Source organism: Paenibacillus sp. S29, from assembly GCF_049319765.1.
Taxonomy (GTDB): Bacteria; Bacillota; Bacilli; order Paenibacillales; family Paenibacillaceae; genus Paenibacillus; species Paenibacillus polymyxa_B.
The window spans coordinates 1-230,686 of the sequence record NZ_JBMOUI010000004.1; the positions used below are offsets into that span (position 1 = coordinate 1).

The 230,686-nt window shown below is 46.1% G+C and carries 208 protein-coding genes, 1 tRNA gene, 2 rRNA genes, 4 pseudogenes and 3 riboswitches (1 of these 218 cut by a window edge); of the genes and pseudogenes, 137 read left to right on the forward strand and 78 right to left on the reverse strand.

Annotated features, from left to right (window positions below):
• Together ACL9RM_RS07760 and rrf are read left to right on the forward strand one after the other, a co-directional pair.
• Nucleotides 1–178 (forward strand): 23S ribosomal RNA (locus ACL9RM_RS07760); the annotation flags it as partial.
• Nucleotides 179–255: 77 nt separating this feature from the next.
• Nucleotides 256–372 (forward strand): 5S ribosomal RNA (gene rrf, locus ACL9RM_RS07765).
• 179 nt (nucleotides 373–551) lie between these two features.
• On the opposite strand, the gene ACL9RM_RS07770 is transcribed toward rrf, so the two are convergent.
• Nucleotides 552–710, reverse strand: a complete 159-nt coding sequence (locus ACL9RM_RS07770; protein WP_165147892.1) for a hypothetical protein — start codon at nucleotides 708–710, stop codon at nucleotides 552–554.
• A gap of 294 nt (nucleotides 711–1,004) precedes the next feature.
• Between ACL9RM_RS07770 and ACL9RM_RS07775 the strand changes: the two genes are divergently transcribed.
• From ACL9RM_RS07775 to ACL9RM_RS07795, 5 genes are all read left to right on the forward strand, one after another.
• Nucleotides 1,005–2,336 (forward strand): extracellular solute-binding protein, encoded by a 1,332-nt coding sequence (locus ACL9RM_RS07775; protein ID WP_414126300.1) that lies wholly within the window; start codon nucleotides 1,005–1,007, stop codon nucleotides 2,334–2,336.
• A gap of 227 nt (nucleotides 2,337–2,563) precedes the next feature.
• The gene (locus ACL9RM_RS07780; RefSeq protein ID WP_061832099.1) at nucleotides 2,564–3,454 is read left to right on the forward strand and encodes a carbohydrate ABC transporter permease; all 891 of its coding nucleotides are present in this window, start codon (nucleotides 2,564–2,566) and stop codon (nucleotides 3,452–3,454) included.
• 14 nt (nucleotides 3,455–3,468) lie between these two features.
• Nucleotides 3,469–4,293 (forward strand): carbohydrate ABC transporter permease, encoded by an 825-nt coding sequence (locus ACL9RM_RS07785; protein ID WP_043882033.1) that lies wholly within the window; start codon nucleotides 3,469–3,471, stop codon nucleotides 4,291–4,293.
• A gap of 30 nt (nucleotides 4,294–4,323) precedes the next feature.
• The gene (locus ACL9RM_RS07790; RefSeq protein WP_414126299.1) at nucleotides 4,324–6,120 is read left to right on the forward strand and encodes a sensor histidine kinase; all 1,797 of its coding nucleotides are present in this window, start codon (nucleotides 4,324–4,326) and stop codon (nucleotides 6,118–6,120) included.
• Entirely contained in the window at nucleotides 6,101–7,285 is a 1,185-nt protein-coding gene (locus ACL9RM_RS07795; protein WP_025723834.1) for a response regulator, read from the forward strand. The genes ACL9RM_RS07790 and ACL9RM_RS07795 overlap by 20 nt, the downstream gene beginning before the upstream one ends.
• 72 nt (nucleotides 7,286–7,357) lie before the next feature.
• Here the strand turns inward: ACL9RM_RS07795 and ACL9RM_RS07800 are convergent, their stop codons facing one another.
• A complete protein-coding gene (locus ACL9RM_RS07800; protein ID WP_250267251.1) occupies nucleotides 7,358–8,263 on the reverse strand; it encodes a LysR family transcriptional regulator in 906 nt (301 codons plus the stop codon).
• Nucleotides 8,264–8,424: 161 nt separating this feature from the next.
• Between ACL9RM_RS07800 and ACL9RM_RS07805 the strand changes: the two genes are divergently transcribed.
• From ACL9RM_RS07805 to ACL9RM_RS07825, 5 genes are all read left to right on the forward strand, one after another.
• On the forward strand, nucleotides 8,425–9,015 hold the full coding sequence (locus ACL9RM_RS07805) for a flavin prenyltransferase UbiX (RefSeq protein WP_013369033.1): 591 nt from the start codon (nucleotides 8,425–8,427) through the stop codon (nucleotides 9,013–9,015).
• Nucleotides 9,016–9,043: 28 nt separating this feature from the next.
• Entirely contained in the window at nucleotides 9,044–10,462 is a 1,419-nt protein-coding gene (locus ACL9RM_RS07810; protein ID WP_075153600.1) for a non-oxidative hydroxyarylic acid decarboxylases subunit C, read from the forward strand.
• Between the two features lie 41 nt (nucleotides 10,463–10,503).
• Entirely contained in the window at nucleotides 10,504–10,728 is a 225-nt protein-coding gene (locus ACL9RM_RS07815; RefSeq protein ID WP_028541239.1) for a non-oxidative hydroxyarylic acid decarboxylases subunit D, read from the forward strand.
• A 71-nt stretch (nucleotides 10,729–10,799) separates the two neighbouring features.
• Complete coding sequence (locus ACL9RM_RS07820) at nucleotides 10,800–11,261, forward strand: pyridoxamine 5'-phosphate oxidase family protein (RefSeq protein WP_250267252.1); 462 nt, start codon at nucleotides 10,800–10,802, stop codon at nucleotides 11,259–11,261.
• Nucleotides 11,262–11,577: 316 nt separating this feature from the next.
• Nucleotides 11,578–13,914 carry an Ig-like domain-containing protein gene (locus ACL9RM_RS07825; RefSeq protein WP_250267253.1) on the forward strand — a complete coding sequence of 779 codons (2,337 nt, stop codon included), beginning with the start codon at nucleotides 11,578–11,580 and terminating at the stop codon, nucleotides 13,912–13,914.
• A gap of 71 nt (nucleotides 13,915–13,985) precedes the next feature.
• Here ACL9RM_RS07825 and sdaAA read toward each other — a convergent pair whose 3' ends face one another.
• Together sdaAA and sdaAB are read right to left on the reverse strand one after the other, a co-directional pair.
• Entirely contained in the window at nucleotides 13,986–14,885 is a 900-nt protein-coding gene (sdaAA, locus tag ACL9RM_RS07830) for an L-serine ammonia-lyase, iron-sulfur-dependent, subunit alpha (protein WP_250267254.1), read from the reverse strand.
• Entirely contained in the window at nucleotides 14,875–15,564 is a 690-nt protein-coding gene (sdaAB, locus tag ACL9RM_RS07835) for an L-serine ammonia-lyase, iron-sulfur-dependent subunit beta (RefSeq protein ID WP_250267255.1), read from the reverse strand. Before sdaAB ends, sdaAA begins: the two co-directional genes overlap by 11 nt.
• A gap of 211 nt (nucleotides 15,565–15,775) precedes the next feature.
• Nucleotides 15,776–15,891, reverse strand: a riboswitch (glycine riboswitch).
• Nucleotides 15,892–16,106: 215 nt separating this feature from the next.
• Here sdaAB and ACL9RM_RS07840 point away from each other — a divergent pair.
• The 8 genes and pseudogenes from ACL9RM_RS07840 (at nucleotide 16,107) to ACL9RM_RS07875 (ending at nucleotide 24,744) form a co-directional block, all read left to right on the forward strand.
• Nucleotides 16,107–17,696 (forward strand): DUF6359 domain-containing protein, encoded by a 1,590-nt coding sequence (locus ACL9RM_RS07840; RefSeq protein WP_250267256.1) that lies wholly within the window; start codon nucleotides 16,107–16,109, stop codon nucleotides 17,694–17,696.
• 325 nt (nucleotides 17,697–18,021) lie between these two features.
• Nucleotides 18,022–19,053 carry an ABC transporter ATP-binding protein gene (locus ACL9RM_RS07845; RefSeq protein ID WP_250267257.1) on the forward strand — a complete coding sequence of 344 codons (1,032 nt, stop codon included), beginning with the start codon at nucleotides 18,022–18,024 and terminating at the stop codon, nucleotides 19,051–19,053.
• On the forward strand, nucleotides 19,031–19,957 hold the full coding sequence (locus ACL9RM_RS07850) for an ABC transporter ATP-binding protein (protein ID WP_250267258.1): 927 nt from the start codon (nucleotides 19,031–19,033) through the stop codon (nucleotides 19,955–19,957). Before ACL9RM_RS07845 ends, ACL9RM_RS07850 begins: the two co-directional genes overlap by 23 nt.
• Before the next feature lie 14 nt (nucleotides 19,958–19,971).
• Nucleotides 19,972–20,940, forward strand: coding sequence for an oligopeptide ABC transporter permease (opp4B, locus tag ACL9RM_RS07855; RefSeq protein ID WP_250267259.1), 969 nt, complete (start codon nucleotides 19,972–19,974; stop codon nucleotides 20,938–20,940).
• A gap of 28 nt (nucleotides 20,941–20,968) precedes the next feature.
• Nucleotides 20,969–21,877 carry an ABC transporter permease gene (locus tag ACL9RM_RS07860; RefSeq protein WP_013308435.1) on the forward strand — a complete coding sequence of 303 codons (909 nt, stop codon included), beginning with the start codon at nucleotides 20,969–20,971 and terminating at the stop codon, nucleotides 21,875–21,877.
• A 42-nt stretch (nucleotides 21,878–21,919) separates the two neighbouring features.
• The gene (gene opp4A / locus ACL9RM_RS07865; protein ID WP_250267260.1) at nucleotides 21,920–23,740 is read left to right on the forward strand and encodes an oligopeptide ABC transporter substrate-binding protein; all 1,821 of its coding nucleotides are present in this window, start codon (nucleotides 21,920–21,922) and stop codon (nucleotides 23,738–23,740) included.
• Nucleotides 23,741–23,805: 65 nt separating this feature from the next.
• Nucleotides 23,806–23,982, forward strand: a pseudogene (locus tag ACL9RM_RS07870) (LysR family transcriptional regulator); the annotation flags it as partial.
• 6 nt (nucleotides 23,983–23,988) lie between these two features.
• Nucleotides 23,989–24,744, forward strand: coding sequence for a LysR substrate-binding domain-containing protein (locus tag ACL9RM_RS07875; RefSeq protein ID WP_414126308.1), 756 nt, complete (start codon nucleotides 23,989–23,991; stop codon nucleotides 24,742–24,744).
• Nucleotides 24,745–24,771: 27 nt separating this feature from the next.
• Here ACL9RM_RS07875 and ACL9RM_RS07880 read toward each other — a convergent pair whose 3' ends face one another.
• The 4 genes from ACL9RM_RS07880 to ACL9RM_RS07895 all read right to left on the reverse strand — a co-directional run bounded on the left by ACL9RM_RS07880 (nucleotide 24,772) and on the right by ACL9RM_RS07895 (nucleotide 27,799).
• Complete coding sequence (locus tag ACL9RM_RS07880; RefSeq protein WP_039270255.1) at nucleotides 24,772–25,422, reverse strand: amino acid ABC transporter permease; 651 nt, start codon at nucleotides 25,420–25,422, stop codon at nucleotides 24,772–24,774.
• 14 nt (nucleotides 25,423–25,436) lie between these two features.
• A complete protein-coding gene (locus ACL9RM_RS07885; protein ID WP_023986681.1) occupies nucleotides 25,437–26,096 on the reverse strand; it encodes an amino acid ABC transporter permease in 660 nt (219 codons plus the stop codon).
• 71 nt (nucleotides 26,097–26,167) lie between these two features.
• Entirely contained in the window at nucleotides 26,168–26,998 is an 831-nt protein-coding gene (locus tag ACL9RM_RS07890; protein ID WP_250267262.1) for a transporter substrate-binding domain-containing protein, read from the reverse strand.
• 42 nt (nucleotides 26,999–27,040) lie between these two features.
• Nucleotides 27,041–27,799, reverse strand: a complete 759-nt coding sequence (locus tag ACL9RM_RS07895; RefSeq protein WP_165178777.1) for an amino acid ABC transporter ATP-binding protein — start codon at nucleotides 27,797–27,799, stop codon at nucleotides 27,041–27,043.
• Nucleotides 27,800–28,105: 306 nt separating this feature from the next.
• On the opposite strand from ACL9RM_RS07895, the gene ACL9RM_RS07900 reads away from it, so the two are divergent.
• Nucleotides 28,106–28,573, forward strand: coding sequence for a cupin domain-containing protein (locus ACL9RM_RS07900; protein WP_013308442.1), 468 nt, complete (start codon nucleotides 28,106–28,108; stop codon nucleotides 28,571–28,573).
• Nucleotides 28,574–28,663: 90 nt separating this feature from the next.
• Here the strand turns inward: ACL9RM_RS07900 and ACL9RM_RS07905 are convergent, their stop codons facing one another.
• The 3 genes from ACL9RM_RS07905 to ACL9RM_RS07915 form a co-directional block, all read right to left on the reverse strand.
• The gene (locus ACL9RM_RS07905; protein ID WP_061831942.1) at nucleotides 28,664–29,329 is read right to left on the reverse strand and encodes a class D sortase; all 666 of its coding nucleotides are present in this window, start codon (nucleotides 29,327–29,329) and stop codon (nucleotides 28,664–28,666) included.
• Nucleotides 29,330–29,444: 115 nt separating this feature from the next.
• A complete protein-coding gene (locus ACL9RM_RS07910; protein ID WP_414126298.1) occupies nucleotides 29,445–33,014 on the reverse strand; it encodes a collagen binding domain-containing protein in 3,570 nt (1,189 codons plus the stop codon).
• 422 nt (nucleotides 33,015–33,436) lie between these two features.
• Nucleotides 33,437–33,517, reverse strand: a riboswitch (cyclic di-GMP riboswitch).
• A gap of 50 nt (nucleotides 33,518–33,567) precedes the next feature.
• Nucleotides 33,568–34,449, reverse strand: a complete 882-nt coding sequence (locus ACL9RM_RS07915; protein WP_414126297.1) for an AraC family transcriptional regulator — start codon at nucleotides 34,447–34,449, stop codon at nucleotides 33,568–33,570.
• Nucleotides 34,450–35,042: 593 nt separating this feature from the next.
• On the opposite strand from ACL9RM_RS07915, the gene ACL9RM_RS07920 reads away from it, so the two are divergent.
• A complete protein-coding gene (locus ACL9RM_RS07920; RefSeq protein ID WP_250259714.1) occupies nucleotides 35,043–36,299 on the forward strand; it encodes a DUF445 domain-containing protein in 1,257 nt (418 codons plus the stop codon).
• A gap of 33 nt (nucleotides 36,300–36,332) precedes the next feature.
• Nucleotides 36,333–36,713, forward strand: coding sequence for a TIGR02328 family protein (locus ACL9RM_RS07925; protein ID WP_250259712.1), 381 nt, complete (start codon nucleotides 36,333–36,335; stop codon nucleotides 36,711–36,713).
• A 103-nt stretch (nucleotides 36,714–36,816) separates the two neighbouring features.
• Here ACL9RM_RS07925 and ACL9RM_RS07930 read toward each other — a convergent pair whose 3' ends face one another.
• Nucleotides 36,817–37,491, reverse strand: a complete 675-nt coding sequence (locus ACL9RM_RS07930; RefSeq protein WP_414126296.1) for an NAD(P)H-dependent oxidoreductase — start codon at nucleotides 37,489–37,491, stop codon at nucleotides 36,817–36,819.
• A 189-nt stretch (nucleotides 37,492–37,680) separates the two neighbouring features.
• Between ACL9RM_RS07930 and ACL9RM_RS07935 the strand changes: the two genes are divergently transcribed.
• Nucleotides 37,681–38,064 (forward strand): winged helix-turn-helix transcriptional regulator, encoded by a 384-nt coding sequence (locus tag ACL9RM_RS07935; RefSeq protein WP_023986690.1) that lies wholly within the window; start codon nucleotides 37,681–37,683, stop codon nucleotides 38,062–38,064.
• A gap of 81 nt (nucleotides 38,065–38,145) precedes the next feature.
• On the opposite strand, the gene ACL9RM_RS07940 is transcribed toward ACL9RM_RS07935, so the two are convergent.
• The 5 genes from ACL9RM_RS07940 to ACL9RM_RS07960 all read right to left on the reverse strand — a co-directional run bounded on the left by ACL9RM_RS07940 (nucleotide 38,146) and on the right by ACL9RM_RS07960 (nucleotide 45,112).
• Entirely contained in the window at nucleotides 38,146–39,393 is a 1,248-nt protein-coding gene (locus ACL9RM_RS07940; RefSeq protein WP_250267268.1) for a stalk domain-containing protein, read from the reverse strand.
• 238 nt (nucleotides 39,394–39,631) lie between these two features.
• On the reverse strand, nucleotides 39,632–40,381 hold the full coding sequence (locus ACL9RM_RS07945; RefSeq protein WP_061831937.1) for a YcnI family protein: 750 nt from the start codon (nucleotides 40,379–40,381) through the stop codon (nucleotides 39,632–39,634).
• A 31-nt stretch (nucleotides 40,382–40,412) separates the two neighbouring features.
• A complete protein-coding gene (locus ACL9RM_RS07950; protein ID WP_250267269.1) occupies nucleotides 40,413–42,131 on the reverse strand; it encodes a copper resistance CopC/CopD family protein in 1,719 nt (572 codons plus the stop codon).
• Between the two features lie 254 nt (nucleotides 42,132–42,385).
• Nucleotides 42,386–44,236 carry a bifunctional diguanylate cyclase/phosphohydrolase gene (locus ACL9RM_RS07955; RefSeq protein ID WP_250267270.1) on the reverse strand — a complete coding sequence of 617 codons (1,851 nt, stop codon included), beginning with the start codon at nucleotides 44,234–44,236 and terminating at the stop codon, nucleotides 42,386–42,388.
• A gap of 282 nt (nucleotides 44,237–44,518) precedes the next feature.
• Nucleotides 44,519–45,112 (reverse strand): DUF5317 domain-containing protein, encoded by a 594-nt coding sequence (locus ACL9RM_RS07960; protein WP_039270279.1) that lies wholly within the window; start codon nucleotides 45,110–45,112, stop codon nucleotides 44,519–44,521.
• 200 nt (nucleotides 45,113–45,312) lie between these two features.
• Between ACL9RM_RS07960 and ACL9RM_RS07965 the strand changes: the two genes are divergently transcribed.
• The 5 genes from ACL9RM_RS07965 (at nucleotide 45,313) to nfsA (ending at nucleotide 50,861) form a co-directional block, all read left to right on the forward strand.
• A complete protein-coding gene (locus ACL9RM_RS07965) occupies nucleotides 45,313–46,542 on the forward strand; it encodes a multidrug effflux MFS transporter (protein ID WP_250267271.1) in 1,230 nt (409 codons plus the stop codon).
• 108 nt (nucleotides 46,543–46,650) lie between these two features.
• A complete protein-coding gene (locus tag ACL9RM_RS07970; protein WP_013308456.1) occupies nucleotides 46,651–47,001 on the forward strand; it encodes a metal-sensitive transcriptional regulator in 351 nt (116 codons plus the stop codon).
• Between the two features lie 54 nt (nucleotides 47,002–47,055).
• Nucleotides 47,056–47,256: a copper ion binding protein gene (locus tag ACL9RM_RS07975; protein ID WP_250267272.1), complete on the forward strand. Its 201-nt coding sequence runs from the start codon at nucleotides 47,056–47,058 to the stop codon at nucleotides 47,254–47,256.
• A 112-nt stretch (nucleotides 47,257–47,368) separates the two neighbouring features.
• Nucleotides 47,369–49,825, forward strand: a complete 2,457-nt coding sequence (locus ACL9RM_RS07980; RefSeq protein ID WP_250259694.1) for a heavy metal translocating P-type ATPase — start codon at nucleotides 47,369–47,371, stop codon at nucleotides 49,823–49,825.
• A 289-nt stretch (nucleotides 49,826–50,114) separates the two neighbouring features.
• Entirely contained in the window at nucleotides 50,115–50,861 is a 747-nt protein-coding gene (gene nfsA / locus ACL9RM_RS07985) for an oxygen-insensitive NADPH nitroreductase (protein ID WP_250259692.1), read from the forward strand.
• 146 nt (nucleotides 50,862–51,007) lie between these two features.
• On the opposite strand, the gene ACL9RM_RS07990 is transcribed toward nfsA, so the two are convergent.
• From ACL9RM_RS07990 to ACL9RM_RS08010, 5 genes are all read right to left on the reverse strand, one after another.
• Nucleotides 51,008–51,880: a TatD family hydrolase gene (locus tag ACL9RM_RS07990; RefSeq protein ID WP_250259690.1), complete on the reverse strand. Its 873-nt coding sequence runs from the start codon at nucleotides 51,878–51,880 to the stop codon at nucleotides 51,008–51,010.
• A complete protein-coding gene (locus tag ACL9RM_RS07995; protein WP_250259688.1) occupies nucleotides 51,873–52,823 on the reverse strand; it encodes an ABC transporter ATP-binding protein in 951 nt (316 codons plus the stop codon). Before ACL9RM_RS07995 ends, ACL9RM_RS07990 begins: the two co-directional genes overlap by 8 nt.
• Before the next feature lie 44 nt (nucleotides 52,824–52,867).
• Complete coding sequence (locus ACL9RM_RS08000; protein ID WP_250259686.1) at nucleotides 52,868–53,644, reverse strand: ABC transporter permease; 777 nt, start codon at nucleotides 53,642–53,644, stop codon at nucleotides 52,868–52,870.
• The gene (locus ACL9RM_RS08005) at nucleotides 53,641–53,934 is read right to left on the reverse strand and encodes an MTH1187 family thiamine-binding protein (RefSeq protein ID WP_235307040.1); all 294 of its coding nucleotides are present in this window, start codon (nucleotides 53,932–53,934) and stop codon (nucleotides 53,641–53,643) included. Before ACL9RM_RS08005 ends, ACL9RM_RS08000 begins: the two co-directional genes overlap by 4 nt.
• A 502-nt stretch (nucleotides 53,935–54,436) precedes the next feature.
• A complete protein-coding gene (locus ACL9RM_RS08010) occupies nucleotides 54,437–55,480 on the reverse strand; it encodes an ABC transporter substrate-binding protein (protein WP_069290921.1) in 1,044 nt (347 codons plus the stop codon).
• 192 nt (nucleotides 55,481–55,672) lie between these two features.
• Nucleotides 55,673–55,782: riboswitch (TPP riboswitch) on the reverse strand.
• 270 nt (nucleotides 55,783–56,052) lie between these two features.
• Here ACL9RM_RS08010 and ACL9RM_RS08015 point away from each other — a divergent pair.
• The 6 genes from ACL9RM_RS08015 to ACL9RM_RS08040 all read left to right on the forward strand — a co-directional run bounded on the left by ACL9RM_RS08015 (nucleotide 56,053) and on the right by ACL9RM_RS08040 (nucleotide 63,678).
• Complete coding sequence (locus tag ACL9RM_RS08015) at nucleotides 56,053–56,487, forward strand: pyridoxamine 5'-phosphate oxidase family protein (RefSeq protein ID WP_061831133.1); 435 nt, start codon at nucleotides 56,053–56,055, stop codon at nucleotides 56,485–56,487.
• A gap of 221 nt (nucleotides 56,488–56,708) precedes the next feature.
• Nucleotides 56,709–58,811 carry a bifunctional 2',3'-cyclic-nucleotide 2'-phosphodiesterase/3'-nucleotidase gene (locus ACL9RM_RS08020; protein WP_250259684.1) on the forward strand — a complete coding sequence of 701 codons (2,103 nt, stop codon included), beginning with the start codon at nucleotides 56,709–56,711 and terminating at the stop codon, nucleotides 58,809–58,811.
• A 275-nt stretch (nucleotides 58,812–59,086) separates the two neighbouring features.
• Complete coding sequence (locus ACL9RM_RS08025) at nucleotides 59,087–60,148, forward strand: EAL domain-containing protein (RefSeq protein ID WP_250259681.1); 1,062 nt, start codon at nucleotides 59,087–59,089, stop codon at nucleotides 60,146–60,148.
• Between the two features lie 399 nt (nucleotides 60,149–60,547).
• Nucleotides 60,548–61,561 carry a zinc-dependent alcohol dehydrogenase family protein gene (locus ACL9RM_RS08030; protein ID WP_250259679.1) on the forward strand — a complete coding sequence of 338 codons (1,014 nt, stop codon included), beginning with the start codon at nucleotides 60,548–60,550 and terminating at the stop codon, nucleotides 61,559–61,561.
• Between the two features lie 152 nt (nucleotides 61,562–61,713).
• Nucleotides 61,714–62,871, forward strand: a complete 1,158-nt coding sequence (locus tag ACL9RM_RS08035; RefSeq protein ID WP_250267273.1) for an SMP-30/gluconolactonase/LRE family protein — start codon at nucleotides 61,714–61,716, stop codon at nucleotides 62,869–62,871.
• Between the two features lie 18 nt (nucleotides 62,872–62,889).
• Nucleotides 62,890–63,678, forward strand: coding sequence for an SDR family oxidoreductase (locus tag ACL9RM_RS08040; protein WP_250259675.1), 789 nt, complete (start codon nucleotides 62,890–62,892; stop codon nucleotides 63,676–63,678).
• A gap of 304 nt (nucleotides 63,679–63,982) precedes the next feature.
• Here the strand turns inward: ACL9RM_RS08040 and ACL9RM_RS08045 are convergent, their stop codons facing one another.
• Complete coding sequence (locus ACL9RM_RS08045; RefSeq protein ID WP_414126295.1) at nucleotides 63,983–65,074, reverse strand: hypothetical protein; 1,092 nt, start codon at nucleotides 65,072–65,074, stop codon at nucleotides 63,983–63,985.
• A gap of 272 nt (nucleotides 65,075–65,346) precedes the next feature.
• Here ACL9RM_RS08045 and ACL9RM_RS08050 point away from each other — a divergent pair, with 272 nt between their 5' ends.
• Nucleotides 65,347–67,044 carry a glycoside hydrolase family 13 protein gene (locus tag ACL9RM_RS08050; protein WP_250267275.1) on the forward strand — a complete coding sequence of 566 codons (1,698 nt, stop codon included), beginning with the start codon at nucleotides 65,347–65,349 and terminating at the stop codon, nucleotides 67,042–67,044.
• Between the two features lie 71 nt (nucleotides 67,045–67,115).
• On the opposite strand, the gene ACL9RM_RS08055 is transcribed toward ACL9RM_RS08050, so the two are convergent.
• A complete protein-coding gene (locus tag ACL9RM_RS08055; RefSeq protein ID WP_250267276.1) occupies nucleotides 67,116–67,379 on the reverse strand; it encodes an HAD family hydrolase in 264 nt (87 codons plus the stop codon).
• Between the two features lie 16 nt (nucleotides 67,380–67,395).
• Complete coding sequence (gene pdaA, locus ACL9RM_RS08060) at nucleotides 67,396–68,193, reverse strand: delta-lactam-biosynthetic de-N-acetylase (protein ID WP_250267277.1); 798 nt, start codon at nucleotides 68,191–68,193, stop codon at nucleotides 67,396–67,398.
• Between the two features lie 262 nt (nucleotides 68,194–68,455).
• On the opposite strand from pdaA, the gene ACL9RM_RS08065 reads away from it, so the two are divergent.
• Both ACL9RM_RS08065 and ACL9RM_RS08070 read left to right on the forward strand, forming a co-directional pair.
• Nucleotides 68,456–69,478, forward strand: coding sequence for a methionine ABC transporter ATP-binding protein (locus ACL9RM_RS08065; RefSeq protein ID WP_061831142.1), 1,023 nt, complete (start codon nucleotides 68,456–68,458; stop codon nucleotides 69,476–69,478).
• On the forward strand, nucleotides 69,475–70,140 hold the full coding sequence (locus ACL9RM_RS08070) for a methionine ABC transporter permease (protein WP_250267278.1): 666 nt from the start codon (nucleotides 69,475–69,477) through the stop codon (nucleotides 70,138–70,140). Before ACL9RM_RS08065 ends, ACL9RM_RS08070 begins: the two co-directional genes overlap by 4 nt.
• On the opposite strand, the gene ACL9RM_RS08075 is transcribed toward ACL9RM_RS08070, so the two are convergent.
• On the reverse strand, nucleotides 70,137–70,511 hold the full coding sequence (locus ACL9RM_RS08075) for a MerR family transcriptional regulator (RefSeq protein WP_235307049.1): 375 nt from the start codon (nucleotides 70,509–70,511) through the stop codon (nucleotides 70,137–70,139). The genes ACL9RM_RS08070 and ACL9RM_RS08075 overlap by 4 nt on opposite strands.
• Nucleotides 70,512–70,610: 99 nt before the next feature.
• Nucleotides 70,611–71,591, reverse strand: coding sequence for an aldo/keto reductase (locus tag ACL9RM_RS08080; protein ID WP_028541203.1), 981 nt, complete (start codon nucleotides 71,589–71,591; stop codon nucleotides 70,611–70,613).
• Nucleotides 71,592–71,865: 274 nt separating this feature from the next.
• Here ACL9RM_RS08080 and ACL9RM_RS08085 point away from each other — a divergent pair, with 274 nt between their 5' ends.
• The 3 genes from ACL9RM_RS08085 (at nucleotide 71,866) to ACL9RM_RS08095 (ending at nucleotide 79,954) form a co-directional block, all read left to right on the forward strand.
• Nucleotides 71,866–75,336 carry an S-layer homology domain-containing protein gene (locus ACL9RM_RS08085; RefSeq protein ID WP_250267279.1) on the forward strand — a complete coding sequence of 1,157 codons (3,471 nt, stop codon included), beginning with the start codon at nucleotides 71,866–71,868 and terminating at the stop codon, nucleotides 75,334–75,336.
• Between the two features lie 162 nt (nucleotides 75,337–75,498).
• On the forward strand, nucleotides 75,499–78,645 hold the full coding sequence (locus ACL9RM_RS08090) for an ATP-binding protein (RefSeq protein ID WP_250267280.1): 3,147 nt from the start codon (nucleotides 75,499–75,501) through the stop codon (nucleotides 78,643–78,645).
• 157 nt (nucleotides 78,646–78,802) lie between these two features.
• Nucleotides 78,803–79,954, forward strand: coding sequence for a response regulator (locus tag ACL9RM_RS08095; protein ID WP_250267281.1), 1,152 nt, complete (start codon nucleotides 78,803–78,805; stop codon nucleotides 79,952–79,954).
• 256 nt (nucleotides 79,955–80,210) lie between these two features.
• Here the strand turns inward: ACL9RM_RS08095 and ACL9RM_RS08100 are convergent, their stop codons facing one another.
• Entirely contained in the window at nucleotides 80,211–81,965 is a 1,755-nt protein-coding gene (locus ACL9RM_RS08100) for an alpha-glycosidase (RefSeq protein ID WP_250267282.1), read from the reverse strand.
• 150 nt (nucleotides 81,966–82,115) lie between these two features.
• On the opposite strand from ACL9RM_RS08100, the gene ACL9RM_RS08105 reads away from it, so the two are divergent.
• From ACL9RM_RS08105 to ACL9RM_RS08125, 5 genes are read left to right on the forward strand one after another with little or no spacing between them, the layout of a single operon-like run.
• On the forward strand, nucleotides 82,116–82,790 hold the full coding sequence (locus ACL9RM_RS08105) for a response regulator transcription factor (protein WP_061831149.1): 675 nt from the start codon (nucleotides 82,116–82,118) through the stop codon (nucleotides 82,788–82,790).
• Nucleotides 82,790–84,220 (forward strand): sensor histidine kinase, encoded by a 1,431-nt coding sequence (locus ACL9RM_RS08110; RefSeq protein ID WP_250267283.1) that lies wholly within the window; start codon nucleotides 82,790–82,792, stop codon nucleotides 84,218–84,220. The genes ACL9RM_RS08105 and ACL9RM_RS08110 overlap by 1 nt, the downstream gene beginning before the upstream one ends.
• A gap of 59 nt (nucleotides 84,221–84,279) precedes the next feature.
• Entirely contained in the window at nucleotides 84,280–85,197 is a 918-nt protein-coding gene (locus tag ACL9RM_RS08115) for an ABC transporter ATP-binding protein (protein ID WP_250267284.1), read from the forward strand.
• The gene (locus tag ACL9RM_RS08120; protein ID WP_250267285.1) at nucleotides 85,194–85,910 is read left to right on the forward strand and encodes an ABC transporter permease; all 717 of its coding nucleotides are present in this window, start codon (nucleotides 85,194–85,196) and stop codon (nucleotides 85,908–85,910) included. The genes ACL9RM_RS08115 and ACL9RM_RS08120 overlap by 4 nt, the downstream gene beginning before the upstream one ends.
• Nucleotides 85,910–86,638 (forward strand): ABC transporter permease, encoded by a 729-nt coding sequence (locus ACL9RM_RS08125; RefSeq protein WP_250267286.1) that lies wholly within the window; start codon nucleotides 85,910–85,912, stop codon nucleotides 86,636–86,638. Before ACL9RM_RS08120 ends, ACL9RM_RS08125 begins: the two co-directional genes overlap by 1 nt.
• A gap of 71 nt (nucleotides 86,639–86,709) precedes the next feature.
• On the opposite strand, the gene ACL9RM_RS08130 is transcribed toward ACL9RM_RS08125, so the two are convergent.
• Nucleotides 86,710–87,666 (reverse strand): L-lactate dehydrogenase, encoded by a 957-nt coding sequence (locus ACL9RM_RS08130; RefSeq protein ID WP_250267287.1) that lies wholly within the window; start codon nucleotides 87,664–87,666, stop codon nucleotides 86,710–86,712.
• Nucleotides 87,667–88,204: 538 nt separating this feature from the next.
• On the opposite strand from ACL9RM_RS08130, the gene ACL9RM_RS08135 reads away from it, so the two are divergent.
• The 3 genes from ACL9RM_RS08135 (at nucleotide 88,205) to ACL9RM_RS08145 (ending at nucleotide 90,224) form a co-directional block, all read left to right on the forward strand.
• On the forward strand, nucleotides 88,205–89,026 hold the full coding sequence (locus tag ACL9RM_RS08135; RefSeq protein ID WP_250267288.1) for a MerR family transcriptional regulator: 822 nt from the start codon (nucleotides 88,205–88,207) through the stop codon (nucleotides 89,024–89,026).
• Between the two features lie 144 nt (nucleotides 89,027–89,170).
• Nucleotides 89,171–89,992 carry a serine/threonine protein kinase gene (locus ACL9RM_RS08140; protein ID WP_250267289.1) on the forward strand — a complete coding sequence of 274 codons (822 nt, stop codon included), beginning with the start codon at nucleotides 89,171–89,173 and terminating at the stop codon, nucleotides 89,990–89,992.
• Between the two features lie 112 nt (nucleotides 89,993–90,104).
• Entirely contained in the window at nucleotides 90,105–90,224 is a 120-nt protein-coding gene (locus tag ACL9RM_RS08145; protein ID WP_013369112.1) for a hypothetical protein, read from the forward strand.
• Between the two features lie 179 nt (nucleotides 90,225–90,403).
• Here the strand turns inward: ACL9RM_RS08145 and ACL9RM_RS08150 are convergent, their stop codons facing one another.
• The 4 genes from ACL9RM_RS08150 to ACL9RM_RS08165 form a co-directional block, all read right to left on the reverse strand.
• On the reverse strand, nucleotides 90,404–90,589 hold the full coding sequence (locus tag ACL9RM_RS08150) for a hypothetical protein (RefSeq protein WP_061831157.1): 186 nt from the start codon (nucleotides 90,587–90,589) through the stop codon (nucleotides 90,404–90,406).
• 85 nt (nucleotides 90,590–90,674) lie between these two features.
• On the reverse strand, nucleotides 90,675–92,228 hold the full coding sequence (gntK, locus tag ACL9RM_RS08155; protein WP_069290933.1) for a gluconokinase: 1,554 nt from the start codon (nucleotides 92,226–92,228) through the stop codon (nucleotides 90,675–90,677).
• A gap of 41 nt (nucleotides 92,229–92,269) precedes the next feature.
• Nucleotides 92,270–93,631 carry a GntP family permease gene (locus ACL9RM_RS08160; RefSeq protein ID WP_250267290.1) on the reverse strand — a complete coding sequence of 454 codons (1,362 nt, stop codon included), beginning with the start codon at nucleotides 93,629–93,631 and terminating at the stop codon, nucleotides 92,270–92,272.
• A 132-nt stretch (nucleotides 93,632–93,763) separates the two neighbouring features.
• Nucleotides 93,764–94,459, reverse strand: a complete 696-nt coding sequence (locus ACL9RM_RS08165) for a GntR family transcriptional regulator (protein WP_165178820.1) — start codon at nucleotides 94,457–94,459, stop codon at nucleotides 93,764–93,766.
• Between the two features lie 193 nt (nucleotides 94,460–94,652).
• Between ACL9RM_RS08165 and map (ACL9RM_RS08170) the strand changes: the two genes are divergently transcribed.
• A complete protein-coding gene (gene map / locus ACL9RM_RS08170) occupies nucleotides 94,653–95,399 on the forward strand; it encodes a type I methionyl aminopeptidase (RefSeq protein ID WP_023986734.1) in 747 nt (248 codons plus the stop codon).
• 36 nt (nucleotides 95,400–95,435) lie between these two features.
• A complete protein-coding gene (locus tag ACL9RM_RS08175; RefSeq protein ID WP_250267291.1) occupies nucleotides 95,436–95,600 on the forward strand; it encodes a hypothetical protein in 165 nt (54 codons plus the stop codon).
• 86 nt (nucleotides 95,601–95,686) lie between these two features.
• Here ACL9RM_RS08175 and ACL9RM_RS08180 read toward each other — a convergent pair whose 3' ends face one another.
• Together ACL9RM_RS08180 and ACL9RM_RS08185 are read right to left on the reverse strand one after the other, a co-directional pair.
• A complete protein-coding gene (locus tag ACL9RM_RS08180) occupies nucleotides 95,687–96,184 on the reverse strand; it encodes a CcdC family protein (protein WP_250267292.1) in 498 nt (165 codons plus the stop codon).
• A gap of 165 nt (nucleotides 96,185–96,349) precedes the next feature.
• Nucleotides 96,350–96,826, reverse strand: coding sequence for a disulfide oxidoreductase (locus ACL9RM_RS08185; RefSeq protein WP_235307063.1), 477 nt, complete (start codon nucleotides 96,824–96,826; stop codon nucleotides 96,350–96,352).
• Between the two features lie 234 nt (nucleotides 96,827–97,060).
• On the opposite strand from ACL9RM_RS08185, the gene ACL9RM_RS08190 reads away from it, so the two are divergent.
• The gene (locus ACL9RM_RS08190) at nucleotides 97,061–97,687 is read left to right on the forward strand and encodes a nitroreductase family protein (protein ID WP_069290936.1); all 627 of its coding nucleotides are present in this window, start codon (nucleotides 97,061–97,063) and stop codon (nucleotides 97,685–97,687) included.
• Nucleotides 97,688–97,792: 105 nt separating this feature from the next.
• Here the strand turns inward: ACL9RM_RS08190 and mprF are convergent, their stop codons facing one another.
• Nucleotides 97,793–100,435 (reverse strand): bifunctional lysylphosphatidylglycerol flippase/synthetase MprF, encoded by a 2,643-nt coding sequence (gene mprF, locus ACL9RM_RS08195; protein ID WP_250267293.1) that lies wholly within the window; start codon nucleotides 100,433–100,435, stop codon nucleotides 97,793–97,795.
• Nucleotides 100,436–100,646: 211 nt separating this feature from the next.
• On the opposite strand from mprF, the gene ACL9RM_RS08200 reads away from it, so the two are divergent.
• The 3 genes from ACL9RM_RS08200 to ACL9RM_RS08210 all read left to right on the forward strand — a co-directional run bounded on the left by ACL9RM_RS08200 (nucleotide 100,647) and on the right by ACL9RM_RS08210 (nucleotide 104,131).
• Entirely contained in the window at nucleotides 100,647–101,417 is a 771-nt protein-coding gene (locus ACL9RM_RS08200; RefSeq protein WP_250267294.1) for an AAA family ATPase, read from the forward strand.
• A gap of 238 nt (nucleotides 101,418–101,655) precedes the next feature.
• Nucleotides 101,656–102,858 carry an MFS transporter gene (locus tag ACL9RM_RS08205; RefSeq protein WP_103046771.1) on the forward strand — a complete coding sequence of 401 codons (1,203 nt, stop codon included), beginning with the start codon at nucleotides 101,656–101,658 and terminating at the stop codon, nucleotides 102,856–102,858.
• Between the two features lie 220 nt (nucleotides 102,859–103,078).
• A complete protein-coding gene (locus ACL9RM_RS08210; protein WP_250267295.1) occupies nucleotides 103,079–104,131 on the forward strand; it encodes a lactonase family protein in 1,053 nt (350 codons plus the stop codon).
• A gap of 124 nt (nucleotides 104,132–104,255) precedes the next feature.
• Here ACL9RM_RS08210 and ACL9RM_RS08215 read toward each other — a convergent pair whose 3' ends face one another.
• Together ACL9RM_RS08215 and ACL9RM_RS08220 are read right to left on the reverse strand one after the other, a co-directional pair.
• Nucleotides 104,256–105,212, reverse strand: coding sequence for an ArsR/SmtB family transcription factor (locus ACL9RM_RS08215; protein WP_061831167.1), 957 nt, complete (start codon nucleotides 105,210–105,212; stop codon nucleotides 104,256–104,258).
• Between the two features lie 273 nt (nucleotides 105,213–105,485).
• Entirely contained in the window at nucleotides 105,486–106,451 is a 966-nt protein-coding gene (locus ACL9RM_RS08220; protein ID WP_414126294.1) for a hypothetical protein, read from the reverse strand.
• Between the two features lie 404 nt (nucleotides 106,452–106,855).
• On the opposite strand from ACL9RM_RS08220, the gene ACL9RM_RS08225 reads away from it, so the two are divergent.
• Together ACL9RM_RS08225 and ACL9RM_RS08230 are read left to right on the forward strand one after the other, a co-directional pair.
• Nucleotides 106,856–107,488 (forward strand): NAD(P)-dependent oxidoreductase, encoded by a 633-nt coding sequence (locus ACL9RM_RS08225; protein WP_061831169.1) that lies wholly within the window; start codon nucleotides 106,856–106,858, stop codon nucleotides 107,486–107,488.
• A gap of 33 nt (nucleotides 107,489–107,521) precedes the next feature.
• The gene (locus tag ACL9RM_RS08230; protein WP_414126293.1) at nucleotides 107,522–109,240 is read left to right on the forward strand and encodes an NAD(P)H-hydrate dehydratase; all 1,719 of its coding nucleotides are present in this window, start codon (nucleotides 107,522–107,524) and stop codon (nucleotides 109,238–109,240) included.
• On the opposite strand, the gene ACL9RM_RS08235 is transcribed toward ACL9RM_RS08230, so the two are convergent.
• A complete protein-coding gene (locus ACL9RM_RS08235) occupies nucleotides 109,224–109,718 on the reverse strand; it encodes a hypothetical protein (protein ID WP_134903081.1) in 495 nt (164 codons plus the stop codon). The two genes, ACL9RM_RS08230 and ACL9RM_RS08235, sit on opposite strands and share 17 nt — an antisense overlap.
• Before the next feature lie 170 nt (nucleotides 109,719–109,888).
• On the opposite strand from ACL9RM_RS08235, the gene ACL9RM_RS08240 reads away from it, so the two are divergent.
• Nucleotides 109,889–110,725, forward strand: a complete 837-nt coding sequence (locus ACL9RM_RS08240) for an HAD hydrolase-like protein (RefSeq protein WP_250267298.1) — start codon at nucleotides 109,889–109,891, stop codon at nucleotides 110,723–110,725.
• A 184-nt stretch (nucleotides 110,726–110,909) separates the two neighbouring features.
• On the opposite strand, the gene ACL9RM_RS08245 is transcribed toward ACL9RM_RS08240, so the two are convergent.
• The 3 genes from ACL9RM_RS08245 to ACL9RM_RS08255 form a co-directional block, all read right to left on the reverse strand.
• Complete coding sequence (locus ACL9RM_RS08245; RefSeq protein WP_250267299.1) at nucleotides 110,910–112,661, reverse strand: methyl-accepting chemotaxis protein; 1,752 nt, start codon at nucleotides 112,659–112,661, stop codon at nucleotides 110,910–110,912.
• 164 nt (nucleotides 112,662–112,825) lie between these two features.
• Entirely contained in the window at nucleotides 112,826–113,857 is a 1,032-nt protein-coding gene (locus ACL9RM_RS08250) for a ribonucleotide-diphosphate reductase subunit beta (RefSeq protein WP_029517885.1), read from the reverse strand.
• A gap of 20 nt (nucleotides 113,858–113,877) precedes the next feature.
• Nucleotides 113,878–116,211, reverse strand: coding sequence for a ribonucleoside-diphosphate reductase subunit alpha (locus tag ACL9RM_RS08255; RefSeq protein WP_414126292.1), 2,334 nt, complete (start codon nucleotides 116,209–116,211; stop codon nucleotides 113,878–113,880).
• A 526-nt stretch (nucleotides 116,212–116,737) separates the two neighbouring features.
• Between ACL9RM_RS08255 and ACL9RM_RS08260 the strand changes: the two genes are divergently transcribed.
• The 3 genes from ACL9RM_RS08260 (at nucleotide 116,738) to ACL9RM_RS08270 (ending at nucleotide 119,162) form a co-directional block, all read left to right on the forward strand.
• Nucleotides 116,738–117,085, forward strand: a complete 348-nt coding sequence (locus ACL9RM_RS08260; protein ID WP_250267301.1) for an MTH1187 family thiamine-binding protein — start codon at nucleotides 116,738–116,740, stop codon at nucleotides 117,083–117,085.
• 73 nt (nucleotides 117,086–117,158) lie between these two features.
• Nucleotides 117,159–117,230 (forward strand) — tRNA-Thr (locus ACL9RM_RS08265).
• A gap of 516 nt (nucleotides 117,231–117,746) precedes the next feature.
• Nucleotides 117,747–119,162, forward strand: a complete 1,416-nt coding sequence (locus tag ACL9RM_RS08270) for a transcriptional regulator (protein WP_250267302.1) — start codon at nucleotides 117,747–117,749, stop codon at nucleotides 119,160–119,162.
• 227 nt (nucleotides 119,163–119,389) lie between these two features.
• On the opposite strand, the gene ACL9RM_RS08275 is transcribed toward ACL9RM_RS08270, so the two are convergent.
• Nucleotides 119,390–119,881: a hypothetical protein gene (locus ACL9RM_RS08275; protein ID WP_250267303.1), complete on the reverse strand. Its 492-nt coding sequence runs from the start codon at nucleotides 119,879–119,881 to the stop codon at nucleotides 119,390–119,392.
• 207 nt (nucleotides 119,882–120,088) lie between these two features.
• Here ACL9RM_RS08275 and ACL9RM_RS08280 point away from each other — a divergent pair, with 207 nt between their 5' ends.
• The 4 genes from ACL9RM_RS08280 (at nucleotide 120,089) to ACL9RM_RS08295 (ending at nucleotide 122,456) form a co-directional block, all read left to right on the forward strand.
• Nucleotides 120,089–120,517 carry a NucA/NucB deoxyribonuclease domain-containing protein gene (locus ACL9RM_RS08280; protein WP_250267304.1) on the forward strand — a complete coding sequence of 143 codons (429 nt, stop codon included), beginning with the start codon at nucleotides 120,089–120,091 and terminating at the stop codon, nucleotides 120,515–120,517.
• A 267-nt stretch (nucleotides 120,518–120,784) separates the two neighbouring features.
• Nucleotides 120,785–121,654, forward strand: coding sequence for an MSCRAMM family protein (locus ACL9RM_RS08285; RefSeq protein WP_414126291.1), 870 nt, complete (start codon nucleotides 120,785–120,787; stop codon nucleotides 121,652–121,654).
• Nucleotides 121,651–122,007, forward strand: a complete 357-nt coding sequence (locus ACL9RM_RS08290; RefSeq protein ID WP_250267306.1) for a hypothetical protein — start codon at nucleotides 121,651–121,653, stop codon at nucleotides 122,005–122,007. Before ACL9RM_RS08285 ends, ACL9RM_RS08290 begins: the two co-directional genes overlap by 4 nt.
• A 215-nt stretch (nucleotides 122,008–122,222) precedes the next feature.
• On the forward strand, nucleotides 122,223–122,456 hold the full coding sequence (locus ACL9RM_RS08295; RefSeq protein WP_250267307.1) for a hypothetical protein: 234 nt from the start codon (nucleotides 122,223–122,225) through the stop codon (nucleotides 122,454–122,456).
• A 119-nt stretch (nucleotides 122,457–122,575) separates the two neighbouring features.
• Here ACL9RM_RS08295 and ACL9RM_RS08300 read toward each other — a convergent pair whose 3' ends face one another.
• On the reverse strand, nucleotides 122,576–123,439 hold the full coding sequence (locus tag ACL9RM_RS08300; RefSeq protein WP_250267308.1) for a LysR family transcriptional regulator: 864 nt from the start codon (nucleotides 123,437–123,439) through the stop codon (nucleotides 122,576–122,578).
• Between the two features lie 224 nt (nucleotides 123,440–123,663).
• Here ACL9RM_RS08300 and ACL9RM_RS08305 point away from each other — a divergent pair, with 224 nt between their 5' ends.
• From ACL9RM_RS08305 to ACL9RM_RS08320, 4 genes and pseudogenes are all read left to right on the forward strand, one after another.
• Complete coding sequence (locus ACL9RM_RS08305; RefSeq protein ID WP_013308297.1) at nucleotides 123,664–124,026, forward strand: cupin domain-containing protein; 363 nt, start codon at nucleotides 123,664–123,666, stop codon at nucleotides 124,024–124,026.
• Nucleotides 124,027–124,511: 485 nt separating this feature from the next.
• Nucleotides 124,512–124,877 (forward strand): cupin domain-containing protein, encoded by a 366-nt coding sequence (locus tag ACL9RM_RS08310; protein WP_250268990.1) that lies wholly within the window; start codon nucleotides 124,512–124,514, stop codon nucleotides 124,875–124,877.
• A 615-nt stretch (nucleotides 124,878–125,492) separates the two neighbouring features.
• Nucleotides 125,493–125,663, forward strand: a pseudogene (locus tag ACL9RM_RS08315) (transcriptional regulator); the annotation flags it as partial.
• A gap of 79 nt (nucleotides 125,664–125,742) precedes the next feature.
• Nucleotides 125,743–125,937: a hypothetical protein gene (locus ACL9RM_RS08320; protein WP_250269014.1), complete on the forward strand. Its 195-nt coding sequence runs from the start codon at nucleotides 125,743–125,745 to the stop codon at nucleotides 125,935–125,937.
• 133 nt (nucleotides 125,938–126,070) lie between these two features.
• Here ACL9RM_RS08320 and ACL9RM_RS08325 read toward each other — a convergent pair whose 3' ends face one another.
• From ACL9RM_RS08325 to ACL9RM_RS08340, 4 genes are all read right to left on the reverse strand, one after another.
• The gene (locus tag ACL9RM_RS08325) at nucleotides 126,071–127,168 is read right to left on the reverse strand and encodes a GerAB/ArcD/ProY family transporter (protein WP_250267309.1); all 1,098 of its coding nucleotides are present in this window, start codon (nucleotides 127,166–127,168) and stop codon (nucleotides 126,071–126,073) included.
• A 28-nt stretch (nucleotides 127,169–127,196) separates the two neighbouring features.
• On the reverse strand, nucleotides 127,197–128,423 hold the full coding sequence (locus ACL9RM_RS08330) for a Ger(x)C family spore germination protein (RefSeq protein WP_250267310.1): 1,227 nt from the start codon (nucleotides 128,421–128,423) through the stop codon (nucleotides 127,197–127,199).
• A gap of 12 nt (nucleotides 128,424–128,435) precedes the next feature.
• A complete protein-coding gene (locus ACL9RM_RS08335; RefSeq protein ID WP_250267311.1) occupies nucleotides 128,436–130,052 on the reverse strand; it encodes a spore germination protein in 1,617 nt (538 codons plus the stop codon).
• A 444-nt stretch (nucleotides 130,053–130,496) separates the two neighbouring features.
• The gene (locus tag ACL9RM_RS08340; RefSeq protein WP_061830029.1) at nucleotides 130,497–130,991 is read right to left on the reverse strand and encodes a MerR family transcriptional regulator; all 495 of its coding nucleotides are present in this window, start codon (nucleotides 130,989–130,991) and stop codon (nucleotides 130,497–130,499) included.
• Nucleotides 130,992–131,164: 173 nt separating this feature from the next.
• Here ACL9RM_RS08340 and ACL9RM_RS08345 point away from each other — a divergent pair, with 173 nt between their 5' ends.
• Complete coding sequence (locus ACL9RM_RS08345) at nucleotides 131,165–132,016, forward strand: aldo/keto reductase (protein ID WP_250267312.1); 852 nt, start codon at nucleotides 131,165–131,167, stop codon at nucleotides 132,014–132,016.
• A 256-nt stretch (nucleotides 132,017–132,272) separates the two neighbouring features.
• Nucleotides 132,273–132,395, forward strand: coding sequence for a hypothetical protein (locus ACL9RM_RS08350; protein WP_302055478.1), 123 nt, complete (start codon nucleotides 132,273–132,275; stop codon nucleotides 132,393–132,395).
• A 90-nt stretch (nucleotides 132,396–132,485) separates the two neighbouring features.
• Here the strand turns inward: ACL9RM_RS08350 and ACL9RM_RS08355 are convergent, their stop codons facing one another.
• Entirely contained in the window at nucleotides 132,486–133,478 is a 993-nt protein-coding gene (locus ACL9RM_RS08355) for a YiiG family protein (protein WP_250267313.1), read from the reverse strand.
• 377 nt (nucleotides 133,479–133,855) lie between these two features.
• On the opposite strand from ACL9RM_RS08355, the pseudogene ACL9RM_RS08360 reads away from it, so the two are divergent.
• Nucleotides 133,856–134,020, forward strand: a pseudogene (locus ACL9RM_RS08360) (transcriptional regulator); the annotation flags it as partial.
• Nucleotides 133,983–134,105: a hypothetical protein gene (locus ACL9RM_RS08365; protein ID WP_323873133.1), complete on the forward strand. Its 123-nt coding sequence runs from the start codon at nucleotides 133,983–133,985 to the stop codon at nucleotides 134,103–134,105. The pseudogene ACL9RM_RS08360 and the gene ACL9RM_RS08365, both read left to right, overlap by 38 nt.
• A gap of 97 nt (nucleotides 134,106–134,202) precedes the next feature.
• On the opposite strand, the gene ACL9RM_RS08370 is transcribed toward ACL9RM_RS08365, so the two are convergent.
• The gene (locus ACL9RM_RS08370; protein WP_069290956.1) at nucleotides 134,203–134,721 is read right to left on the reverse strand and encodes a DUF3231 family protein; all 519 of its coding nucleotides are present in this window, start codon (nucleotides 134,719–134,721) and stop codon (nucleotides 134,203–134,205) included.
• Between the two features lie 155 nt (nucleotides 134,722–134,876).
• Here ACL9RM_RS08370 and ACL9RM_RS08375 point away from each other — a divergent pair, with 155 nt between their 5' ends.
• Entirely contained in the window at nucleotides 134,877–135,125 is a 249-nt protein-coding gene (locus ACL9RM_RS08375; RefSeq protein ID WP_250267314.1) for a WGxxGxxG family protein, read from the forward strand.
• 243 nt (nucleotides 135,126–135,368) lie between these two features.
• Here the strand turns inward: ACL9RM_RS08375 and ACL9RM_RS08380 are convergent, their stop codons facing one another.
• Nucleotides 135,369–136,010, reverse strand: a complete 642-nt coding sequence (locus ACL9RM_RS08380; RefSeq protein ID WP_250267315.1) for a hypothetical protein — start codon at nucleotides 136,008–136,010, stop codon at nucleotides 135,369–135,371.
• Between the two features lie 366 nt (nucleotides 136,011–136,376).
• Here ACL9RM_RS08380 and ACL9RM_RS08385 point away from each other — a divergent pair, with 366 nt between their 5' ends.
• On the forward strand, nucleotides 136,377–137,432 hold the full coding sequence (locus ACL9RM_RS08385; RefSeq protein ID WP_250267316.1) for an acyltransferase family protein: 1,056 nt from the start codon (nucleotides 136,377–136,379) through the stop codon (nucleotides 137,430–137,432).
• A gap of 257 nt (nucleotides 137,433–137,689) precedes the next feature.
• Here ACL9RM_RS08385 and ACL9RM_RS08390 read toward each other — a convergent pair whose 3' ends face one another.
• The gene (locus ACL9RM_RS08390) at nucleotides 137,690–138,598 is read right to left on the reverse strand and encodes an SPRY domain-containing protein (protein ID WP_250267317.1); all 909 of its coding nucleotides are present in this window, start codon (nucleotides 138,596–138,598) and stop codon (nucleotides 137,690–137,692) included.
• A gap of 293 nt (nucleotides 138,599–138,891) precedes the next feature.
• Between ACL9RM_RS08390 and ACL9RM_RS08395 the strand changes: the two genes are divergently transcribed.
• On the forward strand, nucleotides 138,892–139,125 hold the full coding sequence (locus tag ACL9RM_RS08395; RefSeq protein WP_250259570.1) for a hypothetical protein: 234 nt from the start codon (nucleotides 138,892–138,894) through the stop codon (nucleotides 139,123–139,125).
• Between the two features lie 197 nt (nucleotides 139,126–139,322).
• Nucleotides 139,323–140,138, forward strand: coding sequence for a DUF2935 domain-containing protein (locus ACL9RM_RS08400; protein ID WP_165178845.1), 816 nt, complete (start codon nucleotides 139,323–139,325; stop codon nucleotides 140,136–140,138).
• 134 nt (nucleotides 140,139–140,272) lie between these two features.
• Here ACL9RM_RS08400 and ACL9RM_RS08405 read toward each other — a convergent pair whose 3' ends face one another.
• The 3 genes from ACL9RM_RS08405 to ACL9RM_RS08415 all read right to left on the reverse strand — a co-directional run bounded on the left by ACL9RM_RS08405 (nucleotide 140,273) and on the right by ACL9RM_RS08415 (nucleotide 142,175).
• Nucleotides 140,273–141,172: an alpha/beta hydrolase family protein gene (locus ACL9RM_RS08405; RefSeq protein ID WP_250267318.1), complete on the reverse strand. Its 900-nt coding sequence runs from the start codon at nucleotides 141,170–141,172 to the stop codon at nucleotides 140,273–140,275.
• A 77-nt stretch (nucleotides 141,173–141,249) separates the two neighbouring features.
• Complete coding sequence (locus ACL9RM_RS08410; protein ID WP_250267319.1) at nucleotides 141,250–141,615, reverse strand: cupin domain-containing protein; 366 nt, start codon at nucleotides 141,613–141,615, stop codon at nucleotides 141,250–141,252.
• 17 nt (nucleotides 141,616–141,632) lie between these two features.
• Nucleotides 141,633–142,175, reverse strand: a complete 543-nt coding sequence (locus ACL9RM_RS08415; RefSeq protein WP_250267320.1) for a GNAT family N-acetyltransferase — start codon at nucleotides 142,173–142,175, stop codon at nucleotides 141,633–141,635.
• A 175-nt stretch (nucleotides 142,176–142,350) separates the two neighbouring features.
• On the opposite strand from ACL9RM_RS08415, the gene ACL9RM_RS08420 reads away from it, so the two are divergent.
• A complete protein-coding gene (locus ACL9RM_RS08420) occupies nucleotides 142,351–143,205 on the forward strand; it encodes an aminoglycoside 6-adenylyltransferase (protein WP_250267321.1) in 855 nt (284 codons plus the stop codon).
• Entirely contained in the window at nucleotides 143,189–143,782 is a 594-nt protein-coding gene (locus ACL9RM_RS08425) for a dienelactone hydrolase family protein (protein ID WP_250267322.1), read from the forward strand. Before ACL9RM_RS08420 ends, ACL9RM_RS08425 begins: the two co-directional genes overlap by 17 nt.
• 147 nt (nucleotides 143,783–143,929) lie before the next feature.
• Here the strand turns inward: ACL9RM_RS08425 and ACL9RM_RS08430 are convergent, their stop codons facing one another.
• Nucleotides 143,930–144,619: an ArsR/SmtB family transcription factor gene (locus ACL9RM_RS08430; RefSeq protein ID WP_209940884.1), complete on the reverse strand. Its 690-nt coding sequence runs from the start codon at nucleotides 144,617–144,619 to the stop codon at nucleotides 143,930–143,932.
• A 116-nt stretch (nucleotides 144,620–144,735) separates the two neighbouring features.
• Between ACL9RM_RS08430 and ACL9RM_RS08435 the strand changes: the two genes are divergently transcribed.
• From ACL9RM_RS08435 to ACL9RM_RS08445, 3 genes are all read left to right on the forward strand, one after another.
• The gene (locus ACL9RM_RS08435) at nucleotides 144,736–145,356 is read left to right on the forward strand and encodes a flavin reductase family protein (protein ID WP_414126307.1); all 621 of its coding nucleotides are present in this window, start codon (nucleotides 144,736–144,738) and stop codon (nucleotides 145,354–145,356) included.
• Between the two features lie 152 nt (nucleotides 145,357–145,508).
• The gene (locus ACL9RM_RS08440; RefSeq protein WP_023986774.1) at nucleotides 145,509–146,801 is read left to right on the forward strand and encodes a homocysteine synthase; all 1,293 of its coding nucleotides are present in this window, start codon (nucleotides 145,509–145,511) and stop codon (nucleotides 146,799–146,801) included.
• 191 nt (nucleotides 146,802–146,992) lie between these two features.
• Nucleotides 146,993–148,657, forward strand: coding sequence for a CoA-disulfide reductase (locus ACL9RM_RS08445; protein WP_250267323.1), 1,665 nt, complete (start codon nucleotides 146,993–146,995; stop codon nucleotides 148,655–148,657).
• On the opposite strand, the gene ACL9RM_RS08450 is transcribed toward ACL9RM_RS08445, so the two are convergent.
• The gene (locus ACL9RM_RS08450) at nucleotides 148,642–149,010 is read right to left on the reverse strand and encodes a VOC family protein (RefSeq protein ID WP_029516003.1); all 369 of its coding nucleotides are present in this window, start codon (nucleotides 149,008–149,010) and stop codon (nucleotides 148,642–148,644) included. The two genes, ACL9RM_RS08445 and ACL9RM_RS08450, sit on opposite strands and share 16 nt — an antisense overlap.
• Nucleotides 149,011–149,151: 141 nt before the next feature.
• On the opposite strand from ACL9RM_RS08450, the gene ACL9RM_RS08455 reads away from it, so the two are divergent.
• The 8 genes from ACL9RM_RS08455 (at nucleotide 149,152) to ACL9RM_RS08490 (ending at nucleotide 156,814) form a co-directional block, all read left to right on the forward strand.
• The gene (locus ACL9RM_RS08455) at nucleotides 149,152–149,481 is read left to right on the forward strand and encodes a hypothetical protein (RefSeq protein ID WP_023986776.1); all 330 of its coding nucleotides are present in this window, start codon (nucleotides 149,152–149,154) and stop codon (nucleotides 149,479–149,481) included.
• A 337-nt stretch (nucleotides 149,482–149,818) separates the two neighbouring features.
• On the forward strand, nucleotides 149,819–149,941 hold the full coding sequence (locus tag ACL9RM_RS08460; protein ID WP_414126290.1) for a hypothetical protein: 123 nt from the start codon (nucleotides 149,819–149,821) through the stop codon (nucleotides 149,939–149,941).
• Between the two features lie 99 nt (nucleotides 149,942–150,040).
• The gene (locus ACL9RM_RS08465; RefSeq protein WP_069290967.1) at nucleotides 150,041–150,349 is read left to right on the forward strand and encodes a hypothetical protein; all 309 of its coding nucleotides are present in this window, start codon (nucleotides 150,041–150,043) and stop codon (nucleotides 150,347–150,349) included.
• Between the two features lie 785 nt (nucleotides 150,350–151,134).
• The gene (locus ACL9RM_RS08470; protein ID WP_250268991.1) at nucleotides 151,135–152,637 is read left to right on the forward strand and encodes an HD-GYP domain-containing protein; all 1,503 of its coding nucleotides are present in this window, start codon (nucleotides 151,135–151,137) and stop codon (nucleotides 152,635–152,637) included.
• Nucleotides 152,638–152,810: 173 nt separating this feature from the next.
• A complete protein-coding gene (locus tag ACL9RM_RS08475) occupies nucleotides 152,811–154,256 on the forward strand; it encodes a sensor histidine kinase (protein ID WP_414126289.1) in 1,446 nt (481 codons plus the stop codon).
• Between the two features lie 46 nt (nucleotides 154,257–154,302).
• Complete coding sequence (locus ACL9RM_RS08480; RefSeq protein ID WP_414126288.1) at nucleotides 154,303–155,022, forward strand: NAD(P)H-binding protein; 720 nt, start codon at nucleotides 154,303–154,305, stop codon at nucleotides 155,020–155,022.
• Between the two features lie 219 nt (nucleotides 155,023–155,241).
• Complete coding sequence (locus tag ACL9RM_RS08485; protein WP_069290971.1) at nucleotides 155,242–155,622, forward strand: RidA family protein; 381 nt, start codon at nucleotides 155,242–155,244, stop codon at nucleotides 155,620–155,622.
• A 127-nt stretch (nucleotides 155,623–155,749) separates the two neighbouring features.
• Nucleotides 155,750–156,814, forward strand: coding sequence for an undecaprenyldiphospho-muramoylpentapeptide beta-N-acetylglucosaminyltransferase (locus ACL9RM_RS08490; RefSeq protein WP_414126306.1), 1,065 nt, complete (start codon nucleotides 155,750–155,752; stop codon nucleotides 156,812–156,814).
• A gap of 97 nt (nucleotides 156,815–156,911) precedes the next feature.
• On the opposite strand, the gene ACL9RM_RS08495 is transcribed toward ACL9RM_RS08490, so the two are convergent.
• The gene (locus ACL9RM_RS08495; protein ID WP_069290973.1) at nucleotides 156,912–157,667 is read right to left on the reverse strand and encodes a tryptophan-rich sensory protein; all 756 of its coding nucleotides are present in this window, start codon (nucleotides 157,665–157,667) and stop codon (nucleotides 156,912–156,914) included.
• 242 nt (nucleotides 157,668–157,909) lie between these two features.
• Between ACL9RM_RS08495 and ACL9RM_RS08500 the strand changes: the two genes are divergently transcribed.
• From ACL9RM_RS08500 to ACL9RM_RS08510, 3 genes are all read left to right on the forward strand, one after another.
• On the forward strand, nucleotides 157,910–158,860 hold the full coding sequence (locus ACL9RM_RS08500) for a bile acid:sodium symporter family protein (protein WP_061830004.1): 951 nt from the start codon (nucleotides 157,910–157,912) through the stop codon (nucleotides 158,858–158,860).
• 250 nt (nucleotides 158,861–159,110) lie between these two features.
• Complete coding sequence (locus ACL9RM_RS08505; protein WP_235307101.1) at nucleotides 159,111–160,235, forward strand: NADH-dependent flavin oxidoreductase; 1,125 nt, start codon at nucleotides 159,111–159,113, stop codon at nucleotides 160,233–160,235.
• A 126-nt stretch (nucleotides 160,236–160,361) separates the two neighbouring features.
• Complete coding sequence (locus ACL9RM_RS08510; protein WP_250267326.1) at nucleotides 160,362–160,949, forward strand: GNAT family N-acetyltransferase; 588 nt, start codon at nucleotides 160,362–160,364, stop codon at nucleotides 160,947–160,949.
• On the opposite strand, the gene ACL9RM_RS08515 is transcribed toward ACL9RM_RS08510, so the two are convergent.
• Both ACL9RM_RS08515 and ACL9RM_RS08520 read right to left on the reverse strand, forming a co-directional pair.
• Nucleotides 160,915–162,549 (reverse strand): response regulator transcription factor, encoded by a 1,635-nt coding sequence (locus tag ACL9RM_RS08515; RefSeq protein ID WP_250267327.1) that lies wholly within the window; start codon nucleotides 162,547–162,549, stop codon nucleotides 160,915–160,917. The two genes, ACL9RM_RS08510 and ACL9RM_RS08515, sit on opposite strands and share 35 nt — an antisense overlap.
• Before the next feature lie 7 nt (nucleotides 162,550–162,556).
• Complete coding sequence (locus ACL9RM_RS08520; protein WP_250267328.1) at nucleotides 162,557–164,371, reverse strand: sensor histidine kinase; 1,815 nt, start codon at nucleotides 164,369–164,371, stop codon at nucleotides 162,557–162,559.
• A gap of 208 nt (nucleotides 164,372–164,579) precedes the next feature.
• On the opposite strand from ACL9RM_RS08520, the gene ACL9RM_RS08525 reads away from it, so the two are divergent.
• The 3 genes from ACL9RM_RS08525 to ACL9RM_RS08535 all read left to right on the forward strand — a co-directional run bounded on the left by ACL9RM_RS08525 (nucleotide 164,580) and on the right by ACL9RM_RS08535 (nucleotide 167,680).
• Complete coding sequence (locus tag ACL9RM_RS08525) at nucleotides 164,580–165,461, forward strand: carbohydrate ABC transporter permease (protein ID WP_025721893.1); 882 nt, start codon at nucleotides 164,580–164,582, stop codon at nucleotides 165,459–165,461.
• On the forward strand, nucleotides 165,462–166,298 hold the full coding sequence (locus ACL9RM_RS08530) for a carbohydrate ABC transporter permease (protein WP_061829999.1): 837 nt from the start codon (nucleotides 165,462–165,464) through the stop codon (nucleotides 166,296–166,298).
• 86 nt (nucleotides 166,299–166,384) lie between these two features.
• Complete coding sequence (locus ACL9RM_RS08535; RefSeq protein ID WP_250259542.1) at nucleotides 166,385–167,680, forward strand: ABC transporter substrate-binding protein; 1,296 nt, start codon at nucleotides 166,385–166,387, stop codon at nucleotides 167,678–167,680.
• Nucleotides 167,681–167,762: 82 nt separating this feature from the next.
• Here ACL9RM_RS08535 and ACL9RM_RS08540 read toward each other — a convergent pair whose 3' ends face one another.
• Complete coding sequence (locus tag ACL9RM_RS08540) at nucleotides 167,763–168,302, reverse strand: dihydrofolate reductase family protein (RefSeq protein WP_134904854.1); 540 nt, start codon at nucleotides 168,300–168,302, stop codon at nucleotides 167,763–167,765.
• Nucleotides 168,303–168,409: 107 nt separating this feature from the next.
• Here ACL9RM_RS08540 and ACL9RM_RS08545 point away from each other — a divergent pair, with 107 nt between their 5' ends.
• From ACL9RM_RS08545 to ACL9RM_RS08585, 9 genes are all read left to right on the forward strand, one after another.
• Entirely contained in the window at nucleotides 168,410–169,342 is a 933-nt protein-coding gene (locus tag ACL9RM_RS08545) for a helix-turn-helix transcriptional regulator (protein ID WP_069290980.1), read from the forward strand.
• Between the two features lie 182 nt (nucleotides 169,343–169,524).
• Nucleotides 169,525–172,650: a DEAD/DEAH box helicase gene (locus ACL9RM_RS08550; protein ID WP_414126287.1), complete on the forward strand. Its 3,126-nt coding sequence runs from the start codon at nucleotides 169,525–169,527 to the stop codon at nucleotides 172,648–172,650.
• A gap of 20 nt (nucleotides 172,651–172,670) precedes the next feature.
• The gene (locus ACL9RM_RS08555) at nucleotides 172,671–173,396 is read left to right on the forward strand and encodes a phosphoribosylglycinamide synthetase (protein ID WP_250267330.1); all 726 of its coding nucleotides are present in this window, start codon (nucleotides 172,671–172,673) and stop codon (nucleotides 173,394–173,396) included.
• A 151-nt stretch (nucleotides 173,397–173,547) separates the two neighbouring features.
• The gene (locus tag ACL9RM_RS08560; protein WP_250267331.1) at nucleotides 173,548–174,453 is read left to right on the forward strand and encodes a M15 family metallopeptidase; all 906 of its coding nucleotides are present in this window, start codon (nucleotides 173,548–173,550) and stop codon (nucleotides 174,451–174,453) included.
• A 90-nt stretch (nucleotides 174,454–174,543) separates the two neighbouring features.
• A complete protein-coding gene (locus tag ACL9RM_RS08565; protein ID WP_231109444.1) occupies nucleotides 174,544–175,101 on the forward strand; it encodes a hypothetical protein in 558 nt (185 codons plus the stop codon).
• On the forward strand, nucleotides 175,101–175,439 hold the full coding sequence (locus tag ACL9RM_RS08570; RefSeq protein WP_023986799.1) for a hypothetical protein: 339 nt from the start codon (nucleotides 175,101–175,103) through the stop codon (nucleotides 175,437–175,439). Before ACL9RM_RS08565 ends, ACL9RM_RS08570 begins: the two co-directional genes overlap by 1 nt.
• Before the next feature lies 1 nt (nucleotide 175,440).
• Nucleotides 175,441–176,877: a glutathionylspermidine synthase family protein gene (locus tag ACL9RM_RS08575; RefSeq protein ID WP_250267332.1), complete on the forward strand. Its 1,437-nt coding sequence runs from the start codon at nucleotides 175,441–175,443 to the stop codon at nucleotides 176,875–176,877.
• 93 nt (nucleotides 176,878–176,970) lie between these two features.
• The gene (locus ACL9RM_RS08580) at nucleotides 176,971–177,384 is read left to right on the forward strand and encodes a DUF350 domain-containing protein (RefSeq protein ID WP_254326948.1); all 414 of its coding nucleotides are present in this window, start codon (nucleotides 176,971–176,973) and stop codon (nucleotides 177,382–177,384) included.
• A gap of 227 nt (nucleotides 177,385–177,611) precedes the next feature.
• On the forward strand, nucleotides 177,612–178,688 hold the full coding sequence (locus tag ACL9RM_RS08585; protein ID WP_414126286.1) for a Gfo/Idh/MocA family protein: 1,077 nt from the start codon (nucleotides 177,612–177,614) through the stop codon (nucleotides 178,686–178,688).
• Nucleotides 178,689–178,852: 164 nt separating this feature from the next.
• On the opposite strand, the gene ACL9RM_RS08590 is transcribed toward ACL9RM_RS08585, so the two are convergent.
• Nucleotides 178,853–179,353 carry an NAD(+) diphosphatase gene (locus ACL9RM_RS08590; protein ID WP_414126285.1) on the reverse strand — a complete coding sequence of 167 codons (501 nt, stop codon included), beginning with the start codon at nucleotides 179,351–179,353 and terminating at the stop codon, nucleotides 178,853–178,855.
• 135 nt (nucleotides 179,354–179,488) lie between these two features.
• The gene (locus ACL9RM_RS08595; RefSeq protein ID WP_414126305.1) at nucleotides 179,489–180,958 is read right to left on the reverse strand and encodes an MFS transporter; all 1,470 of its coding nucleotides are present in this window, start codon (nucleotides 180,956–180,958) and stop codon (nucleotides 179,489–179,491) included.
• Nucleotides 180,959–181,122: 164 nt separating this feature from the next.
• Here ACL9RM_RS08595 and ACL9RM_RS08600 point away from each other — a divergent pair, with 164 nt between their 5' ends.
• A complete protein-coding gene (locus tag ACL9RM_RS08600) occupies nucleotides 181,123–181,545 on the forward strand; it encodes a MarR family winged helix-turn-helix transcriptional regulator (protein ID WP_061829988.1) in 423 nt (140 codons plus the stop codon).
• A gap of 101 nt (nucleotides 181,546–181,646) precedes the next feature.
• On the opposite strand, the gene ACL9RM_RS08605 is transcribed toward ACL9RM_RS08600, so the two are convergent.
• Nucleotides 181,647–182,225, reverse strand: coding sequence for a TetR/AcrR family transcriptional regulator (locus tag ACL9RM_RS08605; protein WP_414126284.1), 579 nt, complete (start codon nucleotides 182,223–182,225; stop codon nucleotides 181,647–181,649).
• 188 nt (nucleotides 182,226–182,413) lie between these two features.
• Here ACL9RM_RS08605 and ACL9RM_RS08610 point away from each other — a divergent pair, with 188 nt between their 5' ends.
• Complete coding sequence (locus ACL9RM_RS08610; protein WP_414126283.1) at nucleotides 182,414–183,637, forward strand: MFS transporter; 1,224 nt, start codon at nucleotides 182,414–182,416, stop codon at nucleotides 183,635–183,637.
• Between the two features lie 17 nt (nucleotides 183,638–183,654).
• Here the strand turns inward: ACL9RM_RS08610 and ACL9RM_RS08615 are convergent, their stop codons facing one another.
• A complete protein-coding gene (locus tag ACL9RM_RS08615) occupies nucleotides 183,655–183,894 on the reverse strand; it encodes a DUF3995 domain-containing protein (protein WP_250262130.1) in 240 nt (79 codons plus the stop codon).
• Between the two features lie 480 nt (nucleotides 183,895–184,374).
• Here ACL9RM_RS08615 and thrS point away from each other — a divergent pair, with 480 nt between their 5' ends.
• The 11 genes from thrS (at nucleotide 184,375) to ACL9RM_RS08670 (ending at nucleotide 197,631) form a co-directional block, all read left to right on the forward strand.
• Nucleotides 184,375–186,288 (forward strand): threonine--tRNA ligase, encoded by a 1,914-nt coding sequence (gene thrS / locus ACL9RM_RS08620; protein WP_414126282.1) that lies wholly within the window; start codon nucleotides 184,375–184,377, stop codon nucleotides 186,286–186,288.
• 285 nt (nucleotides 186,289–186,573) lie between these two features.
• Nucleotides 186,574–187,257 carry a response regulator transcription factor gene (locus ACL9RM_RS08625; RefSeq protein WP_250267336.1) on the forward strand — a complete coding sequence of 228 codons (684 nt, stop codon included), beginning with the start codon at nucleotides 186,574–186,576 and terminating at the stop codon, nucleotides 187,255–187,257.
• A 57-nt stretch (nucleotides 187,258–187,314) separates the two neighbouring features.
• A complete protein-coding gene (locus ACL9RM_RS08630; RefSeq protein WP_414126281.1) occupies nucleotides 187,315–188,034 on the forward strand; it encodes a response regulator transcription factor in 720 nt (239 codons plus the stop codon).
• A 2-nt stretch (nucleotides 188,035–188,036) separates the two neighbouring features.
• Nucleotides 188,037–188,954, forward strand: a complete 918-nt coding sequence (locus tag ACL9RM_RS08635; protein ID WP_250267337.1) for a sensor histidine kinase — start codon at nucleotides 188,037–188,039, stop codon at nucleotides 188,952–188,954.
• Between the two features lie 138 nt (nucleotides 188,955–189,092).
• Nucleotides 189,093–190,016 (forward strand): ABC transporter ATP-binding protein, encoded by a 924-nt coding sequence (locus tag ACL9RM_RS08640; protein ID WP_250267338.1) that lies wholly within the window; start codon nucleotides 189,093–189,095, stop codon nucleotides 190,014–190,016.
• 4 nt (nucleotides 190,017–190,020) lie between these two features.
• Complete coding sequence (locus ACL9RM_RS08645) at nucleotides 190,021–190,788, forward strand: ABC transporter permease (protein ID WP_323873194.1); 768 nt, start codon at nucleotides 190,021–190,023, stop codon at nucleotides 190,786–190,788.
• Nucleotides 190,789–190,792: 4 nt separating this feature from the next.
• Nucleotides 190,793–191,575 (forward strand): ABC transporter permease, encoded by a 783-nt coding sequence (locus tag ACL9RM_RS08650; protein ID WP_414126279.1) that lies wholly within the window; start codon nucleotides 190,793–190,795, stop codon nucleotides 191,573–191,575.
• Nucleotides 191,576–191,760: 185 nt separating this feature from the next.
• Nucleotides 191,761–191,955 carry a plantaricin C family lantibiotic gene (locus ACL9RM_RS08655; protein WP_250267341.1) on the forward strand — a complete coding sequence of 65 codons (195 nt, stop codon included), beginning with the start codon at nucleotides 191,761–191,763 and terminating at the stop codon, nucleotides 191,953–191,955.
• A gap of 94 nt (nucleotides 191,956–192,049) precedes the next feature.
• Nucleotides 192,050–195,196 (forward strand): type 2 lanthipeptide synthetase LanM family protein, encoded by a 3,147-nt coding sequence (locus ACL9RM_RS08660; protein WP_250267342.1) that lies wholly within the window; start codon nucleotides 192,050–192,052, stop codon nucleotides 195,194–195,196.
• A gap of 53 nt (nucleotides 195,197–195,249) precedes the next feature.
• Complete coding sequence (locus tag ACL9RM_RS08665) at nucleotides 195,250–197,379, forward strand: peptidase domain-containing ABC transporter (RefSeq protein WP_250267343.1); 2,130 nt, start codon at nucleotides 195,250–195,252, stop codon at nucleotides 197,377–197,379.
• A gap of 117 nt (nucleotides 197,380–197,496) precedes the next feature.
• Nucleotides 197,497–197,631: a hypothetical protein gene (locus ACL9RM_RS08670; RefSeq protein WP_323873134.1), complete on the forward strand. Its 135-nt coding sequence runs from the start codon at nucleotides 197,497–197,499 to the stop codon at nucleotides 197,629–197,631.
• A gap of 158 nt (nucleotides 197,632–197,789) precedes the next feature.
• Here ACL9RM_RS08670 and ACL9RM_RS08675 read toward each other — a convergent pair whose 3' ends face one another.
• A complete protein-coding gene (locus ACL9RM_RS08675; protein ID WP_250267344.1) occupies nucleotides 197,790–198,590 on the reverse strand; it encodes a GTP pyrophosphokinase in 801 nt (266 codons plus the stop codon).
• A gap of 275 nt (nucleotides 198,591–198,865) precedes the next feature.
• Here ACL9RM_RS08675 and ACL9RM_RS08680 point away from each other — a divergent pair, with 275 nt between their 5' ends.
• The 3 genes from ACL9RM_RS08680 to ACL9RM_RS08690 are packed head-to-tail and all read left to right on the forward strand — an operon-like array spanning nucleotide 198,866 to nucleotide 201,010.
• Nucleotides 198,866–199,327 carry an S-ribosylhomocysteine lyase gene (locus tag ACL9RM_RS08680; protein WP_029515967.1) on the forward strand — a complete coding sequence of 154 codons (462 nt, stop codon included), beginning with the start codon at nucleotides 198,866–198,868 and terminating at the stop codon, nucleotides 199,325–199,327.
• Nucleotides 199,328–199,332: 5 nt separating this feature from the next.
• Nucleotides 199,333–200,103 (forward strand): SDR family NAD(P)-dependent oxidoreductase, encoded by a 771-nt coding sequence (locus ACL9RM_RS08685; protein ID WP_250267345.1) that lies wholly within the window; start codon nucleotides 199,333–199,335, stop codon nucleotides 200,101–200,103.
• Between the two features lie 25 nt (nucleotides 200,104–200,128).
• Nucleotides 200,129–201,010, forward strand: coding sequence for a MetQ/NlpA family ABC transporter substrate-binding protein (locus tag ACL9RM_RS08690; RefSeq protein ID WP_250267346.1), 882 nt, complete (start codon nucleotides 200,129–200,131; stop codon nucleotides 201,008–201,010).
• Between the two features lie 44 nt (nucleotides 201,011–201,054).
• On the opposite strand, the gene ACL9RM_RS08695 is transcribed toward ACL9RM_RS08690, so the two are convergent.
• Nucleotides 201,055–201,894: an AraC family transcriptional regulator gene (locus ACL9RM_RS08695; RefSeq protein WP_250267347.1), complete on the reverse strand. Its 840-nt coding sequence runs from the start codon at nucleotides 201,892–201,894 to the stop codon at nucleotides 201,055–201,057.
• Between the two features lie 238 nt (nucleotides 201,895–202,132).
• Here ACL9RM_RS08695 and ACL9RM_RS08700 point away from each other — a divergent pair, with 238 nt between their 5' ends.
• The 6 genes from ACL9RM_RS08700 (at nucleotide 202,133) to ACL9RM_RS08725 (ending at nucleotide 211,480) form a co-directional block, all read left to right on the forward strand.
• A complete protein-coding gene (locus tag ACL9RM_RS08700; protein ID WP_250267348.1) occupies nucleotides 202,133–204,316 on the forward strand; it encodes an alpha-galactosidase in 2,184 nt (727 codons plus the stop codon).
• A gap of 119 nt (nucleotides 204,317–204,435) precedes the next feature.
• On the forward strand, nucleotides 204,436–206,217 hold the full coding sequence (locus ACL9RM_RS08705) for a cache domain-containing sensor histidine kinase (RefSeq protein ID WP_250267349.1): 1,782 nt from the start codon (nucleotides 204,436–204,438) through the stop codon (nucleotides 206,215–206,217).
• The gene (locus tag ACL9RM_RS08710; RefSeq protein WP_061829980.1) at nucleotides 206,214–207,764 is read left to right on the forward strand and encodes a response regulator transcription factor; all 1,551 of its coding nucleotides are present in this window, start codon (nucleotides 206,214–206,216) and stop codon (nucleotides 207,762–207,764) included. Before ACL9RM_RS08705 ends, ACL9RM_RS08710 begins: the two co-directional genes overlap by 4 nt.
• An 88-nt stretch (nucleotides 207,765–207,852) precedes the next feature.
• The gene (locus tag ACL9RM_RS08715) at nucleotides 207,853–208,809 is read left to right on the forward strand and encodes an ABC transporter permease (RefSeq protein ID WP_061829979.1); all 957 of its coding nucleotides are present in this window, start codon (nucleotides 207,853–207,855) and stop codon (nucleotides 208,807–208,809) included.
• Nucleotides 208,810–208,823: 14 nt separating this feature from the next.
• On the forward strand, nucleotides 208,824–209,762 hold the full coding sequence (locus tag ACL9RM_RS08720; RefSeq protein ID WP_165178879.1) for a carbohydrate ABC transporter permease: 939 nt from the start codon (nucleotides 208,824–208,826) through the stop codon (nucleotides 209,760–209,762).
• A 38-nt stretch (nucleotides 209,763–209,800) separates the two neighbouring features.
• Entirely contained in the window at nucleotides 209,801–211,480 is a 1,680-nt protein-coding gene (locus ACL9RM_RS08725) for an ABC transporter substrate-binding protein (protein WP_254326958.1), read from the forward strand.
• Nucleotides 211,481–211,797: 317 nt separating this feature from the next.
• On the opposite strand, the gene ACL9RM_RS08730 is transcribed toward ACL9RM_RS08725, so the two are convergent.
• Both ACL9RM_RS08730 and ACL9RM_RS08735 read right to left on the reverse strand, forming a co-directional pair.
• Nucleotides 211,798–213,768, reverse strand: a complete 1,971-nt coding sequence (locus ACL9RM_RS08730) for a glycosyl hydrolase (RefSeq protein WP_414126278.1) — start codon at nucleotides 213,766–213,768, stop codon at nucleotides 211,798–211,800.
• A 325-nt stretch (nucleotides 213,769–214,093) separates the two neighbouring features.
• The gene (locus ACL9RM_RS08735) at nucleotides 214,094–214,987 is read right to left on the reverse strand and encodes an AraC family transcriptional regulator (protein ID WP_165178882.1); all 894 of its coding nucleotides are present in this window, start codon (nucleotides 214,985–214,987) and stop codon (nucleotides 214,094–214,096) included.
• Nucleotides 214,988–215,144: 157 nt separating this feature from the next.
• Here ACL9RM_RS08735 and ACL9RM_RS08740 point away from each other — a divergent pair, with 157 nt between their 5' ends.
• Nucleotides 215,145–216,050, forward strand: coding sequence for a DMT family transporter (locus ACL9RM_RS08740; protein WP_165178883.1), 906 nt, complete (start codon nucleotides 215,145–215,147; stop codon nucleotides 216,048–216,050).
• Between the two features lie 56 nt (nucleotides 216,051–216,106).
• Nucleotides 216,107–216,439 carry a chaperone CsaA gene (gene csaA, locus ACL9RM_RS08745; protein WP_414126277.1) on the forward strand — a complete coding sequence of 111 codons (333 nt, stop codon included), beginning with the start codon at nucleotides 216,107–216,109 and terminating at the stop codon, nucleotides 216,437–216,439.
• A 271-nt stretch (nucleotides 216,440–216,710) separates the two neighbouring features.
• Here csaA and ACL9RM_RS08750 read toward each other — a convergent pair whose 3' ends face one another.
• Nucleotides 216,711–219,137, reverse strand: a complete 2,427-nt coding sequence (locus tag ACL9RM_RS08750) for a UvrD-helicase domain-containing protein (RefSeq protein WP_414126276.1) — start codon at nucleotides 219,135–219,137, stop codon at nucleotides 216,711–216,713.
• Nucleotides 219,138–219,447: 310 nt separating this feature from the next.
• Here ACL9RM_RS08750 and ACL9RM_RS08755 point away from each other — a divergent pair, with 310 nt between their 5' ends.
• Complete coding sequence (locus ACL9RM_RS08755) at nucleotides 219,448–220,299, forward strand: zinc ribbon domain-containing protein (protein ID WP_250267354.1); 852 nt, start codon at nucleotides 219,448–219,450, stop codon at nucleotides 220,297–220,299.
• Nucleotides 220,300–220,364: 65 nt separating this feature from the next.
• Nucleotides 220,365–221,153: a TrmB family transcriptional regulator gene (locus tag ACL9RM_RS08760; RefSeq protein ID WP_250267355.1), complete on the forward strand. Its 789-nt coding sequence runs from the start codon at nucleotides 220,365–220,367 to the stop codon at nucleotides 221,151–221,153.
• Nucleotides 221,154–221,160: 7 nt separating this feature from the next.
• Here the strand turns inward: ACL9RM_RS08760 and ACL9RM_RS08765 are convergent, their stop codons facing one another.
• A complete protein-coding gene (locus tag ACL9RM_RS08765) occupies nucleotides 221,161–221,793 on the reverse strand; it encodes an NUDIX hydrolase (protein WP_250267356.1) in 633 nt (210 codons plus the stop codon).
• Nucleotides 221,794–221,965: 172 nt separating this feature from the next.
• Between ACL9RM_RS08765 and ACL9RM_RS08770 the strand changes: the two genes are divergently transcribed.
• Both ACL9RM_RS08770 and ACL9RM_RS08775 read left to right on the forward strand, forming a co-directional pair.
• Nucleotides 221,966–222,259: a hypothetical protein gene (locus ACL9RM_RS08770; protein WP_069291005.1), complete on the forward strand. Its 294-nt coding sequence runs from the start codon at nucleotides 221,966–221,968 to the stop codon at nucleotides 222,257–222,259.
• A 79-nt stretch (nucleotides 222,260–222,338) separates the two neighbouring features.
• A complete protein-coding gene (locus ACL9RM_RS08775) occupies nucleotides 222,339–223,040 on the forward strand; it encodes a histidine phosphatase family protein (RefSeq protein WP_323873195.1) in 702 nt (233 codons plus the stop codon).
• 85 nt (nucleotides 223,041–223,125) lie between these two features.
• Here the strand turns inward: ACL9RM_RS08775 and mscL are convergent, their stop codons facing one another.
• Complete coding sequence (gene mscL, locus ACL9RM_RS08780; RefSeq protein ID WP_250267358.1) at nucleotides 223,126–223,617, reverse strand: large conductance mechanosensitive channel protein MscL; 492 nt, start codon at nucleotides 223,615–223,617, stop codon at nucleotides 223,126–223,128.
• Between the two features lie 151 nt (nucleotides 223,618–223,768).
• On the opposite strand from mscL, the gene ACL9RM_RS08785 reads away from it, so the two are divergent.
• Nucleotides 223,769–224,212, forward strand: a complete 444-nt coding sequence (locus ACL9RM_RS08785) for a carboxymuconolactone decarboxylase family protein (protein ID WP_069010897.1) — start codon at nucleotides 223,769–223,771, stop codon at nucleotides 224,210–224,212.
• Nucleotides 224,213–224,230: 18 nt separating this feature from the next.
• Nucleotides 224,231–225,190, forward strand: a complete 960-nt coding sequence (locus ACL9RM_RS08790) for a sigma-70 family RNA polymerase sigma factor (RefSeq protein ID WP_250267359.1) — start codon at nucleotides 224,231–224,233, stop codon at nucleotides 225,188–225,190.
• A gap of 56 nt (nucleotides 225,191–225,246) precedes the next feature.
• On the opposite strand, the gene ACL9RM_RS08795 is transcribed toward ACL9RM_RS08790, so the two are convergent.
• From ACL9RM_RS08795 to ACL9RM_RS08820, 6 genes and pseudogenes are all read right to left on the reverse strand, one after another.
• A complete protein-coding gene (locus ACL9RM_RS08795; protein ID WP_250267360.1) occupies nucleotides 225,247–225,585 on the reverse strand; it encodes a DUF4870 domain-containing protein in 339 nt (112 codons plus the stop codon).
• Nucleotides 225,586–225,700: 115 nt separating this feature from the next.
• A pseudogene (locus ACL9RM_RS08800) lies at nucleotides 225,701–225,799 on the reverse strand (YggS family pyridoxal phosphate enzyme); the annotation flags it as partial.
• A 110-nt stretch (nucleotides 225,800–225,909) separates the two neighbouring features.
• A complete protein-coding gene (locus ACL9RM_RS08805; RefSeq protein WP_250267361.1) occupies nucleotides 225,910–226,593 on the reverse strand; it encodes an MOSC domain-containing protein in 684 nt (227 codons plus the stop codon).
• A gap of 555 nt (nucleotides 226,594–227,148) precedes the next feature.
• A complete protein-coding gene (locus ACL9RM_RS08810) occupies nucleotides 227,149–227,430 on the reverse strand; it encodes a hypothetical protein (RefSeq protein WP_061831084.1) in 282 nt (93 codons plus the stop codon).
• 30 nt (nucleotides 227,431–227,460) lie between these two features.
• Nucleotides 227,461–228,612, reverse strand: coding sequence for an MGDG synthase family glycosyltransferase (locus ACL9RM_RS08815; protein ID WP_250259519.1), 1,152 nt, complete (start codon nucleotides 228,610–228,612; stop codon nucleotides 227,461–227,463).
• A 44-nt stretch (nucleotides 228,613–228,656) separates the two neighbouring features.
• Complete coding sequence (locus ACL9RM_RS08820; RefSeq protein WP_250267362.1) at nucleotides 228,657–229,694, reverse strand: serine hydrolase domain-containing protein; 1,038 nt, start codon at nucleotides 229,692–229,694, stop codon at nucleotides 228,657–228,659.
• 365 nt (nucleotides 229,695–230,059) lie between these two features.
• Here ACL9RM_RS08820 and ACL9RM_RS08825 point away from each other — a divergent pair, with 365 nt between their 5' ends.
• Both ACL9RM_RS08825 and map (ACL9RM_RS08830) read left to right on the forward strand, forming a co-directional pair.
• Complete coding sequence (locus ACL9RM_RS08825) at nucleotides 230,060–230,248, forward strand: hypothetical protein (RefSeq protein ID WP_007428354.1); 189 nt, start codon at nucleotides 230,060–230,062, stop codon at nucleotides 230,246–230,248.
• A gap of 137 nt (nucleotides 230,249–230,385) precedes the next feature.
• Nucleotides 230,386–230,686, forward strand: the 5' portion of a protein-coding gene (map, locus tag ACL9RM_RS08830; protein ID WP_323873196.1) for a type I methionyl aminopeptidase. 449 nt of this gene lie beyond the right edge of the window; the window shows 301 of its 750 coding nt (coding positions 1–301); it begins with the start codon at nucleotides 230,386–230,388; the stop codon falls past the right edge of the window.

Genomic DNA, 230,686 nt, shown 5'->3' on the forward strand with positions numbered 1-230,686 from the left:
GCTGGGTAGCTATGTACGGAAGGGATAAGCGCTGAAAGCATCTAAGCGTGAAGCCCCCCTCAAGATGAGATTTCCCAATTAGTAAGACCCCTTGAAGACGACGAGGTAGATAGGTTGGGGGTGGAAGTGCAGTAATGCATGGAGCTGACCAATACTAATCGGTCGAGGGCTTATCCTAAGATAAAACGCAAATGAGTTTCGGATCCAGTTTTCAGGGTGTAACCTTGAAAGTAGAATTTGCACAGCAAATTCATGTTTGGTGGCGATAGCGGAGGGGTTCCACACGTACCCATCCCGAACACGACCGTTAAGCCCTCCAGCGCCGATGGTACTTGGACCGCAGGGTCCTGGGAGAGTAGGACGTCGCCAAGCAAGATAAAAGAGCACAGCCTTAACGGGCTGTGCTCTTTTTCCTATAACCGATTCATTTATCATTCACATGAAAGATCTTTCTCATGGATTCGGTCAAAAGTTGTACGGTATCCTGGTTGTCCTTTGTATAGTGGTGCTTAGTCAGCATTTTTAACTAAGGACAGTATTAACTGGGGAAGTTAATCTATTTCAACCTGTTCTGTCTGAAGGACACTCAAGGCTTGAAGTTTACGGGTAATTTCTTTTTGCCACTTGGTATCTCCGACTTGTACGGCAAGATTGAGAAGGTCCAAATAATCATCAATATGCAGGGAGGTTTTACTGAAAGTTTCTTTCACTGCGGTCCTGCCTCCTTTAAAGTATATGTGTATTTATCATTTAATAATGATAATCATTATCAAAATATGATCTTATTCATATTATGCCTGTGTTCTAGATAAATTGCAAGTTATGATATGAAAGAATTTTGAAGCACGCAAATGAGGGCTTGAAAAAACAAACCCTTCTCCTTAAGTTCACGCATTGTTCACGTCTTTTCTATGGAACATAATGAAAAGAACAAGCGGGCATTGAGTGTCCACCAATAAGGAGGGCAAATTGCGCAATGCTTCAACAAGAGGAGGAAAAGGACCATGAGCAGAACAAAAATGAAAGCGTTTGCCATTGTGATGGTGAGCGCCTTGGCATTGACGCTGGCAGCTTGTAATAACGGACAAAGCGCAAGTCCGGGAAATTCAGGAGAACCGAGCAGAGGCACCGAAACGAAAGATGTTACGATTACCTTTCAGAACATTAATCCTGATCCGAGCACCCCTTCGTACAAAATGATTAAGCAAATTGTAGGTCAATACGAGCAGGATCATCCTCATGTCAAAATTGAATTGGATTCGCTAAATACAGATCAACAAAAGCTTAAGCTGAAAACACAGGCAGCGGCGAAAGAAGTACCTGATATCACGATTGTAAACCCGGCTGCACAGATGAAGCCATTCGTAGATGCCGGGCTGCTGGCTCCATTAAACGATGTGGCTGATAAAGAGGGGCTAAAAGATACGTTTCAGAATGGACTTCTTAATTACTATAGTTTCGACGATAAGCTCTACGCTTTTCCGGATGGCAACAATATAGAAGTGGTGTTTTACAATAAGGAACTGTTCAAGCAGGCGGGAATCCAGAAGTTGCCGACCACCTTTGAGGAGCTGATTACGACGGTCAAAACGCTGAAGGCGAAGGGAATTACTCCGATTGCCATTGGGGAAAAGGATTCATGGACGGGGTCCCTCCTTTTTATGAACATTTTGTTGCGTACGAATGAAGGACCGAATTTTCTCAATGATGTACTGGACGGCAAAAAGACGTTTAACGACCCGGCTTTTGTGGAAGCGGTGGATGCATTTCAGGAATTGGTGCAGGCAGGAGCTTTCCCGGATGGAGCTACATCTATTGACTACAATGCAGGCGGTAATATTTTTAAAACAGGAAAAGCCGCGATGTATATCATGGGTACATGGGAAACGGGGTCAATTGATGCTTCTTCGGTAGCGGGTAAGGTAGGAGCGTTTCAATTCCCTACGGTGAATGGCAAGGGTGATGTGAATGAGTATGTAATTGCGCCGGGCAGCGCATTTGCGGTATCTGCGAACAGTAAACATTTACAGGAAACGAAGGATTTTCTGCACTATTTTATTAAGGAGATGCCCAAAATTCAGTTTGATCTGAAAAATGCGATTGGTAGCGGTCAGAAAATGAAAGGTGATCTGAAGGAAGCGGGCTACTCCGAGTTAGCGATTAGTCTTAATGAGCTGTTCAAGAATGTAAAAGGGGGCGATCTCGCTTTTGATAATACGATGAATCCGGCTATTGCGCAGGCGCATCTGAGTAGCATTCAAAACCTGTTCGTACAAAAGGAAGACTCTGCACAAGTTGCCAAGGAACATCAGAACACTTTTGAAGCGAATAAATAAGTGAGGTTTTGCAAAAATCCAATAAGCGACTCCCAATGAACAATATATAGATCAAATTGGCCTGGTTCGTCTAGATATTACACTTTGGAGCGACTGGCATTGAATTTTGCAAAATCCTGAAGTAGCAGGCACTAGGGAGGGGGCGAAATGCTCCTTCCCTGATTGGAAATCATGTAGGTTGTGCATCCTCAGAAGATGTTCAGAATCAACACAAAGGAGATTAGAGCATGAATGTACTGAAGGTGCCAGCACGTACCATTGCCGTTTTCGTGCTACCCTGCCTGTTGTTGTATACCTGTATGGTATTTGTTCCGATTCTGGTGTCGGTGTATTGTGGATTGCTGGATTGGAACGGTATTGCCGAGGCAAAGTTCGTGGGGCTGGCTAATTTTGAGCGGATTTTTACAGCAGATTCAGTATTCTGGCCATCCGTGAAACGGACTATGATGTTTGCTGTGTTTTCCATGCTGGAGATTCCGTTCTGTCTGCTGCTGGCGATCTTGCTTAATCGTTATGTGCGTAAGGCCAATACGCTGGTTACGATGTATTTTCTGCCGGTTATTCTGTCAGTGGTCATTATCGGGCAGCTGTGGAAGACGATTTATAATCCGGCCTCGATGGGTGGAATGCTGAACGGTATTTTGATGGCGATTGGGCTGGAAAGCTGGACACGCTCATGGCTGACGGAACCGCAGATAGCGATGTACGCCCTCTATTTTGTATCGTTGTGGCAGTATTTTGGCTATCATTTGCTTATCCAGTTTACCGGGGTTCAAAATATACCGAATGAGCTGTACGAAGCAGCCAAAATTGATGGAGCTGAAGGATTCAAAGCAGACCGCTATATTACGCTGCCGCTCATTGTACCTATTTTCAAGATATCAATTGTATTAGCATTTATCGGCTCCCTGCAATCGTTTGATTTGATCTGGGTGATGACGGGTGGAGGACCAGCCCATGCGACGGATACAGTATCCACGTATATGTACAATATGTCCTTTTTATCGATGAAATACGGATATGGCAGCGCATTGGCTTCAATTCTCGTAGTGATTTGCTTGTCATTTACAATTGTGATAAATTTTGTTTTCAAACGAATCGAAAATAAGGTAAGCTAAAGGAGATGGAACTGTTGAATGCCTTGAAAAAAACGGGAGTCTTTTCCTTATTGGCAATCTTAATTGTCACGCAGCTGTATCCACTCTTTTGGCTGCTGACCTATTCGTTGAAGACGAATGAAGAGATATTGAGCTCAAGTTTCTTTGCACTTCCTCAAGTGCCCCAGTGGCACAACTATCAGGAAGCTTATGAATCAGGGAGCTACTTGCGTTATTTAGGAAACAGTGTGCTGGTGACCGGGGTTACGATGATTTTCGTCATTTTATTAAGCTCGATGACTGCTTATGCGATTACACGTTTTCGTTGGCGCTTCGGGGCTGTTGTGCTGACTTTGTTTTTGATCGGGATGATGATCCCGATGCAAGCCACACTGCTGCCGCTGATGGTGATGTTTAAAAACGTCCATATTCTGAATACGTATTTCTCACTGATTTTACCCTACATTGCTTTTCAGACACCGATTGCGGTCTTCATCCTATCCGGCTTTATGCGGTCCATTCCCCACGAAATTGAAGAATCCGCTTACATTGACGGAGCAAGCATTTATCGTATTTTCCGCAGTGTAATCTTACCCATCTCGATTCCGCCTATCATGACGGTATGTATTTTAACTTTCATTAACATCTGGAATGAATACATTATGGCTGCCACCTTTATCTCGTCCGAGAAGCTCAAAACTCTCCCTTTCGGCGTATATACGTTCGTCAGCCAGTATTCTGTGAACTACGGTAATATTGGTGCTTTTCTAGTCATGGGTGCCTTACCGGTCATTATTATTTATTTTGTTCTGTCCGAAAATATCACCAAGGGCATGGTTGCGGGAGCGGTTAAAGGATAGGTGGCCGATGCGAAAGGAGCGCACGGAGGTATGACGCGCCGTTTTCAATCCATTCAATACCGCTTGTTTGTTCTGTTCCTATTGAGCATGTCCGGCATTGTGCTGGCGGTCAGTCTATTATTTTACAACCGTACTACGGTGCAGTTCCATGATAAGGTCAGCGAGCTAGCGCGTAAAAATGTATCCCAGACGGCAGGCCTGTTCGAATTGCTACTCGGCAGCTATAACAGTCTCTCCAAATCGATCAGCAACAATATGGATTTGGTTCGTCTGTTGACGACGGATAGTAGTGATTTACCTGCTGTCAATTACATCAACGAACGTACGATTACGAATATTCTGGGGGCTATCTATTATTCGCGTGAGGATCTGATTGGCATCCATGTCATCACAGACACAGGCAAGGTATATAACTATGGCAATTATATGAATGTCATTGATACTCATTACGAACATACGGAATGGTATAAGGAAATTCGAAAGTCGGCGGGCAAAATTGCATGGCTGGGCGTGTATCCTCACTCTGTCATTGATCAGGTGGAAACCAGACCCGTGTTTGCGTTTGGACGGCAGCTCTATGATCTGGATGAACACAAGCCGATTGGTATTGTCCTGTTTGAGGCTGAGCCGCGTTCTGTTTTGTCCGCTCTCCACAATTTGCGGTTAGGCACCAATAGTCAGGTATATTTGTTGGGTCATGAAAATCGAATTGTGTCGGCCACTTCCTCTGATCCGCCACCGGATTTGCAAAATCTAGAGCAGCAGGTACCAGAGGAGGATGTTATTGTAAATCGAAGTAATGAAAGAGTTGTAATCGCTTCCAAGTTGCCGTTTGCCGACTGGTCTGTGATTAGTGTGACACCTAGTGAGGATCTGAACGTGGAGCTGGTGCAAAATCAAAGGTACTTATTTATCGTGGCACCTATACTTATTATTGTGTCGGCGTTAATTGCATCTATCGTCTCCAGGGGCATCTCCCTTCCACTCAAGCGAGTCATTCGGGAAATGAAGCGGGTAGAGACAGGAAATTTCCGCCATACGGTAAACACCAAATCCTATGAAGAAATCAATCAACTAGCTACCTCTTTTAACCATATGGTAAGACGGATTGCAGAGCTAATCGAGCTGGTGCGTATATCATCGGTCAGTGAAAAAAATGCGGAGCTGCACGCGCTACAGACGCAGGTCAATCCACATTTTCTGTATAATACGCTGGATATGATCTATTGGATGCTGGATGAAAAGGGACAAGATCAGCTCGGAGAGGTGGTTCTCTCCTTATCCCATATGTTCCGTTACAGCAGCCATTGGGAAGAGGGGACCGATGTAAGCCTTCGTGAAGAAGTGGAGCAGGTTGGCCACTATCTTACCATTATCCAAGCCCGGCTGGAGGGCAGGGTATCCGTAGACATCAATATTGAAGAACGATGGATGGATATCCGCTTGCCGAAAATGACCTTACAGCCATTGATTGAAAATGCGGTGAAGCACGGACTGGAGCCTCTTCATGTGGATACAGGTGGCAAGCTGCTCGTCAGAGCGGAGGAATATGGCGGTGTATTAAGCCTGCACATCATCGACAACGGTGCAGGGATGGAGTACGAACGATGGGAGGTGGTCCAGGTCGCTTTGGCAGAACCCGGCAAACAGGCGGGCAGCGGGCAGGCGGGAGGCATCGGCCTGCAAAACCTAAATTTACGGCTACGGCACATGTTCGGAGAAGAGTACGGCCTACGGATCTCTAGCGTACCTGGGGCCGGAACAACAGTCACTGTAAGTGTGCCTCTGCCACAGAAGGAGGAGAAACATGAATATTCTGATAGCTGACGATGAAAATATGATTCGGCAGGGGATTCGGCGTACCATTGGCCAAGCTCTACCAACCTGCGGCATTCATCTCGCTGCTTCCACCGAGGAGGCAGCAGGCATTCTGGCGGAGCATCCTGTAGATATTGTATTAACTGATATCCTGATGCCCGGTATGGATGGTCTGGAATTCATGCGTATTTCTAAGCGAAAGCATCCTCATCTGCAGTGGGTTGTCATTTCGGCCCATTCCGACTTCCATTATGCACAAAGAGCAGTAAAGCTGGGTGCCAAAGACTACCTGTTAAAGCCGATTGGTAAAAGAAAGCTGCTGGAATGCATTGAAATACTGGCAGCCGAAGCGCTTGTGGCCTCGCAGCAGGCGAACGAGGGTAGGCTTCTCAAATCCAATATGGTTTATTTGCGCGAAGCCGTTTTCCAACGCTATGCCCTTGGACTGGACACGGGCAAGCTGGATATACAGCCTTTTGTCGAAAATTATCCGGAATTCCATCTCTTCATGGTTCGCATGGAACCTGATCACAAGCAGACGCATCTGGAGCATTTTATGATTGAAAATGTACTGTCCGAGCTCATTGAGGCAGGAGGCAGCGGCTTTGTCGTCAGTCTAGACCGCCATAGTCTGCTGGGCATTGCAAGGCTAAGGGATGAGGCGGAGGCCGCACGGCTAGAGACGTTGCTCGAATCCCATCTGAAGCGTTATGTGAAGGTGCCCCTACAAATTACACGTTCGGGTGTTCATCACAATTTTGCCTCCATACCTGAAGAGGTGGCGCGATTAAGACGTACACCGGAGGAGATTGCAGCCGCAGCAGCGGATACAGGAGAATGTCTCCGCAAAGGCATGCATACGGTAGATGTGGCATTGCAATACATTCGGGCTCACTTCACAGAGGAGCTGTCGCTGGAGAAGGTGGCTTCAATCGTATTTTTGAATCCGGTGTATTTCAGCCAGTTATTCAAGCAAAAGACGGGACAAGGCTACAAGGATTACGTCATTTGCCTGCGTATGGAGGAGGCGAAGCGTCTGCTCAGTGATCCTCATCTGCGGCTGGCTGATATTTCGGAGCGGATCGGCTATCAGGATATGCGGCATTTTACACAGGTATTCCGGCGCAAATGTGGAATGACTCCAACCGAGTATCGGCATCAAGGAGTCAAGTAAGGCGGTATCAATGACCGAATGAAGGAAGTTCATCTAGCATCAGACTGTTTCAGGAGTAGAGCGGTAGAGCATCTACTCGGGAACAGTCTTTTTCATGTCTCCAGCTTGTAACAGTTCAACAAATTTGCGAGCTGCATTGGATAAATAACGATCTTTGCGCCATACGACGGCAGGCTGTGTGAAAGGGAATGGCTCCTTAATGGAGAGTGTGCGAAATCTGTCCCCGTATTCTTGTCCCAAGCCAGCGTCTGGAATAATGGTAATTCCCATGCCTGTGGAAACGAGCGAGAGAATGGTCGATATTTCTGGACAGTCCAGTACGACGCGCGGAATAAGATGGTGTTCCTGAAATTTGCGGATGACGGTTTCGTATAGTCCGTGTCCTTCTGTTCGGCGTCCCAACAAGAGGTCATAGCTGGCAGCTTCCTGTAAGGTAATTTCCCCACTGGGATGGCGATCTGCCCATTCACACGGAAGAACCGCAACAAAAGAAACGCCCTCCAGTTCAATCGTATGGTACGATTTGTCATCTACCGGAAGCAGCAGCAGGGCCAGATCAACTTTATTTTGGTGCAGCAGCTCTTCCAGATGATGTGTGTCTCCGTGTCCTATTTTAACGTATACCTCTGGATAAACCTGATGAAAGCGGCTGAGTTGTTCAGTAATCAGAGACATACAGGCGGATGACGTGCCTATAGCAAGTGTGCCGGTTACTTTGTTTTCAAACTCCCCAATTTCTCTACAGGTGTCCTCCATTTCAGCCAATAATCGTTTGGCGCGTGTATACAGTGTATACCCGGCCTCGGTAACTTCCCACTTCTTTCCTTCACGGTAAATCAGCTTTACACCAAGCTCGTCCTCCATATTTTTGAGTTGTTGACTCAGTGGAGGCTGGGCCATGTTCAGCGTTCTAGCGGCCTTGGTGATTTGCCCTTCCTCCACGATGACGCAAAAGTAATGCAGATGCTTCAAGTCCATTGGGGATTCCTCCTCATTTCTAAACAACGCTTCGATTTGAATACTTTTAAAGTATGCATTACATATATTATATATATTTTTCGTGTGCAGGGAACGGGCGTATAATTTTTGACAGTAATGCATGGGTGAACATAAAACGATGGGATGGAAGGAGGGGACATATGAAGAAAATCATTGTAGGAATATCGGGAGCGACCGGGTCGATCTTTGGTATCCGTATATTACAACAATTACGAGAGGCTGGAGTCCAAAGCCATCTGGTGCTATCCCCGTGGGCTATTGCGAACATCCCCTATGAGACAGGCTACACGGTGAAGGAAGTGGAGGCAATGGCGGATGCGGTCTACTCGTATAAGGATCAGGCTGCGCGTATTTCCAGCGGCTCCTTTCGAGTAGACGGCATGGTCGTCGCTCCTTGCAGCATGAAGACCCTTGCCTCCATTCGTATTGGTATGGCGGACAACCTGCTTACCCGATCGGCGGATGTGATACTGAAGGAGCGAAAGAAGCTGCTGCTCATGACCAGAGAAACACCATTAAGCAGTATCCATCTGGAAAATATGCTGGAGCTGTCACGTATGGGCGTGATGATCCTGCCGCCGATGCCTGCCTTTTATAATCATCCTGCAAGTATCGAGGAATTGGTGGATCATATTGTTTTTCGCGCATTGGATCAGTTCGGTATTGTCACAACCGCAGCCAAACGCTGGGATGGAATGAAGCAGAATGACTCCAGGCTGCACCAGAATTGAAAAATCGAAAGACGAAGGAGAATGAATAATGGCTTATAAAGACTTTCGCGATTTTCTACACACCTTGGAAAAGGAGGGACAATTACTCACGATCAGCGATGAGGTAAAGCCGGAGCCGGACCTCGCAGCAGCTAACAGAGCATTAAACAATCTTGGAGATAAGACGCCTGCTCTCTTTTTCAACAACATCTATGGATATACGGATGCTCGTATTGCAATGAATGTGATGGGCTCCTGGCCCAATCATGCCCTCATGATGGGAATGCCCAAAAACACGCCGCTCAAGGAGCAGTTTTTTGAATTTGCCAGACGCTATGAACAATTTCCGGTGCCCGTGAAGCGGGAAGAAACCGCACCCTTTCATGAAGTCGAGATTACAGAGGATATTAATTTGTTTGATATTTTGCCGTTGTTTCGTTTGAATCAGGGGGACGGAGGGTTTTATCTGGATAAAGCAATTCTAGTTTCACGCGATCTGGATGACCCGGACACCTACGGTAAGCAAAATGTCGGCTTATACCGGATGCAGGTGAAAGGCAAGAACCGTTTGGGCATCCAGCCTGTACCACAGCATGATATTGCGATCCATATCCGTCAGGCTGAGGAGCGCGGAGAAAATCTGAAGGTGGCTATTGCCCTCGGATGTGAGCCTGTGATTACAACGGCTGCTTCTACGCCGTTGCTGTACGATCAATCCGAATATGAGATGGCGGGCGCCATTCAGGGTGAGCCTTATCGTGTGGTCAAAGCGAAGGATGCAGATCTGGATCTGCCTTGGGGAGCCGAGGTCATTTTGGAAGGCGAAGTGTTAGCAGGTGAACGTGAGTATGAAGGTCCATTCGGTGAATTCACAGGTCACTATTCCGGCGGCCGCGCGATGCCAGTCATTCAGATTAATCGTGTATATCACCGCAAACAGCCTATCTTTGAGCATCTGTACATCGGGATGCCTTGGACCGAAACGGATTATATGATCGGTGTGAATACAAGTGTACCGCTGTTTCAGCAGCTTAAGGATGCTTTTCCTAATGAAATCGTGGCTGTTAATGCCATGTATACGCATGGGCTGGTCGCTATTATTTCCACGAAAACCCGGTATGGCGGCTTTGCAAAGGCTGTGGGAATGCGTGCGTTAACGACTCCGCATGGATTGGGGTATTGCAAGCTCGTGATTGTGGTGGATGAGGAGGTCGATCCGTTCAATCTGCCGCAGGTCATGTGGGCTTTATCCACCAAGCTTCATCCAAAGCATGATGCTGTCATTGTTCCTGGCTTGTCTATTTTACCGCTGGACCCCGGCTCTGATCCGGCAGGTATGACGCACAAAATGATATTGGATGCGACGACACCTGTAGCACCGGATATTAGAGGACATTACTCGCAGTCACTCGATTCTCCGTTGGGTGTAGCAGAATGGGAGAAAAAGTTGAGCCAAATGCTTCGCTGAATATTTTTAAAAATAAAGAAAGATTAAAGGAGTGCTGACAGATGCATATTTGTCCCCGTTGTGAATCTAATCGTTCAGAAGTTGTTACCCGCTCGCCAGTTAAAGGCGCCTGGGAGGTTTTGTTGTGCCCTGTATGCCTGTTCACATGGCGTACCTCAGAACCGGATAGTATTACGGATCCAGCAAAGTATAAATCGGCGTTCAAGGTAAACCCCCAAGATATTCCCAATGCTGCTCATGTTCCTCCTATTCCAGAGCGGATATAGGGTCGTTCGTAAGTAGCCGTAAATTATGGTACTTTGAAGTTATAGGCCAAAAGTAAAGGGGAATATACTTCATGCAGACACCAAGGATCGGTAAGGAACTGTTTACGCTGTTGGACGGTAAGGAGTTGAAGGACAAGCAGCATGAAGCAATGATGCTGCTGACGGTCACGGAAGATCAGTGGCCGCACATAGCGATGATTAGTGTGGGCGAGGTTGTAGCGCTGGACGAGGGGAATTTGCGTCTGGCACTATGGCCGGGTACGACCACGACAGGCAACATGATCCGTACTGGGAAGGCGACGCTTGCGGTGTTCACCGGAGGGAAGGCACATTATGTGCGGTTGTCGCTGGAACATCTGTCTGCTTTGCCCGGAGCCAAGCATGTACGTGAGCGATTTGCGGCTCATGTTTTTGCAGCCATAGAAGATTCGGCCCAATATGCGGATATCTTGACAGGTGTCACAGTCCGTCTCAAGGAACCGGAATCGGTGATCCATCGTTGGAAGGAAACGGTGGCTGAGCTGTTAATGTAAAGCCATCTGATTACTCCGTCGTTTATATGCACCAACTGGCTCCTAATATGGAAGAATACCATCATTTAAGAGTTCGCGCAGCAGCATATAGCTGTTTGTAAATGCGAGATTGTGGATCTGTTGAGAAAACTCTTCACTATGGCTCTAAAGCTACACAAATTGTAATGTCTAATCTTTATCAGAGACGATCTAGTTAATAAGGACCAAATTTCCTTCGAAGCCTAAACTATTCTTTTCCATATGACGACATAAAACGTAGGTGTAAGGATTTTGCGAAATCCTTAATTTAAGTTTTGAAATGGGAGGGAATTAGATTTTGAAGAATAGATGGTCCGGTTTTCTGGCGTTGGTCATCCTGATTTCAAGTTTTACATCATATGCAGGATTTGCATCTGCTGCGGATGCGGTGCTTTCCAAGATTGTCCTTTCCTCTAACGAGGTAACTTTGCAGCAGGGAGATACGGCTGCGTTGACGGCTACTGCTGTTTTTAGCGATGGGACAACCTCGAATGTAACCGTAAGCACGGAATGGAAAAGTGATAATACAGCTATTGCTACTGTGTATAATGGTACAGTTTCGGCTAAGGCTGAAGGGGAAGCCACCGTGGTTGCGACCTATAAAGAGAAGGTGCAATCGGTTCAGGTACATGTCACGAAAAAGGTTAAGGCGCTGACATCCAGTGTACAAAGCCTGAACTTGCGTTCAAGCGGTACAGGACAGATTGATCTGACAGCGACTTACAGTGATAATACAACAGCTCAGGTTTCAGGCGATGCGGCCTGGACTTCGGATAATCAGAAGGTAGCGACTGTAGTCAACGGATTGGTTACCGCTCAAGGAGCCGGTACAGCCAATATTAAGGCTGTATATGGACAACAGACCGTAACGATTGCTGTACAGGTGGAGCAGGTTAAACGGCTGGATGCCAGTACATCAGAGGTTTCTCTTTTGTTGAAAGATACGGAGAAAGTTAAATTGACAGCAACGTTCCCGGATGGATCAATTCAGGATGTTACAGAGTCTGCCGAGTGGAGCTCCAGCAATACAGCCGTGGCAGATGTTCTGAAAGGCACTATTACCGGCTATAGCACAGGGAAGGCGACAATTACAGGTAAATATGGCACGATGTCCGCTACGATTGCAGTGGATGTGGATCAGACGAATAAGCTGAAAGCCAGCGAAACCAATATTTTTCTCCGTTTGGATGAATCTAAGAAAATACAGGTGTCTGCTGTGTACCCGGATGGAACGGTAACAGATATCACAGATAAAGCTACTTGGACATCAAGCGATGAAAAAATTGCGACTGTGAATAAGGGAACGATTATGGCTATTGGAGCGGGTTCGGCTACGGTGACCGCTAAGTATGGAGATAAGGCCGTTTCGATCAAGACAGATGTCGAAACCTCCAGATATCTGGATTTGAGTGAGGACAAGCTGAGTCTGAATGCCAAGGAATCCAAAAAGCTCAAGCTGACCGCAACGTATGTAACAGGTACGGAAGAAGATATCACAAGTAAGGCAGAGTGGAAGTCCAGCAATGAAGATATCGCTTTTGTCAGTGCGGGAGAAGTCACGGGTTATAAAACAGGTGAGGCTACGATCACCGCTTCTTATGGTGGAAAAACAGTTACAGCTACGGTATCCGTAAATGTACCCGGTGATCTGTCTCTGTCCTCCAAAACGGCAACGATTGATATTGATGAGGACTATACTGCAACTTTGACGGCTACTTATGCGGATGGACGTAAAGAAGATGTAACACAGGATGCAGAATGGACTTCAAGTGCAGAAGATATTGCCTCTGTGTCCAAAGGAACGATTACGGGTAAATCCGCTGGTAAAGCGGTTATTACAGCGACCTATAATGGCAAAAAACTGACGATTAACGTGCAAGTAGGCCTTGTAGACCGTCTGGAAACAGACTCGCGTGTAATTGCGCTTGGTGCTCAGGAAACGAAGCAACTGAAAGTAACAGGAGTTAAGAGTGGCGGTACAAAAACAGATGTAACTAAGGACGCCACCTGGACAACTAGCAATGTAAAAGTGGTTGAGGTTAGCGAAGGTTTGATTAAAGCGAATGGTAGCGGTAAGGCAACTGTGACTGCTTCATATGGCAAGCAAAACATTACGTTTACGGTAGAAGTGGACGTAGCGCAAAAGATTGAAGCGGATGCAATCGCGCTATCGCTCAAATCTGGAGATCAAAAAACCATCGCGATTGTGGTTAAATCGAGTGATGGTAAAGAAAAGGACGTTACGGCCCAAGCTGAATGGAAAACGTCGAATTATAAGGTAGCCACTGTTAAAAAGGGTCAGGTTACCGCGGTTAGCTACGGTAAAGCTAACATTCAGGCGAAATTTGGCGGGAAGGTAATCAGCGTACCTGTGGATGTTGATACGCTTAAATACCTGCAAACAGACGAAGTCGCATTGAATTTGAAGGCAGGACAGCTGGCTAAGGTTACGGCTACAGCCACGTATAAGGATGAGTCGGAGAAGGATGTCTCCAAACCGGCTGTCTGGTCCTCGTCCAGAATTATTGTTGCGACCGTCAAAGACGGTAACATTAAGGCACAGGGCAAGGGTAAAGCTGTAATTACTGTGAAATATGCAGGTAAAATGACGAAGGTACAGGTAACCGTTCAGTAAAAAAGAGAGCAAGCATACGTCCAAGGACGATAGGCTTGCTCTTTTATTTTAAGGAGGCTACCGCTTATAATTTATGACTTATCCTTCTTGGTTGGTGTGTTGCGTGTAAGTGATTCGGTCAAACGCTTGCCAGTCGGCGTCTGGGCCAACCCGCCTTTGGCGGTCTCGCGGTGCTTCGACGGCATCGCACTGCCGACTTCAAGCATCACGTCAATGACTTCGTCAGACGGAATAGCGCTGCGCACACCCGCCAAAGCCATATCTGCTGCGGCAAGTGCAGTCACGGATCCCAGCCCGTTGCGCACGATGCACGGAATCTCCACGAGTCCGGCGACGGGGTCGCAAATCAGGCCGAGCGTGTTCTTAAGGGCGAGACCCACGGCGTGAACAGCCTGTTCAGGCGTACCACCGCGCAGCTCGACCATAGCGCCAGCGGCCATCCCGATAGCTGAGCCAATCTCAGCCTGACAGCCTCCCTCCGCGCCAGAAATGAAGGAGTTGTTGGCGATCACGTAGCCAATGGCTCCAGCGGCGAATAGGCCGTGCACCATATGCTCATCATCCCAGCCGAACCGCTCCTGCGCACTGATGAATACACCAGGGATAACCCCACATGAGCCTGCGGTAGGCGTGGCGACAATGCGACCCATGGATGCATTCACCTCCGACACGGAGAGGGCATAAGCCATGGCGAGCGCGGAGGCATCACCGGAGCAGGTTTCCCCTGCCCGCAGATACTCGGCTAGGCGCTTGCCGTCACCGCCCGTCAATCCACTGCGGGATACGGTGTCTTGTGTCTGACCGCGATGAACGGCTTCCTTCATGACTTCATAATAATCAGACATTTGGCGAAAGATTTCTTCCTCCGTTGTATTCGTTTCTTGTACCTGCTCTTGAATCATCAAGCGGCCAATCGTGGTGGATTCTTCAGCGCATAAAGCGCTGATCTCATGCAGATGGCTAAACCGCATCGGATTCAGCTCCTTTTTTCAAATTAATCATCTTAATTTCATACATATGAGGTAAAGAACGCAGTTCCGCAATTAGTTCAGCTGGAGCAGAACTGTCCGTTTCAATGGCGGTGAGCGCTTCACCATCCCGGCCCTTGCGATCTACGTGCATATAGGCAATGTTAATGTGAGCCGCGCCCAGCGCTGAAGTTATCGCGCCCAATGTACCGGGCTTATCCGAGTGGAGAAGCACCAGCGTAGGCAACTCCCCGGTCAGATTGACCCGGAATTCGTTCAGTTGCTGGACATGGATGCTGCCGCCGCCGATGGAGGAGCCCAACAGTGTGCGCTGATCCTCGCCCTTCCACAGCTCGAAACGGACAGTGTTCGGATGAGGGGCGGGGAGTCCGCTGACGGCGAATTCCACGGCCATCCCGGCTTGTTCGGCCCATTGCTCGGCATCGGGAATCCGGTGATCGTCCGTATCGTAATTAAGCAGTCCTGCGATGAGCGCCAGATCTGTACCGTGTCCTTTATACGTATCGGCAAAGGAGCCGTATAATGTCATGCGAGCACGGTCAGGCTGCACTCCGAGCCAGTGCCGGGCAACGCGTGCGAGTCGCACCGCGCCTGCGGTGTGTGAACTGGAAGGTCCGGTCATGGCCGGGCCGATAATGGAAAATACATCTTTGAAACGCATGGTGTGGCCCCCTGTATGTTCTAATACCATACTATATGGTATTTCCGCGTCTTTGCGCGTTTATGACGGTTCCTAATGCTGACGCGCAATGTGAGCACAAAAAAGGACAGGATAAGGAAGTTTCCCTTATCTCTGTCCTCGTTACCTGAGAGTTTCGTGCGGTGTTCTTACCGCCTTACCCCTTGGGTGGCTTGCGCTCTCTCCAGAGTTGCGTCAGATGACGATACATGGACCTGAGAGATTATCCGCCAGCCGGGTGCTGGCGTCTTGCTCCTTCGGTGCCGCCAGAGTGTAGGCTCCCTGGACAGACTCTCCCGTCATCTTCATTCGCGTATACCGTTCTACATGTCTTCCTTAGGGTAATGTATGCCGTGCTCGGTGTCAATCACAGGGTTCAATTTTTACATAAACAGGTGCGTTTCCAATAAAAAAGATTAAAATTTACATAATTATGGATGAAATCAGGAAGGAATTAGAAGATTGGCGGCTAATCTGATAAAGGACAAGTACATTTATGGAAAACATAGGAGGGATATTGACGTATGGTAAAAGGCTTGCGGTTCACAGGTTCACGCTTAAAAGGGATGCTGCATCTAGCAGCAATCGTATCACTGCTGATCGGGATCTTCGTACCATTCGGTCAGGTCAAGGCAGAGGGAGCATTGACAGTAGCCGAAGCACTTCAGGGCCAAAGCAGTGGAGGTACGGTGACGGTGGAAGGCTACATCGTCGGACATGCTACCGGATCGAAAACGACTAACTTTTCTTCTCCGTTCGCGAATGATTTTAACGTACTGATTGCCGATCAGGCAAATGAACGTAATACGTCTAATCTATTGGATGTACAGCTGACTTCAGCGTACAGAGGGCAATTTGGGCTGTCAGGCCATCCTGAGCTGATCGGCAGCAAAATTCGTGTGACGGGTACACTCGGCGCCTACAATAATTTTGGTGGAGTGAAAAGCCCAAGCGCTGTTGAACTGGTGAGCGGAAGCGAGCCGGGGGAACCAGGTGAACCTGGCAACCCGGGTCAACCCGGTACTACATTGCCGGATGGAAAAGGCAAAAAGGTGCTGTTCGATAATACGCACGCACAGACCGCTGGCGCAGCAGATTGGGTCATTGAAGGCGCCTTCTCCGACTTTGCCAATGGACTGCGTAATGTAGGCTTTACGGTAGACCAATTGAATCGTCCCATTCCTTTTACTTATGGAGAGCAGGCCATAACATATGACAAGCTGCGCCAATATGATGTGTTCATTATTGGTGAAGCGAATGTTGCCTTTAAGGCATCCGAGCAGGCTGCTCTGCTGCAATACGTGAATAACGGGGGGAGCGTCTTCTTCATCTCCGATCATTATAATGCGGACCGTAACAAAAACCGTTGGGATTCCTCCGAAGTTATGAATGGCTACCGTCGTGGAGCCTATACTAATCCGGCCAAAGGCATGACTGCAGAAGAAGCTGCATCACCGGCGATGCAAGGATTAACAAGCTCCGATTGGCTGGCGACCAACTTTGGTGTTCGTTTCCGTTATAATGCGCTTGGTGACGTGAATGCTACTGACATTGTAGCCGCAGATCAATCTTTCGGTATTACCAAGGGTGTGCGCTCGATTGCAATGCATGCAGGATCTACGCTGGCTATTATTGATCCTACCAAGGCTAAAGGCATTGCTTATATCCCTTCAGGCACGAAAAAATGGGGGAATGCTGTAGACCAGGGAGTTTATAACGGCGGGGGCCGTGCGGAAGGACCTTATGCTGCTATCTCCAAGGTAGGTCAAGGCAAGGCAGCGTTCATCGGTGATTCTTCCCCTGTAGAAGATGCTACACCGAAATATGTGCGTGAGGAAAACGGACAGTCGAAGAAGACATATGATGGTTTCGAGGAAGTGGATGATTCCACCTTCCTGGTGCAAACGGTCCAATGGCTTGCATGGAAGCAGGACTACACGAAATTGTCTGATGTGGCAGGTTTGACTCTGGATCAACCAACGAAGCTTCTGCCATTCGAGGAGCCTGCGGCTTCCACGGAACCGCAGGCTGAGCCTTGGTCTGCTCCGGCAGCAGGCTACAAATGGTATGATCCTAGAACGTTCAAGTCTGGCTCCTATGGAGCGGCTTCGTAATTATCGTGAGGAGCTCAATGTGAGCTGGTGCTAATTAGTCGTTTGATCCCTGTAGAGGGATCAGGCGACTTTTTTTGTGATGAAAATTAACCTGTGGTTGGTTATTTCATTACATTTTGTGCCAGAAAGGCCGTGCTACTGCTGGATCATTGATTTTTTAAATGATGTTGATAGCATAATCTTAATTGATATATCCATATACTGGTGATAGGATGTATTCAAATTATTCCGACAAAAACGGTATGTAATGTTTATGAGAGGTTTTAAACATCAAACATGGTGAGAATAAGCGGGACAAGACCATGGAGAATGGAGGAAGCGCGCATTGAATACCGAACCCGTGTTGGAAATTAAAGGATTATCCGTCTCTTTTCGCATCAAGGATCAATATCACCCCGCAGTCGACCATTTGGATCTGACGGTCAACCCCAATGAAGTGCTGGCTGTAGTCGGAGAATCTGGCTGTGGCAAAAGCGCGCTGGCGCTTTCTATCCCGCAACTGCATGACATGGAACGCACACGTGTAGAGGGAGAGGTCCTTTTTAAAGGCACGGACCTAAACCGTCTTTCTTCAGGACAAATGAATAAAATCCGCGGAGCGGGCATTGGCATGATTTTTCAGGACCCGCTGACAGCACTCAACCCGTTGATGAGCATTGGCAAGCAGATTGAGGAAAATCTTGATTATCATACGTCACTATCTACGAAGCAAAAAAGGGAACGTGTGCTGGAGCTGCTGGAAAGCGTAGATATACCGAATCCTGTGCGTGTGTATGAGCAGTATCCGCATGAACTGTCAGGAGGGATGCGGCAGCGTGTGATGATCGCGATTGCCATAGCTTGCCGACCTTCTCTTATTATTGCAGATGAACCAACTACTGCGCTCGATGTAACGATCCAATCGCAAATTCTCGACTTGCTCAAACAGCTTCAACAGGAGACTGAGAGCGGAATTATCCTGATTACGCACGATCTTGGAGTTGTGGCAGAAGTAGCCGACCGCGTGGTGGTCATGTATGCCGGAGAAATCGTGGAGAGCGCTGATGTTTTTGAATTATTCAGGCATCCACAGCATCCGTATACGCGTTCTTTGCTTGCTTCTATGCCGGGATCTCATACCAAGGGGGAATCACTGCATGTCATCGGCGGTATTGTTCCCTCATTACAAGATATCCCCCGCAATAGTTGCCGCTTTGCTCCGCGTATTCCCTGGATTCAGCAGAGAGTGCATGAAGACCATCCCCAACTAAATGAAATTTCCCCTGGACATTGGGTCCGTTGTACATGTTATCAGCATTTTCATTTTGAAGACGAGGCAAAGGGGGAGGCTGCTCATGGCACTACTAGAGTTAAATGATCTGAGGGTCCACTATCCGGTGCGCGGTGGTTTCTTCCAGCGTGTTATCGATCAGGTGAAAGCAGTGGATGGCGTGTCGATCAGCATTGAGGCAGGCCAGACATACGGGCTGGTGGGAGAATCCGGCTGTGGAAAAACGACGACAGGCAGGACGATCATCGGTCTAAATAAGCTGACGAGCGGACGGATTCTGTTTAAAGGAAAGGACCTTACAGCTCTGAGCCGTAACAATCGCCATCCACTGCGTAGAGATATTCAGATGATTTTTCAGGACCCATACTCTTCACTCAACCCGCGTAAGCGCGTATTGGATGTCATTGCTGAACCGTTGCGAAATTTTGAAAGGCTGAGCAGTGAGGAAGAACGAAGGAAAGTACAGACGTTGCTGGAAAAGGTCGGCTTGAATGCCGATGCAGCCTACAAATATCCGCATGAATTTTCCGGGGGGCAGCGGCAGCGGATCGGGATCGCGCGTGCGCTTACATTAAACCCCAAGCTGATCATTGCAGATGAGCCGGTGTCGGCGCTGGACGTTTCCGTGCAGGCACAGGTGCTTAATTTTATGAAGGATGTGCAGCGGGAGTTTAATTTAACGTATTTGTTCATTAGTCATGACCTAGGTATTATCCGCCATATGTGTGACCAAATCGGTATTATGTACCGAGGACGTCTAGTGGAACAGGGGAGCGAGCAAGACATTTATGAGCGTCCACAGCATCTGTATACCCAGCGCCTCATTGCAACCATTCCCAATATTGATCCTACAAAACGACTGGAAAATGCCCAAAAAAGGCGAATGCTTTTATCCTCCTACAAAACAGAGCTACCCCAACATCTAGACGCGAGTGGAAAGCCGTTTGCACTAAAATCAGTAAGTCCATCCCATCAAGTCGCGCTACCATAAGGGGGGTACAGAATATGTGGAAATTTACACTGCGTCGGCTGCTGGTTATGATCCCTCAACTTTTTGCACTGAGCGTGCTTATATTTTTCCTAGCTAAGGCTATGCCGGGGGATGCCCTGACAGGACTTATTACCTCGACACCCAATCTGAATCCGGCCGCACTGGAAGAACAGCGACAAAAACTGGGACTGAATGATCCGGTGTGGGTGCAGTATGGGAACTGGCTCGTCCAGCTTGCTCACGGGGATCTGGGCAAATCTTATGTACATAAAATTAGCGTTACCGATCTGATTGGCAGCCGTCTGGGGAACACGTTCTTTCTGGGCGTAGTAATTCTGGTTCTGACGTATCTGATCGCCATTCCGCTCGGCGTACTCAGCGGTCGTTATCAGCATAGTTTGCTGGATAAAACCGTAGTGGGCTATACCTATCTCAGCTTTGCGACACCTCTATTTATACTCGCGTTGTTGTTGCTGTACGTATTCGGATTCAGGCTCGGCTGGTTTCCAACCAGCGGCAGTGTGGATGTAGGCGTGGAGCCGGGAACATGGGCATATTACGTGAACAAGTCGTATCATCTCATTTTACCTGCGGTTACAGGCGCATTGCTCAGTACAACGGCTACGATTCAGTATTTGCGCAATGAGGTCATTGACACAAGACTGAAGGATTTTGTGAAAACAGCGCGTTCCAAAGGGGTGCCCGAAGGTAAAATTTATTCCCGCCATATTTTCAAAAACTCTCTATTGCCGATTGCTGCCTTTTTGGGCTATGACCTGACGGGAGTAATTGCAGGCAATATTTTTCTTGAATCTATTTTCGGTTATCCGGGGTTGGGCCAATTATTTCTCCAGTCCATCACTCAACGGGATTTTTCAGTCGTGAACGCGCTGGTCATGATCTCTGGCTTCTTGGCGCTATTAGGAACTCTTTTATCTGATGTCATCCTAAGCAAAGTCGATCCCCGCATTCGAATTGAATAGCGAACAAGTCTAGAGAAAGGGAGGGATTATGGTGTCTATACAGGTGGAGGAGGTCTTCACGCCGGAAATCATTCGTAAATCACCATCCAGTTGGTCTGTACTGCGTCGTGAGCTGGTGCGTGACAAAATGTCCTTGGTTTCCATTGGCTTTGTAATTCTGTTCTTGATCTTTATATATGCCTCTGTCCTGTTTGTAAATCAGGATGTAGTCACGACGGTCGATTTGGGCGCGATCCGTGAAGCTCCAGGCTCAGTGCATTGGCTGGGGACAGATCGAGCGGGCAGGGATATTTTCGGTCAGCTGGTCATTGGAGCTCGCAATTCCTTCACCATCGGCTTTACGATTACATTGTTATCCGCCGCTATTGGCTTAACGTTAGGTTTGCTGGCTGGTTTTTATGGGGGACTGGTCGATAACATCATCATGCGGATCATTGATTTTATTCTGGTGCTTCCGTTTTTGATGCTGGTTATCGTATTTGTCAGCATTGTACCCAAAAGCGGCATAGGGTCCTTTATTTTCATTATGACTGCCTTTTTATGGATTGGAAAAGCACGTCTGATCCGGGCCAAGGTGTTGTCGGAGCGCGAACTGGATTATGTGCAGGCTTCGAAAACCCTTGGCACACCTAATTGGAAAATCATCTGGTTTGGCGTGCTGCCCAATCTTAGCTCGGTCGTGATCGTCAATCTGACCCTCAGTCTCGCGGGAAATATCGGGATTGAGACCGGTCTTTCTTATCTCGGCTTTGGCTTACCGGAATCTACTCCAAGCTTGGGTACACTGGTGAGTTATGCCAATGACCCGGATGTTTTGCAGAATAGCTGGTGGATGTGGTTGCCTGCCTCACTGCTTATTTTGGTGCTAATGCTGGCGATTAACTTTATTGGCCAGGCGCTCAAACGCGCCACGGATGCCAGACAACGATTGGGTTAACTGAAGTTCAAGGATAAGGACAATGACAAGGAGGGATTTACAATGGTTAAACGCTGGAAAAAAGGAATTCTGCCTGTTCTATCTGCAATTTTGGTATTTTCACTGGCCGCATGCAGCGGTTCGCCTTCCGCTTCAAATGGAGGGAAATCGTCTGACGGTACAGGCGGCTCAGGGTCCGACAGCAAGCAGGTGAATGCGACAGCGCTGGCGAAGGCGGTCAAGAACGATAAGGCGCCGATTAAGGGTGGCATCATCAATTATGCACTCGTGTCTGATACCCCTTTTGAAGGTATTCTGAATCCTGTATTTTATGAAGGCAATCCTGATTTTGAAGTCTTCCAGTTTTTCTACCCTTCTATGTTTTCGATTGACTCCAATCTGAATATTGATGATAAAGGAGCGGCGACAATTTCCTTTTCCCCAGACAATAAGGCGGTGACTGTCAAAATTGATCCCAAGCTGAACTGGACGGATGGTAATCCCGTAACGGCAGAGGACTATGCTTTTTCCTATGAAGTGATTGGTCATAAAGACTATGAAGGTCCGCGTTATGATAGCTTTATGACCAACATTGTGGGCATGGAGGATTATCACGCGGGTAAGGCCAAAACCATTTCTGGCATCAAGGTGCTGAATGAGAAAGACGTTACCATTCACTTCAAGGAACCTAATCCTTCGGTGAAATCGGGGCTTTGGTCTACACCACTGGAGAAAAAGGTATTTCAGAATATTCCCGTGAAAGATATGGCCGGATCTGATCCTGTCCGTAAAAATCCGATTGGCTATGGGCCGTTCAAAATTAAATCCATGGTCACAGGTGAATCTGTGGAATTCGTCAAAAATGAAAATTATTTCCACGGTGAGCCCAAGTTAGATGGCCTTCATCTGAAGGTGGTGAACCCGAATGTCATTACCGAGGCGCTGAAAAGTGGAGAAGTCGACTGGGCCAGCTATCCAACCACCCGTTACAATGAGGCCAGCAATCCGAAAAATGTACAGTTTCTCGGTCAGGAGGAATTATCTTATAGCTATGTAGGCTTTAAGATGGGCAAATTCGATCAGGCCAAGAATCTAAATATCATGGACCCGAACGCCAAGCTGGCGAACAAGTCATTGCGTCAGGCCCTCGGCTATGCGCTGAATAATGAGCAGGTCGGCAAGCAGCTCTATCATGGACTTCGGATTCCAGCAACATCCCTGATTCCGCCTGCCTTTAAGGGATATCATGATATGAATGCAAAGGGCATCACGTATGACCCGGACAAGGCGAAAAAGCTGCTGGACGAGGCAGGCTATGTGGATACCAATGGAGATGGATACCGTGAGGACCCTAAGGGCAAGGAACTGGTACTCCATTATGCAGCAATGAGCGGGGATGCGACAGCCGAATCGCTGGCGAAGTTTTATTTGCAAAATTGGAAGGATGTCGGGCTTCATGTCGAACTGGTGGACGGTCGTCTGCTTGAGTTCAATTCTTTCTATGACCGTGTGCAAAAGGATGACCCCGGCATTGATATTTTTGGCGGCGCATGGAGTACAGGTACAGATGTAAACCCTAGTGGGCTGTATGGACGCGGAGCCAGCTTTAACTACTCGCGCTTTACCAGTGAAGAGAATGATAAGCTGTTGCAGGAAGGGGTGTCTGTGAAAGCCTTTGACGACAATTATCGTAAAGATATATACAATCAGTGGCAGGCGTATATGAGCGAGGAGGCACCCATCGTACCGACGTTATTCCGTTACTCGTTAGAGGCAGTGAATAATCGGGTAGCCAATTACGATATTACTCGTGGCAAGGAGTATGATGCAGACACGTTTGCGAATATTACGTTGACTGCGGAAAAAGCAGAAGTAGCCCAATAATCTCAAAAAAGCGCAATAACCTGAAGAAGAAGCGCGAACCGGATGGATCCGATTTTGCGCTTCTTTTGACCTTTTCATGCAATCATTCTGGGGATTCTCGAAGGGAGAGAAGGAAGACGGAAATACGTCAGCTTCAATACTTCATTGCCGTATGCGAGGAACTACATTTTACGAAAGCTTCGGAAAAGATTGGAATCTCCCAACCCACGCTTAGCTTGCAAATCAAGGCGCTGGAGGAGGAATTGGGCATGACGCTTTTTGACCGTGCAGGTAAGAAAATTAAAATGACAGATGCCGGGAAATTGTTGCTGCAACACAGTGCACATGCGCTCAAGGATTTACAGCAAGCAAAGGCTTCCATTGAGGAGTTGCGCACCGAGCAACGCGGGAGTTTGCGGATTGGTATCGCATTACCGGAGCTGGAGGAGTCATTGCATGAAATGCTTATCCATTTTCATCAGTCATTTCCTAGAGTCAGCCTGCACATCCATCCATCATTTGATGTAACAGAACAGCTGCTGGATAACCGAATGGATGTTGGCATTACGCTGCATTCGGGTACGGATGAAAGGCTTGTCCAGCTTCCTCTTCGTACGGAGAACTACTGTCTTGTTGTTCCGGTAGAGCATGTGTTTTCCAACCGATCTTCCATTACGCTGGACGAATTGAGGCATGTATCCTGGGCGATGCAGCCAGAGTGTCATCCCGGCAGGAAGCTGATTGAGAAGTGCTTCCGGGATCGCGGGTATCCCTTTGCAACCGTCTTGGAGACAAATTCCATACCTTCAATCCTGCGCTGGGTGCAGGAGGGACTTGCCGTAACCCTACAGACGGAGTCCCTTGCGGCAGAATTGGATCGCTCACAATTTTGCACTGTACCTATTTTGTGCGGCGTGCTCCAGGGTCAGCTAGAGTTGATTTATCGGTCTGGCCGTTATCAGGGAGAAGCATTGAAGCGATTAATTGAAAAGATACAAGCTGTATTAACAGTGCGTTCCAACTAGTGGCAACGCTGATGAGTATCACGAGCTTTAATGTGTACGAACTTCCAGCCTGCGTGCAATCAGTGACATACTGTAATTGACAGCAAAGTACAGGAAAGCTGCGAACAGCAGGGCTGGAATGACAAAGGATTGATTTTGCCCACCGACAATCTGAATGTTATGCGTCAGCTCCGGCAAACTGATAATGACAGCCAGTGAGGTATCCTTGAATAGGGAAATGAACTGGCTGACAATCGGGGGCACCATGCGACGAAGCGCTTGGGGCAGAATGATATGCCATAAGGTTTGAGAGTAGCTTAGACCGGAGGAACGTGCGGCTTCCACCTGTCCTTTATGGACCGAATTCAGACCGCTGCGCACAATCTCGGCGATCATGGCTCCCTCGAAGATCGACAGGCCTGTAATGGCTGCCCACTTGAGGGAAATCGACAATCCGATGGATGGTAAAACCATACCGATGAAGAAAATAATGAGCAATAATGGAAGATTGCGAATGAGATCAATGATAAAGGCTGCAACCTGTGAAATGACAGGTAAGCGGGTATAGCGCAGGATGCCGAATAAGATACCGAGAACGAAGCTGAACACGATAGAGTAAATAGCAACCTCCAGCGTGAGCAGGAAGCCCTCCAGTATAAAACGCACATTAGGCCACACAAATAATCCACCGAAATCCATACGGGCTTCCCTCCTTAGGATGTTTTGGACAGACGCCGTTCCATATATAGTACAAGAAAGCTAAGCGGAACCGTCAAGATAAGATACAACAGCGCCGTGATGGCGTAGACTGTGATGGGCAGGAAGGTATCCGAGTTAATGAGGTCCGAGTAATACATTAGGTCCAGTCCGGCCACAATAGCCAGCACGGAAGAGTTTTTGACCAGATTAATGAATTGGTTGCCGATTGCAGGCAGTACAATTTTGATGGCTTGCGGTAAAATAATGCTGATCATCGTCTGGTTGTAACTCAACCCGGAGGACCTTGCCGCTTCAAATTGCCCCTTGGGCACAGATTGAATGCCGGCACGTATGGCTTCAGCAATAAAGGAGGCCGTGTATACGGTCAATCCAAGCGTTCCAGATACGAATCCGTCCAAAGGGATGCCCAAAGTGGGAAGCCCGAGATAAAAAAACAGTACGACGATCAGCAATGGGATATTGCGGATGACCTCTACATAGACGGTACCGATCCAGTTCAGCCATTTAAAAGGCGCAATTCGGAGGATGGCAATAATAGCCCCTAGAATAAAGCTTCCGATCAAGGCAATGACACTAGCTTGAACGGTATGAAGCAAGCCTTCTCTGAAACGGTCGCTATGATCAAAAAGTACGTTGATATCAAAAGTAAGCATCTGCGAATGTACCTCCTTATCCAGACCTAAGAAAGGAAGGAGCTCGCAATCGCGGCTCCTTCACAAGAATACTATTCGGGTTTAACCCCAAGCCATTGCTCGTGGAGCTTATCGTATTCACCGTTGCTTTTCAGTTCCTTGATCGTATCATTAATGGCTTGCAGCAGTTCAGACTGTCCTTTCTTCACTGCAATGCCGTAAGGTTCCTCTGTGAAGTTCCCGCCTACAAGAATATAATTCGGATCTTGCTTCTGCATGCCGAGCAGAATAGAGTTATCGGTAGTTAACGCTTCTCCTTTACCTGCTTTGAGGGCGTTGAAAGCATCCTGATAGTTTTCGAATTCCAATATCGTTGCTTCAGGAGCTTTTTCACGGATATTTTTGGCGGAAGTAGAGCCTTTCACGGCGAGCACCTTGGTTTTTGGGGTCAGAGATTCCAGCCCGGTGATGGGGCTCCCCTTTTTCACGAGCAGAGATTGCCCGGCGTTAAAATAGACGTCGCTGAAATCAACCTGTTTTTTACGTTCATCCGAAATGGTCATCGTCGCGATAATGGCGTCAATGTCCCCGTTTTGCAATAAGGTGATTCGTGTTTTGGACGTGACCTCTTTTAGTTCAAGTTTGGTTTCATCGCCAAAAATATGTTTGGCTACAGCCTTAGCGATGTCGATATCAAAGCCTTCTACTTTTCCGCTAGCCGGGTCTTTCAGTCCGAACAGCTTGGTATCGTATTTAACCCCAACGACCAGTTTGCCACGCTGTTTGATCGCTTCCAGCCCGTTGGCTGCTGCCGGCTCATTCCCCGACGTTGCTGCTCCTTCTTTGCCTCCACAGCCTGCCAAGACGAGCAGACAAGATAAAGCTACCAGCACCAAAGTACTCCATTGAAATCTTTTTCTCATCAGAACATTCCCCTTTCGATTTACGCAACATTGGTAGTCTGTTTAATGATGAATCAGACGGCTCAGGAACAGGCGAGCCCGTTCCTCACCCGGATTCTGGAAAAATTCGGCAGGTTGGCTGTCTTCCAAAATCTGTCCTTTATCCATAAAAATCACGCGGTCCGCCACTTCACGTGCAAAGCCCATTTCATGAGTGACAATGACCATTGTGATGCCCTGATGGGCGAGCGAGCGCATAACATCCAGCACCTCTCCGATCGTTTCGGGATCAAGAGCTGAAGTAGGCTCGTCGAACAACATAATTTTTGGATTCATCGCGAGCCCACGGGCGATCGCGACCCGCTGCTGCTGTCCACCGGACAATTGGGCGGGGTAGCTCTGTGCCTTTTCTTCGATTCCGACGCGCTTTAGATAGGTGATGGCTGTTTGAGTAGCTTCTTCTTTCGAGATGCCCAGTACCTTCATAGGTGCCAGTACAATGTTTTCAATCACCTTTTTGTGTGGATACAGATTGAAATGTTGGAACACCATCCCGATGTTGCGGCGGAAGGCATTAATATCAATCTTTTTGTCATGTACAGGGACCTCGTTAACGATCAGCTCCCCATCTGATATCGTTTCCAGACGATTGATGCAGCGAAGCAGGGTGCTTTTACCCGAGCCGGAGGGACCGATGATTACGACGACCTCGCCCTCCTTAATTTGAAGATTGATGTCTTTGAGTACATGGAAGTGACCGTAATGCTTGTTGACATTGCGAAACTGGATCAGAGAGCTCACCCCTTTTAGGCTTGGATACATAGCTTAGTAGACGGATTGACATGATCAAGCTCTATTAGAATTTCAAAATTTCTCTCATGATACTATAAGCTTACAATAAAAAACAAGATTTTATGTCATCAAACTTTACGCGTAGTATATTTTGGTATGTCCTTTTGCTTGTTAACTGCTATTTATATGATAAAATTAAATGAATATTCACAATTTAATGTTATTTAATTTGACATGTAATAATAGCGTTCGACATGCCAAGGGAGAAACGTGACAAAAGCAACGCTATGTTTTACAGTAGGGAAGAAGGAATTTAGGGTAAAGGAAGGTTAGACAATGACGAAAGCTATTTCACCGCTAGTAACGGCATTGGGCATGGAGCCCCATCCAGAAGGCGGCTGGTACAAAGAGATGTGGAAGGCCCATTTCCAAATTCCGAAGCCTGTACTGCCGGATGTGTATTCCGGTCCGCGCTTTGCAGCTTCGTCTACGTATTTCTTGCTGCATCCGGGCGAGTTCTCCGAGTGGCATGTGGTCCATTCTGATGAGCTATGGTTATATCATAGCGGAAGCCCTGTAGAGTTGAAATTGGGTGGAAGCGGAGAAGAGCCTGGTGAAGAAACTGTGATTATCGTCGGTGCGGATGTGGAGGCAGGACAGCATCCACAAGCACTCGTCCCAGGAGCAGTATGGCAAACGGCACGTCCGCTTGGGGATGAGCCCGTGCTGGTAACCTGTGTGGTTGCACCAGGATTCCACTTTGATGATTTCAAGCTGATTGCCAAGAATCCAACTGAATCATGATGTGAGCATTGGCGGGTGTATTTCTGTAATGAACAGGAATGGCCCGCCTGATTTATTTTTACTCATAGAAATAGGTACTTTAAAATGGCTTTAGGTGCTTAGTTTGGCCTGAACAATGAGACGATGGGTGGGGTTTACGAGAGGGTCACATGTAATCAGCGTGAGCAGCTTTTGTTTTTTGAAGCTTTTCAGAACAGACACGTCCGTAGGATCAACCACCTTCAGGCTATAAACGCTATATACATATTGGTTACCCCGAGTGTTGACAACAATCTTATCCCCAATCTTCAATTCATTTAGACGATTAAATAAACGTCCAGAGGTACGGGCCCGATGAGCAGCAATGGCGGCATTCCCCGCTTGTCCCAGCGTCCCCGTTTCCGGCATATGTACAGCCGCGTGTCTCATATTTATCCTCGTTGCGCCTTCCAACACAGGGAGCTTTAAAGCAATACGACTTATACTAATAGTGGCTATGGGAGTTTGTTCATTAGCGCTTGCCATGGGAGCAGGAGGTGGGGAAGTATTTTGTCGCGCTTCACTAACCGGAACTTCCGTAAGACGAGTAGACAAGCGAGCATAGCTGTCCGTAAGACTGGCGGTCCATAGCGCATCGCTTTTTCCTGTTGGTAGCTCGGCTGCTTTTAATAGCTTGCTTTGTTCCCGATCCTCATTCCATTCCGTCGCTTTAGGAAACAAAATAAAAAGTAAGCCTAACACAATGAATACGTAGGAAAGTTTACGCAGACGCAGCAATCTCGCCTCCCCTAAGCAAAGTACGGATTATACATACTTTTTAAAAAAATGCCCCATTCCCGCTCATTCCAATCGGGAATGGAATGAGCCGGGAGATCAGGGCAGGTGATTAATTTTATTTTTTGTTTGTCCGTCTAAATTTCAAAAATACGCCCCATATAACCATCGCTATGCCTGTCAAATAGAACGGAACGGGGCTGCCTTCACCTGTTTGGGGTAATTGATGTACCGCAGGTGTATCCTCTGGCTCTTCAGGTTCTTTCCCTGGAACCTTGAGACGGATCTTAGGTTCGGGATCGTCTTTCGAATCCACCGGAGGAGGAGGATTTTGATGAGGCATAACGGCTGGCAGCTCTGGCTCCGGTGGTATAGGCGCAGGTTCCTCCTGTGGAGGGGCTATGTCCTCCGGAGACTTTGGCAATGACGGAGGCACGGTTATAGACGGAGTATCGGGTATTTCCGGATCTTTGTCATGTTTTTTACCTGAGCCTCCGGACGGGGGTGAAGGGTCTGGATGAGTAGGCGTTCCTGGTCCTGAGGGATTCGTGGGGTCTGTTGGAGTTCCCGGGTCTACAGGTGGTTCAGGGTCGTTTTTCTTTTCTTTACGATTGGTGATCACAACCCTCTTTACGCCAGAGCTTTGCCGCAGTGTTGCGTCTATTTTGATCTCGAGCTTGCCCTCGGTGATTTTATAGCCCTCCGGTGCTGCCAATTCTTCCAAGATGTAATCGTCATGAAGCAAGGAGGAAAAGATGATTTTGCCTTCCTGATTGGTGGTCTGAATGAGAGGGGTTCTTTTTTGACCTTTATCATAGAGCGCAAACTGTGCGCCAGGCAGTACCTTGTCAGGCATATCCTGATCTACCTTGGTCAGCTCAAGACTTTCGGTCACACCCCCGCCAGAACCGGAGCCGGAAGACGTTCGTACGATGATTTCCTGGCTGGTTTCCCGCAGTTCTGTCGTCAAACGATCCCCCTCAAAGGCAACCTTATTACTCACTTTGGCTTTGTCTTCAGCATGAATGAACGATTGGTATTCAAGTATAAAAGCAGTGGAAATATCCTTAGCAAAAGTAAGTTCAAACGTTTGCTGGCCTTGAGCATCTGTCTTGATATACAGCTTGTAATCTTGGTTTCTAATCAACTCGGTGCCCTTGGTGGTATTTCCGTTGGCAGCGATGATTGTAGAGTACAAATGAAAGGAATCCTCAATTAAGATTTGATTGCTGCTAGGCTGGTCTATAATTTTACCGTTGGATACATGGGACTGTCCTTCATTGATGCGGATGCTCCAGTCAATCTTATTTCCATTTTGTGCACCGACTTTAGATACATATTCTCCGCCATGAGGTACCGTGACTTGCGCTGCCCATTCGGAGACAGTTTTTTGTCCATCCAGTAGAAGGGCTTGATTATGGATTTCCTTTTCAATCAGTTCTCCTTCCAATGAAGTTTGAAAGGTAATCCAGTAGGGAGTCTGTATCTTATTTTTGAACTGGATACGCAATTCATTACCATTTTGCTGGGAGGGAGGAATAATGGTGTATTGATCTGCTGGGATTTCAGCCCCTTTTTGTACGCCATCCCACCATCCCAGTAAGGTCATATCGTATACTTTTACGGAGGCGGGCAGTAACTTCTGACCTTGCAACAAGGGGTCTCTCACTTCCGCGTGATTCAGGATCTTGCGATTGTAGTTAGCTTTAATGTCCCAGGTAATGAGCTTGGAGGTCGCATTATAGCTTCCTTGCTTGGCACCGTTTCGTTGTGTCATAAAGTCCGGCCAGATCGGGCACTCCACTTCTTGCGATGATCTTTCTCCGTCTTCAAACTGGTATTCTATATGGGATTTATTACGAAACTCGGGCTTCGTCGTATCCGTTTTCCAGTCATTATTATAGGTAGTTGAATACTTGATTGTATAAGCCTTCTGAATGGCTTTATGAAAAATGAGCGTAAATCCTTGTTTATAGTCCTGTGATAGCGGAATCAGCTCATAATCCGTGGGTGCACGTAGCTCCGTTGTTCCGTCAACACTTTGAATTTTCAGGGTATCCGGTAACAAAGCCAAGCCCCCGTTTGGAAACACATCCTGAATGACGATATTTTTCATGATGTACAAGTCTGTATTGATGGTAATCACCCAAGGTATGATTTTGGTGTTGTAATTGGGTGTGTCATACATTTTAGTCATAACTCCGCTTATGATTTCCGTCGATACAATCTTCTGCGTTCCATCCGAGGTTATGATGTTTATAACTTTTCCATTATCATAGACACGGCCTCTGGCTTGAGTCTGGTATCGGATGGTATAGGCTGAATCTACGTCGAAGTTGAATTGAAGTTTGAAGCCGTTGCGGTCCGGATAATCAACTGGGATGACAGTATACGCCCACGATGGGAGTTCCTCCAGTGTGTTTCCCTTAAATACTTTCAAAGAACCGGGCAGCAATTCTTGAGTTTTATTGAAATGATCAATTAAAAGAGCTTTGGCTTCGGGAATTTTTGTCTCGCTGAAGTTATATCTTATGGCCCACGAGAGTGTTTGTGTGGCATGATCATATTTTTCAACCTTTTTGGACAAAAATTCACCACGTTCCACCTGAACAGTAGCGGTAGCAACAACGTTCTCTATCGCATCTCCTGAAAGCGTTGCTGTGTTGGAGAAACGAGTTTCATCGCCAATAATACGCGTGGAATATTGAATCTGATAGGCCGTGTTAATGCTATCGTCTTGAAAATGAATCACAAACCCTGTCCCGGCTTGATCTGCTTCAATGGCATATTCACTTGCATTCACTAGGTCTCGAACAACGGTCGAGCCGTCGATATTGACTTGTAGATGATAGAGCCGGATAGAGTCTCTTCTGAGTTCCAGCCCTGAAGGAATTGGATCGGTGATGAGGGCATGCTTTACGGTGTTTAGTTGTTTGTTCACATCAATGGTCCAGTCGATCTGATTGGTGCCAGCTATTTTCCCTTGTTTGCTTAGGGTTGGCCCTGACTGGGGTTTTACATTCACGATGACCGTTTGTACCCCGCCTTTGATCGGAATCGCAATGATGATCTCTGTACTGCCTTTCACCGTTTCTTTCGTAAACTCGGTTTTGATTTGCAGTTTGCCGCTGACATTGGAATGATTCTCTACATATTGGTTAAAGGTCATGATCACCTTGCCCTGACGATCTACTGTGAAGTATCCCACGGTTCCGTCGGTAGTGACTAACGGAGATGAGATATCAGTGTAGATGACAAACTGTTCTGGTAAATGAAAGGTGAAGGTGTCCCCTGACTTATAGGTATTGTCAGGAAGCTCCCATTCATAGCCTAGTTGGATGGCTGATCCGATGTCGAATTGGCTGTCTGGACTATATACCGCATCAATGACACGCCCTGTTTCGTCGGTCAGGCTCAACTTCGTTAATATGCTCTGCGGAGCTGCATCATGTTGAGACTTTGAACTGGTTGCTCCTTGAACGAAGGGAACCGTGTTTGAAGGAATCTCCCTAGGAGGTTCAAGGTTTGGGACAACGTATACAGCATCCGTAACGGTATGGTTAGGATCGGATACAGCACTCTGCGGCAGTTCTGGGGCTGGAGCATCTGCGTAAGCCAGCGTTGCGCTGAAAAAGCTTTGGACAATGAGCAATAAGGCAATGATCATTACATTTATTTTTGTTCTCATGCTCCAAGTGATTCTCCTATTCATCGTAATATGGCAATGCTTCGGCGGTTATGTTTTTTCCTTCCCTCCTCCTAGTTCGAAATTAGTATATTCAGCATGCTAGGCTGACATGACTATCCCAATAGAAAAAAAGCCCTGATCATAGCGATCAGGGCTTTCAGGCTGTCGAGAAACCCCCTGTTTTTTTGCAGGGGGTTTAAAACTGTCTTAGTGGTCTAAAAACTAGGGGCCTCAGATCGTTTTAAATCGATTTTTGTTTTAAAAGATGCGTCTCCCCATATAAAAATAGAAGTGTCGAAAAGTCCTCTGGACTTTCTCGACACTCTGAAAGCCCTGATCATAGCGATCAGGGCTTTCTTCGAGAGAGGTAAAGCAATTTGTGATGGATCTATGTAAAAAAGACATAATAAAAAGCTCGTTCATCTGGTAGCTGGCTGCCATCTGGAAAGGAAGGCCCTATAGTTTTGCGTCACTGCCTTTCGACAGTTTTGCCATTAACTTGAATAGCTTGTGCGTCTATCATCTATCAAACTGATTTCATGTAACCTCTCATTTACAACTTTGAACGGTTCCCCCATTTTTTGCGGAAGGAATGAGGTGTTTCTCCTACATGCTCCTTGAATAGGTTAATAAAATGGCTCGTATTGGGAATCCCTACGTACCTTGCGATATCCACAATGGACATGTCACTGGTTTTAAGCCAGCTTTGAGCGGCTGTGATGCGGACATTAATGAGATAATCAATCGGAGAGAAACCGATCTGCTTTTTGAAATTTTTAGCCAGATTAAACTTGTTTAATTCAAACATATCTGCCAGCGAGTCCAGTGTTATTCGCTCACAGTAGGACTGATCCAAATATTTCTGTACCCGACGTACTTCGCTCAGGGTTTCAGCATTCACACACGGATGATCATAGGGATGTTGCAAAATGCACGTTAGTATTTCACCAATGAGCCTGGACGTTAGTAGCTCAGCGGAAAGACTTCTGTCAGACTGCCCACAAATCAGAGCATGGAGCTTATCCAATATAATATGCGGATTATGCATGGAAATGACCGGTTTATTATGCTTGGCAAATTGTTCGTAAAAATTTTCAATCAGATTGCCATACAGGTACAGGCTGATAAACTCCCAGGATTCATGACCGGAGGTGCTGTATTGAACATATTCCTCGCAATTAACAAAGAACAAATCTTGAGGTTTTATGATATATTTCTTGCCCCGGTACAGTAATTCTCCCTTACCAGACAACGTAAAGACAAGCAAAAAAGAGGCAAGTTCTTTCCTTTCCATCATAAAAGCAGAAGTTTTTTGGAAGTAGCCTACTTCCTGGATATACAAAAGGGATTGCTTGGCAAAAGCGGAGGGAGTGCGTACAATAACGACCGGATCGCCATTCCAGAGGCCCACGTTGTTTTTTTGGTCTGTTGTCATATTCAATTCCTTTACAAAAAAGCAATTTTATCTAGCATATCTTGGTTTGAATTACCAATATATAATGACTGATTAAACATGATTCCCTATTTATAAAAGTTTATTTTATCACATCAAATATGTCTATATAGCAAAATATGTGTTTGAATTTTATGGGAGTATCACTTTTTATGGATATATAACCTGGTAATCCATATGAAAAAGTCGAATGCTGTTGAAAGAATCTGGGGTTATCATGGATTCAAATCCTTTCTGAGGTCAAATACCAACATGGTACTGAAAAAAGGTATCTTATGCCCATTCAACTTTCTTGTTCACTTCTCCTTTCGGTTTAAAAAAAATGGGACTTGGTTCTGATAAAATGGTTCGTAAGGCTTATTATTGAAAATAAGAGTTTGGGCCCAGTGCTGTGATTTTGTTCACAAACATGAATGTAAAAAAGAGAGATATATGCATAAAAAATTACGCAAAAAGTGCCCTTGCGCGTTTCATCTCAAGTGCTTTCAACTTTGGAAATGACACGGGCAATGATATGATGGGTAATACAGGTATAGTGCTTTACTTACTCGACAGTCAGTTTGGAGGATTACAGGATGGGAAAACCAAAAAATACGAAAACCGCAGCGGCTTGGTCGCTCGTTATTCTAGGGGCAGGCTTTGCAGCCACATTGCCCTTCCAGCAATATGGCTGGGCTCGTTTGTTAGCCGGAGCTTTTGAGGCAGGACTTGTAGGGGGACTGGCAGACTGGTTCGCTGTCACTGCTTTGTTCCGTCATCCGCTAGGCATTCCGATACCACATACCGCGCTGCTTCCTAAAAATAGGGACAAGCTCACGAATGCATTGGTAAGTACGGTGGAAAATAACCTGCTAAACAAAGACAGCATCGCGTCTAAAATTGCAGATATCCGTTTGGCCGATTTGGTGCTGGGCGGTGTAGAAAAAGGATTGCGCACGCCGGAGGCGGCGGCATCCATAGATGTTCTTGCCAAGCGGCTTGTCCAGTCGCTCCCGCTCGCGGAATTGGCTCCGGTCATCGTGGCGGAGCTCAAGCGGCAGGTGACTGACTTTGACGCCGGACCGCTGCTGGAGTCGCTTGCTCGTCAGACCAGCGCGAAGGGCTATGATCGCCGCGCACTGGATTATACGCTGGAGCAAGCCGAGTCCTGGCTTTTGCGACCCGAAACGGGTTATACGCTGGGTACCTTAGGGATGCAGGCTGTCAGTGGTTTGCAGGTGAGCGGGCTGATGCAGTTTGCTTTGAACGCATTCCTCGGCTATCTGAACGAAGAGCGTATGGGTGAAATGATTCGTCATTTCCTGCTGGATCAGGTAGCAGAACTGCAAAGGGAAGAGCACCCGCGCCGTCAGGCTGTGCTGGATGGTCTGAAAACACAGGTGACCCGATTGGCGACGAAAGATACGGTTCAGGAAGGGTTGAACGGCTGGAAGGATAGCCTTGTTGAAGCTTGGGAAGGCGATGCGTCAGTGCTGGGCAAAATGGAAGAGCTGCGTATACGCTTATTGGACTACATGGAAGACGGAAGCTATGTGCAGACCTATATTTTACCGCTATTGGATCGGATGCTGACTGATTTAAGAGGGAATACCGAGCTGCTGGACAAGATCAATGTGCGAATTGTGGAGGGTATTACTGGACTGGTGGAAGCTAACCATAGTCGGATTGGTAACTTGGTGCGCGAAAATGTAGACAAGATGGATAACAAATCCCTGATTGCACTGATGGAGGACAAACTGGGACAGGATTTGCAGTGGATACGTATTAATGGCGCAGTTACAGGCTTCCTGATCGGTATTGTGCTGACAGGTATCCGTATGCTAATCCATTAGAACAGAAAAAGCGACAGATAGGGTTGTGGAAGCATGAGGCTTTGGCATGAACAATTAATCGACAAGTTACCCCGTCCGCAACTGCTGGGGCAACATCGTGAGTGCTGTGCCCTGCGCGGGAACGGGTGGGGCAAGCCACACGCCACCGTGAATTATGTGTTCGATTATCACCCCATGCTGCTGGTGCGCTATCATAGGCTCATTATGGACGAAATGAAAAGCAGAGGGTACAATGTTGATCCCCTGTGGGAACAGCCGTTGTATCGCGGTAAGCAGTGTGAGCCTTGGGAGGCGGAACTGGGTGAGGAACTGGCAGGCGCGGGTGCATATGTGGAGCATGACGATGAGTATATGAAGGAGTGCTTGGACAACCTGGCTTCCAAGGGTATTTTAATAGAGATTGAAGTGACCTAAAAAGGCGGGCAAGCGGTAGGTTCATCATTCAGATGAAGTGCCGCAAGCCCGCTTTTTATGTGCTTCAATGTTCAGGGTTTGGGAAGAGGTTCGGGATATTAGATTACAGAATCCAGCGTGTGACCTTTTCCAGTGGTTGTCTGGATTTTTCCCGCTTGGGTTCATGAGCACGATAACCGAAGGCAGCAATGACTGAAATATCGAGCAGCCCGTTCTCCAGCAGTCCTTCTTCCTCCAATATGGCATGCACTTGATCGTAGTTAAAGCCCTCAATTGGACAGGAATCAATACCGATCTGAGCCGCTGCTGTCATCATATTGCCTAAGGCAATGTAGGTTTGCTTGGAAGCCCAGTCAAATAACGTACGTTCGTTTTCCAGTAAGCGTTGATTTTCACCCTGGAAAATCTTATAGCGGCCTGGCAGTGAGGCAAAGTCCTCCTCAGACATACCTTTAACCTCTTTATACATATACTCCACGTAAGGAGAATCATAACGAACATCCTTGCGCGCCAAAATCAGGACGACGTGGCTAGCCGCAGGAATCTGCTTTTGACCGCCGCTGGAAACTGCAGCCAGCTTTTCTCTCAATGCCTGATTTTGTACAACTACAAACTGCCATGGTTCAAAACCGACGGAGCTTGGAGAAAGTCGTCCGGTTTCGAGAAGGAACTGAAAATCCTCTTCCGGTATGATGCGATTGGGATCGAATTCTTTCGTGGCGTGCCTGAACAGAAAGGCGTCCAGAATTTCCTGCTTTTTAGCTGATGTATTAGACATAAAATGTACTCCTTTGGGTATAGGTTTAGTTGGTACTCTATGGGTTTTCTGCTACTATAATGAGAGCTGATATCGAATATATAGTTATCATATAGAAAGTTTTTGCAGGGAACAAGTACGCACATATTTGTTCCTTGTCATACGTCTGGGGCTATTGGTTTACACATTCTACAGAAAGAAGGGGTATACATGGCACAGGAGATGGAACATGCAGTTAGCGTTAATTTTGGATGTCCGGTAGCGAAAACCGTCGGGGTTATAGGCGGCAAATGGAAGGGAGTCATCTTGTATCATTTGACCACAGGACCGCGGCGCTATAACGAAATTCGACGGACCTTGCCTAATATTACACAGCGGATGCTAACCTTGCAGTTGCGCGAATTGGAGCGAGATGGCATTGTGCACCGTGAAATTTATAATGAGAACCCACCGCGTGTGGAATACTCGCTTACCCCGTTAGGAGATACGTTAAGGCCGTTGCTGGATTTTATGAGAGACTGGGGGATCTTCTATGGAGAACAGGGTTGCGAGCCTGTGACGACAACTTCCAAATCAGGCAAGCACTTTTGTTAAAGGGGATGAAGAAAGCCCGCCAAATGATTTCATAGAAGACGCCTAAGAAATCATTAGCGGGCGGAATAAGGTCAGATACACTTATTTAAACTCGATGGCTTCGTTCATCTGTGCCCAGGCTGTTTCTCCAATGATACCCAAGCGCCAGATAGCGATTCCTTTGAGGTCATAACGTTTGGCTAAACCGATCTTGGCGTTAACGGTGCTGTCTTTTTCGCTACCCATCGAAATCCCCAAAATGAGCTTGTCCCGCGAGGTTTCTTTCAAGGCCAGTTGTATGGCTTCATCCACCTTTTCCAAAGGCTCAGGAGTAGCCTTCTGTCCGTAATCATAGGCCATGATGATCAGATCGTCCGCCAGATTGCCCAGCGTTTTGTAGTCATAGCCAGAGTAAGAGCTGTTCAGCGGATGCAGAACGACGGTGAGCTTGAGTCCAGCCTGATGCGCTTTGGCCGATAGCTTTTGAATAAAAGCGTTGTAGTCTGAACGCGCTTTAGCTTTATCGCCGCTCCAGCCCAATCCTTCCAGGTCTAGCGTAATGCCTTTAAATTGTTTGTCGGTGGCGGTGCTGACGATTTGGGAAATGGTCTGTTCTTGAAGCTGCGCATTTTCCAAAATCTTGGTCAGCTCGTGATTGCCATCTCCAGAATAGACCATCAGGTAAGGGGAAGTCCCCTGGCTGTCTGCCTCCTGCACAATGGACTCCGGTGTTACGGTTCCAGCGGCTTGAGGCCATTTGTATTCCTTGCCGTTTGTCGTAAATTGTCCGTTCGTATCAATTCGACTCCAGCCGAAGGCAACTGCGTTAAAATCCGGTATTTTAGATTTTTGGTCAAAGGAAGACAGCGCATAGAAGCCTACTGTATACATAGCTTCACGTGGCGATGTAATGGAGACCGTCCGTGTTCCCTGGTTCCAGTTCACCGTGGCTCCAAACTGCTGCCCGAAAAAGCCCAGCGGAATCATGGTGCTGCCGTGCACGGTTTGCGGAGCGGCTGTTAGTTGAACCGTTTGTCCGTCCACTGTGGCATTGCGGCTACCCATCTTTAGAACCACCTGCTTGGTAGCAGAGCCTTGCGCTTTGGTAGCAGTGATGCTTTGGCTGGCTTGATCCCATTTCACTGTAATGCCAAGAGCCTCAGAAATAGCGCGAAAGGGAACCATGGTCGTGCCGTTCATCATGGCAGGTTGTACGGGGAACGGTAATGGATATCCGTCCAGCATAATGCTGATCTTGCTGGCCTCGGCTTGTGCCAAGGGGCTATAGATACCGACTGTGGTACTCAGAAAAATAGCACTAGATAACAGAGCCTTATTTACGATTTTCATCCTATGATCTCCTATGCTCAATAGATTGCAATGCTATCATGTTAGAATCGTGAGGGTTCTACCTATTTTACCAAAAAAATGATAGAAAGGTGAATGTGAAATAATAGGATGAGATGAACCTAAGTATGTATTTAAGCTGAATATTATCGTTTTCTTTCATACCAAAAAAGCTGACCCCTTTTAAATAGGTGTCAGCTTTTCTTTTTAAAACGGTCTTAACCTTTATCCGTAACCCAGATTACTTGCGGCGCTTGAGTGCAATGCCGACAGCTGCGGCACCAAGAACGACTGCAATGATCGAGAGGACGAGTGCTGTCGTTTGTGCAGCAGAGCTGGCTGGAGCAGAAGCGGCAGGTGTAGCTTCTACAGCATTGTTCGAAGCAGGTGCGGGGCTGCTGCTATCTTTAGCCGCATCTGTGCTCGTATGGCCTGCTGCCGTGCCCGCTGAATCGTGTCCGCTGTCTGCGGCAGGGGCAGGAGTTGCGGACGTGGCATCCGCCGTGATTTCAGTAATGGAATGTGGATTATTACTTCCTTCGTCACCTGTCCATTCCACGATACTTCCGTCACTGTAATATTGGAAGGCGTCCCAGGGTGCTGCGGTATTTTGGTCTGCATTTTGCGCTACAAAGCTGAAACGCTGATACTGACCCGCTTGAATGCCGTCTTTTTCAGTCGTCCAGGTCACGGTGGTTATTTTGCCAGAGCTGTCTTTTTCGGTGGCTACTTTCCAATCCGGTACAGGCTCGTATTGTTTGAAAACGACTTCTTTCGGAATTTTCAAGGCGACTTTGGTGGTTGGAATGTTTTTTTCCACGGGTACTTTCAATGTGTACGTTTCCCACGCATTAGGTTGTGAAACAGAAGGCTTGACTGTCACATGTGCACTGGCCATACCTGCAAAAAGTAAGGCACCCGCCGCAATTAGACCCACAGAGGTCGCAAACCTGGAAAATATGGATTTTGCTGTTTGAATCGTTGTATTCATATTCAATTCGCTCCTTTTAAACATAAAATAATTATTTTTTACCGCCTACATGCAGGGTGAATTCAGCATCAACCGCATCGAGTGATGCCGTCAGAGCATGTACTTTTACCGCCCATGTTCCTTCGGAGGTCATCAATTCCTGACTGTGGAATGGCTGTTGCTGCTTCACGGGCAGAACAAATTCCTGTTGATCTTGGTCAGGGTCTGCTGGAGTGAGCGTTAATGTAACCTGCTGGATTCCCGAAACGGCAGCACCTTTGCTATCCTGAACGGATACCTTAAATTCATTGCTGCCCACAGCATTGGGACTGACTGACAGCGTAACGTTGTATCCGCCCGTAGTGCGAGTCTCCTCAAACGGTACAGCAGGTGCCTGGCCGGGTGACAGGTGAGTGAGCACCGCAGTCAACAGCATCACGAGCAGGCCGACGGACACCTCGGCACGCAATCCCCGGGCGGCTTGCTTGCTGGGCGCCGCTTGCCTTGCGCTGCGGAACTGGCTGGCCGCAAAGGCCAGCATGACTACCAGCAGCGCTGCCTTGCCGAGCAGAACGAGTCCATAGGACGTGTTCAGCAACATGGAGGGGGCCGGAATGTACAGCACGGCTCCATATATACCGGTGGCAAGTAGCGCTGCCACCATAGCAATGCCCCAGCCGGCAAAGCGGCGCAGGGCGGCTTGCCGCAGAGTTGCCCGCTCGGATACGGGCAACTCCGCTCCGGCAACAGGCAGGCACACGACCATGACGGCAAGTGAGCCGATCCAAAAAGCTGCTGCTGCGAGATGGACAAAGTCCGCCGCAATGGCCGGAGCTGGGTGGGTAGCCGCTGCCGGATGACCGACAAAGGCTTTGGACAGCATGAGGCATAGCGTTAGGAGAGCTGAGCTGTAGCCCCAAAGACGGCGCTGGCGATCCGAAATGCTGTAATCCAGCGCGTAAATCAGCGTTACGCTTAGGAGCAGCACGAGAATCATCTGGATAAACCAAATTTGCCCGGCTCCAGTAAACTGGAGAGCTTCTCCCAGAATAGGGAGTGAGAAGCCCTCCCTGATGGAAACCCCGGCATCCCATGAAGCCTGAAGTGGCAGGCTGATCAGAATGGCGGCAGACGTTATGCCGTAGCCGCTCCATAGCAGCTTAGTCCAGCGGGGCAATGTGTCAAAGGGACGCTGATTTTGCTGATGCTGTTCACTTCGATTCTTGTCTTGGCTTATGCTCGGTAAGATGAACAGCCGGAAACAAATCGCTCCAAAAAGCAGCGATAGTCCTATGTAAAGAAACCAACGGACAGCGATTAAGTCGATTCGTGATGTCCCTGAGCCTTCAGATGCGGCAGCTTGATGGGTAGGCGCATTGGAACCGCTGCCTACTTGAAATGGAATGACTCCATTAACCGGATGTCCGTCTGCGGATAAAGCTCTCCAATTGACGGAGTAAATTCCATTTTTCACCCCTGGAATCAATTGGATTTCCATGGTGGCTTTATGATTCGGGTTGAGTTGTGCTTTTCCTGTGTCGACCCGCTTGCCTGTTTCGTCGGTCACTTTGATCGACATGAAGGCAGATTGCAAATCTTCATTGAAGGTGATGGTCACCTGAGAAGGCGACTTGTCCAAAACCTGATTTTCGGTCGGACTGGATTCAATGACAAATGCATGAGCCCACGAAGAGTGAGGAAACAGGATTAGAAGGGGGAGACACAGCAATAAAAGACAAGCCACACGGGCTGGTCTGGACAGGTACAACATGCCTGTGAAGTCACCTTCTCTCGATTACTTGAAGCGAGGATATCCCCATTTGTAACATTTTATACGGACAAACCCATTCCTATCTTAATCATAGTGCATATAGCGTGAATAGATGGAGCGAATTATGACATTTATATGAAATTTGAAATAATAAGCACTATACAAAATGCCAATCATATGAAAACCCCTAGCGTGGTTGAATTCAGGACGATTTCAACCACGCTAGGGGCAAAGAGGAAGAGCCAATGAAGGAATTAGAGCCCTGTTTCCATGAAATCCGTGAAAGCAGGTTGCTTATGTTGAATATAATGGATAAAAGTAGCCGTTAGTTTGGGATCGAATTGGCTACCCGAGCAAGCACGTAGTTCTTCAATGGCCTCCTCGAACGTTTTGGTGGGTTGATAGGGGCGCTCAGTTGTCATCGCATCAAAAGAGTCGATGATCGTCAGCATCCGACATAAACGTGGAATTTGCTCGCCCTTAAAGCCAAACGGATAGCCTCCTCCGTCATAACGTTCATGATGCAGCTCCACAAAAGGAACCAAATCTATGAATCGTTCGTTGGCTTCGACAATTCGTTTGCCCCACATGACATGCGCTTGCACCATCTGCCATTCCTCAGCGGACAGCTTCTCTTTTTTATTGAGGATATTCCAGGGAATCTCCAGTTTACCAATGTCATGAATGAGGGCACCTAGTATGAAACGCCGCTTATCCTCTGGTCCGAGCTGAAGCACATCGCTCATGTCTGCTGCATATCTGAATACCCGTTTGGAATGCTTGAAAGTGTTAATATCCTTGTACAAGAACAAATTAAGCTGCTGTTCAAGATCACGAATATCCTGCCCCAGATCGACCTCGCGCTCCACTTCATTTAAACTTCCATGCGTATGAACGATGTTTTTTCCCTGTTTCTTGGCGTAGTACAGGGCTTTATCCGCCAGATCGACCAGCTGTGATTTGTCGTAGATGTCAATGCGACTTTGTGCAATGCCTGCGGAGAAGGACAGACAGCCGTGTGGAAAAATTTCAACACCCTCATAACGAGAATCATTTAATCTTTTTCGAATAGTATTAACTATTTCGTATGCTTGTTCAGCGGTATGATCGGGCATCAGCAGGGTGAATTCTTCTCCACCATAGCGGGATACGGTGATGTGGGTGCCGGAGGTCTCCTTTTTAAGAAATTCACCGAGAAATCCCAGTAGCTGATCGCCTTTGAGGTGACCGAAATGATCATTGTATTTTTTGAAATCATCTATATCAATCAGAGCCAGACTGAGAGGAGTATTCTCGGATCTGGATATATTTAATTCAGCTTCAAGTGTATTTTCAAAGTAGCTGTGATTGTATAGCCCTGTTCTGCGATCCATGTTCGCCTTTTCTTCGATTTCCCGATACAGCGTGAACATTTGCTTGAATGCGTGAGACAGGAGCATACTTAGCCCAAGGAACAGCAAAAGTCCTAAAATGCCATTGTCATAAATCAGTGTAGTCAATACCAAAGACAGAATGAGTGTACATAAGTATACGAGCAGAGATTCAGCCAAAAAAGCCTGTTTAAGCTCATTGAAGGACCCTTTGTATGCGATATAAAAGTAGATGCCCAGTGTGATGGTATTCACCGCAAAGTAGCAAATCAAGGCCAGCAGGTAGGAAACAAAATGATCTTGGTTTAAAGCCCCCTGCGTTCCGCCGCTTAGCTCAAATACTGTTGAAGACAGGGAAATGGAAAGAGCGTAAATGGAAAAATTGACGGTATGTTTCCACCAGGACAACTCTGTGTGCCGGAACATAGCGATGATTACATTTAACAGCAAAATTAGAATAGCAATTTCGGTGCCATGCACAAAAATACAAGCCAGATACACGGAGGAATCCATAGACTGCTTGTTACTGGCGGGGGGGAGCTGGAATGTAAAATGCTCCAGAATCAGAACGGCTCCCAATAGGGAATAGATCGTGACCCACTCTGTTGTCGTATAGTGCAAAAAGGACCATTGGTTCGTATACAAGAGGACGATCATGCCTACCATACATATGCAAAACACGTATATTCCCGTCGCGGTAACCCGTTCTTGCAGCTTTTTTATTATACTCATCATTTCTTCTCCTGCCTTGTCGTATCTTGATGTCAAAGCTACCAGGGGTGAATGGGATAATTTACAATTTTGTAATCGAAAATTTCACATGAAAAAACAGGCCGGAATCCAGCCTGTTTTGTTGAGCCTGTGCTTCCTTTTTTTCTTATCGGTGACTAGCCCCCGATTTTGTAACCGGAAGTCAAAGCAATGATGACAGAAGCCACGATAATAGCATTGATAATCACGCGGGAGTATTTCAAGTTTTTCATAGGGTTCCCTCCCTTCCTTGGAATAAGGTGCGTACTAGGCGTGGTGGGGATTGGTTTCTTGCTGCTTATCCTTAGTTCTCTTCACGACCATAATGCTTTGGATAAACAGGAACATCCCGAAGTTCATGACAACATCTCCAATACTAATTACCTGCGTGCGGGGATAGGGCTTGGAGAGAGGAATAATGTCACCAAGCAATGATAGACGCGTGCTCGCATCCATCATGTAATGTTTCGAGATGACACTTCCAGATTTAAGCATATCTGTATAATAGGGACCCAGCACCTCCGAAGCGCTCAACGAGACCGGCATCCTGCCGCCATTCACCGCCATAACGATAAAATTCATCAATACGCCGATTATAATAAGCTTGAATCCCTTATGATGTCTGTTCAACCAGAGAAATATCAATCCAACCACGTAGACTCCCATAAATAGATACCCGTTAATGGCTGCCAGCCAAGCCCACTTTTCCTGGGCATAAAAAATAATGAATTGTACCAGCAGCAGCACAGGGAACATCCAGCCGGCTATAAGGCGAATTTGACTGAAACGGATCAGACCTTGCCGCCAGCCTCCTCTGAACAGACCTACAATGAGACCCAGTAGCACTCCATCATAGACCATTATCATTCTCCAGATTCCACAAATTTTTGTTTTGGTTACCGTATAATTCGACCTGAAATTGGTAAATTCCTGCCTGATATATAGCAGTTTTGAAAAAAAATTGCGGATTAGCGTGTAATTATTCGAAGCTAGACGAAATGAGTGATATCATGATGTATTGAAGAAATTATTTATATTTTGTGAAAAGGATGATTATTATTATGAACCGGTTATCCAATACTGTTATGGTTGCGGCAGATATGACCAAATCGCGAATATTATGGATCGCCTTTGTCCTGGGTGCATTGAGTGCTTTCGGGCCGTTGTCCATAGATATGTATTTGCCGTCGTTGCCTACATTAGCCGACAATTTGCATACGACCACTTCGCTGGCGCAGCTTAGTTTGACCGCCTGTCTGTTAGGACTGGCCGTTGGCCAGATCGTTGCTGGTCCGCTTAGCGACGTAAGGGGTCGCAGAGGACCGCTGGTGATCTCGCTCATTCTGTACGCTGCTGCTTCGCTGTTATGCGTGTTTGCGCCGAATATCGGTATGCTCATTGCGCTTCGCTTTATTCAAGGGCTTACGGGGTCGGCGGGGATCGTGATTTCCAGAGCTGTAGCCCGTGATCTTTACTCGGGCAAAGAGTTGACACGCTTTTTCTCACTGCTCATGCTGGTGAACGGCGTGGCCCCCATTGCTGCACCAGTACTGGGCGGTGTCATATTGAACTTTGTTTCCTGGCGTGGTGTATTCATGGTGCTTTGTGTAGTCGGCGTGGCTATGCTGATTGCCGTCGTGTTGGGTTTGCCAGAAACGTTGCCAACTAACCGCCGTTCGTCCGGTGGCTTGAAGCAGACGCTGGGAACACTCGGTCATCTGTTTGCCGATCGACGCTTTATGGGCTATGCCCTCTCACAGGCGCTGATTACAGGAGCGATGTTCGCGTATATCGCTGGCTCACCATTCGTGCTTCAGGATATTTTCGGGGTTTCCCCTCAGACGTATAGCATCATTTTTGCAGTGAATGGTTTGGGGATTGTACTGTTTTCGCAGTTGACGGGTAGACTCGTGGGTCGCTTCAGCGAACGACAGTTACTCTTGTCGGGTCTGATAATTGCGGCTGTAGCCGGAATCAGCCTGCTTACTGTAGCTTTTACCGGAGGCCAATTGTTTGCTGTTTTAGTTCCTCTGTTTTTTGTCGTTTCCTGCGTAGGGATTGTAAGTACAACGACGACTTCATTGGCAATGCAGAGTCAGCAGCGCTCCGCAGGCAGTGCGTCCGCCATGCTTGGTTTGTTGCCTCTATTGCTGGGTTCCATCGCTTCACCGCTAGTAGGCTTGGGGAGTGGAACAACCCCCGTACCGATGGCGGTCGTTATAGCTATAGCTGAGGTTGGTGCGCTATTAAGCTTTGTCGTACTTGCTAAGGAAGCACGCGCGAAAGTATAAAATAGGGCAGAAAAGTGACATTTTTCTGGAAGGTTGACATACCCCGTGGGGGTATATTATGATAGGGGTATAACAAATGCATATATACACCACACAGGAGGCTGATGTATGGCTGAGGAGCAACCTGTTTCCCACACTGAAGTCCATGAGAATCACTGTGGAACAGACGGGGAAAAGACAGTTAGAAAAAGTCATCATTCGGCAGAGTTCAAGAACAGCCTCGTATCCCGTTTGAACCGTATTGAAGGTCAGGTTCGCGGAATTAAGGGCTTGATTGAGAAGGATACCTACTGTGACGATGTACTGAACCAGATTGCGGCTGTCCAGTCCGCACTGAATGGTGTCGGTAAGCTGCTGCTGGAAGGGCATATGAAAAGCTGTGTCATTGAGCGCATGCAGGCAGGAGAGCAGGAAGTGATTGACGAGCTGCTGGTTACGGTCAAAAAGCTAATTCGTTAAGAGTAGTATTCATACACATTATGGGTACGGAAGTATCCCTGAGGAGGAAAAGAAATGGCACAAGTTACATTGAACGTAGAAGGCATGAACTGCAATCATTGCGTGAAAGCAGTAGAAGGGGCTTTGGAGAAAGTTGGCGCTACCGGCAAGGTCAGCCTCGAAACGAAACAAGTGAATGTAGAATATGACGAGTCCAAGCTGAACGTTGAAGCTCTGAAAACAGCCATTGAAGACCAAGGCTATGATGTTGTTTAAGTTGAAGATATTTTATGTGTGAAAGACTTGTTTCGAAGGAGAAGCTTCCATATTAGAAGCTTTTTCTTTTTGGATATGATATACCCCACTGGGGTATAAGAGGAGGGTTATCATGGAAAACCGTGCGACCGACGGTGACAAGCAGACAACGCTTCACATTACGGGGATGTCCTGTGCCGCTTGCGCAAGCCGTATTGAGAAAGGTTTAAATCGAATAGATGGTGTGGCACAGGCTAATGTGAATTTGGCTTTGGAGCAGGCGTCGATATCCTATGATCCCAAGCAGGTGGAGATCCCTGAGTTTCGCGATAAAATTGCTTCTCTTGGGTTTGGAACTGTCAGTGAAGAAGCCAATCTGAATGTGACGGGCATGACTTGTGCGGCCTGTGCAACCCGGATTGAAAAGGGATTGAATCGGATGCCTGGTGTAACAGGTGCCACGGTAAACTTGGCGATGGAAACAGCTCATGTGGAATATGCCGCGGGGAGTATTGCGGTTGGTGATCTGGTGAGCAAGATTGAACAGCTAGGCTACGGAGCGATCCCGCAGAGCGCTGAGGACAATATCGCGGATGTGCGCAGTAAGGATATCCATCGTAAAAAATGGAAGTGGATTGTGTCCGCAGTGCTGTCGTTTCCGTTGTTGTGGGCGATGGTGGCTCATTTTTCCTTTACGTCATGGATTTATGTGCCGGAACTGTTCTTGAATCCATGGTTCCAACTAGTGCTGACAACGCCGATTCAGTTCGTCATTGGTTGGCAGTTTTATGTGGGCGCGTACAAAGCGCTTCGCAACGGGAGTTCGAATATGGATGTGTTAGTTGCACTGGGTACGTCTGCGGCTTATTTTTACAGCTTGTACCTTACGCTGCGTCCGTCTGATGTCATGGAGGGGATGGCGGGAATGCCTGTCATGACCATGCCAGAGCTGTATTACGAGACAAGTGCAGTACTAATTACGCTTATTTTAGTGGGTAAATGGTTCGAAGCGGTAGCCAAAGGGCGTTCGTCTGAGGCGATCAAGAGCCTGATGAGCCTACAGGCGACGACGGCACGTGTAGTACGTGATGGACAAGAGCTTGATATACCGATCGAACAGGTACGTGTGAAGGATATCTTTATTGTACGACCCGGCGAGAAAATTCCTGTCGATGGTGTGGTCGTGGACGGACGTTCCGCAGTGGACGAATCCATGTTAAGTGGTGAGAGTCTTCCGGTTGAAAAAGAAGCAGGTTCCGCAGTTACAGGGGCGACGCTTAATAAAAACGGGGTACTACGTATTCAGGCCGAGCGTGTGGGTGGTGATACGGCGTTGTCCCGTATTATTAAGGTCGTGGAAGATGCACAAAACTCTAAGGCCCCGATTCAGCGGATTGCGGATCAGATTTCCGGTATTTTTGTCCCCATTGTTGTTGCTATTGCTGTGTTAGCCTTTATCGTCTGGTTTTTCCTTGTGACGCCGACTGATTTTGCAGGCTCACTGGAGAAAATGATTGCAGTTCTCGTCATTGCTTGTCCTTGTGCGCTCGGCTTGGCTACTCCAACGTCCATTATGGCAGGATCGGGACGTGCCGCTGAATACGGTATTTTGTTCAAGGGCGGCGAGCATTTGGAAATGACCCGTTCAGTCAACGCAGTGGTATTGGATAAGACAGGAACAGTTACGAATGGCAAGCCAGAGCTGACAGATGTTATGGTTGGTGCAAGCGGCTTGGCTGAAAACGATTTGCTGCGGTTGCTCGGTGCAGCAGAAAAAAGCTCGGAGCATCCGCTGGCGGAAGCCATTGTAAAGGGGATTGCAGATCGAGGAATTGATCTGGTAGCACCGACAGATTTTGAAAATATTCCGGGTTATGGTGTGAAGGCGCATGTGGAAGGTAAGCAGGTATTGGCGGGTACACGCCGATTGATGAGCAGGGAAGGCATCGCAATAGATGACTCAGCCGAGCAGTATATGAATGAGCTGGAAAACGCAGGGAAAACCGCGATGCTGGTCGCTGTGGACGGTTCCTATGCCGGACTGGTGGCCGTAGCGGACACGATTAAAGAAACGTCACGGGAGGCCGTTGCCCGTCTGCGGGCGATGAACATTGAAGTCATCATGATTACGGGTGACAATGAACGGACTGCGCGGGCTGTTGCCGCCGAGGCCGGAATTGAACGAGTGCTGGCGGAGGTGCTGCCTGAAGGAAAGGCTGAGGAAGTGAAACGGCTTCAGGAACAAGGCATGATCGTAGCTATGGTTGGGGATGGTATTAACGATGCGCCTGCGCTGGCTACTGCTAATATTGGGATGGCGATGGGCACGGGAACGGATGTGGCCATGGAGGCGGCGGATATTACCCTCATGCGCGGCAACCTGAACAGCATTCCTGACGCGATCGAAATGAGCCGCCGGACGATGACAAACATACGGCAAAATCTGTTTTGGGCGCTCGGTTATAACGTGATCGGTATTCCGATTGCCGCTTTGGGCTTCCTTGCTCCATGGTTGGCGGGAGCAGCCATGGCATTTAGCTCTGTTTCGGTTGTGCTAAATGCACTGCGTCTCCAACGGGTGAAGCTGTAAATGTATGGATGCACCAGCAGGATAGCGTGCTGCCGGACATCTGTAGCGAGATAAAGTTATTATCAGAGTATAGAGCAAGTACGCACAATTGGTTTTCTGCGTGCTTGCTTTTTGTTGCGTTTGTTTTTTTAAACCATACTGTTAACCCTCATCACGTCAGGTTGCTTATCATTCGCGAAAGTTTCATAATATTTGTAGGAGTGCCATGCAAGCATGCAAGAACTTCTTCGTATACTCACAGCTAGAAGTAGATAAAGAGCTTAAATTATGGATTAGGAGTGAAGCAGTCATGAATGATACGATTTCCTTGTTGATGAATCACCGGTCTGTGCGAAAGTTCAAGTCAGACGCCGCCGTTACCGACGAGCAGCTCGCAGCTATTGTGGCAGCTGGCCAAATGGCATCCTCGTCCAGTAATGTGCAGGCATATACCGTTATTGCCGTTACCGATCCTTCTTTAAAAACAAAACTGGCCGAGTTGGCAGGAGGGCAGGCTTACGTTGAGCAATGCCCCGCGTTTCTGGTATGGTGCGCAGATTTGTACCGTTTGAAGCAGGTGACGATTCACCACCAGCCAGGCCAGCCTTCCTACGAAGGGTCCGTCGAAAACTATACGGTTGCGACCATTGATGCCGCGTTAGCTGCACAAAATGCAGCGGTAGCCGCTGAATCACTGGGCCTGGGCATCGTCTACATTGGCGGCATTCGTACTAAAATAGCAGAGGTATCTGAGTTGCTAGGGTTGCCAGAGCTGGTGTATCCAGTGTTCGGTATGTGTATTGGTGTACCAGATCAGGAAACGGGCTTGCGCCCACGTCTTCCGCTGTCCGGTGTTTTGCATATGAACGGCTACGACAAAAATCAGACGATGAAGGCTGTAGAGGTATACGACCACACATCAGCCGAATATTTGAAGGAGCGTACGGGCGGTCAACGCTCTACGCCATGGTCTGAGCAAATGGCCGCGAGACTGACCGAGCCAGCACGTTTGCAGTTGAAGCCATTTTTGGAACAGAAGGGTTTCTTAAAGCAATAAAAGCTGAGTAGCGACAAAAACTCTGCAAAATACAAGAACCTCCTTATTTACGCATGATGAAGTCCCGCGTAAATAAGGAGGTTCTTTGCTTTAGTTGCATGTTGTGGTTGTAAACCTTTCAGTTAGTAAATAGCTGGTATCCTTTATCAATCAGATAGTGAGTAAAAGCGTCTCGTATTTTCATGAAATAATTGACGCACGGCAGATTCATCTTGATGGGTCAGCTTGCTATACGCGCGAATGACGTCGGCAGTCATCCGTGGATGTGTCTGTTGTCCGGTAAAAGGCCCCTCGAACGGCCAGGGACCGTCTGTCTCTGCCATGATCTGATCAGACGGATACTGTCTTGCCAAACTGCGGATCTCTTCTTCGTACAGGAGATCCGGTGTGAAGGAGACATAATAGCCGTTCCGGGCCATACGTTCGGTTGTGGCGGCAGAGCCTTTAAACCAGTGAAAATGCGCTTGCGTGACGCTGTGACGTTCCAGAAGGTCACAGGCGATGTCTGCGTCCTCATAAACGGCGTGCAGGACAATGGGCTTGTTATGCTTGCTTGCAAACTGGATAAAACGCTCCAGCAGCGCTATGTAGGGAGCGAGGTCAAAAGGTGAACCGCTCTGTGAGGCTTCCAGCCGATTGTAATAGGGCAAGCCGACTTCACCCACGGCGACCATCCGCTGTATATGTTCGTCCATCCAGTCGAATAAGAGGTCAAGCTCAGCTTGCGGTGGAAGAGCCTGTTCGGGATGAAAGCCAAAGGCTGGCCGTACCAGCTCGGGGTAACGCTTGGCTAACTGTAGATTGGCTCGGCTGGAGCCCAGATGCATCGACACGGCTATCACGGCTTGGACGCTGCTATCGGCAAGTGAAGCGAGCAATAACTCCTGTTGTTCAGGCGGGTAGCTGTCTACATGAATATGCGCGTCGATTAATGGAGCGGGCTCAATTGCGGTCAAATCCAAGCCTGGCTTTGTTTGGATGTTCCATTTCAATGCACATCGAACTTTTACGTCACTCATGTCGATTCAATCCATCTTCCGGGATATTCTTGTGGACGCTCTGAGCATTGTCCATGTTGGCGTCCAGTTTGTACTTTTCCTCGCGCATCCAGCTGGTCATGGTCCGCTTCCATTCAATAAAGAGCGGATCGAGGGTGATTTCTTCCCTACGCGGGCGGGGAAAAGGGACATCTACGACATGCACCACCGAAGCAGGTCGCGCCGACAGCACATAGATGCGGTCGGAGAGCAGCAGTGCTTCTTCAATGCTGTGGGTAATAAACAGCACAGAACGGCGGTTCTTCTCCCACATCCGTAATAACCATTGCTGCATGTCTGCACGTGTTAGCGCATCGAGTGCGCTGAACGGCTCATCCAGCAGCATTAATTCCTGCGGGCTGAGTAGTGCTCGTAGAAAGGCGGCGCGCTGTTGCATTCCACCAGACAGCGTATGTGGATACGCCTTGGCGAATTTACCAAGTCCAACCTGTTCGAGCCATTGCAAGGCTTCTTTGCGACGCTCGCGTTCACTGGCGTGCTCAGGGGGGACTGCTGTAGTTTTACGTGGAGCATTTTCCTGCCCAAGCAGTACGTTGTCCAGCGTGGTACGCCACGGGAAAAGGGCAGGCTGCTGCGGCATATAGCTGATATGCCCACGTTCACCAGTCATGTCCCGTCCGTGCATACGGATACGTCCCTGCTGTGGTTTGAGTAGCCCGCCGATGATGTGAAATAGCGTGCTTTTGCCACTGCCTGACGGACCGATGAGGGAAACGAATTCTCCTGGATTGACTGTGAGGGATACATCCTGCAGTACGGGCAGTAAGCTTCGCTTTTCGCGGAAGGCAAGGCTGATCCCGTCCAATTCCAAAGCAGGAGGAGCAGTTGAAGGACTCTGTTGTTCCCCGGCTCGTTGTTCATTAGCCACGTTGTGTGATGATAAGTCAATCGGATGCAGACTCATACGCGCCACGTCCTTTCTTTGCTGTATTTACTTCAAGGAGGAAGCTACTCTCGATCGGGTTTCCAGCGAACCAACCATTTCTCAAGTAGTAAAATAACCACAAACATGAGTAAGCTGAGTGCGACAATAATGCCGATGGCAGCAAAAATGAGGTCCGTGCGATAGGCCGATTTTTGCAGCAGCATATAATATCCAATTCCTTCACTAGCTCCGATCCATTCGGCAATGATCGCGCCCATCACACTATAGGTAGCAGCAATTTTAACGCCAGAAAAGACTTGCGGCAGGGAATGTGGCAGCTCCAGCTTCATAAAAATAGACATGCGGCTTGCACCCGACATCCGCATATAGTTCATCATCGTACGGTCTGTTCGAGTCAGCCCGTCCATGGCCGCTACAGCCACGGGAAAAAAGCATACTAAGGTAATGACCATGAGCTTGGGCAGCACGCCAAAACCAAACCACACCATGAGCAACGGACCGAGGGCGATGATCGGAATGTTTTGGCTAAGGATCAAGAGCGGGTATAGAGCAGATTTGAGAAAAGGAATCGTATGAAGAACGATGGCGATCAGCAGTCCCGTAGCTGTCCCTATAGCGAATCCCGCAAGTGTCAGACGAATTGTAGCCCATGTATGGGTGCCAAGCAACGCCGATTGCGCCATGCCCTCTTGTACGATGAGGGATGGAGCTGGCAGCAGCCAGGATTCAATATGTAAATAGGAAACCGCCCCCTGCCAGGCCGTTAAAAAGAAGAGGACCGCCACAAGGGGCGGCCATACGCTTTTCCACCAGGATGCGTTCTTGCCTTTCGGATTCATGGGCGATATTTCTCGGTCAGCTTGTTCATGCTGATGCCTTGTGGGTTATGTGCGATTTTGATCTGTGAAATGACGCTGGGACTGCCCGCTTCCGTCAAAGCCTCGTGCATTTCTTTAACCACTTTCAGCAACTCGTCGAGCTCGCCCTCCATGGTCGTATCCAATGGATTCACCTGATATTTGACGCCGGAGCGCTGAATGACCTCAATCGCCTTATCTACATACGGGTAAGAGTCCTCGTTATTAGGAGTTTTAGGGATTACTTGAATACTGAGCAGTGTGTTAGCCATGAAAATTCACCTGTCCTTTATTGTGGAGTTGTTTTGAGAAAATAGGGTGGTTTAAGGCGGGGAGACCGCTTCGCGTTTCATTTGATCTTACGATCGCTGTTGCCGTGGGATTCTTTGAATAAATTTTAAAAGGTAAGAATCCCACGGCAAAGGCGAACGCTGCGCTTCTCCAGATTCAAATGAACCGCTACGCTGCCAACCGCCTTAAAAGCACCTTAGTTTTTAAGCTAGGTTGTACGGTATTTTGTATTTTTCTCACATAAGCGCACCTGCTTTTGCGCTTAGACACTATGAGACTAAAGAATAAACCAAGTGGAACGAGAACGAAGTGGGCGGAATGGTGCTGTACAAGCGTTAGCGTTCGCCTTTGTACCCAGATTTCAACCTCTGGATATTCATAAAAGAAATCTGGGTATAACAGCGATGGGAAGCACCATCCGACTGCGTAGTGGAACTTCGTTCACTTCTCTAGTTCAGTCTTATTTAGCGTTTTAACAAATGATCAGCGCTTGGGCAAGAAGTCGTTTGTGAAGGCTTTATCCACTTCCAAAGGCTTGCTGAGCAGCTTGCGTTCGTACATCCAGTCCGAATAGTTTTGCCATACCTCCGCTTTTTGCACACCCCATTGCGCGGCATCGTCCTGATAACGCGGGCTCAGCCATTTTTGGCTGGCAAGTACCAGTTTTTTATCCAGCTCCGGTACAGCTTTGCTTAAGATGTCCGCGGCTTCTTCTGGATGGGCGATAGTGTATTCATAGCCTTGTGCGGTAGCGTTCATGAACGCTTTTACCAGTTCTGGATCATTTTTTATTGTCTGTTCGTTGCTCACAATTACAGGTGTATAGTAATCGAGGCTTTTGGAATAATCTTTTACATACAGCATATCCAATGGCTCACCTCGAAGCTGGGCCTCGATTCCGGTCCATGCGTAGAAAATCCAGGCAAAGTCGATATCCCGCTTCACGGCTGTAAAATAGTCTGCATTGCCCATGTTGACGATCTTCACTTTGCTCACATCACCTTTGTCTGAATCCATGATGGATTTCATGACCGCTTCTTCTACGGGAGATCCCCAACCGCCGTATTTTTTACCTTCAAAATCTTTCGGGCTCTTAATTCCGCGATCTACCGGGGCTGCGAAGCCTGAGGTATTATGCTGAATCACTGCAGCTATGGATACAAGCGGCACGCCTTGCGTACGAGCCTGTGTGACGCCTTCTTGGTAGCTGATACCAAAAGGTGCAGCATTAGAGGCAACCATTTGATCGGCTCCGCCTGAACCAGGTTGAATAATTTGGACATTCAAACCTGCTTTTTCGTAAAATCCTTTGTCCTTGGCAACATAGAGTCCCGTATGATTCGTATTGGGTGTCCAGTCGAGCACGACTTTAACATCTTTGAGCTCCTTTGCCGGAGTAGACGTTTGAGTGTTGGTAGCGGGAGCCGCTTCTTGGGATGTGGAGGGACTTCCACCACAAGCGGTCAGGGTCAGGGCCATGAGCCACAGACTGATCAGTCCCAGGCTTAACATTTTCATGCGCTTCATCGTTGTGTTCTCTCCTTTAATTACCCGTTATCCGTCCAATCAGACAGCTTATGTTCCCCATTTTCATAAAAATAACATCTGCCGGACGCGATCTTTCCAACAACTTAATCTTCAACAAAAAAAGCGCCCCGAGGTTCCGGGACGCTTGCGCTTGTATATACCAAAGTAAGGGATGGTCCTATGTGAAAAAGGCACATCTTGCTTAAGCATTCCTACGCTGGCATTACCCAGATCAGGTTGTAAGGGTCAGTGTCTTGGGACACACTCTCAGCCGGCCGATTCCAGCACCCCTGGCATTGTAAGGTTTAATGGGTTCATTTATTCGGGTTTACTACGACGATTATATGCCTTGAATGCGGGTCTGTCCAGCATGGAGGAAGAGATGACGGTTCATTTGCCGAACGACAGGGTACACTTTTACTGTGAGCTTTGATCTGAAAATGAGCATGCATCAATCCGATCTGATCGGGTCATGTTATTTTCAGAACAGCTGCGCAGGTAGGTTCAGATGGGCTGGTGCCCAATGGCATGGCCGTAGAGAATTCTAATTCGTGAAAAGGAGTTGTTGTACTGTGGGTAAAACGGAAACATTGGATCGTAGCCAACTAGAACAAGCCATTGTGAAGGCTTTGGATAACAACAAATTTTGCTCGTTAGGCACGGTAGAGGGTGGCAAACCGAAAGTACGCTATATGGCCCTTTTTAACGATGGAATGAACATTCATCTGGCGACAGATCGTAAAACGCATAAAGTGGATGAGCTAAAGGATAATCCGAATGCTTATCTGCTGCTGGGTTATGAAGTTGGCGGTACAAAGGAAGTCGTAGAAGTGGAGGCTACTGTCCAGATTACAGCTGATGAGGGGCTACGTAAACAAGTGTGGAACGATTCATTGAAGGAATGGTTTTCCGGACCGGATGATCCCGATTATGTCATTCTGGACGTGAATCCGACTCGCATTGAGTATGTGGGTCAGCAAACGGAGCGCCAAGTGTGGAATAAATAATGAGAATATAAATGGATAAACCAGTGAATCTCCGAGTTTTTTAGGAGGTTTGCTGGTTTTTTTATTTTTGAGAGAATTAATTATTTTTTCATAAATAATTTAAGTGAATGACTACTCTTTTGTCTGGCGTTGGATTAAAATAGAAATGGTGGGTTCAAGGCTTACATATATGTGCAAAAGTATGTATATGAGGCATACACCTTAATGAGGAGGGGTATATTTTGTTATTTCGTAAAAATTGGTTTAAAGGGTTTACAGCAGCCGTTGTAGCTTGTAGCATGCTGGTGTTTTCGGCCGCTCCATCCTGGGCAGCTAGCGATTCTCGCGATAGCGCTACGGTGAATTTGCGGATCATGGAAACAACGGATATTCATGCGTCGCTGATGAACTATGATTACTATTCGGACAAAGAAACCAACGAATATGGCTTGGTTAGTACAGCTATTTTGATCCAGAAGGCACGTAGTGAAACAAGAAACAGTATGCTGTTCGATAACGGTGATTTGTTACAGGGCAATCCATTAGGCGATTATATGGCCAGAAACAAAACCTATGAAAAAGAAGGCGGTGTCCATCCAGTCTACAAGATGATGAACTTGATGGGCTATGATGCGGCGACAGTGGGCAACCACGAATTCAACTATGGTCTCGATTTTCTGGAAAAATCGCTCAAGGGAGCCGATTTCCCTTACGTAAATGCGAATGTTTATGTTGATAAGGGGGGGCAAGCTACTAAAAATTATTTTACCCCTTATCAAATTCTTGATAAAACGGTAACGGATGAGAAAGGTGAAGAGCATACGCTCAGAGTGGGTGTCATCGGCTTGGTCACACCTCAAATTATGCAGTGGGATGAAGCCAATTTGAAGGATAAAGTCGTTACGAAGGATATTGTGGAAACGGCGAAAAAGTTTATTCCTCAAATGAAGACGGAAGGTGCTGACATTATTGTCGTGCTTGCGCACACAGGTTATGAGGATGTGCCGCAAACGCCAATGATGGAGAATGCCGTTAAATATTTAAGCCAGGTGGACGGAATTAACGCTATTCTGTTTGGGCATGCTCATAAATCTTTCCCTGGTCCTGATTTTAAAGAAATGAAGGGTGTAGATCTAGATAAAGGAACCATTAACGGCGTACCGGCCGTGGAAGCTTCCTCATGGGGCAAGGAGCTGGGTATTATTGACCTGAGCCTGGAAAAGAAAAACCGCGAGTGGAACGTAACAAACTCTCAGTCTGAAGTACGTCCGGTTGTGAATACCACTAACCAGGCTGTGCAGTTTACTCCTGACTACAAACTGACAGATTCGATCAAGGAAGAGCATCAAGGAACCTTGGATTATATTCGTCAACCTGTCGGAACAACGACTGCACCGATTACCAGCTATTTTGCATTAGTGCAGGACGATCCTTCTATTCAAATTGTGACGAATGCACAGAAATGGTATGTTCAAAACCATCTTAAAGGAACTGAATACGAAAAACTTCCCGTATTGTCGGCAGGCGCTCCATTCAAGGCCGGCGGTCGAAACGGAGCCGAGTATTACACCAATATTCCTGAAGGTACGGTAGCGATTAAAAACGTATCCGACCTGTATGTGTATCCGAACACGGTTCATGCTGTAGAAGTGACCGGTGCTGAAATTCAGGAATGGCTGGAGTGGTCTGCAGGTCAGTTCAACCGCATTGATCCAAAGCAAACTGAGGAGCAATCGCTGATTAACAAAGATTTCCCAACCTACAATTTTGATGTCATTGACGGTGTGAATTACCAGATTGATGTAACTCAGCCTGCACGATATGATGCCAAGGGAACTATTATTGATTCTTCAGCTCATCGTATCAAGGATCTGCAATACAATGGAAAAGCGATAGATCCTGCACAGAAATTTATCGTGGCCACCAATAACTATCGTGCTTCCTCATCCAAACTGGCCAACCCAGATGGCAAACGAATTGTGATGGCAGCACCGGATGAAAGTCGCCAGGTCATTGTTGACTATATCCGTACGAACGGAACGATTAATCCAGCGGCGGATGGCAATTGGTCTATTGCTCCTTTTGGTCAGGCAAAGGTTACTTTCGAGTCCTCTCCTGATGCCAAAGACGTGCTGGCAGGAAATCAACAAATTTCATTCTTGAGCAGCGCGGCAGACGGCTTTGCCAAATACAGCTTAAAAGCTGGTGCTAAGCCTAGTGCAGCAACGACTCCTGTAAAGGAAGCTGTGGCTCCCGCGAAAGCAACAGCAAAGCCAGCTGTTAAAACGACCAAACCCGCGACTGTTAAACCAGCTAAAACAACGAAGCCAAAGGCGTCCAAATAACTTCGAACTTTAGTTTTCAATCAATATCAGAATGAAGCAGCAAGTCTCTTTAACCAAGAGATTTGCTGCTTTTTTTAATGCCAAAAACAACAGCCCCCGAATTTATCATGAGTGCAAAAAGTTTTCTGTTTTTGTCGAATATATACTTAAGTCCTAAGTTGTCGTTAAGAATAAGCTAGTTTTTTGTAAAAACACGTAGTTATATAGTACTTTTGTTCTAGTTATTTGTGATATAATGGTGAAAAAACCGGAAAATTGTTCCGAGGAGGACCATTATGACATGCAGCAATTGCAGCATCATATTACCTATTAAGGATCAAGGATTGCTCAGAATTAGGCATTCCAGGGTGTCGCTTACTCCAGCATTAGATGGTTTGGGTATGCTATCGGAACAAATGAAGCAGGAACATGAGCGTGAGGGTGGCATAGAGTTTCGTTATGATAGCCGTTCGGAGCTGGAACAGCTGGTTAACGGACTGGCTCGTCTGCCGCAGGAATACTTGAACCATATGCAAGTTGTGGTGACCGGCTTGCATCATGTCGAAGGATATGAGGACTGGCTTTTATTTAGTCAATTGCAAGCCAGACTGCAACATCCGGATATCGTGAATATCATTAAGGATCAAAGTTTTTCCAGCCATATGCAGCCTATTGTTGACCATAAGCTGGATATTATCGGGTTTGAGTTTTTACTGCGTCCATCACATGCGGAGAGACCTTTTCAGCCTTTCCGACTGTTTGAAATTGCCCGTGAAGCTGGCTTGCATGCTCATCTGGATCGCTCGGCTCGTATTTCCGCTATTGAAAAAAGTGCAGCATGCCTTCCGGCGGGAATTAAACGTTTTATTAACTTTCTCCCTTCGACCATTTATAATCCGGCTTATTGCTTGAATCACACCTTTGAGACGATTGATCAGTTATCCATGAATACGAAGGATTTTGTATTTGAGGTCGTAGAAACGGAAGAAATAGACGACCTTAATTTTTTGCATCATATCTTTGATCAATATCGCAATCGAGGAGTTTCGGTAGCCCTGGACGATGTGGGGGCAGGTTATTCTACGACAGAGCTTATGAATTGCCTTCAGCCGGATTATGTTAAAATTGACCGCAGTATAATTGACGGCTGTCATAGTAACAGTGATCAGAAGCGGCAAATTACAGGGATTGTAGAATCGGCTTTTCGTTTTGGAGGCCAAGTGTTGGCTGAAGGCGTAGAGCAGATGGAGGATTTTGAATTTTGCCGTGAAGCAGGTGTATCACTGGCTCAGGGTTATTTGTTTGGCAAGCCGGAGCCCGGTCCGCCCTCTAATTTTATACTTAGTAGCGTAATATAGTCAGGAACAAATTTAAGTAGACGTAGTTTATAAAAATTGGAGCTTAAATAAGGCTGTGGCATAAGCAAATTCCAATTCTATTGGACAGTGCTTATATCACCATTAACGTAAAAAAACGCGAGTTGCAGAGGTTATCTCACCTTTGCAACTCGCGTTTTTTGGTCATGCTTGCCTCACCTGAGCAAGTTCTGGACAAGCGAAGCCACCCAGTCTCGAATTTTACTTGGTAAGGAACGTTAAAAGCCTGGAACAGTTTACGACCATTTTTATTTTTAAAGTAAAGATTGACGTTTTGAAGACAATTGGATACAGTGTATTACATAGGAAACAGTGTTTCTTACGTAATACACTGTATTCATGCTAGGTAAAAAGTTTAACATTACAGGGAGGACTACCAAAATGAAAGCAGTGCAACTGAAAAATGGTTTTGGCTTTGAAGAGTTAACCTTGACGGAACTTGACATACCGGTGCCAGGACGGCTGGAAGTTCTGATCCGCATAAGGGCAGCGTCTCTGAATTACCGGGATTTGGTAATCATTAACGGAGTAATGCCAATCGGCATTCAATTTCCCTTCATTCCGTTATCTGATGGAGCGGGTGAAATTGTAGCTGTGGGCGAAGGGGTGACAAAATTTCAGATTGGACAAAGGGTAGCGGCAAATTTACAACAGAAATTCATTGGCGGGAGCACGAGAGCGGAGGTCTTAAAGGACAGTCTGGGAGGCCCACTCAGTGGAGTGGCGTCTGAATATATCGTTCTGCATGAAGAAGGGGTCGTCGCCATTCCGGATCACCTTTCTTGGGAGGAGGCTTCCACCTTGCCGATTGCAGCATTAACCGCATGGAGCATGCTGATGGAATCCGGCGGGCTGCGAGCGGGGGATACGGTGCTCTTGCAAGGAACAGGCGGTGTTTCCATCTTTGGGCTTCAATTCTCTCTGATGGCGGGAGCAAGGGTAATTATCACATCGAGCAGCAATGACAAGCTGGAACGGGCAAAGGATCTCGGCGCATGGAAGACAATCAACTATTCGGAAGTTCCCGAGTGGGATAAGGTGGCTCTGGAGCTGACAGACGGCGGAGTCGACCATGTCCTGGATGTAGGGGGAGCGGCAACAATGGCGCAATCCATCAATGCACTTCGTACCGGAGGGACTGTGAACATGGTCGGCTTCTTATCGGGCTTGACTATTCCTGAGTTCGATGTCACCAGCATTTTGCAGAAGGCTGCGACGATTCGCGGCAGCCAAGTCGGTAACCGGGAACATTTCGAAAATATGAATCGTGCCATTTCCCGCCATCGTTTACATCCTGTTATTGACCGGGTATTCCCGCTCAGCCGAATCAGCGAAGCCTTTGCACTTTTGGCTGAAGGAAAACAGTATTTCGGTAAAATCGTCGTTCAAATATAAATGAGCATTTTGCATAAATCCCAAGAGCGATTTCAAATCAGCAATATATAGATCGAAACGGTTTAGTTCGTCTATATATTGTACTTTCGAGCGTGGGGAATCGAATTATGCAAATGCTGAAATATTATTCACATCACATAGGAGGCAATCTAATGCCCAGTAAAGCTGATTTATCTGTCAAAGATTCTCAAGGAAGAAAGAATAAGAAACCGCGTAAATGGGTACGCAGAACCGGAGTATCGCTGCTGGCGGTAGTCCTTCTGGGAGTGGTTATTTTTATGCTCATCCCTTCCCCTGTCCAGCCTGCAAAATGGTTTGCACCTTCGGCCCCCTCATTTGAACAAGCGGGTCCATGGCAACAAAACAACAAACTCAGCTCCGCAGAGCTTGTTACAGATGCCCCTAAGTTTCCGGAATTTATCACCTTTGACAAGGTAGGAAATTTATATACGGGAGACTCCGACGGGAAAATTTATAAGGTTGCCTTTGATACTAAGGGCAATCCGCAAAAGGCCCAGCTATATGCAGATACCCAAGGAACGCCCAATGGACTTATGTTTGATGCAAGTGGAAATTTGATCGTTACGGATGTTAAGAAGGGGTTGCTGTCGGTAGATCCTTCCGGAAACGTGACGGTGTTGGCCAATCAAGTCGACGGCACACCGATCTATTTGGCCAACGAGCTGGATATTGCTAAAGATGGTACCATTTATTTTTCTGACACCTCCAATTATGGCAGTGTAGTCTTCAAAGAAATCGCCGAGAACAAGCCACATGGACGTTTGCTGAAATATGATCCGGTGACCAAGCAGACGACAGTTCTGTTGGAAGGCCTTTATTTTGCGAACGGGGTTGCCTTGTCTGCGGACGAAGATTTTGTGCTTGTGGCAGAGTCGTATCACTACCAATTGACCCGATACTGGCTCAAAGGGCCGAAGAAGGGGACTTCGGATATTTTTGTGGATAATCTTGCCGGTTTTCCGGATAACATTACGCGTGATGATCAAGGCCATTTCTGGGTCGGTCTCTTCACAACACGTATTCCCTTTGTAGATCAGATGCATGGAAGCCCGTGGCTGGCTGGAATGATGGCCAAATTGCCTCAATCGCTGCTCAGCGGTGCAAGCGCACCTGTGAAGCATGGGCTTGCTGTGGAGCTTAATCCGCAGGGTAAACTTATCGGAAGCTGGCATGATCCTGAAGGCTCGCTTTATGGGGTAACCACGGCTGTGAACCATGACGGATATTTATATATAGGTACAGCTCCTGGAGGCAGCCAGGGTGTTCATCGCGTGCTTTTAACCAAATAAGCTTGGGGAGGGTATAACATGATATTGGATGAGTTGAGATTATCCTGGAAAGCGAAGGAAAGCCTGGCCGGGAAAGTAGCTTTGGTAACAGGCGCAAGCAGCGGCATTGGGGCATCGATTGCAAAAAAACTGGCAAAGCGAGGCGCGTATGTAGCTGTATTGGCACGCCGTCAGGAACGATTGGATGAATTGGTTCGCGACTTGCACCAAGAGGAATTGTACGAGGTCATGGCAATACCTGCCGATATCCAAAAAGCTGAAGACGTACAGCAGGCGGTCCGCGCCATTCTTGAACGCTGGGGACGGCTTGACATTATCGTTGCCAATGCTGGCTTCGGGTATCGAAGCCCACTGGCAGAAGTGGAACTAGAAAGGTGGGAGGAGCTTTACAAGACGAATGTGCACGGTCTTGTCCTGACACTGAAGTACGGACTTCAGCCAATGAGGGAACAGGCCAAGGGGGATGTTGTCATTGTTTCCTCTATTGCAGCGAAGGAAGTGGTTGCCGGAGGAGGACTATACAGCGCTACCAAGTACGGTGTTAGCGCTATAGCCTCTGCATTGCGTTTGGAGACCAGTACGCAAGGAATTCGTGTAACTGCGATTCACCCCGGGGCGGTGGCGACGGAATTTTCGCAGGTGGCCGGATATCCCGAGCAGGAAATTCGTGCGTTTGCTTCGAGCGTTTTGCCGCTGCATCCCGATGATGTTGCAGAAGCTGCCCTTTATGCACTAGAGCAGCCGGAGCATGTCAATATTCCAGAGTTGACCATTATGCCTTCGAGGCAGGTCCAGCGGTTCAAATAGAGCGATATTTATTCTGACACAAACCGGGTAACCGGGTATGGTCATCGCCGATGCCTGGTATGGCGGTGATGAGGACTACGTGCCTTCGTTTGACCAAATCCGCTCAAATGGGTGAGCATGAACCAAAAAGCGCGAGCTATAGGGGGAATAACCCTTGCACTCGCGCTTTTTTATACTAATGACGAAGCGTGACTGTCCAATAAAGTTTAAAACCAGCTTTGGGACAGCTCATTTACTATAGAGCAGACCATATCCTGTGAAAATTTTGGCCCCACGTTCGCTCATCCAGTTATCGTGAGCACAGCTATACTGTAATGACGTACAGACCTAGCGGCGTAGTTGCACTGCCGGCGACCATGAAGCTCAGATCATAGCTGGATCTGCCGGGAGGGACGCTGATATCAGCCAATCGGCATACCTTGGTATTATCTCGTAGCAGAGGAATACCATATACACGATCGTCCACACGTACAGATCCGGCGAACGCGCCCCCACGTGGATTGGCGTAGATTCGTACGATACGTACCTCGTCACTGTCATTAACGATGGGAATGGTCGCGTTGTATATGGTTCCGAATTGTCCGCGATTATCTAGCGCAGGCCCCAGCTCGCTGCGTGCCCCGGTAAACAGCAGATCGGCAGGAGTCTCGCCGTTCAGCTTTTTGGTGGCACACGCCCGATAGTTGGCGCTCTGCCCCACCACGTACTCTGGCATCCGCGCATTCGTTTCGGAAAAGGACCACACCCCTCGTGGATGCGCCTGTGGTGGAGGTACGGGAGGAAGCGCATCCGTATGAATCTGGCGCAGATCGGTCGCCGTATCCTTGCTGATCACGGTGCGAATCACATAATCCAGCGTACCGTGGCCTTCAGCAAATTCTACTGTGAGGTCATAGATGAATCCGGCCAGCGATCCTTCGGGCAGCTCAAATTCCTCCAGCAGGACGGTGCCTTTGCTGAATTTATGACGGTCTGCTGGCTTCAGACGTTCCATCGTACCCGCCAAACAGCTTTTGGCAATAGACTGCCCGACATCTATAATCCAGTTGCCATCCTCAGGCACAATCTTAAGGGCACGTTCAATATGTCGTACTTCTAGTTTAGCGGCGCTTCTGTTCTCTACGGTGATGCCCAGTTTAACAGCGTTGCCGATTTTGTTATAATGCCAGCCGAAAATGCGATGTTTGACTGTTCGGGTTGTCGTGCGAACCACGTCATGCCACAGGGTGGCTTGCTCGGTAGGTATCGTCACGTTGGTAAGCGTCTCCGGGTTATCGCTAAGCATCAGGCGGCGTGTTCCCCCCTCAGTGGCTGACTCCACGTCCACATGGAAGTTGGGCGGGATCACAGCAGTTTCCACAATCAGATCCTTTGGCTCCTTGGGTCGATGGTTCATGTCAATTCCTCCTTTTATTCAAAAGTGGCACCGCTTTGAGTACATGTATATGGGCCGTTCATAAATATAGGTAACGCCAGGTCCACTTTTACAACCTGTTTTGCAAAATATTTTTTTAAAATAAATCTCCGTAGGTTATAGCGGCTCTGCTAATGCGTCGAAGCAAGCTTACAAGACTCTTGTTCCTCTACATCAACGATTCGCAGACAGGTATTGCGTGTATGTTAAGAGCATAAGCTATAGGATGTACAGAGAAGCTACAGGAGGGAAACATGCCTAGAAAAATATGGTGGAAGGAAGCCGTTGTATATCAGATTTACCCGATCAGTTTTCAGGATTCTGACGGAGACGGTAAAGGGGACTTACGAGGTATTTTGTCCAGGCTGGATTATTTGTGTGAGCTGGGTATTGATGTAATCTGGATTTGTCCGGTATATAAATCGCCTAATCACGATAACGGATATGATATTAGCGATTATTATGCCATTATGGATGAGTTTGGAACGATGGAGGATTTTGACGAACTGCTTCACCAGGCGCATGAACGAGGCATCAAAATCATGATGGATTTGGTATTAAACCATACATCGGATGAGCATCCGTGGTTTACGGAGTCACGCTCGTCCAAGGATAATCCGAAGCGGGACTACTACATATGGCGAACAGGCAAAAATGGCGGATATCCGAACAACTGGGAATCGTATTTCTCCGGTTCAGTGTGGAAATATGACAAGCTTACAGACGAATATTACATGCATCTATATTCCGAGCATCAGCCAGATCTGAACTGGGAAAATGAAGAGATGGTGGGCGAGCTCTACCGCATGGTGGAATGGTGGCTGAAAAAGGGAGTTGATGGCTTCCGTTTTGACGCCATTGCCCATATTGTCAAAGCCGAAGGGCTGCCGGATGCCGATAATCCTGACAAACGAACCCTGGTACGTGCCTATCAGCTTTTTTCCAATCTGGAACAGGTACATGTGCTTCTACGGATGCTGAATGAAAAATTACTGGAGCGTTATCCCTTAATGACAGTTGGCGAAACGTCTGGTTTAGGACCGGAACAGGCGCTTGATTATGTGGGGGACCAGCGGCATGAGCTGAATATGGTTTTCCAGTTTGAACACATGTTTATTGATGCCCAAGGGCTGGGGACGGAAAAATGGAAATCCAAGCCGTGGACACTGGTGGAGCTGAAAAAAATAATGAGCAGCTGGCAGACAGTGCTTCATGAGGAAGGATGGAATGCCAATTATCTGAACAATCATGATCAGCCGCGGGCTCTCTCGCGATTTGCGAATGATGGACAATATCGTGTGGAGTCGGCCAAAATGCTGGCAACCTTCACGCATATGCTAGAGGGTACGCCTTATATTTATCAGGGTGAGGAAATTGGGATGACGAATATTGCATTCCCGTCCATTGATGATTATCGGGATGTGGAAACGTTGAATTATTATGAGCAACAACGGAAGATCGGTGAGTCTGAGGAACAGATTATGGCAGAGATCTGGCGGAAAAGTCGGGATAATGCGCGTACTCCCATGCAATGGAATGCTGGACCCTCAGCCGGATTTACCGATGGAGAGCCGTGGATGAAGATTAACGATAACTACACACACATTAATGCAGAGGAAGAAAGAAGTAATCCAGACTCGATTTTCCACTATTATCGCAAGTTGATTGCTCTGCGTAAACAACATGAGGTCATAGTCTATGGCGAATACAAGCTGCTGTTGCCGCTGGATACGGAGCTGTATGTATTCACTCGTATGCTGGGAGAAGAGCGTTTGCTCGTCATTTTGAATTTCTTTGACCGTGATCCGGTGTACCACTGGCCCGAGGAGGACTTTCCTGTCGCTAAGGCGGAGCTGCTGCTGTCCAACTACAAGCCGGTTCAAGGGGAACAACTGCATGCCTTGAAGCTGCGCCCTTATGAAGCCCGAGTGTATAAGCTAACCATGCAATAGGCGTTGCTATCTTTAGAATGGTAAAAGGAAGGGAAGGTTCATAGAGAGACCTTCCCTTTCTTGGCGTTTGGCTAAATGGTAACTGTTTCAGCCAACTCACGTATTTTGGCGATAATCCGGTCTTCTTGATTTTCCCCCTCATTAGGGATCGATTCAGTCGCGAAGGCAGCCAGTTCAAGATGGTGATGAATCATGACGGCATGGTGTGCCTCCCTGAACATCGGAATATCGTTCGCATCATTGCCGAAGGCGATAAATTTACGGGGCTGCACACCAAGCTTCTGAAGCGCGTTCCATTTATGGATATTTTGCGGGCTGATAACGTATCGACTCATTAAATTCGATTACTATTTAGTGATAATGTTTCACCTTAAGGTTGTCTAGACTTTTAAACTCATACCCTTGCTTGCGAGCCTCGTCGATGATAGAACCAAGTGCCTCGGCATTGTCCTTGGATACGGAATGGAGCAGAATGACCGCACCAGGGTGGAGCTGACCAATGACTTGACGATAGGCATAGTCCGTTCCTTGCTGTATATTTGTGTCCCAATCCTTGTAAGCCACAGACCAGAATACGCTTGTATATCCGGCTTCTCGACAGGAAGCCAATGCTTTTTCACTAAAAATGCCGCGAGGCGGCCGGACGTATTTCATTTCTTTTTGCCCGGTTAGCTCTGCCGATGCATTTCGTACCCGATCTAGCTCAGACCGGATCTCTGTCGAAGAAATGGTGCTCATATCAGGATGGCTCCATGAATGGTTTCCGATAATATGGCCCTCACTGGCCATGCGTCGCATCAAATCAGGCTGGTCTTTTACAAAATGCCCCGTCACAAAGAAGGCGGCGGGAACCTTTTTGGCCTTCAATACATCCAGCACTTTGGGAGTATACCCATTCTCATAGCCGTTGTCGAAAGTGAGAAATAATTCTTTTTTAGTGGTATCCCCCAGAAAGATGCCACCTTGCCTTTCGATTAGTTGCATAAAGCCTTCTTGTGCGATGGAAGGCAGCTCCCCTCCCTTACTTTTTTTGAACCCAAAATGATAAGGCTGTCCGTCAACAGTCTGAGTAGCCCATGCGGGTTCTGCCGTAACTGTCAACATCCCTATAACTGCAACGCATAGCCACAAGGTAAATATTCGCTTCATCTATCTTCCTCCGCTTCCGTCCCGTTCGGGCAAGGTGTGTATGCTTCGGCATATTTCATACCATTTGCAATATCATGCTGATTTATGCAAGGACGTGAACTAACCAGACTCAAAACACATATTGACATGAATATTAAATCGAAGTAGTATACTTTATAAAACTTACTAGAATACTCGGATTTAGTTCGATCGTTTATGCCAAAGAAAAGCAATCAGCTTAGAACATCTTACATACTTGTGAGAACGGAAGGAGTTAGGACTCATGATTGAACTTAGGAATGTATCCAAAACCTATGTGAGAAAAGGTCTAAGTATTGAAGCGTTAAAAAATATAAATATCAAAGTGGATAAAGGAGATATTTTCGGATTTATCGGATTCAGTGGCGCAGGGAAAAGTACGCTGATCCGTTTGGTTAATCGTCTGGAGAAAGTAACCAGCGGAGAGGTTCTTGTTGAGGGGGAACAGTTAAATACCTATTCAACCTCTGGGCTGCGGAAGGTAAGGAAGAAGATCGGAATGATTTTTCAGCATTTTAATCTGCTGGAATCAAAGACAGTGTTCGACAACATTGCAATTCCGTTGGTGCTGCTTAAGCGCAACAAACGGGAAATAGAGAGGCGTGTAAAAGAGCTTTTGGCGTTCATAGGATTGTCGGACAAGGCGAATAGCTACCCCAGCGAGCTTTCCGGCGGACAAAAGCAGCGTGTGGGGATTGCACGGGCGCTTGCGAGCAACCCGTCCATTTTGCTCTGTGATGAGGCAACCTCAGCACTTGATCCGCAGACCACACAGTCAATTCTCGACTTGCTTCGCAAAATCAATAAGGAATACAAGATCACCATTTTGATCATCACCCATGAGATGTCGGTGATTCAGCGGATTTGCAACAAGGTAGCCGTAATGGAAAAGGGGGAAATCATCGAGCAGGGCAATGTCCTGGAGGTATTCGGGCAGCCGCAGCACCCAACGACGCAGAGCTTTGTACGCACGGTCATTCACGATACGGTACCCGAGAGTGTGCTGCAAACGTTTGAACAGCAAGAATCACAGCGAATATACAAGCTGGAATTTATAGGGCAGGTTGCTTCTGATCCGGTGGTTCATGAATTGATTCGGCAGCATGATATCCACGTGAACATTTTGTTTGCCAACATGACGGAGATTCAAGAAACGACGATTGGCTATATGACGATTCAACTGCGCGGTGGACAGCATGCCGTTCAGCAGGCTGTTGATTTTCTCAAGAGCAAAGGAGTCCATATTCAGGAGGTAGAGAGTCTATGATGATTACAGGAACTACGATCACCTGGGATCAACTGTGGGAAGCTTTGTATGAATCCGTGCTCATGGTCAGCATATCATTATTCATTGGCGCCCTGATCGGTATCCCTATCGGTATTTTACTCGTCATCACCCGTCCGGGCGGGATTCTGGAGAACAAATGGCTGCACAATATTTTGAATCCGATCATTAACATTGTTCGTTCCTTACCGTTTATTATCTTGCTGATTGCGATCATTCCGTTAACCCGTCTGATTGTGAATACATCCATTGGGACCAGCGCGGCAATTGTCCCCTTGATTATATATATTGCGCCATATATCGGAAGGCTGGTCGAAAACTCGCTGTTGGAGGTAAATCCGGGGATATTGGAGGCAGCAGATGCGATGGGGGCGACCCCGTATCAGGTCATTCGATACTTTTTGCTTCCTGAGGCATTCAGTTCTCTGATTTTGTCGTTAACGACAGCAGCCATTGGTCTGATTGGTGCTACTGCTATGGCTGGTGCGGTCGGCGGAGGCGGAATTGGCGATCTGGCGATCGCATATGGCTATCAACGTTTTGATACGCTGGTTATGCTGATTACCGTCATCATTCTAGTCTTGTTTGTACAAGGTGTTCAGTCCTTGGGGAATCTGCTCTCCCGCAAAGCACGCAGGGGTTAAATTAGATGTTTTTCTTTTTCACCTATTGTCTGTTCATAGCTTGTAATTTTATAATCCATGCGTTCCAACACATTTTCCATATCTTCCATTTTTGCAATGAGCTGCTTGCGCTGCTCTATTAGGAGCTCTTTTCTAGCATTCATCGTTTCATCACCTTGCTGGAACAACCTAACATACTCAATCAAAATTTCAATGGGAAGTCCTACGCCTCGCATACATTTAATATATTCAACCCATCTGCAATCTTCTTCCGTGTAATCCCTGATGCCACTTTTATTACGGTTCACACGCGGAATAAGTCCGATGCGTTCATAATAGCGGAGTGTATCCTGAGATAGTTCAAATTTTTTGCTTACTTCTGCGATCAACATGCAGACTTCACCTCCTGATTTCTGATCAAGAAACGCCCTATGTAAATGGATAGGGCGTTCTTGTCGTTTCTTATTTCGAAACTGTCATTTCATCCATATTTACTGAGCGCCAACAACCGGATGAGGAACATACGGCTCTTCCAGCAATGCAATTTCTTCAGGTGTTAACGTAATCGAAAGAGCAGCTACTGCATCTTCGAGATGAGACGTTTTCGTAGCACCGATAATGGGAGCTGTTACCGGTTCTTTCTGTAGCAACCAGGCAAGTGCGATTTGAACGCGAGGAACTCCACGTTTTTCTGCGATGGCCGCAACCTGCTCCACGATCAATCGATCGGTATCGGCAGTCGCATCGTATTTAGATTTCGCAACCTGATCGGTTTCGGAACGATGTGTTGTTTCCTGCACATCACGCGTCAATCTTCCACCTGCAAGCGGGCTGTATGGAATCACACCGATTTTTTCTTCCTTACAAAGCGGCAGCATCTCTCTCTCCTCTTCACGATATAAGAGATTTAAATGATTCTGCATTGAAACAAATCGGGTCCATCCATTCTTTTCAGCGACATGTAACGCCTTTAGAAACTGCCATGCGTACATAGCAGAAGCACCAATATATCTTGCCTTCCCGGCCTTCACAACATCATGTAATGCTTCCATCGTCTCTTCAATAGGGGTATTGTAATCCCAGCGATGGATTTGGTACAGATCCACATAATCTGTCCCCAGTCGCTTAAGGCTCTTATCTATTTCACTCATGATAGCCTTTCGGGAAAGTCCCGCACCATTCGGGCCTTGATGCATACGGAAATGAACCTTGGTCGCGAGGACAATTTCATCTCGATTCGCATAATCCTTTAAAGCCCGTCCAACAATTTCTTCGCTAGTTCCATCTGAATATACATTCGCGGTATCAAAAAAATTAATACCTAGCTCCAGGGCATTTTTTATAATGGGACGACTGCGCTCTTCATCTAGTATCCATGGGTGAATCCACCGTTCTGCAACCCCAAAGCCCATACACCCAAGACAAAGCCGGGATACATCCAAGCCGGTATTTCCAAGTTTCACATAGTCCATTTGATTATACCTCGCTTTCCTAGATATTGTTTTCTTCAAATGTAGTCTACTCCAGCTACTTACACCGGATATTATTACATTTGGAGTTCACTCCAAGTCAAGCAATTTTGCTCCGGAATGATTCGTGTAGGACTAATTGTTCAGAATCGGTTCAGTGGGGTTTCGTATACTTCTCTTAGCATAGTTCCTTGGTTGCATAAATCGTAGAACTAAACATGACTAAAGCCTTTGATAAAACAGGATATATGCCAATAAATAGTGTCTAGGAGTGGAAATGTTGAAACTTGTAAATCGAAATAAATGGATTGCATCTGCGATGGTATTGGGTATTGCTTCAGGTTCAATCGTATCTCTGCCTTGGGTGGGCGGCGTCCAGACTGCTTATGCAGCGACAGCAGATACGCAAAGCGAAACTGGATTTGTAACACAAGCTCGCACCTTGGGTTTGATGACAGGCGGTAATCAGGGCGATTTTATGGCTCAAAAAAATTTGACCCGTGCAGAAGCGGCTAAAATTTTGTGCAGTCTGTTCCAGTTGGAAGTTAACAACCAGTCGCAGACTTCTTTTATGGATGTATCGTCAGATGCATGGGGCGCTCCCTATATTGAGGCTGTACGTGCAGCCGGGTATATGACAGGTAACGGGGAACTGTTCCGTCCGGGGGATGCCATTACCAAGGAAGAACTGATCGTATCGCTCGTACGTGCAATGGACTTACAGGATGCCGGCACAGCGAATGCACAGCAAAATGCAGTTCAAGTTGCCCGCTCTTATGGTCTGTTATCAGAGGATGCTTCTACAACGGATTTGAAAAATCCATTGAACCGGGAGAGTGGTGCGGAAGTATTCGTCAGCCTGCTGGATCATCCGGTAGGAGAAGTGAAATCAGAGGGCAATACTGTTCGAATCGGAAATATCCCGTATCAGTTGGAAGGATCTTTGCAAGGTTTGTTTGGTGAAAATAACAAAGCTGTACTAAAAGGGGCAAAATTCGACCTTAACCGTAATTTGCGTACACTGACAGGTGTGAATAAGCTGGAAATTAACGCAGACGGTGGCGTTTTTGACGGCAAGGGCGTGTCTTTTGAGGGGCGCCTGATCGTTAATGGCTCGGTAACCTTGAAGAACATGTCCTCTACAGGGGTATTGGAAATCAAAGGCTCAGGGACCCAGCCTGTATCGGCCATTTTGGAAAATACGGCATGGTCTGGTGTGGAGCTGGGCTCTAAGGATGCAAAGCTGACAGCAACCGGGACGACGAAGATCGACAACCTGACGCTGAAAAATGATGCATCGATCGTGACCGAGGGAAATGCCGCGATTAGCCGCGTTTCGTTGCAACAGGGACTGGGCAAGCTGTTGGTTAGCGGCAGTATTGGTTTGCTGGATGCATCACAATATGTGGGCGTTCCTTTTATTACGCTGGCTAAGGGAGCTACAATCAACCAGCTTAACCTGCCGGAACAAAAACAGCCGCAGGATGTTATCATTAACTATGATGCGATGAAAGAAGCTGTTAGTCTCGTGAATGGCACGACGAACTCGTCCTCTGCTGGATCAGTTGTCACGGAAACAGAGAGCAAAGATAAGAAAAAACACAACAGTGATATTGTCAACGTAGACCGCAGTCAGCTGGAGGCAGAAGTCCATGCAGCCAAAGATCTGCTGGATCGTGCAGGTGAGGGTGGACCGGATCAGGCACTCTACCCGGCTACGGCGAAGGAAAGCCTGTCGGCAGCAATCCATCAGGCTACGCTGGTACTCAACAATACTACAGCTACACAGGCAGAGGTAGATCAAGCGCTCAGCACATTGAAACAGGATGTTTCTGTGTACACAGATTCAGCCACAGAACCGGCGATTGGAACACAGGAATTAGTTAGACTGATTCAGGTAGCTTCGACTACCCTTGAGCAAAATCGAATGGTTAGCGACGAATTCCCGCCTCTTTGGGATGAATCACTAAGTCAAGCTATTCAATTTGGCAATAATGTGTTGGAAGGGAATGCGCCTCAAAATATTGTGGATCGGGAAGTAGTAAGCCTGCGTCGAGTAATTAAAGTATACGAAGCATCGGTAAGACTCAGAGATGCCTATCTGCATTTTCTCGATGTAACGGATCATGTGGAGAATTTGAAAACAGACAAAGCGCGTTACAAGTCCGTAGTGAGGGAAGGATCAAACGTATATCTGAATCCATTATCTACAACGGAGCAGTTGGACGAATGGACACAAAAAATAGAAGGTACCACAGAATCATTCTTGGCACTGCAAGCAGCGGACTTCTCAGTGCTTAAAAATACTTTACAAGAAGCGCAGGTTATCTACGATCAGAGTGGCTCTCAAAATGCCGAACTGGGCAACCTCATTCAGGAATATACAGAGAAGATGCACACCGCTATGACGCAACTGGATGTATTGAACTTGAACATGGAGCTGAGTCAAAGGCTTGCGGAATTCACTGCACCAGTGCCTGCTACAACTCGGGAAAAACTGCAACAGCTGGTTCATGACGTTCATCTAAAACTGCTGTCTGACCCTATCGCTCGTAATTATTTGAATACGGAAATGCTCCCTTTAGAGCAACTAGCAGAACAAGCCAACTTTGCACTCATGATGCCGTTTACTCCTGAGGAGCAATTGGTGATCTCTTATAATCAATTAAGTCAGGCTAAAGGGAACTATATTGAAAAATATAACGAGAAAAGACTACAATTAAGACACGAAATCATTGAAATGCAGGCATCGATCAATGGAATTTTGGTGCAAAATTCAGGCTCATTAAGCGCTGAAGCCCAGCAAGCCTTGTCTTCTGCTTCAGAGCATGCCTCCATCTTCTTAGGTTTGCCTAGCTTTGAATTGCAAGACGTGGTTCCTGTATACGAGGAGTTGCAACAGGTACAGAGCCAGTATGCTGCACCAATAGCAGTGGATACCATGTTCTTAAATTTCAACATAAGTATAGCTAATAATGAAGTTCAGACGTTCGGCCGTCATTATACCCAACAAGATAACGAAGAACTTCAAGGGCAAATTAATCAGGCAAGCCTTGTGCTTAATACTCCGGATATTACACAGCTTCAGGTAGATCAGGCTAACACAGATTTGATTACAGCACTTTCGAACTACCAATCCAAATGGATCGTAACTGATCTTGATATCAATGAGCTCAAGAACATTGCGAACAATCTGCTTACAGTAAATGGTACAGATCCTACGACGGTCTACTTTCACAGAGTAGTGGATGCATACAATCGTCTGGACCAGTATTATCCTATGCCGGAAATCAAGAAAAATTATATGAATCTGGAAGATGCGATTCAGGAGTATAAAGATTTTATAGCCAGCCAGCAACAAAGCAGCGGAACAGGAAGCAGTGACAGCAGCGGTGGAGCAACACCACCAAGCGATAGCAGCGGAACAGGAAGCGGCGACAGCAGCGGAGGAGCAACGCCGCCAAGCGATAGCAGCGGAACAGGAAGCGGCGACAGCAGCGGTGGAGCAACACCACCGAGCGATAGCAGCGGAATAGGAAGCGGCGACAGCAGCGGTGGAGCAACACCACCAAGCGACAACAGCGGAACAGGAAGCAGCGATAGCAGCGGAGGAGCAACGCCGCCAAGCGACAACAGCGGAACAGGAAGCGGCGACAGCAGTGGAGGAGTAATACCACCAAGCGATAGCAGCGGAGACGATTCAGGCTCGATTCCTGGCGGTGGCAATGATGAAGGCATGATTCCTTAACAAGGGAAATGCAGGGAGTACAAGGGTGTATAAAAGGGGACGATTCCGCACAGATTTTTGTCTGCGGCGGGCGTCCCTTTTTGCATGGGCAGCGCTTCTAATACAGCTGGTTAGAATAACCGATACTAAAAGATAGACGATATTGAAAAGAGCGGGGGATTTATGAAAAAACAGGGGGTTTTATTTTTTATTATACTTCTGCTTGCGGTTGCGTTGCCGGTGTATCCGTTAGTGTCAGGTGTTTTATCTGGAAACAGTCATTGGAAAGCACACAACGGTGTTATTGATTTGCGTAATTGGGACCCTGAAAAGGAAGGCCCTATACAGCTGGGAGGGGAGTGGAAATTTTACCCCAATCAGCTTGTGCAACCTTCATCCTTTCATGAAATGCAACAAGATAAGGATTGGGAAAATCATCAGAGTTCTTCAGAGTTGAGGCTGGAAACGAGTTCTTCTGCCAAGATTGTGGATGTGCCTGGTAAATGGAATCAGTGGATGCCTAAGGGACAGGCGACCGGATATGGAACCTATCATATCCGTGTGCTGTTGCCTGAAAAAGCGGAAAATCTGTACGGCATCTATATGCAAAACATTCGCAGCGCCAGTCAAGTATGGATTGACGGAGAAAACGTGGGAGCAAGTGGTATTCCCTCTGTTTCTGCCGACAAGGGCAAGCAGGGCAATGTTCCCTATGTTGGATTTGCAGCGATAGATGGACATTCGGCTGATATTACCGTGCATGTGGCTAATTATAGCTACTCCTCCGGTGGAATCATTTATCCACTGTTATTTGGGGATTACGAGAGTATTACGCATAGCCGGGAAGTTGCAATGGCAGAGGACACCATACTGATAGCAGGATTTTTTATTCCTACCGTATTTTTTATCATGCTATACCTTTTACGTAAAAAGGAGAAGGCATTGCTTTACTTAGGATGCTTTTGTATCGCGGCTTTATTTTATATTCTGACACATGGAGAAAAGCTGCTGGCTTGGGGAATACCGGACTTACCTTATGAATGGATACTGAAAATACAGTCGTTCTCGTCAACCCTGTTCTACTATTTTCTGATCCACTATGTTCATCTTTCGACGCAGATTGTTATGAATCGGCTCGTGCTGCGCCTCTATAATATTACAACCGCACTGATGCTGGGTATGGGGCTATTTCTGCCTACATTGGTACTCTCATCCTTTGAAGCATTTATTCTTCTTTTTGGTGTAGTCAGTGTGGGATATGTATTACTGATCTTGATTCGTGGGCTTCTTCAACGGACGGATGACGCTGCACTGCTAGTCATTAGTATTATGAGCATTCTTATGATTGTAGTGACTAATTTTGTGTATATTCTGGGCTGGGGAGATGTGCGTGGGGTGACAGCCTATGAAATGCTCATATTCGTATTGGCTCAAACGCTCCTGCTGGCCAAACGTTTTGTACATTCGTTTATGGAGGTTGAGAACCTGTCACGACGGTTGCTAACACTGGATGGGTTAAAAGATGAATTTCTGGCCAATACGTCACATGAACTGCGCACTCCTCTGCATGGAGTCATTAATATCGCTCAATCCATGCTAGACCGCTACGGGACACAATTCAATGAGCCGCAAAAGCACAACTTGGTCTTGATTGCGAATATAGGACGCAGACTTTCGTATTTAATTAACGATATTCTGGATTTTTCTAATTTGAAAAATGGCAGATTAGCCTTAAATCGTCGGCCTGTCAATGTACAGGCAGCTGTGAAGTCCGTGTTGGAGGTATTGGGTCATACAGTGGGTAAGAAAAAGATTCAATTTGTCAAAGAATTGCCCAATTCGTTGCCCAAGGTAGATGCGGATGAGGATCGGCTGATTCAGATTTTGTACAATTTGTTGGGGAATGCGGTGAAATTTACGGAGGAAGGCGAAATCGTTATCTCTGCCAAAGCGGGGAACCGTGAAATGGAAATCAGTGTGAAGGATACCGGGTCCGGTATTGCCCAGGAGCATCTTTCGCATATATTTGAACCCTTTAACCGAGGGGCGAATGCTGAGGATGAAGGATACAGTGGAACAGGGCTTGGATTAGGCATAGTCCGTCGTCTGGTGGAGCTGCATGGTGGTCATATCCGGGTAGAATCTAGATTGGGCAAGGGTTCGACCTTTTATTTTACACTGCCCTTAGCGCAGACTGGAACGTTGGCACATGAAGCTCAAAAAGATGTTTCGTCTGCGGTGATATTGCAGCCTGGTGTGACGTCGGGTCGGAATGTGATTCCGCAGGAAGAAGATGCACTGGAGCAAGTTCAGACTGTTCCTTACAAAGTGCTGGCTGTAGATGATGATGCGGTTAATCTTCGGGTGCTGGAGGAGCTATTATATACCACAGGTTGTAGCGTGGTGGCGGTGGATCATGCCGAGGAGGCACTTCACATGCTGAATGGCCGTTCCCGATTTGACCTAGTCATTACGGATTGGATGATGCCGGAAATGTCCGGTATTGAGCTGTGCCGACGGATACGGGAACGGTATTCCCTGTCCGAGCTACCGGTGTTGCTGCTGACGGCACGCGACCTGCCCGGGGATATCCGCGCAGGTTTTATGGCGGGAGCTAATGATTTTCTGCGTAAGCCTGTTGATGCTGAGGAATTAAAGGCGCGTGTGCGTACGCTGTTGAACATGCGTCATTCGGCGGAGGAAGCGGTGCGTTCGGAAATGGCCTTTTTACAGGCACAAATCAAGCCGCATTTTCTGTACAATGCCTTGAATGTCATTGTTTCGACCGTAGCCGTAGACCCGGACAAAGCAGCGGAGCTGCTCATGGAGCTGAGTCAGTATTTGCGGGGCAGTTTTGATTTTCAGAACAGGGAGAATACGGTGCCATTATCCAAGGAGTTGGAATTGGTAGAATCGTATGTGGCACTGGAAAAAGCACGATTTGAAGAACGTTTGCAGGTGACCGTAGAGGTAGGAAGGAACATCCGGTCGCTCATCCCGCCATTAAGCATTCAGCCCATCGTGGAAAATGCGATACGGCATGGTGTGATGCAACGGGCAACAGGTGGAACCGTGCGAGTGGTTGTGCAGGAGGATGGAACCGATTTTGTGGTCAGCGTGACCGATGACGGCGTAGGGATTCCGTCCGAGCGACTGGAACAGCTGCTGTCGGAGGATCATGTATCTTCCAGCGTGGGACTGCGTAATATCCATCGCCGTCTTATCCATATGTATGGAGAAGGATTGCGAATTGAAAGTAATCCTATGCAAGGGACGACGGTAAGCTTCCGTGTGCCGGAAACGACCTCGCCCCGGAATACCGATGAATAAAAAAAAGTACAGTGCATTTGTCGGAAAAGCTAAAGTCACGCCCGCAATGATACGATATATAAAATATAAGAAATTAAAAATCGTATGGATAAAGCAGATAGCATGTAAATAGAACATCATGATAAATGGTTGCAGCAGGAAGGGAGTACGGACACAAATGAAGGCGATTTTGATTGATGATGAGAGGTCGGCATTAACCTACTTGGAACGGTTGCTGGAGGCGGACGGACGGTTAACGGTAATGGGCAAATATACGTCTGCACAAGCGGGGCTGGATCATCTGGCAGCAGAACGTGCGGATATTGTTTTTATAGATATCGGAATGCCAGAGATGAATGGTCTAGAGGCCGCCGAGTGGATTCAACAGCTGGATTCCCATATTCATATCGTCTTTGTGACCGCGTACTCGGATTATGCTATTGAAGCGTTCGAGCTGCAAGCACTGGATTACTTGTTAAAGCCCGTTCATGCCCGGCGGCTATCCAAAACGTTAGATCGGATTGCAGCCACGCTGGCTGATCCCCGTTCTTCTAGTTTGGGAGCTTCAGCAGAGCAATCCCCCAAGGTACGTTGTTTTCAAAAACTTGAAATTTTGGAGGATGGACAGGAAGCTGTAGGTGCGAAACCATTCAAATGGCGCACATTAAAGTCGCAGGAGCTATTTTCCTTCTTATTACACCATGAAGGGGAATGGGTGAGCAAAGAACAACTGCTGGATGCGCTGTGGCCTGAATATCATTTGGACAAGGCTGTTGTTCACCTGCACACGTCCATTTACCAAATCCGCAAGGCGTTGAAAGAACGGATGCAAGATACGAAGCTGGAATATAATCTGGATCGCTACCGCTTGAACCGCAATGGCTGGATTACAGATGTGGAGCTATTCGAGCGGGGAATATCCGAATGGGCTGCATCCGGTAGCGGCGGTAAGCCGCGTATTGAGAGCCTGTTGGCACTATACCGTGGCAACTATCTGGAGGAGCACGATTACCCGTGGGCATATGCAAAAAGGGAGAAGCTGCGCAATATGTATCTGGCATGTGCTTCTGAGCTGGCGAGAGAAGAGCTTCGCTCAGGTCGTACCCGGCAGTCTGTTCAGCGCTTACTCAGCCTACAGCAACGGGAGCCGTACTCAGACGATATCTGCAGTCTGCTGCTGACAGCCTACGCCCAACTGGGCGATTATACCGCTGCGCAAAAGCATTATGAAAGCTTCATCAGAATACTGGAAGATGAGTTGGGTATTGAGCCGCAGCAGGTGACGCACCAGTTGTACATGCAATTGAAAACACAGACGCTACCTGCGTAAACTGCTGTACTGGCTCAGGTAGCACCTTCTTCAGCTCAGACAGGACAAGGCGGTAACCCCATTTCGATCAATGCTTCGGATGTTGGGGTAGTAAGAACAGATGTTAAAAACAAATAATCGACAATAGAAGCTCATATTCAACGTAAAAAGACCACCGGGAACAAGTTAACTATCTTGTTCCTGATGGTTTCGCTTTTTTGCCGTTATTCGGCAGGTACTTTCATCAGCATCCGCCTATAGAGGCTTATGCCCTTTTCTACTGAGCAGGCGCTGCCTTCAGTACAGCGTATCCGTAGGGTGGAAGCTTGGCAAGGAGCCCCTTCTCTCTAACGGACCACTGGCTTTCGCCAAAGGCTAATTTCCATTCTTGCTCAGGAATATCCAGTTCAAAAACGTGATCCTCATCGGAACGGTTGAGCAGCACGAGCAGTACTTCTTCCTCGCTGCGGCGCTCGTAGGCAAGTGAGGTGCCCTCTGGCTGTGCCTCCAAAAAGGTGATGCTCCCCTGATCACGGAGGGCCGGGTGCCCCTTACGAAGCGCAATCAGCTCGCGATAAAAGTCGAACAGCTCGCGGTCCTGTTTGTCGGTGTCCCACTCCATACACTTGCGGCAGCCTGGATCGGCATCTCCATCCAGGCCGATCTCATCGCCGTAATAGATGCAGGGTGCGCCCATGTACGTGAACTGGAACAGGGCGGCCAGTCGCATCAGCCGCTTGTCATCCCCGCACAGTGTCAGCAGGCGCGGTGTGTCGTGGCTATCCAGCAGATTGAAGGCAACCTCGGATGCTTGCTGTGGATAGCGGGCCAGCTGTCGTCCGATGGCGAAGGCAAAGCTTTGAGCATCGGTCACTTTTTTGACGAAAAAATCATTCACCGCGTAGGTGAACGGATAATTCATCGTTGCATCGAACTGATCCCCCTGAAGCCATTCAGACGATTCATTCCACATTTCACCCAAAATGTACGCATCTGGATTGGCCTGCTTGACCGTAGTGCGGAATTCCCGCCAAAAGGCGTGATCCACCTCGTCTGCCACATCCAACCGCCAACCATCGATGCCGATTTCTTCGATCCAGTGCTTTGCCACATCCAGAAGGTACCTTTTCACCTCAGGATGTTCGGTATTCAGCTTGGGCATCATCGGTTCCAGCCCGAATGTATCGTACGTCGGTATGCCATCCACCACTTTCAGGGGAAAGCTATGTACATGGAACCAGTCCTTATAAGGCGAGGCTTCGCCTTTTTCTTGCACGTCAACGAACGGTTTAAACGTACGCCCTGAATGGTTGAACACCGCATCAAGCAGCACCCGAATTCCTCGGTCGTGGCAGGCATCGACCAGTTTTTTTAATGTCTTTTTGTCCCCAAAATGCGGGTCCACCTCCATATAATCCTCTGTATCATATTTATGATTGGTCGTCGCCTTGAACACAGGAGTCATATATATGGCGTTAATCCCTAGCGCGTTCAGGTGATCCAGGTGATCCAGAATCCCCTGAAGATCACCACCGAAAAAATTGTCTCTTTGTGGTGTTCCGCCCCATGTCTCTGCACCTTCTGGGCTGATGGAGGGGTCACCGTTCGCAAAACGTTCCGGGAAAATCTGATAAAATACAGCATCCTTCACCCATGCAGGTGGCTTCAGAATATCAATCGGGTTCAAAAACGGATATTGGAACAGTTTATCTGCATTTTGGGGTTCCTGGGTGGTGAAGTCGTCCTCGTTCATCCAAATACGTTCCTCACCGTCTTCTAGCAAAAATCCATATTTCAGCCGACGGTGAGTAGGTTTTACGCTGCATTCATAGTAATCAAACCTGCTATCGGTAGCGAATTTGGACATCGGGACAAGCTGTCGGGTGCGGTCCCAATCGTATTTATCTCCGGTGAGAGCATGAACGGTATTTAGGTCATTTTTCTTCGCACGTAGCCGTAGAAATATCGTTTCATCATTGTAACCAAAAGCCCAATTACGTTTCGGGTGATGGTATATCGCTTCCAGCAGCATCGGGTAGTCCTCCTTTTTTACGAGCAATCAAATTTGAAAATGTGAAGCGTATGTCGTATAAGGTAGTTATTAACCTTTTTAAGTGGGTTATGTACCATAAATGCTATAATGCCCATTACATAAAAGAAAAACGATAAGTAGGTGTCTATTATGAAAACAAATGTGCTATACATCGAAGATGACCAGGATATTGGTGCTTGGACGCATCAGTATTTGGAAGAGCGGAATTACGCTGTAACCTGGCTTCGCAGCGGGGATGGGGCTGTGGAAGCAGCCCGTACGTGCCAACTCGTGATTTTGGATGTGATGTTACCCGGTCTGGATGGATTCACCATGGGGAAGCGGCTCAAGAAAGAGTACCCGGAGCTTCCCATTCTCATGTTGTCTGCCCGTACATCCATTGACGATAAGCTGCAAGGACTGGATTTCGCCGACGATTATGTAACCAAACCCTTTCACCCGGATGAGCTCATAGCACGTATAGAGATTTTGCTGCGCCGCTCGGGAACCGTGCCCGAAGAATCTTTACAACTGGGGCATCTCTCTGTGTTCTCTCCTGATAACCGTATTGTGAACCGTGATACAGGGGAGGAAATTACACTGACAGGCAAGCAATACCACATTTTTGCTTATTTGCTGCGGCATTTGGGCCAAATTATGACAAAAGAGCAAATGTATGAAGCGGTGTGGGGAGATCCATATATCGACGGAGACAAAACTTTAATGGTCCATATCCGACATCTCCGCGAAAAGCTGGAGATCGATCCTGCGGCACCCCGCATCATTGAGACGATCCGTGGTGTAGGATATCGGGTGAAAGCATAATGAGCAGGACGCGCAAAAATTGGAGGAGGCTGCACCCCAGCTCTAGGCCAGGTCAGGGAGGTCGGTTTCGCAGTTCACTGTTGTTCCGTTATCTGGTCATTATTGTGGTTGCTATGATGCTATTGCCCATTGTGTTGCCTGCTACAGCCTTGATATATAGCGTGTTATTGAATTGGGGGGCGGAGCTCAAGCCTAAAAACGCTTACTATCCCTCTACTACCCATACCGAAAATAGCTGGCATCGCGAAGCTGTAGCTTTGAAGGGAGCCACACCAGAGCAAATCTCAGCCCATCTGCGCAAAATACAACAAGATATGTTCCCTAACTCACAAATATTTTGGGTGGATACCGCAGGTAAAACAAGGTTGGAGTTACCGACACAACCTAACATGCCAAAACAATGGAACGCTGCGCAGGCTATAGCTTTTATGAAGCAAGCAAGCTATGAGGGGCCGTTTACGGTAGTAGCCTTTATTGGAGGGGGCAAGAATGATGTAAATCAGGGCTATATGGTGTTAAAAGTGCCCCGTTCGTTCTTTGAACAGCCACCTACAGATAGTAGCATGTTCATGTACTATCTCTTTTTTATCGTATTGGTTTTGGGCGCTTTTATATTCGTATCTCTTCTGTTTTTTGGAGGCATTCGGCGTAGACTGTTGCAGCTTCAGGCCGCCATGTCGCAGCGAGGAGAGGATGGCTTGCCTATTCTTGTTACCACTGGACGCCCGGATGAAATCGGCAAGCTGGAAGAAGCATTTAATCAGATGGTTGAGCAGTTGGCAGAAAGTCGGGGACGTGAGCGTCAAGAGGAAGACCTGCGGAAGAGACTGGTCGCGGATCTGTCACACGATATTCGGACGCCGCTTACGGTCGTGCGTAGCCATCTGTATACACTAGATAGTGAAAATCTGAGCAGCAGAGGGAAACAGTCGATTACACTGATGGAAAACAAGCTAAAAGACCTTGGGAGTCTGATCGACAATCTGCTCACCTATAATCTGCTAGCTAGTGGGAAATACACTATGAATAACACACCGCGTGATATCCTGCGGCTAGTGCGGGAGTGTGTAGCCAGCTGGTATCCGGTGTGGGAAAAGGAGGGTTTTGAAGTGGATATCGACCTGCCCGAACATAGTATGGTGTGGAATGTCGATGAGCAAGGCTTCCGCCGTCTGCTGGATAATCTTTTTCAAAATGTAGTTCGCCATGCTGCCGCAGGCCGATATATCGGTGTTCAAGTACAGAAAGATAATGGGACAGAGACATTGGTCATCGTAGATAAAGGGCCCGGTATGGAGCAACAGTCCAGTGAAAAAGGCGCAGGGATTGGTTTGGCGATTACAGAACTGCTGGCTCGCGAAATGAATTTGGAGAGGGAGATTATCAGTTCATCAGCCGGGACCCGAATCCGTTTTTTAAACAAAACTTAAACTCATAGTTCCCTTGGCTTTAAACTTGGCACGTTACGATAGGTGTCGAGGTGAGGAACTTGAACGAATACATTATTGAAACGAACAGTCTCAGCAAAATATACAAAGGCCGCGCGGCGGTTAATCAGCTGGACCTGAAAATAGCTCGAGGAGATATTTACGGATTTCTGGGTCCGAATGGAGCGGGAAAAACGACAACAATCCGCATGCTGCTTGGACTTATTCGCCCAACTCGAGGAACGATCCGTATATTCGGCAAAGATATTCGCAGACATAAGCTCGATATTTTGCGTAAAGTCGGCTCGTTGGTGGAGTATCCTTCGTATTATGGTCATTTGAACGCAATTGAAAATCTGGAGGCCATTCGCCGTATTTTGAATGTACCCAAGCAAAACATTGCGGAAGTATTAGAGGTCGTCCGACTGACCAAGCATGCCAAACGTCCAGTCAAAGGCTACTCGCTGGGCATGAAGCAGAGACTGGGTATTGCAGCAGCCCTGCTTGGGAATCCCGAAGTACTCATTTTAGATGAGCCTACGAATGGTTTGGACCCGGAGGGTATTCAGGAAATGCGCACATTGATTCAGGCGATGCCCGAGCAACGGGGGATCACCGTACTGGTATCCAGCCATCTGTTGAGTGAGGTAGAGCATATGGCGAATACCGTGGGTATTATCCGTGAAGGAGAGTTGGTCTTTCAAAACACGATTCACAATCTCCGTCAGGAATCTGCAGGCGGGATTCGGATCGTAGTGTCGGAACCGGAAGCAGCCCAGTTGATTGCGCGTGAGCAGGGCTACCATTCAGTGAAGGACGGATCGGCGCTGGATTTCGAGAACATGAATGATGCGGCTGTTGCGCTGTTGGTCAGAAGATTGGTCGAAAATACGCATGCCGTATACCGTGTGGAGGAACGCCGCAAATCGCTGGAAGATATGTTCATGCAGGTAGTGGGCAAAGGAGGGGCTTCCTTATGATGCTGCGAGCGTTCACGGCGGATCTGCTCAAAGCACGCAGAAAGGGAATCTGGTTCTTGGTGTTCCTCGGTCCCCTAGGGCTGGTAGCGATGCAGGGACTGAACTTTGGACTCCGCTATGATTATCTGATTCCGCGATACAAGGGGCGCTTATGGGAAGGCTTGATGGATAACATCGCTATTTTTGTCCCCCTTGCGCTGGTATTAGGAGCTACGATGTTCGCTTCCATGCTGGCGAATGTGGAACATTCGTCTAACTCTTGGAAGCAGCTGCTAGCTTTGCCTATCTCCAAATTTAGTGTTTATATGGCCAAGCTGGCGCTGGCGATCGGGATGCTGTGCGTGTCCTGTCTACTCCTGACGGTAGGGACTTGGGTGTTGGGAATGATTCTTGGCTTCGGGGGAGAGCCCGCACCCGTAGGGGAACTGCTACGACTCGGGTTTTGGCCTTTGGGCGGCACGTTGCCTATGCTCGTATTATTGTTGTGGTTAACGGTCACGTTCCATAATCAGGCGCTGCCTGTAACACTGGGCATTACGTTAGGCATCGGCAGCTTGTTTGCTTCACAGCTGTCCGAATGGTTTCCGTTGGCCTGGCCGCAATTCGCATGGGTTGCACCTCAAGCGTGGATGTTTGCGTCCGTCGGGTGCGGAACGGGCATACTTCTCAGTCTGCTAACAGCGGCCCATTTTAGCCGAAAGGATGTGGCGTAATGTTCGGAGGATATATACGGCTGCTTTCTGTTGAACGTATGAAAATGGCCAAATCGCCCGTCTGGCTGCTTGCGTTCGTCAGCCCGGCGATTGCCGTCTTGATTGGCTTGCTGGCGAATCCGGGAGGGAACTGGCTGTTGCTGTTGACTGCCATGCTTACATTACATGCCATGCTGTTCATGCCGATGCTGACCGCCGTATTTGGATCTCTAGTCTGCCGATTCGAGCATGGGGGCGGCGGTTGGAAGCAACTCATGTCATTGCCATTGTCCCGCACCAGTCTGTATGCGGCTAAGTTGACCATCATTATGGCCTTGGTCGGATTGACTCAGCTACTGTTCGGAGGAGCGCTGCTGGGTGTCGGAGCTGTGCAGGGCATGAACGGACCAATCCCTTGGGCCGTGATCGCTCAAAGTTTGCTCGCAGGCTGGGTAGCCTGCCTGCCGCTGGCTGCGTTGCAGTTGATGGTGTCCTTCTTGTGGTCCAGCTTTGCCGCACCGCTTGCGTTGAATTTCGTCTTCACCGTGCCGAATATTCTGGTCGCCAATTCTCAAACCTACGGTCCGTACTATCCATGGACACAGCCTTTATTGGCGATGATGCCGAGTGGAAGAGACAACTTCGGGGCGTTCATGGTGCCAACTGACACACTGTTGACGGTTATAATAGGTAGCTTTGTCGTATTTACGTTGGCGGGACTGAACGTATTTCGTTATAAAGAGATATAGGGCGAAATACGGGGACTGCAAAAACTCCTTATCCTCAATGAGGGTAAGGAGTTTTTTACTGTGCTATTGATTTACACTAAGCCTGAAACGGCACGGATATTATTGCTGATAAGGTGACAAGAGGCGTCGAACTTCGCTTGTTCTTCCGGACTTAGCTCTAGCTCGATGACCTCTTGGATTCCTCTGCTGCCGATAATCGCCGGAACGCCCGTGCAGACATCGGTGTGCCCGTACTCGCCGTCCAATACAGCAGAGACCGCTATAATTTTACCATCATCATTTAAAATGGAACGGGTAATGTACGCCAGCGCATTGGCAATACCAAAATAAGTGGCGCCTTTGCGGGTGAAGATCTCCCAGCCTGCATCCCGAGTTTTACGGGCAATGTCGTCCAGATCGACGTGGCTGAATCGTTCCTTATGCTGACGCAAAATGTGCAAGAGCGGCTTGCCGCCAATCGTGACGTGTGACCAGGCAACGAATTGGGATTCGCCATGCTCGCCAAGCGCATATCCTTGTACGCTGCGCGGATCTATGGAAAATACTTCAGAAAGCAACGTCTTGAGTCGGGATGAGTCAATGGAGGTGCCCGTGCCGATCACCTTGTTGCGCGGCAGACCGGATATACTTTGTACCATATACGTTACAATGTCGACAGGATTAGCGGCAATGACGAATATACCATCGAAGCCACCCTCCATAATCGCTGTTACAATCTCTCTGGTAATAAGCACTGCGTCGTCCAGCACAGATAGGCGGTCTTGACCCGGTTTAGGGTTGGCTCCAGCCGTTATAATCACAACGTCCATATCCGTGCAGTCTGCATACGTGCCGGCACGCACCTTGGTACGTGTGGACGTAAAATCCATACAATGGGACAGATCCAGTGCATGGGCCAAAGCCCGATCATACGTGCGGTCAATCATCATGATCTCATCACAAATGGACTGATTAACCATTGAGTAGGCACAGCTCGAACCGACCATTCCCGCGCCGACAATAGCTACTTTCCTTGCCTTCCCCTTCATCTATGTTGCCTCCTCGTTCCAGCGAACGTTAATATGCTACAAATTATGCCTGAAATACATTTTACGTTACATAACATAACATATTGCTGATCTTTTGAAAATATCCATTTTTTTGCCTCCATTCCGGGAAATTAAAAATAAACTGTGAATAGAGGTGTTCTTTAGGATTAATTATAGAGTGAACGTGAATTATCAATACTTTTACTGGAAGATAGGAGAGCATGTTTCAATTTATATTTTTAAGGTGAATTCTGTGCAAATTATAACCTGAACTATCTTGATGGAAGGAATAGTGCCATGAAAACAATGAAAGTATGACATTTATGTGACGTACTTTAAAGAGTTTCAAGGACATACTTGAACGGAAGTATGCTCTGCAATGTCGTTTCTTGTATATCTACAAATATTCCGTTATGACAAAGGTTCTTAGCAGTCTGCAATATTAGAACATTTTTGCCAAAGGGTTTCCAATGGATTTCGCGAATTCTACATATACAAGCTTATTTCTTTCCATACCATCCGGGGAGGTAATGATTAAATGGAAGAAAGCAAATCGACGACGGAAGCAGCAAAACAGTTGGGAATCGGGGCGAGTACCCTTCGTAAATATGCAGCGGCGCTGGAGGAGCAGGGGTATGTGTTTCAGCGTTCCGCGAATCAATCGAGGATGTTCAGTGCTGAGGATGTTGAGTGCTTGAAGGTGATGCGGAGGGCGTTGCGTGAGCAGCATATGACGATGGAGCAGGCGGTTCAGGTGGTCCTTGAGAGAGTGACCGCTCCCTTTCAAATGGAGGATGAAGAGTTCCGCTTGCCACCCATCTCGGATGCTGAGTCACTAACCGCAACCTGGGAAGAAATAATGGCGGCGGCTGAGGGTAGGGAAGAGACGGTCATGCAGGCGCAAGCAGCTGCTACGGTAGAACTGACAGAGTTACAGGATGAAATGAATGCTCAGGAACTGTCAGAGGAACCCATGCAGCTACAGGCGCAGGAAGAGTTGCAGACTTTGGAACCAACCATTGAGTATAGATTGGAGCAAGCACCTGTAGCCGTACAAACGCGGGAGTCCGTAGAGCCGCAAGAACTGGCGCAGATGCAGGACATGGTGCAAACCGCTTTGTTGGAAATGCGGAGCCGTTTGGAGGAGCTGGAAGCAGAGCACAGCCGTTTGGTGGAAAAGAATATCAGCCTGTCTAACCAACTGGAGGATCAAAAACGCTGGATGAAAGAAAAGGTTGACGAGGAACGAGATCGGCAGCTAATTACTAATTTGCGTACCTACCAGGGCAGGCAACGCAAATCGCGCGGTTCGTTGTTGTCCTGGCTTGGTCTGACACCGCGCAGACGCAGAGAGGCATAACCAGCATCTTTTCTGATAAAGACCATCAGACCTTCCCGGTTCTGATGGTCTTTTATCGTGGATGGTATAATAACGGAATACAAGAATACGAGAACAAGCCGTATAAGAAACGTTGCTGCGGCATGTAGAGGAAAGGATATAAATATGTTTGCTTGGTTGCGAAACGCATATGAATCATGGATGGATTATCCGAAACAGCCTGGCGATTTACTGAGCGGACGTTATGATGTTCGTTCGCTTTTAGGCATGGGGAGCTATGGTCTAACCTACCTCTGTCTGGATCGGCACAGCGGACAAGAGGTGGCAGTGAAAATGCCCAGACCGAGCAAACGGGCGGAGGCAGTTCAGCTATTGCAGCGCGAGGCTCATATTATGCGGCAGATGGAACACCCCTATATTCCGAAGCTGCTCGAAATTGTCGAACATTCGAACGGAATAGTTGTGGTTATGGAATACATCTCCGGCACGACGTTGGAGGAGCTTATATTTGAACAGGAGCGTTCCTTTACGGAACAGGAATGCATTGTCTACATTTTGGAGTTAATGGAGCGAGTTCTGCATGTGCATGAACGGGGCTATATCCATCGGGATATCCGCATTCCCAATGTGATTCACCGTGAGGGGAAGCCTTACCTGATCGACTTTGGTCTTGCTCTGGCGGTAGGAGAGCGACAGGAGGATATATTTACCGAATCCATGCTGGAAAAGCGCGCACCCGAGCGACATGATGTCGCCGTCTACAGCGATTTGTACGATGTCGGACATTTAATGCTTTTTATGCTGTATAGCAGTTACGAGCCTCAGCCGGATCAACCGCCGGCAAGCTGGCAGGAAGAATTGAAGCTGAGTTCACCTGTGCGTCATATGCTGGAGCGTCTTTTTCAGATTCGGCCACGTTATGAGAATAGCCGACAGTTTATGCAAGAGCTGGAGGAAGCATTGTTGCTGCTTGAGGTTAACCCATAACGTCCCTAAAAATAAACAGGCATTCGCCGCAAAAATGGGGGAATGCCCCCCTTACGCATTTGACCAGGTCTACATACAATGATCCTGTAAATGAGCGAAGGGAGTGTTGTAAATGAGTCATATGTGTGGAGTAGGCGGTATGGGTTGCGGCGTAGGAGCATGGACCTCTGTAGGAGCGATTCTGGTTCTGTTTATTTTGCTGGTGATCATCTCTAAAACCCTGTTTCTGTAATTTCGGTCTTGGCCGATTTCCTGTAAAATGCACAGATGTTGCCCTGCATAACGAAGGGCGCACAACAATAAAGCGAAGGCCCTTGAGATAAGAAGGGTCTTCGCTTTATAGGGTTTGAAGGAGCCTGTGGCATGCTTCTTGTGTTACGCTCTATTCCGTCGCTACTTCTTGCTGTTTGGCTAGGAACTGGAGTAATGACGGCGTTTATCCTTGTAATAGCGGTGTCCATTGTGACTATTCTTGTAACCATCTGAAGAAGAATGGCGTTTACGTTCACGTTCATAATAACGGTCTGAGCTGCTGTATCGCCGCTTATGAGAATGAGAGGTGGAATGTAGCAGGCGGTGCAGTAATTGTTTGAGCATCGTCTAATCCTCCTTCTTACCCTGCCAACTGACATAACAGGTTTTTATAAAACGGTAATACGCAGCAGCGTTAGAACAGGTTCCACTAATTTAAAGATTGTAGGGACTTGGCCTGAAATTCCGCAATATCCTTGAACTCTTCTTCGAATTTACGTGAAATGCGGATATAAATCGGCAGTAAATCGCGATAAATATCCACGTGTTCTGCTACAGGTTTGTGCTGGTGAGTGGTACCGATCATACCGGACACAGCATCCAGCGAATCAATCCGTCCCAGTGCGTACAAGCCCAGAATAGCTGCGCCCAGACATGAGCTTTCCAGACTTTCGGGGATAATGACTTCCTGATCGAAAATATCCGCCATGAGCTGTCTCCATAGCTCCGAGCGTGCAAATCCACCAGTGGCGTGAATGACTGACGGTCTGTCGATGACTTCTTCCATGGCGAGCATGACGGTATACAAATTGAACAGCACACCCTCCAGAGCGGCGCGAATCATATGCTCTTTTTTGTGACGCAGGGACAGACCGAAGAAGGAGCCACGAGCATTCGGATCCCACAGGGGCGCACGTTCACCGGATAAGTACGGAAGAAAGAGCAGACCGTCGGAGCCAGGACGTACCTGTTCCGCAATTTGGGTCAGCACATGATATGGATCAAGTCCCAGTCGCTTGGCCGTTTCCACCTCGGAGGCTGCAAATTCATCCCGGATCCAGCGGAAGACTATACCTCCGTTGTTTACCGGGCCGCCGATGACCCACAGCTTTTCGGTCAAGGCGTAACAGAAAAAGCGCCCTTTGGCATCCGTGAGCGGCTTATCAACTACGGTACGGATGGCTCCGCTGGTGCCGATGGTAACAGCGACAACTCCAGGTTTGATCGCATTCACACCGAGGTTGGACAAGACACCGTCGCTGGCCCCGATCACAAAAGGAGTCGTCTTCAGTAGGCCCATGTCATGCGCATAGGTCTCATCCAGCCCTTTGAGCACATGCGTTGTCGGCACCAGCTCGGATAGCTGCTCCTTCGTCACACCTGCAAGGTGCAGCGCTTCCTCGTCCCAGTCCAGCTGCTGCAAATTCATAAGTCCGGTTGCGGAGGCGATCGAGTGATCCACGACATATTGGTGGAATAACCGGGCAAAGATGTACTCCTTAATGGAAATGAATTTATACGTCTGGGTCGCAACATCCGGTAAATCCCGCGTAATCCACATTAGTTTCGTTAGCGGTGACATGGGATGAATAGGCGTTCCGGTGCGTAAATAAATATCGTGTCCGTTGTATTCATGTTTGAGCGCTTCGGCCCATTTGGCGCTACGGTTATCTGCCCAAGTGATGGAGGCGGTCAGCGGTTTGCCGTTCTTATCCACCGCCAGTACACTGTGCATGGCCGAACTGAAGGAGACGAACAGCACATGCTCGGCTGACACTCCGCTTTGTTTCATGACCTCTTGCACCGTCGTCACGACAGCTTTGAAAATATCTTCCGGGTCCTGTTCTGCCGCATCCGGCTCAGGTGTATGGAGCGGATAGCCCACATGGTGCTGGGCGGCAATATTGCCGTTTTCTTCGAAAAGCACCGCTTTGGTACTGGTCGTACCGATATCGACGCCGATCATATATCGGGTGTCTGTCATATTCAATCTCCCCTTCACTTACCGTTATTAGCTCATTATCGTTAAATTAACACACTCAGCAGCATAATCAAACCGAAAGCGACCAGGGAGAGGATGGTTTCCATAACAGTCCATGATTTTAGAGTCTGCGGAACCGTCATATTGAAAAACTCTTTAATCATCCAAAAACCGGCGTCATTCACATGAGACAAGATCAGCGACCCTGCTCCTGTAGCAAGGACGACCAGTTCGACATTCGCGCCGGGTGTAAGTGCCAGTACAGGTGCGATAATACCGGAGCCTGTCGTCATCGCGACTGTCGCTGATCCAGTGGCTACACGAATGAGCGCAGCGGCCAGAAAAGCAAATACAATCACATTCATATGGGCTCCTGTAGCGACCGCTGCAATGGCCTGACCTACACCGCTGTCGATCAATACCGTTTTAAATGCACCGCCGCTCCCGATAATTAAGATAATAGAGGCTGTTGGTGCCAGACATTCACTGGTAAAACGGGACAAATCCTCTTTCTTTAGACCACGTGCATAGCCTAGCGAGAAAAAAGAAAACACGGCCGCAATCAGCAATGCCATAACCTCATCACCAATGAATTTGAAAAATACAGTGAGCGGATGTGTATTGGCCGGGTCTACGATTTCAGCGACTGATCCGCTAAGCATTAGAATAACAGGTAATAAAATGGTGAACAGAGTAATCCAAAAAGGAGGCAGCGACCGTCCCGTCGTATTTCTGAACTGCTCGTCCAGCCTCTCGGAAGGTCTGACCATGATTCTTTTGCCAATCCAAGCGCCGAAGACCGGGCCTGCAATAATGGCGGATGGTATGCCCACGATGAGTGCATATCCTATCGTGCGTCCAATATTGGCGTTAAAGGCTTCAATCGCGATCATCGGAGCCGGGTGGGGTGGCAAAAGGCCGTGTACCGTGGATAGTCCTGCCAGCATCGGAATACCGATTTTCAGCAGAGACATATTCATTTTACGGGCAACCGTGAACAGAATGGGAATTAATAAAATAATACCAACCTCAAAAAATACGGGAATACCCACGATAAAGCCTACAATCATCATCGCCCAATGAACGCGTTTTTCACCAAAACGATCCATCAGTGTGGTCGCGATGCGTTCGGCACCGCCGGATTCTGCCATCATTTTACCGAGCATGGTGCCTAAACCGATCACGATGGCGATGGAGCCGAGCGTACTGCCGAGCCCCTTGGTGATGGAGGCAGTGACTTCATGTCCCGGCATCCCGTTAACCAGTCCGAGAAATACCGACGAAAGCAGCAGTGAAACGAAGGGATTCCATTTGAATTTGGCAATCAGCAAAATCAAAAGAATGACGGTAACTAGCGCCCATATGAGCAGGGACGCGTTATGACTCAAGCCGAGTAATGTGTTCATGAAGTAATGCCTCCTTATTCATTTATGTGTAGCTAAATGTATACTTGTCGACAACTTTAATGTAAAAGAGAACCGCGCCAGCAAGAAACGCATGAAGCGCGGTACATCGGTTCTTTGTCACGCATGTTGCGGCTAGGACGACGTCTTTCTGTAGGGAGACAGGACGCTGTCGTTAACCGCGTTGCGGGTATCTCGGTAATGATCCTCAATAAATCCCGATAACTCCTGAGCATTCCCTTGACTTAAAGCGTTTGCAAAGGTTCGATGTTTGTGAATCGTGACTTGTGATTCTTCGATGTTAGACGCAAATCGTTGTTCTGTCGCAGCTAACATGACCGTCAGGATTAGCTGTCTCATACCGTTCCAAGTATGAAGAATACGGGTATGGCCTGCTTCCAGAACCAGAGCCTCATGAAAATTAAAATCCTGAAGAGAAAATTCAACGACATCCCTGTACTTGAGAGCGACTTCCATTTTGTCAATCATCTGATTCAAAACAGTCACCAATGTGGCATTATCACTATGTACATACCTTTGTACAACAAAATGCTCAATCAGCATTCGCACATCGAATAGCTCCTCCATATCACTGGGTGTCATGCCAACGACAATCGCACCCATGCGCTCTAAACGGATCAGTCCTTCGCTCGAGAGTGCCTTCAAGGCTTCACGCACCGGAGAACGACTGGTACCAAAATCGGCAGCAATCTGATTCTCAGATAGAACAGTGCCTGGCGTCTGAATACCCCGTATAATCTGAAGCCGAAGTTCACAAGCAATCCTTTCCCCAAGCGATGCGCCCTGTAACCAGGTTGTTGGATATTTCATAGGATACTCCTATCTTGGAAATAATTTTGCATACTGGTATACAAGTTATGGAATATTATATACCCCGTTTAAGATCCTTGTAAACGGTGTCAGTTGACATCGGTTCCATTTCGCTGCTTTTAGCGTTACAATAGAAGCAGAAAAAAGAAGCAGTGAAAAGTGGAACGAACACGGAAAAGAAGGAGACCGTTTAATGATTATCATTAAAACCAAAGAACAAATTGAAAATATGAAAAAAGCTGGAGACATTTTGGCTGCTTGCCACCGGGAAATTGCCAAAATGATCAAGCCAGGCATTACGACACTGGAAATTGACGCCTTTGCGGAATCCTTTATGAAGAAGCATGGCGCAACACCGGAGCAAAAAGGCTATAACGGCTATCAGTTTGCAACTTGTGGCTCACCTAACGATGTGATTTGCCACGGCTTTCCGAATAAGACACCGTTGAAGGACGGGGACATCGTGACGATCGACATGGTTGTGAACCTGAATGGCTGGCTGGCAGATTCCGCTTGGTCGTATGCGGTGGGTAATGTGTCTGAGCAGGCGCAAAAGCTGCTGGATGTTACCAAGGAATCGCTGTATAAAGGGATTGAGCAAGCCGTCATCGGTAACCGGATCGGAGATATTTCCCATGCGATACAAACCTACGCGGAAGCGGAAGGCTTCTCGGTCGTACGCGAATTCATTGGGCATGGCATCGGGGAAGAAATGCATGAGCAACCGCAAGTTCCTCATTATGGACCTCCGCACCGTGGACCACGCTTAAAAGAGGGTATGGTCATTACAATTGAGCCAATGCTCAACACAGGCACATACCGCAGTAAAATTGATGCGGACGGCTGGACCGCACGCACGTTGGACGGCGGCTTGTCTGCGCAATACGAGCACACGCTGGCCATTACAGCAGATGGTCCGATCATTTTGACACAGCAATAAAAGCAGGCACCCCTCGGGAGCATACAGACTAACGGGTTGAATGACAGTCAGTCTGGGCATATTCATCTGGCCCCCGAACGCCAGAGTGAGCGTGAAGAGCTGATCGAGCAAGCAGATCGGATGCTGTACACTGCGAAGACAGAGGGACGCAATCGAGTAGCTCCTTTTTCCCGGATGCATAATGTAGACCTGATAGACTAAAAGACCAAAAAGACACGGCTCCTGTTGGGAGAACGTGTCTTTTTGGTCTATACAGCAACATGCGAGCATGCATGTAAACCCGTTTGTCAGATGCGAACTTCCGTCTCGTTCGGAACGAACTGACGATATTGGAAATACATACGAAGCCGCCAGTGTAACAAGGTTCCGAAGGCTAGAATGAAAAATAGCCCTGCTGTCTGCGGAATGGTAATGTAATGCTGAATAAATTCATGCAGCAGCAATCGGACGATCAGTAGGCTGATCAGGATAAAAAAGAAGGTACGTGAGCGTTGGACGAAAACCAGCCCTTCTTGCAATTCAAATTTGGTGCTGCGGATCAACGGGTAAGAAAAAATAAACCAGCCGACCAGAAAAGCGCCCAGCGCCCAAAGCCAGGGAACCCGTACTTCCGGCACCACAAACATCATAAAACCAGTGCTCATGCCGAGCGGAGGGATGATGATTTTTTTGGCATTAACCGGGCGATGACCTGTCTTCATACGGATGAAAATAGCCGAAATAGCGATTACGATCATACCGAAGGTTGCGCCATATTGCAGCAATGGGGTGCTAATATGAAACATGGACTGGCCCCCTCTATAAGGAATATAAGCGTTATTGGACAGACTGCAAACCTTTTACATTATACCACATATGCAATGGATATATTTAGTTACAGTCTTTCCTCTGGCAAGCGGATTATACGCCTCTTGGTGGTAACGGGTCCTATAATTAGGTCTCTTTCATACTTATGCGAGTTCCTTTGCTTGTACCTCTCCTTGAGCTGATTTTTTCTCCTGACGCATGATATAACCCATGGCTGCAATAATAAGGATAAAGGCAATCAGTGCGAGAAAAGGAATGGTAATAAAATCGAACCAGTTCAGGTAATCCTGTTCACAGGATACTCTGCCGCAGGAAGTTGAAGTTTGCACAGCTGCTTTGGCGGCTGCATGGATGCGCTGAATGATAAAATGATAGGCTGAAATCGCGCCTCCAATGATAGCCAACGGCATGACATAACGGCGTATCCCCGAATCCCCTCGAAAATAGGCGATCCCGAGCAGAAGGGTCAGGGGATACATCAGAATGCGCTGAAACCAGCACAGCTTACAAGGCTCATACCCCAAAATCTCGCTGAGATACAGACTGCCCAAAGTTGCCACACAAGCTACAACCCAGGCGGCAAACAAAGCAATATCCGTTTTTTTAAAAGATCCAATCATAGTAACGCTCCTTTTTAATTCAAATGAGAACAAAATGAACTCACCCGTGTCTTGTCCCATCGGCAGGCATCTGCCGATATGTATGTCTTAATCCGTATTGTACTGTATTTTGAGTGCAGGGTCATACTTAAACATATTGACATCATTCACTATCATTTTTATAATTGCAGTAGTTTGGGAAGTTAATGAGGATTCAAATTAGATATATATTAAGAAATTAGGAGTGTGCCTAGAATGTCGAGCAGTCCAAAAAATGAAACTCTATCTACTATTAGTGAAAGACACGCGGTAAAGAGCTATGTTAAGGATTTTAAATTGCCAGAGGAAGATCTGGAGGCCATTTTGACTGCGGCGGTAGAAGCTCCTTCCGCTTGGAACCTCCAACATTGGAAATTCCTTGTCATCGAAAGCGAAGCGGACAAACAAAAATTGCTACCTATCGCCTACAATCAGGGTCAAGTAGCGGAAAGTTCCGTTACGATTGCCGTATTGGGTGATTTGGAAGCGAACCGCAACACCGTCATTTATGATCAAGCGGTAGAAGCAGGCGCACTGCCAGCGGAAATCCGTGATGCATTGGTAGGTCAAATCAACGGCGCGTATCAAAACCCACAAGTAGCTCGCGATGCAGCCATCCTGAACTCGGCTCTTGCAGCACAAAATATTATGCTGGCTGCTAAATCTTTGGGCTACGACACTTGCGCAATGGGCGGTTTCATTCCAGCACAATTGATCGAGCAATTCAATATTCCAGCACGTTACCTGCCAACTATGCTTATTAGCGTAGGTAAGGCACAAGTGCCAGCGCGTCCATCAGGACGTTTTCCATTGTCTGAAGTTGTTGTAAAAGGCAGCTTCTAAGAAGATCTGTGAATATAAAAGGGTGTTCCTACAACCGTTCGTGGTTGGGAACACCCTTTTTTACGTTGTGTTAGGCTATTAAAGTTCCTGTTGTCAGCCCTTTGCTTAATCCGATCGTTTGGACACGAGATAAACTAGCTCCAGCGTCAGGATCGGTAGAAAGACAGAAGCCGGATAGGCCAGATAGCGCGGCTCCCATTGGGGCTTGAACTTATCCTTAAAGCGCCGAAGCCCCTGAAAACCGTAAAAATGTCCCCCGTATTGGAAAACAAGTCGAGCCAGCTTTTCCTCGCGTAATGCCTTTTCGCTTTGTCCTACCTGGGACAGCGGTGCCATTCCCAGATTAAATGTCGTATATCCACTCTCCTTGGCCCACTCAATGACCCGTGTGAATAAATAATCCATCGTGCCATTTGGCGTGTCAGGCAAGTGGCGCATCAGGTCAATGGAGACCGTCCGTCCATGATCATAGGCAGGGGCCATCGTAGCGAAAGCGATGACCTTCCCTTCAGAGTCCTTTAGCAATGCAATCGGAGCCAACTGAAGATAAGATTCTTTGAACCAGCCGAGTGAATATCCCTTCTCCTTGCGCCCGTCCAGCCAAATATTCGAAACATGCCGCATCTCCTCAATTAGTGACGCCTCTAGAGGCGGTTGGATGATTTCGAACGAGTAGCCCTCGCGGTCAAAGCGGTTTTTGGCGCTGCGTAGCGCCTGATTGCTTTTGCCCGTCAGTGTAAATGATTCCAGCGGCACCAGTGCTTCCTCGCCCAGTTTGAAAAAGCGATAGCCGTTCTCGTGATAGATGGACAAATACTCCGGCGAGGCCTGATAAAATACTGCCGTTAACGCATACCGATCTGCGAACCGCTGGAATTCCTGAATGGCTTCACTTACACGTTCTTTTGGACCGAGTGGGTCACCTAATACAATCAGTTTGTCCCGACTGCGAGCATAGGGAATGACGACCTGTTCATTTTTAGTCCAATACAGATATTTATCGCCCAAAAAAAGCATATGAGATACGAGATTGCCATCCTGCCGTTCCAAAAATTCTTTTAGCTTATCTAGCTCTTGCTCGTCGGGTAGATTGGCGATGCTACGCTGAGGTCGAAGAAAGAAATACACCGTTAGGAATACCCATGCCAAAATCAGACTAAACACGGCGGTAACTCCGTAATCGCTGCGGTTCATAAAAAAGTCTAGATGGACCTTGGCATGCAAATGGCGCATAAAAGGAGTGTTGGAGCCTGCCCCAATGATAAAATAAGCCCCGGTTACGAGTAGAGATAATCCACCCCATATTAAAATGTTGTGCCGATTCAGCGGAGCACTGACCCGATAAAACCGTGAACGTGAGATCCATAGCATTAACGCCACAAACAGCAGGAATAAGGCTTCTTCAAAATCTAGCCCTTTAGTGAAGGTGAAAATAGCTCCTGTCAGCAGCAGTATCAATGTCAGCCGCAATGCTCTGCGAATACGCAGAGAGATTCCGTGGGACAGGACAACAAGCATAATCCCGATGATGACCGAGATTTCATGCGACAAGCGCATGACGGGCAGGCTGAGCAAATGCTCAGCAAAACGAAGTCGATATAACAGACCGGGCGTAGCTGCCGACAAAAGAAGCACCACGCCGGAGATGAGTACCAGCTTACCAAGCGCCCATACCCCTAGATCGGCCAAAAACCGGAATTGACCAGGCCAGCCCCATACCTTCTGCCAGGCATTAAGGGAGTAATCCCAACCCGTCTCAGCAAGCTGATTCAGGCGCTCGTTACGCGGAATCATTTCCAGCGCGGCTAATACCAAGCCGATGAGCCACGGGATGATGTAATAAAAGACGCGAAAGACCAGCAGCACAGCCAGTGCCCGATCTGAGTTGGCTCCCGCCATTTGCAGCCCGAGCAGGGCAATGATGTCGAATGCCCCGACCCCTCCGGGTGCAAGACTGATCAACCCGGCAATCGCGGCTATCACATAAATGCCGAACACAGCATGGATCGGAAGTTCATGGAGCAAGTGCGAGCCGATCCATGCAAAGGTAAGGCCAGCCAGCAGCCATTCCAGCAGAGAAGCACTAATGGAAGCGGAGATAGTGGACCAGGAAAGCTGTCCTTCTCCCTTGTTGAACCATGTGGAGTACCGTTTGGAGCGCTGCATGATCAGAAATAGCGGCAGGTACAATGCCATTCCCCACAGCGCCCAATGAAGCCAAGGATGAGCATCCAGCACAGGCTGTACCGGATACAAATGGACAATGGCCCCCCAAGCCAGCAAAGATAGTCCGGTAATGACGACCGGCGAAAGAAACACGACGGCAGAGGTGATGACACCTAACGGAACACCGCTTTTTTTATACAGTACGGTGCGAAGTCCCGCTCCTGTAAAGCCTGCAAAACCAAAGACATTATTGAAGGTATTGGAGATCCACGCGTAGCGAAATGTCGTCCCAGGCTTGACCTGAAGCTTGAAATGATGCCTGATTACGTAATCGTAGGCGCTCATAGCCGCCACGGCAGCCAGTGAGAACAAGCCAATTTCGATGAGAAACGTGGCATCCATTCGCCGCAGTTCATGAAACATACGCGCCAGATTAAAGTCCTTTAGTTCTCGTCCAGCCTCCCATATAATAAAAGCCAGTACAGCCAACGGTAGCAGAATACGTGTCAATCGCTGCCTGTAGATGGTCATCACGAACTGTACGACTTTAAAGGATTGGATAGGTTTGTGATTTGACTTCATAGATTCACCTGCTTGAAAAGAATGAGATATACACGAAATAAAGTACTTAGAATTCATGCCCAATGAACATTACTATACATTATACCTACAATAATCGCTTGAATAACAACAGAAGGGTTACGAAATGGGATTTCCAATTGATTGCTGTAAATAATTCCAATATAATGATGGAAAACCTAGTGAATTGCTTGGCAATGGAGCTGAACTGGACATGAGTATATGGGACCGCAATCTTTTCATACGTCGCCTGGAGCTGATTTGGCCTCCAGATGCTGACGAGAGCCAATATCCGTTTAACTTAAAAGCCCTGCACCAGTGGAACGAACTGAAATTCCATCCTTCCGTCACCTATATTATTGGAGAAAATGGCGTAGGTAAATCGACGCTTATGGAGGCCATCGCGGTCGCGTGGGGATTTAATCCAGAGGGCGGTACTAAAAATTTCAATTTTTCTACACAAGCCACGCATTCCTCACTGTATGAGCATATCCGGCTGGTGAGAGGGGTGGAAAAGCCAAGGGATGGCTTCTTTTTCCGGGCGGAGAGCTACTATAATGTGGCGACTCACATCGACGAGCTGGATCGAGAAGGAGGAGGGCGACCGATTCGAGATTCCTATGGGGGTAAATCGCTGCATGAGCAGTCGCATGGCGAGTCTTTTTTTGCTGCCTTTGTGCATCGGTTTAGAGGACAAGGATTATATATTTTGGATGAACCGGAAGCTGCATTATCGCCTTTGCGCCAGATGGCCATGCTTGCACGGATTCACGAGCTGGTGCAGCAAGGCTCACAGTTTATCATTTCTACTCATTCCCCTATTTTGATGGCTTATCCAGATTCCATCTTGTATCATCTGACACATGAAGGGATCGACACCCTGACGCTGGAGGAAACTGATCATTTTATCATCACGAAACAATTTCTGAATAACAAGGAAAAGATGATCCAGGAGCTATTCGAAGATCCACAACAGGGATCGTAGGACCGCCAGACCGTTCCAGAAATTCACCCTGGTCGTTCGTTGTGAGAGGGACAACATCGTCTATTCAGGTTGTTCCTTTTTGCTGTTCTGCCAAAGGAAAGATTCAGGGTTATCGGAAGTATTTTATGATTGTTATTTGTCTCACACTCTATTAATATAATGAAGAGTTTTGCTGGAATGGTTGCAAAATAAGATTTTCGTACACGAAATAAAGAACCTGAGGAGGACAAAACGCTACATGTCAGATTCACAACAGTTGAAAATGGGACCGCTGGTCATTTTGATGATTAATATGTTTATTGCCATGCTGGGAATTGGCCTCATTATTCCGATCCTTCCCAAGTTTATGAGCTCCTTGGGAGGCAGTGGTGAAACGGGTGGTTATTTGGTTGCCGTGTTTGGCTTAACCCAATTCCTGTTTTCGCCGCTAGCGGGAGAATGGTCCGATAAATACGGACGTAAAAAAATGATTATTATCGGTTTGGTAATCATGACGGCGTCTTCTGTATTGTTTGCGATTGGGGAATCGTTAACCATGCTGTATATCTCACGTTTGCTGGGAGGTGCAGGGGCAGCTTTTATGATTCCTCCGATGATGGCCTATATTGCTGACATTACAACGGTCCACAATCGCGGTAGAGGAATGGGGTTGTTGGGTGCCGCCATGTCTCTTGGCTTTGTGATCGGTCCAGGTGTGGGCGGCTTGCTAGCAGATATCTCAATTCGTACGCCCTTATATGTTTCGGCGGCCGTATCGGGCGTAGCTGCACTGATTTCCTTGATTATGCTGCCCGAAACCTTGTCGCTGGAGAAACAGTTGAAGTTTCGGAATGTCAAGGTCAAACGGGACAATGTGATTAAACAGTTTGCCCTTTCTTTCCGCAAGCCTTACTTTATGCTGTTGATTATGATATTCACGCTCACCTTTGGATTGACGCATTTTGAAACGATGTTTCCTTTCTTCGTGACAGGAAAGTTTCATTACAATGAGCGTGATATTGCTATCATTATTACGGTAGGAGCACTGGTCGGAACCGTGATTCAAGCTGTGGTCATTAGCCCGATGTTGAATCGTTTTGGCGAAAAAGGTGTCATCATCGGTTCCTTTCTGTTTTCAGCGATTTCCCTTGTGCTTATGTTGCTCTCCGGCAACTTTTATTATGTACTCGGGGTATCGCTCATCTTCTTTACCGCTACGTCGTTGCTACGGCCAGCTATTAATACTGCTTTATCCAAAATGGCGGGGGATGAGCAGGGAGTTGCAGCCGGCATGAACAATGCTTATATGAGTATTGGTAATATTCTAGGACCTGCGCTTGCGGGTACATTGTTTGAGGTGCATATCAATTTGCCATACATTTTTGGGGCAGTCATTCTCATTCTTAGTTTGGGGCTGGCTGTAAAATGGAATAGCAGAGATACGCAAACCACAGCGGTTTAATATTGTATTTTTCGTAAACTTAGTCTCTTTTGGAGTGAACTGTGACGTTCTTGTGAACCACAGTTGGCGCCGAAGGAGGCTATTTTTTTGCATATATCGCGAAACGTTAATGAAACAACAGAATCTTGGGTAATAATGCATGATGAGTTTACAACAAGACAAATAGTAGAGCTAAAAGTCAGATAATATGTAAAAAACAGCTAGAAGGAGATGAGAGCCGATGGAAGAGCGAAATGAGCAGTTATTTTATACAGGAACTTATGCGTCTCGTCAGGAAAGAGGAATATATGTATGTACTTTGCATGTGAACAATGGTGATCTGCGCATGGTTGGAGGTGTGGAAGGAATTGAAAGGCCTTCTTTTCTGGCGCTACATCCGGATGGGACGAAGCTGTATGCTGCCAGTGAAACAGAAGAAGGCGAGCTGTATGCATATCAGGTGAATGCCCAGACGGGGGAATTACACCCTTTGGATCGAAAAGGGACGGAGGGAGCGCATACTTGCTATGTTTCCGTAACAACCGATGGACGATATGTGCTGGCTTCCAACTATTCAGGCGGCAATGCCGTTGTGTTCCCTGCGACGGAAGCTGGAGGATTAGGAGACATGTCGGGGCAAGTTCAGCATACTGGCTCAGGTATTCGCCAGGACCGCCAGGATGCGGCACATCCGCATTCGATTATTCCAGATCCTTCAGGACAGTATGCCCTGGTATGTGATCTGGGACTGGATCAGATTGTGGTATACCGTTTGACAGAGGATGGAAAACTGGTGACCCATCGTGAGACAGATTTGCCACCTGGTTCTGGACCGCGTCATCTGGTTTTTCATCCTTCGCGTCCATATGCTTTTGTCGCCAATGAGTTGAACAATACAGTCGCTGTATTTAGTTATAACGAACGTAATGGTGAGCTTACATTGATGCAAAGCCTGTCCACACTGCCAGAAGGCATTATAGATGTAGAAAATACAGCAGCCGATATTCGGATTACGCCCTGTGGACGCTTTTTGTATGTGTCAAACCGCGGCCATGACAGCATCGTGCTATACCATGTCGATCTGGACAGCGGCAAGCTGAAGACGGTGGAATGGGTGGAAACCTTGGGCAGCACACCGCGTAACTTCAACATCTTGTCCGGTTATTTGGTAGTAGCGAATCAGGATGGAAACAACATCGTATCTTTTGCCATCCATAGTGAGGATGGACGGCTGACCCGAACGGGATATGTGCTGGAGGTTCCTTCACCTGTGTGTATTGAACCTATACGCTAATCGCATAGCATGCATGTGGCAAAAGAGTACGATATAAGTGGATGAAAAAATAAAACACGGCGCTTTGTTTCCCATGAAAGGTATGGGCAAAACGCCGTGTTCAGGTCTTGAAGTGAACTAAAAGTTATTTGCTAGTATCGCCAGCTTCTACCGTTACTGTTTTGGTATGATTTTCTGCATGTTTGTAGTACAAACGGAACAGGATGTCCTGATTGTAGTTACCAAATCCGGTACCGAACAGAGTAACCCCTCCAACATGCTGGGCATCATCCAATATGGCAATACGGAATTTCCATTGCTTCTGATCAATCAGCACTTGGCTTAAAGTCACGTCAGATATTTGCTTGCCATCCATAAAGGTACCTTCAGAGGTAACGCGAAGTCTTTTAAGGAGACCATATTGATTGATAAAATCAGGCCACCATGCAGGTGTGTATTTACCCCGGTTATCCCCGAAATCCCCTGGGCTGGTCCATGTACCCAAATTCACATCATTTAGGAAAAAAGTGATATCTGAAGGCCAATTATCATTGGTAAAAGGGGCCTCGGATGATAGTTCCATCGAAATTTCCAGTTCCTCAGCTTTTTGACTGGACAGTAGGAAATTCGGCACCTTATAATCCATATATCCTTGGCTGAACCACAGAATTTTGGAATTGAAGCGCTCAGGGTCCAAGAACGAACGAGGCTCATCGAATTCACCAATGATCTTTTCGACGGTAGCCAGTCCGCAGGTCGCCTGTATTTCAAAATCTGTAAAGTGTCCGACAGAAATCTCCGTCTGATGGAATTGTCGTACATCCTGCTGGTAGCGTGGCATGGCGATTTCAATTTTGTCTGTAGCCAGTGAGCACACTTTCTGTACCCCGCCTCGTCCAGGCAGCATTTTGGTCGAAATAATGGACGCTCTCTCCAGTTTCTTGACATGCATCGTCATAATCGCACTGCTGAGCCCCAACGCTTCCGCCAGCTCACGTATATTCATAGGCTTCTCCGCAAGCAGAACAATCATGTTTAGCCGAACCTCACTGGCCAGCGCTTCATAAACGGGAAGTGATTTTTCAGAAATGTCCAGTTGCATAGTTCCTCCAATTCTAACGCACATCATAAATTGATGGTAGTTTAACATATATGGATTTTTTTCAATATTCATACATAAAAAACGATATGATTTACATTTATATAAACAATATACCCTTTCCTTGATCACTGGCACAAGCCTAACCCCTCAAAAAGCCAAAAATTGTTCAAAAAACAGGACACCCCATAATCTCTTTCTTTGTTGTTGGGATGTCCTGTGATGGTATGTGATTTGCAGGATGGATACGGGAATAGAATCCTGTGCCATTGGTGTTTAGGACCGGATATGTTCTTCTGCCAAAGAAGAGTCAGCCGTTTTATCTTTATCTGCTGCGTGGAAATCCTGATGTTGAGAAGCATCTGCCTTGATCAAGCCGGGATGACCAACATAAGGACGATCACTGCGCGAGCGGCCTCGGGTAAGTCGGAAGCCAATCAAGAACAGCACAAGCTGAACAGCCAGTATGTAGGGAGATGCTTCCGGTCCGATCCATTGAAACAGAGCGACAGCGGCGATCACTAAGCACAACAGGCTTGTTGGAAAATGGGATGCCGTCACGTCCAGATCATTTTGCCTACGTAGGGTCATCAGCCGGTAAACATACAATAGGGCGATCAAGCCGGAAACGAACCTCATCCATGCACACCCTATGAGCCATGAGGCAGATTGTGCAGTATCGGGCAGACTAACATCGACATGGCTGGAGGCTATCAGTTCCATAACCAGCCTTGTGACCAACCAGACGATTCCTGCCAGCGCCAACGGACCAGCTGCTGGGCGCAATAGCTTCCACAATGCTGTTCCCCAGCCCGGAGCATGAGATTCCAGCAGAACAAGACGCCGTTCCTCGATGAGTTTGTTCATTTCACGCTCCAGTGATTTGAGAAGCAATTCTCTGCGGAATGTGTCACACTCCCGAAGGGATGCTTGAACCTGCTCTTGAAGGTGAGGGGTCAAATAGGGAGCAGCTTTGGCTTCCTGAAGAGCGTGGATGAGTCCGTTCTGGTACTGCTTTTCACTGTTATTGAACCCGTTCTGGGTAGCGGTTTGGAGACAACCAGCTAATCGTCCATAGATACGCAGCGATTCCTGTAATTCTTCCAGCCGCTGCTGACGTGAATTTCGAAGCTGGGCTGCACTGTGAACATACAGCCATACCAGCAAAGACAACGCCAGCAGGAAGGCAATCAGACCGGGTGAGATATATGCGGCTAACGCCGCGAAGTCCGTCGGGGACACCCGCAATCCCTCCTTCCATTGTTCTTTCTACACTATTGCACAGACCATACAGGCATTTCAAGGGCTTGTATCCCTTTGACCAGGATATATGAAGTATTTTTTGGTAAAATAGACAAGATTACAAGCAGGAGGAGATTCGGCATGGATAAAAATGTAGAAATTGCAACAGAACATTATGAGACATCGAATCAACCGTACGGGCAGCTTTGTGACGCTGATCGCGGATAAGCCGGTCGACCACTTGTATGCGCAATTCGGCGTCTAATGGGTCAGTCCGAGGTCGGAAGGGATGTACTGGCGACAGCCGGGGGGACTGTAAGCTGACATGCTTTACGGGTTTAAGCTGGACATAAAACGGATAAATAACAGTAAGTAAATTATAGACAGGAAGAGGGCATATTTATATGAAAGTTATTATTTTCGGAGCAACAGGAACCATTGGCCAAGCGTTAGTAAAGGAAGCAATCAAGCGTAAGTATGAAGTGACGGCGGCGGTGCGCGACCCGCAACGTGTGACGGAGCAAAGTGAATATTTGACGGTGGTTCAAGCGGATATTCTAAATCCGAATTCCGTTACGGATGTGGCCAAAGGGCACGATGCTATCATTAGCGCATACGGTCCCAAGTTTGGAGAAGAGGAAGAACTGCTCGAAGCGACTCGTTCTTTGCTGGAAGGAACTCGGCGTTCCGGCGCGGAGCGCATACTTGTCGTTGGCGGAGCGGGAAGTCTGAAAACAGAAAACGGTGAACGCCTTATGGATACCGCCGAGTTTCCGGAGGAAGTGAAGCCACTGGCGGCTGCCCATGCAGATGCACTGGAGCTGTACCGCGCTGCGGATGTAGACTGGACCTATTGTAGTCCTGCCGGAATAATTGAATTGGGAAAACGTACAGGACAGTTCCGTATTGGTTTGGATCATTTGGTGGTTGACGAATTAGGCCATAGCCGTATCTCGGTCGAAGATTATGCGGTAGCCCTGATTGATGAGTTAGTAGAAGGGGAGTTTGTCAATTCCCGTTTTACGGTTGGATATTAATAAGCAGGGATAGCCATACGGGAGGCGAAAAGCATGTATATGGTGACCGCCGAAGAAATGCGAGAATTGGATCGCTATACAATTGACAAGCTGGGTATTCCGGCCCTTACCTTGATGGAAAATGCCGGGCGCGCGGTAGCTGACGAGGTGTTGAAGCTATGTGCCGAAAGAAGTGGGAAGAGCAATGGCGGCGGCTTCTCAGTAGGCAATGCTGATCTAACACGTGGAAATGATCGTGCTGAAGTGTTGGGGGCGCAGTGGACAGAAGAGGTTACACACACAGGACCAGGGGATATAACGGGACATGGCGGTGTTATACGGACAGAGACGTGGAGTCAAGGACGACATGACTTACGGGAACGAGAACACTGGTATATCCTCGTAGGCAAAGGCAACAACGGTGGTGACGGACTGGTGGCAGCCCGCCATCTAACGGATGCAGGGCTACGCGTCACCGTTGTGTACGTCGAGCCGCCAGACACGCTACGCGATGAAGCGGCTGCGCAACGCGATATCATCGCGGCTCTGGGTATCCCGGTGATTCTCTATGGCCGGGATACCCTCGACCTGCGCGGCGCCTCCGGCATCGTCGATGCCCTGCTGGGCACGGGCACGCAAGGCCCGCCGCGCGAACCCTACGCCTCGCTGATCCGCGAGGCCAATGCCAGCGGCGCGCCGCTCGTGTCGGTAGACGTGCCTAGCGGCCTCGATGCCGACACGGGTGCGCTGCACGAGCCGTGCATTCGTGCGCGCGTCACCGTATGCCTCGCTTACTTGAAGCGTGGGCTCGTCCAATATCCGGGCGCCGGGACCGCAGGCGATGTGGTGGTGCGCTACATCGGTATTCCACCCGGCCTTGCCCGTGAGTGCGGCGTGCAGCTGCGGCTCTTGACCCGTGACACGCTGCGCGCTGCGCTGGACGTGGATGTAAGCCGCAGCCGCGTGCCGGACGGGCACAAGGGCACCTACGGCCATGTTCTCGTCGCGGCCGGAAGCCTGCGCATGAGCGGCGCGGGCTTGCTGGCCGCACGTGCAGCCCTGCGCATCGGTAGCGGCCTTGTCACGTGGGCGGTGCCCGAGGCGTTGTTGCCGCGCGTCATTGGCGCCGCGCCGGAACTGATGCTCGCTGCCGCCGCAGCAGGCGGAGACGGCGAATGGAATGCCGACTCCGCAGACGAGCTGCTACAGCTCGCGCAGGCACGTGATGTACTGGCTGTCGGCCCCGGCCTCGGCCGCTTTGCAGGGGACACCGGCTGGCTGCGCCGCCTGTGGGAGGAATACGGCGGTCCGCTCGTGCTTGATGCGGATGCCTTGAACATCCTCGCCTCGGCGGGGCCTGAGCTGGAGGCTTGGAAGCCGAGAAGTGCGGCGGTCGTACTAACGCCGCACCCCGGTGAAATGGCTCGTCTGCTGGGCATACCGACAGCAGAGGTGCAGCGTGACCGCATCACCCATGCCCGGGAGTACGCCCGAACACGTGGGGTCACGCTGGTGCTCAAAGGAGCACGCACCGTCATCGCTTGTCCCGACGGAACGGCCTACGTCAATACTACAGGCCATGCGGGGATGGCGACAGGCGGTGCGGGCGATGTGCTAACAGGCATCATCGCAGGTTTGCTGGCTCAGGGCTTGAATGCTTCGCAGGCAGCAGCATTTGGCGTGTATCTGCATGGTGCGGCTGGAGAAACAGCCGCACGTCATCGCCAGCATCCTGCCTCTGTGATCGCAGGCGACATTATTGAAGCCCTATAGGCCATAGCAGCAGTGGCAGGAGGAAGGCCAGCATGATCTGTAATCCATATTCACGGTTCAGCCAGTGCCTTCCTCCATAATACAGCAGTGTAATCCCTGCACCTGCTATGCCGTTGCTCCATAAAATGCCCGTTCCGGCAGGCGACATCAAAGAACCTAGTAGGAGAAAGACACTGAATCCTGCAGCGAGGTATAGGGTGAGCTGCTCGGGCTTGCGAAGCCAGGGTAAAAGATCGCGTAGCGCATCAGCGGCAAGAGCGGCAGGAAGGGCAAAACCATAGGCCCACAGCTGCGCGGTCAGTTCACCACTATTACCTGCTATAGTCAGAGGAATCCCTGTTATTTCCTCTGTCAGATAGCAGTAGATCCATAAGAGACCAAAAACTAATCCTCCACAGGCCAGTTTATTCAGCGCATAACAACCAAGCTCCATCCGCCAAGGCATTTTGGAATTAAATTCATTCCAAGGCTGTCTCATGTTGCGACTCCTCCTCTTATCACACTCGGTATTCATAACCAATCAAGGAATTTATTTTCAATTACAATCCGCTTACCGTTTACGACATTTCAGTTTACGTTAGCTGTGTATCATGTTCCTAAGCAAAATAAAGATTGCGGATAGCCGCGGTACGGAAAGGCGGGGATTGCATGATACAGGCGGTTATTTTTAATCTTGAAAGTACATTGTTAGACCCCGGAGGACGAGGCTTAACCCAGGGAATGCGTGACATTTTCAGATGGAAAGGTATACAGGTAACTGAAGAACAGGTATCTCATGGGCGAGGAATGCCGATCCGGGATCATATTGCGAATGTGCTGGGACTTTCAGAGGTTCGGAAAAAATGGCTGGAGTGCTTTGGTGCGCATCCTGGCAGAATGGATATTGAGCATATTTATCTCGAGCTTGTCCCTGTTCTCCGCTCCTTGATCCAAGGGGCTGAGCCTGCTATCGGTATAGACAGGGCGCTGCAGGAGTTGCAGGATCGTCGCATTCAGTCAGGTGCCACTGCATCCTGTCCGATGGAGATGCTCAGTCACGTATTTACGCCTGCACAGTCACCCTATACGCTGGATTGTATGGTTGCCCCTTGTGAAGTTTCGCAGGGAAGACCTTATCCGTGGATGATCTATGAAATTGCACATCGCTTGCAGGTATTTCCGCTGAGCGATATTGTGAAAGTAGGAGATACAGCAGCCGATATGCAAGAGGGACGGAACGCCGGTGTATGGACGATTGGTGTCTTGAACCATAACGAAAAGGTGACGACCGCAGCTCAAACGACCAGCCATGAAGCGGACGACAGAGTGGCTGAGGAACGGCGCAGACAGAGTGTATATGGCTTGAAAAGGGCAGGAGCCCACATCGTGATGAACTCGGTCGCTGACTTGCCGCGTATTTTGCGTGAAATCGAAATGCTCCAGCATACGGGAGGCTATCCTTCTTATACGAAACAGGTGAAAACAGCGGCGCTACCCCCATCATAAGAACGCGTATGATTCTGGAGAGCTTGAATACACACTTCTAGGTTATATGTATGCACCTACTCGGATAAAGGTGAACTCTGCTCGGCTTTCGAAACATAATAATGGAGCATTCGCTACGTTAGCGAATGCTCCATTTTAGTTTACTTCTTTTCATTCAGTTGAATCGAATCCAACATAATATTCACTATTCAGCGTTTTTTACCCGGAACTGGTCGGCATGACGCTGCAGATTGTTTGATAGTGTAGTGAGATTGCGGGCTACTTCGGATAGTTCTTTTACCGCTAGGGCCTGCTTCTGGGCACTTGCTGATACATCTTCTGTCATTCCGGCAGTCTGCTGTGCCGCGCTGGCTGTGTGATTTAAGTGTTGATCTACGCTGTGACGTACCTCTTGCATCTCTGCCGTCAATTGAGCTAGATGTGCGGCTAACTCCTGAACTTCCTGTGAAACCTGGGTGACTTTGTCAACAGACTGTAGACATACCGAAATTTGGATTTCTTGTTCATTGACGGTCTTTATGTTTTCATCAAATTGATCACCCATTTGCTCAATTTGCTCAACAAAGCTTCTTAAGATTTCATCGATTTCCCGAATCGATATGGCAGATTGCTGAGCAAGTTGTCCCATTTCATGAGCAACTACAGAAAAACCCTTGCCAGCTTCGCCTGCACGTGAGGCTTCAATAGATGCATTAAAGGACAAAATCTGCGTCTGCTTTACGATGTCCTGTACCTGCTGACCGATGTTAGCCGCCTTGCGCGATTTTTCGGTTAATGCGTGTGACATATGCTGCATCTGCTTGATACGCAGGGCGCTTTCTCGTCCTTTTTCTAATAACAGTTCATGCTCACTGGCTACCTGATGACGAACCTCATTGAGATGATGGGCTGTATCCGTAAATTGTTGCACATGGCTTCCGACTTCATCCAGCGTTTGTCCTAATCGGTCAGATTGTTGAACCGATTCCACTGCTTGATCCGCTTGGTTAATAGAGACATCGGCAATTTGCTGGAGTGTGCGGGACAGTTCCTCAGTTTGGTGGAGTGTCCCCTCCGTTGTCACGACGATATTCTCTGATGCATGCTGGAGTGTGCTAGAACTGCTTTGAATATCTACAATTATATTGGACATGGCTTCCACCATTTTGTTTGTCAATTTGCTAATTTCGCCTAACTGATCATATGTTACTTGCGACGATGTAACCGTAAGGTTGCCGTCGGCTACTTGCTCCAGTGTATTTTTAATAAATCTCACCTGACGCAGTATACGCCGGGTTACCAGCATCATAGCCGCAATGGAGATGATCAGAATGATGGAGATAACAGGAATAACTAATCGGTAGGCCTCGGGCAAGGTATGTTCGTATACTTCAGTCACAGAGGACAGGGATCTATCGATTCCCAAATAACCAATGATGGTTCCATCTGTATCCTTAATGGGAGTAAAGGAGGAAAACATCGTCCCCCACTCAGGGTCCGTTGTAATATCTGTAGTCACTGTTTCCCCTTGTTTCAATTTCTCTTCCGTTTCTTTAAGGGTAAAACTTACAGGAGTTCCGAATGGACTGTAGTCTTTGTCGTCCCATGCGGCTCCATCCACCGTAATTTTCCACTCATTGCCCACACGGTTGTACATATAGATGTACAGGATTCCAGTTTGCAGCCTGAGCGTATTTAACTCGTTCCGAAGCTGTTTATACTCGCTGCTTTGCTCAGATGAATCAGTATTTAAGCTCTTGACTGCAGATTTGTCCAATAACTGGGCCGTGTTCTTTGCCAGCGTTTCATTGTTTAGCTGCATGGTTGATAGAGAAGCATTCTGGATGGATTGATTGGTCGTCCACAGAACAATGACGCCAATCACTATTAAAGGAATGAGCAAGATGAAGTAGAGTTTGGATTGTAATCCCATTCTTTTTTTAACGCTGCTTTTCATAATATGCTCCTTACTATGTTTTTTTCACCTTCATATATATCGTGTACAAATAGGAAAATATGAATAGTTATTCAGTGTTTCATGATTTTTTTGCGTATTTGCGTGAATTCTCATGAAAAAAGCCTTAGCCCGGTAAGTACCGAGCTAAGGCTGTATCTTATGGCTTACAAATCGTCAAATCCGTTGTCATCTCCGACCTTGCCATAATTGCGTGATTTTGCTTCAAAGAAGTCCGTTTTTGTCGCATTCAGCGCTTCATCTGAGAATGGTTTGATCCAAGGCATACAGTTTACATCTACGCCTTCGTACGCTTTGTCCATACCAAGCAGTCTCAGGCGCATATTTGCCATGTATTTAATGTAATCGCTCAGCTCGTTCAAGTCAATGCCGCGAACCTCTTTGAGCGTATAATGGGCCCAGTTCGTTTCCAGCTCCACAGCGCGGTCAATCATGCGATAGACATAATCCGTATTTTCCTTGGTATTCAGCTCAGGGAAATCAGACAACAGCTGCTTGAACACTTCGGCAAAGAAGTAGCAATGCTGATTTTCATCACGCTGAATATACGAGATCATTTGGCTGGTTGCCATCATTTTCTGATCACGAGCCAAGTTGTAGAAGAACGCAAACGTACTGTAAAAGAAAATGCCTTCCAAAATCAAATCCGCTACCATCGCTTGGAAAAAGGTCTGCGGGTTCTGCTCATCGCGGAACTCCTGGTAAATATCCGAGATGAATGTGTTACGCTCCAGCAGGACAGGATCGTTTTTCCAGTATTCAAAAATTTCCTTCTGTTCCTGATCGGACACCAAAGAAGACAGAACGTAGGAATAGGACTGGTTATGCACCACTTCCTGCTGCCCGATAATCGCTGAAATAGCTTCCAGTGAAGAGTCGGTAAAATAGCGTTTTACATCCCCGACAAACATGGTTTGCATCGAATCCAGTACAGCCAGCAGGCCGATGTTAATTTTGAAGGTGCGCTGTTCTTCGGCATCCAGCACAGGGAACTGGGACGCGTCTTTGGACATCGGGATTTCATCTGGAATCCAGTGATTCAGCAGCAGCACTTTATACAGTTTATACATATGCGGCATTCGAATATCGTTCCAATTCAAAATACCGGAGCTTTCGCCTTCAATAATACGGGTAGAGCGATTTGGCGCTTCCGTGTTAAAAATCTTCTGTAACTGCATGAGAGCTTCTCTCCTTTAATTTAGGATGCGCAGCTATCACATTCTTCAATCGTCAGTGCGCGGCTGCGTACATAATAGGTCGATTTCATACCTGATTTCCAGGCATGGATGTGCAGCTCTAAAAATTCAGTTGCTTTAATATCAGGCCGTACATACAGGTTAAAGCTTTGGCCCTGGTCAATATGACGCTGACGTGCAGAAGCCATGTTGATCGAAGCGTGTTGATCCAGCAAGAAAGCCGTCTTGTAGTACCAGATAGTTTTTTCGTTCAAGTCCGGTGCAGGGTTAGCAATCTTGTAAGTTGTTTTCTCTTCATAGGAAAGCAGCTCATACAATGGATCAATGCTGGCGGTAGAGCCTGCAATAATAGACGTGGAACCGTTAGGCGCGATGGCGAACAGCCATGCGTTGCGGACACCGTTTTGTTGGACTTCTTCTGCAAGCTCACTCCACTCGGAGGTAGTGACAAATTTGCCTTCGCGTGTACCGTCTGTATAGCCACGGGAAGTGAAATAGTGCCCGGTAGACCAGTCAGAGCCCTCGAATTTGGCATAACGGCCTTTTTCTTTCGCTAGCTCCATGCTGGATTTGACGGCCAGGTAGTTAATTTTTTCATACAAATGATCGTTATAGGTTACCGCTTCATCGGATTCCCAACGGATACCTTCCAGTGCGAGTAGATGATGCAGTCCGAATGTACCCAGACCGACAGCGCGATATTGGCTGTTCGTATATTGTGCTTGCAGTACTTCAATGTTGTTGATATCAATAACATTATCCAGCATACGTACCTGAATCGGTACGAGGCGATCCAGCACACCTGCCGGAACCGCACGAGCCAGATGAATGGAGTTCAGGTTGCACACCACAAAATCGCCAGGGATTTTAGAAATAACGATGCGTGTTTGTCCGTCCTTGGTGACCAATTCTTCTTTTTCTACTACAGTTGCAGATTGGTTTTGCATAATTTCCGTACACAGGTTGGAGGAATATACCATACCATGGGCGCGGTTCGGGTTGGCCCGGTTTACCGTATCACGGTAGAACATGTAAGGTGTACCTGTTTCCAGTTGTGACTTCATCAGGCGCTTCATAATGTCGATGGCAGGCACCGTAATACGAGAGAGAATCGGATGCTGCGACGCCTCTTCGTATTTCTCGCGGAAGGTACCTGAACCGAAGGTTTCATCATAAAAATCTTCCAGTCCCAGTGGGCGACCGTTGTCATCTTTCCAGCCCATCACTTTCTTCACTTCATGCGGACAGAACAGATTCCATTCGCCCCGTGCTTCGACCCGCTCCATGAACAGATCGGGCAGACATACGCCATGGAACACGTCATGTGCACGCATCCGCTCGTCACCGTTGTTCAGCTTCAGGTCAAGGAATGCGAGGATATCCTTATGGAATACGTCCAGATATACGGCAATTGCACCTTTGCGAGTACCCAATTGGTCTACGCTAACAGCTGTATTGTTCAACTGGCGAATCCACGGAATGACGCCGGAACTTGTATTTTTATGTCCACGGATATCGGAGCCACGCGCCCGTACCTTACCGAGGTATACGCCGATGCCGCCGCCCATTTTGCTAAGACGGGCTACATCCGTATTGGAGTCGAAAATGCCTTCCAACGAGTCGTCTACCGTGTCGATAAAGCAGCTGGAGAGCTGTCCGGCCACCTTTTTTCCGGCATTGGACATGGTTGGTGTAGCTGCTGTCATGTACATGTTGCTCATCGCCCAGTATGCTTCCTTGACCAAATCCATCCGCTTGTCGGCAGGCTCTTGGTGCATCAGGTACATCGCGATGATCATGTAGCGTTCCTGCGGCAATTCCATTACGCGTCCGTCAAAATCATTGGCCAAATAGCGCTCAGACAGCGTTAACAGCCCGATATAATCGAACAGCAGATCATTTTTCGGCAATATGGAATCGCCCAACTCATCAATCTGCTCCTTGGTATAGTAGTCGAGCAGTTCTTGACGGTAAATTCCTTTTTGGACCAAATCAGTGATCAGTGGATAAAAAGCGCCGTAAGGCTCGTCCGCATAGGATTTATAACGGCGGTGAGTGGCCGCCTTTTTATACAAGGAAGTGAGCAAAGCACGTGCAGCGGCAAATTTCCAGTCCGGTTCTTCCTTGCTAACCAGTTCAAGGGCAGCCATCGCAAACGCGTTGCTGATGTCATCCCCCGTGACTTCGTCCCGGCGCAGCTTGCTAGTTACACCGCGAATGAGACGATCTTTATCCAGCTTGTCCAGCCCGCTGAGTACACGGTCGGCATATACGGAAATGCGTATTTCATCAAAAGCCAACTGGCGATTGTTTGGTTTGGTTACGAGTTGTGGCATAGGATTAATTCCTCGCTTTCCTGATTTGGAATCATACTTGGGAATAGGCATGAAAATGATCATGATGAGAAGATAATGGCGAAAAAAGCGATGGTCAGACAGCATTTGGGGGCTGTATGTAATCCAATAACATAGAAATAGCGATGCACCTGCCAATGAAGGGGGAAAAGATGGTTCCCGTACGATTTATCGGCTACATCACTATATTTAGACGTGTTATGAATATTTAACCCAACATATTGTGTGTATAAACTTAAAATTTCAAATAAGTGCAAGGAGTATTATAGCAACATTCGAAGCCATACGTAAAGGAAAAGGAATGGAAAATCAAAATATGCAGAGAAGTCGCGGGCTGTATTTGAATTGAGGCAGTTTGAACGGTACAATGAATGATAAAGATGTTTCCTACAGAAACAAGCAGCATACATATGAACTTTTTTGTGAAATAAGGTTGCTCGCTCTATCGGCCTGAGATTTTAGATTTTTAAAGAAGTGACGATTTTAAATTAAAAGGAGGAACTTGGCGATGGCTATTGCAGAAGTGACAGTGATCCCGATTGGAACGGGGAGTACAAGCCTGAGCGACTACGTTGCCCAGATGCAAAAAGTGTTGAGGACGCAAAAAGGAATTACCTATGAGCTTACCTCCATGAGTACGATTATTGAAGGTTCGTTGGACGATGTGTTCACCGCCATTGCTGCGCTGCACGAAGCGCCATTCCTGTCTGGAGCCAAGCGTGTTTCCACCTCGGTTAAAATTGATGATCGCCGTGACAAGCCTTCCTCCAGTCACCAAAAGCTCCGTTCCGTCGCAGAGAAACTATCTGGCACTGCGACAGGAAATGTTACCGAATTAAACCCAAATCCTAGCTGAAAAAGTTGATGTAAGTGATTGATTTTTATGTAACTAAGAGTATAATAGTTTTTGTTGTCAGTTACACTGACCTGCTGGTGTAGCTCAGGGGTAGAGCAACGCACTCGTAATGCGTAGGCCGGGGGTTCAATTCCCTTCACCAGCATAGCTATCAACTCAAGCACAGCGCGGCTTCCAAGCTTTTTGGAGGTTGCGCTTTTTTTGTTGAATTGAGCATTCTTCTACCATTCTTCTACCCTTTAGTCTAGTAAAGTGGTTTTTTCAGTGTTCATGAGTTCCCTGTTATGAGCGTGTCTTAGATCATAGAAACGAATCCGCGGAAAGTCAGGGTGCTCTTTTACGATTGTGTCCAAAATACGATAGTAATGTCGTACATTCGGTGCAGTGATTGCTTACATTCTGGCTGAGGCTTATGTGGATGGTAAGTCGGCTGACAGTCCAACTACAGATAATGAGGAATAATCACAAGCGTTTGGAAATACGAAACACCCTGCTGGCTTAATGTCGGTGGGGAGTTATTTTGTTTACAGGGGTGCCCTTATGACAAACGTGGCTTTTCCACATGATTCGCAAAAAAAGATATTGACAACTGTTAATTAATGGATAAAAATAGTAAATGATTATAAAATACTGGAATTTCTATGCGAAGGGTGGCTATGGCATGAAGCATACACCTACGATTCGAGCAGAATTAGACAGATACCTACAACAAGAAGGATTGAGTTTAACACAATTTGGTCATATTGCGGATATGAATAGGGGAGCAGTAAGTGCTATTGTGACAGGAAACAAGCCTTTGTCTGTTAACCAACTGGATCGAATTACTGAGGCTATGGGTTTACCGGAAGGTCACTTTTATGACTTGTTCATAGAAAACTACATCATCGACCATCCTCCGAATATGAGGCGAATCGAGCCATTTTTGTTTCGCTGTGCGGAGTTGGACAAGTTGGATGCGATCCGTCGAGTGGTGGGAGCCATCATGGACAATCTACTATATTCGCCCAAGTTATTTGAAATTGCAGAAGAATTATTGTCGCAGGGAAGACATGCGGCTGCATTGCTGCTCTATGAGGGGGTAGCTGAAGCGGAGAAATATCAACATTCAGAACGATTGGCAGTCTGTCAATATCGTATATTTACGATTCAAGTTGGAGACGACCAAACCCAAAATCTCCACGCTGCTGCGATACTTGAAGCTTTTGTTGAGCGATTGAATGAAATAGACCAACTTGACGCATTGAAGGACTTAGCGAATTTGTATCGTTCATTGTGTAAGTGGAACAAGGTCGATGAAATGGCAAGAAAAATGAGAGAAAAAGCGGAAATCCAATATGCAATTAAACATCAACAGAAGAAACGAGAGTGTGACGAACCTGCTAAGAAGTTAAGTCGTCCCATGTTTGTGTACATCACATATGCCGATTTACTATGTGCAAGTGTCTGCGAAGCCCAAGGCGATTATCAACAAGCTCTAGAATATACATATGCCTACACTGATTTAGATTGGGTATTGGAGACAGACGAAGATACTTTATATTGGCTAAATCTTTATAAGGATTGGGCGCAATGTAATAGTTACATTTATAAACTTTTGTCCGGTGATACAAGTGTGCTTCCAGATTATGTTGAATACATTGCCAAATCAAAAGTAGATAAAGAAATGGTAACTAAGATATTGAACGTACTGCTTGCAGCTAACCAGTATCAACTAGATATAGACGATATACTTAGACGTTTTGAAACTATAATTAATTCGTTTACTCAGAAGGTGCAGCCATCATCCGACATGTATACTAGGCAAGTTATACCAGAACAATATGCACGATTTGGATACGAGTTAGCTTATTATTATTTATATAGAGGATCATACGGTGATGGCTTTAAACATTTGATGTATGCAATGGTAAAGTCACATATAATAAATAACGAAACTTATTTTATAAACTGCATGGGGCTATTCGTGAAGTTTAGAACACATGCAGTTCCTGAGTTCAAAGAAGAGTTTTTAAATCTTATTGAAAAGGTGTGGTTAAACAATGTTGAGAAAAATGGTTCTTCTGATCGTCGCAGCTAGTTTTTTATTTATTGTGAGTGGGCCTAATCATGCTTATGACCAGCACCCTATTCAGCTTAATGCTACCGTTGGAGGTTCCTAAGCTTAGATAAACAAAAAAAGCTCTGCTAACCTTAATTGGTCGGCAGAGCTTTTTTCGTTGATCAGTTTGAATTTAGAGTAGATGTGAAAAAGGACTCCGCTGGTATGTAACCAGTATGGAGTCCTTTGTTATTATTGTAATTCTACTAGCGGTATAAACGGCCATCACCAAAAACATTACTAGCTCCACCATAATTAGTGATTACTATTTTATATGTTCCTTCTGGCACATTGGTAAACGTCCTGATTGTATTTGTATTTGTGAATGTTCCGTTTATAAAAATGCTTTGTGAGTAATCACTTGATTGTAATGTGTATTGAATTACAGGACTATATTTTGAATCAGCGGTTCTTTGGTGGACGGATATGTTGACGTCGCCTGATCCATTAATTTGGAATGGTGCACTAGCAACCTCATTAGCCAAGTTTGTAAATGTGAATGTTTTTATGATGCCTGTAGCACTTAAGGTTTCCTGGGTTGCATCATTAGAGAATTGTAAACTCGCTTGAGGCACTACTTGATTAGATGAAATCGTGCTTTCTTGCTGAGTTATTTCTGCAGATCCGGCTGATACACTAGGCGCTAAAGCTCCGAATAACAAGCCAACAGAAAGAATAGTAGGCAATGATTTTCTCATAATAAAACCTCCCATTTTTTTATTTCAATTTACATATTCTACTTAGTTTTATCATTATCCTTTTGTATAACTGTGATTGTTATGTGAACTCAAACGTATAGAACGGCAGTTTGTAATATAGTTATTTATTATGCGACAACATGCACGATACTCGACATAACTCTTCATTTAGTATAGAGAAGATTCAAATTACTATGGAGGTGTCATATGATCAGAGGAATCGCGCGAGGATTAATTGTATTTTTGTTGGTAGCTATCTTTTCCGTACAAGGTGTTTTTGCAGAACCAGTTTCAAGAAGTGTACAAGCAGCAACTGGGTATACGTTGGAGTTCCCAAGTTCACGCTATCCCGAAACCGGAGCACACATTAGAGATGCACTAGCAGCCGGACATTCTGCTGTTTGCACGAATGACAGAGACGGAGCCGAAGAAAACAGAAAGGAGTCACTCAAGGGCTATCCAACTAAAAAAGGATATGACCGCGATGAATGGCCTATGGCGATGTGTGCAGAAGGTGGAGAGGGCGCGGATATAAAGTACATAAGCCCGAAGGATAACCGTGGAGCTGGATCGTGGGTAGGTCACAAGTTGGATGAATATGCAGACGAAACAAAAGTTGAATTTATCGTGAAATAGCAAATCCCCGCTAACCTTAACTGAACGGCACCCCAAATCTTAGACACATGATATAATCCTCTAAGAAGAAAGGGTTTCTCCAAAGGGGCAGAGGAACCTTAAAAGATTAGAAGCAGAAAAAAGCACTAAAAACCCATATTATCGACAGAAGGCTTATTAGCCCCTCATCATGTTAGTAACGCTAAAAAAGTATGAGTAAGGTTGTTTGACCAGTCGTTTATGAACTCCCAAGCATATATTGAGTTGTAAGATTTGTGAAAGGAGGTCATGGTTATTCCAATTTCCGACTTGTTCAAACTTCAACCAAGTGCTCCAGTTACCTTGGATGGGCACGAAGAAGAGAGCGTCAATTTAGAACTTCAAGCCTCGTCCAGTACCTCCGTTGGTGTGGTGCAGGGAACAATCCTCCTACCTAATGGGAGTCCGGTTCCTTTTGCTACAGTGCAGGTATATACTTCTCAAGGGGTGCCATATGAGCATGTTAACAGTAACCCCCAGGGGATATTTATCATACCTAACGTTCCAGTAGGCTCTTATTTAATCACTGCATCTGAACCGGGCTACCTGACACCTGTCCGTATTCCGTTAACAGTTACACAAGGCAGACCAACACAAGTATCTATTACTTTACAACCCGATCCCGCTGCAACGACGGGAGCCATGTTTGGTATAGTAAGGAATATTACCAATAATGAACCCGTGAATAATGCTGTGGTTAGTCTATTTCAAACAGATGGGACTACGGTTACTCCGATCGGAACAGTGACTTCCAACGCATCAGGGCAGTATTTGTTTGCTGAACTTCCGAGTGGTACCTATTTCGTTCAAGCGGTCCTACCCGGATATTTGTCCAACCAAAGTGCCCCTGTAACAATCCAAAGTCCTGAGTATGTCCCCCTTGATATTAATCTGACAGTCGATCCGAATGCCAATACAGGGACTGTAAGTGGTATCGTGACGGACCAAGCGAATGGTGTTGCTATACCCAATGCGCTAGTGGCACTCTATACTTTGACCGCGGGAGTGGAACAGATCATCCAGATTACGCGTACAAATCAGGGGGGGCTCTACCTGTTTGGCGATTTGCCACCGGGAATCTATCGTGTGAAAGCGACAGTTCAGGTGAATACAGGATGAAGGATAAAAATATTCTGACAAGCAGCAGTTCTGCTTTTTCAATCGGCTCCGGTGAAAGTAGATGGGTCCCTCTGGTTCTGCACGGCAGGAATGGTTCCATCAGGTATGGCTTCAGCCCTGTCCGAGTAACATTTTGTCTGGTTGTCAGAAAAAAAAGAATCGTCTATAAGCAGCGGTTCCAGCTTTATATTCGCAGTGAAGAAGGTTGCAGAAACGCAATAAAATGGAGCAGTAAAAGAAAGCTATACTCATCTCCTAAGTCCCGTAAAATATGTCCGGTAAAAATCGAACTGGGGGTGTCCGTGAGAAATAAAAAACGGGCGAAACGCAAGAAATTTAAAGCCGTTATTTAAGAGGTGTCTTCAAAATAAAGCTAAGGGCGTTCTCGGGATCATGGGAACGTCTTTTTTTGTTTTCCTGCCTTACTAAAAAGTTCTTGAAAGAAAAATTGTTGCTTCAATAAGTCACCAAACTGATAACGATGAAAATAGGGATCATGGTTGGCGGGGATTATTTCATTAAAGGAATTACCACATCATTCATCGAATGAATTATTGAGGTGATCAGCATGAATCATACATATAAAGTGTTAAAGTCAGATAGAGAACTATTTGCAGCTGCATTAAGCCAGGTAAGAGTATATGTTGTACAGCCGTTGGGCGAGGGTTTGATAGATATTGTGGATTACGGTAAAGCAGTGGAGAATATTACACCGGAGTCGGTTAAGATTAACGGATCTTATTGCTTCCGTAATCAGTTTGAATTTAGAGTAGATGTGAAAAAGGACTCCGCTGGCATTTAGCCGGTATGGAGTCTTTCTTTATTTTCAGATTCTCATTCTTTGTTTTCATTTACTGATAAAATTCTGGGACAAGTCATTATACCTACGAATAATACTCTAAGTTGGCAAATAGCAACAAATCACAGATTAGTTATGCCCACCAGCTCCATAAATCGTGAGAGAGCACTGGTCATGTATGAGTCACGACGCCTTATAAACACAGTGGGCACTGTTCTGTACGGTTCCGGTAATGGATGACAGTTAAGTCTTCCCTGCATCCGTGATTCAACCATAGATATTGGTAAGACGGTGACTCCTAACCCGTTTTCAACGCATTTAAGGACACCCTCTAGAGTGCCATATTCCATCACCTTCATAGGAGCATAGCCATTGTCCTCTAGCCATCGCTGCCAACGTCCCAAATAGATGCAATGCGCGAATGACGAAAGCAGTGGTTCATGTAAAATCAATTCTAATTGGAATGGTTCCGGAGAGTAGCTTGTAATCAAAACTAGAGATTCTTCGAAGACAGGGTATTCAACAATTTCCGGATGAAGAATTGGCCCATCCACAAATGCGCCGTCTACCTTATATTTGAGAATGGTACTAACCTGATCTACAGTAGGTGCCATATATAAGCTTAATTCTACATGTGGAAATTTCTTGTGATATTGTGTAAAAATCAATGGCAATCGTGTAGAAGCAGTTGACTCCATAGCTCCAATGCGCAAAGTTCCCCGCGGGGCAGAAGAAAGCTTAACTGCCTCAATCGCTTCCTCGAAATCGTAAAGCAACTTGTTTACATGCGGCAACAGTTCACGTCCTGCAGGCGTTAAGGATACCTTCTTATGATATCGATATAACAGAGGAACGCCCAACTCTTGCTCAAGACGTTGTATTCGTGCAGTAACATTGGACTGTACATAATTCAATTTCTCAGCAGCTTTTGTAATGCTTTGTTCAATTGCTACTGCCTTAAACACCTCCAAAGATCTAATGTCCAAAACAACTCTCTCCTTTTTGCATCACAAAATGTGATCATCTATACACTATTTTTTAATTTTACGTGATGCATCGCAGTATGTAAACTTAGTGAATAAGAGGGATTTACACCAAAACCAAGTGATTGAGTACCTCGTTATCTGATAATGAGGAGGAGAATGGGGAAAAGGAGATTCTAGCCGGGGCAAAATGCAGTACACGTTACCAATAATGAGGAGGGAATCTCATGATTTCGAAGGTCAATGTACAAGATAAATTTTTGCAAATAATTGATTATTGGAATCCCAGAATAGGTGGAGAGTTGAACGATTCATACGTAAAAATGGCAAAGATCAAGGGTGAATTCATTTGGCATCACCATGATCACGAGGACGAAATGTTCTTCGTATGGAAAGGGAGACTACTAATCCGTTTGAGAGACGGTGAAATAGCTGTTAACGAAGGGGAGTTTGTTATTATACCTAAAGGGGTTGAACATCAGCCAATTGCTGAAGAAGAGGTCCATTTACTATTAATCGAACCAAAAACTACTCTAAACACGGGAAATGTGGTAAATGAACGAACCGTTTCGATTCCTCAACGAATTTGATGAAACGCTCATCAGTGAAATAATTATACTGATTTTGATTCGATCCTTAGCTAATGATTCAACTAATGGGAAACGCTAGTTGAACAAATAGTCTAAACCTCCTAATAGAAGCGAACTAGAATTAATTGCCAGGAGATCTTATTATGATTTTAAGCGAACTTTGGCGTCATTATGAAGCGGATAAGCGAATCTAGGGATTTAGTCCAAATACATTGAAAGCATATGCGTTGCAGTTCAGAATGCTGGTAACAATCTCGGGGATATAGATATTTCCGAGGTAACTATTAATCTGCTGAAGGAATACCTAGCAAAGCAGTCAGATCGATTAAAGCCAAGTAGCCTAGGGACCGCATCCATTTTGTGCGCTCCCTATTCCGTTTTGCATATGAAGAAACCTATTTGCCCACAAACCCTTCGCTCAAACTACGTGAGCCTAAAATGGATAAGCGGGGTATATTGAATATCAAGAGAAAGGAGATATTAATATTAATTACCAAATTATTAATCTGAATGAGAAATTATCTAAGTTCAATGAACATTGGTCTCCGAAAGTCATTGGTGAAATGAATGACTATCAATTTAAATTGGTCAAGATAGATGGGGATTTTGTATGGCACGATCATCAAGATACCGACGAGGTGTTTATCGTGCTCGAAGGGGAGATGTTCATCGATTTCCGCGATGGCCAAGTAAAGATTTCCCCAGGAGAGATATTTATTGTACCAAGGGGTGTCGAACACAAAACTTTCGCTAACCAGGAGTGTCATATCATGTTGGTAGAGCCCAGGGGCGTAGTAAACACTGGCGAGACTGAGTCAGAATTAACAGCAGTCAATGATATTTGGATCTAATGCATTTAGCTTCAGTTCGATTACATCGTTAAAGTAACGGGAAACGATAGTTCAATAAAACAGCGGCAGTCTAGGGCTTTATTTTCTCGTCCATGGCTGCCGCTGTTTCAATTTTAGGGAGAGTCTAATACTTATTTTATTTTGCTCGCGATTTTCCTTCTCGACGGATGCCCACCATGAAGGAACTGGAGATAAAGACGGGGAAGTGCACGGAGGACATAAAAGTTGCTTGCTTTAGAGCAAGATACCTAACTCTATGGGGGCGGAAAATTCTATACTACGGGATATTGCCATCTGGAGAGGTGGGATCGCAATCAGAAGATCATCATGCTTGTAGGAGACGGAGAAGGGTACTTTAGAGAACATTAGGCATTAGTCTCGTCTTATTGCCTCAATTATTTTCTTCTACCAAATCTTCTACCGAAATACGGATATCTGTAATACCTGACGGAACCTTATTTATTGTTGGATAGGATATAGGAGCCTTGTAAACCCCATCAAAACTCTATTTCAACGCACTCGTAATGCGTAGGCCGGGGGTTCAATTTTCTTCACCAGCATAGCTATCATCTCAAGCACAGCGCGCTTCCAAGCTTTTTGGAGGGCGCGCATGGCATGAAGTATACACCTACGATACGAGCAGAATTAGACAGATACTTAAAACAAGAGGGCATGAGTCTAACGCAATTCGGGCATATAGCAGGCATGAATAGGGGAATAGTAAGTGCTATTGTGACAGGGAATAAGTCTATGTCTGTTAACCAGATAGATCGCATTACTGAGGCTCAGATAAATAGTTGTAAAATGACAAGACATGCTGATTTGGGTGCCAACATTTGGCGGTATCTCTTGGTAAGTGTGAGACGTGTACCTGGAAGCCCTAGTCGCTGTGAACGACCAGTCCGGTCACGTCTTTTTGCTTGGCAAAGGCTTTGGCGAACGTCTATACAATCAATTCGTTGTCGTTATGTTCGCTGAGTTGGTGGGCTACAATTTCATTGTTGAATTATCTTTAATCGCAGATAGATATACCCAGCAACCCCCTACACGATTTGCGTGATATCTGTGACCCATTTTTGATTAGGTTTGTGCGCCTTGAAATCCTGTTTTAGCAGGTTTTTCGCCACACGACCTTCCGTAGAAGAAGTTTCAACCGGTGCGTAAAATCAACATGCTCATGACTACAGTAGCTGCTAACTATAAGCCCTTCTCTTCTTCTTCCGAATTAGCATGGTCAGGAAAAGGAGGACAGGCAGAGCAATTTGAAAGATAGGCCAGACTTGAACCAAGGCTACATGAAGACCGAACCACAAAAATTCGGTTAACCTGGGGGAGAGAAACGTAAGAGCGCCTATGATGATGCTTAGCAATAGTAAAGCAGGCTTATACCTAAAGGGGGTTATCGTTTGAAGCCCTATGACGGCACCAAACATAAAACCAGCCGTTTTGACTCCGATTCCAATAAATAGAATCATCGAAAACAGGACATCAGCTCTCTCAACGATCTTCGGTAAATGAATTAGTTGAGTAACCTCAAATAAGGGATAGGTGGTTGATGCTGCCCATTCCGGACCTAGAACCAGGATTGTTAGTTCATTCATTATAATAAGGAACACAGCAGTGATCCAGTAAACAATGATGATCGACCGCTGTAATTTGCGTTTATCCAAGACGATCTTGAATAGCACGAGAAAAAGAATCGTCTGACCGAAGGGAAAAGATATGATCTCGGGAATGGCAGCCTTCACTACGGGAGTTAAACCGCTCTCCAATACAGGAAACAAAAATTCAAAGTGAATGAGTCCTGTAAAAGGAGTAAGTACTAGTAGAATGCCGTAACCAAACGCCAATAGAAGCAGAAATATATGACATAGAAGGAACCAGACTCTCGGTCCAAACCACACCACATCGGCACAGACAATTAACGCTATAAACGTAATAACTTCGGTAGGGGTTCTGTTCAGCAATGTCAATGCGCCGAGTTCACCAATGTCCCTGACACTCCTGGAAGCTTCATAAGCAAAGTAACCGATGAACAGAAGTCCCCCCAGACTACCTATCCATTTTCCCCAATAATGGCACAGGAGCTCGTACAAATCTCGATGTGGATCAAGTTTATGCATGTATAAATACATGATTAGAAGGACGAAGCCCGCAAGTGCACCGATCAGCATGGCTAGCCATGCATCCTGCTTGGCTTTAGCTCCCAATAGGAATAATGTTGTACTGCCAACCTGAAACAAGGAAAAAGCGATAGCTAACCCGGATACCCTGGTGACGGTTTTATTCATACTGTTTAGGCTCCTTTATACAAATGGGTTAGGTTTGACTTCCGATATGCTTCTGCAGGAGTCCAGGACGCTGAATCCGTGCATCTACTCGAATGTCCAGTTCTATCTTTTTGAACTCCTGCTCCCAGTCTTCTTTCACAGTCTCCCACTCCCTTGGGAACCTTCGGTGAATCCGGTCAGCAAAACCAGTTGCGTCCACACCCAGTTCCTGGAGTTTATCCCAGCCCTCATTTATCGTTCTGCTCACTTCTTTTCCAATCTCTTTTTCCATATCATGTATGGTTTTCGTCTTGGAAATATCCTTAGTGCATGTGCTTTCATTTAAAGTTCCGTTAATTTTAACTCTAACCTGCATGGTGTAATGAGAACTCGTTTTTCTGGGTATAAGTTTTACATCTGCAGAATTTACTGTTAGAGAAGAGTACATTTCCCTACCGAGTTGTTCGCTGCATGGGAACGAAATTTCGGAGTTGTTAACCTTTTGGGACAGATAAGATACTCCCAGACTCTCTTCCTTGTCGAGAAATCCTTTAAGCTTTCCGTTTTGAAACACCCCTAATTTAGTCAATGCCAGCTTGAGCGGGGTCGAGGTTTTTTTAAAAACATCCAGACTCTCTGCTTCCTTCTCGTTCTCATGGTCTCTCTCTCCGATTAATTCGGCGACTGGTACCCCAATGGATTTGGAATCCGAGTTCATGCTCAATACGAAATCATAAACCCTAACTTTCGGAAACAACGATAAACTATCGCTCTCTTTGTCAACCAATTCAGCCATGGCGGCGCCTTGAAGTTTTTCAGGAGGCAACAATTTCTTTAGTAGATCGGATGCTAGTCCATCCGTTATAATTATAGATACCATTTCTCTCGCTTCCGTATTACGAAGATAAAAATCGATTAAACGATCCATTCCCTTCTCAGCCGCTCTCTTACCGATATATATAACACGATTATGTGCTATGTAGATTCGTCTTGATGTTTCCAAATTGCTGTACGATAATGCCTGGTTATAGGTTTTGGACTTTATAGAGAATACATGGGATGCGGGTTGGGAAGAGCTTCCCGATCCTCCTCCGGTTCCACTTGCAATGGCGGAGGGAACAATAATCTGATAGGACATCATCCACTGTCCGTCGTCCATCATATCTACTCCTGTAGCCGCAGTTACCCACAGCTCATTCAGTTCGACTCGATTCCAGCAACCCGTCAAACTGAATAACACGACCAAGACCATAAAAAACCTTCCTAATAGGGACATACCGGTTCCTCCTTACGCCATGGGATCTCGGCCATGTTCCCCTGCCTGTTCTGCAAATGATTCCTGTTCCGTTGCCTGCCTTACTGGATTGGAATCCCCAATCATTACCGGCCGTTTCTTCATCATCCACCAAGGTGCACGCACAAACAGGTCTTTCATATTGCTCTTATAGAAAGGTGCGATCGGTATCATATAAGGAACACCGAACGAATTCATAGATACTAATCGAACGAGGATGGGAACCAAGGCCGACAAAACGCCGTACAACCCAAATAAACCCGCCACCAGCATGAGTACAAACCTGAGCAAACGAACAGCCCCCGCCATATTGATCGAAGGTAACACAAAGTTGCATATAGCCGTGAATGATACCACAATCACCATAGCTGCGGAAACCAACCCCGCCTGAACGGCAGCTTGTCCAAGAACCAAAGCCCCAACGATAGAGATTGCAGGCCCTACAGCGCGCGGCATTCGTACTCCTGCTTCGCGGATAACCTCGAAGGTCAGCTCCATTAGCATTGCTTCAAGCAGGGCGGGCAATGGTGTATTCTCTCTCTGTGCAGCCAGAGTGATAAGCAGTGTTGTAGGCAGCATTTCCTGGTGAAACGTAGTTGTTGCAATAAAGAATGAGGGTAATAGCAATGCCAAGAAAAAGGATGCCATCCGAACGATACGAAGAAAAGATGCCAAATCATATCGCTGGTAGTAATCCTCACTGGATGCGATAAACCGAAAAAGGGTTACGGGAGCAATCAGCGCAAATGGGGTCCCATCAACCAATATCGCTACCAGCCCTTCAAGCAAGCTACCTGCTACAGAATCCGGGCGCTCGGTGTTATGAATGGTTGGAAATGGTGTCCATACCCCATCTTGAATAAATTCCTCGATATATCCACTTTCGAGAATACTGTCAGTGTTGATGGAGTCTAACCGTCTGGAGATTTCCTTAACCACCTCCGGATCTGCAATGCCTCGAATATATGCCACCGATACCTTTGTCTGCGTGTATGATCCGATAATTCGAGAATCAAAGTGGAGTTCAGTTGATTTGATCCTTCTCCGAAGGAGTGCGATATTGGTGGATATGTCCTCCGTAAACCCCTCTTTAGGGCCGCGAATTACTGTCTGCGATGTTGGCTCCTCAACCGCTCTTTTAGCCCCGCCGCTGATAGAAGCAGCAAAGGCCTTGGTGCTGCCTTCGACAAGGAGAGCAACCTGTCCATAAAGAACGGCATGGATAAGTGCTTGCTCATTTTCAAGGCAAGTGATGCCCCCAATAGGAATACGATCCATCAACCAACTTTCAACATTACGATCAGAGAGATCCCCATTTCGAATACCTGCAGTGAGCTCCTCCAGCAGTGTCGTTAAAATTTGCTGATCAATCAGGCCCTGAAGAAAAGCTACAGCGAGAACCGGATTACCCTGTTTATCGTTCAAGCAACGAAGAATGAAATCCGTGCTATGTCCTATTTCGTGCTTCAGCATGGTCACGTTGTCCTTAAGCGTACCACTCAGCTCTTTGGATAACTCAGTCGATTTTTCGTCATTAACTGGTTTAGGACTCCTGCCATTTTTGGATCGTGAAGGCTGTTTAAACAGCCATTTTTTTAACTTATCAACCACAGCAATACAGTTCCCTTCTAGTTAGCGGTCAATTGTAATATGCTGCTATTCCACGATTTATATGTACGGAACTTGTCAAAAGATGCTTGCATATCAATTCATTGCAACTATGATTACAATTGTGGAGGCCCCTGTTGCCTAACGACGTATTGTAGTCTACAGGCTTATTCATACTGAAATATATTTTAAAATCCGTAGTATTAGAGCAAGAGAAGTAATTTAAGATATAAGTTTAGAAAAAAGCAACACATTGCTTTTTCGAATTGTCATACCGTCCAAGTTCCATAAAATAAGTTTTAGACTGACTCTAGAAATTGAAACAGCGACAGCAAAGGACGGAGAAAATAAAGTCCTAGACTGTCGCTGTTTTCATTGAACTCACGCTTCTGTGTTAGTGCAATCTAGACTGATGTAAATCTTGTTCCTCCTAAGCTAACCAGGAGTTTAAAAAAGAGTATTTTCTTCGAGCAGTTGTGTTTCACGTAGATCTCTAGCCTTCCGAACAGAAGGTGAGTAAAAAACGTCACTATGCATATGCTGAATTTTATCCCAGTTGCCAGGATTGGTCGTGTCTGGAGAACGATGCTCCAGAATGGCCTGATATAGGGCCGTTTTTTGTTCCAAATGGGCAACGTGCTGTTTGGCTTCTTCGAGCTTAACGAGCGCCGCTTTCTTATGCTCCATCATGAGTGTGTAGCGTTGCGGAATGGTCGAATCCCCTTCGAGACAGAAATCGACGTACATTTTAATGACTCCAATCGGCATCCCGGATTGCTTGAGACATTTGACGCCATGTAACCAGTTGATCGATTCTTCGTCGAACATCCGAATGTTGTTTTGATTGCGCTGTACGCTTGGTACTAGGCCTTTATCCGTGTAAAAGCGTACAGCGTGCTCGGTGAGTCCCGTTATTTGGGCGGCTTCTTTGACTGTATACATGTGGAATCCTCCTTGGAAAAGTAAATTTTTTTGAAGACGGCTTGACTTCGTGTAACACGAAGGCGATAGGTTTATTGTAATGCAAGTCGACCGTAAGCGGAATCCCACTGAGGTGCCCGATTTCCCAGTTCCGCGGCCGTTTGCTTTACATTTGAACAATGGGAGGAATTACAATGCAAACCGTGACATTAAACAATGGTGTGAAAATGCCGATTATCGGCTTTGGTGTCTACCAAGTTCCAGATATTGAAGAATGCGAGAACGCCGTATATGAAGCGTTGATGGCTGGTTACCGCCTGATCGACACCGCCGCCGGTTATCTGAATGAGGAAGCGGTCGGTCGTGCGATCAAGCGCAGCGGTGTACCGCGTGAGCAGCTGTTCATCACGACCAAGCTATGGGTTCAGGATGCCGGCTACGAGAGAGCCAAGTTCGCGTTTGCCAAATCCTTGAAGAAGCTGCAACTCGACTATCTCGATCTGTACCTTATTCACCAGCCGTTCGGCGATTACTACGGTGCTTGGCGTGCGATGGAAGACCTGTACCGCGAAGGCAAGATTAAGGCGATCGGTGTCAGCAACTTCCTACCCGACCGCCTTATGGACCTCATCATTCATAACGAAATCGTGCCCGCCGTCAACCAGATCGAAACGCACCCGTTCTACCAGCAGACAGAGAGCGCAGCTTTTATGAAAGAGCAGAGAGTTCAACATCAGTCGTGGGCCCCGTTCGCTGAGGGACTTAACAACATGTTCAGAAACGAATTGCTGGTCTCGATCGCAGAAAAACACAAAAAATCCGTCGCTCAGGTCGTATTGCGCTGGCTTGTTCAGCGTGAAGTCGTTGTAATCCCAAAATCGGTGAGAAAAGAGCGGATCGTTGAAAACTTTGACATTTTTGATTTTGAGTTGAGTGCGGACGATATCGAACAAATTTCGACCCTCGATACGCGGGAAAGTCTTTTCTTATCGTACCGCGACCCGGAAGTCGCCAAGATGATGGGCAACTGGAGAGTCGATCTGTAAACCTTGAATCGAACCGTAAACTGATCACGCGTTTATCCTCATCTATAAAGAAAGGACAGGGCGGTCTGACGTGAACCCTGTCCTTTCTTTACTTGGATTGACCCTTGGATTCGCTTTTCTGCTTTATAATGATGTCATCTTTGGCTTAATCATAATAAAACCTCCTATTAGAGCAATTATTTAGTGTTCTCTCCTGTAATTGAATCGCCAATGTTTTTTAACACTTTTAAATCTTATTGAAAAGGTGTGGATAAAAATGTTGGAAAAATCGGTACTGCTGCTTATTGTGGCTAGCTTTTTGTTTATGGTTAATGTGCCGGATCAAGCTTTTAACCACCATCATAGCATTCACCCTCAAGTTACCATTGGAGGATTTTAAAGCAAAAGCTCTGCTAACCTTATGGTTGGCAGAGCTTGTTCGTTACCGGAACTCCGTATTTGTTTTCGCAGCCCCTATCGTTAGATACGCTTAATCTATTTCATTATATCGTTCGACTGCCTTGCTTAGCTTATAATTGAAATTCTCAGGTGTGCCATCCGTAGTGTTCAGGAACTGACCGTTCAGGTCAGAATCAGATACAGGTTCCTTCTTATTGATGCGTTCAATGACTTTGGAAGCAGCCGCTTTTGCCTCAGTGGCTGAATCAACATAGTTCCTGATACTGAAGCTGTTAATCCCTTCTTTTTGAACTCGATTCTTGTCTTTTGAGATGGTCATGAGCGCACTCAGATCTGCGGTCATAATGTCGTATTTGGCTTTAAACTTCGTCATATCAAGCTGCAGCACATTGTCGGCGGTGATACCCTGCTCATCCATTTCAATGGCCGTAGCCTCGGCATCTATCATGAACTTCAAGGCATTATATCTGATCTGCTGGTCTGAATCCTTGAGTTTTTGCAGTTCAGCCAGACGCTGCTCGTTACCCAACTTTTGCATAGCCGTGAAGTATTGTTTGGAGACAGTCTCGTAAGCGAGATTGGCACTTACCAGCTTGGTATGCAGCTGTTTTCCTTTTGCGAAATCATCATCCACGTAGCCTTTTGTATCATAGTAGGTTTTCATCTCGTCCAGGACGGACAACAGATCATTGATGACCGGTGTCAGTTTGATCACTACGGGGTCTGCGTTCGCAAAAGCAGGTTGGCTTGCGGTATAGCCGTTCGCTTTATCAATAACTTCCCGCTCAGTTTCAGCAACGCCGAGCATGATGAAGCTGAAGTTCTTCTCGATTACAGGCTGTGAATCAACTCCGAACTTCTCGAAATAATGAACCAGAACCTCATTGATTCTGCCTGTCATCAAGTTATTCAGCCTCACATACGCATTGTATTTTTCGATTTCTTTGCTCTCGCTGGACGTAACACCTGCAGACGCTTGATCCACGGTGGATGTAATGGCAGAACAAGCCGACAACATTGCACCTAACATGATAATGGCAATAAAGAATGATAGCTTTCTCAAAATAGTGATTCCTCCGACTGAGTAATTTAACGTGCTTTTCTTTTGTAAGATATTAGGGAGAGAACAACTGACATCTTCTGGTCGATTAATTCCCTCTTCGCCGCATATCAAAGTTGATTGTGAAACAATCTATTCAATTTTAAATTTATTTGGTGAATAGGTCTTGAGACTTGAGTAGCATATATTGGAACTGTCCTGCTCGTTAGCTTAACGTTGCCGTTCAGTCTACTAGTTTCAGCAGGCCGCGTAAGATGCCAGCTATTAAGGATCTGGAGATAAAGACGGGGGCGCACAGAGGACATAAAAATTAGGCTGCTTGCTTTAGAACAAGATAACTATATTTATGGGGCGGATAATTCTACACTACGGGACTAGGTTATCATACACTAAATAATGAGACTTATTTTATAAACTGCTTGGGCTTGTTTTTACATTTTCGGGATTATGCGGTTCCTGAAACCAAAGCAGCGTTTTTAAATTTTATCAAAAAGGTGTGGATGACCAATGTTGAAAAAAATGGTACTGCTGATCTTCGCGGCTAGCTTTTTGTTTATTGTTACTGTGCCGGATCAAGCCCTTAACCACCACAATAGTATTCAGCCTTACGTTACCATCGGAGGTGCTTAAACGTAAGCAAAGCAAATCCCCGCAAACCTTAACTGGTCGGCGGGGATTTTTGTTGAACGATCTAAGGAACAGTGTGTTGAAGAATTATGCTGGAATTTTAGGCTTTAACTGGTTCAGGTCTTTTTAATTGAAGAGGGGGAGGTATTAGCCAACCCTTTTCTTTGTTCATTTTTAGAATACGGACTCCCAAAGCAGTCTTAGTTAGATGATATTTCGCAAATAAAGCCCCGATGTCTTCTCTAATGGATTGACCCATAGCTTGGCTGCAAGATGTCAATCCTACAGAGGTATCTAATGCGATTTTAGCTGCGATTTCGGGATCAGTAAACCTTGCACCAACCGGGATATCCTCAAGTTTTACAGGGGGTCTTTCAGGCAAAATAGGAGCTGGGGCAATCCCATTATCAGTAAGCATTGCGTCGCATTCTTGGATTTCTAGTTTAGCTTGATCAATAAGATCATCCAGTACTTTTTTGAGCTCTTTGTCTCCTGCGTGGTTTAAACATGCTTGGTAAAATGAAACGCTGCCTTTCGCTAACGCTGAAAACTGCCACACACTATAAACTTCTCCGTAATGCATGGGCTCGTCTTTTGGATTCCCGCTTAGGATACCCATTATAAAAACCACTCCTTTTTTAATTTTAATGATGTACAAATTTATGATTCCCAGTAGTTAAGATTTAATGTGTGTATAAGAAATAAGTTCTACTGGGCAATCTAAATACATTAAAAAATTGATTGCAAACACAAATTTAAAGGAGTGGTTTAGGTATGTTGAAAAAAATGAAGATAATGGTTGTTGTTGCATTAATGATTTCAAGCTTTGGAGCGGCAGTAGCATTTGCTGAAAACAGTCAAAACAATATGAGCACAAACGACAATGGTAGAACACAAATGCTAACTACTAATAATAATGATGACGATAATGATAATGATAATTGGGGATGGCTTGGTTTGTTGGGGTTAGTTGGATTGGCAGGTTTAAAACGTCGCGAGCCTGAAAACCACAATAAAAGATAATCGTAAATACAACTCAAAAACAACTTAACAATCCCCGCTAACCATACTTGGCCGGAGGGGATTGTTTTTATTCGAACTATGTCTTTAGACGGAAAATAAAGATTAAGACACCACTTTTGATCTCTGCAATGATGGCAAGTTTCTCTTTCGCGTTCAAAATATCGGCAACCTTTTGGATTGACACTACCAGTTTCCTGAAAAATTTTAAGTGAGCGCTATAGACGCTGCCAAGCACATTAAAATTTATTGATTTTCCTTCGTGAGAAAAGAAGCTGCTAACAATGTAGTATTCGTATAGCCACCTGAAACATTTTCATATGAAAAATTAGCGATAGGAACTCCAATAACTGTAGCAACGTCTCCTTCAAAAATTTCTCCACTTGCTCCCGGATAAACTGCCATTACTGTATTATCATTTTCATCACTAATATAAACGATAGCCGTTGTCCCTATAGGAATGTTATCTTCTTCTATATCTATTACATCCCCGCTTATTTTTACAAATTTGTTTAAGTATAAGTTCAGATTTTTATTTAAGTGTTTTGTTGTTACGGATTTATCTACTAGATTAATGACTTTGCTTTTATCTGTGGAAGGAAATAAGTCACTGTTTTTAACAATGAAGTCATAAGAGGTTTGTTCCATAGAAGCTTGATCTTCTGTTAACACGGGTGTTCCATCTTTCAAGAATTCAGCAAATAAATATTCTTTATCTGTGACCTCATTTGTAGAAGCTTGCTGAGCAGTATTTTCATTGCTTACTGTTTGTTCAGTAGCAAAGGACGTGCTTGAAGACCCAGACCTTGTCGTTGTTTCTTTAAAATTGCTTCCACAAGCTGTTAGAGCTACAGAAAGTAGAGCAATGGATAGAATTTTTTTTAACATGACGAATTCTCCTGTGAGTATCCTCATCGGTTGAGGTAGTTGCTCATTTTATCTTGTTACCTTTATTATCGAATATTAATGTTGAATACATAATACTTTTAAGTTTTAACAACAAGGATATACTGTGTTGATAAAAATTGTATAAATGGCTCATTCTATCAAATTAGGAAATGTTGCATACTCGGGGGTTATCCACTTCACCAATAACTTACAAACTCAGGCACAGCGTGGTCTATAGGTTTTTGGAGCCGCATTTTTTTGTATAAAAATGGAGGGTGAAATGGTATTTAAAAAAATAAATATTTTATATTTATTGTTTGTGCTAATATATCTCTATTCAATTACAACTAGAAAAGAGGATATTGTGTGCACCATGACAAGGAATTAAAGCTTGCAGAAACAAATATTGCAAAAGGTATTGCTGTAATACTACTTTTGATCCATCACCTCTTCGCTTTTCCTGATAGATTAAAGTATGACTATGTTTCATTATTTACTTTATTTCATGAAAGAGGGGAATTTTATTTAGGACATTTTGGTCAAATAGCAATATCTATTTTTTTGTTTCTAAGTGGTTATGGATTATATAAGAGCAATGTTCAAAATCCACATCATTTAATGCAGAAAAGCTTTACAAGATTAAGCAAAATAATGATAAATTACTGGGTTGTTTTTTTGCTTTTTATCCCAGCTGGTCTATACTTCTTTGGAAATTCTGATAGATTTCAACATAATTCAATAATGGATTTTTTGCGGAATTTTATAGCGCTCTCAAGTTCATATAATGGTGAGTGGTGGTTTTTATATGATTATATTCTGCTGCTATTAATTTTTCCGGTCAGCTTTCAAGCCATTCAACGTAACGCATGGGTAACTCTACTCATTTCCGGTCTTGTTTTTTATAATTCATATTCACAAGGCAATTATTACAGTATTATGTATTGGCAGCTGCCGTTTATGATAGGGTTGTTCTTTGCTAAATATAAATTGTATTCATGGATGAGTAAGATTTATAATTCCATCATATTTAATAACATACTGTTTGATATTATAATAATTGTAGTGTTATTTCGCTTTCGTACCACGAGTCAACTATTTGAGAAGACAACGATTGATATGATAATTGCCCCTTTATTTATCCTCGTTAGTATTCATTTAATGAATAAATTAAAACTAACCAGACCTTTTGCTTACTTAGGTAAAAATTCAATGAATATTTGGTTGACCCACACCTTTTTTTGTTATTACTATTTTCAGAGTATTGTTTTTTTCCCCAAGGTATCTATCTTGATCTTGTTGTGGCTAACGTTGTTAACGGTACTTACTTCAATTGTAGTTAACAGCATCATTAGTCTCATTAATACTAAAGTGTATACAAAAAATATTGATCTCAATCCAAACAAAGTTGGGGGCCAAGTGTAAAGTCTTACTATCTGTTTGGAAAAGACTACTGAATTGTACTTCACGGACACTCATTCGAGAGTATTTTATTAAACTTAAGCACAGCTTTCAGGCTTTTTGGAAGCCGTGCTTTTTTTATTGAAAAAAACGGTTTTCAAACCTTTAGTCTAGAAAAAATGTATCGTCCAGTACAGCAGTTTAGGCGTGATCTCGAGATTACAGTAAATGTAAAGAAGGACTTCATCGGCATGTTAGCCGACATGAAGCCCTTCATATGTTTATTTAGTTGAATATTCGCTTACTTCAAATGTGAGAATTTTGTTGAAGATTACGTAGTCTTTGCGATTGCTGAATGGACCTTTGTTGTTGTTGTGCTTGTCAATGGCAAAGAAAGAAGCACCTCTACCAGCATCTTTAGCGTCATACCAAGCGATGAAGGCATTGAGTTCTTTTTTACTCAGATCGAATTCTTTATCAAATCCATTGTCCATCGTTACAGTCAGAATGGCGCGATCACCAGCTGGTTGGGAGGCCCCATCTGTATCTGACGGATCAGGCTTTGTAGATGGATCCGGTGTAGTAGATGGATCCGGTGTTGTAGATTTACCCGAGTCTTGATAAGGTAAAAATCCTTCAGGAATAGCATATTTAAAATCGCTTGCTCCAAAATTAGCTTCAAAAACTATTTTCTGACTAGTTCCACTTACAATAAATGGAAAAATATGGGACCCCTCAAGTTCAGATGGTTTAATGGAATTAGCTCCGAGGGAAACCCCATTCTTGTACCAAACAATTTTATCGTTATCTAAGTCCAATGCAATACCGATAGTGGTATCAACTCCAAAACCAGAACTGTAACCTATCTTTACTGGTGAGGTAATGTTATTGATGATTTCACCACTATTTCCATAAATAGCTTGATATTGTCGGTCTGATTCACCTGTTATCCCTACGAATGAGGCAACATTGTTGACCTTTACTTCCCAATACCATTTCCCATTTGTTTTCCCCACTGTCGCTCTATCGCTTGTTCCTCCCCCGTCAAGAGTAGTTACTACAGACCCATTTTTCCAAGTCACATTGGCAGTCTCTGCTTTTGTAACAGTAGGGAATAATGAAAACACCGAAGCTCCAATGAGAAGGGCTAGCACTATTGTTCCTAGTTTTTTGAATATAATATTGTTCATGACTTCCTCCTAAATATATGTAATAACAAGTGAATTATAGAATTAGATTGGGAGAATTGTCCAAACATTAAATGATATATATTCAAATATGAGTATTATTATGGAATTTAATTTTTCCAGAGGAACGTAGGTCGTCGAAAGTATAAAGGCACTAGTCATTAGATTGGAGGTTTCGAAGAAACATCCGGTTAAACCTCGTAACAAACAATGGATATATGATACATACACAGAAATGTTTAAAGCAGAAGGAGTCTACATGTGGTTCACCGAATGGAATATTTGAGGTGATCATCATGAAACGCACATATAAAGTAATGAGGACAGACATGGAGTTGTTTGGAGCTGCTTTGGTCCAGGCACATGTATACGTTGTATCCGTTGATGAGGAATTGCGTGTGACATTTGAGGATTATGGGGGAGTAGTAGAGGAGATTAAGCCAGAATCAGTTAAGATAGCGGGTAAAATTTTTATGCGAGACCAGCTTGAATTTCGAATAGACCTAGTGTCAGGAGAGGACCCAGAATGACTAATAACTCCGACGGTCAATAGCCAGTATAGAGAAATATTTCACGTACATAAATAAGGCAACAGAGTTACGAGTCACAATAGCCCAACTTCAGAATTAGATTAGTATGAGGCGCAGGATTCAATATTCATAATGACAAGGCATATCCCATATGACTAAGTAAGTGCTTTTTTTGCTCACATAGAGGAGGGATATGATTGGATGCATTCGTTTCACGCTCATTAGATGAAATACGATTTTGGTCCAGGATCATGAAGGAGCATTCCTTTTTTCTGGGGTTAGGTTTTCGAGCGGAAGATACTCAACTTAAAACAGAAGCCAATCGGTTCTACGCCATTTTTGAGGATATTGAGAAAAGGTCGAATGAATTTAATACCGAGACAGACCCTTATACAATCAAAGAGTTTAATACGGAAGTTCAGAATGCGGCGACGAATATTTGGGCATTTAAGAGAATGGTATTGGGCCTTATATTACAATGCAAGCTTCCTGGACAAACCAATTTTCCTTTACTGGTAGATCACATAAGCCGGGAAGCCAATTATTTCAGAAACCGTTTAGGAGAACTCAATTCAGGGAAGCTTGAACCATTACCCGATGCAATTATTGATGAAAATGTATTTTTCTTAAAAATCATGGCCGATCACGCAAAATTTATAGGCCATTTGCTTGATCCATCCGAGCGTAAACTGGTTGAACAAGCTAGGGAGTTTAGTAATGATTTTGATGCGCTGATGTTTCAAGCGATTGATTTAAGTCATATGCGGCCACAGTCACAAACCGTTCCACTCCTGAGTCAATTTGTTGATGAAAATCGTGTCTCTGTGAAGTCCTTGCGTGATTTTAAGAAAACAGCGCGTGATTTAATCGACGAGTGCCGAATAAAAAGCATTATCCATCCTCTATTGGCCGATCATGTATTTCGTGAAGCGGAGAGGTTCCTTTTTATTCTCGATATGTTTGATCAATCCTTATCAGGTGTTAAGGTGAACAAGAGAGAAATCATGCACTGAGAGAGCCCAGTAAAAAGAGTACAGTTTCTGTAAATTATCCAGTGGAAATAAAGCTTTAGACTGAACAAAAATCAAACAGCGGCAGACCAAGACCTGAAAAAATAAAGTCTTAGACAGCCGCTGTTGTCATCCAACTAACGTGTATGAGTACATAGAAAATCCAATATGTCAGCATTGAGCATCCTATGGAAATGTTCGCGATCAAAGCCGGGAGGGTCTTGCGATTGGAGAAATGCCGGAGTCCTCATCGATTCCGGGAAAGGACTCAGAAAGGAGAAATGTCCGGCGTTTTTTACGGTTTTGTATTGTACCTTCTTAGGATCTGGCACGCCATCCAATATTAAACGCGCGTGTAAAGAAGGAGTGTACTGATCCTTCTCTGCATCCATCATTAAAATAGGTAGATTAACCGCACGCAAGCTACCTTCAACTCGAAACCAGACCGACGCTGGTGATAGTAAAACGAGGCATTTTACTCGGTGATTTGGTGTAGCCTCTATAAGCTGAGGTTTCCCGTCCGGGGTCTCGTGAGGAAAAGAAGTCGGCACGCCACCCGCCGCTGCTAATGCCGTGTAACCGCCCATGGAATGTCCGATGAGCGACACAGCATTCTGTATTAATTCGTCCTTGAACAGCATGCTGTCGAAAAACCAGTCGGTAGCCATATTAAGGTGTCTAGGTCTATAGATAAGATTCTGGGCTGTTCCTTCCAAACTATTGTCATTACGATTGTTAAATGGATGCTCTGGAATGCCGACAATAAAACCGTTGCGTGCTAAATACTGCGCCAAAATCCGATACACAAGCGGCGTACTGCCAGTACCGTGAGAGATGATAACCAAAGGGAACCTTCCTTCCGATGGCTCTGCCTCTCTCGCCAACTCTAACTGGTATGGACCCAATCGCTCTATTTGTTCGGGCTCGTCCGCTGGATACATTACCGTCATGGGAAATGTAATGCCTAGGGAGGAATCCTTTATTTCTACTTCTCGCCATCCTGCATAACTATTCTTAAATTCTGCGTTTCTTATCATCCACCATACCTTTCCTTTCTCGAATTAGCACAAAATACGTATGTTTATTCTGTATTAATGCTTGTCATTATTGCATTTTAAATCCAAATATCATTGACTGCCGTTAATTCTGACTCCGCTCCTCCAGTATTTACTACACCTCTTGGCTCTACTAGCATGATATGGCACTCTTCATGTGCGAATGGCTTGTGTTCGACCCCCTTAGGTACAATAAACATTTCTCCCTGAGAAATCTGTACCCGTCCATCTCTAAAATCAATGAACATCTCGCCTTCAAGTACAATAAAGACCTCGTCGGTATCTTGATGATCGTGCCATACAAAATCCCCAACTATTTTCACCAATTTAAATTGATAGTCATTCATTTCACCAATAACTTTCGGAGACCAATGATCACTAAATTTAGATAACTTTTCATGCAGTTTGATTGATTGATACTTCATAATACCCTCCTTTTAAACTAGATATCCTCAGACGGATTTATAATTGCCAGTACCTGGTGATCCTCCCACTTTCCGTTAATCTTTACGTTGCTTCGAGAGATGCCTTCTTTGTGAAAGCCAGCCTTCTCAAGCACACGGATGGATCCTGGATTCCGAGGAGAGGCTTCCCCGAAGATCCGGTGAAACTTTAGCTCATCGAAAGCATAGCGAACCACCTGCTTCACCGCCTCCGTCGTATAACCCTTGCCGTTATATGCTTGGTCTAGGCTGTATCCGATCATACAGCTCTGAAGCGGTCCTCTCACCACAAAAGATAGACCTATGCTGCCTATAATCCGGTCGTCCTCCTTGTGGCATATCACAAAGGAATATTTCCGATCCTCCATCATGTCGGTCTTGCTCTTAATAATCGTCTGGAGCTGGTACTCCTCCGTATAGTACTTCTCTTGGTTGTTTGGCGAAAACTTATCAAAGAACTCCTGATTGCGCTTGTACATTGCTGCCAACTCTGCGGCGTCCGTCTCCTCAGAGAACCGGATGTATACTCGCTGCTCCGACATTTGCACCATCCTTCCAAACTGTAATATTGAAAGAATTATATCACAGGATGAAGATTGGGAAATGATTTGATGATTGGTGTATATCAGGAAAAATTCCTTTGAATGTTAACTAAAAATATATACCGTAATTATTGGATTGGATATAATGTTTTCTAAAAAAGGAGGATATATTGTAATGAATAATGCTTACGAAGTGCTTGAGGAGCGTATATCCGAATGGGGAATCTCTAATGAGGAAATTATTGCGGTTTATATCGTTGGGTCTCGGGCAAGAGAGAACAAACCTTTTGATGAGTTTTCTGACTTGGATGTAGTCGTCTTTTCAACGAATCCAGATTACTATCTTCAAAATGATCAATGGTTACTAAACATCGGCAAGGTTTGGACCAGCTTTATGTTTCGAACGGCAAAAGGAGATCCGGAAAAACTCGTTCTTTTTGATCAGGGGGCTGAGGTTGATTTTCTATTCCGTCATACTTCTGATCTGGATCATATAATCAAAAATGGACGTATTCCTGAAGGATTTCAGCGTGGGGTTAGGATGCTGCTCGATAAGACGGGAAATGGAAACCACATCATCCCTCAAACCACTACGATCCCGGATACTCCTCCGATATCTGAAGGTGCTTATCTACAGGTTGTTAACATGTATTGCTTCGCCTCTCTCTATGTGGCTAAACAAATTTTGCGCAATGATCTGTGGGTAGCTAAGCAAAGAGATATGGACTGTAAACAATTATTGCTGCAAATGATAGAGTGGCATGCAAAAGCTGTACATGGATCGGAATATGATACTTGGCATGCAGGGAAATCCATAAATGAATGGGCTGATCAAGATGTCGTTGCTGATTTGAAAAAATCTTTTGGGGAATACGACCCTAATCATAGTTGGGAAGCACTGGTCGTATCCTTTGAGTTGTTCAAACGGTTATCCTCGGAAGTGGCAGCTAAGTATAAATACGCGTATCCGGATGAATTATTTTCCCATATCCAATCCTGGTTAGGGGGACAATATGATAAGCATAGATAAAAAGTCGGACACCCTAATTGTTGTGCTGCATGAGATTTATGGGATTAACCAGCATATACAAAATTTTTGTAGCTTATTATCAGATCAGGGTTATGACGTCATTTGTCCAAATTTACTAGGCAAGGAAACGCCTTATGACTATTCGCAAGAGGAAACTGCCTACACCAATTTTATGGAGAATGTAGGATTTGACCGTGCTTTCTATCATATCGAAAGTTTATTATTAAGTATTCGAGCTCGTTATAAAAAGGTATTTATCGTCGGATTTAGCATAGGGGCAACGATTGCCTGGCTGTGTAGTAAAGAAAAGTATGTTGATGGAATCGTAGGATACTATGGCTCTCGTATTAGAAATTATTTAGAAATAGCTCCACATGGTCCAATACTACTTTTTTTCCCACAGGAAGAACCATCATTTAATGTGGATGAGCTCATTTCAACTTTAGACAACCGTAATATCCGGGTACATAAATTCAGTGGACAGCACGGATTCAGTGACCCGTACTCTTCCCGATATGACGTACACTCAGCTCAGCAATCATTTAAAGAAATGGTAGAGTTCTTCAAGGAAGGTTGATCAATGAACAGCTTCACTTGGTTAGATGATAGTAATGATCGGTTGAACAATTATGCCTATGTCCGTCCAATGACGAGAAAACAACTGGCCTTGTCTCCAATCATAAAATCCAATGCGGAATAAGAGAAGGACTAGAACTATGATGATCTAGTCGACTTCTATCGAAAATATCTCTTTAAAACCTCTTTTACCATCGGCTGTAATACGTATCGCTCGGGTTGTGGGCAGACGCTCGATCCAATTTAATTCGAATAATCTGTCTAGAACAGCACTTCCTAAAGCACCTGCAAGGTGATGGCGTCGTTCACTCCAATCCAGGCATTTATGTGAGAAGGAGCGGCGCTTTTGTCTTGTTTTTTTTAGATCAATCTGAAAGTCAGTGAAGAAAGCCTCTCCTGGTTCCGTGATATGAAGCCCGTCCTGATCCTCGAAAAGAATCCCCTTTTGAATGAAAAAATTCATGAGCTGTACGCCTAATTGACCTGCAACATGATCGTAGCAAGTTCTTGCCAACCGTAGGGCCTCGTTTTCAGAGGCATGTTTGAATGAATGGATAGGGACAGGCGGAGCTATGGATAAAAATGACTCCATCACCCGGGCAACTTCGGGGTCTTGAATGCCATAGTAACGGTGCCGCCCCTGTTTTTCCACAGTAACGACTTGTGCCTCGGTCATTTTTGCCAGATGGAAGCTGGCTGTTTGCGGTTTGATGCCTGCCATATGGGCCAATTCACTTGCCGTGTGGAACCTGCCGTCTAATAAAGCGGTGAGGATAGCTGCACGGGAAGGCTCGCTAACAAGAGAAGCAATCATAGCTACATTTGACTTGGTACTCATGGCACGATTATCCCCCTTTGTAATCCATACTTCGATGAAGGTTGAAATATTTATATTTTACAATAGGGAGGTAGATCTGAATAGAAGGAGAAGAGATGATGAACCCAATACATCAGATGAATGAGATGAAACATAGCCCAGATGTTATAACGATTAACCCTAGCATTTTATATTACGGAACCCCTGTAATTTTACTCAACACGCTGAATGAGGATGGAACAACCAATATTAGCCCCATTTCCTCCTCGTGGGCATTAGGAGATTGTGTGGTACTAGGCATTGGAACAGGTGGCAAAGCATTAGAAAATATGGAGCGGCATGCCGAATGTGTAATCAACGTCCCGGGGCCTTCGATGTGGGAAAATGTAGAACGTTTGGCTCCTTATACAGGCAAGAATCCTGTTCCGGCGGAAAAGAAGGAACATGGATTTATGCACCATAAAGATAAGTATGAGATCAGCGGACTAACTTCGATGGAGTCGAATAGGGTCAAGCCCGCCCGAATCAGGGAATGTCCTATTCAAATTGAAGCCAAGGTGAAGGATGTAAGAATTCCTGACCATTCTCCTTATTTTGCGATCGTCGAAACTCAAGCCATACAGGTGCATGTTCATCAGGATATCATCCTCGGCGAGAACCATATTGATCCGACAAAATGGAGCCCACTCATCTATAATTTCCGCCATTACTTTGGCCTGGGTGAGCATTTGGGCAAAACATTCCGATCTGAAACCTGATATTTCAATAAAATTATAATATCCTACCTGAATAATGAGAATTATCTTCCCAAATCGTTCTTTTTGTGCGAGAATGATTGAAAAATCATCCATGAGTACGCATACAGGAAGAGACGATTCATACAACACGTATAACAAGGGAGGAAATAATCATGTCAGAAGAACGCAAGCTGTCATTCGAAACTCTCGCTGTCCATGCCGGACAACAAATTGATCCTACTACCTTTGCCCGCGCCGTTCCGTTGTATCAAACCACTTCATATGGATTTCGGGATGCGGAGCATGCGGCTGATTTGTTCTCGCTGAAAGAATTCGGCAACATTTATACGCGTCTGATGAATCCGACCACGGATGTATTCGAGCAACGGATCGCCGCGTTGGAAGGCGGGGCTGGTGCGTTGGCAACGGCTTCGGGAGCAGCGGCAATTTCCTTCTCCATCCTGAATATTGCGGGAGCTGGGGATGAAATTGTGTCGGCCTCCAGTCTGTATGGCGGTACATATAATCTATTTTCTACAACACTGCCGAAATTGGGCATTAAAGTACATTTTGTCGATTCGGATGACCCAGAGAACTTCCGCAAAGCCATTACAGATAAGACGAAGGCATTATTTGCCGAAACGATTGGCAACCCACAGGGCAATGTGCTGGATGTGGAAGCTGTAGCGGCGATTGCGCACGAATATGGTATTCCGCTGATTGTGGATAACACGTTCCCAAGTCCTTACTTGTTGCGTCCTATCGAATACGGAGCGGACATTGTTGTGCATTCTGCAACGAAGTTTATTGGCGGGCACGGCACGTCTATTGGTGGGGTGATCGTGGACAGCGGCAAGTTTGACTGGAAAGCGAGTGGTCGTTTCCCAGGACTGACTGAGCCGGACCCGAGCTACCACGGAGTTGTTTACACCGAGGCGGTAGGGCCTATCGCATATATTATCAAGGCACGGGTCCAATTACTGCGGGACTTGGGAGCGGCGATTTCTCCGTTTAATTCATGGCTGCTGCTTCAGGGCTTGGAGACACTTCATTTGCGGCTGGAAAGACATAGTCAAAATGCCTTGAAGGTAGCGCAATATCTCGAAGGCCACAAGGATGTGGAGTGGGTCAGCTACACCGGGCTGCCAAGCCACCCGTCCTACGAATTAGCTCAGAAATACTTGCCAAAGGGACAGGGAGCGATTCTGACCTTCGGTATTAAAGGTGGAAGCCAAGCGGGAAGCAAGCTAATTGCGAATGTAAAGCTATTTTCTCATTTGGCGAATGTGGGTGATTCCAAGTCTTTAATTATTCACCCGGCAAGCACAACACACCAGCAGTTGAATGTGGAAGAACAGGTCGCTGCCGGAGTCAAACCAGAGCTGTTACGCCTATCTGTCGGGACAGAAGCGATAGACGATATTTTGTACGATCTGGAGCAGGCGATCGCGGCCAGCCAGCAGTAGTAGCAGTAGACCCTTCTTAGACTAAGTGTGACAGAGCAATCGTGTAGCATCGCAAGTGATTTTCCGACCCAGATCAGTATTCGTCCAGAGTTTGATCAGGCGGGGGGCAACCTCCGTCTTTTTTTGCGTGTTGACATCATACCCCCATAGGTATATATTATACCCCGTGGGGTATATGAGGAGGGGAAGAAATGGATAGGAAAATAGTTATTATTGGCGGGGTAGCAGGTGGAGCTTCTGCTGCTGCGAGATTGCGTAGATGGAATGAGGAAGACGAGATTATTCTGTTTGAACGCGGAGAGCATGTTTCTTTTGCGAACTGTGGCCTTCCCTACTATATTGGCGGGACAATCCATGCGCGGGAGAAGCTGTTTCTCCAGACGCCTCAAGGGATAAGAGACCGTTTTAATATAGATGTGAGGGTACTGAAAGAAGTGATACAAATAGACCGCGAGCAGAAGCTCGTCCGCTTCCGCGATATGATTACAGGGGAAACAGATGAGCAGCCGTACGATATTGTGGTATTGTCGCCGGGAGCCAAACCGATGATACCGGACATTCCCGGATTACATGAAGCTGTGAATGTATTTACATTAAGAAACATTCATGACACGGACGTTATTAAGGCATATGTAGATGAAAGACATCCCCAGCATGTCACGGTGATCGGGGCCGGATTTATTGGGCTGGAGATGGCCGAGAATTTGCGGGAGCGTGGACTTGCAGTAACTATTATTGATATGGGTCAACAATTATTGAATCCGCTGGACCCTGAAATGGCCAAATGGGTAGAACAGCATATGAGGCTGAACGGGGTGGAGGTGCGTTTAGAGGAAGGAGTCACGGCTTTGGAAGAGCAGGGTACACAACTTCGATTGACCTCCGGGGGTGTGCTTCAGACGGACATGGTTATTCTGGCGATCGGTGTTGTTCCTGAAAATGAGTTGGCCAAGCAAAGCGGATTGGAACTTGGTTTTCGCGGCGCCATTCAGGTCAACGCCCAACTGCAAACCAGCGATCCGGCCATTTATGCGGTGGGGGATGCCATCCAGGTCAAAGACCGCAATCATGGGTTTGCAACGATGGTATCACTAGCTTGGGGAGCCAATCGTCAGGGGCGTTTGGTAGCGGATCATATTAACGGTCAAGCCATTTCTTATGATGGGGCGCTTGGAACATCCGTAATTAAGACCTTTGCATTGACTTCAGCTTCTACAGGTAATAATGAAAAAACATTACAGCGGCTGGGCGTTCCTTATCAGGCTGTTCATATTCATCCTGGTTCACATGCCGGCTATTACCCTGGCGCATCACCCATTGCTATGAAGCTGCTCTTTAATCCTGAGAACGGGATGATCTATGGGGCGCAGGCTGTTGGAGCTGATGGAGCAGACAAAAGGATTGATGTGATTGCGACGGCTATTCGTGGTCATTTGAACGTCCGTGAGCTGGCTGATATTGAACTTGCTTACGCACCTCCCTATTCTTCAGCAAAAGACCCTGTGAATATGGCGGGTTACGTGGCTTCGAATATCATGGATGGGCTGGTCCAAACGATACAGTGGCATGAAGTTGATGATTTTCACCGCAATGGTGGTCTTATAATTGATGTAAGGGATGCGGTGGAGCTACAGGCAGGAGCCATTCCAGGTTCTGTTCATATTCCTCTGGCCGAGATTAGAGAGCGGATGGCAGAAATCCCTAGTGATCTGGAGATCGCGGTATCCTGCCAAGTCGGTCTGCGAGGCTATATTGCGGCCCGAATTTTGACTCAATACGGTTATCGGGTGAGGAACGTTGATGGTGGCTATAAGACGTATTCGGTTATGGCTGAACGTGATCATCTCTTAAAATAGTTCATCACCCATCCAATCTGGTTGAGGTGATCCGTTACTTCGCCGTGCAGCGCACCAAAGAAAGTATCTTGTAGCTCCACGGTAACGGTACCTTTTTCTGCTAGTGCGTGGTAAGCTTGCTTAAGCTCGTCCTCACTTTCACAGTCGAGAATGATTTGGACATGCTGCGCTTTCAGCGGTTTACCGTAGGAATCTGAAAAATGGATATGACTGCTACCCAGGTGAAGTTCAGCGTGCAAGAGTCTGCCTTCCTGCTTGTTTAGCACTTTGATTTTCCCACCTAACACCGATTGGTAATAATCAATGGACTGCTGCACATCGTTTACAATGACAAAAGGACTTGCACTTCTCATGGGATCATTTCCTTTCATGTCTTTGGTGTAGGATCGCTACTGTACATTATTTACGTTATCCGCAGGGTTTACCCCTCTTCTGATCAAATTATGGCTTGGTTCACTGTGTGACGTCTGTTACAATAGAAGAGGTATATACGAATGGATAGAAAAGAGGTTGAACAGGTGGGCACTTCAGTGATTTGGGAAGCAGTTATATATTGGGTAATCTTGGTGATTTCCGCTCTGTGCGTGATCGCAGTATCTGGTACTCGGAAGACAGCAAGCACGATTATTTTAGCGCCCGTTGTTTTGTTCTGTACCATATTTATGATGCAGGGATCAGTGTTTACTGCCATGAATCACCCGACGATGGGGTCTAATGTCGGTTTGGGTATGGCATTTCTGACAACATGGGTGGTCAGCGGAATATTGTTTGCTGTAGCGCTTGTAATTGCTTTTATTAAATATAACAAGAAGAACAAGGCGTAATTTAGCCTTAACCTCAGATGGATAAAGGCTTTCGGTGATGTACCGAAAGCCTTTTTTTGTATTTTTTTACGATGGAGGATGTCTCTGCTTATCTACGTCTTCTCATAAGCAATACAACGATTAGCACGACGATGATCACGATCAATAGGAATTTCATATTCAATAACCTCCTTGGTCTGTCTCATATTTGGTATTAACCACTTTTAGTTAGTATGTACCGATGGATCTCAAGCAAGTATCTATTGTCGAGTGCTTGGGGAAAATTAGAATGTGGGACTAAAAAGAGGTTTACAGGCTTAGCTGGAAAGTGTATACATAAAGTAAGGAGGCGATTGCCATGAGTGATCGTGCATTTCATTTGTTCTATATTATTTTCTTAACGGTTCTGGCACTTGGAAGTGTTGGTGGAATCGCCTGGTGGTTGCGCTCTATTGGTCGTCAGGAGAAGGGAAAAAACTAAATTCAACATGGGCATACAAGCCCGAATGCATCTTCCAGTAGGAGGGTGCATTTTTATATGTTATAATGGGAACATATGTTCTTTGTAGGAGGGAAGACGATGTTGCCAGATTTGGAACGAAAGCTGCTACGTATTTTGTATAATTATTTCGCCCAGCATCGCCACATGCCCACAATGGCGGAATTGACCGTAAAAACAGGCAAGCGAGACGCTGAAATTACAGCCGCCTTGCGACATATGGAACAGGAGCGTTACATCACTTGGGAAAACAATTCGGGTACCCAGCATGTTGTTTTACTGGAAGGGTGGGAACGTCCCTCGACCCAAAGGCGCACCCAAGCGGAAACAAGACGTTCCACTACGCAAACGATGCCGCCCGATGGTACAGAATATTGGACGAATTATTAGAAGGTATATAAAACTGGAAAATTAATGAGTTTTTAAGGTGCATATCATTTAGTTTTAAGAAAGCGAGACTATAATGACCCTATTAACCCCTTTTTGATCAAGCTATAGGCCCTGCCGATGTATCGGCAGGGCCACTTTTTTGTTCATAAATATGCTTTCCGTATATGAAAAATCCCCCGGGGATCATCCGGAGGATGGTGCAGTTTGCATATACTGCACGGCCTGCTCAAACTTCATCGTTTGATGGCATAATATATATTCAACCCCTGCTACCTTGCATTATATGGTCAGCATGTTCATAAGGGGCAGTGTGATTCCACTGTTCATTTTCCAAACGACAAAAGCCCTACCTCTCTTTCGTCCTTGCGGCTCCGATGACCGCGCCAGTGTGAATGTGAAAATCTTCGGCAAAAGCTCAAAATTCTACATTAGGGTTATACATAAAATTTGGAGAAGCTCCATACGGTGATTAGGAGTAATAGCTTGTTGCGTGGAATCTTATGGGGTTAATACATATTCTAATAGTATAGCAAGAATGATTATAAAACACAAGTCATTTTTTGCTTTTTGATGATAGACTGGAAAAAATGTTGGCTAAAATGTCCTTCCCTCGCGAGTTTCTTAATTAAGAATAAGATGATTTTCCATCTATAAATTGCAGATTAAAAGCCGTCCTCGTATTTATGTAAAATGCTCGAGCAAGAAGGTAAACTTTTGATGGTTGGACTCCGATATTGAATACACAAGATATTTTAGAGTGTACGGATGAAAAGAGGGGTAGCAATTTGCCGACCTATAAGCGCTTTATTCAGCATGTTATCCTGAACTATATTATAGGTTCGTTTATCGCTGTATTGTTGGTAGGTATGATTTTTGTATTTTCCACGTTAAATGTAGCCCACTATGAAATTCTGGGTCTTGTTAAAATTATTGCATTTTCCAGCGTTATTATGATTGCTTGTGAAACCATAGTGTTTCGAATGCATTTGAGACCCGTTCATCGTTTTTTTCTAGGTAACCAGGAAACGCTTAAGGATGTAGAAGCGGTGTATATCCGGGTTCATCATCTGCCTAATTTGTCCGTTTTACGTATTGTTGGACCGCATTTGTTAGGCTTCTCTATCCCGGCAACCGTTATTGCGCTATGGATGATACATACTGGACAACTTACTTTTCCCTTTTATTATGTAGGAATCGCCTGTATAGGAGCTTGTCTGGTCGCTTCCATGCACGCACTGGTTGAATTTTTCCTGACCATGAGAGCAATCAAACCGCTTCTGGAGGAAATTCGTGATCGAACCTACCAGCAATATGGATTAAACCTGTCCCTGCGAGGACGAGTCCTGCTATCGCTTCGGCATAAATTTCAGTTAAGTGCGACGCTCATTGGTGCTTTTCCTTTATTTTTATTTTGTTTAGCTACACAGATTCGCCTGGAACGTTTGGAGGCGACGGATTCTAGCTCCTATTGGGCTTGGGCGGGGACGATTTTAATTTTTGGTGTAGCCTTTGCTTATCTGGGCGGCAGGTTGCTGACCCGTGAGATCGAACAGCCGATCCACCATCTGCTGGAAAAAATGAATGAAGTGAAGGAAGGCCGCCTGAACAGTAATGCCAGCGATTTGTATTCGGACGAATTTGCGGAGCTGGTCGAAGGATTTAACATGATGATCGAGGGTCTGAAGGAACGGGAAGAAAAGAACGGTCAGCTATTGGACAGTTACTTCGCCACCTTGGCGGCAGCACTGGATGCGCGAGATGCCTATACCGCAGGACATTCTTTGCGTGTAGCTGAATATTCCGTACTCATTGGGCGCAAGGGAGGTTTGAATGAGACGGACCTCGACTTGCTGCGCAAAACAGCCTTGCTGCATGATATCGGTAAAATCGGCGTGGCTGACGCTGTGCTGCTCAAGGACGGCAAGCTGACGGACGAGGAGTTTGATCAGATTAAAATGCACCCGGTTATGGGAGAAAGCATTCTCCGGCAAGTTGAGCCGGCTTATGCTATGGCCCCTTATTTGCCCGGCGTGCGCTCGCACCATGAGCGTTATGATGGCAAGGGATACCCTGACCAGCTCGCTGGGGAAGATATCCCCTTATTTGGGCGAATCATTGCTGTAGCGGATGCTTATGATGCGATGACGTCTGATCGTCCCTATCGGCAAGGTATGAAGGAAGAGAAGGCGGTTATGATATTGGAAGAGGGAAAGGGAACCCAATGGGACCCTTATTTTGCCGAATTATTTGTCAAAGAGTGGCGCCGGAACAAAGGCATCACAAGCTGACTCTATAGGTATCAGCACTAGGGCGAGCCATTGAGGTTCGCTTTTTTTATATACGGATATAAGATCTTTTGACATGTCGAAAGATGGGGCTTCATGTTATGATGTACAAGAAAGGCAAACGCGGTTAACATAGGCCTGGCATCCAATTTTTTGCGCTATGGGAGTGTGAGTCCATGCAATTTTCAATGATGTTTTTAATGAATTTAGGGATGCTGATTGCCGTTGCCTATGTGGCGAACGTGATTTATAAATATGGTCTGAGTCGTACCTCTTCGCGGTTCAAATATGTCAGCTCGGTGCTGCTAGTGATATTTGGCGGATGGGTCAGCTCTTGCTTTGGTTTTAACTTTAGTGAAACAGTTATTTTTGATCTGCGTTTCGTACCGCTGATTATCGCGGCGTTGGTGTATCCCCGCTCTTATACGCTTATTATTATTGGGGTCGCAATCGGACTTACGAGATTTACCTTCGGTTTGCATATGGCGGCGTGGGTTGGCTTTTTGAATATGAGCATTCTGGGCGTCCTGTGCGCTGGATTGAATTACTGGATGCGCCGTTCCACCTGGCGTTTGATTATCAAGGCATCGGTAACTATTTTAGCGGTTAATATCGTAAATACGTTAAATATTGCCTTTCTAGGCGTCATTCCCTGGCGCTATTATGTAGCGGAGGTTGTTCCTCTTACACTGCCTATTGGCATCGTTCTCAGTTTTTTATTTGCTCTGATTTTACGTGACTTTCAGATGGAGCAGCAGCGGAATCATCAGATTAAGCAAGCGAATGAGTTGTTATCAGAGCAGCGAGATGAGTTGCAGAAGGCAAAGGTCATTCTAGAGGAACGTGCCAAGCAACTGATGATGGCTTCCCAATATAAATCGGATTTTATGGCAACGATGTCGCATGAGTTACGTACACCTCTTAACAGCATCATTAATCTGGCGCAAATTATCAACGAGCAGGGAAAAGAGCTGGATGAGGACGAGCTAGACCAGTACAGTGATCTAATTTATGCCTCCGGGCATGATTTGCTCCAATTGATCAACGACATTCTAGACCTATCCAAGGTCGAGGCTGGGCACATGGAAATCGTAAGTGAGCCAGTCAGTGTACGTGAGATAGCGCAGGTGATGATGATGCATTTTGAGGTCACAGCGAAGGATAAAAATCTGGAATTCAGCTTGAAGGAGCATGAGCCTATACCGAATGAAATCCGGTCTGATTCCAAACGCGTACAGCAAATTTTGCGTAATCTGTTGTCCAATGCCTTTAAGTTCACTCATGAAGGACGTGTATTACTGGAAATCAGCACACAACATCTGGATCGAAAGGGACAAGAGGGAGATTGGGTTGTATTTGCTGTAAAAGATACGGGCATCGGTATTTCCAAGCTTCAGCAGCATGTTATTTTTGAGGCATTCCAGCAGGCGAACGGTTCCATTAATCGTAAATATGGAGGAACTGGGTTGGGATTGTCCATCAGCCGTGATTTTTCCCGTTTGTTGGGCGGGTTTATCCGTCTGAAGAGTGAGGAGGGCAAGGGAAGTACATTTTCCCTGTACCTACCGATGTGTCCGTCCGAAAACAAGGAGGCGGACGAACAACCCTTTAAATTAATCTAATCGCAATTGTAGGAGCAGGAGCGCTATGGCACAAAGGAGGTCTATCATGGAACGCAAAGCGGTCGTTGTGGGTGCAACAGGGCTTGTCGGGGGTTATGTTGTACGAGAGCTGCTGGTGCAAAAGGAATACAACCGCGTCATGGTTATGGGCAGACGTCCATTGGACATCAAGCATCCCAAGCTGGAGCAGGCGCTCATCGATTGGGAACAGCCGCAGAAAGCGGCGTTCGCCTTCGAAGGGGTGGATGATGTTTTTTGCTGCCTTGGGACAACAATGAAAAAGGCGGGCTCCAAGGAGCAGTTCCGTCAGGTGGATCTAGACTACCCGGTGCTGACTGCCCAGTTGGGCAAAGAAGCTGGAGCGGTACAGATGCTTGCGGTCTCTGCAATGGGCGCTGATCCAGACTCACGCGTGTTTTACAATCGCACCAAGGGTGAGGCTGAAGAGGCGCTTGCTGCTGTCGGATTGCCTGCGCTGCATTTGTTCCGTCCGTCGCTGATTTTGGGCGCGAGACCTGAACGACGTTTGGGCGAAGCCGCTGCCGCTGTTGTCATGAAGGCACTGGACGGCCTGATGACGGGCAAGCTCGCTTCCTACCGCGCCATCCCTGCCTCGGTCATCGCACGAGCCATGGTACGAATCGCTCTCGCGCAGGCGAGCGGCGTACATATTTATCCGAACGACATCATTCGAGTCATCGGAGCAGAACTAACATCCAATGATGAGGAACCCGGTACAGGAACGGCTCCTGATGAGAACGTGTAAAACCACGGCTAGGGTTAAAAATGAAAATAACGCCGCTGTTGCCCGATGATTCGGACAACAGCGGCGTTATTTGTGTTTTATTGGCGGTTTGTATGTTGCGGCGCATCCACCGTAATCTCTAATTCATCAAGTGCGTTAATCCGTCGCACGGAATAGTGGCTTTGGACTGCACATGCTATAATACGGTGAACCAGTATCAGGAAGGAGAATCCAACCCATATGAAAAAAACAATTGCTACTGAAAAAGCACCCGGTGCTATCGGCCCTTATAGCCAAGCGGTAGAGGCAGGCGGGTTTATTTACACTTCGGGACAGCTTGGACTGAATCCGACAACAGGTGAGTTTGGTAAGGATGTACAGGAGCAGGCACGCCTGTCCTTGAGCAATGTACAAGCCATTCTGGAAGAGGCAGGCAGCAACATGAACCAGGTTGTGAAAGCGACTGTATTCCTGAAGGACATGAACGATTTTGTCAGCGTCAATGAGGTGTACAGTTCTTTCTTTGAACAACCCTACCCAGCACGCAGTGCGGTGGAGGTAGCTCGTCTGCCTAAGGATGCACTGGTAGAGATTGAAGTCATTGCATTGAAGGGCGAATAATCTGAAAGATCCGTTCATAAAATAAAAAGTTTGCATGGCAAACGGGTGTCCCTATTAAATAGAGACACCCGTTTACTCAAATTTAATGTGTTTTGTTCTTTTAAAATACAGAGCGGAGGTGGAGATGATTAATAAAAAAATAATTTTGACTGGTGGAGGCTCTTCAGGACATGTAGCAGTAAACCTAGCTTTGATTCCTCACTTACTGGAACAACATTGGAGTGTCCAATACATAGGCTCTGAACAAGGGATTGAAAGAAAATTGATTTCCGGACTAGAAGATGTGTGTTATTTCAGTATCTCAACTGGAAAATTGCGTAGATATTTTGATTGGGATAATTTTAAGGACCCTTTTAAAGTACTGAAGGGGATTTCTCAAGCGTACCGGATTATAAGAAAAGAAAAACCGGATGTTATTTTTTCAAAAGGCGGATTTGTTTCGGTTCCTGTGGTATTGGCTGGATGGTTGAATAAAGTCCCTGTAATCATTCATGAATCAGATATTACCCCTAGATTAGCTAATAAGATTTCCAGCACATTTGCTACAGAAATTTGTACTACCTTTCCTGAAACCACTCAGTACTTTCGCTCTAAGCATACTCGGTATGTAGGTGCTATTGTGAGAGATGAACTAAAAAATGGGAAGGCAGCCAAAGGTTTGACCTATTGCGGTTTTACTCGGAATAAGCCGATCATTCTGATCATGGGTGGGAGTTTAGGCTCCAAGAAGATCAATGAGATGGTCTGGATGAATTTAGAGGCTTTGCTCGTTCATTTTCAAATCGTGCATATTTGTGGTAAAGATCAAGTGAATCATTCCATTCATATGCATGGCTACAAGCAATTTGAATACATAAACGATGAACTGGCGGATGTTATGACGATGGCAGATATGGTTGTTTCTAGGGCGGGTTCAAATTCCATTTTTGAATTCTTGACGCTGCGGAAGCCGATGCTATTGATCCCTCTTTCAAAGGTGGTTAGCCGGGGAGATCAAATTCTAAATGCAAAATCATTTAAAGCGCAAGGCTTTTGTGAATTTTTAGAAGAAGAAGAGTTGGAATCTGAACGATTTGTCGACATAATACTTCGTTTGTATGAAAAAAGGTCGGATTATATTATCAATATGAAGAAAATCAATGCAGATCACTCGACAAGCAAGCTTATAGATTTGTTTAAAGTCCATACCTAATCACATGGTTAAAATGAATAAACAAAGCAAGCGAGCTTGGGCTAGATGATTCAGACCCAAACTCGCTTGTTCTTGCTAGAGATCATATTCGTTTTCTTTAATCCCGGTCTCGATTACGGGCAAAGAATAGCCATAGCGCGTACACCAGAATGATTGCCGCCAAGATCAATGCGGCTAGCCGTACATTTTCATTGTTCGGATGCTCGACGGCGATGGCGACATAGGCCCATACAAATACGAGAGGATAAATGCTGTCGCGATAAGGGAAGCTGACCATGATCGCCAATGCGGTGCCGATGAGCAGGAAAATGATCGCCCATGTCGTATCGCTGAGTCCCCAGCCACTCCATTCATTCTTTTCCAGTGCCATTGCAATGTTGATAATAGTAGCAATGGATACCCAACCGAGATTGAGGCTGAACGGTAGCTTGACGAACCACATTTCTCCAAGGGTTGGTTGCGGCGTGCGGGTACGTACATACACGACGCTCAGGGAAAGCAAGTATAGAATAATGACGATGACACACAGCTCTACGTATACATACTGCCAGAGGAAAATCCAGATGATATTGAAGAGACAGCTTAGAATAAAAAAAATACCGATGGACTGAACGCTTGTCTTGGATTGCCCTGTAGGTGTAGCTTGGTACACGGCAAAGCAGGCGAGCAGTACGTAGATGACCGACCAGATGGAAAAAGCGTAACCCGCTGGTGTGATCAAGGTAGGGTACATGTTGGATACAGCAGCAGTGCTTCTGCCGCCGATAGGAAGTGTAGACGCCAGAATGTTAACGAGAATGACAGCGATAAATGCAATAATATTCCACCATTTATACGGATGGCTTCGTGACATAGGGATATCTCCTCCTCATCGAATGATGATCCAAAATGACCGACTGGTCACAACTTCTATTATGAATATACCCACTTTGCTTTCGAATATGTCCTAACGGGAAAAAGTTTCTTGATCCCAGTATAATCATAAAAAGATGTATGTATATGCAGTCATATGTAGTACAATGGTGAAAATTTTAAGCACTATATAAGCTGAAATTTCTCGGATTCAACTTATATGGAAGTAAGGAGATAAGTAGAATGAATGGCTTGGAGAAAGTAGGGAAATTTGTAGGAGGAACCTTTTCCATCTGGGTACTTTTATTTGCATGCTTGGGATTTTTCTTTCCTGCGGCGTTTACAGGGTTGAAAGGATACATACAGTTATTTCTGGGCATTGTCATGTTTGGGATGGGATTAACTTTATCTGCGGCTGACTTTCGTGAAGTATTCCGGCGCCCAGTGGATGTGGCTATTGGTGTGGTCGGGCATTATCTGATTATGCCGTTTCTGGCCTTTGGATTGGCATTAGTATTGCAGCTGCCACCGGATATTGCGGTAGGTGTCATTTTGGTAGGCTGTTGTCCGAGTGGAACTGCCTCCAACGTAATGACGCTCTTATCCAAAGGCGACGTGGCATTGGGCGTGTCGATTGCTTCGGTGTCGACGCTGATTGCTCCACTGGCTACTCCGGCGATGATTAACCTGCTTGCTGGACGTTGGATGAATATTGATGCGAAGTCGCTGATCATGGATATTCTCATCGTAGTTATTGTCCCCATAGTGCTGGGTGTTATCGTTAAGTCGCTATTTCGCAAACAGGCAGAAGCCAGTGTTCAGGCGCTGCCGCTCATATCAACACTGGCGATTGTACTCATCGTGGCTATTGTGGTTGCAGGCAGCAAAGGAAAGATTTTGGAGACAGGTCCGATTATTTTTGGTGTGGTTATTTTGCATAATGGTATCGGGTTCCTGCTTGGATATTGGTTTGCCAAGCTATTCGGTATGAATCTTTCCAAGCGTAAAGCTGTTACGCTGGAAACGGGAATGCAGAATTCCGGACTGGGCGCTGCGCTTGCAGCAGCTCACTTTAACCCGATTGCTGCTGTACCGAGTGCGATTTTTAGCGTGTGGCATAATATTTCCGGCTCGTTGCTCGCGACTTGGTTTTCCCGCCGGGAGGAGAAGAACAGCACAGCCGGAAACCATTAAGCTTTGTCAGTGGCTTGTGATAAGTAGCTGCGGTTCAGCTTTTTCGAACAGTTTAGAGAAGATCAGAAAGGATAGATTTGACTTTATAGTTGCGGATCTTTATACTGTGGTTATTACAACCACTGTATTTAAGTAAGCAACAGTAGTTTAAGTTCGTTATGGAAGGAAAACTGCATCGAATTCGTATTCGGCTTCATGCTCAACAGCCTTATATTATCTGATCTGATTTAAACTGAAGGAGAGAGAACGAATGAACCCAAAATATAAGTCTCTATTTGAAACTTTTACCCTGCCATCCGGTGTTACGTTGAAGAACCGTATTACCATGGCACCTATGACTAACTTTGCTTCCCACGAAAATGGTGAAGTCAGTGATGAGGAGCTGGCATACTACCGTGAACGTTCCGGTGGTGTAGGCGCGGTTATTACCGCTTGTGTGTATGTAACTCCAGATGGCAAAGGCTTTGTCAATGAGTTCGGTGCGGACAAGGATGAAATGATTCCGAGCCTGCGTCGTCTGGCGGATACGATTCATCAAGAAGGCGCAAAAGCGATCCTGCAAATTTATCATGGTGGCCGCCTGTGTCCACCAGATCAAATTCCAGATGGACAGCCGATCAGTGCAAGCGCAGTAGCCGAGGAAAAAGAAGGTGCGCCTGTGCCGCGTGAAATGACATCCGATGATATCCACCGCGTCATCCGTGCCTATGGCGAAGCAACTCGCCGAGCGATTGAAGCAGGCTATGATGGTGTGGAGCTTCACGGAGCGAACGGTTACCTGGTCCAGCAGTTCTTCTCCCCGCACTCCAATCTTCGTACCGATGAATGGGGAGGAAGTCTTGAAAAACGATTGACCTTTCCGCTGGCGGTTGTTCACGAAGTGAAGAAAGTGATCGCAGAACATGCAAAGCGGCCTTTCATCTTTGGATACCGCTTGTCTCCTGAGGAAGGACACACACCAGGCATTACGCTGGAGGATACGATGGTGCTTGTAGACCGTCTCGCGGATCAAGGGCTGGATTACCTGCACATTTCCGTAAATCATTTCTTTGGTGGTTCGTTCCGCGACCGTAGTGACGAACGGTCACGTACCGTTCTCATTCATGAGAAGGTAGGTAACCGTGTGCCGATTATGGGAGTCGGATCGCTGAATACACCGGACGAGGCGCTTGCAGCACTGGAGACAGGTGTACCGCTTGTATCGCTGGGACGTCCGCTTTTGATGGAGCCGCAATGGGTTCAGAAGGTGCAAAACGGCACAGAAGATACCATTCGCACGACATTATCCAAGCAAGCCCAGCAGGAGCTAGTCATTCCTGACTACTTGTGGGGTGCGTTGACAACCCTTCCAGGCTGGATGCCTGTTACGGACTAAATTTTGAACGATGGAGATACCCTAGGCTGCTCTCATGCACCTGGGGTATTTTCCTGTCTCGTGACCGTGAACAATAATAACCGTGAACAATAATATAGGAATAACTGAGAAAGAAGGAAAATGACAATGTTACATAAAGCTAATGGCGCCATTTTGATAAAGTCCACCCATCCGGGGCTACAGATTCGATTGTTACAAGTAAGTGATGCAGAACGTTTATTAGAGATCAGACGTGAAAATTTTGATTTTTTCAAACCGTTCGAGCCAGAACGACCTGAAATTTACTTTACGCTGGAAGAACAGGTGCGTCTGATTTCTAACGGTTTGGAAGCGGCACAAGCCGGACAGGGATATACGTTTGGACTTTTTTTGCCGGAAAATGATAAGCTGATCGGCAGAATAGAGCTGTCGGGTATCGCTAGAGGCCCCTTTCAAAACGCCAATCTGGGCTACTTTGTAGATCCTGCATACCACGGACAAGGCTATGCCACTTCCGCAGTGAAGGATATTGTACGCTACGCCTTAAATGAGTTGGAATTACACCGTATTCAAGCTGGAGTGATGCCAAGAAATACGCCTTCCAATCGAGTGATGGAAAAGGCAGGATTTCGCCGCGAAGGGCTGGCTCTCAACTATTTGAAGATTAATGGTGTGTGGGAAGATCACGTGTTGTATGCGGTCACGGCTGAGGATTTGCAGAATGGCGTTTTCTGAATTCGCCGGGCGTGACCCCCTCCAGTTTTTTGAACACCTTGCCAAAATATTTTTCATCCTGATACCCGACCATACCGGCAATATGATGAAGGCGCAGCTTGTCATTCAGCAGCAATAGCTTTGCCTTGCTCATCCTGATCTGACACAAATAGTCTGACAGATTAACCCCGTACTCCTGCTTGAATTTACGAGAAATATATTCGCGACTGAGATAAAAGCGACTCGCCATATCCTGTAGAGAAATGTCCTCGTCATAGTGTGCATCCAGATAGCGGGCAATATCACGGATGGTCGGGTTGTTTGGGCTATGGCTTGGTGTAAGTGCCTGACCGGCTGCCAGCAGTCGGTTTTCAACCTGTCTTTGCCATAAGGGCAGGGAAAGCATACCACGGTTGTCGACCGGCAGTGCATGAATGGAGCCGGACTCATCTGCCAGTTCCTCGCCATCGGTATCTCCGGGTCTGTCATTCAGCCAGCGGGCCAGCATCCAGTCCAACTCCTGATTCCAACTGGCTAGCTGCTCTGCTGTCACCGAAGGCAGCTCGGCTACGGCTGCTATCCAGTGGCCTACCGCTATCGACACACGATTGGCATTACAGCTGAGTGCACTAAGCCGCAGTTCCTCTTCCATCTCAGGCAACTGGGGAAGACGAATGCTTTGCCGTGTCTGGGAACTCTGGTGCATCCAGTCGACGGTTTGCAACACATCCCGTTTCCACAACGCTTGCCGTGCCTCTTGGTAGGCAGTGGCTGCCGCTATGGGAAAGGCGCCAAAAGAGCCAAAAGAGCCAACCCCGATGTGCATGTAACACCGTAAAGCCGTTTTGATCCCTGTGTGAATATCCTGCAAGAGCAGCGGCCAACGAGATGGCTCGCCCCAAAATAGCAGAATAATTTCGTCCATACGCTCCAGATGACGGAATGCAATTCCGGTTTGAGAAGTTCCAAGAAATTCGTTGCAGATGTTAATCAGGGAAAAGCTCAAAAGCGCACGACGCGTTTTATATTTGTCCAGTATATCGGCTTCCAGCTGCGTGGTACTCATCACAGCTGCATTACATATCTGAATAGCTGCAGGAAGACGTAACTCCTCACGTAAGGGCGTAATGGAAAGAGGGGTACTTGCTATACCGGAAACGATCTCAGTCAGGAGCTTATCGGCATAGTGCGGCCTCATCCGGTTGACCTCCATGGCCTGCATCGTCTGCCTGTTCCGGTCTTGCTCCGCTGTCCGCCAGGCTTGAGTGGCTTTATTTAGAGCCTCGTTAATCTCCACTGGATCTACGGGCTTAAGAATATAGTCCATGCCTCCCCGGCGGATGACCTGTCGAACCAAGTCAAAATCATCATAACCACTGACCACCACAACTCGGGTTGCTGGGGAATTCACTTGAATCCACTCCATCAGTGCTACTCCATCCTTGCCGGGCATCCGCATATCCGTAAGTACAACGGGTGGGGAAAGGGCGGTAATGATCTCAATCGCCTGATCGCCCGACTCAGCTTCAAGTACCTCGCTCACACCGCACGCTTCCCAATGTACGAGCATCCGAATGGCATGGCGTACATGCTTCTCATCATCCACAATCAGGACTTTCATTGACAGATCACTCTCCCTTAATATGAATTTCTGCAGGGGCTTCAGTGCGAATTTCGAGTGTATAACGGACACCATGAGGCAGGATGTTGTCTACGCACAGGGTGTTGGAACCATCCTCCGAGTGAAGCTGAATACGCAATAGAACATTACGAAGGCCAATGGAATCCTGCTCGCTAGTGTCCGGCTCTTCGTAGGCTTTCAGCGGACGTTTTAACATATGCTGGAGCTGCTCCAATTCGGCCTGTGGAATGGAAGTTCCGTTGTTTTCCACGGTTATTTTCACAATGCCTTCCCGGATTCGGCTGCCTGTAATGCGAACTTCACCGGGCCCCAGCCGGGGATCGGCACCGTGTTTAAAGTAGTTTTCTACCAACGGTTGGAGAATCATTTTAGGCACCCGATCATTCAGGACCTCATCTTCCCACTGGTAAGTGACCTCTAATTGCTCACCGAAGCGTTCCTTTTGTAAATCAAGATATTGTTTTACATGTTCGGCTTCTTCCTTGAGTGTAACGACCGTATGGTCCCGGATGTTATAGCGCAGCATTTTGGCAAGGGAAGAGAGCAGAGAATAAATCCGCGGTACCTCATGCTGTAGAGCCAGGGTTCCAATCGATTGTAGCGTATTATATAAAAAATGAGGATTAATCTGTGCTTGAAGCGCTTTCAACTGATGTGTCTTATTAGCCAGCTCCAGCTTGTATTCCCGCAAAATGAGGTTATTGATGGTATCCATCATCTGTCTGAAACGGCGCGACAGTACTCCGATCTCATCGTTACTCATGGCCCGAATGTCTACATCCAGTTGACCGGACTGAATCTGGTTTATGTAGCGAGTCAGTCGCTTAATAGGTTCCGTGATTTTTATCGAAATCCATAACGTGGCCACAATGACAAGTAGCAATGCTGCGCCTGTAATGACCGCATTAATCTGAGTCAGGCGGGTAGCCCGTAAATACAGCGTACGATGTGGAATTTTCTTGACGAGCGTCCAGCCTGACAGGTTGGCATCCAGCTTGCCGTACACGTGCAGTGCCGTATCATCCTCAATCACTCCGTGCTCGCCTTCTTTAGAAATTCGATTGAGCAGGTCAGATTCCTTCCAGTGTGTTCCAATCGCTGCTTCTTTTCCGCTATATATGATTGTTCCGTTCCGATCGATCAAAAACAGCTCCTCTGTATCCGCATCATACAATTGACGGCAAATACTGCGCAGCGGCTCCAGATCAACATCTATAGCCAGTACCCCAAGCGTCTCTGAGGCAGGAATGTTCCGAATCGCCCGATGAAGTGTAAATACCTGCCGCTTTGTGCTGTGCTCCGCATAGGAAACCGCCGAAAAGCCGTACAAATGCTTCATGTGCGAAGGCTGTATGAATAGTCCGGAAGGGCCGTAATGAATAGAACCAGTAAAGGGCTCCAGCCGGAATTCCCGTAGCGGGACTGTACTGGTAATCAACGTGGATTGCCCAGCCTCAAAAGAATGCAAATACACTTGGTCAATGCCTGACGAAGCATTCATCATCGTTTGCAGTGTGGTGTAAATTTCAGCGACGGCCCGGTAATCATCCGGAATTTTGGCCAGATTACGCAGAAAATGGGGGTCATTATAGACTCCGATGGACGCCCGATTCAGTCCCTGTAAATAGTTATCCAGATTCGTAATTCCCTGAAAAATAAGCCGTTCATTTTCTTGTGTGGCCTGCTCCCGCAAGGATTGCTTGGTGAGAACGAAGGTCATAGTCATCGACAGCAGCAGCGGCAGAGTGACCGCAATGAGCAAAAACCAGATCAGGCGGGAACGAATACTGTGAAATTTCATGCAGTGAGCTCCTTTCACAATTCAAGGCGAGCCAGAGGTCAATATTTTCCCCCCTAATGGTTCACGATCCTACGTGTTCTCCAGAGCGCTTATTCGACATAATGAACATGTGAATCGCATATCCGTACGGCCCAAGCATCATGCTGCTGAAAGAAAGCCGTAAGGGAGCGTTCCAGACACCAACAGACAACAAAAAGGGGGGATCGGATTGAATCGCGCCAAGTCGTCGCAATGGCTCCAGCAATGCATTTTTGTAGGGCCGTCGACGTTATTTTTCGTTATCATTATTGTAATCCCTTTTATGCTCGGAATGTACTATTCTTTTACAGAGTGGAATGGGGTAGCCAATGAGGCAAAGTGGGTCGGGCTGGATAATTTCAGTCACATTTTATGGAATGATGACAAATTTGGGACAGCGTTCTGGTTTACGGTCCGTTTTACGGTGGTAGGAGTAGTGGCTGCGAATATTTTTGGCTTTCTGCTGGCGTATTTTTTAACCAAACCGCTGAAAACAAAAAATGTACTCAGGACCATCTTTTTTATGCCTAATGTGATTGGAGGTCTGTTGCTGGGCTTTATCTGGCAGTTTATTTTCGTCAAGGGATTTGCAGCAATCGGAGAGAGCACGAACTTGTCCTTCTTCAACCTGTCCTGGTTGGGAGATGAGATCACGGCCTTCTGGGGTATTGTAATCGTGTTTATCTGGCAAACTGCCGGGTATTTGATGGTTATTTATATCTCTTCCCTGACCAATGTGCCCCGCGATATGCTGGAAGCAGCCGAAATTGACGGAGCAAGCCGGATGCAAATTTTGCGGTCGATTATACTTCCTTTGATCATGCCTGCCGTTACGGTATGTCTTTTCCTGGCGATATCATGGTCATTCAAAATGTTCGATCTCAATTTGTCACTGACCAAAGGCGGTCCCTTCGGGTCCACAGAGTCGGTTGCACTCAATATTTACAATGAAGCGTTTGTGAATAATCGTTATGGGCTGGGAACAGCTAAAGCACTCATTTTCTTTATCATTGTTGCTCTGGTTACGAGCCTTCAGGTACGACTGACGAAAAGTCGGGAGGTGGAAGCGTAAATGGAAACAAGCAAGCGCTACCGCTTTGGAACATGGGCGACCGAGATGGTGATGATCCTCGTCGCATTGTTATTCCTCGTCCCGTTTTACTTTTTATTCGTGAATTCGGTCAAAAGCTTTGGTGACCTGCTCACCGATTCTGCGGCCTGGCCACAAACCTTTGTATGGAGCAACTACGCTAGAGCGTGGAGCATCACGCGTTTTCCCGAAGCTTTATGGAATTCACTTATAGTTACGGTAGTTAGTAATCTACTGCTCGTACTGATCAGCTCAATGGCTGCTTACCGAATGGTCCGGCGTCCGACGCGTTATAATCGAGTGTTGTTCAGCCTGTTCGTAGCTGCCATGGTTATTCCCTTTCAATCGGTGATGATTCCTTTGGTCAAGGTTGTAAGTACACTGGATTTAATGAACAGTATAAGTGGTCTGGTAATCTGTTATCTGGGATTCGGAGCCCCTATGTCGATCTTTCTCTTTCATGGATTCGTCAAAGGTGTGCCAGTCGAGGTGGAAGAAGCAGCTACGGTGGACGGCTGTACGCCTTACGGAGTATTTTTCCGAATTGTGTATCCGTTGATGCTACCGATGATGGTAACTGTTATTATTTTAAATACGCTCTGGATTTGGAATGATTATCTCCTGCCTTCTCTGGTACTGCAAAAGGCTGAACTGCGCACGATTCCGATTGCGACCTATGCCTTTTTTGGACAATACACGAAGCAGTGGGATTTGGCTTTGCCTGCTCTGGTGCTGGGCATCCTGCCAGTCATTGTATTCTTTCTGGCCATGCAAAAATATATTATACAAGGTATTATGGCTGGTTCGGTCAAAGGTTGAGTGTGGCGATGAGCTGAAAATGTACACGGTGTGCCACTCCGCAAACGGAGGACACTTTGAAATTTAGAATAGAAAGGAACATAAAAATGAAAACGCATACTTTTAAAAAGAAAGCTCAAGCACTGATCTTGCTTCTCGCGGCCTTTGCCCTGGTTTTGGCAGGTTGTAACAGCAGTGGCGGACAAAACGCAGGCAAAGAGGAAGTGAAGGAAAAAACAATTCACATTTTTCAGTTTAAGGTAGAGATTGCAGAAGCACTAAATCGCATGAAAGCGGAATACGAAGCGTCTCATCCAGGGATCAAGCTCGATATTCAGACCGTGGGCGGGGGCAGTGACTATGGTGCGGCGCTAAAGGCGAAGTTCGCCTCCGGGGAGCAGCCGGATATTTTTAACGTAGGAGGTTACCGCGAGCTGGATACGTGGCTGGAATATTTGGAGGACCTGTCTGACCAGCCTTGGGTTGGCGATGTGGTCGAAGTCGCCAAAGAACCGATGACCAAAGACGGCAAGCTGTATGGCCAGCCGATGAATCTGGAGGGGTACGGCTTTATTTATAACAAGGATTTGTTCAAGAAGGCGGGGATTACGGAGACCCCTAAAACATTGTCCGAACTGGAGGGAGCTGCGCAAAAGCTCCAAGCCGCTGGGATTACTCCATTTTCTAATGGATATCAGGAGTTTTGGGTGCTGGGCAATCATTTGCTGAACGTGGCATTTGCCAATCAGCCGGACCCTTCGGCCTTCGTCAAAGGACTAAATGATGGAACAGCAAAGATTCCGGGCAACGCTGTATTCGCCGAGTGGATTAAGCTGTTCGATCTGACAATGAAGTATGGCAATTCGAAGCCGCTCACGACCGATTACAACACGCAGGTAACGAACTTCGCCACTGGAAAGGCTGCCATGATGCAGCAAGGGAACTGGACTCAGGTCCAAATTGACGGTATTAATCCGAAGCTGAATTTGGGTATTTTACCTATGCCGATTGGTGAAGACGCAACAGCCGGAGATAAGCTGTTTGTAGGTGTCGCCAACAACTGGGTGGTTAATAAAAATTCGACTGTCAAACCCGAGGCGAAGGAGTTCTTAAACTGGATGGTGACATCCGAGCAGGGTAAAAAGTATATCACCAAGGAATTCAAGTTTATTCCAGCATTCAAGAGCATCGAAGGGGCAGAGGCTGATATGGGCCAACTGGGTGCGGAAGTGGTGAAATACAGTAAGGAAAACAAACTGTTGGGCTGGTTCTTTAGCCGCTATCCTGAAGGAGCACAGCAAGAATTCGGAAGTCAGATGCAAGCTTATGTGGCAGGTAAATCGGATGCCGGGAAGCTATTCGAGGATTTCCAGAGAACATGGGATAATTTGAAGACCAAATAATGAACAAAAGCACGCGATAAAGCCTTCATATTTCAGGAAGATTGCATGATCCTGAAATATGAAGGCTTTTCTGTAAACAAAATTATAAATGGTAATGGAGCAGAGCGATATCCCCGCGGCGTTCTATTTCTTTGAGCTTAAATGTACTTGGTAGCGTTCCTTCTGGAAATAACGGTATTCCTTGTCCAAGCACCTTGGGAATGATCGCAATGATAGCCTTCTCCAGCAGTCCAGCTTGTAAGAAGGCCTGAACTAACTGGCCTCCACCGACTAGCCATACCGCACCTTCCGATTGTTCTTGTAGACGTGGAACCAGTTCAGTCAGAGCTTCGTCCGTAAATGTAACATGTGGCGCTTGCTGTTGTTCCGTTAATGCTCGTGTGAGCACATAGCATGGCTTGCCAGCATAAGGGAAATCATCTGAGAGCTTCAACACTTCCTCATACGTCAGCCTGCCCATCAGCACTGTACCTACGGTGTCGTAAAAGTCGGCATATCCATTGTCCCCGCCATCCCCTTTAACATCATACAGCCAGTCCACCGAACCGTCCGGCAAAGCTATATACCCGTCGAGACTCATGGCAATATACAGCACAACTGCGTTTGATTTCAAATCTTCCATAGTTCATTCACTCCTTTCTATTTCCTAATGTTACAATGTATTTATGACATAGTATGTCGTAGTTAAAACGGTCATTTAAAATTAATTTTGGATTCGAGGGGTACCTTATGAACGAACGCAGAATTGCTCTTATGAGGATACTGGATTCCCGAAAAAAATATACGGCGCGTGAGCTGGCTGAACGTTTTGGTGTCTCCGTCAGGACGATACAAAGAGATCTCGACTATTTGCAGCAGACCGGGTTACCCCTTTATACCGAAATGGGTCCTCATGGCGGGTATCGGGCACTCCCCAATCGGCTTCTTCCTCCCCTTCATCTTGCTCGCGACGAGGCTCTGGGTCTTTTCCTCATGCTGCAACTGTTGGAGAACATTCCAGATATCCCTTTTGGCTCGGTTCGTGGACATTTATCCGAGCACTATTATGCCGAGCTTCCACAGGATGTGCAGGACAGTATTGATCAATTAAAGGAGTACATTTCTTTTCGTATGCTACCCACTCACGCAGAGTCACCCTACACCTCAATCATTTTGGAGGCTGCGTTGAATAAGCGCCGGGTGAACATGTTTTACCGCTCCGCTTCCGGTGAAAAGTGGACTGAAGTATATCCGATTGGACTGTATTTTGATCACGGATATTGGTACATGCCAGCGCATAGCAGAGACCGCATCATTCTGTACCGTTCAGATCGGGTGATTACAATAACGATGCTGGACGAAACCTTGGACAGCCTTCCCACACTTCAGGAATGGTTGGCTTCGGAGGATTCCCGTATAGGAATTCCGTCCAAAATAAAATTTACCGCATTGGGTGCCAGGCTGGCTGGATCAGATGCCCTCTTCCAAAATGTTTCCCATCAAGAAGGGCAGGATCAGGAATGGCAGGGATATATTCCGGTCGAAGAGTTTAGATATGTGTCCCGACTTTTGCTAAAATACGGGCCAGAGGCCGAGGTCATATATCCGAAAGAGCTGCGGATGAGGGTCAAGGAATTGCTGCAAGACAGCCTGCATCCTTATCTGAAGGAGGATGACGAATAGGAGAGAGTATCCATAGCCATTTCCATGGCTTTTCGGACTCCCCTTTTTTATAGTTAATCACATGAATATTTAAGGTTATTAACTTATGACTTTCCATTTATTTTTGTGATAAAGTTTTGAAAAGAGCCCGTTTTCGTATATGATGAAGAGTAATAATTCAAAAGGCTGGACGGGAGACAGATATGAATCAACCGCTTTATGGAATATGGCTCGGAGATGTGTTTTTTTGCTTTTCTGGTGAGACGTCGGAACCACGTATCGATGCGTGGAGCAGTGTAATCCGCAGGCTGACGCTAAAGGGAGACCTTCGGCCGTTTCGGCAGGCTGCGTTGCGTCTTGCTGAGGTACGGATACCAAACACTGCTCGTGTGGAAACCGCGGGCAGAGGTGGCAAAAGACGTTCCATGTTGGGGCGTACATTGGAGGGTTTGGCGCTGGAACCGCGCGAGACGATGGCACTGCTGACCCGCATGGACGAGAAGGGCTGTGCGGCATCGGGCATTACGCTGGGCGAGGAAATGCAATATTGGCAAAAAGCCGCTTATTTTGCGCTAGAGCTGATGCAACGGGGCGAAATTGCGCCATCGCTTACAGAGGCGCGTCCATCGGGACCGCGTCGTCGTGGTCCGGAAGCGGCTGTCGGGGTGTGGATTCCTCGACTGTGTCAAGAGGAGGACATACGCCGCTTTCATGAGCTGGCTGCTGCGATGCCAGCTGTTTGTATGGCGGCTCCGGCCGTTTTTGCGGGTAAGGAGCCTGAAACACGCGAGGATGCAGCCGGAATCGTGCTGTACTCCTTCTTGTGTGCGGTCATCCATGCGGAAACGACCGCGGTGCTGGCAGCATCAGACCGTGAGCTGGGTCGATATCGCGCAGAGTATCGGCGCGGAGGATCACCGCTGGCGGAGCTGTGGTGGAACAGTCTGCTGACAGGTTCCCGCCCGGTGGCGATTCAGGGAACGCCCGCGGAGATGGAGGAGCTGGTGCTTCAAGCGTCCTCTGTTGAGGGAAGCGCAATGCCTGTCACGGAACGGGAAGACAAGGAGCCGATAGAAGGGCAACTGCGGTTGTGCCTTCGTTTGGAGCCTTCCCTGGAAGAGAGTGTCAAGGATTGGCGCATTACCTTTTGGGCAGAAAGCGATGCTGAGCCGGGGTTGCGACTGCCTGCTCTGGCACTGTGGGCGCATCCTGAACGTGATCTGGTTCGAGGCGGAATTGTATATCGTCAAGTGCAGACGCAACTGCTAATGAGGCTCGGACAGGCGGCTGAAGCAGCACCTATATTGCAAGAAGCGTTGAATCGTCCTTATCCCGAGGGGCTGACACTGGAGCCAGAGTTGTTCTTCCGCTTCCTGACGGAAGCCGTTCCTGCATTACAAAAGAACGGTATCACCGTGCAAATGCCTTCACGCTGGAGCCGGGAGGGCCGAAGACGTGCAGGCTTGCGGCTCAAAATGCGTTCGACAGAGCAGGGTGCCAAGCCAGATGGTGTGATTGCCGATACATCGTCTGTCGGCATTAACCGCATGATTTCGTTTGATGCCGAGGCTGTGCTGGGTGATACGACTTTGACGATGGAGGAACTGGAAAGCATCGTCGCGGCCAATTTGCCGTATGTACGTCTCGGAGGGGAATGGATCGAGGTCGATCCCAAGGAAATCCGTCAGGTGCTGCGCTTTATCAAGCGCGGGGAAAACGGTGAGATGAGCTTGTCCGAATGGATGCATCTGGCTGCAGAAAATGAAAGTGCAGGCGAGGCCTCATGGAAAGGCTTGTCCATCTTTGGCGCGGAATCCGCCGGATTGCTTGCGTCTTTGGCTGAGGGTGGCGTACTCCGTTCGGTAGAGCTGCGGCCTGTGCCGGAGACACTGCACGGCGCATTACGGCCCTATCAAGAGCGCGGCTTTCAATGGCTGGCTGCGATGCGTGGATTGGGCTTTGGCGTCTGCCTTGCGGACGACATGGGGCTTGGTAAAACGATTCAGGTCATCACCTGCCTGCTCGATGGTGGCATTGGTGCAGATGATCAACGTCCGGCGTTGATCATCTGTCCGACGTCCTTGCTCGGCAACTGGCAGCGCGAGTTGAAGCGTTTTTCACCGGATTTGTCATTGTATATTCACCATGGCAACCAGCGACTCCATGGCGAGCTGTTTCAGGAAAGTGTACGTGAGTATGATATCGTCCTCACTACCTATCATTTGGCGGGCCGGGACGGCAGCGATTTATCTGCGGTATACTGGTCCTCTATCGTGTTGGATGAGGCGCAATATATAAAAAATGCACGAACAAAGCAAGCACAAAGCGTCATGAAGCTGTCTGCTCCACACCGGATTGCCATGACAGGTACTCCGGTAGAAAATCGGCTGAGCGAGCTGTGGTCTATTTTTCAATTTCTGAATCCAGGTTACCTCGGTACGGCGTCTTCGTTCCGCCAGCGTTACAGTCTGGCGGGAGAAGAGCGGGGGTCCGCGTTGCGCGAGCTTCATCGGCTCGTCTCCCCGTTCATGCTGCGTCGACTCAAAAGCGACCCAGATATACGCAAGGATTTGCCAGAGAAGCTGGAGTTGAAATCCTACTGTGTACTGACACCAGAGCAGGCCGGATTGTATCGGGGCGTGGTGGATCAATTATTGGGAACACTGGATGGGCAGATCGGTATGGCTCGCAAAGGGCTTGTTCTGTCTTCACTGACCAAGTTGAAGCAGATTTGTGACCATCCAGGTCTGATCATTCCGGGTCGGGCTGAAAGTGGTAAAACGGAAAACTCGGGCAAGATGGAGCGACTGCTGGAATTGGTAGAGACGATTCGCGAGAACGGCGAATCGGCGCTGATATTCACCCAATATGTGTCGATGGGAGAATTACTGGTCTCTCGTTTGGCCAAAATCTTCGGGGAAGAGCCGTATTTTCTGCATGGAGGACTGGCGAAAACCAGACGAGATGAAATTGTTCACAACTTCCAGCAGGGAGAAGGCCCGAATATATTCGTACTTTCCCTGCGTGCAGGCGGCGTGGGTCTGAACCTGACACGTGCCAGCCATGTTATTCACTATGACCGCTGGTGGAATCCAGCAGTGGAAAATCAGGCGACGGACCGTGTATTCCGTATTGGTCAAAGCCGCAATGTACAAGTGCACAAGCTGATTTGCCAAGGTACACTGGAGGAGCGGATCGACGAGCTGATCGAGAGCAAAAAGGCACTTTCCGAGCAGGTTGTCGGCTCTGGTGAACATTGGCTCACCGAAATGTCTGATGATGAATTGCGCGGTCTGATTGCGTTGCAAAATGATGTATGGATTGAGTGAGCAGAGAAAGGATGAAGGCGATGACGAGGCCGCGAGTGAAGCTAAAAGTAACTGACGGTCAATGGATAGTGGAATTAGACGGAAATGGGTTGGAAGGCGAATCAACGGGGGGACCTTCCACATATGCTGTCCAATGGACTGGCCCAGCGCCTGTACTGAATCCCGAACAGCGAAAAGCATGGCTGGAGCAGCTAAAAGCAGATCCTTTGGACATCTACCGTTTTTTGCAAGGGGAAACCTGTCTATCGCTGGATGAGATCGTACAGCTAGCAGCTGAGACAGCCACTTCTAGCATGAAAGATGGCGTGGGTGTAGTCGACGATGTGAAGAAAGCTCTTCAAACCGGTCTGGAAAGCGAGCCGCAGACCTGTCTAGAACTGATCGGAATGACACGGGAAGAGCTGCTGGAGTACGTATTCAGTGCTTGGGCCGGGGAGTTATCCCATGTGCAGGGGACATCCCCCGCGCTTGAGTCTACCTCGCGGTCAGAGGGCGGACGCAGCGGATCGGCAGCGATTAGCGAATGGATTGCGGAGTCTGCCGCAGAAGGAGCATTGCATCGTCCCGGTGCGGGCTTTCATGCAATTGAGATTCGTCTGCCGCAGAAACTTGCTCCTAAGAAGGAAGCGGATATTACAGATTTGCTGCCGGGTTTACCCCGTGCGGAAGAGGCATTGAAACTCATACGTGAACGGGTAGCTGAGCGGGCCCGAGCTGCAATCCCGCAAAAACGTCATACTCCGTAACAATTCGGGTATATACTTCCTTTTTCGAGTCTATTCGCCTTCATCGAACGGGATAATGGCTTCGAAGAGTGCCAAAAGTTCAGTTACAATGGGGAAACGAAACAGTCACAGCAAGTCATGCATCAAATGCAATATTGGAGGAGATACCAGCATGAAACGACATATACAACAGACGCGAGCATCTAAGAGATGGACCAAAGCGCTCATTCCGGGGCTGATCCTGCCAGGGTTATTACTGGCAGCCTGCCAGCAGGGAGGATCAGGTGGACAGGAAAGCGAGCCGTTGAAGTCATCTACAGCGGTACAGGAGAATGTACAGCCTTCCGCCCAGCCGGATGCGGGTAATGGCAGCACTAGCGCTGGACGAGCCTCTGCGGGTACAGAAAGTGGACAGGCCGACCCTGTGATGGCGTTGCGAAGCCAGAGTGCGCTGCAAGCCACGGTTAAGGAAGAGGATGGAACTGCGATTGTCACCAATGCGACTTCTGATACAGTCGTTGTGAACAAAAAGCGCAGCTTGCCTGTAGGCTATGTCCCCGATGACCTGGTGGAGCCGCAGGTGCCTTTTTCCTTCGAGGGACCGCATGAAAAGCGGCATTTGCGTAAGGAAGCGGCAGAGGCACTGGAGAAGCTGTTCGACGGTGCGGAAAAAGACGGCATTGAGCTGCGTGCGGTATCGGGATACCGTTCCTATAAGCGTCAGGTATCTATTTTCAACAACAATGTAAAGACAAAGGGGCAGGAATATGCCTCTAAAGTTAGCGCTGTACCGGGTACGAGTGAGCATCAGACAGGTTTGTCCATTGATGTATCCAGTCCAAGCGTGGGTAATGTGCTGGAGCAGTCCTTCGGAGCTTCCAAGGAAGGCGAATGGCTGGAAAAACATGCACCGGAATACGGATTTATTATTCGTTATATGAAGGGTAAGGAAGATGTAACCGGCTATGTGTACGAGCCTTGGCATATCCGTTATGTGGGAATAGACATTGCGGAGGATGTAGCCAAGCAGGGGATGACGCTGGAGGAATATTTCGACGAGAACAATATCAAGCTGTAGCAGTGAAATCCAAGCCGTAATCCTAGGGATTGCGGCTTTTTGTCGTATTTTTCTTCCAAATTGAACCTTTTCAAGGTAGAATCTCGTATAGTGAGCGACGACATAAGCGCTTTGATTTGTTGCAAACCTCATGACAGAAGCGTACAGGAAGGGAAGGGAATCATCATTTATTATTCATTAACGTATCGCGAATGGTCGGAAGACACTCAAAAGGAACTGCGCAGCCTGACACGGGAATCCGTATCGGGAGATGAGCTGTTTCTACGCAAGCTTGTAGACGCTACGCGTCTCCATGACAAACTATGGTCGCATATATCGAATGAAAGTGAGGAACATACGGATCATTCCGTCTATGTGACTGAATTTACAGGGGAACGTGCAAAGCCTTACGGTGCGTCCATCACAGACCTCGTGCTTGCCAGTGAGGGAGGTTACACTTCCACATACAGTGCAATGTACTGGATATGGCATGAACCTGCATTCCGTAGTATGGATCAGCGGGAAGGTTCGGTATTTACTTTGGAGTTGGCCCAACGGCTATTAGATCACTATACAGTACTGGGTGGCAAAACATATGAATTTATATATTCGGTACTGGACCCTCAGCTGAAAAAGGTACATCTGTTTGTGAAGGAGGTCGATCTGTGATGGAGCATTCCTGGGAAAAGATGAAATCCAAGCCCGGCTCTCGTACACGGATGGCGGCTTTTGCCCTGATGTTGGCTGTCCCAGCTGCTCTGACGGGGTGCGGTGACGACGAGTATTATGACTGCGATGAGCTTCCTGTATCGGAACAAACGGCGTGTCGGGATTCAGGCAGCAGCGGGTATTACTATGGCGGATCGACTTATTATAGTGGAGGCTCCTCATACCATAGCAGTCGTTCATCTTCCAGCTCATACCGCAAAAGCTCATCCTCATCTTCCAGCTCACACAGCGGTTTTGGCAGCAGCGGCTCACGCAGCGGCTTTTTCTCTGGGGGTTAAGATGAGCATGCGTACGATTCGGCAATTGCCTTATGAACATGATGAGCTTTTTAAGGGTGAAATCAGCCGTATCATCCCGTATCACCGCATGTATGGCAAATCCTATTGCGTGCCGGCCGTAACGGTATATCGGGAAAGCGAGCTGGCAGAGCTTCAGGTTGCTTCTGAGGCGGTACATCGTATTTATCGCAAGGTTCAGCAATTCGTTCAGCGCTATATGCCGGATGAATACCTGGTGGAACGGTTGGGGATTCATCCGGGCTTGCTGCGTGCTGCACGTATGGAGGCCGAGCCGGATGGGATAACCCGCCAGGACTGGATTGTGGGAGAAGCGGGTATCAAGTGCATTGAGAATAACACCGATACCCCAACCGGGATTCCCGAGGTGGCTTATCTCGAAGGAAAGCTGCTGGAGGTGCTGAGTAGGGATAGAATGTCGGAAGATGACAAAGCACTACATGGACCCTCATCTGGAATGGACGAGGCGATTCAGTCTGCCTTGACGGAGCTCATTCATTTTTATAGTCGCAAGGGATTAGGGACAAAGAAGGTGTATTTTGCTTGCTATGACTGGCACATCGAGGATCAGACGAACACCAAATATATTATGCATTTATGTGAACAAGCCGGATTCGAAGTCGTTTATGCTCCTTTGGAAGAACTGGAGATTATCCCGAATGAAGGATTGTATCACCGGGGAGAGCAGATCCACATTCTCTATCGCCTGTATCCGCTGGAATATCTAATTGATGACCGGGAAGAGAATACGGGACTTGAGGTGGGGCAGGCGCTAATGGATATGGTGGCAGACGGGAAAATAGGATTAATCAACCCGCCACAGCATATCATTACCCAGAGCAAAGGGTTCACCGCAACCGTGTGGTCACTGTATGAGCGCAATGAGCAAACACCAGAGTTCTGTGGCTTTCGTTTGTTTGACGATCGCGAGCTGGAGGTGATACGAACCTACCTGCTGCCTACGTATTTTGAGCCCTCGGTGTTTATGCAAAATAAAGAGCCTTATGTGGCCAAAGGTATATGGGGACGGGAGGGTAAAGGGACGCATTTGATCGAACATCCTCAATCCGAGGAGATGCTGAAAGGCGCCTTGGGAGAGGTTGAACCTGCGGAGATTGACAACCCTGATCTGCTTCACCAAGCTGACGCTCCACGAACGCCTGAGCAGGAGGAAGCCGCACATATTGCCGCTTATTACGAGGGACAGCCTAAGATTTATCAGCGGCTGTGGCCGATGCAGAGTGCAGAGGTACAGACCGACGAAGGATTATTTCATGGCTATGTGTTAACAGGTATATTCGTGATCGGGGGGCGTTTTGCGGGTGTCCTGCCGCGAATCGGTGAAAAGGTAACAGGTGATATGGCCTACTATTGCGCCGCCGCCGTTGCCACCGCACCTCCTAATCCGCACGTTATATAAGCTGAATTAAAAAATGTACAATATTCGAACTTATCTGTTCATTTACAAGTGAGGATTTGGCAAAATCCTGAAGTATCCTAAGGAGGAAGAAAATTGGACTCTTATATCAGTTTGGGCAACGCATTGGGCAATGTAGGTATCGGCCTGCTTATCCTGTTTGCCATCTTAATCGTAGGTTATTTTGTGTTCAGCTTGCTGACACGTTATAACGATAATCAAGAAATCGCACGCGGCAATGAGGCGGCAGGCATCTATATGGGGGCAAAGCTGCTAGGTCTGTGTATCATCGTGGGGATGGTGTCGTACAGCAGTCATTCATGGCTAGATATGCTGACCTGGTCGGCTGTGGGTATTGTAGTGCTGTGTCTGGTCTATGTGATTTTTGATCTGGTGACGCCGCGTACCAAGGTGTGCGAGGAAATTGCCAAAGGCAATGTGGCTTTGGCACAGCTGCTGCGCTCGATCATCGTCGGGGTGTCTTTTGTGGTAGGTACATTTTTGATGTAGTCGACATAGAGAAGGAATACCAAGGATCTGCAATACCGGACAACGGAGCTGCAGATCCTTTTTTTATGGAACATTGTATTCACTGCCCGGCATCAGACTTTCGAATTGAAGGTTGCAACGATCACTTCCTGTGGGGACTATTCTATAAAGCAACGGGTGATACTGCATAGCAAAAGGAATTTGCTACAGAGTTCAAACCAAATAGAAGAGAAGGGAATTCTGAACATATGAGTACCTCCACCTCCCCAACCAAACAAATTCGGATGGGTATCATTGGCCTGGGTCTTATTGCTGAATATCACATAAGATCACTGCACACCATCTCGGGGGTATCTATTGTGGCTGTTAGTGATGTGAATCCCAATCGCCTTCAAGCCATCGGAGAACAATTGCAACTGCCTGCTTCCAAGCGGTACTCCCATTATGAAGCATTAATCCGTGACCCAGAGGTAGATGCGATTCTGTCGCTGACACCCAATGATGTGCATTTTGACATTATTCGTATTGCGCTGGAAGAACACAAAGCTGTACTGGCAGAAAAACCATTGACTCTCACATGGGAAGAAGCGGATCAGTTGAAAAAGCTATATACAGCGAATCCGGTACCTTTGCTGGTTCACTATAAGCATCGTTACGGCGCGGCCTTCCAATATACCAAGCAACTGCTGGATGAGCAAAAGCTGGGCAAAATCTATAACATTCAATTTCGTTATCTAATGGATGCATTTGCGCCGTATCGTCAGCATCCGTATACATGGCGTCACAATTTAGCCAAGGCTGGTTCCGGAGTAGTGGGGGATACAGCCTCACATATCATTGATCTGGCCCGTTTTCTGGTGGGTGAATTTAAAAGTGTCGCAGCGCTGCTACATACCATTACACCCGAGCGGTTCGATCCGATCACGGGTCTGCCTGTAAAAGTGGATGTGGAAGATCTCGCTGCCTTTCATGGCATCGTAGGCGACAATACCGTGGGAACCTTTATCACTCATAAAAATGCCATCGGCATACGGCACGATATCGAAGTCGATATCTATGGAGAACTTGGTACGCTGCACGCCAGCCTCAATAACCCGGAAAGTATCCGCATTGTGCTGCGTGACCTGGAACACCCGGGTGCCGAATACGAGAGTTGGGCTGTCCCTGCAATCTATAATCACACGGCCTATGAAGATTTTGTTGAGCTGGCAAGGGGAAAGTCTGTGGATCGTGCTCCCTTATTCGAGGACGGCTACAAAAACCAGTGGGTACTTGAGAAAATACTGCAATCCTGGAAAGAGAATGGACGTTTAGTAGAAATGTAGGGATGTGAGGGGAGTCGCTGAAATTCCAGCAATGACAAAGAGTATAAACATGCTGTGACCCGCAAGAGGGTTCCTTGGAAAGAGCAGCCATCTTGCGGTTTAGCAATTCAATATCTGTAAAGACATCTTTTTCATCATTTTCACATCGCCACGCTTATATCACTTCAAATCAATCCTGCCTCAATCTTTTCAATAATGGTCAGCAAGAAGGATTCAGCTAAGCTGTTTTTCAAAATAGCTTGCTTGGTTTCCTCCAGTGTAAACCAACGTGCTTGATCTACCTCCGTACTAAGAACATCCAACTGATCGTCATTCACAATGGACACAAAATTCAGCATCAGTGTATTGCTTCGTTCAAAATACTCGCTGCGCATATATTGATACTCATCGACTTGTAATCCTACTTCTTCCTTAACTTCACGCACCAATGTCTGCTCGGCGGATTCACCCTTGTTCACATAACCTGCCAATAAAATGAAGCCTTGAATATTGTACTGCTGTATGAGCAGCACCTTATCTCTCCGACTATTCAATACAGCGGTACTGATCGCAGTGCTGAATATCGGGAAACGAAAGACCTGGCATGTATGACAAAAGGGGATAGGGCCTTCGCCTTCACACTCCTTCACCATCAATTTTGTTCCGCATTCATAGCAATATTTCATGTAAGCTCCACCCTTGTATCCCATTTTTAAAATTGTAAATGTTGCTTTTAATGCCGTGTTTGTACTGCAATACTCATCATCTTAATTCTACGATCATTGTTCTGTCTACGGACGTTTTATTTCTTCGCTTGGTCTTTATCCCTTTTCTTGCTGCGTTCTTGCCCGTCTAGCCCCGATCAGCCGCCAGCCTGTTAACAATGCCGCCACAAGACAGATGGACGCGGACGTCATAAAGACTACATGCATGCCTGACAGAAAAATTTCTGGATGACCCGAGACCAAGCCGGTGACCCGATAACCAGCCTCTTTACTCATAATATAAAAGAGGATCGATGTGGCCAAAGTAATCCCCACAACCATACCGACGTTGCGAACCAGCGAATTGACACTCCCGGCTGAGCCGAGCTGTGTGCGGGGTACCGTAGACATAATCAGCGAGTTGTTCGGCGATTGGAATAAACCACTGCCAATGCCCAGCATGGCAATCCACAGACCCACGAGCGGGATAGAGCTGCCTGCATGCAATTGGGCCAATCCAATTTGGGCAATAACCATAACGACCAGCCCGGCGAATGTGAGCAGTTCAGATCCGATTTTATCGGAAAGCGCACCGCTGAGAGGGGCCACAATAACCATCGAGATGGGGAGCAGCATCAGCAGGAACCCGGCATGAAAAGGCGACAAGTTCAGCATATTCTGCGCATAAAAGGGCGAAATGATGTTAAAGCAAAAGTTAGCGACGAACACCAGAAAAGCACACAAAATACTGAGCGAAAATAACGGATTTTTGAATAGCGCGAGCTGTAAGAGCGGCCCAGGACGACGAAGTTCCAACCTAATGAACATGGCAAAAGCAACTACAGCCACCACCAGCGAAGCAACGATACGTTTGTCGCCATACCCGACCTGCTGTCCCAGCAACAATCCGACGAACAAAGTGAGAATAAAAATAGCAAATACCAAGCTACCGGGAACGTCAATTTTATCTTTCACCTTGATCAAATCCTTCGGCAGAAGCTTCCAGCCAAGAAAGACAGCGACCAGCCCTACCGGTACATTGACCCAGAAAATGTACTGCCAGCCCAGCGACGAGACAATAATACCGCCCAAGCTTGGCCCGGCGATACTGCCCAGAGAAACGAAGGTTCCAATGAGGCCAAGTGCTTTGCCCCGTTCATTGGACGGGAAGATATCTGTCACGATCCCCTGGCTGTTCGCCATGGTCATGGACGCTCCAAATGCTTGAATAATACGGGAAATCAGCAGCATAGAAAGCGAAGAGCTAAGACCGCACATTAGGGAGCCAAGAATGAATACGATTGTGCCGATTTTGAATATTTTGATTTTACCGACGATATCTCCAAGCTTGCCAAAAAATAAGATAGCGGTACATATCGCCATTAAATAGGCGGTTGTCACCCATTCAATCTGTGCCACGGGTAAATGTAACGTGCGAGACAACACAGGAAGAGCGATATTGACGATGCTTCCATCCAATGTGGACATAAATGTAAACAGATTCAAAACAATTAAAATCAGCCAACGTTTCTTCTGGACTTCGATATTCTCTTGATAGGTTGTAGCCGTTGTAGCAGTTGAACTCATCATTACACCTCGTTATCGTTAACAATTTCTATTTAGTTGCACGCGCAACTAAATGAACGGTTCTAGTGTACAGCAAATTAGTTGCGTGCGCAACAATATTGTTGTAAACTTTGCTTTGGTCCCAACTGGGGATTTGTCATTTTCAAGCCAATGAGGTGTATTTGATGAGAAAAAAACCGATTGGAAAGCTAATTTCCCACTTGTACCGTCGAAATCAAAAAATACTGTCCAAAAAACTGGGTCCTTACGGAATCGGCAGTGGAGGACAACACAGCTTTTTAAAGCTCATTTTGCAGCGACCGGGCATTACACAAGAGCAGTTGACGAATGAACTTAAATTTGACAAGGCAACCACGGCACGCTCTGTGAAACAATTGGAGGAATCAGGCTATATTGAACGGAAAACGGACCCAAATGACCGCCGTTCCTATCTTGTATCTCCCACGGCCAAAGCGTTAGAGTTTGCCCCTGTCTTACAAGGAATATTGGACGAGCTCAATGTCAGCCTTGTCCATAAACTATCCGAAGAGGAAGAGGATCTTCTTATCGACTTACTGCAAAAGATTAGTATAGACCCTGACGAATAAACAAATAAACAAATAAGGAGTTAGCCAGAGGATCGTGGCAGGTAAAAGAAAAAGCAGCCCTCACAGAGGATACTCTGTGAGAACTGCTTGATACCGCTCATTCAGTCCATGCCAATTCCTTTGAACGCATTCATGACTAATTGTCGCACATAGGAATCGTCTAATGGATAACCAGTTACCAGCAATCGATAAAAAACGGGCCCATAAATGAGATCGATACATAATTCAATATCGAGATTTTCCTTCAATTCTCCGCGCTCTATTCCGCGCTCAATAAGAAGCCTGGCCTCAAGTCGCCGAGGGTGGAAATATCGGGTTCGGTATGCCTCTGACAATCCTGAATCAAGTTGCCCTTCGCCTATTAACTCCGTAATGATTTTACCCTCTCGGCTTATTAAGAACCGCACTAAATTCGTGGCATGAATGAGAATGTCATCTAATACACAACCCGTGTCGGGCACGGGCAATCTTGCTATGGTGGCTGACAGGAAACCATCCATCACTACGGCAGCTTTGTTAGGCCACCATTTATAAATGGTGGCTTTGCTAACTTTTGCTCGCTCAGCAATTTTTTCTACCGTAACCGCCCCAAAGCCTTGCTCCAACAGTAGATCATAGGAAGTGTTAAGGATAGATTTTTGCGTCTCGACATTACGTGGACGTCCTCTTTTGCTCTGCACTGGAATGCTCACCTTCTTAACAGATATAAGTAAACGCGAAAAATAAACTATACGTTCAGTATATCAAATATCATGCGAGAATAAAAAGTTGAATTTGCCTATTTACAAAACGAAACGTTCAGTATATTATTTGATTATCGAATTAATGAACTATACGTTTAGTATTTGAAATAATGAGGAGGATTATTATGCAAAGAGAACAACAAGCCTTAAAAAGTAACCGTATCTCAAATTGGATGATGTTTTTGTTGGCAGCCGCATGCGGCCTTATTGTTGCCAACCTGTACTATACTCAAACCCTTGTAGGACCTATTCACGTTGCTATGGGTCTTTCTTCTACAGCAGCGGGCTTCATTGTCACCTTAACTCAAATCGGTTATGTGGTAGGTTTGCTATTTATCGTACCGCTCAGCGACATTATTGAAAATCGACGGCTCATGGTCATATCGCTAATTATCACAGTCTGTGCATTGGTTGTTGCCGCTTTTGCCACCAATGCCCCGTTGTTCCTGACCGCATCCTTATTCATTGGAATTGGATCTGTGGTAGCCCAGATACTGGTGCCGTACGCCACCTATTTAGCATCCGAAGAGCAGCGCGGCCGCGTTGTTGGGAATGTCATGAGCGGACTCTTGCTAGGCATTATGTTCGCACGGCCAGTAGCAAGCTTTATCACCAGCATCTGGGGATGGCAAGCCGTATTTATTTTGTCAGCCATTGTCTTGACGCTGTTGACGATTCTGCTCTCACGAGCTCTTCCAGAGCGCAAGCCTGTGCCTACGGTATCTTACAGTAAATTAATTTTCTCGCTAGGCACTCTTTTAAAACAAACGCCTGCACTGCGCCGTCGTGCCCTGTATCAAGCCTGCCTATTTGGTGCCTTCAGCCTATTTTGGACTGTTGTTCCTCTACGTTTGGCGGATGATTTCGGAATGTCTCAACAAGGGATTGCATTGTTTGCTTTAGTAGGCGTAGGCGGTGCAGTAGCTGCCCCGATTGCCGGGAGATTGGCTGATAAAGGTTGGAGCAAAGGTTTAACCGGGTTAGCTATGATCATTGCAGCCTTGTCTTTTTTGCTCATTTATCTTTTTCAAAGTCATTCGACGGTTGCACTCGTACTTCTCTTTATTTCAGCGATTACACTGGATATGGCTGTATCGGGAAATCTTGTACTTGGACAGCGTGTGATTTACTCCTTGGGGAGTGAGGCGAGGGGGCGTCTGAACGGATTATTCATGTCGATTTTTTTCATAGGCGGAGCGATTGGATCATCATTAGGTGGTTGGTCGTATGCGTTAGGAGGTTGGAATTTTAGTTCTCTGATTGGAGTCGTCCTGCCTGTGCTGGCTTTGCTGTACTTTTTCACTGAGAAAGAAACGAGTGGAGACGTGCGAAAGAAACAAACCATCTGATAGAGGTCGGCTTTAAGCTATGCCGTACGCAAAAACATAATCATTAAAATGGCTGTTCCCAAGAGAAAACAAAGGGGCGAGTAGAGCACAGTGTCCCACTTTGCAAAAACAGTTCCTTTTTTTCTCTTGAAGAACCCTACCCATTTGAAATCTCCTATAGAACGTAAAATAAATACGCACGACAACAAGCCTGCACCGTAGGAATGAAAGGTACTGAAAAACGGCTCAAAGAGCAAAGCCGTTCCTGTGCTTGGGATCGCTGCCTTTGCACCTTTTTGTCCGCCGAATACCCAATAGGAGGCATGAAATTACATAAACGCCCACTTGAAATACCTGCGAATTTGATCTATAATGCTGTAGCATATAGTGATATTCAAGGCATTGACCAAAGACATGATTTCCTTGAAGGGCCGTTCAGAGAGAAAAGACGAGGCTGAGAGCTTTTCCGGCAACCGCATGTGAAGTTACCCCTTTGTAGCCGTGACGTTGAACATGTAGCTGTGCAATCTGGCAGTAACATCAGTAAGCGCCTACCGCTTTATCCCCGTTAACGGATACCAATGGAGGGTCACGCATGTCGTGCATGAGCATGTTCCGATGAACATAAATGTACGCACAGGAGCGGGCCGAACTAGGGTGGAACCACGAGCTGAACGCACTCGTCCCTTGAGGGAGAGAGGCGTTTTTTTTGCGTTCAATTTTGATATAGAACACAATTTGAAATGGAGGCTTTAATCGTGAGTATTCAAGTGAAATTGCCAGATGGAGCCGTACGCGAGTACGAGCAGGGCGTAACAATTGCCGACGTGGCGGGTTCGATCAGCTCCGGGCTGAAAAAGAACGCCGTAGCAGGTAAAGTGAACGGGAAGGCTGTAGATCTGAACACCGTTTTGGATCAGAACGTTGACCTTGAAATCATTACGCTGGATGGTGTAGACGGTCTGGAAATTTATCGTCACAGTACAGCGCATTTGCTCGCTCAGGCGCTCAAACGCATTTACGGTGAGAAAAACGTGAAACTGGGTATCGGTCCGGTCATCGACAGCGGCTTCTACTATGACATTGATATCGAAAACCCATTGTCTGTTGACGACTTGGCCAAAATCGAGAAGGAAATGACGAAGATCGCACAGGAAAATCTGCCGATTACACGTCGTGTGGTCAGCCGTGAGGAAGCCACTCGTATTTTTGGAGAGTTGGAAGATCCACTGAAGCTGGAACTGATTCGTGATTTACCGGAAGAAGCGGAAATTACAATCTATGATCAAGGCGAATTTTTTGACCTGTGTCGTGGCCCGCATTTGCCATCAACTGGCCGCATCAAAGCTTTTAAACTGTTGAGTGTAGCGGGCGCATACTGGAGAGGCGATTCCAACAACAAGATGCTGCAACGTATCTACGGAACAGCATTCCCGAAAAAAGCACAACTGGATGAGCACCTGCATTTGCTGGAGGAAGCGAAAAAACGCGACCATCGCAAGCTGGGTAAAGAGCTGGAACTGTTCATGTTCTCCGAAGAAGCACCGGGCATGCCGTTCTACCTGCCTAAAGGTATGGTTGTCCGCACTGCATTGGAAGATTACTCCCGTGACATTCAACGTCTGCATGGCTATGAGGAAGTACGTACACCGCTGATGATGAACAACCGTCTGTGGGAACAATCGGGACACTATGAGCATTACAAGGAAAACATGTACTTCTCCGAAGTGGATGAAACTACATTTGCTCTGAAACCGATGAACTGCCCAGGGCATATGCTTGTGTTTAAAAATGAGCTTCACTCTTACCGCGATCTGCCAATTCGTATAGCCGAATTTGGACAAGTGCATCGCCATGAGCTGTCCGGCGCGTTGAACGGTATGATGCGTGTTCGTACATTCTGTCAGGATGATGCGCATATTTTCGTCACACCAGGTCAGATTGAACAAGAAATTACAGACGTAATTAAGCTGATTAACGAAATGTATAGTGTGTTTGGCTTTGACTTCACAGTGGAATTGTCCACACGTCCAGATGACTTTATGGGCGAGCCAGCACTGTGGGATCAAGCGGAACAAGCTCTGCAAAACGTGCTGGATCACCTGGGCATCAACTACCGTATTAATGCGGGAGATGGAGCATTCTACGGTCCGAAAATTGACTTCCACATTCTCGATGCGCTCAAACGCAGCTGGCAGTGCGGAACGATCCAATTGGACTTCCAAATGCCTGAAAAATTCGACCTCACTTATGTGGGCGAGGACAACCAGAAGCACCGTCCAGTCGTTATTCACCGTGCCATCTATGGTTCGATTGACCGCTTCATGGGCATCCTGACTGAGCATTTTACAGGTGCATTCCCATTGTGGTTGGCTCCTGTTCATGCGAAGCTGTTGCCAGTATCCGAGAACTATATCGAGACTGCTAATGAGATACAGGATGCGTTGCTGAAAGCAGGTCTGCGCGTCGAAGTGGATACTCGCAATGAGAAGCTTGGTTATAAAATCCGCGAGGCGCAATTGGAGAAGGTTCCATATATGTTCGTTATCGGGGAAAATGAAAAAACAACCGGTACTGTAGCGGTTCGTAAACGCGGCGAAGGCGATCTGGGATCACTCAGCATTGCAGATATCGTTGAGAAAATCAGCACAGAGATTCGCGAGAAACAGTAATATTTGATCAGAAAATGTGTAAAAGAGCCATCAAAACCATGATGAACGTGGTTTTGATGGCTCTTTTTTGTACATTACAAAATTAATAAGTTTTAGAGAAGCTAAGCCAAGCAGAAGCTCTGTTGCACTTGGTTTGAGAATTCGTCATATGTATATGAATTGTGTACTGATTGTATTGCAATTATGTATTATAATGGAATGAATAGAAGTAGAATGCTTCAATTACAATTTTATGTTTTTGTCGTATGTGACACTCATTTTTAAGAGAGTAGGTGAAATTAGCAAATGTATAAAATTCTTATTATTGAAAGCGATGAGAATTTGTGTAAAGAACTTGTGAAATCTTTAACTGAAAACAACCTAGCTGTGGAATTCACACATTCGGGAAAAGAAAGTTTGTTAAGATTTTCAAGAGGTAAATATATTTTAATTGTGTTGGATGTTAAGCTAAACGATATAGACGGATTTGAGGTATTACAAAAGATAAGAACAGCTAGTTGTGTGCCTGTTTTGATGTTAAATGCTAAAAATGATCTGGTTGAAAATGTCTGCGCATTGAGGCTAGGGGCAGATGATTATATGACCAAACCCTTTGAAAGAAATGAATTCGTTGCAAGGATTCAATCTTTAATAAGACGTTATACCGTGTTAAACAATGTATCCACGCTTGAAAAAAAATTAGTTTTTAATTCGCTAGAAATAGATCCTAATAAACGAGTTGTTGTTATAGATGGGAGAAATGTTGAATTGCAAGCTAAGGAATTTGATATTTTATTCTATTTGGCCCAAAATTGTAATCGTATTTACACTAAGAAGCAAATATATGAAGAAGTATGGAAAAGAGAATACATGTATGATGATAACAATATCATGTCACATATTAGCAAAATCCGCAAACAAATTGAAAAGAGCTCAGCGAATATACAAAATATTAAAGGAGTTGGATATCGTTTTGTTGAAGGTGAATAGCGATGAATAACATGTCTGTTAGATGACTGCTACAAACAACAGTAAGGAGCGAATGTGATGGGAGATCAGGCTGGAGAGATGAATCATACAATCCTGATTATTGATGATGACAAGGATCTGTGCAAGTTACTGGAAAAGTGTGTTGGCAAGGAAAATATAAACGCTGTAATCTGCCATAACGGCAATGATGGCCTCAGATCGCTCCTACATACAGAATTTCAATTGATTGTGCTTGATATCATGATGCCAGAAATAGACGGATTTGATACACTTGCAAAAATTAGAGAGATCAGTCAGGTTCCCGTGCTCATGTTGACTTCTAAAGTAGAAAATAGAGATAAAGTGCATGGACTACGTATAGGCGCTGATGATTATATGACTAAGCCTTTTGATGTGGACGAATTTATCGCCCGAGTCCTGTCACTGATTCGTAGGTATACCATGTTTAATTTTTCTCCCGCAGAGGGCTTAAAGAGGCTTATTTTTCAAGGACTTACTATTGAATTAGAAACTTTTATCGTATTGGTTAATGAAGAAGAGGTAGAGCTTCCGGTCAAAGAGTTTGAAATTTTGTGTTATCTTGCCGAGAACCAGGGGAAAGTCCTTACGAAGCAGCAGATTTATGAACGGGTGTGGCAAGAACAATACGCATATGATGATGCCAATATTATGGGATATATCAGCCGATTAAGGAAGAAAATTGAATTGGATGCCAATAATCCAACCTATATTCAGACCGTAAAAGGTATGGGCTATCGGTTCAATCGTGGAGTGTAGGAATGAAATTAATATTGTTTCTTATCATAGGTACTTTATGTACGATTACTGTGTGGATGTTGGCGAGGCATCGGCGTATTATGAGCAAATTAAATGAAGTTGATGAAACACTGACTGATATTGCGGCAGGGAACAAGGACCGTAAAATTCTTGCTGCTCCCAATGATATCACTTCCTCAATCTGTTATAAAATCAATGAGATTGTATATGATCTTCATGCTCAAATTATTGAATTAAAACGGGCGGAAGAGCTGAACAAGCAATTGATGACTAGTCTGTCCCATGACGTCCGCACACCTTTAACTACGCTTATTGGCTACCTGGATGCGGTGAATAAAGAGATTGTTGTAGAGGATGAAAGAGAAGAGTTCATCGAAATAGCACGTCTGAAATCACACGATTTGAAAGAGTACGTGGATAAACTTTTTGAATGGTCCAAGCTTCGTTCGGATGAAGAAACATTTGTGCTGCATAACGTGGAACTAACAGAGCTGACCCGTACTATTCTGCAAGATTGGTTACCTGTATTTGAAAGTATCCCTATGAAATATGACATTACCATTCCAGAACAACAGATTATGATTCAGATAGATAAGGATGCTTATTTCCGCATTATAAACAATTTAATTCAAAATGTAGTAGATCATAGCGGAGCCAGCTGTATTTCGATTCATGTTGCTGTACAAGGCACAAATGCAGCTATCGTAGTTGAGGATAATGGGAAAGGGGTTTTGAAACAGGATTTGCCGTTTATATTTTCTCGGCTGTACAAAATAGATGGTAAATATTCCCATAAAGGTAGCGGATTAGGGCTTTCTATTGTACAACAACTTGTAAAAAAGCTCAAAGGAACAATTAACGTTCAAAGTGAACCAAATCAAAAAACCGAATTCAAGATATGTCTTCCATTGGTGAAATAAATAAATGTTCGTTTTTCTGAAGGGTCCTTACTTTTGTAGGGACTCTTTATTTTAAATTCTAGGTTAGCTCCATGTTTAAATCCAAGGCGGAATAATAAAATGATCTTATAACCTTAAAACACATAAAGGAGTACGAGTATGAACGATTATATTATTGAGACCATTAATTTAACCAAACAATTTGGAGAACAGAAAAGCGTAGCCAATCTCAATATCCATGTGAAAAAGGGGAGGATTTATGGATTATTAGGTCGTAATGGTGCTGGAAAAACCACAGCGATGAAGATGCTGCTGAACCTTATGCAGCCTACAACTGGTGAGGTTCGCATTTTTGGAAAGGATATTCGTTCTAATGAAAAAAAGATACTTCCTCGTATTGGGAGCCTGATTGAATCACCAGGCTTCTATCCCAATTTGACGGGGACGGAAAACCTGAAGCTTTTTGCAGAACTGCGGGGGGTATCAAGTCGTAACGCTGTTAAAAATACACTGGAAGTGGTGGGGCTTGCATATCGGGATAAAAAATTATACTCGCAATATTCCCTTGGCATGAAGCAGCGCCTAGCTATCGCGTTAGCAGTCATGCACGACCCTGAATTACTGATATTAGATGAGCCCATTAATGGACTTGATCCAATTGGTATTGCTGAGGTCCGTGAATATATACGAAATCTGTGTACAGAGAGAGGAAAGACGATTTTAATCTCCAGCCACATTTTATCTGAAATATCTTTGCTAGCAGATGATATTGGAATTATCGATCATGGTGTGCTTTTGGAAGAAGAAAGTTTGAAAGCATTAGAAAAGAAAAACAATAAATATGTCCACTTTATTGTCTCGGATGCATCACAAGCAGCTCACCTGCTGGAAAGGAGATTTAATACACATCATTTTCAGGTGGAGGATGATCGTAGGGTCCGTCTGTACGATACATCCTTGCCGATTTCGAACATAACCCGTTTATTCATCGAAAATGGAATAGAGTTGTTCGAGGCACATACCTGCGAAGATACACTTGAAGACTACTTCAAGAGGGTCACCGGGGGTGCGGGAATTGCTTAGATTGGTGAAGTGTGAGCTCATAAAGTTAAAACGGAAAAAGTTTGTGACGTTCGTTATTATGTCAGCGTTCTTATTCCCGTTTATTTTTACTATGCTTGCATTAAAGGGCAGCCTTGGTAATGTGGGAGTGTACGACAAGTTGTTCCAGGCGATTGTAGGTTACGGACAAATTTTGATGCTTCCCATTGTTTTGGGCATTGTGGCGACGATGTTATTCTTTATGGAGAGGGATCATGATACCTTAAAAAATCTAAGGACGATTCCTCTAAGTATTCTTCAAATCGTCACCTCTAAACTTATTGTATTGTTCATCTTTGGATTTATTTTTTCTTCTGCATCTGCCGGCTCCTCAATCATTGGTGGATGGCTTTTAGGTGGAATTAATGATGTACTTTATAAGTTTGAAGTGGGGGCAATAATAGGATTGTTATTAACAGCGGGAACACTTCCGATCGTCATTGCCATTGTTTTTTTTAATCGTTCATATATTATTTCGATTATCATTGTATTATTTTATGATATTTTTAATTTTGCTTTTATATTTGTGGGGCTCCAGTCTAAAATTCCCATTATAAAGTTGCTAAGCAGTATATTACCTTCTTCAATTATTTATCGTTGGCATTTGAATGTATCCGTATCGCCATCGGCGTATTATTACTCTAAAATTGCACCTGTAATGTTGCCCTTGTCTCAGGTCGTAATCACCATTGCGATCATTGCTATTTTGTCCTATTTCGCCATAGTTCAGATTTATAGGAAACGGGAGGTGTGAACAAATGAACATGTGCGTATTGGTGAAAACAGAAATCATCAAATTAAAGCGTTACTCTATCATTTGGATCGGGATTGCAGCTATGCTATTGGTCGTTTTATTGTCACGTTATATGGAGACTGCCGCTGACGGAACATTACCTACTTTTGAGAGCTTTTCAAATTCGGTCATCTGGAATAACTTCAGCTTGTTTTTTCCTGCCACAATAACATTAATGTCAGGTTATATTATTACTAGGGAACGGGTGAATGATACATTAAAAAATATCTTGACTGTCCCTGTATCTTTCCGTAGCCTGCTGATTGGAAAATTGATTACGGTAGGTCTGATCGCGATTTTTCTTGGAGTTGTTAGCTTTGGACTTACATTGTTTATATTTCTATTGAGCCATTATCCAGGGTTAGCTGCCAAAGTGCTGGTTCAATCTTTTTTTCAAATGATAGGTATAAACGTGTGTGTATATTTAGCGGTCTTGCCTATAATTATATTGACAAGTCATAGTGCAAACGGATTTATGGCGGGAGTCGGCTTTGCGTTTTTCTATGGTATTGTAGGGGCTTTTGCTTCTGGACATGACCTTACTAGTGTGTATCCGATTACAGCAGGGCTAGGTATAATAAATTATCAAGGAGAAGAGGGTTCTTCCTATAATTTGTCTCTTTGTTATTTAACTTTGATCGCCATTTGCCTTATTTCTATTGTTCTAATCGCAGTAATGGGGAAAAAAAGCAAGACACCTGCACCATTGACAGACAAGTTTAGCAATAAATCATTAAGAAAGCATTAAGCAGTTTAACTAAGGACTCTCCTTCTGGAGAGTCTATTTTATTTTCAAGGTTAAGGCAAGGTTGAGGCAAGGTTAAGACAAGTTTGATATGTTAATCTAATCCTCGTTGGAAGAATTTTAAATTTTGATAGGGAAGTAACAATCCGCATCCGCCTCAATAAAATTTATGTAGAGGAGAATGAACGATGAAAAATGAATTGAGAAACCCAATTAGTAGAGGACAATTTGTTCACCCCGCAGGTAATGTTATGGAAGAAATCAGTGAAGCTGAATTGAAAAACTTTGCAGCAGGTGCGGGAGAACATAAGAATTCCAGTGGTGTCGTTTGTACGGTTACAGCCGAATGTAATTTAGGAACTTTGAATCCATTTTGTTGCTAGAATATAACTTTAAAATATAAAAAAATGGATTTTTATTTATTTTAATCTAATTGAGGCGGATACGGATTGTTACTTAAAAAAGAGGTGTTTATAGATGGAGAGCTTAAAATATTCTTATATAACAGAAAGAGAGTATCATAATGTGAGGAAGGAAACAGAGCATTCCGATGTTTATAAATATTGGTATAATATATTAGGTGAAGATATTATAAGTGATTTTGAGAAAAATTATAATTTGAATTTGAATGTGATTCTATCATCCGACGAATATAAAGTTCACGATTTTACTTCATCGACTGATATCGCTGATTTGCAAAAACTATATTTTAATAAACAACTTATCAATGCTAAATCTTCTTTAATGGACTTTGATGGGAAAGAGGCTTTGTTCTTTAACTTTTATATCCCGTTTATTACAATCGGGTTGTTCAAATTAAATGAGAAGGTTAAGGGGGAAATAGAACAATGTGTGAAAGTCGATTTCTCCGTCAATATGCTTGAACAATTAAATAAAATTTCCGTGGGCACCTTAATTTTTGAGATGCATTTATCTAAAAAAAATAATGAATTACGCGGAGAAAATGCAAGGGAAGAATATCTCGATTATAACAACAGATTTTTGAAGGATCAAGATTATGTTACAGAGTTAATGGAGATATATCCATGTTTATGTAGAATGATTTTTGAGACCATTATGAATCATGTGGACAATTATTCTCTTGCGCTAAGTAGGTTAAAAAAAGATCACAATTTAATTGTACAGAATTTTTGCAGAGGGAATGAGTTTACACATATTACTGCTTTTAATTCAAGCATGTCTGACTCGCACCAAAAAGGAAAAACAGTCATTATATTCACTCTCGATAATGATGTGGAAATAGTTTATAAGCCCCGTAACTTGAAAATAGATATGGTGTATCATGAATTTTTGATGTTTATATCTTCGTCTGCCAAGCATACTATAAAAGATTTCAAAATAACCGATTGTGGCGAATATGGCTGGGAAGAATTTGTTAGCCACACCTCTTGTAGTGATAACGAGGCGTTAAACCGATATTATTATCGGTTTGGAGTATTAATTTTTACTCATTTCATCTTAGGCTCAAATGATTTACATAAAGAAAATCTTATAGCCGCAGGAGAACATCCTGTTATTATTGATGCCGAGACTCTTCTGAATAATAAAAAAGAGATTCCGAAGGATTCTGCACGAGGGATAATTAACAATACACTGCGAGAATCTGTTCTGTACTCAGGCTTATTACCACAACGGCATTTCATTCGTAAAGGAGAGGGAATTGATCTTAGTGCCGCAAAAGGGAAAGAAAATGTAGAATACCCTGTTGCAATACCGAGAATTGCAGCTAAGGGAACGAGTGATATGCACTTTGTTTATGAGCACCCTAAAACAAAACTTACTCAGAATCTTCCTACAATCAATGGTGACGGTTATTCTATTTCAGGCTTTGTCAATCAGGTTATTTCTGGATTTAAGGATGTGTGTATGTTCGTCTTGCAAAACAAACAAGAGACATTAGAGAAAGTAAACCTGTTTGTTAATCTAAAAGTCAGACATCTTGTACAAGACACACAAAGATACTATTTATTGTTACACACCTCTTATCATCCCGATTTTCTTCAAGATGCTAAGGATCGCCATTTGTTATTGGGCACTTTATTTAGAAACTGGAAGGATGTCCATAACTCATGTGATATTACAAAAATGGAAATAGCGGATATGCTAAATATGGACGTACCCTATTTTTATATATATACAGATAAAAGGTCCTTGTTTGGGAATAACGACAAAGAAATTAAAGATTATTTTCCTAAAACGAGCATGGAATGCTTAAATGAAAAGATAGCAAACTTGAGTAATACTGATTTAGAGGAACAACTCAGATACATTCGAATAAGCTTAACAAACATAAATGATATAGAGGTAGTCAAAGAGCAAAACAATTTTACGACCTTAGATTTTAAATTTGGTGAGCAAAGAGATAAAACACTATGGTTGAAAGCCGTCTTGAAAATTGCGGATGGGCTTCTTGAGAAATGTGTAATGAATAAAGATAAGAGTGATGTCAATTGGATTGATATTTCAGCGGTTGGTAAAGACAACGACACGACTTGGGATATTCGTCCTTTAAATACCTATTTGTATGACGGCTTAACAGGCATTGCTATTTTTTTTAATGCTCTAAATAAGTTAAATCCTTGTCATGATTACAGTGTAATCTGTAATGCATTAAAAAACGCATTGTTTTTATACACGGATGAGATGTGCGATCGGAGCACGGGATTAGACCAGGAAGCAAGCGGTGCCTTTTCCGGAGAAGGATCATTGTTGTATACTTATGAGATTTTATATTCAATAACAGGTAACGAAGCTTATCTAAACTATGCTAAAAAACACGTTGCTGTAGTAAGTGAGGCTATTATCGGAGATAAGGGATTTGATATTTGTTTTGGCAATGCCGGAGCAATCCTAGCATTATTGAATCTGTACAAGTTAACAAAGGATAAAAGATATCTTGAAGAGGCTAGTAAAGCCGGATATGTGTTGCTTGAAAACCAGCAACAAGGTGATCGGGGGGTGAGCTGGGTAGGAAAGGGAAGTGTGAACCCTTTAGCTGGTTTTTCACACGGTATTTCTGGTATTGCGTTTGCTCTAGGTAAGCTAGGGTATGAAACGAATAATGAGGACTTTTCCGAATCGGCTCTATCTGGACTACAATTTGAAAATTCACTTTACGATCAGGAACACCATAACTGGAAGGATGAGAGGGTCTTCTTTGGAGAAAAGAGTTCTGACCAGAAGGTTTATATGACAGCGTGGTGTCATGGTGCAGCCGGGATTCTCCTTGGAAGAAGCAAAATGTATCCTTACTTTTCCTCAGAACAAAAACAGGGAATATTACAAGATATGAAATTAGCTGTGAATACTACCGTAGCCTCTGGTCTTAACCAAAATGAATGTTTATGTCATGGGAATCTGGGAAACACTGAAATTTTACAAGAATACAATAAATTATTCCCCGACAATAAATTGCAAGATTTGATACGTGCAAGTAGATCATGGGTTGTTAGAAAAATATGCAACGGAGAGAGTAATAGTAGCAGGGAGTACTTATTTGGACATGAAATACCGGGATTTATGACCGGATTAGCTGGTATGGGGTATTCTTTGCTTAGGGATTTAGATGACTCCCTGCCATGTGTTTTAGCATTGGATATTTAATCATCAAAATCTGTTACGTTTTTAGTGAACCTTTGTTATGAAAGAAGGTATAGATGTTGCGTAGAAGACATATTCCATTAATTCGCCAACTGGGTACTACGGATTGTGGGGCTGCCTGTTTAGCTATGCTTTTTCGGTATTATGGACAAAAAGTTAGTATTGTTGATGTAAAAGCCTCTATTAACATAGGGCGTAATGGTATGACGCTGAGTATGATGAAAGAAGTCGCTGAAGAGCATGGATTCTCCTTCCATGCTTTTCAGGATTATTGTGATGAAGAGAACTTGAATAAAAACTTGCCGGCTATCATGTGCTTAAAAACAGATCACTATGTGGTGATTTCTAAAAAAAACAGAACAGGTTATGTAATACTGGACCCTGTTGAAGGAAAAAAAACGATCAGCTTCAATTATATAAAAGATAATTTTCATACCGTCATTATACGTTTAAGATCTAAAGAGGGGATTAAGTATACTACAAAAACACCGAAACTAAAATTACATATAGACAAAAGAAAATTTGCAATATCTATATTTTTTACACTTCTGACACAAGGTCTAATATTAATCCCACCTTTAATGATCCAATATATTGTGGATCAGATTGAATCTAATAATAAAAACGACAGCATGATTATTCTAATGAGTTCCGCCCTAATTTTAGGTATTATATATTTCGTCTTTAATTGGTCGAAAAAAAGAGCCCTTCTACTGTTACAGAATGAGATATATATAAAAGCGACTGCACAGATGATAAAAAAATTATTTAAGATTGATTTATCCTTTTATGAAAATCATTCATCAGGCGATCTAGCTCGTCGTTTTAATAGTATAAGTGACATCTATGAGTTTTTTTCTGGAATCTTGATATTAACATTTATTGATTTATTAACAGCACTTTTTTGTGGGGCTCTTATGATTTCTCAATCTTCTCTACTATTTTTTTTAGTTGCCATGTTTACATTGCTGCAATTGAGTTTCGCTTATATTATGAATTTGAAATTAAAGCAAAAAATACAAAATTATTATGCGGATAGAAGCCGTTTAGATGGAGATTTGATAGAAATATTAAACAATATTTCACAAATTAGAAGTATGCATTTTGGCAGTATCCTGAGTAGTAACATTCATAAAAAATATGATGCCTCTATAAATTTATTAAAACAAAGAATACAGTTGTCCGATGTAATGGAATCTGTCCTTACAGCTATAAATATAGTTACTCCTATTTTCATATATGTAATAGGTAGCTATTTAATAACGAACAATCAGCTTACCTTAGGAACGCTCATTGCATTTGTAACTCTATCTGCTTATTTTATTAGCCCATTTAAAACACTATCTTTAGTTCTGCCCCAGATTGGCAACTTGAAAGAAACCATAATTCGATTAAAGGAGTTTCTGAACTATAAAGGTGATACACCGTCTGGGGACAAAAGGATTGAGCATTTCGAACATATTGAACTAAAGAATGTATCGTATGCTTATGCAGACCGAGGAAAAAATGATCTTAATGATATTAATTTAACCATTGAAAAGGGCGAGAAAATTGCCATTGTAGGAGCTTCAGGAAGTGGGAAAACAACAATTACTAAACTACTTCTGAACGTTTTTTCACGCTATACGGGAGAAATTCTGCTTAATGGTAGTAACATTAAGCAGATCGAACGTGAATCTATTGATAAGTTATTTGGTGCTGTTACACAAATACCTATGGCTATCAATAACACTATAAGAAATAATATTGATATGTTCGGAGACTTAACTGATGCTCAAATTTATGAATTACTCAATCTGGTTGAACTAAAAAACGATGTAATGGGTTTTCCATTAAAGTTAAATACTTTTATTGGTGAAAATGGTCAGAACTTATCTGGTGGTCAAAAGCAAAGAATTGCTATAGCACGTGCTCTGGCTTCCAATCCAGAGATCATAATTCTCGACGAAGCTACAAGTAATCTGGACCCGTTAACAGAAAAAAAGATTTTTTTAAATTTGAAAAACATTGAAATTACTCAGATAACGGTAACTCATAGATTAAATGCTATTCAAGATTCAGATCGAATATATGTTGTGTCTAATGGCGAGATTATCGAACATGGAACCCATGATCAATTAATTAAACGTAGAGGGAATTACTACGAAAATATTTTGTACAATGATCGAGGCCTAATGAGTATGTAGTTAAACCATCTCCACCACGTTAGCTTAAGCAGCGATAACCGCTGTATTTACGATTGAGGAAGCAAGACGGAGTCAGGACAATTGACGAGTGCGATGGTTTATTAAGAACAGCCTCACATGCTGATTAGTAAACATCAATTTATTGCCTATGAACTGTTTCTTACATGTAAACGCGGCGAAGGCGATCTGGGATCACTCAGCATTGCGGACATCGTAGAGAAAATCAGCACAGAAATTCGCGAGAAACAGTAATATTTGATCAGAAAATGTGTAAAAGAGCCATCAAAACCATGATGAACGTGGTTTTGATGGCTCTTTTTTTGTACCCAATACATAAGAATCCAGCGTAAGACTGAACCAACGTTTTTGCAGACTCAACTGAATTCTTAAATTATCTTGTACACAAATACTTAGCAGGTTTGTGGCCGTGAAGTGGCGTGATCTGCAGGGAGGGAGAGTGTCTTCAAGGACGTCTCTTCGGATTGATTCGAAGGGGATTCTTCCGCATCCTGTTCCTCGCTAAGCGATAATATTTCGCCGCGCAACTTCAGCATTTTCTGATCCAGCTCGTAGGTTGCACGTGCAGCTTCGGTCAATCCATTAACGACATGTTCAGGCACTTTCTTATCGAACTTATAGTACAAAATATGCTCCATACTAGCCCAGAAATCCATAGCCAATGTGCGCAATTGAATTTCAACCTTGATCCAGCGCGTGCCTTCAAACAGGATCAGCGGAATTTCCACAATGACATGCAGGCTCTGGTAGCCGTTGGGCTTAGGATGGGCTATATAGTCCTTGACCTCCAGAATACGAATGTCTTCCCGTGTGTGAAGATGATCCATCAGACGATAAATATCTTTCACAAAAGCGCATACCACGCGCATTCCAGCGATATCATGAATTTCACGCAATATATTGTCCAAGGTCACTTCATGCCCTTTGCGCCGAACCTTTTCCACGATGCTGTGGGGCTCTTTGATCCGGGTTTTAATATGCTCAATCGGGCTAAAACCGTCTAACAGCTTCCATTCCGTCTGAATCAGCTTAATTTTATTCTTTAATTCCTCCAGAGCGAGCTGATAAAGGACGGGAATCTTTCTCCACTCCTCTAGTTGCTTGGCGTCGACACTGTTTTGATCCAGCTGTAGCTGAAATTCCTGCAAGGGTAATGGGACAGCATTCAGGTGCTTCCAATCCGGTTCATTCACAGAGCATTCTCCTAAATGAGGCTTATGATGTCCTCGATCTTTTTCGTAAAAATGCATTATCGTATACATTGTACACTATGTCAAAACCTACAGGCAAAGGAGAGACGGTCAAAGAAAAAAGAAATACGACAAGAATTATAGTGGTAAAACCGAGTAATCCGATGTATAATTACAAAAATGCTGATTTGGAGCATTTAATTCTTTAAAAAAATCACAAATGTAGAGTATCCATCATTAGATTAAAAATATAAATTACAGAAAAGAGGAAAAGAAAAATGGCAAAAGTAGAAAGTTTTCAATTAGATCACACGATTGTAAAGGCTCCTTATGTAAGAGCAGCGGGAGTAGAGCATGACGAAAAAGGAAGCACAGTACAAAAGTATGACTTGAGATTTTTGCAACCCAATGAAGATGCACTTCCTACAGCTGCTGTACATACGTTGGAGCACTTATTAGCGACGTATCTGAGAGATGAAATCAAAGGAATTATTGATATCTCTCCTATGGGATGCAGAACGGGGTTCTACTTGATTTTGTGGAATGAACACGAGCCTGAGGAAATTGCACTCGCTTTGGAAAAAACTTTGAAAAGAATTCTGGAAACGACAGAGGTTCCGGCTGTTACTGCTTTGGAATGCGGGAACTACAAGGACCACTCTCTTTTTTCCGCGCAGGAATATGTGAAGATTGTATTGGAAGCTGGTATTAGCCGCGATCCTTTCGAAAGAGTACTTTAAAATCTATGATTTCGATTGACCTATCTCATCAGACAGCGGTAGTGACAGGTGGCAAGTCAGGCATAGGCAAGGGAATTGTAGAGCTTTTCATTCAAAGCGGAGCTAAAGTGATTTCTGCTGATATTTCTTATGAAGAGCCGTATAGAGTGGTCAATCCACAGTTGGTTGAAACGCAATTGGACATATCCAAACCGGATGATATCGAAAGATGGTGCGATCTACTAATCAGCGAAACGGGAGTTCCTGACATATTGGTGAACTGCGCAGGTACTTCTACGATGGATTATGTCATTGATAGTGAGTTAGCTGATTGGGAGAAAGTATTTTCGATCAATTCAACTGGGCTGTATGTAGCGTCCAAACGGTTTGCCAAGGAAATGGTGGATGCGCCCAAACCAGGACGAATCATCCAAATTGCTTCGCAGGCTGGAAAAAATGGATATCGGGCCATGGGCGGATATTGTGCATCCAAACATGCGGTTCTCGGCTTGACCAAGGTGATGGCCATTGAGCTTGCTCCGCATCAAATTTTGGTGAATGCGGTTTGTCCAGGCATTGTAGAAACGCCGATGAAGCATCGTGAACGGATTGAAGGGGGCATCATTCGAGGAATGACCGCTCAAGAAATATACGAAGAAGATTGTTCACAGGTACCTTTGGGGAGAACAGCCGAGGTGGAGGATGTCGCCAATGTGGTGCTGTTTCTGGCCAGTCCGCTCTCTGCATATATGACAGGACAAGCGATTAATGTTACAGGTGGAATGACGATGCACTAGCATACATGATCTGGGGGAAAACAACATGAAGAAATCGTTCGTTTTACTATTAGGGATTAGTTTATTATTGGTTGCTGCAGGATGCGGTAATAAAAGTTCAGACAGCAATGGCTCCAGCGCCGCTTCCGGTTCGGAAACGCAAAAAGTAGTCATCGGCTCCATGGGCTCTGATGCCCAGATCTGGAAGCATATTGCCCAGTCCCAGGCCGCCAAGGATGCCAAGCTGGACATTGAAGTGAAAGAAATTAACGGCGGAATCGAAACGAACAATGCGACCAAAGAAGGCGAAGTAGACGTGAATGCATTCCAATCGTGGGCGTACCTGGTTAGCTATAACAAAGAGAGCAAAGCTGATTTGAAGGCTATAGCCACAACCTACCTGGAGCCCATGGGGATTTATTCGCAAAAATTCAAAAGCATCGATGAAGTGACCGACGGGGCTCTGGTAGCTTTGGCAGATAACCCAGCCAATACGGCAAGAGGTTTAAAGTTATTGGAAGCATCCGGTTTGATTAAGCTTAAGGATGACTTTAATGATGCTTTGGGTACAGTCAATGATATTACTAGCAATCCTAAAAACCTGAAATTTGAACTAATTGATGATAAAACAGGACCACGTGTGATTCAAGATGTAGGCTTGGTGCTGATTGGAAATACGATTGCTTTAGAAGGGGGTCTGAATGTACTGAAAGATTCCTTGTTCCATGAGGAGATAAGTCAGGCAACCAAAAATAATATCAACGTCCTGGTTACTTCATCTGATAAGGCGAATGACAAAGGGCTGCAAAAGTTAGCGGATCTCTATCATAACGAGGATACTCAAAAATACATTAAAGATGAATTTGGCGGCACCAAAGTAGAGGTTAAAGAGCCGGTTTCTTATTTGGAAGGACAAACTACAAAATAAACTTATGAGGTCAGCCAGTTTTTTGGGTTGACCTCTTTTGTTCGTTAGTATTCGACTTGAGTTTGAGTATGGGTTTCGGTTCGATAATGTTTGGGGGAGAGTCCCTTTACCTTTTTAAAAATTTTCGAGAAGAGTAAAGGGTCGTTATAGCCGACTGAACGGGAAATGTCACCGATCGAAAGTTCAGCGTTTCCCATCATTTCACATGCTTTGTTGATCCTATAGCGAACCAAATAATCCTGAATACTTGTGTTCACTTGTTGTTTGAATAACGAACATAAATAGCTTCGATTGAGTCCGATAAAATTTGCAATGTGCTCAATGGTAATTTTCTGAGCATAATTCATTTCGATAAAATCCTTCACTTTTTCCACGTAAATTTCCGACCGGCTTTCCTTTTGTTCGGGAGGTGTTACCGGACCGAATTCTATAAGCTCCGATATCATTAAGCAAAGCAGACCGGTCAGTCTGGTTTCCCGAGCTTTATGGCATTCACTTGATTCGTTCATTAGCTGCAAATACTGATAAATCAAATGGTCTCCTTCAAAGTTGAGGATTGGACGCGTCATCGTTAGACCTGCTTGCTTGAGGAGTGTTTCTGCCAGTGCCCCGTCAAATCCAAACCAGCAATAAGACCAAGGATTCACTACATCGGCTTGATAATAAGTAATGACCTGGGGGCAGATTAGAAACCACTGTCCTTTCCGCAAGCGATAACTGAACCCACCGACCTCGAAGGTACCTTCTCCGTCCAAAATATAATGAAGCAGATAGTGATCTCTTATCGCAGGTCCAAAAAAGTGACTCGGTATGCATTCCTCTATGCCAAACTGAGTTAGATACAATTCAGAATGCAGTTTACTACGCGGCAAATATTCTATCACGCTAAATCTCCTTATGTAAATTATCAAGCATTATAACATAAATAGTGAGCACCATGCCATGTACTTCATATCTAAAATTAATATATGATTTCTGTAGAACCTACTGCTATATTGTTGAATCTTATCAAGCTTTACACCATATGAACATAGTTGATGGCTGTTACAAAATGCTTCTTCTGAGTGTCTTTTTGGTGTGGAACTCCGATGATTATTATCTAAGAGAGGGGTTATTTTCCCAATGGGTATCATTGTTCAAGAGCAAACAGGGCTGTTTCATTTGCAGTCGTCGGGCATGAGTTATATTATTCAGATTGTGGATGGATTTCCTGTCCATGTATACTGGGGAGACAGGTTGAAGCACCGCGAACCCATGTCTGACCTATTGCTTCACACTCCCGCGACGGCTGGATTGGATCGGCTACCGCAAGAATATCCGCAGTATGGGAGCGGGGACTTCCGTAACCCGGCGTATCAAGTAGAGCTTGAGGATGGAACTCGTATCACGGAGTTAAAGTATATTGGCTACCGGATCACTAAGGGAAAGCCATCATTAACCGGGCTTCCGGCCGTATATACCGAAAATGAAGACGAAGCGGATACGCTGGAACTGGAGTTACAAGATGACTTTTCAGGCCTTAAAGTTGTTCTTCTTTATACCGTCTTCACGGATCGAAACGTAATCGCTCGTTCGGCTCGTTTGAGTAATGCGGGAGCCAAGAATCTTCGGCTTCTCCGTGCTCTAAGTGCCAGTGTCGATTTTTCAGGTAAAAGCGATTTAGAGTTCATGTATCTTTCGGGAGCATGGGCTCGGGAGGGGAATATTACCCGCAAACCGATTCTTCAAGGTGAAACCCGAATTGATAGTAAAAGGGGCATGAGCAGCCATCAACTCAACCCTTTTGCTGCATTGGTCACTCGGGGAACAACGGAAAGCTATGGTGAGGTATTCGGCTTTAGCCTCGTGTACAGCGGGGGCTTTGAGGCGGGAGCAGAAATAGATTCATTCGGCTCTACACGGTTTAGCATCGGCGTGAACTCCTTTGATTTTTCGTGGTTACTGAGCCCAGATGAGAGCTTCCAAACGCCAGAAGCCGTTATGGTTTACTCTGGTCAAGGGCTGGGAGAAATGTCGCGTACATATCATCGCTTGTATCGGACTCGTCTTTGCCGAGGGAAATATCGGGATGAAGAACGCCCTATTCTGGTCAATAACTGGGAAGCTACCTATTTTGACTTCAATGCAGATAAGCTGGTATCGATAGCGAAAGAGGGGGCAGAGCTAGGCATCGAACTTTTTGTCTTGGATGATGGTTGGTTCGGAAAACGGGATTCTGACAATTCGTCTCTCGGTGATTGGTACGAGGATCGTCGGAAGCTGCCAGACGGACTTGCCGATGTCGCGAAACGCATCAATCAATTGGGGCTTAAATTTGGGCTCTGGTTTGAGCCAGAGATGATCTCCCCAGACAGTGAGTTGTACCGGAAGCATCCAGATTGGTGCCTTCACGTTCCAGGACGGCGACGCAGTGAAGCCAGATGGCAGTTGGTGCTGGACTATACTCGCAAGGAAGTACGCGATTACATCTACGATTCGCTGGCTGCCATTTTCTCCAGCGCCCCAGTTTCTTACGTGAAATGGGATATGAATCGCTGCCTGACGGAAATCGGTTCCGCAGCTCTGCCGCCGGAGCGCCAATCTGAGACTGCCCATCGCTATGTTCTTGGATTGTATGAGCTGCTGGAGCGCGTCACCACCGAATTTCCGCATATTCTTTTCGAGAGCTGTTCAAGTGGCGGAGGACGTTTTGACCCAGGCATGCTTTACTACATGCCTCAAGTATGGACTAGTGATAATACCGATGCGGTGGAACGTCTGAAGATTCAATATGGAACTAGCCTTGTCTATCCTGTAAGCGCCATCGGAGCGCATGTGTCGGCAGTTCCGAACCATCAAGTTGGACGCATAACGCCCCTTGATTTTCGAGGTGATGTCGCCATGTCCGGGAATTTTGGATATGAGCTTGATCTCACGAAATTCACCGATGAGGAAAAAGAGACGGTCAAACGCCAAATCGCAGTATACAAGCAGATACGTGGCTTAGTACAGAAAGGTGACTTGTATCGCTTAAAGAACCCGTTTGAAGATAACGAATCGGCTTGGATGTTTGTTTCTGAAGACCAAGAGGATGCCATCGTCTACTATTTCCAAGTGATGGCTGTCCCGAACGCGCCTTGGCGAGCCCTGCGCCTTGACGGACTAAATCCAGAGCTCGAATATGAAGTTAAGTCAGGAAATAGCGGGCAAAAGTCTATCCATGGGGGGGATCGGCTTATGAAGTTGGGCTTCCCTCTTCTCTACAGACAGAAAGACTATGAAAGTGGATGGTTCAGGCTTCGGGCAATAAAGCCTGGTAAGGCTTAAGGATCAGTACAACAGTATAATTGCCGAAAGAGAGAAAACAATCGATGGAGTTATGCCCCTTTTTATATGAAAAGGGGCATTTTGCGCGCATCAGCGTACTGATTGGGGAGGGGCAAACCATGTTTTTTATACGAATGATGAATGACATGAAACTGAGAAAGAAGATGACGCTTACATTCATTTCGGTAGCTGTTCTTCCCTTGCTGTTGTGTGGCCTGTTTCTGACGGGGAAGCTTCGAGAGGCCGTTATTAAAGACGCCTTTATGCAAGTGTCCAACAATGTCGAGCGGGTCCGAAATCGTACAGAAGAATTGATCAAAGTGCCGCTGGACATCTCGTACCGGCTGACCAATGACAATCGGATGAAAATGGTAGCCAGCCAGAAGTATGACAGCTATATCGAAGTCATTCAGGCATACCGGGAGTATACAGGTATTCGTGACTACCTCCAGTTGTACAAAGAGATATCCGGCATCCGTGTCTATGTCTCTAATCCTGGAGCACTTAATAATTGGGAATTTATCCAACCGGATGATAGGATCACAACCGCAGATTGGTACAAGGAGGCCATCGCGCAGAAAGGATTGGCCGGCTGGAATTTAATCAAGGATGAGAGGGACGATGCCGATTATCTCAGCCTGATTCGATCATTTTCAGTGGATTCACCAGGACGAAAAGGGGTTCTGGTCATAAATGTTAACAAGCGCCAATTAAATTCAATCCTGAATCAGGAATCGTTCCCTACCTTGATCGTGGATAACCGGAATCAGATTGTCGCGTCCAATGAAGCAGAGTTGTTCGGGAAGAATCTTTCTGAAATTCATGCCGACGAAAATATACTTTTCCATCAGGAAGGAAGTTACAACATGCTCATCGATGGAAAAGCGTCGAAGGTGGTTATCGCCAATCTAGCTCCACAGAATAGCTGGAATGGACTTCGCATTATTTCCATTTTTTCTGTTTCTGAGATTACCCGAGATGCTAATCAAGTGATATGGCTCGGCGGAATCGCGATCACAGCCAGCCTGATATTTGCAGCCTTGCTTATCTATGCTTCTGCTTCGCTATTATCCAGAAGGCTTCTTCGCTTGAGCAAGCATATGACCCAAGTAGGGGCGGGCTCATGGGAAACCTATCTCCATATCGATGGGAAAGATGAAGTGGGTCTATTATCGAGGGAATTTAACGCGCTCGTCAGCAGCGTAAACCATTTGGTCCAGGAGGTCCAAGAGACGAATCGCCAGAAAAGACTCGTGGAGCAAAGACAAAACGAGATCAAGTTCAAAATGCTGGCAAGCCAGATCAATCCGCATTTTCTCTTCAATTCTTTGGAGTCTATCAGAATGGAGGCCCACATTCGCCAACAGGACGATATCGCTAAAGCAGTCTGGCAGTTGAGCGCGTTGTTGCGCAGCAGTCTGGAGGCTGGTAACGACAAGATTCCACTGCGTAAAGAGCTTGAACAAGTGTGCTGTTATCTCGATCTTCAAAAGTTTCGGTATGAAGACCGTTTGGAGTATCGCTTAACCGTTGATCCAAATTTGGAGGAAATGTTGGTTCCACCTCTGATTATCCAACCATTGGTGGAAAATTCTATTGTACACGGTCTGGATAATCAAGCAGAAGGAGCTGTCATTGAAGTGAAAGTTAAGGAAATCCCGGAGGGGGTTCGAGTTATGGTATGTGACAACGGCGCTGGTTTCACGGCCGATCGTCTCGCCCTAGTACAAGCAGAGCTTGCTGCATCCGTACATGAACAGGAGGTCCAGCGAATTGGACTACGAAACGTAAATGATCGTCTCGTCTTACTGTATGGGACCTCTAGTGCTTTACATATTGAGAGCGAGCCTGGGAAAGGCACTTGTATTCAGTTTTTTATACCTGGGGGTGAATCCAAATGATTAAGGTAGTCATCGTTGACGATGAGCCGAAGCTTCGTCAAGGGCTTCAAACGCTGATCCCATGGGAAAGCCTCGGATTTATCGTTACAGCTACGGCAGCCAATGGAAAGGAAGCACTGGGAGTCATCGAGGAAAAAGCTCCTGATGTTGTAATCGTCGATATCCGCATGCCGGTTATGGATGGTTTACAGTTGATTGAGCGCTTGACAACCGACGGTCATCATTTGCACTTTATGATCCTCAGTGGATATGCCGACTTTGAGTATGCCAAACAAGCGATCAAATACGGGGTGTTCGGCTATCTCGTTAAACCGGTCGACATTGATGAAATGTCGTCCAGTTTAAAACGGATACGCGAGCGGATCGAAGAGGAGCGTCTTCAAGGGGAGTGGCGTAAGAGAGAGGTTATAAATCGAGATTTATACCTGCATAGCTTGCTTGTCTCTCAAGAGAGAACTGAAGATCCGGCCAAGTTGAGAAGTAAGGCAAAAGAAGCAGATTTGTTGTGGAGCAACTACGAAGTCGTGGTCGTCTACCCGCGTGTTTCTGAAGTGGACCGTTCTGATGTCGCATACCAGCTTTCGAATGGATTGAAGGCAAAGATAGAGGGGCAGATGATGGGACTTGTCACAGTAATCCCCCCGTATACAGTCCTGTTGCTCAACGCGCCGCTGCGCGGAAGAGAACGGCGTGAAATTCTGCACAATGAGATTCGTAATGTTGCGGATAATGTCCGGTTCGCCGCTGCAACCGGAGGGGTAGTATCTGCTCCTGAAGATATTTGTAAATCTTTTTTAAAGGCCCAGGAAGCGGTAAAACAATCCTTTTTTAGCGAGAAGAACCGACTGCTAGGTCCGTATCCTTTCTTTTCTTCTTCGCTGGATTCTCCCCGATTGTCTGCTGATAAAGCTGAGGAAACGATGGAGGAATTCATCTTCCGCCTGTATTACAGTCTGGAGGTAGGAAACCAAACCGCAATACTGCCATTATTGAACGAGGCGGCTGCATTTTTACTCAAACAGGGGCAAGATGAGAAGTCGATCAAAGAGTCCTTCTTTTTTCTGTCCAATGCAATCATTCATAAGCTGACCGCGGGTTTCTGTATCGAGTTGAAAGAGACGGAGGAAGTTTCCCGTTTTTTAAATGGGATATACCAGCATGATCATCTATATGATCTTTTGGAAGAGACCCACCGTTTCCTGCTAACATTGGCGCAAGACTCTGAACACCGTGGAAAGGAGCTGGAATTCAAAAAAATGATCGACTTCATTCACAAGCATTATGCAGACAACCTGAGGCTGGAAGCGTTAGCCGGACTACTAAACTATAGTACCGCCTATTTGGGTCAGCTTTTCAAGAACAAGACGGGGGAGTACTTTAATACCTATCTGGACCGAGTCCGTATTCAAAAGGCCAAGGAGCTGCTGGGTCAGGGAATGAAAGTATACGAAGTCGCCGAAAGCGTCGGCTATACAAGCGTCAACTACTTTTACAGCAAATTCAAAAGATACGAAGGCCGTTCACCGTCGGAATATAGAAATCCATAATTTGTGGATGATTTTTTCCGAAATCCGTTGTATGGGTTCTGACTCTCCTCTGTTTTATGATTGGTTTTAAGAGAGGGGATGAAAAAAAATGAAAGCGGTAACAGCAAATTCGGAAAACGTATACAAAAAAACGAAGCGGAATGCTTGGAAGGTATTTAAAAGCCAGAGGTATCTTTACTATATGTCCATTCCGTTTGTTATCTGGGTCTTTATCTTTCAGTATTTGCCGCTATGGGGCTGGACAATGGCATTTCAGAAATACAGACCTGGTTTGAGTTTTTTTGAACAGAAGTGGGTGGGCTTGGAGCATTTTCGTACATTGTTCCAAGATGATCATTTCTACCAAGTATTGCGGAACACGCTGGCTATGAGCCTTATGGGACTGGTCGCTGGCTTTATTGTACCCGTTGTCTTTGCTCTATTGCTCAACGAGGTCCGCATACAAGTGGTAAAACGATTTGTTCAGACCGTATCTTATCTGCCGCACTTTGTTTCATGGGTGGTTGCTGCAGGCATTGTCACCAAAATGCTTTCAGCGGATGGCGGTGTCGTAAACGATATGCTCATGGGTCTAGGCATCATCGATCAGCCAGTCCAGTTTATGGCCCAAGGTAAATTATTTTGGTGGGTTGTAACTTTCGGAGACATCTGGAAGGAAACGGGGTGGAACGCCATTATTTATCTGGCTGCCATCGCCGGTATTGGTCCTGAATTATACGAGGCTGCGCGGGTGGACGGCGCTAGCCGATTACAGCAAATGTGGCATATCACGCTGCCGGGGATCCGGCCGACTATTATCATTCTCCTGATTATGTCTATTGGTCATCTGCTCGGTACAGGATTCGAGAAACAATTTCTGCTGGGCAATCACCTGGTCATTGATTACTCTGAAGTACTTGATTTGTATGCGCTTAATTATGGTCTGGCGATGGGACGTTACTCTTTCGGAACGGCCATTAATATTTTTAATTCGGTGATAAGCCTGATCCTATTGTTTGCGGCTAATGGAATCTTTAAGCGCTATACCAACGAGAGCATTATGTAAGGAGGAGAATGGACATGGAGGCTGTCAAAAGCACTACGCCGGTCGGCGGATTAAACAACAAGCTTCAGGCGAAATCACCACAAGACCGAATCCTGGGGATAGTTGTTTATGTTTTCATGATTGTGGTCACCGTTCTGACGATCTACCCGTTCTTAAATGTGCTAGCTATCTCTTTTAACGATTCGGTAGACACCATTAGAGGTGGGATCACCATCTGGCCAAGGCAATTTACGTTGAAGAATTACGACTTGATTTTCACCTATGAGGGGTTAATCACTGGATTCAAGATCTCCTTTCTGCGAACCGTCATTGGCACCGTAGCGGGCTTGGTCAGCGGCTCGATGCTTGCCTATACGCTTGCACGAAGTGATTTTCAAGCTAGAAGGTTCATCTCCATCTTTCTGGCCGTCACCATGTATGTTTCTGGAGGGTTGATTCCAGGTTTTATCCTGATGAAGGAATTGCATTTAATTGATACATTTGCCGTCTATATTTTGCCAGGTCTTGTAAGTGCGTTTAATGTCTTCATTATTCGTTCCTTCATTGATGGTCTGCCTTATGCGTTACAGGAATCAGCCAAGCTGGATGGTGCCAACGATTTCACGATCTACTGGCGCGTTATTCTTCCTCTTTGCAAACCGGCATTAGCGACCGTAGCGCTCTTCTTGGCAGTTGGGCAATGGAACTCTTGGTTCGATACTTACCTGTTTAATGGGTCCAACGAATCGTTGACGACCCTGCAATATGAATTGATGAAAATTCTGCAAAGTACGACAACAAGCGCAACCAATTCCCAGGACGCTGCCAATATGGCCGAGCGTATGGCACAGGTTTCACCGGAATCCGTCAAAATGGCAATCACCATCATTGTTACAGTGCCGATTCTTATCGTCTATCCTTTTTTACAAAAATATTTTGTTAAGGGTATGACGCTCGGAGCGGTAAAGAGCTAAACGAAGCAAACATTCATTATAATGGGAGGTTTCGCTCCATGAAGCCAAGAAAAAATAGAGTGGTCGTATCTTTCGTAATGTCACTGACTTTAGTCGCGACCCTTGCAGGGTGCAGCGGTAATAATCCGTCTGAGGCTACCAAGGCCGTAACAACAGGAGACATCACACTTACTTATTTTTCGGAAGACTCCAGCACAAATTGGAATAGCATGAAGGATGAAGTCGGTAAGGTCATCGCTGAAAAAACCGGAGTAACTCTAGATGCTGAATTCGCTGTCGGAGACCCGGTCCAAAAGATTTCGTTGATTGCAGCCACAGGAAACTATCCTGATTTGATCGCTGCTAAGGCGGATGTCGGCAAACTTGTCGATGCTGGTGCAATCATTGATCTGACGGATTTGATCGACAAGCACGCACCGAACATCAAAAAAATGCTGGGAGACAAGCTTGTTCGGACAAAGTACAGTTTGGACGACCCATCGATCTATGTGATTCCGACCTGGTCCGCTGTCGAGGAGAAAAAAATTAAACCCGACGTAGGGTTTAAACTCCAGCATCGTGTCGTCAAGGAAGCGGGATATCCGGACATTCGTACGGTACAGGATTTTGAAAAAGTCATTAAGGGCTATATCACCAAGCATCCGACGGACGAAAATGGCAATAAAAATATCGGATTGTCCCTTAATGCCGACGATTGGCATATGTACCAGGTAACAAACTCAGGATTTCAAACGACCGGGGGACCAGACGACGGCGAATACTACATTGATCAAAAAACACACCAAGCCACTTATCATTTCCGCCGACCGGAAGAAAAGGAATATTTCCGCTGGTTGAATCACATGAACTCCATTGGATTGCTTGATCCGGAAAGCTTCGTGCAGAAGACCGATCAGTTTAAGGCGAAGGTGGCTTCAGGCCGCGTACTGGGCTTGGCCGATCCAGAATGGGACTATGGCGACGGGCAAAATGCGCTAAAAGCGGAGGGCAAATTCGACCAAACATACGGTCATTATCCAGTCACCATGAGCAAGGAATATAAGGACACCAACTTTTGGCTTCCTGGCTTTGATGGGGGATATGGAATCTCGATCTCTAGCAAGTGCAAGGACCCGGTACGCGCTATCCAGTTTCTCGACTTTCTGGCATCGGAAGAGGGGCAAATCCTGAATAATTGGGGGATTGAAGGAAAGCATTACACGGTTAAAGACGGCAAACGGACGATTATTCCGGCTGTGCTGGAACGGATGAACAATGACAATGCAGCTTTCCAAAAAGAATCTGGAATCGGTCTATATTGGAACTTGTCGGTCCATTATGGTGATGGCATAAAGGACTCCACCGGCAACTACTTTACTCGTAGTTATCCGGAGATGCTGACAGCAACTTATAACAAGTCGGAGAAGGAAGTCCTAAAGGCCTATAAGATTGATCATTGGAAAGATCTATTCCCAAAAGAAGAAGAATTCCAACCGAGAGCATACGGAGCAGCCTACACGATGTCTCTACCCAATGACGATCCGGCTGTTATTCTCGGAGCCAAGATGAAGGATATTACATGGAAACGAATTCCGGAAGCTGTCATGACCAAGCCGGAAAACTTCGATAAGGTTTGGGATGCCTATATGGCAGAGCTGGAGAAAGCCGGAGTACAAGAAATGGAACAATCCTTTACCAAACATATTCAAAACCGGATTAAGCTATGGTCTACTAACTAATTCGTTTTGCAAAAAGAACGGGGCCGTTTCGACTTTCCTGCCGGAGAGAAGACGGCCCTTTTTTATAATGGTTTATCATAGACTATATTGTTCAAGTTACAAACCAACAGCGGCCGCCTCGGTTATTTTCTGAGGTGGCCGCTGTTGGTTAGGGGCAGGCTTATGCGTTACTTCATGGTGCTGGGTGGGACGGTAAAATTACAGGCACGTTCAAAGTAATTACCAATTTGTCGACGTTGTTATCAGAATCCAGCCACATACCCATCGTCCGAAGTATCTGCTACCTTCCGTGGTACGGTGAGCCCCGTAAGAGCGCCTTACTCCGCTTCATTCTTGGAGGAAGTAAATAGGTCTTGAGGAAGCTCATCCCTCGTGATCACGTAATCGCTGTTGAACACTTTTATGAGATGATCCAGGGAGTTATATTGTCCGTTGCGGACGAAATCGCCCGTCCATGTGGTGAAAAAGAGCCAATGCGCTGAATATGCTTGAAGCAATTCGGGATCGCCAATCGGGCCGTTTTCGGACAGACCAACCAGTTTCTTGCCTTGCACGAGATTTACCAAGCTGTCGTACTTGCCGATACTTGGGTTATAATTAGCCGCCGGGTTGTAGATATCCACACTTACAATATCGACGACATCGTCCCCCGGATACCATTCGGGGCTCTCGGAGTTCCATACCCAGATCAGATTGTTCAGGTGATGGTAGTGTGTTAGACGGTCGTACATGATACGGTACAGCTGCTTGGCGGAGTCTGGCCCTTGGGCGCCCCACCAAAACCATTTGCCTTCCGCCTCGTGCAGTGGTCTCCACAGCACCGGAACGTGAGCGTCTTGGAAGCGTTTCAACTGAGCGGCAATGGCATCAATGTCCCGCAGGATTAGCTGATATTCTTCCGACTCGGGATGATTAAGCGCATATTGAACGTCGAATGTAGTCGCCTCGGTGTAAAATCCGCGGTACCATTCTTTGCCTGGAATGTCATGTAGACCCTTAGGGGCATTCCAGTGCCATACAAACGTGACAATTCCACCTTCTTTGGCCCATTGGATCGCCTTGTCCACCTCAGTTGAGGTGGCACCATGCTCGACGCGAGAGGGGGAGTAATCCATCATGTCCGTTGACAACATCGCAGGATACTTTCCAGTCTGGTCTTTAATCCACTGGGCATCCTCAAGAGTGTGCTGACCGGAAAGAATTTTGTCCCCGTAAACATCCACGAGATAACCCATGAGTGCCTTGGTTTCCACAGTCGCATTCGGGTTTACCGGCTTTTTCCCAATCTGATGCAGTTTCGGGGGGAGCACTGCTGACAGCTTGATGTAGTCGATATGATACTGGCCCAAGTCGACATTGAACTGTATTGTGTTGTTTCCCGAATTCAGCATGATTTTACCGCCGGATACCTCGGTATAGCTTGCAGTTGTCGGAAGGGATATTTCGCTTGCCTGACCGTTGACCACCATATGGGTCTTTTTGTCACTATTAGGATTACTGTAACCGATCGCAAGATTGTAAAGGCCACTTGAAGCTGCATTATAGGCAAGGGTTAACGACCCTGTGCCTTTAAAGGCTGCGTAACCGGTACCAGAATAGCCTGTGCTGGCGGTTTCGGTGCTGACCTCACCAGTAATGACTCCGTCTTCGGCTTCAATTTTGCTGTTTGTAGCAGGCAAACTGGCGAATTCAACCTTCACGTATTCGATCCCGTAATATCCCCAGCCTCTTGAAAAAGTAACCTCGTTTGTACCGGCATTCAACATGATCTTGCTTACCAACTTCTCGTTTACAACCGCACCTCCCGGAGGGGGAACCAGCGTTATGCTTTCAGCCATTGTACCATTGACCTCGAAGCTGGTATCCTTGGAGCCGGTGTCCGCCGGAATATAGTAACCGAGGCTCAGCTTATATAGACCTGCTGTCGGCACATTCACTTTAAACGTAGCCGTCCCGTCAGACTTGCCCGAATTTGGGTCATAATCATAAAAGAAGGATACATAGCCGTCGCCTTTATAAAGTGTATCGCCTGTATAGGGAGTATCCCGTTTTTCTACGCCGTAACCTTGAATAATTGCATCTTTGGAGCTGACAACTGTAGAAGGAGATTTGCCATTAGTGGATAAATCTTGACTTGCACCCATCGTCGTTTCGTCTTCAACATGGGTGACCAAGTTAGTTGATTCTGCTTTTGCTAAGCTTGGAATTAAATCGAGAGATACCAACAAAAAAGATAAGAGAACAAAACTAAGAATACGGAAAAATCTTCTTTTCCACGGATCTGGCATATGACTCACTCCTTGAATTAGATGTTACCACCCTAATTGTCCTGCGGCGCAGATTTAAGAAACCGTTTTCAAAAATAAAAAAATTAAATAATAAACAACTGCTTCCATAATCGCATCTTTATTTGTATGCGTTTTCAATATTTCCTTTTAAATTTTTTAGTTCATCACCTCGCTTTAATTTCATCATAAATTAGAGGCGAGGCAGGAACCATACTATGAATTTCGGAAGAAATCATCCTTAAATTATGGATTTTTAACTCCGATGGTAAACAAACTTCATATCTTCTGAATTTGTCTGGGCGAAATTTGCTGAACGAATTCTTCCTTAATTGATGAATTCATTTCTAAATTTACGGAATTCTTTAGGTGTTTTTTTATGATGTTTCTTAAAAGACTGAATGAAGTGATTTACATGATTGAACCCCACTCTGTGGGCTATTTCAGTTATTGTAGAATCTGTTGAAATTAATAACTCGCTGCTTTTCTTGATACGGTACTTAATTAAGTAGTCGTAAGGTGTCATATGAATAGTTCTCTTAAAACTACGAGTGCATTCCGAAATACTTAAATGTGCTACTTCAGCAATTTCTTGCAGTGTTATATTGTCTGAATAGTTTTGATGGATAAAGCTGAGCATCAATTGAAGTCTTTCCTGTTGCAGTTTCATGTATTTAGGTGCTTCCTCAGAAGACAGAGAAATATTAGATATTAAGACTAACCATAATTGTGCCGTTTTGATGGAAACCTCGTATTCCCAGCCCCATTTTTTTTTCATATCAAATTTCTGTTTCATATCCCAAAGCATTTGCAGTATTTGAATTTGCCATTCAACATCTCCTTTGATTACGAATGACAATAAGAGAGAGTTTGTATAAGGAAGTACATAATTTTTTTCCATCGCACTATCTGCATAAAAGGCCAGCAGCTTCTCAGGGAAATTAAAACTGACATATTGACCGTTATGTGTAAGGTGTGTAGTAACGTGAAGGACACCCTTATTAATTAAAATGGCCTGACCCGTTTCTAATTCATGATCAATCCCGTTAACTTGTATCACTAGCTTTCCTTTGGTAACCAAAGTGATTTGTAGTTCCTCATGCCAATGTAAATCGTTGAATCCTCTACCTTGAGGATTACTTGCATGAATAGTATGGGTGTACATGATGTATGGAAATGAAATATCAGGATATAGAATGGTCTCATGCAATTGTTTTTCCATTTTAGAGAGGTCCTTTCTGATGACGATATTTCTATATAAATTAAAGATATAGTTACACAAATAAAACAAAAGTGATGATATTATTATACCAGATCTTCGGCTTATCATTACAATCCTGTGCACAGGCGATTGGATAAGACATCTTGGAGGCGTACATGTGAAAATAAATCAATCGTCGTTACCGTTTCATCCGTATATTTTGCTTTTAATCAGCATACTGTCTGTTTCTATCTCATCCATCATGATAAAATCCTCAGATACTCCAACCTCTGTGGCTGGGATGTACAGATTGTATATGTCAGTACTCATAATGCTTCCTTTTGTACCTTGGAAAATGTTCCGTTCCTTAGAAATGAACAAAAAAGATTGGAGTACTGTTTTCATAGCTGGTCTTTTTCTCGGGTTGCATTTCTTATTCTGGATGGAATCTTTAGTATATACCTCAGTTGCGAGCTCCATGGTCATCTTATCCTTGCAGCCTTTATTTGTAATGATGGGTTCATACATTATGTTCAGAGAACGAGCAAATATATTAACCATTCTTTGTTTGATCGCCGCTCTTGTCGGTTCAATCATTATAGCTTGGGGAGACATTGGGATTTCGAGAGAGGCATTAATCGGAGATGGATTATCTTTAGTAGGAACAATTTTGGTTTCAGCATATATGTTGGCAGGACAGAAAGTAAGTCACAAAATAAATGCAAATGTATATAGTGTTATTGTTTTTTTTATTGGTGGCAGTGTCATGCTGGTCTACAATTTGTTGAATCATTATGCCTTGATCGAATATGGCTCGTCGGATTGGATGTATTTCTTGTTACTTGCAGTAATCCCAACTATTTTTGGACAATATATTTTTAATCTGTTGTTGAAATCAATGGGTGCAACTACGGTCTCAGTTGGTATTATTGGAGAGCCTGTTCTTGCCATAATTCTCGCTTACTTATTCTTGGGAGAAATAATCTCTGCATTTCAATTCATAGGTGGAATCATGACTTTATTCGGTATGGGGATGTATTTTTGGGCAAAATCTTTAAAGTATACTACGGTTGCAAAATATTAAATTTGAAATTCATTATCGCGAAATTGAAGAAAACAATCGATGAGGAGAATGTTTAGATGGCAACGATTGATGATTTTTTGAAACTAGATATTCGAGTTGGAACCATAATTAAAGCTGAGTTTTTTGCAGAAGCAAAAGTACCTGCTATTAAACTTGAAATTGATTTTGGACAAGATATCGGAATAAAAGCTTCGAGTGCACAAATTACAAAAAGATATGTGGCTGAAGATATTATAGGGGAACAAATCATAGGTGTAGTCAACTTTCCACCTCGACGGATAGCAGGCTTTAAGTCAGAGGTATTGGTCCTTGGAGGAATTCCCGAAAAGGAGGATGTGGTTCTATTGAAACCAGATATCAAATTACCTGACGGAACACCTATTGGGTGATAGAGCGCTTGTTTAATGATTAAAATATATAACTTCACAACAGGCAAGGCATTGAACTAACGGGATACGATCGTTCGATAGCAAGTGAAAACAGATAGCGGCAGACGAGGATTTTATTTTCATATCCTAGTCTGCCGCCTTTTCTTTTATTGGTCTGTCTACAACTTAACTTTTTTGATTCATTAATAATCTGCAACAGTTAGGCTGGAAATCACGAGTGTCACCAGTCCAGCAAAAGAACAATTCTCCATACCAGCTATGCGCCTTATGCCTATCTGGCTGGGATGTTGCGTGTCCCCTCTGTCATCGGGGAGGCGCAGAGCGGGCACACCGGCGGCGTGCCTGTGCTAGCCGCGCTTGTACGGCGTCCGCTTGTTGTGTCGCGACGCATCCACGCTTTGCAGGCACCGTCGGTGCATTTCCACACAGGCACGTTGATGCGTGGCTCCGCCGGAGACCCTGTCACCGACGAGGTCGTCCGTACCGTAGCGCTGCCTGGTCCCGGCCTGCTGCTCACGCGGGTCGCTGTGCCAGGCGCTGGCGATCCAGCGCCAGCACGGTTGCTATACCCGGAAGCACCCTTCGGTTGGCCGAAGCTGCTGCGGCGTGCTTCCGGTTTGGAAGCCTCAGGGGTGACCCCATAGGCTTCCAGCAGGAAGCGTGACACGGCGGCAGGCTTGCCATGATTAGAGGCAGGAGAGGTGATGTACAACAACTCCTTCGCCCGGGTGACGGCCACGTAAGCGAGGCGGCGCTCTTCTTCAAGCGCTGCATCGTTATCCACAGCCGTAGTCGGGGCGGCGCCTGCCCGCCGATCCTCTGGAAGCTCGCTGTGCAGGGCCGAACTGTGCGGCAGAATGCCCTCGCTGGCTCCGATCCAATAGACACAAGGGAATTCCAGCCCCTTGGCGCGGTGGATCGTCATGAGCCGAACAGCATCGCTGTCTTCTTCTCTGCGCAGCGATTCCATTTGGCGGTGACGCTCGGAAAGCTCGTCCGCAAAGCTTACGAACGCCTCCACGGTGTCAAACCGCTTGGCTGCCGTTTCGAGCTCCTCCAGACTTTCTTGCATCGTTTCCTTATAATGAGTCCACGCGCCCGTATCTCCGCTTTCCAAATATTTGTCATAAAAGACGCGCCGCATTTCTTGAATGGCATAGGCAGGTTTCATTGTAGTGAGACTGCGAATCAGACGAATACGCTCTTTCACCTGCTCACGCTGAAAATCACGTAGTCGATCCCAGCGGCTGAGATGAATCAGCGGGTATTTTTTAGCCTGCTGTTTTTCCTCGCGCATAATCCATTCCATCCCCGCCTCACGGGATACGTACAGCGGCCCGAGGGTGCTCGGAATGGATTCCATACGCCGGGGATTTAGCGACAAGCGCAGGTGATCCATTAAGGGACGAATCAGGGACTGATCATAAAATACAGCCCCTGCTCCGTACTGAATAAATGGGACATCCCGCATAATTAATTGCTCAAAAATAGAGCGGCTTCCGCTGGCTGTCCGGTGCAAAATAGCGATATCCCGGTAGCGCAGCCGACCTTCCTCTACCTGCCCGAGTAGATGAGTAACAATATGCCCCGCTTCCTCCTCGGGTCCGGATGGGGTGGCAAACTGCGGCGGCAAGCCTTCACGCCCGGCAGCCGAAAGACGTTTGGAGCGTCGATGGACATTTTTGGCGACAATGTTAGAGCCTAGCCCCAAAATCCGCGCATCGCTGCGATAATTAATATCCAGGGTAATGACCTTTGCATCCTTATAAACCTTGTCAAACTCCAGAATGGATTCCTGGCGTGCCCCATTAAAGGTATAGATCGTCTGATCATCATCTCCGACGACCATCAGATTGCGATGTCGGGCAGCCAATCGCTGCACCATCTCATATTGCAGGGCATTCGTATCCTGAAATTCATCGACCATGATATGTGAAAAACGTCGCTGAAGCGGCTGAAGCACATCCGGGTCACGCAGCAGTGCGGAGGCACGCAGCAGAATATCGTCAAAATCCATTTTATTGCGTTCCTGTTTCCACGCTTCATAAGCGAGCATGGCACGTTTGGCATCCGATTCCTCGCGCACGCTTTCCGGCAGTTCGTCCGCGCTGCGGCCTTCCGCTTTCCAGGCGGAGAGGGCAGACAGCAGGCTTTCTGGCTGGAAAGCCTCGCTGAGCCCAAGCTGCCGCAGCATCATTTTCATGACGGTATGCTGGGCCTGCGTTTCACCGAACACTTCATCTTGCACGCCGCGATGACGCAGCATCGCCAAAGCGAATGAGTGAAACGTGCGAGCCTGAACTGCACGTGCAGCGGCAGGGCGCACACCGGGTAATCCCGCGATGCGCAGCTTCATTTCGGCAGCTGCCTTGCTGGTGAAGGTCACCAGCAGAATGGACGATGCAGGGACATCCCGCATCGCCATGAGGTAGCCTGCACGGGCAGCCAGCACTGTGGTTTTGCCGCAGCCCGCCCCTGCAAGGGTCAGAAGGGGGCCTTTGCCGTGTCGGACGGCCTGGATCTGCGGGCGGTTCAGGTGAATGCCGGCGTTCTCTAAAGCACGAAAATAGGCCGAGTCTTGGTCGGTGTCAGGCACCAGCGTCATACTGGTATCCATGGAAGCACGACGTGCCTGAGGGCTCGACGTTGAGTAAGGAACCCCGATGGGTCGGGGGTAAAAAGAAGGATTTGGGTCCATAATCCTGAAACCCCTTTCGTTCTTAAAATCTTCCATTTTCACAAATGGGGGTAGTTTTTGGTATGATAGAGTTCTAGTCAGCTTTAGCTGACGAAAAGAACAAGGCGATGGACTAAAATAATGCTGAAATTCATGCGGATCATGCCGGAGTGACAGAACGTCAATACGTTGACGCTAATGCCTATAGCCTTCAAACAGGCGATATGACCGCATTCCATTATACAGGAGTTCGACGTTTGCCAACAGAAAAAAACTTTGGGATATACGGACGGTACAGTGAAATCCGGCTGGATATGGGGAGGAAATAACGATGAAGCTGATTCAACGTATAAAGGAAGGCGCTAATCGCGCAACAGAAAAGGCGCAGCATGCTGTCGAGATTAGTAAGATCAATTCACAAATTACAACGATTCAGCAGGAAATGGATGTTCATTTCTTGCGAATGGGTCAGATCTTTTACGAAGGTTACCGCGCATCCGACATGTCGGTGGCAGAAACCGAGATGACACAGCTATCCACCGCATGTGATGAGCTTCAGGATGAAATTGACGAGCTACGCAGTAGAATTGCAGAATTAAAAAACGCTCATTTATGCACCTGTGGAGCAGTTGTGCCACTGGATGCCAACTTTTGCCCCAAATGCGGACGCAAGCTGAATGAAGGGCAGGCTGCCTCCAAGCAGGTGGCTGCTGTGCGTGAAGAGGTGCCAACGGACGTCTATTCTTTTGATCTGCGCAAGCCAGAGGTAGTGAAGGATGCTACGCCTGCTTACACGGAGTATGCAGAACATGAAGTAGTCGATCGGCATGAACAGGAACAGGATGAGCGGTATGAAACACACGAACCAGCGGGACTAGACCGCGATTACACAGTATCTGATTTTACACCGGAAGAAAAAGCGGCATTCGACGCTGAGTGGGAGCGCCGTCGTCAGGAAGAGCTGGAAAAAGAACACCGTCGTCTTGAAGAACTGGCACGTGAGCGTGAGCGTCAGGAAGAGCTGGACGAGCGGATTCGATATTGGAAGGCCAACAACTCCGGGGCTGATAAGCCGGCAACGCCGTCTGCACAAGTACGTGAAAATGTAAAATGCCAAATCTGTACTGCAGAACTACCCAAAGGGTCCAAATGGTGCCCGCGTTGCGGAGCTGAACAGATTTGACGCAGCCGAACAGGCTGCTGCAGGACACAGACATAACGCCGGGCAGCATAGGGGGAACAGAATATATGGAGCGTTTGCTGCATCATCTGCGGAATCTGGGTTTTACGGAAATGGAAGCCAAGGTTATGGTCGAGCTTTCGAGGCAAAATGCGGCTTCCGGCTATGAAGTGGCTAAGCGTCTGGGCGCATCGCGCTCCAACGTGTACGCGGCTTTACAGCGTTTGGCCGGGCAGGGATACCTCAGAACCAGTGCTGGAGAGCCTGTTCGTTACAGCATGCTGCCACCGGGTGAATTGACCCGGATGATCGAAGGACAAATGCAGGAGTCCCTGCGTGCGGTGGAGAAGGAAATGCCACGAACAGAACCAACCAAGCCGACCTTTTATAATGCGGAAGGCGATCGGAAGGTGCTGGAAAGTCTGACACGTGAATTGGAACGGGCAGAGCATGAGATTGTGTTGGATTTGTGGCGCGAAGAAGCCGAACTGCTGCGGACAGAGTTGGAGAAAGCCGAGAGTCGAGGTGTGCGTCTGCTCTGGTCCTGCGATAACGGAGAAAGCATGATGGGACCGTGGTTACCGTTTAGGTCTGGTACAGACGGACAGGAACCAGCAGGACGCAAGTTTTCTTTTGTTATTGATCGGCGTTGGTGCATGCTGGGTATGCGGGGAGAGGATTGTCCGACACAGGCGCTTATCACCGAGCATCCGGTAATGACAGGCCTGCTGCTTAATCATTTTGCTCAGGATATTATTCTGTATGAGCTGGAGAATGATATGGGCAGAGAGCTGTCGACCCGGTATGGCTGGCGGTATGAAGGCATTATCGGTAAATATATGTCAGCTGGAGAATAGCTAAAGATTACTGGCTAGGAAGTTCCATCAGTGCCCGGCATATAGATGTAATATAGCCCGCCTTATGAGGCACGAATTGATCCGATGTAATCAGGCGGCAGGTTTTTTCTGGGTTCGGCCCCGACGTAATGCCATGGGCTTCGATAAAGGGAATATGGCCTTCAAAAAGGGCCAGTGCTTGGTTAAGATCTGCTTCGTACAGTCCGGCTACTTCTTCTTGCTGGAGGTGATAAGCTTCCAATGGCTGGTTCGATAGCAGTCCAAACACCGAGCTAACCTCCCGGTCCCAAAAAGAGGTACCCTGTGCGGTACCTTTGCTTTCATACCGAACGGTCATCAGCGGTGTTAATGAGGCAAAGGGCACATGAATACCCAGTTCTTCCTCCAGCTCACGAGCCGCCTGAGACATATCTTCGCCTGCCGTCAAGTGACCGGCTGCTGTAATATCGTAGCATCCGGGGAAGGTGTCCTTCGTATCCTGACGCTGTTGGAACAGTAAGCGACGGCCTGTCGAAGTGTCTCGTGCTAGCCAGCAGTGAAAGGTATGGTGCCAATATCCCTTGGCATGTGCGTCTTGTCGGGAAGCTGTGCCAAGGGGGTTGTCTTCATCATCGTAGATATCCAGAAGCTCGCTAGTCATCGTGGTTCCTCCTATAGTAAGCAGAAATCAAAGGTCTACTTTACAGTATAACGTGTTTTCCTTCCTGACGATATGAAGGCGGGTGTGGAATGTGGAGTGGCATTTGGGGTATGCTGGGAACATGAGGATTTGCAACATCACACAGGTTTACGATTGAAAGGAGCGATTTTACATGGAATGTATAGTACATTTTCGAGTCATGCATCCGGAGGAACCCAAGGAACTTCGTGGGTTAATTATGCTGGAAAGTGGGGGCAAGCCGGGGATTGATCAAATCACGGATATGTTCAAAAATATGGGCTATGATGTCCGTCCAGACAATCCGGAGGAATTGATTTTTAAACCAGTCGATGTCAGAGCCAATTATACATATATCCGGGTTATTGAGCTGGATACGGGTGAGGAAGTCTACCAGGAAGACAGGGATTTGCGCGCGATTTTGGAAAATTTGCTGAATAAACATTAAACGTTAAAGATCAGGAGAACTAATCGATGGAATGAGATAAAGCGATCCTGTCGCCATTCATAGGAACGGAGAACCAATGATGAGATTGTATATTATCCGACACGCAGACCCCGATTACCCCAACAACACCATCACGCCCGAGGGGCATTTGGAAGCCCAGGCATTGGCCAAACGGCTTTCCAGTCACGGACTGGATCGAATTTATGCCTCTCCTTTGGGGCGGGCTTTAGATACGATGCGCTACACTGCCGAGTCTTTGGGTATGACTCATGAAGTGGAACACTGGACGCAGGAGCTGGCCCTAAAGCTGGAGGAAACTCCATACGGCCGTCTTTCCCATTGGGATTTGCCTGGTGAAGTGATCCGTTCCGAGTTGCCCCTGCCGACTCATGACTCTTGGCAGGAGATTTCCTATTATCAGGGAACGCAGAGTCCCGAAATCTTCGAACAGCTGAAGCTTCATTCTGATGAATTCCTGCAACGGCAAGGCTTTGAGCGGGTGGAGGGCAGGTACCGTATTCTGAAGCACACCGAAGACCAGGTGGCCGTATTTTGTCATGGCGGCTTCGGGTTGACCTGGCTTGCTCATCTGTTGGAGCTGCCATTGGTTTTGGTTTGGTCCGGTTTTTGGATGCCGCCTAGTTCCGTAACCACGATTTTGTTTGATGAGCGCTCCCAGGAATGGGCAGTTCCCCGTTGCATCGGCTTCGGTGATGTTTCCCATCTGTACGCTGAGGGCTTGCCCGTCAGACCCCGTGGCATTATCACCAATTTCAACTAATCAGATCTCCTACACCATACCAAAACGGCTTAAGACGGTATACCGTCTTAAGCCGTTTGTTGTAGTCATATAGGTGTGGGTTGAGTCAGCGTGCTTCGACGTACCCTTCCAGCTTGGAAGTGCAATGTGCGCAACGGGTTGCGGCTACAGGAATTTCGGATAGGCAATGTGGACATTCCTTAATCGTTTTTTCCTGAGGAGGTTTTTCTTCCTCTTTGCGTTTCAGCATGTTAATTCCCTTGACCATCAGGAACACACAGAAGGCCACGATCAGGAAGTCCAGCAGGACGTTGAAAAATTGCCCGAACGCCATAACCGCAATGCCGGCTTCCTTGGCCTGTGCCAGAGTCATGCGAGTGTTATCTCCGTTATATGGATTCGCGCCTATAGCATAATACAAATCAGCAAAATCAACGCCGCCCAGAAGTTTACCAATCGGAGGCATGATAATATCGTTTACCACAGAAGTGACAATCTTGCCAAACGCTCCACCGATGATAACACCGACCGCGAGGTCAATCACGTTACCCCGTACAGCGAATTCTTTAAATTCTTTTATAATACCTTTTCCGCTCATGTGAGTGCTCACCTTCTTTGCATAAAATCATTTATCTATAATACATGCTATGCCACTTGAGGGCAATTCCAAATTGATGTATTGCACTTTGTCACAAAATCACGTGTTCATTTGTCTTCTATATGTAAACCAATAATGGAGGCGATGTATCGTGAGTTTAAGATTCAATCACAGAGCAGTGAGTCCTAGCACGTTCAAGGCAATGATGGAGATGGAAAAATATATTTCCGGTCGTTTTACAGACAAAGTATTGTACGAACTACTGAAAATTAGAGTATCCCAAATCAATGGATGTTCCTATTGTCTGGATATGCATGCGAAGGATTTGCTCAAGCTGGGGGATTATGCTGACCACATTTTGCAGCTAGCCTTATGGCGGGAGGTTCCTTTGTTCACGGAAAAAGAACGTGTTATGCTTGAATTAGCTGAAGCGGTAACCCGTATCTCTGAACAAGGGGTACCTACGGATTTGTACAATAGGGTCAGAGAACAGTTTACAGAGGAAGAATACGTAGACTTGATAACCGCGGTTAACGTGATTAACAGTTGGAACCGGATTGCGATTGCAACGGGGATGTATCCGGGTATTCTTTAATGAACAGGGGGCTATGCTTTGTCTGGCAAAGAACATAGAATTGAACAACAATCGGTGGATGTAAATCTGGAGGAGCTGTATCAAAGATATCGTAAATATTCTTTTTCCATTGCTTATCGCATGCTTGGAACGGTTACAGATGCCGAGGATGTAGTTCAAGACTGCTTTGTCGAGCTGAAGAATAAGCCCCTGGATGATTTACACAATCCCAAAGCCTATGTAGCCAAAATGACGATGAATCGGTGTCTAAATCTGTTGAACTCTGCACGCAAGCAAAGAGAGACATATGTAGGACAGTGGCTGCCGGAGCCGTTGGGTGAAAGTGCAGATATTCCTGCGGATTGGTTAGAGCGTAAAGACATGATATCTTACGCTTTTCTGGTTTTGCTGGAGCAGCTAAAGCCGATAGAGCGGGCTGTTTTTGTGCTGAGGGAAGCTTTTCAATATGATTACAAAGATATTGCGGAATTGCTAGGGAAGACTGAGAGTAACTGTCGTCAGTTGTTCAGTCGCTCCCGTCGTATTCTATCTTCGGGAGAATCTGCTCTTGAGGCTCAGTCCAGTCGCAATGTGAATAACTCTTCCCGAATAAAACTACTAGAACGTTTTACAACCGCCTTTCTTGCCTACGATGTGACTGCTATGCTGGAACTACTGGCTGAACAACCCGTATTCGTGTCAGATGGCGGAGGTAATGTGCATACGGTGATGAGACCGATGGTTGTACGCAAAGGTGTTCTTGCCCTGTTGACTTCTCGTCGGGTATTAACCGTTTTACGAGAAAGAGATGTGTTCCACACCGTCATCAATGGCGAGGTTCAGCTGGCATTTCTGGAAGACGGAAAAGTGAGAGAAACCTTATGTCTCAGACTGACACCGGACGGGGAGCATATTCAGAGTTTTTATTTAATGGTCAACCCAGATAAGCTGGGATACATTCATATAGGACAGAAGAAGCGAACATGCGATAAAAAGTAATCATCGAAACAGCAAAAACCTTGAATCCTGCTAAGGATCAAGGTTTTTTGTTGTTTTCACAACTGCCGGGCTTGATGAAGAGCCAGATCGCCTACCCAGGGAAGCTTGAGCCACTTGCCTTGTCCCGCGCGAATTAACAGGATGACCCACAAGGCAAGGCTTGCCAGCGTTAGCAGGGAAGCGAGGAAAGGACCGAGTAGCGGAATGAATCCGACCAGCACATGTCCGATCATAAGGGCTACAAAAAGAAGTATGGATTGCAGTGCGTGAAATAATACGAATCGGCTTTTCTTTTCCAGCATGACAAAGGCCAGCGCGCCAATAAAGGCGAACAAATAGCACAGGACAGCTGCTATATTTTCATCCAATCCTGTGGAAGACTTATAGACTGACATGTCAGGCATATCCTCCTTTATAAAAGATTCAAGCTAAGTCTCCGTACTATACAAACTATGAGGACAGGATTGAAGGATATGCCCGATCTCGGTAAAAAAGTTGACTCTACACAAAGGATAACCGGTCAAGCGAATGGATATACTCGAATTTGGCGATAACCTTTTTTACCTTATTGGTTTGCAAATGACCGATAAAGTGCCACCTTCCGTGGTTGAAAGGCCTCCCATTTGGACTGCGCTTCTGTCGCATCGCCCACAAGCTTCGCAGATTCGATGTTCGACTGCAGCCAGACGAGCTTGCAAATTCATTGAACCACTTCCACCTTACGAATTGCCTGATAGTCTTTCCCGAGAATCCGTTTCTTTTCCCGCCAAACGTTTTAGAAACGTATTTCTCCAGTTTAAGGACAATTCTTCCACTTCGAGAATTTGTTTAATACCCTCGATATGAGCCTTCTCTTGATGCATAATTCGATTGGCAAATGAAACCGTAATTGCTTTCGGATGGCGATGAAGGAGGGATAGTCCGTCGGCTTTAGAGGCAACTCCCTCTTCCAGAACGCGGAAGTAGAATCCCGTGTGGCCTGTTTGCTGTACCTTCAAGGGCATGTCCGGTACGCCGTACTTGATGGACAACTTGTAGCAAGGCTGTCTCGGCTGGCTAACTTGAACGATAGCTTTGCCAAGCTTAAAGACGTCTCCAATGCAAACGTCGGATTCTAGCAAACCCTTTATCGTTAAATTTTCCCCGAACGCGCCGTAATCGAGCGGTCTCCGCAATTCATTTTCCCAGAACGGATAGTGCTCGTAGGGATAGACGCATACAGCTTTCTCTTTACCCCCGTGATGAACTAGATCGCCCTGCCCATCCCCTTCGAAGTTTAGATAAGATAAATACAAATATTCATCTGTGGCCGACTTGAATATCCCCGTAGAAACGTCCTTCTGATTAAACTGGATCTGTTTGGGCATGCCGACATTAAGTGAAAGGATTTTAATAGATGCCATTCGGATCACCCCTACTTCTAAATTTTGGTCAACGAGTTTTGCTAGATGCTTCTATATACTGCGTTCCTGCATATGTTCGCCCGCCTGAAGCGAGAATTTCTATGATGATTACGCCTTTTACATTTCGGTAATTCCTCTTTTGACTCTGTTCGTCCCCGTTTCCATTTTACACTCCTCTATGCGTTATTTGCGAATTTTCGATTAGTCTTCGTTAATGGGATAGAGTCCTTTTTGGGCAACTCATCGTTCCGGGAGCGATGTTCTCGTTCGAACATACCCGATCTCGGTAAAAAAAGAATTAGAGAATGTGTATAAAAATACGAAAAAGGCTGAACGAAAAAGGATTCGCTCAGCCATTCATACGGTTATGCACAGGTTTTGCACATCTTGTACGCACTTTATCCACCGCACATTACTATTTATCCACAAAAACAGCGTGCTTTATGCACAATTTGTGCACAAACTGTAGACAATATAACGATATCTCACACTTTGCACACAGATTGTCCACAAACTATCAACATATTGGGAGTAACTGTGGATATACTTCCGTAATTATCGGTCGCCAGTTTTTAAATGGCGGCGCGGATGTGTGATTTTCCCCATTTTATTCTTGTCATCCTTTTTGGGGATAAGTCGTTCATCAGTACGTCCTTCATGATGATTATCAAAGGCGTATTCGGTCATTTTCCACTCGGAAGTACCCAAAACAACATCAGAGGGAAAATGCTGACCTCTGTGCAAATGCTGTTCATGTCCATCCTCATCAATATAAACACCATCCACTTCTACCTTTTCACCCGAAAGCGGGAGCAAATCCTTTCCTTCGCGTTCCATTGGTATCCCCTCCGTCTGGCTTATTCTTCGTTAATTTGTCCGTACGGAAGGTCTTTTATCCACAAGCTGATGCAAAATATCCTCGGCAATCTGGTCTGCGGGATGAGGCTTGCGAAGCAACTCAATCGCCTGAGTCATCTCTTCGGCAAGAGAGGGGATGGAAATCAGGTCGAGACAATGCTGAATCAGCTCCTCCGTCGTGCGCGCAATACGGGCAGCTCCTTTTTGCTGCAAATACAGAGCATTATTTAGCTCCTGACCGGGCACGGGCTTGAACACAAGAATAGGCAAACCGGATGCAATGCTTTCCGAGAGTGTAATGCCGCCGGGCTTTGTAATCACCAGATTGCTCGCACGCATAAGTGCTGGAACAAAGTCCACGAATCCATAGGTGTAAATGTCCGGGTGGTCTGCATACAGCGCATCCAATTCTGCTTTCAGTTGCTGGTTACGTCCGCAGACGATGAGTAGCCGCAACTGAGGAAGCTGGCTTAATTGCCGACAGATATCCAGTATGCCGGATAGCACACCATAGGCGCCTGCCATTATGAGTAGTGTAGTAGTCTCAGACTGTGGTGATGGAATTACCTGTTCCTGAACAGGAACTTCGTTAGCAGACATGTTATAAAAAGAAGCGTGAATCGGAATACCCGTAGCGATAATGCGTTCGATAGGTATTCCCCGCTGGGCGGCTTCCTGCTGGATATCCTCAGTGGCTACATAGTAGCGGTCAATATCGGGATGCAGCCAGCGCCCATGCAGATCGAAATCTGTAACCACGTTGACAATAGGCAAATTCATTCCCATTTTGCGGCGTAACGCTGGGAGCGCGAGCTGCGGGAACGTATGTATCACGAGATCCGGCAACTCCTTTTTCAGTGTGAGCGTAAGTTGACGCATTCCGAATGAATGCAATACATGGCCGAAGGCCGATTTTGCCTGCATACCGCGCGTGATGTTATAGACCCAGCCGTAAAGCTGAGGAATGGTTTTGAAGCTTTGCATATATACAAATTTGGTCAGACCGTTCAACCAGGGATGAGATTCAGCCATCAGGTCGAGAAGTTGTACCTCGCAGCGTCCGAGTCTTCGCAAACTGTCCATAATCGCCCGAGCGGCCTGCACATGGCCTTCCCCGTAACTGGCGTATAATATTAGAATTTTTGGTGCTGAAACTTCCATGATTGTTTAGCCTCCTATATTCAATAAGCACATTAAAGCTCATTTCAGGAACGTTCTAAGTTGAGGGAGGATACGGCTGGCAAAACGTAGCGCTCCAGCAGTGTTCGCGGATTTTTCCAACGGCTCACCTTGCTATCTGCTGTAAATACTGCGACTGCATTCGCTTCTGGCACAAGATAAATTTGCTGTCCTCCATGTCCGTGCGCACACGCATAGTTGATGCCATGGAGTCGTCCTGTCCACCATTGGAATCCGTAATCTCCGAATTCTGGATACCCTTCAACCTGTCGCTGTGTCGCCTGATGCAGCCAATCGGCCGGAATCAATTCTGTTCCGTTCCAGCTGCCTTGATGAAGGCAGCAATCGCCGAATTTAGCCATGTCACGCGATGTCAGATATAGCCCGATGTGTCCCATGGTGTAGCCCTCTGGATCTTGTGCCCAACCACTTCTCCTGAAACCTAAGGGTTCGAACAGATACTGGAGAGCGTACGTATAGGCGTCAATCCCACAACAATGGGTCAGCAGCACGGACAACAGGTGCGAATCAACACTACGATATTGGAATACACCGAGTTGATCCTCCTGTACAGGTAAGCGCAGGGCAAAGGACGGCCAGCTTTTGCTGCGATGAAAACGGTGGATAAAAGCTTCTCCGAGCTTTTTACCCGTCTGCCAATACAAGCCGGATGTCATGGTCAACAGATGGCGAATCGTAATCTGCTCTAGCAGTGTTTCCTTCCGCCTAGGTAAATACTCAGGCAACAGCTTATGCACAGCCGTCTCTGGCCCGGGCATATCACCGCGAGCCATAGCTATGCCGATGAGCGTGGAAGTGAAGCTTTTGGTCGCGGATCGCAAATCGTTCAGAGAGCTTACTTCATGCCCGTTATAATAGCGTTCCCAGATCAGTTTGCCGTGGCGTAGTAGCAGGAAGCTGTGCATTTTAGGAAACTTGGCTTGGATTTCACGGTCTGCCTGATCAAGTAGGGAGACATTGACGCCCTCCTCTTCACAAGTTCCTATGTTCAGGGCAGACATACGGGCAACAGGTGCAGTGAACAGCGGAGCAAAGCGGCTCATCCTTTTCCCTCCTTGTTATGTTTATTTATTTTACCCCAAACACATACACTCCAAAAACCGATAAATAAGGTATACCCCCTGTGCAACAGCTGATTGAGTACCCCAAATGACATGATGCGTAAAAGATAGGTAAAATCAATGTAAATTTACTGGAAAGCTGAAAGCTGTATCTGAATATGTTATAATGGGGTAGTGATTCAGCCAAAAGAAATTCGGTTAATAATAGTGTCAGGTACATGCCTTGTATAAGGTGTTCCCGACCTAAGCTGCAATTAGACATACTACTTCACTGCATAAGGACATCAATACTTTTCGGCATTCTCTTCAACGGAGCACTTATTTTCAACGTTTTGGGAGGGAGTTACATGGCAACGAAAGGTCACAATGAAGTTAAGGAAAGTCTGCGGGAAATGACTCGAATTTTCCGGCCTAAGGATCCCAAAAAATTTGTAAAGGAATATGTGCGAAAATACCGGATTACAGGAGGGTATGAGGAAGAGTTGACCATGGTGGTGGAAAACGAACTCGGTCGCATAAATTCTTCAGTATCTTAAAGGGTTCGATTACCCGAAAAACTAGAAATACGACTTTTATAAACCGTCTATCCACAGAGGAGACGGTTTTTTTGTGTCCGCCTTGCATACAATGGGATAGGTTTAGTGAATTGTATGCTCAAAGGAGGCGGATTCCAATAGAGATAGCAATACGAACACCGGAAGAAATCGGCTACATGAGGGAGGCCGGACGTATTTTGGCAGATTGCCACCGTGCGCTGGAAAGTCGTATTCTTCCGGGAATCACAACGCTTGAAATCGATGCTTGGGTGGAGCAGTTTTTAAGTAAGCGCGGAGCTACGCCTGAACAAAAGGGCTATAAAGGTTTCCCTTATGCCACCTGCGCTTCGGTCAACGAGGTGGTATGTCACGGTTTTCCCTCGGAGCGAGTGCTTCATGATGGGGATATTGTGACCATCGACATTGTGGTTAACAAGG

Coding starts and splice junctions, on each gene's coding strand:
- ACL9RM_RS07775 (WP_414126300.1), top strand. CDS start 1,005: ATGAGCAGAACAAAAATGAAAGCGTTTGCCATTGTGATGGTGAGCGCC.
- ACL9RM_RS07780 (WP_061832099.1), top strand. CDS start 2,564: ATGAATGTACTGAAGGTGCCAGCACGTACCATTGCCGTTTTCGTGCTA.
- ACL9RM_RS07790 (WP_414126299.1), top strand. CDS start 4,324: ATGACGCGCCGTTTTCAATCCATTCAATACCGCTTGTTTGTTCTGTTC.
- ACL9RM_RS07795 (WP_025723834.1), top strand. CDS start 6,101: ATGAATATTCTGATAGCTGACGATGAAAATATGATTCGGCAGGGGATT.
- ACL9RM_RS07800 (WP_250267251.1), bottom strand. CDS start 8,263: ATGGACTTGAAGCATCTGCATTACTTTTGCGTCATCGTGGAGGAAGGG.
- ACL9RM_RS07805 (WP_013369033.1), top strand. CDS start 8,425: ATGAAGAAAATCATTGTAGGAATATCGGGAGCGACCGGGTCGATCTTT.
- ACL9RM_RS07810 (WP_075153600.1), top strand. CDS start 9,044: ATGGCTTATAAAGACTTTCGCGATTTTCTACACACCTTGGAAAAGGAG.
- ACL9RM_RS07815 (WP_028541239.1), top strand. CDS start 10,504: ATGCATATTTGTCCCCGTTGTGAATCTAATCGTTCAGAAGTTGTTACC.
- ACL9RM_RS07820 (WP_250267252.1), top strand. CDS start 10,800: ATGCAGACACCAAGGATCGGTAAGGAACTGTTTACGCTGTTGGACGGT.
- sdaAA (WP_250267254.1), bottom strand. CDS start 14,885: ATGCGGTTTAGCCATCTGCATGAGATCAGCGCTTTATGCGCTGAAGAA.
- sdaAB (WP_250267255.1), bottom strand. CDS start 15,564: ATGCGTTTCAAAGATGTATTTTCCATTATCGGCCCGGCCATGACCGGA.
- ACL9RM_RS07840 (WP_250267256.1), top strand. CDS start 16,107: ATGGTAAAAGGCTTGCGGTTCACAGGTTCACGCTTAAAAGGGATGCTG.
- ACL9RM_RS07850 (WP_250267258.1), top strand. CDS start 19,031: ATGGCACTACTAGAGTTAAATGATCTGAGGGTCCACTATCCGGTGCGC.
- opp4B (WP_250267259.1), top strand. CDS start 19,972: ATGTGGAAATTTACACTGCGTCGGCTGCTGGTTATGATCCCTCAACTT.
- ACL9RM_RS07860 (WP_013308435.1), top strand. CDS start 20,969: ATGGTGTCTATACAGGTGGAGGAGGTCTTCACGCCGGAAATCATTCGT.
- opp4A (WP_250267260.1), top strand. CDS start 21,920: ATGGTTAAACGCTGGAAAAAAGGAATTCTGCCTGTTCTATCTGCAATT.
- ACL9RM_RS07875 (WP_414126308.1), top strand. CDS start 23,989: ATGACGCTTTTTGACCGTGCAGGTAAGAAAATTAAAATGACAGATGCC.
- ACL9RM_RS07880 (WP_039270255.1), bottom strand. CDS start 25,422: ATGGATTTCGGTGGATTATTTGTGTGGCCTAATGTGCGTTTTATACTG.
- ACL9RM_RS07885 (WP_023986681.1), bottom strand. CDS start 26,096: ATGCTTACTTTTGATATCAACGTACTTTTTGATCATAGCGACCGTTTC.
- ACL9RM_RS07890 (WP_250267262.1), bottom strand. CDS start 26,998: ATGAGAAAAAGATTTCAATGGAGTACTTTGGTGCTGGTAGCTTTATCT.
- ACL9RM_RS07895 (WP_165178777.1), bottom strand. CDS start 27,799: ATGTATCCAAGCCTAAAAGGGGTGAGCTCTCTGATCCAGTTTCGCAAT.
- ACL9RM_RS07900 (WP_013308442.1), top strand. CDS start 28,106: ATGACGAAAGCTATTTCACCGCTAGTAACGGCATTGGGCATGGAGCCC.
- ACL9RM_RS07910 (WP_414126298.1), bottom strand. CDS start 33,014: ATGAGAACAAAAATAAATGTAATGATCATTGCCTTATTGCTCATTGTC.
- ACL9RM_RS07915 (WP_414126297.1), bottom strand. CDS start 34,449: ATGACAACAGACCAAAAAAACAACGTGGGCCTCTGGAATGGCGATCCG.
- ACL9RM_RS07920 (WP_250259714.1), top strand. CDS start 35,043: ATGGGAAAACCAAAAAATACGAAAACCGCAGCGGCTTGGTCGCTCGTT.
- ACL9RM_RS07925 (WP_250259712.1), top strand. CDS start 36,333: ATGAGGCTTTGGCATGAACAATTAATCGACAAGTTACCCCGTCCGCAA.
- ACL9RM_RS07930 (WP_414126296.1), bottom strand. CDS start 37,491: ATGTCTAATACATCAGCTAAAAAGCAGGAAATTCTGGACGCCTTTCTG.
- ACL9RM_RS07935 (WP_023986690.1), top strand. CDS start 37,681: ATGGCACAGGAGATGGAACATGCAGTTAGCGTTAATTTTGGATGTCCG.
- ACL9RM_RS07940 (WP_250267268.1), bottom strand. CDS start 39,393: ATGAAAATCGTAAATAAGGCTCTGTTATCTAGTGCTATTTTTCTGAGT.
- ACL9RM_RS07945 (WP_061831937.1), bottom strand. CDS start 40,381: ATGAATACAACGATTCAAACAGCAAAATCCATATTTTCCAGGTTTGCG.
- ACL9RM_RS07950 (WP_250267269.1), bottom strand. CDS start 42,131: ATGTTGTACCTGTCCAGACCAGCCCGTGTGGCTTGTCTTTTATTGCTG.
- ACL9RM_RS07955 (WP_250267270.1), bottom strand. CDS start 44,236: ATGATGAGTATAATAAAAAAGCTGCAAGAACGGGTTACCGCGACGGGA.
- ACL9RM_RS07960 (WP_039270279.1), bottom strand. CDS start 45,112: ATGGTCTATGATGGAGTGCTACTGGGTCTCATTGTAGGTCTGTTCAGA.
- ACL9RM_RS07965 (WP_250267271.1), top strand. CDS start 45,313: ATGAACCGGTTATCCAATACTGTTATGGTTGCGGCAGATATGACCAAA.
- ACL9RM_RS07970 (WP_013308456.1), top strand. CDS start 46,651: ATGGCTGAGGAGCAACCTGTTTCCCACACTGAAGTCCATGAGAATCAC.
- ACL9RM_RS07975 (WP_250267272.1), top strand. CDS start 47,056: ATGGCACAAGTTACATTGAACGTAGAAGGCATGAACTGCAATCATTGC.
- ACL9RM_RS07980 (WP_250259694.1), top strand. CDS start 47,369: ATGGAAAACCGTGCGACCGACGGTGACAAGCAGACAACGCTTCACATT.
- nfsA (WP_250259692.1), top strand. CDS start 50,115: ATGAATGATACGATTTCCTTGTTGATGAATCACCGGTCTGTGCGAAAG.
- ACL9RM_RS07990 (WP_250259690.1), bottom strand. CDS start 51,880: ATGAGTGACGTAAAAGTTCGATGTGCATTGAAATGGAACATCCAAACA.
- ACL9RM_RS07995 (WP_250259688.1), bottom strand. CDS start 52,823: ATGAGTCTGCATCCGATTGACTTATCATCACACAACGTGGCTAATGAA.
- ACL9RM_RS08000 (WP_250259686.1), bottom strand. CDS start 53,644: ATGAATCCGAAAGGCAAGAACGCATCCTGGTGGAAAAGCGTATGGCCG.
- ACL9RM_RS08005 (WP_235307040.1), bottom strand. CDS start 53,934: ATGGCTAACACACTGCTCAGTATTCAAGTAATCCCTAAAACTCCTAAT.
- ACL9RM_RS08010 (WP_069290921.1), bottom strand. CDS start 55,480: ATGAAGCGCATGAAAATGTTAAGCCTGGGACTGATCAGTCTGTGGCTC.
- ACL9RM_RS08025 (WP_250259681.1), top strand. CDS start 59,087: ATGACATGCAGCAATTGCAGCATCATATTACCTATTAAGGATCAAGGA.
- ACL9RM_RS08030 (WP_250259679.1), top strand. CDS start 60,548: ATGAAAGCAGTGCAACTGAAAAATGGTTTTGGCTTTGAAGAGTTAACC.
- ACL9RM_RS08035 (WP_250267273.1), top strand. CDS start 61,714: ATGCCCAGTAAAGCTGATTTATCTGTCAAAGATTCTCAAGGAAGAAAG.
- ACL9RM_RS08040 (WP_250259675.1), top strand. CDS start 62,890: ATGATATTGGATGAGTTGAGATTATCCTGGAAAGCGAAGGAAAGCCTG.
- ACL9RM_RS08045 (WP_414126295.1), bottom strand. CDS start 65,074: ATGAACCATCGACCCAAGGAGCCAAAGGATCTGATTGTGGAAACTGCT.
- ACL9RM_RS08050 (WP_250267275.1), top strand. CDS start 65,347: ATGCCTAGAAAAATATGGTGGAAGGAAGCCGTTGTATATCAGATTTAC.
- ACL9RM_RS08055 (WP_250267276.1), bottom strand. CDS start 67,379: ATGAGTCGATACGTTATCAGCCCGCAAAATATCCATAAATGGAACGCG.
- pdaA (WP_250267277.1), bottom strand. CDS start 68,193: ATGAAGCGAATATTTACCTTGTGGCTATGCGTTGCAGTTATAGGGATG.
- ACL9RM_RS08065 (WP_061831142.1), top strand. CDS start 68,456: ATGATTGAACTTAGGAATGTATCCAAAACCTATGTGAGAAAAGGTCTA.
- ACL9RM_RS08070 (WP_250267278.1), top strand. CDS start 69,475: ATGATGATTACAGGAACTACGATCACCTGGGATCAACTGTGGGAAGCT.
- ACL9RM_RS08075 (WP_235307049.1), bottom strand. CDS start 70,511: ATGTTGATCGCAGAAGTAAGCAAAAAATTTGAACTATCTCAGGATACA.
- ACL9RM_RS08080 (WP_028541203.1), bottom strand. CDS start 71,591: ATGGACTATGTGAAACTTGGAAATACCGGCTTGGATGTATCCCGGCTT.
- ACL9RM_RS08085 (WP_250267279.1), top strand. CDS start 71,866: ATGTTGAAACTTGTAAATCGAAATAAATGGATTGCATCTGCGATGGTA.
- ACL9RM_RS08090 (WP_250267280.1), top strand. CDS start 75,499: ATGAAAAAACAGGGGGTTTTATTTTTTATTATACTTCTGCTTGCGGTT.
- ACL9RM_RS08095 (WP_250267281.1), top strand. CDS start 78,803: ATGAAGGCGATTTTGATTGATGATGAGAGGTCGGCATTAACCTACTTG.
- ACL9RM_RS08100 (WP_250267282.1), bottom strand. CDS start 81,965: ATGCTGCTGGAAGCGATATACCATCACCCGAAACGTAATTGGGCTTTT.
- ACL9RM_RS08105 (WP_061831149.1), top strand. CDS start 82,116: ATGAAAACAAATGTGCTATACATCGAAGATGACCAGGATATTGGTGCT.
- ACL9RM_RS08110 (WP_250267283.1), top strand. CDS start 82,790: ATGAGCAGGACGCGCAAAAATTGGAGGAGGCTGCACCCCAGCTCTAGG.
- ACL9RM_RS08120 (WP_250267285.1), top strand. CDS start 85,194: ATGATGCTGCGAGCGTTCACGGCGGATCTGCTCAAAGCACGCAGAAAG.
- ACL9RM_RS08125 (WP_250267286.1), top strand. CDS start 85,910: ATGTTCGGAGGATATATACGGCTGCTTTCTGTTGAACGTATGAAAATG.
- ACL9RM_RS08130 (WP_250267287.1), bottom strand. CDS start 87,666: ATGAAGGGGAAGGCAAGGAAAGTAGCTATTGTCGGCGCGGGAATGGTC.
- ACL9RM_RS08135 (WP_250267288.1), top strand. CDS start 88,205: ATGGAAGAAAGCAAATCGACGACGGAAGCAGCAAAACAGTTGGGAATC.
- ACL9RM_RS08140 (WP_250267289.1), top strand. CDS start 89,171: ATGTTTGCTTGGTTGCGAAACGCATATGAATCATGGATGGATTATCCG.
- ACL9RM_RS08145 (WP_013369112.1), top strand. CDS start 90,105: ATGAGTCATATGTGTGGAGTAGGCGGTATGGGTTGCGGCGTAGGAGCA.
- ACL9RM_RS08150 (WP_061831157.1), bottom strand. CDS start 90,589: ATGCTCAAACAATTACTGCACCGCCTGCTACATTCCACCTCTCATTCT.
- gntK (WP_069290933.1), bottom strand. CDS start 92,228: ATGACAGACACCCGATATATGATCGGCGTCGATATCGGTACGACCAGT.
- ACL9RM_RS08160 (WP_250267290.1), bottom strand. CDS start 93,631: ATGAACACATTACTCGGCTTGAGTCATAACGCGTCCCTGCTCATATGG.
- ACL9RM_RS08165 (WP_165178820.1), bottom strand. CDS start 94,459: ATGAAATATCCAACAACCTGGTTACAGGGCGCATCGCTTGGGGAAAGG.
- map (WP_023986734.1), top strand. CDS start 94,653: ATGATTATCATTAAAACCAAAGAACAAATTGAAAATATGAAAAAAGCT.
- ACL9RM_RS08180 (WP_250267292.1), bottom strand. CDS start 96,184: ATGTTTCATATTAGCACCCCATTGCTGCAATATGGCGCAACCTTCGGT.
- ACL9RM_RS08185 (WP_235307063.1), bottom strand. CDS start 96,826: ATGATTGGATCTTTTAAAAAAACGGATATTGCTTTGTTTGCCGCCTGG.
- ACL9RM_RS08190 (WP_069290936.1), top strand. CDS start 97,061: ATGTCGAGCAGTCCAAAAAATGAAACTCTATCTACTATTAGTGAAAGA.
- mprF (WP_250267293.1), bottom strand. CDS start 100,435: ATGAAGTCAAATCACAAACCTATCCAATCCTTTAAAGTCGTACAGTTC.
- ACL9RM_RS08200 (WP_250267294.1), top strand. CDS start 100,647: ATGAGTATATGGGACCGCAATCTTTTCATACGTCGCCTGGAGCTGATT.
- ACL9RM_RS08205 (WP_103046771.1), top strand. CDS start 101,656: ATGTCAGATTCACAACAGTTGAAAATGGGACCGCTGGTCATTTTGATG.
- ACL9RM_RS08210 (WP_250267295.1), top strand. CDS start 103,079: ATGGAAGAGCGAAATGAGCAGTTATTTTATACAGGAACTTATGCGTCT.
- ACL9RM_RS08215 (WP_061831167.1), bottom strand. CDS start 105,212: ATGCAACTGGACATTTCTGAAAAATCACTTCCCGTTTATGAAGCGCTG.
- ACL9RM_RS08225 (WP_061831169.1), top strand. CDS start 106,856: ATGAAAGTTATTATTTTCGGAGCAACAGGAACCATTGGCCAAGCGTTA.
- ACL9RM_RS08230 (WP_414126293.1), top strand. CDS start 107,522: ATGTATATGGTGACCGCCGAAGAAATGCGAGAATTGGATCGCTATACA.
- ACL9RM_RS08235 (WP_134903081.1), bottom strand. CDS start 109,718: ATGAGACAGCCTTGGAATGAATTTAATTCCAAAATGCCTTGGCGGATG.
- ACL9RM_RS08240 (WP_250267298.1), top strand. CDS start 109,889: ATGATACAGGCGGTTATTTTTAATCTTGAAAGTACATTGTTAGACCCC.
- ACL9RM_RS08245 (WP_250267299.1), bottom strand. CDS start 112,661: ATGAAAAGCAGCGTTAAAAAAAGAATGGGATTACAATCCAAACTCTAC.
- ACL9RM_RS08250 (WP_029517885.1), bottom strand. CDS start 113,857: ATGCAGTTACAGAAGATTTTTAACACGGAAGCGCCAAATCGCTCTACC.
- ACL9RM_RS08255 (WP_414126292.1), bottom strand. CDS start 116,211: ATGCCACAACTCGTAACCAAACCAAACAATCGCCAGTTGGCTTTTGAT.
- ACL9RM_RS08260 (WP_250267301.1), top strand. CDS start 116,738: ATGGCTATTGCAGAAGTGACAGTGATCCCGATTGGAACGGGGAGTACA.
- ACL9RM_RS08270 (WP_250267302.1), top strand. CDS start 117,747: ATGAAGCATACACCTACGATTCGAGCAGAATTAGACAGATACCTACAA.
- ACL9RM_RS08275 (WP_250267303.1), bottom strand. CDS start 119,881: ATGAGAAAATCATTGCCTACTATTCTTTCTGTTGGCTTGTTATTCGGA.
- ACL9RM_RS08280 (WP_250267304.1), top strand. CDS start 120,089: ATGATCAGAGGAATCGCGCGAGGATTAATTGTATTTTTGTTGGTAGCT.
- ACL9RM_RS08285 (WP_414126291.1), top strand. CDS start 120,785: ATGGTTATTCCAATTTCCGACTTGTTCAAACTTCAACCAAGTGCTCCA.
- ACL9RM_RS08290 (WP_250267306.1), top strand. CDS start 121,651: ATGAAGGATAAAAATATTCTGACAAGCAGCAGTTCTGCTTTTTCAATC.
- ACL9RM_RS08295 (WP_250267307.1), top strand. CDS start 122,223: ATGAATCATACATATAAAGTGTTAAAGTCAGATAGAGAACTATTTGCA.
- ACL9RM_RS08305 (WP_013308297.1), top strand. CDS start 123,664: ATGATTTCGAAGGTCAATGTACAAGATAAATTTTTGCAAATAATTGAT.
- ACL9RM_RS08325 (WP_250267309.1), bottom strand. CDS start 127,168: ATGAATAAAACCGTCACCAGGGTATCCGGGTTAGCTATCGCTTTTTCC.
- ACL9RM_RS08330 (WP_250267310.1), bottom strand. CDS start 128,423: ATGTCCCTATTAGGAAGGTTTTTTATGGTCTTGGTCGTGTTATTCAGT.
- ACL9RM_RS08340 (WP_061830029.1), bottom strand. CDS start 130,991: ATGTATACAGTCAAAGAAGCCGCCCAAATAACGGGACTCACCGAGCAC.
- ACL9RM_RS08345 (WP_250267312.1), top strand. CDS start 131,165: ATGCAAACCGTGACATTAAACAATGGTGTGAAAATGCCGATTATCGGC.
- ACL9RM_RS08350 (WP_302055478.1), top strand. CDS start 132,273: ATGTTGGAAAAATCGGTACTGCTGCTTATTGTGGCTAGCTTTTTGTTT.
- ACL9RM_RS08365 (WP_323873133.1), top strand. CDS start 133,983: ATGTTGAAAAAAATGGTACTGCTGATCTTCGCGGCTAGCTTTTTGTTT.
- ACL9RM_RS08370 (WP_069290956.1), bottom strand. CDS start 134,721: ATGGGTATCCTAAGCGGGAATCCAAAAGACGAGCCCATGCATTACGGA.
- ACL9RM_RS08375 (WP_250267314.1), top strand. CDS start 134,877: ATGTTGAAAAAAATGAAGATAATGGTTGTTGTTGCATTAATGATTTCA.
- ACL9RM_RS08380 (WP_250267315.1), bottom strand. CDS start 136,010: ATGTTAAAAAAAATTCTATCCATTGCTCTACTTTCTGTAGCTCTAACA.
- ACL9RM_RS08390 (WP_250267317.1), bottom strand. CDS start 138,598: ATGAACAATATTATATTCAAAAAACTAGGAACAATAGTGCTAGCCCTT.
- ACL9RM_RS08395 (WP_250259570.1), top strand. CDS start 138,892: ATGAAACGCACATATAAAGTAATGAGGACAGACATGGAGTTGTTTGGA.
- ACL9RM_RS08405 (WP_250267318.1), bottom strand. CDS start 141,172: ATGATAAGAAACGCAGAATTTAAGAATAGTTATGCAGGATGGCGAGAA.
- ACL9RM_RS08410 (WP_250267319.1), bottom strand. CDS start 141,615: ATGAAGTATCAATCAATCAAACTGCATGAAAAGTTATCTAAATTTAGT.
- ACL9RM_RS08415 (WP_250267320.1), bottom strand. CDS start 142,175: ATGTCGGAGCAGCGAGTATACATCCGGTTCTCTGAGGAGACGGACGCC.
- ACL9RM_RS08420 (WP_250267321.1), top strand. CDS start 142,351: ATGAATAATGCTTACGAAGTGCTTGAGGAGCGTATATCCGAATGGGGA.
- ACL9RM_RS08425 (WP_250267322.1), top strand. CDS start 143,189: ATGATAAGCATAGATAAAAAGTCGGACACCCTAATTGTTGTGCTGCAT.
- ACL9RM_RS08430 (WP_209940884.1), bottom strand. CDS start 144,619: ATGAGTACCAAGTCAAATGTAGCTATGATTGCTTCTCTTGTTAGCGAG.
- ACL9RM_RS08435 (WP_414126307.1), top strand. CDS start 144,736: ATGAATGAGATGAAACATAGCCCAGATGTTATAACGATTAACCCTAGC.
- ACL9RM_RS08440 (WP_023986774.1), top strand. CDS start 145,509: ATGTCAGAAGAACGCAAGCTGTCATTCGAAACTCTCGCTGTCCATGCC.
- ACL9RM_RS08445 (WP_250267323.1), top strand. CDS start 146,993: ATGGATAGGAAAATAGTTATTATTGGCGGGGTAGCAGGTGGAGCTTCT.
- ACL9RM_RS08450 (WP_029516003.1), bottom strand. CDS start 149,010: ATGAGAAGTGCAAGTCCTTTTGTCATTGTAAACGATGTGCAGCAGTCC.
- ACL9RM_RS08455 (WP_023986776.1), top strand. CDS start 149,152: ATGGATAGAAAAGAGGTTGAACAGGTGGGCACTTCAGTGATTTGGGAA.
- ACL9RM_RS08460 (WP_414126290.1), top strand. CDS start 149,819: ATGAGTGATCGTGCATTTCATTTGTTCTATATTATTTTCTTAACGGTT.
- ACL9RM_RS08465 (WP_069290967.1), top strand. CDS start 150,041: ATGTTGCCAGATTTGGAACGAAAGCTGCTACGTATTTTGTATAATTAT.
- ACL9RM_RS08475 (WP_414126289.1), top strand. CDS start 152,811: ATGCAATTTTCAATGATGTTTTTAATGAATTTAGGGATGCTGATTGCC.
- ACL9RM_RS08480 (WP_414126288.1), top strand. CDS start 154,303: ATGGAACGCAAAGCGGTCGTTGTGGGTGCAACAGGGCTTGTCGGGGGT.
- ACL9RM_RS08485 (WP_069290971.1), top strand. CDS start 155,242: ATGAAAAAAACAATTGCTACTGAAAAAGCACCCGGTGCTATCGGCCCT.
- ACL9RM_RS08495 (WP_069290973.1), bottom strand. CDS start 157,667: ATGTCACGAAGCCATCCGTATAAATGGTGGAATATTATTGCATTTATC.
- ACL9RM_RS08500 (WP_061830004.1), top strand. CDS start 157,910: ATGAATGGCTTGGAGAAAGTAGGGAAATTTGTAGGAGGAACCTTTTCC.
- ACL9RM_RS08505 (WP_235307101.1), top strand. CDS start 159,111: ATGAACCCAAAATATAAGTCTCTATTTGAAACTTTTACCCTGCCATCC.
- ACL9RM_RS08510 (WP_250267326.1), top strand. CDS start 160,362: ATGTTACATAAAGCTAATGGCGCCATTTTGATAAAGTCCACCCATCCG.
- ACL9RM_RS08515 (WP_250267327.1), bottom strand. CDS start 162,549: ATGAAAGTCCTGATTGTGGATGATGAGAAGCATGTACGCCATGCCATT.
- ACL9RM_RS08520 (WP_250267328.1), bottom strand. CDS start 164,371: ATGAAATTTCACAGTATTCGTTCCCGCCTGATCTGGTTTTTGCTCATT.
- ACL9RM_RS08530 (WP_061829999.1), top strand. CDS start 165,462: ATGGAAACAAGCAAGCGCTACCGCTTTGGAACATGGGCGACCGAGATG.
- ACL9RM_RS08535 (WP_250259542.1), top strand. CDS start 166,385: ATGAAAACGCATACTTTTAAAAAGAAAGCTCAAGCACTGATCTTGCTT.
- ACL9RM_RS08540 (WP_134904854.1), bottom strand. CDS start 168,302: ATGGAAGATTTGAAATCAAACGCAGTTGTGCTGTATATTGCCATGAGT.
- ACL9RM_RS08545 (WP_069290980.1), top strand. CDS start 168,410: ATGAACGAACGCAGAATTGCTCTTATGAGGATACTGGATTCCCGAAAA.
- ACL9RM_RS08550 (WP_414126287.1), top strand. CDS start 169,525: ATGAATCAACCGCTTTATGGAATATGGCTCGGAGATGTGTTTTTTTGC.
- ACL9RM_RS08555 (WP_250267330.1), top strand. CDS start 172,671: ATGACGAGGCCGCGAGTGAAGCTAAAAGTAACTGACGGTCAATGGATA.
- ACL9RM_RS08560 (WP_250267331.1), top strand. CDS start 173,548: ATGAAACGACATATACAACAGACGCGAGCATCTAAGAGATGGACCAAA.
- ACL9RM_RS08570 (WP_023986799.1), top strand. CDS start 175,101: ATGGAGCATTCCTGGGAAAAGATGAAATCCAAGCCCGGCTCTCGTACA.
- ACL9RM_RS08575 (WP_250267332.1), top strand. CDS start 175,441: ATGAGCATGCGTACGATTCGGCAATTGCCTTATGAACATGATGAGCTT.
- ACL9RM_RS08585 (WP_414126286.1), top strand. CDS start 177,612: ATGAGTACCTCCACCTCCCCAACCAAACAAATTCGGATGGGTATCATT.
- ACL9RM_RS08590 (WP_414126285.1), bottom strand. CDS start 179,353: ATGAAATATTGCTATGAATGCGGAACAAAATTGATGGTGAAGGAGTGT.
- ACL9RM_RS08595 (WP_414126305.1), bottom strand. CDS start 180,958: ATGAGTTCAACTGCTACAACGGCTACAACCTATCAAGAGAATATCGAA.
- ACL9RM_RS08600 (WP_061829988.1), top strand. CDS start 181,123: ATGAGAAAAAAACCGATTGGAAAGCTAATTTCCCACTTGTACCGTCGA.
- ACL9RM_RS08610 (WP_414126283.1), top strand. CDS start 182,414: ATGCAAAGAGAACAACAAGCCTTAAAAAGTAACCGTATCTCAAATTGG.
- ACL9RM_RS08625 (WP_250267336.1), top strand. CDS start 186,574: ATGTATAAAATTCTTATTATTGAAAGCGATGAGAATTTGTGTAAAGAA.
- ACL9RM_RS08630 (WP_414126281.1), top strand. CDS start 187,315: ATGGGAGATCAGGCTGGAGAGATGAATCATACAATCCTGATTATTGAT.
- ACL9RM_RS08635 (WP_250267337.1), top strand. CDS start 188,037: ATGAAATTAATATTGTTTCTTATCATAGGTACTTTATGTACGATTACT.
- ACL9RM_RS08640 (WP_250267338.1), top strand. CDS start 189,093: ATGAACGATTATATTATTGAGACCATTAATTTAACCAAACAATTTGGA.
- ACL9RM_RS08650 (WP_414126279.1), top strand. CDS start 190,793: ATGAACATGTGCGTATTGGTGAAAACAGAAATCATCAAATTAAAGCGT.
- ACL9RM_RS08655 (WP_250267341.1), top strand. CDS start 191,761: ATGAAAAATGAATTGAGAAACCCAATTAGTAGAGGACAATTTGTTCAC.
- ACL9RM_RS08660 (WP_250267342.1), top strand. CDS start 192,050: ATGGAGAGCTTAAAATATTCTTATATAACAGAAAGAGAGTATCATAAT.
- ACL9RM_RS08665 (WP_250267343.1), top strand. CDS start 195,250: ATGTTGCGTAGAAGACATATTCCATTAATTCGCCAACTGGGTACTACG.
- ACL9RM_RS08670 (WP_323873134.1), top strand. CDS start 197,497: ATGCTGATTAGTAAACATCAATTTATTGCCTATGAACTGTTTCTTACA.
- ACL9RM_RS08680 (WP_029515967.1), top strand. CDS start 198,866: ATGGCAAAAGTAGAAAGTTTTCAATTAGATCACACGATTGTAAAGGCT.
- ACL9RM_RS08685 (WP_250267345.1), top strand. CDS start 199,333: ATGATTTCGATTGACCTATCTCATCAGACAGCGGTAGTGACAGGTGGC.
- ACL9RM_RS08690 (WP_250267346.1), top strand. CDS start 200,129: ATGAAGAAATCGTTCGTTTTACTATTAGGGATTAGTTTATTATTGGTT.
- ACL9RM_RS08700 (WP_250267348.1), top strand. CDS start 202,133: ATGGGTATCATTGTTCAAGAGCAAACAGGGCTGTTTCATTTGCAGTCG.
- ACL9RM_RS08705 (WP_250267349.1), top strand. CDS start 204,436: ATGTTTTTTATACGAATGATGAATGACATGAAACTGAGAAAGAAGATG.
- ACL9RM_RS08710 (WP_061829980.1), top strand. CDS start 206,214: ATGATTAAGGTAGTCATCGTTGACGATGAGCCGAAGCTTCGTCAAGGG.
- ACL9RM_RS08715 (WP_061829979.1), top strand. CDS start 207,853: ATGAAAGCGGTAACAGCAAATTCGGAAAACGTATACAAAAAAACGAAG.
- ACL9RM_RS08720 (WP_165178879.1), top strand. CDS start 208,824: ATGGAGGCTGTCAAAAGCACTACGCCGGTCGGCGGATTAAACAACAAG.
- ACL9RM_RS08725 (WP_254326958.1), top strand. CDS start 209,801: ATGAAGCCAAGAAAAAATAGAGTGGTCGTATCTTTCGTAATGTCACTG.
- ACL9RM_RS08730 (WP_414126278.1), bottom strand. CDS start 213,768: ATGCCAGATCCGTGGAAAAGAAGATTTTTCCGTATTCTTAGTTTTGTT.
- ACL9RM_RS08735 (WP_165178882.1), bottom strand. CDS start 214,987: ATGGAAAAACAATTGCATGAGACCATTCTATATCCTGATATTTCATTT.
- csaA (WP_414126277.1), top strand. CDS start 216,107: ATGGCAACGATTGATGATTTTTTGAAACTAGATATTCGAGTTGGAACC.
- ACL9RM_RS08750 (WP_414126276.1), bottom strand. CDS start 219,137: ATGGACCCAAATCCTTCTTTTTACCCCCGACCCATCGGGGTTCCTTAC.
- ACL9RM_RS08755 (WP_250267354.1), top strand. CDS start 219,448: ATGAAGCTGATTCAACGTATAAAGGAAGGCGCTAATCGCGCAACAGAA.
- ACL9RM_RS08760 (WP_250267355.1), top strand. CDS start 220,365: ATGGAGCGTTTGCTGCATCATCTGCGGAATCTGGGTTTTACGGAAATG.
- ACL9RM_RS08765 (WP_250267356.1), bottom strand. CDS start 221,793: ATGACTAGCGAGCTTCTGGATATCTACGATGATGAAGACAACCCCCTT.
- ACL9RM_RS08770 (WP_069291005.1), top strand. CDS start 221,966: ATGGAATGTATAGTACATTTTCGAGTCATGCATCCGGAGGAACCCAAG.
- ACL9RM_RS08775 (WP_323873195.1), top strand. CDS start 222,339: ATGAGATTGTATATTATCCGACACGCAGACCCCGATTACCCCAACAAC.
- mscL (WP_250267358.1), bottom strand. CDS start 223,617: ATGAGCGGAAAAGGTATTATAAAAGAATTTAAAGAATTCGCTGTACGG.
- ACL9RM_RS08795 (WP_250267360.1), bottom strand. CDS start 225,585: ATGTCAGTCTATAAGTCTTCCACAGGATTGGATGAAAATATAGCAGCT.
- ACL9RM_RS08805 (WP_250267361.1), bottom strand. CDS start 226,593: ATGGCATCTATTAAAATCCTTTCACTTAATGTCGGCATGCCCAAACAG.
- ACL9RM_RS08810 (WP_061831084.1), bottom strand. CDS start 227,430: ATGGAACGCGAAGGAAAGGATTTGCTCCCGCTTTCGGGTGAAAAGGTA.
- ACL9RM_RS08815 (WP_250259519.1), bottom strand. CDS start 228,612: ATGGAAGTTTCAGCACCAAAAATTCTAATATTATACGCCAGTTACGGG.
- ACL9RM_RS08820 (WP_250267362.1), bottom strand. CDS start 229,694: ATGAGCCGCTTTGCTCCGCTGTTCACTGCACCTGTTGCCCGTATGTCT.
- ACL9RM_RS08825 (WP_007428354.1), top strand. CDS start 230,060: ATGGCAACGAAAGGTCACAATGAAGTTAAGGAAAGTCTGCGGGAAATG.